The organism is Pseudomonas sp. GW822-FHT01E03 (genome assembly GCF_058802985.1).
In genome coordinates this window covers 292,633-468,414 of record NZ_JBXAOQ010000005.1, presented here as the reverse complement: position 1 = coordinate 468,414, position 175,782 = coordinate 292,633, and the positions used below count along the sequence as shown (strand labels likewise).

The following is a 175,782-nucleotide window of genomic DNA, read 5'->3' as shown; positions in this document are numbered from 1 at the left end:
AGCGGACCGTCAGTCACCCCTTGTGTGACTGTCCAACCGTCATCGCGAGCAAGCTCGCTCCCACAAGGTTTGCGGTGCTTAAACGCTTAACTGACTGGCATTCGCAAGGATCTGGACATCTGGTTGCCGAACGGTCGGCGCTTGCTCAATAGCTTCAACCTTTCACTTGAGCCCGGTGACAGCCTGCTGATCAGCGCACCGTCCGGCTACGGCAATGCAACACTTGAGCGAGCAACTGGATGACGAACTGGACTGGTCGCAAATCCTGAGCGTTGGCGAACAGCAACGCTGTGCCTTCGTCCGCGCCCTGTTGGCCCGCCCCGCGGTGCTGTTCCTCGATGAGAGCAGTTCGGCGCTGGATGCGGCGAACGAGGCGCGCTGCTATCAGTTACTCAAACAAACGCTGCCGGAGACGATCCTGATCAGCGTCGGCCACAATGCCTCGCTGGAACGCCTCCATTGGCAAGTTCTGGAACTGCAAAGCGAGGCTCAGTGGGTGCATCGAAAGGTGATGCAACCGGTATGACTTCGCAGGGCACACAGCTACGTCAAATCGAACGCGAGCAAGTAATCAGCCATCCATCACAGTATTTTCACATCCATTGGCATACGGTGGATCCAGCTCCTTTGTGATTTCCAGCCCGCTCTCCCCATCGCGGGCTTTTTTTCGTCTGCTCGATTCAATTCGCATGAATCAACAAGACGCCCCAGCCATCAGGGCTGAAGACAAGAGACTAGAGCAGTCAGACGACTATGGCGGCGGCGGCAAAGATTATCAGTGCCAGGGCGGCACCGATGCCGAACGGCAGCAGAGTAGCGCGGGTCGCGGTCGGGGGCGGGCTACGCATTTCTACGGCCATAAATATGCGGAAGTGCTAAACGAAGCGACCGACAGTCGATTAGCTAAACTTCATGAGTAAACCACTTCGCGAATCCCTGAAAAATCAGGAGGCGAACATGAGCAAACAACCTCAACCCCAAAGCCGCTCCAACCCCCAACCCAGATCCCGTCCGTTGGTGCCGAACCTGCCGGGCAAAACCGGCAACAAGTCTGGTGGCTTGCGCGGTAACTATCCGCCGAAGAAGTCGTAATTGCCTCGGGTGTACGACAGGCTTTGCAACGGAGTCTGTCGCACTCCCCCGTCACTTCGGCATTACTTGCCTCTATATCGGACATTGTTTTCCACGAGCGACGTCGTAGCTGCCCAGAATGATGGCCAAGGGCTACGCTCTCCACGGTTTCTCAAATACACCTCGACCATGCTGCCAACTGATTCGCATCCCTGACTCTGAAAACGTCTGCTTCCTTAACGCACCCAAGCTTTCGCGATGTCCCGTGTTGCCATAAACCCTGCTTTTTCTGGCTCATTTACATGGAGTAAGCGTACATGCCCTTCCCCCCTCGTTTCCTCGACCACTACCGCAAAGCCGACCGCATCATGCTGGGTCTGATCTGGCTGATGTTCGCGTTCGCTATCGGCCTGGCGTTCTGGCACGACACCTTCAAGCAGGCGCTGCTGGTGGGCGGCGGCACCAGTGTGTTGTTGACGTTGTTGTATCGAGCCATCGGCGGAACGCGGTTGATGCGTTGTCTGCTGGGCCTGGGTTTGATGGTGATGGCGGCGTTGCATATCAATCAGGCCGAGGGGGTCATTGAGTCGCACTTCGGGATTTTTGCGTTGTTGGCAGTGTTGACGTTTTATCGGGACTGGCTGCCGATTCTGGTGGCGGCGGTGACGATTGCGCTGCATCACGTGGTGTTTCATGCGCTGCAGCATCAGGGTTTTCCGGTGTTTGTGATGGCCCATCACGGTGGCTGGACAATGGTGTTCGTTCACGCTTTTTATGTGGTGATGGAAACGGTCGCGCTGCTCTATCTGGCGGTGCACAGCCAGGCCGATGCGGTGGAGAGCCAGGACATGCTGGACAAGATGCTGGCGACCACGTCCCAGTTCACTGTCGGTGCCGGCCAGGGTGACAAGGCTCGGGTGCATGTGTCGCTGGCCCAGCGCTTCGATCAGTTTTTGACGCAGATCACCGCCTTGGTGGACGGCGTGGTGCGTGACTCTCAGGGTTTGGGTCAGTTGGGCCAGGAGTTGGCCAAGGCCAGCAACACGCTGGAGAAAGGCGCCAAGCATCAGTTGACGGAAATCGCGCAGATGACCGGGTCGATGCAGCGCATGGGCGATGCGATGGAGCACATCGTGGTGCATGTCGAGCATGCCGTTGTCCATGCCGGCCAGGCCAGCGCGCAAGTCACTCGCGGCCAGGAAAGCGTGAACCGTGCGCGGCAGGAAATCACTCAACTGGCCTCACGCCTGGAAGGCACCAACCAGACCGTGCAGGTACTGGCCGGGCAGGCGCAGCAGATCGGTACGGTGCTGGAGGTGATCAGCAGCATTGCCGAGCAGACCAACTTGCTGGCGCTCAACGCCGCGATTGAAGCGGCGCGCGCCGGCGAGCAAGGCCGGGGCTTTGCGGTGGTGGCCGATGAGGTGCGCAGCCTGGCGCAACGCACGGCGGTGTCCACCAAGGAAATCCGCACCATCATCGAGGCCTTGCAGCAAGGCAGCCGCAAAGCCGTGGAGGCCATGCAGGACAGCCGCGAAGGTGTAGTGCGCTGCGTCGAGGACAGTCAAGTGGCGGCAGCGATGTTGCAGGCCGTCGGCAGCGACATCTCGCAGATCGATGAGCTCAATGGGCGGATCGTCACGACGACCCGCGAACAGTCCTCGGCAAGTTTCGAGATTGTCGGGCGCTTGCAGTCGGTGCAGAGCATTGCGCAAAACACGGCGGATGATGTGGAGACACTGGCGCTGAGCAGTCGGCGCTTGCCGCCCATTGCGACCCGGCTGGATGCGTTGGGGCGGACGTTTCATCAGTGATGCTCGACGGGAGAAGTTTTCCGTTGGTCGAACCGATTTGCTCTTCAGACTCAACAAACCTATCTTTGAATCTATGGACTCAAGATAGGTATTGATCATGGCCGTCCCCCTGCAACCCCAATCCTTCAGCAAAAACCAATGCGTCACCGGCCTGCGTGCCGCCGTGAGCATTCTGGAAAAGTGGAAGGCCAACAGCGATCAGGCCTGTCGCATCCTGCGTATTTCCCGCAGCACCTACACCCGCGCCCGGCAGCGAGACCCGGACTGGGCGGTGGCGCTGGATGCGGACCAGATGCAGCGCATCAGTTTTGTGTTGAACATTCACGCGACGTTGCGGCTGGTGTTCGACAACCCGGATAACGTGTACGGCTTTGCCTCGATGGCCAATGACAACGAGTTTTTCAACGGGCGTTCGCCGCTGGAGATCATGGCCCAGGGCGACATGATTTCGCTGTACGAAACCTTCCGCCGCATCGACATGCTGCGGGGTGCGCAATGGTGATGGCGAGTGAGCTGGCGGTGTTTGCCGGTCAGTCGTTGCAGGCTTATCGCCTGGTCAATTCGAAGTTTCCGCCCATTGCGTTGTTTGATGATGTGGCGGATGCGGCTGAGTTCGAGGTGTTGTTCGAGATTCAGGCTCTGACCAATCCGCGGTTGAAGAATGAGGTGGGTCAGCTGGAGTTGATTGCGCGCAGCGAGATCCCGTTCGGCATTCCGGGTTGCTCCTATGCCATTGCGCCGTTTACCCACGTCAACCCGGCGGGCTCGCGTTTCAGCGATGGCCGTTTTGGGGTGTTGTACTTGGCGGAGTCGATGGACGCGGCGCTGGCCGAGGTGCGACATCACCAGGCGCTGTATTGGTCGAGGGTTCCGAGCCTGAACTATGAGCGCTTTGTGTTTCGTGGATTGGCCTGTGCATTTGGCGATGGCGGGATGAAGGACGCCACGGCCCTGCCGATGAGCGATCCGGTGTATGCGCCGGACGACTACAGCCACTCCCGTGTGTTGGGGCAGGCGGTGCGCGATGCCGGTTGCCCCGGTTTGCGTTATCACTCGGTGCGGATGCCGGGCAGTCATTGCTGGGCGTTGATGACGCCGAGGCCGGTTTCGTCGATTGTGCAGACGGCGCATTACGAGATGGTCTGGAATGGGCAGATCACCAGTGTCAGTCAGATCAGTGAGGCTTGAGCCCCGTTGTCAGGCACATGAATACCTGTGGGAGCGAGCTTGCTCGCGATTGCTGTGTGTCAATCGACACATATGTTGAACGTGAAATTGCCATCGCGAGCAAGCTCGCTCCCACAGGGATCTGCGATCCATTGAGCGCATCGATAGTCACCATCATTTCAATGAAGTTCTCTTAAAAAATCCCCGGCGTAACATCTGCTCCATACCAACCCATAAGCACCTCCGGAGCACACCACCATGAAACGCCAAACCCTCCTCAGCATCGCTTTCTCGGTTTTCGCAGTTAACGCTTTCGCCGCAAACCCTGCTCATCCTGTGGTCGCTGAAGGCGGCTCGGATCGTCTGATTGAAAGCCGGGTGGCCGAGGGTGGCTCCGATCGCCTGATCGAAAACCGCGTGGCTGAAGGTGGTTCGGATCGCCTGCTGGAAAAACGTGTTGCCGAAGGCGGTTCCGACCGTCTGATCGAAAGCCGCGCTGTCTGAATGCAGTGCTTTACCGCAAGACTCAACGAAAAGCCCGGCCTCAACAGCCTGATGCTGCTCAATCAAGCGAGAATGATCCACTCACTGTAGGAGCGAGCTTGCTCGCGATGGAATCAAGAACGCCGCGTTTAGCCTGTAAACACGCGGCATCGTTAACGACCATCGCGAGCAAGCTCGCTCCTGCAGGGGATCGTTCTCATTTAACTGAACAGCATCAGGCTTCAACAGCCGGGCTTTTTCGTGCGGGTTATCAATTCGTTTGTAGGTCATGCACTTTCGCGGATCGCGAGAGGCCAATCTTGATGCCCACCAGTATGGGCGCAGCAAAGACGAACAGCAGGGCCACGGCGAAGAACGCCGTATCGAAAGCAATCACCGTGGCCTGACCTGATACCGCCTTGCCCAGCAAGCTCGTGGCTGCCCGGCCAGCGGCCACCTGATCCATGCCCTTCCCTGTCAGCATCGCGGTTGTGGTCATCAGCCGTTCGATGACCGCGTGTCCCCCTGGGGTGACGTTGGCGCCGAGGACCACGCCATTGCTGACAACCTGATGGTCGATCAAGGTCTGCAGCCCGGCGACGCCCATCAAGCCTCCCAACTGGCGCCCTGTGTTGAACAGGCCAATGCCGCTGGCCAGGTTGCGGCTGTTGAGGTGGCTGAAAGCGATCAGCGTGATCGACAGAAACAGGAAGCCAAGGCCCAGGCCGCGCAACAGGATGGCCGCCATCATGTCGTCGGTGCCGCTTTCGCTGTTGGAGCCGGACAGCATCCACATCGCCCCCATGATCAGCAGGATACCCAACGGCACGGTCGCCACCGGCGGCACGCGACGCACGCTGAACAGATAGGCGGCGATGAGCAGCGAACCGACAAAAAAACCGCCACTGGGCAACAGGAGCAGGCCGGCATCGGTCGGCGTGAACGCGAGTACCGACAGGGCGAACGCCGGGATCAGGTAGGCGCTGCCGAACAGGGCGGCACCGGCGACGAAACTGACGATAAAGGCAAAGGTGAAATCGCTTGTTTTGAACAGGCTGAAATCGAGCAGCCCCTGGCCGCTGGCCAACACCTGTTGACCGAGAAAGGCCAGCAGCGCGGCGGCACCGATCACCGTCAGCACCAGTATGCGCGGTTCCTCGAACCAGTCCCAGCGACTGCCCTGGCTGAGCACGTAGGTGAAACAGAACAGGGCCGCAGAGAGCAGCGAGAACCCGAGCCAGTCAAACGAAGGTTGCCGGCCCCTGGCGGGCATGGGGTGGTCGGCGATGAGCAAGAAGCCGATCGCCGCCAGGGCCAACGGCACTACGCTGAAGAAAATCCAGGTCCAGGACTGGCTGTCGATCAACCACCCTTGCAGGGCCGGCGCGAGGGTCGCCGACGCGACCACCGCCGCCATGGCGAACAGGGCTTGCAGGATCGGCTGAAGCGCGCGCCGATAGCCGCGAAAGATGATCGCCTGGCCCGCCACCAGCAAAGCACCTCCCGCGAAGCCTTGCAGGATGCGTAATGCGATCAGCAGTTCCAGCCAGGCGGTAACGGCAGCCACGCAGCACGCCAGGCCCATGACCAGGGTGGCGCCGATGATCACGTTGCGCGCAGAAAATCGCTGCATCAGCCAAGGGGCGATCATGAACCCGATCAGCTTGAGCGCGATGTAGCCGACATCCAGCCAGGCGAACTCGTCAGGCGTGGCATAGGTGTCGCCAATGATGTCGCCGCGGCCGAGGGCCAACACGGTGCTGGCGATCGCTTCCGTCAACGTCGCCAGCACGATGCCCACCATGAGCAGGACGCCGTTCATTGTCCTGGCGCTGCTCGGCGTGGCGCAGGCAACGCGGCTCATGAGCCGGCCCCTTGTGCAACTTCCACCCGCGCGGACAGGCCCGGCACGATGCGCCCCGGCAGGGGGTTTTCAGCCAGGCGGATCTTCACCGGAACGCGCTGCACGACACGCACAAAGTTCCCGGTGGCGTTGTCGGGCGGCAGCAGGCTGAACGCCGAGCCACTGCCTGGTGCAAAGCTGTCGACCACGCCATCGAGTGCCGCATCGGGGTAGCCATCGACCGTGACGCGCACCGGCTGACCGGGGCGAATATGTTCCAGTTGGGTTTCCTTGAAGTTCGCCACGACCCATACATCATTGACCGGCACGATATCGAGCAGGGAAACGCCCGGTGTGACGAAACGACCGAGGCGAACCTGACGGTTACCGACCACGCCATCCACAGGTGCGTGTACCACGGTGTGCTCGAGATCGATCCGGGCGAGATCACGTGCGGCCTCTGCCTGGCTCACAGCGGCCACGGCAGCCTCGCGCTCGGCTACAAACACCGTGATGCGCTGCTGTTGCGCCTCGACCGTTGCCGAAGCGGCCGAAACCGAGGCCGCGGCTCTGGATTGCGCGGTACCGGTTTCATCGACCAGGGCCTGGCTGACCGCATTGCTGACGATCAGTTTGCGGCTGCGGTCGTGGGTCTTGGCCGCCAGGCTCATGTCGGCGGAGGCTGAGCGCCTTTGCGCTTCGGCCTGCCTGATCAGCGCATGCTGGAGCTGGATCTGTGCGTCGACATGGGTCAGGCGCGCCTGGGCGGCGCTGACATTGGCCTCGGCTTGCGCAAGTTTGGCACGGTAGTCGCGGTCATCGATTCGAAACAGCACATCACCGGCACGCACGGCCTGGTTGTCCCGGACCTCGACCGCCGTGACATAGCCGGCGACCTTGGCGGCCAGTGAGGTGACGTCCCCGCGGACATACGCGTTGTCGGTCGAGGTCACGCCACTTGAAAACGCCATGGCTCCCCAAACCGCCACGACCATTACAGCCGCGACGCACAGCAACAGGCCGATGGTCTTGCGCTTGCTTCGCCGCACCACGACCACAGGCGTGCCGCTACTTGCGCTGGTGGCAATGGCGGCCTTGTCCAGGAGCGAGTTCATTTTTTCATTTCCTGTTCAGTGCCAAGAACTGACTCAGCCACTGGGCGACAGGGTCTGCCGCCCGGCGGTCGAGCCTTCATGAGCGCGTGATCGGCTCACTGTTTGATCGGTGTCACGAGTACCTTTTCCTCGGTGTCGAGGACGAACACCGCCAACAGGCGTGCAGGTTGGGTGTCACTGGCGTTGGCGCTGACCAGGTGCACGGAGCCCGGTTCCTCTACGAAGTTTTCGCCGACGTTGTAGATCTTTTCCGGCTCGCCTTTGACCTGGATGCGAAACGAACCTTCCAGCACCGTTGCATAGATGAAGGCCGTTTTCGGATGGGTGTGGGCCGGCGATGCGGCACCCGGCCCATACTCGACGACCACGCCCCTCATGCTCTTGCCAGGGATGTTGGGAATGGGACGGTCGAACACCACCGTCACCTTGCCGGGGGGCGGCTCGGCGGCTGATGCGGCGCTGATCGAGAGCGCCGCGAAGACAGCGGCCATTAGCAATCGGGTAACCATGGGATTTCTCCTGGATTCGTAGGGAAATGTGCGGGTGCGATCCGTTACTGCGCCATCGACCGGGCCAGCCAGTCGTCGAAGCGGATCGCCCCCAGGCGTGCGTTCTTGCCGGTGACCAGCGATTGATCGTCGAGCACGGCGCCGAAGTAACGGGCATGTACATCCGGCACGACCTTGCGGTTGTCCTGGGTCGCCCGCAGATAACGCCTGGCCAGTTCGTCGATCGGCATGGTTTCCGGGCCGCCGACTTCAACGGTGCCATTGACCGGTGCTGCCAGCACGACATCGGCCAGCGCCGCTACCACGTCGTCGGACGCTATCGGCTGGATCAGCGCCGGCGAAGCATGAATTTCCTCGCCAACGGCGAACGACTGGACAATGCCGCCGGCAAACTCGGAGAACTGCGTGGCACGTAGAATGGTGTAAGGAACGCCGGATGCCTTGATAAGGGCTTCCTGCGCGACCTTGGCCCGGAAATAGCCGGTATCGGGAAGCCGTTCGCTGCCGACAATCGACAGGGCTACGTGATGACGAACCCCGGCAGCGGCTTCGGCGGCCAGCAGGTTACGGCTCGACGTTTCAAAGAAATCGAGAACGGCCTGGTCTTCCCACGACGGCGCGTTCGCCACGTCGACCACCACATCAGCACCATCCATCGCTTCGGCCAGGCCTTCGCGGGTGATGCTGTTCACGCCCGTGCTGGGGCTGGCGGCGAGCGCATCATGGCCGCGCTCGCGCAGGGTGTTCACAAGTTTCGATCCGATGAGGCCGGAGCCTCCGATGACGACGATCTTCATGACTTTTCTCCACTTGTCGACTGCAACCATTGCGTCGGTGTAGAAAGAGTGCCTGCGCGCACCAGGCAAGTCCTTGCGCCGGGCTTGGGTTTGCCTTGGCGAGTGCTTGGATTTATGTCCAAAGCTATTGACGTTCGTCCAGCCGCCCTTGCCGCAGACGGTGCAGCGGGTGTCGAGCTGCCGTATCATCTGCCTCAGTTACCAACCGCCAGCCGCCTGGGACACGGAGTTGAGGGCGCTTCGCCAGGGGATGCTCAATTTGCCATTCACGTTTGAAGACTACGTACTCGATCAGGAGCGCCGGGAGCTGACCCTGCGCGGGCAAATCGTGGCCGTCGGACCGCAGGTTTTCGATCTGTTGCTGCTGTTCGTCAACAATCCCGACCGCGTCGTCAGCAAGGACGAGTTGCTCAAGGCGGTGTGGGGCGACCGGATCGTTTCGGAATCGACGATCACCAGCCACATCAATGCGGTGCGCAAGGCCGTTGGTGATACCGGTGAGGAGCAGCGCCTGGTGCGCACCGTCCCCCGCAAGGGCTACCGCTTCGTTGGTCGGATCAACGACGACTTGAGCGGGCAAACACCACAGTCTGACATCGACGAACGCGCAAGCGCTGCCCCGAAACAAATCCCCTCCCCTACGCTCGTCCTGCCGGACAAACCCTCGATTACCGTCCTGCCCTTCCAGAACCTGAGCGGCGATCCGGAGCAGGAGTATTTCGCCGATGGCGTCGTGGAGGACATCATCGCCGCCCTGTCGCGTATCCGCTGGCTGTTCGTCATTGCGCGCAATTCGAGCTTCACCTACAAGGGCCAGGTCGTGGACGCCCAGGGCGTCGGCCAGGAACTGGGCGTGCGCTATGTGCTCGAAGGCAGCGTGCGCAAGTGCGGGAACCGGCTGCGCATTACCGGGCAACTGATCGACGCGACAAGCGGGACGCATATCTGGGCGGAGCGCTTCGAAGGCCTGCTCGACGACCTCTTCGAGCTGCAGGACCAAATCACCGAAAGCGTCGTCGGTGCCATCGCGCCGCAACTGGAGCGGGCAGAAATCGAACGCGCCAAGCGCAAGCCGACGGAAAGCCTGGACGCCTACGACTATTACCTGCGGGCCATGGCAAAACTGCACAGCGGCAGCCGGGAAGCCATCGAGCAGGCGCTGCCGATGTTCTACCAGGCCATCGAACTCGATGCGGAATTCGCTTCGGCCTATGGCATGGCCGCCTGGTGCCACTTCTGGCGCAAGCTCAATGGCTGGATGAGCGATCGACCCGCAGAAATCGCCGAGGGCATACGCCTGGCGCGTCTGGCGGTGACCCTCGGCCGCGACGATGCCGTCGCGTTGACCCGGGGCGGACATGCGCTTGCTCATCTCGCCGGCGAAGTCGACGGCGGCATTGCGCTGCTCGACAGGGCGCGCCTGCTCAATCCCAACCTCGCCCCCGCCTGGTTTCTGGGCGGTATCCTGCGGGCACTGCACGGTGAAACAGACGCCGCCATCGAGCATTTGAACCATGCCGTTCGCTTGAGTCCGCTGGATCCGGAAATGTTCAGGATGCAGGTGGGGATGGCGCTCGCGCATTTCTTCGCCGGGCACTTCGATGCCGCTGCGCAGTGGGCGGAAAAGGCCCTGGGTAACCTGCCCAGTCTGCTGGTCGCGGCGGCGCTGGTGGCGGCCAGTGATGCGCTCGGCGGTCGAATGGAAAAAGCGAATCTGGCGATGCAGCGTCTGCAAAAGCTGGATCCCTCTTTGCGTCTGTGCACCCTCAAGGACTGGCTGCCCATTCAACGGCCTGAGGATTTCGCCCGTTTCGTCGATGGACTGCGGCTGGCCGGGCTACCGGAGTGAAGACGCCCACCCTGTAGGAGCGAGCTTGCTCGCGATGGTCGTCAACGATGACGCGGGTTTTCTGATTAAACGCGGTGTCTTCAAGTTCATCGCGAGCAAGCTCGCTCCTACAACGTAGGCTAAGCTTTGATCAACTCGTTGCTCATGATGCTCGGTTCTGCAGGTTTTGGGTTTTTCTGGAGAGCGTCTGCAACAGCTATTCCAGACTGGCCCAAACCTTTCACGCAGGATTGCCGTGATGACAGAGCCCCTCCTCAGCTTTGATGCACTCAAGCGCGCCGCGGCTGCCGGCGAAATCGATACCGTACTGGTCTGCATGGTCGACATGCAGGGACGCCTGGTCGGCAAGCGGTTCCAGGTCGAGTTTTTCATCGACAGCGGCCACGAAGAAACCCACTGCTGCAACTATCTGCTGGCCGATGACATCGACATGGAGCCGGTGCCGGGTTACGCCGCGGCCAGTTGGAGCAAGGGTTACGGCGATTTCGTGCTCAAGCCCGACATGTCCACCCTGCGGCGCGTGCCCTGGCTTGAGTGCACGGCGCTGGTGCTGTGCGACGTGCTCGATCATCACCATCGCCAGGACCTGCCCCACAGCCCAAGGGCCATTCTGAAAAAACAGGTCGAGCGCCTGCGCGAGCGTGGCTACACCGGCATGTTTGCCTCGGAGCTCGAGTTCTATCTGTTCGATGAGAGTTACGAGGCGATCCACAAGCGCAACTATCACAAACCGAAAACCGCCGGCCATTACATCGAGGACTACAACATCCTCCAGACCACCCGCGAAGAGCCGGTGCTGCGGGCGATTCGCAAGCACTTGCAGGCCTCGGGCATTCCCGTGGAAAACTCCAAGGGGGAATGGGGCCCGGGGCAGGAAGAGATCAACATTCGCTACGCCGATGCCCTGACCATGGCCGACCACCACGTCATCATCAAGCACGCCTGCAAAGAGATCGCGCAATTGCAGGGCAAGGCGATCACCTTCATGGCCAAGTGGCGCTACGACGCTGCCGGCTCCAGCAGTCACATCCATAATTCGTTGTGGGACAAGAACGCCAAGAAGTCGCTGTTCTTCGACGCGAAAGCCGAGTTCGGCATGTCGAAACTGATGCGCTCCTGGGTCGCCGGCCAGCTCAAGTATGCCAACGACATCACCTGTTTTCTCGCGCCCTACATCAACTCCTACAAGCGCTTCCAGGCTGGCACTTTTGCGCCGACGCGGGCGGTCTGGAGCCGCGACAATCGCACCGCCGGCTTTCGCCTGTGCGCCGAAGGCAGCAAGGCCATCCGCATCGAATGCCGCATCGGTGGCGCCGACCTCAACCCCTATCTGGCCTTCGCCGCATTGATCGCGGCGGGCCTGGCCGGTATCGACGAGAAGCTCGACCTCGCACCGCCGTTCGAAGGTGACGCCTACCTGGACGAGCATTTGCCGGAAGTGTCCAAGACCCTGCGCGAAGCGAGCGCCGCACTCAAGGCCTCCGGCATGTTGCGCAAGGCGTTCGGCGACGAGGTGGTCGACCATTACGTGCACACCGCCGAGTGGGAGCAGAAAGAGTACGACCGGCGAATCACCGACTGGGAATTGCAGCGCGGCTTCGAGCGCTATTGAGAACATCATGACTGCGAAGGTTCAATTGATCTCCCCGGTCGATGGCCGGGTGTACGCCGAACGCGCGGTGGCCGATGCGGCGCAGATCGAGCAGGCGCTGACGGCCGCTGCCAGCGCACAGGCGGCATGGCAACGCCGCTCACTGAGCGAACGCGCGGCGTTTTGCACTGCCGCGGTGGACGCAATGCTGTCGATGCAGGCCGACATCGTGCCGGAGCTGGCCTGGCAAATGGGCCGCCCGGTGCGTTATGGCGCCGGCGAACTGCGCGGTTTCGCCGAACGCGCCCGGCACATGATCGCTATCGCACCGCAAGTCCTTGACCGGGTAGAGCCCGAGCCTGTCGCGGGATTTCGCCGCTATATCAAACGCGAGCCGCTGGGCACGGTGCTGGTGGTCGCTCCGTGGAATTACCCCTATCTGACGGCGGTGAACACGATTATCCCGGCGCTGATGGCCGGCAACAGCGTGATCCTCAAGCATGCGTCGCAAACGCTGCTGGTGGGCGAGCGCTTCGCCGAGGCCATGCGTCGCGCAAAACTGCCCGAGGGGTTGTTCCAGAATCTGCTGCTCGACCATGTGTCGACCGGGGCGATCATTGCTTGCGGGCGCGTGCAGCAAGTGAACTTCACCGGTTCCGTGGAGGCTGGAAAAGTCATGGAAAGCGTCGCCAGCGGACAATTTCTCGGTATGGGCCTGGAGCTCGGCGGAAAAGACCCGGCCTATGTCCGGGCAGACGCGAACCTTGAACAGGCGGTGGAAAATCTGGTGGACGGCAGTTTCTTCAATTCCGGGCAGAGTTGCTGCGCCGTGGAACGCATCTACGTCGACCAGAAAATCTACCCGGTGTTTGTCGAGCGCTTCGCCGAACTGACCCGCCAGTACGTGCTGGGCAACCCACTGGATGAAGCCACCACCCTCGGTCCGCTGGTGACACCGGGCGCCGCATTCTTCGTTCGCGGCCAGATTGCCGATGCGCTGGCCCAGGGCGCCAAAGCGCTGATCGATCCGAAGTCCTTTCCCGCCGACGTGCCGGGCAGCGCCTACCTGGCACCGCAAGTGCTGGTGGACGTGAACCATCAAATGTCTGTCATGCGCGACGAAAGCTTTGGCCCGGTGGTCGGCATCATGCCGGTGGCCAGCGATGAAGAAGCCATCGCCTTGATGAATGACAGTGAGTTCGGGCTCAGCGCTTCCATCTGGACCCGGGACCTCGCAGCGGCCGAACGCCTGGGCAACGAGATCGCCACTGGCACGGTGTTCATGAACCGCTGCGACTACCTGGACCCGGCATTGGCCTGGACCGGCGTGAAGAACAGCGGTCGCGGCGTCACCCTGTCGCCACTGGGCTACGAGCACCTGACCCGGGCCAAATCCTTTCATCTGCGTCACGAGGTGTAGACCATGAACCTGACAGGAAACTGGAGCTACCCCACAAGCGTTCGTTTCGGTGTCGGGCGCATCGCCGAACTGGCCGAGGTCTGTCGCAGCCAGGGTATCCAGCGACCTTTGCTCGTGACCGACAGCGGCCTGGCGCGCGCACCGATCACTACGGCGGCACTGGACGCATTGCGCGCCGCCGGTCTTGGCGTGGCGCTGTTTTGTGACCTCAAGCCCAACCCGGTGGAAGCCAACCTGGCCGGCGGGCTCGATGCCTGGCGTGCCGGCCAGCACGATGGTGTGATCGCGTTCGGCGGCGGCAGTGGCCTGGACATGGGCAAGCTCATTGCCTTCATGAGCGGCCAGACCCGTCCGGTCTGGGACTTCGAAGACATCGGCGACTACTGGACCCGCGCCGACGACAGCCGCATCGCCCCGGTCATTGCCGTGCCGACCACGGCGGGAACCGGTTCCGAAGTCGGCCGTGCGGCGGTGATCATCGACGAGCGCACCCACACCAAACGCATCATCTTCCACCCGAAAATGATGCCCCGCGTGGTGATCAGCGATCCGGCCCTCACCGTCGGCATGCCCGCCAAAATCACCGCAGGCACCGGCATGGACGCGCTGTCCCATTGCCTGGAAGCGTACTGCGCCCCCGGCTTTCACCCCCTGGCCGATGGCATTGCCGTGGAGGGCATGCGCCTGGTGGCCAACTCACTGGTGAAGGCGGTACACACGCCGTCGGACCTTGAGGCCCGCGCACAAATGCTCGCGGCGGCGGCCATGGGCGCCACGGCATTCCAGAAAGGCCTGGGCGGGATGCATGCGCTCTCCCATCCGGTGGGTGCGCTGTACGACACCCATCACGGCATGACCAATGCCACCTTCATGCCCTATGTCCTGCACTTCAATCGCTCGGCCATCGAGGAGCGCATCACCCGCCTGGCGGCGTACCTGCGCCTGCCCTCCCCGGGGTTCGACAGTTTCCTGGCCTTCGTCCTCAAGCTGCGCAAGGACATCGGCGTGCCCCATACCCTGGTTGAACTGGGCGTGGATGACCGGCAGGCCGACCTGATCGCCGACATGGCGATTGTCGACCCTTCCGCTGGCGGCAACCCGCTGCCATTGACCCGGGACGGCGTGGCAAAGATTTTCGACGCGGCACTTCACGGCCGTCTGTAGGAGCGAGCCTGCTCGCGATGGACTTGAGGATGACGCGAGGGGTCAGGCTCCCCGCGTCATCGTTGACGTTCATCGCGAGCAAGCTCGCTCCTACAGAAAACCAAGGTCGAGCCTACGGCGGCTCAGTTCGGCCTGTCCAAAACCTGAAAAGGGGCACACATCATGAACCCAGCAAGCCAGCCGGGCACCGAAACGCACGACGATGACGTCAAGGTGCTGCACAGCATGGGCTATGCCCAGCAACTCTCACGACGAATGGGGGTTTTCTCCAACTTCGCCATTTCCTTTTCGATCATCTGCATCCTTTCCGGTGGCATCAACTCCCTGGCCCAGGGCACCTCGGGCGCGGGCGGGGCATCCATCGGGATCGGCTGGCCAATCGGTTGCCTGATCTCCGGGGTATTCGCCATGGCCATGGCGCAGATTTCTTCGGCCTACCCCACCGCTGGCGGCCTGTACCACTGGGGCTCGATCCTCGGTAACCGCTTCACCGGCTGGCTGACCGCGTGGTTCAACCTGCTGGGGCTGGTCACGGTGCTGGGCGCGATCAACGTCGGTACCTATTACTTCTTTTTCGGTGCCTTCGGGCCGGCACTGGGCATGGAAGACACGACCACGGTCAGGGTGATTTTCCTGGCGATCCTCACCGGCCTGCAGGCCTTGTGCAACCACTTGGGGATCGGCCTGACCGCCAAGCTCACTGACTTCTCAGGTTACCTGATCTTCGCCACGGCGCTGGCCCTGACCATCGTCTGCCTGATATCGGCACCCAGCTATGAATTCGCACGGCTGTGGACCTTCGGCAACTATTCCGGCGAAGCGGGTGGCAGCGTCTGGCCGCAGGTCACCAACGGCTGGGTGTTCATGCTCGGGCTGCTGTTGCCGATCTACACCATCACCGGCTATGACGCCTCTGCGCATACCTCCGAGGAAACCCGCAACGCGGCCATGTCGGTGCCGCGCGGCATGGTCATGTCGGTGGTCTGGTCGTTGCTGTTCGGCTGGCTGATGCTCAGCGCGTTCGTGCTGATGCTGCCGAACATGGACGAGGCGGCCAAGCAAGGCTGGAACGTGTTTTTCTGGGCCATGAACACCCAGGTCGACCCGACACTGAAACTGGTGCTTTTCGTGGCGATCTTCATTTCGCAGGTGCTCTGCGGGCTGGCCACCGTCACCTCGGTTTCACGGATGATCTTCGCGTTCTCCCGGGACGGTGGCCTGCCCTGCTCAAAAGCGCTGTCCTCGGTCTCATCGACCCATCGCAGCCCGGTAGCGGCCATCTGGACCGGCGCCACCCTAGCGGTGTTGTTCGTCTGGGGATCGTCGGTGATCTCGATCGGGACAACGCCGGTCTATACCATCGTGGTGTCCTGCACGGTGATCTTCCTGTTCTTCTCCTTCGCCATTCCCATCGCGCTCGGCCTGTTTACCTTTGGGACGTCGAAGTGGCCGACCATGGGGCCGTGGAACATGGGGCGTTTCTGGTACTCGGTGTTCGCCATCCTCTCGATCCTGGCGATGATCATCATTTTCGTCATCGGCATCCAGCCACCGAACGATTGGGCGCTGTACATCACCATCGGTTTCCTGATCCTGACGGCCATCGTCTGGTTCGGTTTTGAAGCCCGGCGCTTCCAGGGGCCACCGGTGGGCGACATGATCGTCAAGCGCCAGGCTGAAATTGCCGCGGCGGAGGCGGCGTTGGACAGGAAATAGGCGAGTGCTGATTAACCTGTGGGAGCGAGCTTGCTCGCGATGGCGGCGTGTCAGGCGCCATTGATGTTGGATGTGCCGGCCTAATCGCGAGCAAGCTCGCTCCCACAAGGTTGTTTGGCGTTTCCGGTTTTTTTGCAGGCTGATGATCTATCCTGTGCCTCCCCGATTCCGCCCCGGAGACACCTGTGCCCGCCCTCACCGCCCGCGAGGTTTACCAGCCGTTGCGCGATGCCGCTCAAGGCATTTGCACCTTCAAGCGAGTCGACGACGCCTGCGAGCCTGACCATGTACAGGTCGACATCGACGGCTGGCGCCTGACGCTCGACGTCGACGCCGGTCACCTGCGCCACTGCCTGCACGGCCAAAGCCCCGATGGCCGAGAATATGTGTTCGACAACGGGCAGCGCTTCGGCACCGACCCGGTGAGTTTGCTCAGCACCTGGGAGCTGGCGCAGATTGAACGGCTGCTGGCCTGAATCTTTCGCAACCTGTCGTTCCCTGGCCGCACTTGTGATACACAAGCCGGAGTGATTTTCGCGTCCAAGGAGGTTCTGCCCATGCCCCGTTCCCTGCGCCTGCCGCACTGGCTGGCCTGCGCCCTGCTCGGCTTGCTCGCTGGCAGCGCCCAAGCCGGCACGACACCCCCGGCGCCAGATGCCTTGCAGCCCTTGCTGGCGACGATGAATGAGCGGTTGAACATCAGCGAACTGGTGGCGCTGACCAAGTGGGACAGCGGCAAACCGGTCCAGGACAACACCCGGGAAGCGCAAGTCATCGCCAACGCCAGGAAGCAGGCGTCCGAGCGCCAGCTTGACCCCGACGATGTCGCCGACCTGATCGCCGCCCAGATTGAAGCCAGCAAACTGGTGCAATACGGCCGGCTCGCACAATGGCAAGCGGCGCACAAGGCACCGGACACGCCACGGCCAGACCTGGGCAACGACATCCGGCCCAAGCTCGACAACCTGCAAAACCTGCTGCTCACGCAGTACGCCGCGTTCCTGCCCTACCGCAACGACCCGAACTGCCCGCAATGGCTGGCTACCGAACGTTCCGCGCTGATCAAGGATTATTTGCATGGCCAGGCGATGATTCGTGCGACCGGGGAGCTGTGTATTGCAGGGCGATAACGTCAAATGAGCCACACTGAAACCCTCGCCAAAATCCTGCTCGGCCCGTTATTGCTGGTACAGGGCCTGTATACGCGGCGGGTGACGCCCAAGTTGCCGGAGGCCGAAGGTGACCGCCAGGGCCAGGCAGGCAGCGGTGCCGTGCTGCGCTTGTTGATTGTCGGCGACAGCGCCGCAGCGGGGGTGGGTGCGGCGACTCAAGGTGAAGCCCTCAGTGGTCGGCTGGTCGCGCGCCTGGCCGATGATTACCAGTTGTCGTGGAAACTCTGGGCGCACTCGGGCCTGGATTCACAAGGGTTGCTGGAGCTGCTCGAACAGCACGCCCCCGAGCCGTTCGATGTGGCGCTGTTGTCGATTGGCGTCAACGATGTCACCAGCTCTCTCACCCTGGACCAGTGGCTCGCTCGGCAACGGCGCTTGATGGCGCTGCTCTGCGATAAATACACGGTGAGGCAGATCGTGGTGTCGCCGCTTCCGCCGATGCATTTGTTCCCCGCGCTGCCCCAGCCGCTGCGCTGGTTTCTGGGTTTCAGGGCGCGCCGGTTCAATGCACATCTTGCGGATCTGGCCGCACGCCTGGATCAATGTACGATGCTGACCACCCCGCTGGCGCCCGAACCGGGCCTGATGGCCAGCGATGGTTTTCATCCGGGGCCGATGCTTTATCGGCAATGGGCCGACGATGCCGCCAGGGTGATCGACCAACGCTTTCGCACCACAACAATAAAAACAGGAGTTGAAGATGTCTGAGCTGAAACTGAACCCCAATGTCGCAGCGTCCCTGAAGCAGTGGCACGCGATGCTCGACAACCGCGACTTGAGCGGTTTGCCCGAAATGCTCGATCCGCAGGCGGTGTTCCGTTCGCCGATGGCGCACACGCCGTATCCGGGAGCGCCGGTGGTGTCGATGATCCTCAATACGGTCATGGACGTGTTCGAGGATTTTGCCTATCACCGTGAGCTGGCGACGGCGGATGGCTTGAACGTGATTCTCGAATTCAGCGCCAGGGTCGGCGAGAAAGAACTGAAGGGCATCGACATGATCCGCTTCAACGAACAGGGCAAGATTGTCGAATTTGAAGTGATGGTGCGGCCGCTCAGTGGCTTGCAGGCGCTGGGTGAGGAAATGGGGCGACGGTTGGGGGCTTACCTGAAGGCCAGCAAGGCCTGATGTCCTGATCCCGCCCCCCCTGTAGGAGCGAGCCTGCTCGCGATGGTCGTCAACGAAAACGCGTGCTTGCTGGCTAAACGCGGCGCTCTTGAGTCCATCGCGAGCAAGCTCGCTCCTACAGGTTTTGTGTAAAACCGGAAGTCATCACACCATCGGCTGGTGACTGGTCACGCAGTGAATGCCGCCACCGCCCGCGGAGATCGCGTCGATGTCGAGTTGCACCACCTTGCGCTGCGGGTAGAGTTCGGACAGCAGGTCGAAGGCGTTGGCATCGGCTTCCTCGTCGCCGAATTGCGGAGCGATGATCGCGCCATTGATCACGAAGTAGTTGATGTAGCCCGCGGCGAAGTCCGGGTTGTCCTTGCTGAACCGGCTGTTGCGCGGGTTGAGCGGCGGCGACACGGTATGCACCTGCAACTTGCGGCCATCGGCATCCGTGGCGTTTTCCAGGATCTGCAGATGGGCGCGAGTGACCTTGTAGTCGTAGGACTCGGGGTCGTTGTCGAGGTTGGCGATGACCACACCGGGCTTGACGAAGCGCGCATAGAAATCGACGTGGGCGTCGGTGATGTCCTTGCCCTTGATGCCCGGTAGCCAGATGATTTTTCGCAGGCCCAGCCGTTGTTTCAATTCCTCTTCGACCTCGGCCTTGCTCCAGTCGGGATTGCGGTTGCGGTTGATCCAGCTGCTTTCGGTCATGATCCCGGTGCCGTGGCCATCCACTTCTATGCCACCGCCCTCGCCCACCAGTTCGCTTTGTTGGTAATCCGCCTTGGCGTTTTCGGCGACCAGGGTAGCCAGTTGCGCATCGTCTGCGTGCTGCTGTTTGTTGCCCCAGCCGTTGAAGTTGAAGTCCACGGCGCCGAGGTCGCCGTTGCCATCGACGACAAAATTGGCGCCGATGTCGCGCATCCAGATGTCGTCCAGTTCGGTGATCACGAAGGTGGTGTTGTGGCTGCCGCATTTGGCTTCGGCCAGGCGCCGTTCGCTCTGGCGACAGAACACGGTGACCGGTTCGTATTGGGCAATGCTGCGGGCGATCCGGCCAAGGGCGTCTTGCACGTGGGGCGTGAAGTCCTCCCAGATCGCGGCCTGTGCCCCGAAGGCGATGAAGGCCCGCTGGTGTTTGTCCCCTTCATCGGGCATGTACCAATTGCCTTTGCCGGCCGCTCGCGCGGGCATGGACCCAAGGCCCAATCCCATGGACGCCACCGTGCCCATTGCGGCTGCGACCGATACCTGCTTGATGAATGTTCGACGTGTCGGCATGTGTTTTCCTGAAATCGAGGTTTGGCCGGCCCTCGGGCCGGCCGGTGATCATTTGACTGTAGCGGTCTTGAACTTGGTCCAGGTGCGCATGCGTGCCCGCATGTCGGCCTGGGGAATGTCCTTGCCGGGAATCAGCCGCGCGTAGGTGGCATCATCAAGGTAGATGTCCGGGTTGTTGCGCATCGCGGCATCGACATCCGGGCGTGCCTTGGCGTTGGAGGTCGGGTAGCCGGTGAAGTTGCTGATGGCTGCCATGTTCTGCGGGCGCATCACGAAGTTGATGAACGCGTAGGCGTACTCCGGATGCCGGGCGTCGACGGGAATGGCCATGGTGTCCATCCACACCGTGGTGCCTTCGCGGGGGATGCGGTAGTGGAAGGCGGTTTTCTTGCCGGCACTGTCAGACGTGCGTTGCGCCTGGGTCATGTCGCCGCTGTAGCCGAGGGATATGCACAGGTTGCCGTTGACCAGGTCGGTCACCGGTTGCGACTGGAATTTGCGAATGTACGGCCGCAGTTTCATCAGCAAGTCACTGGCCGCCGCCAGGTCCGCCGGTTTGGCGCTCCGCGGGTCGCGGCCCAGGTAATTGAGCACCACGGCCAGCACTTCGTCCGGCGAGTCGATCATCGAGATGCCGCAGTCGGCGAATTTCGCCGCCAGTTCCGGTTTGAACAGCATGTCCAGGCTGTCGACCGGCGCATCCGGCGCACGCTGGGCGATCTGCCCGGCGTTGTAGGTCAGGCCGATGGTGCCCCAGGTGTACGGGACCGTGGCCTGGCGCGACTGCTCATAGTGCGAGCGCAATTTCTGCAACCCCGGCTCGACGTCGTTCAGAGCAGTAAGTTTTGACTGATCCAAGGGCTGCAAACTGCCGGCGCGCATCAGGCGTTCGGCCACGGTGTCACCGGGGAAGATCAGGTCGTAGCCGCTGCCGCCAGCGAGCATTTTCGCTTCCAGGGTTTCACTGCCGTCCATCACGTCGTAGATCACTTTGATCCCGGTTTCGGCGGTGAACTTGCTCAAGGTGTTCTCGGCGAAATAGTCGGCCCAGTTGTACAGCCGCAGGGTTTTCTCCTCGGCGTGCAACGCAGGCACCGCACAGCTCAGCGTCAGCCCCATGGCCAGGCACAGCTTGTTGATCGTGTTCATGTCACACCCCTTGGGTTGCCCAGCGTGAGTGGATCTGACGACCGTCCTGGGTCAACAAGGCGCCGTACATTTCCGGACGGCGATCGCGGTAGATACCCCAGGTCAGGCGGTCCTCGCGCATGGCCGCCAGGTCCAGGCTGTGGACCAGCACGCCGGTGCTGTCACGGTCGGCTTCGGCGAGCAACTTGCCCTTGTGGTTGCAGATGAACGACGAGCCATAGAAGCTCATTTGCAGAGTCGGGTCGGTGGTCGCCGCTTCCCGGCCGACCCGGTTGGCCGCCACCACCGGCAACAGGTTGGCGGCGGCGTGGCCGCGCATGGTCATCTGCCAGTGATCCCGGGAATCGAGAGTGGCACAACCCGGTTCGGAGCCGATGGCCGTCGGGAACAGCAGCACTTCGGCCCCCATCAACGCCAGGCAGCGGGCGGTTTCGGGGAACCACTGATCCCAGCAGATGCCCAGGCCGATGCGCCCGAACGCGGTGTCCCAGACCCGGAAACCGCTGTCGCCGGGGCTGAAGTATTCTTTCTCCTGATAGCCGATGGCGTTGGGGATGTGGGTCTTGCGGTACACACCCAACAGGCGCCCGTCGGCGTCGGCCACGCTCAGTGAGTTGAAGTAGGCGTTGCCGGCCTTCTCATACCAGCTCAGCGGCAGCACCACGCCCAACTCTTTCGCCAATGCGGCGAAGCGCAGGAGCACGTGGCTTTCGCGATACTCCTCGGCCAGTGCCAGGTGTTTGTGGTGTTGCTCGATGCAGAAATACGGGGTGGCGAACAGCTCCTGCAACAGGATGACCTGCGCGCCCTTGGCCGCCGCTTCGCGGACCAGTTGCTCGGCCTGGTCGAGGTTGTGTTTCAGGTCCCAGGTGCAGGGCATCTGGGTGGTGGCGATGGCCAGCAGTGTCATGGCATCAACCCCGCACCGGCCAGGCCGGCTGTTGCTGGGTGATGCAATGCACACCGCCACCGCCATGGGCCAGATGGTTGATCCGCACCGGCACCACTTCACGACCGGGGAACGCCTGCGCCAGCACTTCGGCAGCGACCTTGTCGGCATCGATGCCGTAGGCCGGCATGATGATCGCGCCGTTGGCGATATAGAAATTGGTGTAGGAGGCGCAGAACACTTCGGCCTCGGTGTCCACCGCATCGGTGGCTTCGAACAGTTCGATCAGTTCGAACTGGCGGCCTTGGGCGTCGGTGGCCAGTTCAAGGGCGCGGCGGTTCTCCCGGGCCACTTCGGCGTACACCGATTGCTTGTCGTGGGTGGCGTCCACCAGCAACACGCCGGGACGGGCAAAGGCGCACACGCCATCGACGTGGCCGTCGGTCATGTCGCCGGTCACGTAGTCCGGATCGCCCGGCAACCAGATGGTTTTCTTCACGCCCAGCAGGCGGGTGAAGATCTCTTCGATCTCGGCCTTGCTCACGCCCGGGTTGCGATTGGGGTTGAGCAACACCGATTCGGTGGTGATCAGCGTGCCCTCGCCGTCCACATGAATCGCGCCACCCTCGTTGCTCAACGCCGTGCCGAAGCACTCCAGTCCCAAATGATTGAGCGCACGGCGGGCCAGGCTTTCGTCCAGATCGTGAGCCGACTTGCCGCCCCACGCATTGAAGCGCCAGCTCACACCGGCCAGGCCTTGCTGCGGGTGGCAGACGAAGCTCGGGCCGGAGTCGCGGCACCAGCTGTCGTTGACCGCCAGTTCGATCAACTCGATGTTCGGTCCGCACAAGGCTTTGGCACTGGCGATAGCTGAAGGATCGACCACCAGTTTCACCGGTTCGAAGCGGGCGATGGCGTTGGCCACCCGGGCGAAATCTTCTTGAACCTGTGGCAGTGTCACCCGCCAGCCTGACTCCCACAGGGTCTTGTTGTGCGGCCAGACCATCCAGGTGGCGGCGTGAGTGACCCACTCGGCCGGCATCGTCCAACCGCTGTTTTGAATTACGTTCTGCTGCATGACAAGCACCTCTGAGTTAAGTCATTGTGTTCAATGAAAACGGCCTTGGCGGTCTTGGCATGCATGCTACGGCTGGAAAAACGGGCAAACAAACGATGGATTTTGCAGACAACTGATTAGAGGAGCTTATCGATATGCTCAAACACTGGCCGCCCCTGAGCACCCTGCGCGGCTTCGAAGCCGCCGCCCGGCTGGGCAGTTTTCACAAGGCTGCCGACGAGTTGCACCTCACCCAATCGGCGATCAGCCAGCAGATCCGCAGCCTTGAGGCCTACCTGGAACAACCGTTGTTCCATCGCAGCGGGCGCAGCGTCAGCCTGACCGATGCCGGGCACGATCTGCTGAGCACCACCCAGGCGTTGTTGCAGCAACTGGCGGTGGGCATTCGCCGCTTGGGGCAATACCAGAAGCCCAATCAACTGGTACTCAACACCACCCCGGCGTTTGCCCGGCACTGGTTGTTGCCACGGTTGGGGGATTTCCGCCGACAGCATCCGCAGGTCGATCTGTGGATTTTCAGCACCGATGAAGTGCCGGACATGGCCAGCCAGACCATCGACCTAGCGGTGCGCGACGACATCAGTTCCCAGGCCGAATGCAGTTTCAAGGTGCTGCACGCCGACCGCCTCTACCCGGCGTGTCACCCGAGCCTGTTGGCCGTGCCCGTGGAACAGCGCACCACCTTGCATGGCGAGCGGGAAATGGACTGGAGCCACTGGGCGGTGGAATCGGGCATAGATGTGGGGCAGATGGATCAGGGGCTGAATTTTTCCGATCCGGGTTTGCTGCTGGACGCGGCCTGTACCGGCCTGGGCATTGCGCTGGTGAGCCAGTTGCTGAGTCGGCAGGCACGGGCCACCGGGCTGTTGCAACCGATGGTGGAGCAAACCATCCGCGGCCCGAACTGGGCGCTGCTGACCCACCGTGACAGCGAGAACATCCCGATGGCCCGGGCCTTCACCCAGTGGCTGGTCGACAACCTGGCGGCCGAGCAGCAGACCGCGGCGTGATCATTGCGCCGGGAAAGTTTGCAGGTAGGCCAACAGGTCTTCGATCTTTTCCGGATCGCTGAGCCCCCAGAAAATCATGCGGGTGCCGGGCACGACTTTCTTCGGCGCCTCAAGGTAGGCGATCAGGGTTTCGCGGTCCCAGACCAGGTTGGCGGATTTCATCGCGTCGGAATACACGTAGTCCGTGGTGACGGCGGAATGGCGACCGATCACGCCATTGAGTTGCGGGCCAAAGAAGGCGCGAGCCGATTCACCGATCTGATGGCAGCCGCTGCAGAGGCGCTTGTACACTTTCTCCCCGGCCTGGACATCGCCCGCAGCAAGGGTGGGTGTGCTGAACAGGCCCGCGGTGAGCGCCGAGGCGAGGGTCAGTGCTGCGAGTTTCTTCATGTTCCGTTTCCAGTCGGGTGTTGCCGGATGGCTATTGGAACATGCGGGCCGGGGATATCCCAAGTGGTCAAATGGACGCAATCCCTGTGGGAGCGGGCTTGCTCGCGAAAGCGGTAGTCCAGCCACCTACGATGTTGAATGTGAAGGCCTCTTCGCGAGCAAGCCCGCTCCCACAGGGGGCCTGTGCTCATCATGATGGTTGTGACCGATGAGGGTAGACGGTGTTCGAGGGTTTCAGGAATCGCTGCCTGACGGCGCCTGGGGCACGGGGCGGGTTTTCACGGTGACGAACATTTTGATGCGGTCGCCGATTTCCTGGAGGGTATGGCGGAACGGGTCGTGTCTTTCGCTGGTGGTCGGGTCTTCGAAGCTCCAGACCATCACTTCACCGGTAAACGGCATGCGTGAGGCCTCTTCGCAAGACTTGTCGCACAGGGTGATGACGTAGTCGAATTCCTGGCCTTCGAAATCTTCAAGGGACTTGCTGCGCAAGCCGCTGGCATCGACACCGATGTGATCGAGGGATTCGAATGTGCGCGGGTCGATCTCGCTGGCCTCAAGCCCGGCGCTGAAGGCCTGGAAATCGGCAGGATCGGTGTGGCGAAGCAGGGCTTCAGCCATGGGTGAGCGGACATCGTTTCGGGCGCAGACGAACAGCACGCGACGGGGGTCGGTCATGGGTTTACCTCGGCTGGCAGGTTTTTAGTGTTTGCTCATCAATCCATGCAGAACGCCGAACCGCAGACCCGGTTCCGACGCAATCATATGCGTGATCCCGAACACCTTGAACGCCGCCAGCATCACCACCAGACCACCGGGCAGAATGCTCAGGCGGTGGATGGGCAAACCGGCCAACTTGAGGTGTTTCACATGATTGACTTCCAGCAGGCGCAACGACAGGCGCAACAGGCCGCCGTAGGTGATGCCGCCTTGGCCATCATCATTCAAGCCATTGGCCTTGAGCACCTTGGCCAGCATCCGCGCCGTCCCTGAAGAACCGATCGTCTGCTGCCAACCCATGGCTCGATAGCGGCGGGCAATGCGTTCGAATTGCACGGTGGCTGCGCGTTCGGCCTCCAGCAGCGCTTCGGCCACGATCCGCCCGCCGTGGAAGTAATGCGCACCGAAGGTGCCGCTGCCGATGGCAATGCTCTCGGTGACCAGCAACCGGTCGCCACGGCCGATGATCATTTCCGTGGAGCCACCGCCGATATCCACCACCAGCCGCGTGGTTTGCGCCGGCAAGGTGTGGGCAACGCCGGCGTAGACCAGTTGCGCCTCTTCGTGACCGGAAATGACGTCGATGCGAAAGCCCAGGTGCCGCTCGGCGCTGGCCAGGAACAGCGACGCATTGTCCGCCTCGCGTACCGCGCTGGTGGCCACCGCCCGCACGCGCCCGGCCTCGAAGCCGCGCAGTTTCTTGCCGAATCGCGCCAGCGCCTGCCAGCCACGGTCCAGCGCCAATTCATCGAGCGCCCCGCCCTGCAGGCCCTCGGCCAGACGCACCGGTTCACGCAGGGTTTTCACTTCCTGGATGACCATCTGCTGGTTCCGTCTCACCGACTGGCCAATCATCAGGCGAAACGCATTGGAACCCAGGTCGATGGCGGCAAACAGCGGGGCGTCTTTCATATGGGGTTCCTTGCACATTCATCTGCCGGCGGACTGACGGCCGCCGGTCACTCAAGACGGATTGCGAGGATCTTGCCATTGCTTTGATGACACCCGGATGACAGGCCTGGAGTTCTGAGCCACACCACAACACTGGCAGGATTTTCGGCATCCTGATGGATGGCCATGAAGCTGTCATCGAATCGTCATGGACCGAGCGCCATACTCAGTCCATCCAATGCGTGCTTTAACTTTCCGCTGCCAGTCCCGGCAGCTTTTTTTTGCCTGAAATTGCCCTTACAAACACTCCTGCGCCGCACGCTCGAACGGCGACGGCACGAAGGTCGACGCCAGCAGCTTGCGCTCGTACAGGAACACCTTGCCGCCGTTCGAGGCTTTATAGGTTTCAAGCACGTTGTCCGCAGACACTTTGCTTGATACGACGATCCGGTAGCTACGCTGGGTCTGCGACACCGTTGGGTTGAGCGCATCGTGCTGCAACTTCGGCACCACGCAATGGGTGTACTCCTCCGGCGACTTGCTGGTCTGCAAGGTCATGGTCGGATCGTTCGGCGTGGCACAACCGGCCAGCAGCAGCGAAGCGAAGGCCAGGCTCGGGGCAAAAACAGTGCGCATGTATCAGGTCCTGAATAGAAATCCACGGTGGATCGGGTTGCCCGCCGCTCAATGGACGTCGGGCTTGTTAATTTGTTGTTGCGGTCAATCCGGCGGTTACCAGCGCCTTCAACGATGCATCGAACTGTTTCAGCGCGGTCAGTTGCAGGTCGCGTTGCTGTTCGATTTGCGCGGCGATCTCGGGCGCGGTCTTGTCATGCATCCATACCGACGGCAGTTGTTTTTCCACCGCGCCTTCGGCCTTGCCGATGTACTGCAGGTTGGCGTCGTAGAACCGCGCGGCGAAACGCGCCTCGACCCGGTCGTTACGCTGGGTCAGCAACTGGTTGTGGGTATCGAGCATCACCACCACATCGGGGTGGGCCTGCACCAGGGCATCGAGATTTTCGTAGACCGTCACCGACAGAAAAGTGTGGTGCAACGAACCCATCAGCCAGTCGATGGCCAGGTCCGGATCGGAACTGTTGACGAACGCCTGGCGAATCCGCGTATCCAGTGCGTTCTTCGCACCGTTGACGGCCACCGAGTGGTATTGCTCAAGGTATTGCAGGTCTTCCACAGTGTTGTCGCTGTAGAGCACCCCGACCGTCTGACCGTATTGCAGCCCGCTGTGACCGCCAGTGATCGGCGGCAGTTGGCAGGCGCGTACGTCCTCGGCAAAGGCCGATGCGGTGGACGCAACACTGCCCAGCAACAGGGCAATTACAGCCAGTCGGGTCAAGATTTTCATCGCGCAGGTTCCTTGAGCAGCGTGTTCAATGCAGGCAATTTTCCGCCTTTGCGCAAAAAACAGAACTTGCGATTCTTGATGGTGACTATTGACTGAACCAATAGTGCTGCGGCGCCAGCAGCTGCCTTTGGCGCAAAATTACCGGTCAATGTCGAACAAGCGGCTGTGCCGCACGCCCACTGTTCATTACAGTGGCGACTGCCCTAAAAACCTGATCAAGGAACGAAAAAATGGTCACTTGCTACCTGAAATACATGCTCGATCCCTACCAGCTCGAAGCGTTCGAGCACTACGGCAAGTTGTGGATTCCCCTGGTGGAAAAATTCGGCGGCCAGCACCACGGCTACTTTTTGCCATCGGAGGGCGCCAACAACATCGCCCTGGCGCTGTTCACCTTCCCCAGCCTGGCGGCGTACGAACATTACCGGCAGCAGTCGATGAACGATCCAGAGTGCATCGCAGCCTTCAAGTACGCCGAGGAGAAGAAATTCATCCTCAGCTACGAGCGTTCATTCATGCGGCCGGTGTTTGGCGAGCAGGCGCGCTGAGTCAGCCTTTTTGCAGATCCAGGCAATAGGTGTAATAACCGGGGTCGCGCACCCAGCCCAGGGATTCATACAGGCGCTGGGCGGTGAAGTTGTCGGTGGCGGTTTCCAGGGTCATGCCTTTGCCACCGGCCAGCTTCGCAAAATCCCGGGCTGTGTTCATCAGCACGGTGCCGACGCCTTTGCCCCGGGCGGCGGGCGTGGTGAACAGGTCACCGAGCAGCCAGGTGCGATGGGCGTCGATCGAGGAAAAGGTCGGGAACAGCTGGACGAAGCCGAGGTTTTCACCATCGCTGTCCCGGGCAAGAAAAATCACCGATTCATCCCGGGCGAGGCGCTCGGCGATGAAAGCGCGCGATTGCGAAAGGTTCGACGGCTGCTTGTAGAACATCCGGTAGGCGTCAAACAAAGGGGCGATCTGGTCGATGTGCGATGCGTCGGCGCGCAGGGCCTGAATAGCCATGAGGGTGCTCCATTGCGGTCTCAAGGAATTACAGACTAGCAATGACAACGGAACTGCGAGGTAAAACTTTCTGAAAGCTCCGCCGTCCACTGTGGGAGCGAGCTTGCTCGCGATGGCGGTGGATCAGTCGACATTGACGCTGCCTGACACTCCGCCATCGCGAGCAAGCTCGCTCCCACATTAGATTTCCACATTGGTTTGCAGGTTGCGGTCAGACCCGCACATTACGCCCCGGCAACGAAGTACGCTGGCTGCTTTCCCAGCCCTCGACCAGCCCCACCGGCACATCCGCCGACGGCAACATCTGCACGCCACGCACCAGGTCGGATGCCCGTTCGGCGAGCATGATGGTCGGCGCATTGAGGTTGCCGTTCGGCTCGGTCGGGAACACCGACGAGTCGATCACCCGCAGACCGGCGATGCCACGCACGCGCAATTCGGAATCGACCACCGCCATGTCGTCCTCGCCCATGCGGCACGAACCGCACGGATGGTAGGTGCTTTCCAGGTTGTCGCGCACGAAGGCGTCGAGGTCTTCATCGCTGGTCACTTGCGCCCCCGGGGCGATTTCGCCGTCGCGGAAGCGGTCCATGGCTTTCTGGCCGATGATCTCGCGGGTCAGGCGAATGCAGCGGCGGAAACCTTCACGGTCCTCTTCCCGCTCCAGATAGTTGAAGCGGATTTCCGGATGCTCGTACGGATCAGCCGAGCGCACGCGCACATAACCACGACTTTTCGGTTTGTTCGGCCCGGTCAGCACCATGAAGCCATGGCCCTTGATCGGCTTGTTGCCGTCGTAGCGCATCGCCGCCGGCAGGAAGTGGAACTGGATGTCCGGCCAGCGCAGGCCCTTCTCGGAGCGAATGAAACCACCGGCCTCGAAATGGTTGGTGGCGCCCAGGCCGTCCTTGAACAGCAGCCAGCGCAGACCGATCATCAGCTTGCTCAGCGGGTCCATCTTGCTGTTGAGGGTCACCGGCTCCTTGCAACCGAACTGGATGTACACCTCGGCGTGATCCTGCAGGTTCTCCCCTACCCCCGGCAGGTCATGGCGTACGCCGATCCCGGCCTTGCGCAGGACGTCCGCCGGGCCGATGCCCGAGCGTTGCAGCAGGTGCGGCGAACCGATCGGCCCGGACGAGATCAGCACTTCGCGGTTGCAATACACCTGGTGGGTCTGGCCGCCGTGGTCATACATGACCCCCACCGCACGCTTGCCTTCGAGGATGACCTGGCGCGTCATCGCATGGGTGATCACCGTCAGGTTCGGACGGCCCATGGCCGGGCGCAGATAGGCGTTGGCCGTGGAGCAGCGCACGCCATTCTTCACAGTCATGTGCATGGCGCCGAATCCTTCCTGCATGTAGCCGTTGCAGTCTTCGGTCTTGATGTAGCCAGCTTCCGCGCCGGCTTCGACCCAGGCACCGTACAGCGGGTTTTTCATATGGTTGCCGTTGGTGGTGTGCAGCGGCCCGGTTTGCCCGCGATAGCTATCACCGCCCGACTCGTAGCTCTCGGCGCGCTTGAAGTACGGCAGGCAGTTGCGATAGCCCCAGCCTTCGGCACCCAGGGATTCCCACTCGTCAAAGTCCAGTGCATGGCCACGGATGTACACAAGGCCATTGATCGACGAAGAGCCGCCCAGCACCTTGCCCCGCGGGCAGTGAATGCGTCGGCCGTTGAGGTGGGTCTCCGGCTCGGTTTCGTAGCGCCAGTTGTACTTCTTGGTGTTCATCGGGATCGAGAATGCGCTCGGCATCTGGATCACTACGCTCTTGTCACTGCCGCCGAACTCCAGGACCAGCACCGAGGTGGCCGGGTCTTCGCTCAGGCGGTTGGCCAACACACAACCTGCCGAGCCTGCGCCAATGATGATGTAGTCGTATTTTTGCGTAGCCATTTTTTGTGTGGTCATGACTATCTCCCGACCGTTGATTCAGTGAATACCGGCATAGGCTGCTGTTTGTGGGTCAGCGTGTCGCCGGTGGTGTATTGCGGGGAGTTTTTCTCAATCTGCTGGATCACCGCTTCTTCGCGCTTGAGGTCGATCGAGCGGCTCAGCCAGTAGTACGCCAGGCCCGATACGATCAGCCCGACCAGCCAGGCGATGTCGATGCTGCCCAGCGCCTTGGCGAGCGGACCGACATACACCTCGCGCTGTTCAACGCCGTCGAAGATGTAGAAGAACGGGATCATCGAGATAAAACCGATGGCATAGGCGGCGATACCGCGCAGCCCCCAGCTGCCGTAAATGTTGCCGTGGGGCATGAAGAAGTGCGGGATGGCGTAGCGGCCCTTGCGCACGAAGAAGTAGTCGGTGAGGTTGACCGAGGTCCAGGGCACCAGGAAGTACAGCATCACCACCAGGTAGATCCCCAGTACCGACAGGCCTTTGCCGGAACTCTGGATGCTCAGGGCCACGCCCAGTTGCAGCAGGATCACGAAGCCGATGGCCAGGATGCGCGCCTTGCGGGTTGGCTCGATGTGCTTGATCGAGTCGACGCAGGTCAGCGTAGTCAGCTTGGCGCTGTAGATGTTCATCGCGATCACCGGCAGGAACGCCAGGATGGTGACGACCACCACCGCCGTGCCCACCAGCGGCGACACGGTGTTGCCGACTTGCCCGAGGGCCACCAGCACGTCAGTGGAGTGCAGGTGATCGGCCAGCCAGCCACCCACGGAAATCATCCACGCACCGGACAGCGACGCCCCAAGGAACACCACGGCGATCAGCTTGCCGCTGGAAGTATTCTTCGGCAGGTAGCGCGAGTAGTCCGACACATAAGGCGCATAGGCGATGTTGTAGCTGGCGGCCGCCGCAAACTGCGCGATGAAACCGGTCCAGTTGAAACCCAGCGGCTCCCGGGCCACTTCGCCCGCCGCCAGCGCCGGCATTACCGCGTCCGGCACCCAACCCATCAACACCGCCACGGTGACAAGGCCATACAGCGGCAGCGACAGGAACAACGCCCATTTGAAGCTGCGGTGCATCCAGTCATGGCCGAGAATCGCCAGCACCGCCGCCGGTATGGTCACCGCCACCGCGATCACTGCGGGGTTGAAGCCGAACAGCGTGTGCAGCCCCTGCATCATCAGCACCAGGTTGACGATGTTGAAGCCGGCGAACACGAACAGCGTCGCCAGCAGCACCAGGATCACCCCGCGATAACCGAACTGCGCACGGGACTGGATCATCTGCGGCAGGCCAAGGTGCGGGCCTTGCGAGCCGTGGAACGCCATGAACAGCGTGCCGAACATGATGCCCAGCGTGCCGGCGAGCGTGGTCCAGAGCGCGGTCAGGCCGACGCTCGGGCCAACGAAGCCGATGGTCATGGTGAAGAAGGTGAAATTGCCGAGAAACCAGAACGGGCCCTGGCTCGACAGTTTGTCGGTGCGCTCGTTCTCGGGGATGAAGTCGATCGAATGCCCCTCGACGACGGATTTTTCGTCGAGGGCGGACACGCTCGTGGCGGACTTGGCGTTAGTGTTCATGACGGACTCTTATTGTTGGAAGATCATGACGAGATAACCGCGTTCTTTCGGGTGAACGACTCCCCTGTGGCCCTGAAAATGGGACTGCTGCGCAGTCCAGCGGGAGCAAGCTCCCTCGCCACAGGTTCAGTGTTGCCCGTGCCTACCTGGCGTTGTTGCTGGAACCGAAAACCTGTGGGAGCGAGCTTGCTCGCGATAGCGGAGGGTCAGGCAACACAGATGTCGAATGTGCAACCGTCATCGCGAGCAAGCTCGCTCCCACAGGAATTGAGTCAGCCCTGACTTAAGGCAGTGTGATCCACACCGCCTTGGTTTCGAGCAGGTAGTCGAGCTGCTCGGCGCCCAGGTCCTTGCCGAATCCGGACTGCTTGTAGCCACCGAACGGCATCGACGGATCGAGAGTGCCGTGGGCGTTGACGTAGACCGAACCGGCCTTGAGGCGCGGGATCAGGCTGTGCACTTTCCCGAGGTCGTTGGAATACAGTGCCGCCGCCAGGCCGTAAGGCGAGTCGTTGGCCAGGGCCAGCGCTTCTTCCTCGTCGTCGAACGGTGCGGTGACCAGCACCGGGCCGAAGATCTCTTCCTGGACAATGCGCATGTCGTTGCGGCAATTAGCGAAAATGGTCGGCTCGACGAAGAAGCCAGGGCCATCGACCGGTTGACCGCCGTAGACCAGTTCGGCGCCTTCGGCTTTGCCGGTTTCGATGTACTCGGTCACGCGCTGCTTTTGCAGCGCCGAGACCAGCGGGCCGATGAAGCAGTCCGGATCCAGGCCCGGGGCCATTTTCAGGGTGCGCGTGTAGGCGATCAGCTCACGCAGGAATTCGTCGTAGACACTGCTATGAATATAGGCCCGTGTACCGGCGTCGCATACCTGCCCGGAGTTGAAAAACACGCCGTTGGCGACCGCTTGGGCGGCGGCCGGGATGTCGGCGTCGGCACAGACGATGACCGGTGATTTACCACCGAGTTCGAGGGTCAGGCGCTTCATGTCATCCAGCGCTGCGCGGCCGACAGTCTGGCCGACCGGGGTCGATCCGGTGAAGGTCAGTTTGTCGATGCCGGGATGGGTGGCCATGGCCGCGCCGACCACGCTGCCGCGCCCGGTGACGATGTTGATCACGCCGTCAGGGATGCCCGCTTCCTGCACCAGTTCAGCGAAACGCAGGGCCGACAACGAAGTCAGTTCGGCGGGCTTGACCACCACGGTGCAACCGGTCGCCAGCGCCGCGCCGAGCTTCCAGGCCATGGTTTGCAGCGGGAAATTCCACGGTACGATGGCGCCGACCACACCTACCGCTTCCTTGCGGGTATAGGCCAGGTAGTTGCCCGGCAGCGAAGGTTCGACAGTACGGCCGTGCAGCTTGGTGGCCCAGCCGGCGAAGTAGCGCAGGGTATCCACGGTGCCCTGGATGTCCACGTCCTTGGCGAAGGCAACCGATTTGCCCATGTCGATGGATTCGATTTGCGCCAGTTCATCAGCGTTCTGCTCGATCAGGTCGGCCAGGCGCTGCATCATGCGCTCACGTTCCGCGGGCTTGGCCTGGCGCCAGGCGCCGCCGTCGAACTGGGCGCGGGCGGCTTGCACGGCGCGGTCCAGGTCATCGGTGGTGCCCATGGGAATGCGGGTGATCAGGCCTTCGGTCGAGGGTTCGATCACATCGGAAGTCTGGCCGTCGCTGGCCTCGACCCAGGCGCCGCCGATGAACATTTTCTGGACCTTGCAGAGGAAGGTCTGGGTGGCTTCGCTGACGCCGAATTTTTGCAGGTAACTTTTGACGATCGTGTCCATTTTTGTTCTCTCTGCCCGGCAGTCAGGGCCTGCCGGGTCACTGGTTTCGATGATCAGGCTGATGCGGTTTCGCTTTCGGCGGCGGCCCGCACCTTGCCTCGCTCGTGGAAGATGAAACCGATGCTGTTGAGCAGCAGTTGCGCGGCGAGGATCGAGGTCATGCCGGTCGGGTCGTACACCGGCGCCACTTCCACCAGGTCCATGCCGACGATGTTGCCCTTGCTGCGCTTGGCCAGGGCCTGGATGATTTCCAGCACTTCGTAGTAGAGAAAGCCGCCGTGGCTCGGGGTGCCGGTGCCGGGGGCGATGGACGGGTCGAAACCGTCAATGTCGATGGTGATGTAGTAGTTGATGTTCTGCGGGATCAGCGCCAGCACGCCTTCGACACCGAGACGACGCACATCGCGCACCGAGAGGATTTTCGAGCCGGCTTCGTGGGCCGCTTCGTAGTCATCACGGTTGGACGACGACACGTTGCGAATGCCCATCTGGGTCATGCCGACAATGTGGTTCATTTCCGAGGCGCGGCGCAGCGGGTTGCCGTGGCCATAGCGAACACCGTGGCGCTCGTCGACGAAATCCAGGTGCGCATCGAAGTGAATGATGTGGATCGGGCCGCGGCCTTCGAAGGCCTTGATCACTGGTGCGTGCACCGAATGGTCGCCGCCGAGAACAACCGGCATGACACCAGCGTCGAGGATCTTGCGCACGGCGTACTCGGTGTTCTTGTTGCTGGTAGCCATGTCGGTGTGGACGATGTCGGCATCACCGACGTCAACCATGCGCACGTCCGATGCGGTGAGGTACATCACGTCATCTTCATGATCGTAGGCGCCGGCGTGGCCGAAGGAAAACAGCGTCGATGCTTCACGAATCCCGCGTGGTCCGAAGCGTGCGCCGGAGCGCCACTGGGTGCCCATGTCGTTGGGCACGCCGAGCACCGCGACGTCGGCATCCAGTGCATCCCAATCGGTGCACACCGGGGATTTGCCAAAGGTGCAATGACCCACGAATGGCAGGTTCAGGCGACCGGATTCATAACCGTTGTTCGACATTTCTAGCCTCTCCACTTCTTGTTATCGGCTTGACGGACTGCAAGGCGACCGCCGTTGGAAAGACTATGGGCGCAGGTTTTCGTGGAAAAAATGCTAAACATCAGATACTCATATCGGCATTCCCGATGCATCCACATGCCGGAGGTCCAAGATGATCCAGCTGCACGACGTCGACCTGAAACTGCTCAGGGTGTTTGCCACGATTGTGCGCTGTGGCGGTTTCTCGGCCGCGCAGGCGGCGTTGAATGCCGGGCAGTCGACCATCAGCGAACAGATGACCCACCTGGAAACCCGTCTTGGGGTGAAACTCTGCCAGCGTGGGCGCAGCGGCTTTCGCCTGACCGAACAAGGGGTGGCGATTCATGAAGCCACCCAGCGCCTGCTGTCGGCGGTGGAAAACTTCTGCATGGACGCCGACGTGCTCAAGCAACACATCAGCGGCAAGCTCAACCTGGGGATCATCGACACCACGATTACCGACCCCGACTCGCCGATTCCGCGCACCACACAGCGCTTCGTCTCCCGCGGGCATGACGTGCACCTGAACGTGTACGTCGGCACCCCGGCGGAACTCGAAGAACGGGTGCTCGACGGTCGCCTGCACCTGGCCATCGGGCACTTCCCGATCCATGTGCCGGGCCTGCTGCAATCACCGCTGTACCAGGAAGCCCTGGGCTTGTATTGCGGGCGGCGTCACCCGTTGTACGGCAGCCTCGCCGAAGGTGAGGAGCTGCTCGAAGAAGTCGCTGCGGGGCGTATCGTCGTGCGCGGCTACATGCAGCAATACGACCTCGAACACCTGGGCGTCAGCAAGGCGGCCGCCACCGTGGACAACATCGAAGCCACGGCGATCCTGATCATTTCCGGCGCCTACCTGGGTTTTCTGCCTGAGCACTTCGCCGCCCAATGGGTCAAGAGCGGCGAGATGCACCAACTGGCACCCGCGAGCCTGCGCCTGAAATCACCGTTCGACGTGATCACCCGTCGCGGCACGGCACCGCCACCGATCCTCCAGGCATTCCTCGAGGACCTGGCCGCCAGCACCCGTAAAACCGGCAAGCCGTGAGGTGACACTCGCCAAATTCAAATTTTGCCGGGCATACTGATTCGGTTCGCCAACCTTGCAGGCCCGTCATGCGCATCCACGTCACCTTCATCGACCGCGTCGGAATCACCCAGGAAGTGCTGGCCCTGCTCGGTGGACGCAGTTTCAATCTGGACGCCGTGGAGATGGTGCCGCCGAACGTCTACATCGATGCGCCAACCCTCGGCGCCGAGGTGCTGGAGGAGTTGCGCGAGGCGCTTTTCTGTGTGCGCGGCGTGCAAGCGGTGACCATGGTCGACATCCTTCCGGGGCAACGCCGGCGTCTGCAACTGGACGCGTTGCTGGCAGCCAGTTCCGACCCGGTGCTGGCGGTGGATGACCGAGGTCATGTGCTGCTGGCCAACCCGGCGCTGATCGCCCTGTGCGGGCGCGAACCGGCCGGTGAATCGCTGACCGCGCTGTTCGATGATGCCGATTTGCAACGCACCTTGATCGCTCACCATTTCCGCCTGCCGATGCACGAGGTCAGCCTCGGTGGCCAGACCTTGCTCCTCGACGCGATGCCGATCACCGACGCTGGCGCCCTGCTCACCTTGTATCAACCCAATCGCATCGGCGAACGCCTGTCGGCGCTGCACCATGACCATGCCGAAGGCTTCGATGCACTGCTGGGCGAATCACCGCCGATTCGCGCACTCAAGGCTCGTGCCCAACGGGTGGCGGCCCTCGATGCGCCGCTGTTGATCCAGGGTGAAACCGGCACCGGCAAGGAGCTGGTGGCCCGCGCCTGCCACGCCATCAGCCCACGGCACGATGCGCCGTTTCTGGCCCTGAACTGCGCGGCACTGCCGGAGAGCCTGGCCGAGAGCGAGCTGTTCGGCTACGCCCCCGGCGCCTTCACCGGCGCGCAACGGGGTGGCAAGCTCGGCCTGCTGGAACTGGCCGACCAGGGCACGGTGTTCCTCGATGAAGTCGGGGAAATGTCGCCCTACCTGCAAGCCAAGTTGCTGCGTTTTTTGAGCGATGGCTGCTTCCGTCGGGTCGGTGGCGATAAAGAGGTCCGGGTCAATGTGCGGGTGCTCAGCGCGACCCACCGCGACCTGGAAAAAATGGTCGCCGAAGGGCGTTTTCGCGAAGACCTGTTCTACCGCCTCAACGTGCTTAACCTGCAAGTGCCACCACTGCGCGAGCGCGGTCACGACATCCTGCTGATGGCCAATCACTTCATGCAACAGGCCTGCGCGCAAATCCAGCGGCCGGCGTGTCGTTTGGCACCGAGCACCTTCAGCGCCCTGCTCGGAAACCGCTGGCCGGGCAATGTGCGGCAATTGCAGAACGTGATCTTCCGTGCAGCGGCGATTTGCGAAAATCCGCTGGTGGACATCGACGATCTGGACATCGCCCGCACCGCCGTTGAACGGCAAAATGACGGCGAAGTCGGCAGCCTGGAAGAGGCTGTGGGTGACTTTGAAAGGAATCTGCTGGAACAGCTTTATCGCAGCTACCCGTCCAGCCGGTTGCTCGCTGCACGACTGCAGACGTCCCATAGCGCCATTGCGATTCGCCTGCGCAAGTACGGCATTCCCGCCAAGCCCTGAGTGATCTGTCGGACACATTGTCACCGACAACACATTCCCCTGTGGGAGCGAGCTTGCTCGCGATGAGGCCGTGTCAGTCGATATCAATTTTGCCTGTCACACCGCAATCGCGAGCAAGCTCGCTCCCACAGGGGATCAGTGGTGTTGCTGAATTCTTCGTCTGTAAATCGATACAGCGTAGCGAAATCAAGACAATCCCTTCCACGCCAACAATCACGGCGCTTGCCCCCAAGGCCATACCTGCTTGTATTGAATTCAATACGAGCGAGATGTCACAAACTCCGCACAAACAACTCAACCTATTGATTTAAAACAAATAAAAAACATTGGCACCACCCTTGCTATCACTCCTCCAACCCCGCTCGTCGCCCCGCCACGAGCCTTAAAACAATAAGGAGTTGAGATGAGCGAATTGCGTTTTACCGTCGATCACGAATGGCTGCGCCTTGAGAGCAATGGCCTGGTCACCGTCGGCATCACGGCGTTTGCCCAGCAGGCGCTGGGGGATGTGGTGTTCGTTCAGGTGCCTGAGCTGGGCGCCTTCGATGCAGGCGCTGAAGTGTCGGTGCTGGAATCGGTGAAAGCCGCCAGCAGTATCGGCATGCCGCTGGACGGTGAAGTGGTCGAGATCAACGCGACACTGGAGAACACCCCGGAACTGGTCAACGAAGACCCATTGGGCGAAGGCTGGTTCTTTCGCTTCAAACCGGTCGATGTCCAGGCGTTGAGCGATCTACTGGATCAAGACGCCTATGAACGCCTGACCGCAGAACACGCCGACGCTTGAAGCCCCCTACGCATTTCCCGAATCCGAAAAAGGACCACACCATGTTCAGCAAGCACGACCAGATCAAAGGCTACGACGACGAACTGCTCGCGGCGATGAACGCCGAGGATGCACGGCAGGAACACCATATCGAACTGATCGCCTCGGAGAACTACACCAGCCAGCGGGTGATGCAAGCCCAGGGCAGCGGCCTGACCAACAAGTACGCCGAAGGCTATCCGGGCAAGCGCTATTACGGCGGTTGCGAGCACGCCGATGTGGTAGAGCAATTGGCCATCGACCGCGCCAGGCAGCTGTTCGGTGCCGATTATGCCAACGTCCAGCCGCACTCCGGCAGCCAGGCCAACGCGGCGGTTTATCTGGCCCTGCTGCAAGCCGGCGACACCGTGCTCGGCATGAGCCTGGCCCACGGCGGTCACCTGACCCACGGCGCCAAGGTGAGCTTTTCCGGCAAGCTGTACAACGCCGTGCAATACGGCATCGACACCACCACGGGCCTGATTGATTACGACGAAGTCGAGCGCCTGGCGGTCGAGCACAAGCCGAAGATGATCATCGCCGGGTTCTCGGCCTATTCGAAGACCCTGGACTTCCCGCGCTTCCGCCAGATTGCGGACAAGATCGGTGCGTACTTCTTCGTCGACATGGCCCACGTCGCCGGCCTGGTGGCGACCGGTCTGTACCCCAATCCCCTGCCCTACGCCGACGTAGTCACCACCACCACCCACAAGACCCTGCGCGGCCCCCGTGGTGGTCTGATTCTGGCCAAGGCCAATCCGGAACTGGAGAAGAAGCTCAACGCCGCGGTGTTCCCGGGTGGTCAGGGTGGCCCGCTGATGCACGTGATCGCCGCCAAGGCCGTGTGCTTCAAGGAAGCGCTGGAGCCGGCATTCAAGACCTATCAGTCGCAGGTGATCCGCAACGCCCAGGCCATGGCGCAGGTGTTTATCGCGCGTGGTTATGACGTGGTGTCCGGCGGCACCGACAACCATCTGTTCCTGGTCAGCCTGATCCGCCAGGGCCTGACCGGCAAGGACGCCGACGCCGCCCTCGGTCGCGCCGGCATCACCGTGAACAAGAACGCCGTGCCCAACGATCCGCAATCGCCGTTCGTGACCTCCGGCCTGCGTATCGGTACCCCGGCGATCACCAGCCGTGGCTTCAAGGAAGCGCAGAGCATTGCCCTGGCTGGCTGGATCTGCGACATCCTCGATCACCTCGGCGATGCCGATATCGAGGCCAATGTCGCACGGCAGGCTGCCGCCCTGTGCGCGGACTTCCCGGTCTACCGCGACTGATCACACCACACAAAAAACCTGTGGGAAAAACCCTGTGGGAGCGAGCTTGCTCGCGATGAGGCCAATGCATTCAGCATTGATGTTGAATGAAAGTCCGCCATCGCGAGCAAGCTCGCTCCCACAGGTTCCGTGCCCTGCCTGATTAGCTGTCTGCACAAGGAAAAACCATGACTGTCATTGCTGAAGCGGCGCAAAAAGGTCCAGCCAAAGTGGAGGTCGGCACCAAACTGCGCGGTGCGCAAAAGGTTGCGCGGATTCCGGTGAAGATCATTCCCACGGATGAATTCCCGCGCAAACCCGACTGGATTCGCGTGCGCATGCCGATCTCTCCCGAGGTCGACCGCATCAAGCAACTGTTGCGCAAACACAAGCTGCACAGCGTCTGCGAAGAGGCGTCCTGCCCGAACCTGGGCGAGTGCTTCTCCGGTGGCACGGCGACCTTCATGATCATGGGCGACATCTGCACCCGTCGCTGTCCGTTCTGCGATGTCGGCCATGGCCGGCCCAAGCCGCTGGACGCCAACGAGCCGATGAACCTGGCCGTGGCCATCGCCGAGCTGCGCCTGAAGTACGTGGTGATCACCTCGGTGGACCGTGACGATTTGCGCGACGGCGGCGCCCAACACTTTGTCGATTGCCTGCGCGAGATCCGCAAGCTGTCGCCCGGCATTCAACTGGAAACCCTGGTGCCGGATTATCGCGGACGCATGGACGTGGCCCTGGCGATCACCGCCCATGAGCCGCCGGATGTGTTCAACCACAACCTGGAAACGGTACCGCGCCTGTACAAGGCCGCGCGGCCGGGTTCGGACTTCGAGTGGTCGCTGGACCTGCTGCAGAAATTCAAGCAGATGATGCCGCACATTCCGACCAAGTCCGGCCTGATGCTGGGTCTGGGCGAGACCGACGAAGAAGTCATCGAAGTCATGCAGCGCATGCGCGAGCACGATATCGACATGCTGACCCTCGGCCAGTACCTGCAACCGTCCCGCAGTCACTTGCCGGTACAGCGCTTCGTGCACCCGGACACCTTTGCCTGGTTCGCCGAGGAAGGCACGCGCATGGGTTTCAAGAACGTGGCATCCGGGCCGCTGGTGCGTTCGTCCTATCACGCCGATCAACAACTTCATGGAGGTACGGACGGTTTCAAGCCATGATGGAATGACTGGTCATGCATGGAGCCGTTCCCGATGTCGCGTTCACCCTGTCTGATGTTGCTGTGCCTGAGCCTTGCCACGCCGTGCATGGCCGACGAGTCGAAACCCGGGCACATGGTGTATGTGCGCAGCGTCGACCCGGGCATCGCGCAAGACATCCGCTACGCCAGCGCGCACAACTTCACCGGGCACCCGCTCGACGGCTACCAGGCGGCGGAGTGCCTGCTGTCGGAGGATGCGGCGAAGGCGTTAGCCCGAGTGCAAAACTCACTGAAAGCCGAAGGCTACGGCTTGAAGGTATTCGACTGCTATCGCCCGACCCGCGCGGTGGCGGACATGGGACGCTTCGCCAGCGAACCCGGCGACCCGCTCAAGACCGAGTTCTATCCACGGGTCGACAAGCAGGACTTCTGGCGCCTGGGTTATGTCGCGCGGGTGTCCAATCACTCTCGAGGCAACACCGTCGACCTGACCCTGACCGGCCCCGACGCCCTGCCCGCCGACACCTGGACACCTTCGGCGATACCGGCGGATTGCACCGCCCCCTACGGCGAGCGCTGGCACGACGGCGCGCTCGACATGGGCACCGGTTTCGATTGCTTCGATGAGCGGGCGCACACCGACTCGGCACTGATCAACGCCACGGCCAAGGCCAATCGCCAGCGGCTGACCAGTGCCATGGCCAAGGAAGGCTTTGTGGGTTATTCGGCCGAGTGGTGGCACTTCACGTACAGCGGGAATCCGCCGAAGCCGGACGTCATGAACTTCCCCATCACGCCGCTCGCACCATGAACATTCTCTTCAAGACCCTGTTGGTGGCGTTTTTTCCGCTGGCCGCAATGGCCCAAGGGCTCGACGGCAGTGACCAACTGATCGTGGTCACCAGTAAAGACTGGGATGACATCCAGGGTACTGCCCAGCGCTATGAACGGCACGGGCAAACCTTGCAGAAATTCGAAGCGCCCTTTGCAGTGGTGCTCGGCAAGAATGGGATGGGCTGGGGCAAGGGCCAACTCAACCCCGGGCGACCTGAAGGGCCGATCAAAAAGGAAGGCGACGGCAAGGCGCCGGCCGGGATGTTCAGCCTGGGCACGGCGTTTGGCTACGAGCCTTCGGCCAATACCCGCCTGCCCTACCTGGCGCTGACAGCGACCATCGAATGCGTGGACGACAGCCAGTCGGCTCGCTACAACGAGCTGGTCGACAGCTCGGTCATTGCAAGAGACTGGAACAGTTCCGAACGCATGCGCCGCAGCGATGACTTGTATCGCCAGGGCATTTTCATCCGGCACAACACCCTGGCCACTCCCGCTGCCGGATCATGCATTTTCTTCCACATCTGGCGCGGACCCACCGCACCGACTCGCGGCTGCACCGCCATGGCCCCGGCGGATATCGCGCGGTTGCTCAACTGGCTGGACCCGGGAAAATTCCCGATGCTGGTGCAACTGCCCGAAGCGCAGTACGAACAGTTGCGCCTGCGCTGGGAACTTCCCGAACGCGAGTAAACGCTGAACCCTGTGGCGAGGGGGCTTGTCGGAACGCCGCATCGCCCCGTTGGGGCACGAAGTGCACCCAAAAAAGGGACTGCTACGCAGTCCAACGGGGGCAAGCCCCCTCGCCACAAAAGCCCTCTCGCCACAAATGCGGGAATTAACCCCGCTCAACCACCACGCCACTCATCGACGGCTTGGCCAGCGCGTAATAGATCACACCCGGCACCAGCAGCCCGACGATCCAGGAAATATCCACGCCGCCCAGCTGCGCAACCATCGGCCCGGAGTAGAAATGGGTGTCGACAAAGGGCAACTGGATCAATACGCCGATCACGTACACGCTGATCCCCAGCACGTTCCAGCGACCGTAGCGACCGTTCGGGTCGGACAACGCAGGAATGTCGTAACGTTCCTTGTTGATGAAGTAGTAATCCACCAGGTTGATCGCACTCCACGGGGTGAAGAACGTCAGCAAAAACAGGATGAAGTACTTGAACGAGTTGAGGAACGAGTACTGCCCCAGCAATGCCAGCGCGGTGGACGCCGCGACGATCAGCAGCACAAACAGCATGCGCTGGCGGGCGGTGATTTCCAGGCGACGACGAAAGCCGCTGATGATGGTGGCGATGCACATGAAACTGCCATAGGCGTTGAGGGTGGACACCGTGACCTTGCCGAACACAATGCTCAGGTACAGCAAGGACGCGATCACACCGCTACTGCCCAGGCCGACAATGGTCGCCACTTCGTGCCCACGGAAATTCGCCCCGGCCAGTGCGGCGGCGAACACCCCCAGCACCATCGAAGTCTGGGCCCCCAGCACGGTGCCAAGGCCCACGGCGGCGAAGGTTTTCCAGGACGAAGTCTTGCTCGGCAGGTAACGTGAGTAGTCCGCCACGTAGGGGCCGAAGGCGATCTGCCAGGATGCCGAGAGCGACACCGCCAGCAGGAAAGTGCTCCAGCCGAAATGACGGTTATCGAGCAGCAGGCCGATGTCGTTGAGGGTCATCAACCGGGTGAACAGGTAGGCGAACGCGATGATGCCCAGCACGCTGGCCACCCGCCCGACCAGGTGAATCACCCGATAACCGAAGATCGTCAGGAACGCGATGCAGGCCGCGAAAATCAGGATGCCGGTGCTGTCGCTGACACTGATCAACTGCGCGATCGCCTGCCCCGACAGCACCGCGCCGGTGGCGCTGAACCCCAGGTACATCAGGCACACCAGGACAATCGGGATCGCCGCGCCATACACCCCGAACTGCACTCGGCTGGAGATCATCTGCGGCAGCCCGAGCTTCGGCCCCTGCGCCGCGTGCAGCGCCACCACGGCACCGCCCAACACTTGCCCGATCAACAGGCCGATCAGCGACCAGAACACATCGCCGCCCAGCACCACGGCCAGGGCGCCAGTGACGATGGCGGTGATCTGCAGGTTGGCGCCGAGCCACAAGGTGAACTGGCTATAGAGGCTGCCGTGTCGCTCAGCCTCGGGAATGAAATCGATTGAGCGGGTCTCGATCAGGGGACTGCGTTGCGCACTCATGAGGGTGTTTCCTTTGAGGAACTGTTTTTGTTGTCGGGGCTGAACTTAGAAGGTCTTGGTGGCACTGGCAACGACCGTGGCCGAGCACAGGTCGTCATAGCCGTACCAACTGGCGCACTCGCTTTTCGACAAGTCCGTGTCGATATAGCTCAGGCCCCAGGTGACGCCGACGAAGTCGCGGGTCAGCTTGGCTTCCCACTCGTAGTAAGACTCACGGCTATCGCCATTGGCGGACCAGAACGCGGGGTCATTCACATCGTTGCGCCCAAAGCGCAGGTCCAGGCCGACTTCGGCCGGCAAATCGATTTTGTAGCCCAGGTAGGTGTAAAGGGTGTCCTGGTCCTCGCCGAAGAAGTTCGGCGTGTCCTTGGAGTAATAGGCACCCAGCTTCACGCCGTACAGGTCGAGGACGGCGTAGACCTCGCTGAGGTTGAAGTCGGAATTTTTCGGGTAGTCGTACTTGATGTAGCCCAGATCCAGGCTGATGGCATCCGTCGCCTGCCAGTAATAACCGGCGTAGTACTCAAGCTCCTGGCGGGTATCGAAGCCGCCGCCGAAATCGACGTTGGAGGTCCAGGCTCCGATGTACAGGCCGCTGCTGTGCAACAGCGTTGCGCCGCCCTGCACTGCCGGATCGCCCAAGGTTTGCGAGATGCCCCGGGTACGGTAGTCGCTGACGACGCCCAGGGTCATGTCCAGGCTGAAATCATCGTTGAGGGTCAGGGCCTGGCTGCTCAGGGGGATCAATGCCAGTGTCGCGAGGGTCAATGCTGAAAGTGCGTTCATACAGTTCTCTTGTTGTTATGGCGTACGGGAATTTCAGGCATGGCGATGCCAGGCCCCTCGCGCTACGAGGGGCTGGCGGTTTTTTGCGTGTGCTGGGTGTACGCAGGTCAGGACGCGGGGGCGTAGACCTGCTTGCCGGCGAAGAAGGTGTTCAGGACTTTGGTTTCGAACAGGTCGTCATCGCTGACTTTGAACACGTCGCGGTCGAGGATGATCAGGTCGGCCTGCTTGCCCGGAGCCAGCGAACCGATCTGCTGATCCAGGCGCAGGGTTTTCGCCGCGTTGATGGTGTAAGCGTAGAACATGGTCTGGCGGTCGATGCTTTCCTTGGCATTGAGTACACCCAACGGCCCCTTGCGCGTGCTGGCCTGGGCAATGGCGTTGAACGGATTGGCGCTCGACACCGGCCAGTCGCTGCCACCGGCAATCGTCGCGCCGGCGTTATGCAAGGACCGCGCGGGATACTGGTAACCGTAGGCAAAGGCGCTGATGTAAGGTTTGACCAGTTCGACGGTGTAGGACTCGCCGGTGGCCCACAGCAGTTGCATCGAGGCAATCACGCCCAGTTGCTTGAAGCGCGCAAACTCCTTGGGGTTGACCAGTTGCAGGTGCGCGATGCTGTGGGGCACGGGTGTCGGGCTGAGTTTGCGCGCATACGCCACGCCATTGAGCGCTTCACGCACCGCGCGGTCGCCGACGGCATGCATGTGCACGATCCAGCCGCGTTTTTCCGCTGCCACCACCAGTTCGCCAAAGTGCGCCGGGTCGGTCAGCAGCTGACCGTCCTTGTGGCTGTTCTTGTACGGCACGACGACCGCCGCTGTTTGCCCCGGGAATTCGAGAATGCCGTCGACAAACACCTTGACGCCGGGGAACGTCAGGTTAGGCACGCCCTCGAACTGTTTCATCACCGTGGCGATCACCTCCAGGTCGGCAGGTTTGCTCTTCGGATTGGTGACCATCAGCGCGGCGACGTGGGCACTGAGTTCGCCGTTCTGCGCCAGTTCCTTGTACAGCGGCAGCACGCCGACACTTTCGGCGGTGGCATGGAAATCGAACAGCGAATCTTCACTGCCGCCGTTCGCCGCCGCGTCCATCCAGGCGGTGACGCCGAATTGATTGTTGATCTTCACCGCCTCGCGAGCGGCCTTGAGCATGGCCTCCGGGGTGGGCGCCGGAATCCCGTTACGCACCACGTCCCAGCGGGATTCGGCAAAGTAGCCGTTAGGAGTGAAGTCCGCTTCATGGCCGATGTAACCGCGTTCCTTTTCCGGCAGGCTCTTGACCAGCGCCGCGTCGATGTCCAGGCGTTTGAGCATCGCGTTGTTGGCCCAACCGGTGTGCCCGTCGATGCCACTGAAGACAATCGGTTGATCCGCCCAGCGTCCCTGGTTGAACACCTTGCCCAGTTCACGGCTTTTCTCCCAGTAAGCCGAACTGACCCCGGCCACGCTGATCACATCACCGGCGCGTGCGCGTCCAGCCTTGTCTTCCTCGATCAACCATTGCTCCAGTTCCGGCAAGGGTTTGACCTCGTCCAGCAGGTTGGCTTTCATGCTGTCGAAAGCGCCCACCACCGGGTGGCTGTGGGTGTCGATCATGCCTGGCATCAGCACCTTGCCCGCCAGGTCGATGCGCTGGGTCTTGGCATCGGCCAGGGCATTGATTTCGGCATCGCTGCCCACTTTCAGAATCTTGCCGTCTTGCACCGCAACAGCCTGCACCAGCGCCTGGCCGGGTTCGGCAGTAAAGACCTTGCCGTTGAACAACACCAGGTCAGCGGCGGCCATCGCCTGCACCGACGACAAGGCCAGCGCGGCGGCCAACAGGTTTGGAATAAATCGCATCGGAACGCTCTCTAGTTTTTATTGGACGGATCGAGAAGTGACAACTTGGGAAACAACCTGTGGCGCCAGTCCCAGGAACGGCGCCTTGGCCCACACGACCTTGCCGCCGACCAGCGTCAGCAGCACGTCATTACGGCCCAGCTCCTCCTCGGGCACCTGCATGAAGTTCTTGTCGAGCACGATCAGGTCAGCGAACTTGCCGACTTCGACCGAGCCCAGCACCGCGTCCAGCTTCAGTTGTTCGGCGGAACTGAGGGTGATGCTGCGCAGCACCTCGGCTCGCGACAGCGCCGGATCGGCGTTGAGTCGCCCGGCATATTTGGGGCCATAGCTGTGCGGATTGCTCGGGTCGCCGGAACGGGTGACACCGACTTTCAGCGCCAGGAATTCATCCAGCGGATCGACCGGCCAATCGCTGCCAAAGGCCACGCGACCGCCGGCATGGGCGATGCTGCCCGAGGGTTCCATGCGCGCAAATCGCGCGGCACCGAGGTGATCGCTGGTACCGTCGACCGTGGACGGGGCCTGCTGCGCCCACTGGAACGACATGGTGGCCGTGACGTCCAGAGCCTTGAAACGTGCGTAATCGGCAGGGTCGACTGACTCGGCGTGAGCGATGGCCGGGCGGAAGTCTTGACCGGGCAGTTGCTGACGCACGTAGGCAACGCTGTCCAGAGCGTCGCGCACCGCACGCTCGCCGGTGGCGTGCAGGTGCGGATCGAGACCGGCCTTGACCGCTTGCAGCACCAGTGGATTGAGCACCTGCGGCGGGAAGTACAGCTCGCCCAGGTTCTTGCCCGGCGTCCACTGCGGCGCCTTGTCGGTGCCGCTGTTGTGCAGGTACGGGGTCAACATGGCGCCGGTGTCCGCCGGGGCATTGATGATGCCGTCCAAGAACAGTTTGACGTGGCGCATGCTCACGCCCGGCGCGACCTTCACGTCGCCCTGGTCGTAGGTGCTGGCCAGGGCCTTGGCCTCGGCGATGGTTTTCACCGGGTCGGCGGCCGCGGCGGCCGGGTCCAGCTTGATCGCCAGCAAGGCCCGGGCGGTCAGTTCGCCGGACTTTTGCAGACTGGTGAAGGCCTTGCCGTTTTCCGACCCCGCCAGCGCATCGAAGAAACTGGTGATGCCTTGCTGGCGCATGGCGTCGAGGGCCGCTCGCATCTGATTGAGTTTTTCCGCGTCGGTCGCCGGCGGCACCACGGCGGCCAACGATTCGGCGGCGCCGTCTTCACAAATACCGTTCGGGTTGCCGGCGCTGTCGCGTCGGTATTTGCCGTCCTCGGGGTCGGCGGTGTTCTTGTTGATCCCGGCCAGTTCCAGGCCGCGGGAGTTGGTCAGCACGGTGTGGAAATCGGTGGAGCGCACCTGGATCGGACGCTGGGTCTTGAGCGCGTCCAGGGTCGATTTGTCGGCATCGCCGTCGAGCCCGGTCATGCCCATGCGGTCCCAGCTGCCCACTTCGAGCCACACGTCCGGGCCCTTGTCCTTTTCGGCATCGAGGCAGGCCTGGATGCTTGCCTGAAACTGCGCGCGGGCCATGGTCTGGTATTTCAGGTCGCACAAGGTCATGGCTCGACCGCCATCCCCGGGGTGCATGTGTGCATCGACGAAGCCCGGCATCAGCATGCGTCCGGCCAGGTCGATCAGTTGTGTCTGCTTGCCGATGTAGCCGTCGACCCCGGCATCGCTGCCGACGTAGACGATCTTGCCACCTGAAATGGCAATGGCCTGCTGCACGGAATTCTGGCCATCGACGGTGTAGACGTAGCCATTGCGCATGACCGTGTCGGCGGGCGTCGCGCCCAACGCCACGCAGGAAAACGCCGTTGTCGATGCAACGGCGATGAACAACCTGGAAAGTCTCAAATGCCTCACCCCTGTTCTTATTGTTTTGAAGCGGCCCGAAGCGACTGCGCAAGCCCTTGTATAGACAAGGCCTACCCTATAGGGCGCAGCGCGCGAATGGACCTCTGCAAATGAGGAGGGGTCAGGCAAATAATTGAAACGGCGGGGATCAGTCCCGGCGCACGGACTCCGCCAGCGCGCCCGGCGAACGCAGGACCGAGCCCAGTTCCACCTTGCTTTTCACACCGAGTTGCAAGTAGCAATTGCGCAGGTAGGTGCGCACGGTCGACGGGCTCAAGGCGAGCATTCTGGCGATTTCCTTGTAGGAGTGGCCCGCGGCGAACAGCATCGCCGCCGTGCGCTCCCGAGGTGCCAGGCCGTCCCCGCCCGAGGGTGCTTCCAGGGACAGGATGACGTGTTCGGCGTTGGGGCTCAGGGTCAGGGCGCAGCGGCCCAGACGGATCACGCAGGGGGCTTTGGACAATTGCGCGATCACCTCCGGTGGCAGCGTGGAACCGCTCCAGCCGGGCAGTTCGCGCTGGATGGCGACGCACAACCTGGCCCCCACATAGAGCAGACTGCCGTCCATGCGCGCGACACCAAAATCACTCGCGCCGTTTTCGCTGTCGAAGCGAATCATGTCCTGCACCTGAAACCGCCACAGCTGGAACAGGTGATCGCAGAACGCCAAAAACAGCTCGGCTTCGTTCTCCTCGAACGCCTGTTCATCCTGCCCCCGGTAGAGACAGACGAAAAACATCAGGCCGCTTTCGGGCAATTCGTAGGTGATGCTCATCAAGTGATAGAGGTCGAAGCGCCGGGCGAAATCATTGACCGCCTCGCAAGGGTCGTTGAAACCCGTGTCGCATACCACCTCACCGGGACGATTGAGCGTGGCGTAGGAGAATTGATCGTTGGCCGCCACCGGATGCCATTCGGCGGCAAAGGATTCAGGAAGATTGATGCTGCCATGCATCCAGCTTTGCATGGGCACCTCAGGACCTGGTGCAGACATTTCGCCCCACCAGGCAGATGCGAAGGGCACCAGCTGACCGAATGCCTGCAGGCCATCGGCGATGAACCGCGACGCCCCGCTCTCCCGCGCCAGCCGCCCCAGGTGCAATACGCAATGATTGAACGCCTTCAGCGTGGCCAACGCCCCGTCGTCGCCGACCTTGTTCCCCTCCTCCATCATGGCGATCCCGTTCACTGCATGGTCTGTTGCCGGGACGATGCCATAGCGCCGGGAATGGCGTCCAGCTCGCCGTGACATCAGCAGTTACAACAACCGCTCAGCCGTACAACTGCGGCCGCCGGTCCCGATGCAGGTCATTGCGCGCACTGATGCGCTTGTTGCGCGCCTCGGCGAGGTTCAGGGTAGCCAGCAACAACTGCTCGCCGCCCTGCTCCGCCGGCCCCGCCAAGGGGTAACCGTCGGCATCGACGATCACCGATCCTTGCACCCAGCCAACCCCACGTTCATGGCCATAGCGATCGCATGCCGCAATGAACATGCGGTTCACCGAGGCATTGGCCTGCACCCGCAGCACTTCGGCCGGGCGCTCGGTCTGCGGCCGCGGACCGTCGGGCCAGTTGACCGGCGCGCACAACAGATCGGCCCCGGCCAACGCCGGAAGACGCACCCACTCGGGGAACTCCAGGTCGTAGCAAATCAGCATGCCGAGCCGTCCATGCACCGTTTCGACCACCGGCGGTGGCGCATCGCCGGCCGTGAAGATGTCCTTCTCGGCATCCCACAGATGCGCCTTGCGGTACACCGCGCGCAGGCCGTTGGCGTCGATCATCGCCGCGCTGTTGGCCAATTCATCAGCGGGCAGGCGCTCGCAGAAGCCGCCGACGATCACCAGGTTCAACTCACGGGCCAGGGCCTGCCACAGTTGCAAGGTCGGACCATCAACGGTTTCCGCCAGGCCCAGCGCCTCAAAGCGGTCGGCAAACAGATAGCCGCTCTGCACCAGTTCGGGCAGCACGACGACTTGCGCGCCCTGAAAGGCTGCCTGGCGAATCGCGCGTTCGGTGAGCGTGCGGTTGTAGGCCAGGTCGCCTATTTTCGGTGCCAGTTGGCAGCAGGCGACCACTGTGTTTTTAGCGTTGTTCAACGCACTGTCTCCGCAGATGAATGGGTCATGGCGACGATGTCGCTTTCGCTCAGCGCGTCGATCACCCGGCGTTCGGCGGCCAGATCAATCGAGCGACTGAGCAGGTAGTAGGTCAGCCCCGACACCACAAGCCCCACCAGCCAGGCGATGTCCACGCCTTCAAGCATCCGCGCCAGCGGACCAACGAACACTTCCTTGTTGGCCGCTGCGTTGAAGATGTAGAAGAACGGCACCATCGCGGCGAAGCCGATCAGGTACGAAACGATGCCGCGAAATTGCCAGGCGCCGTAGATGCCTTTTGGCGTGAAGAAATGCGGGATCGCATAACGGCCCTTGCGCACGAAGAAGTAGTCCACCAGGTTGACGGCGGTCCACGGCACGAGGAAGTACAGCAGCAACACCAGGAAGGTGTTCAGCAGAGCGATGCCGTCACCTTTGATCGACAGCACGCAGGTCAACAGGATGACGCTGATCACACTGATCGACAGCACACGGGCGCGGGGTGTCGGGGTGATTTTTTTGATCGAGTCGACGCCGGTCAGCAGCGTCAGCATGGCGCTGTAGGTGTTGAGCGCGATGATCGGCAGGAAGCCCGCCACCGAAACGATCACCAGCAGATTGCCCAGCCCTGGAATCATCGACGAGCCGACCTGATTCAACGCCACCAGCGCATCCGCCGCGTTCAATTGCTGCGCCAGCCAGGCACCGAGGCCGATCATCCAGCTGCCCGACAACGAGGCGCCGATGAACACCGCCGCAATCAGTTTCGTCCGGCTGGTATTTTTCGGCAGGTAACGGGAATAGTCGGACACGTAGGGTGCATAGGAAATGTTGTAGCTGGCACCGATGGCGAACAACGTGGCGAAGGCCACCCAGTTGAAGCCCAGGTCGGTTGTCGGGGTGACGCCTTCGGAACCTGCGCCGAACATCAGCGCGATGGTCACCAGTGCGTACAGCGGCAAGGTCGCCAGCAAGGCCCACTTGAAGGCCTTGTGCATCAGGTCGTGGCCGTAGATCGACAACAGTGCGCCGATCAGCACCACGGCCACGGCGACGATGGTCGGGTCGATGCCGAACACATGTTCAAGGCCGTTCATGATCAGCGAGATGTTCACCACGTTGAAACCCACGAACACAAACATCGTCGCCATCAACGCCAGGATCACCCCGCGATAACCGAACTGCGCACGGGACTGGATCATCTGCGGCAGGCCCATTTCCGGGCCCTGGGAGCCGTGGAACGCCATGAAAATGGTGCCGAACATGATGCCCAGGGCACCGGCGAGCATGGTCCACAGCGCCGACAAGCCGAGGCTCGGGCCGACAAAGCCGATGGAGATGGTGAAGAAGTGGAAATTGCCGAGGAACCAGAATGGGCCCTGGCTGCTGAGTTTGGCGTGACGTTCGTTTTCCGGAATGTAATCGATGGAGTGGCCTTCGATGGCCAACCCGCCGCTCGCCTCGGTGGCGTGCGCAGACACTGGGGAACCTGACATACGATTGTTCCTATGCTGTTGTTTGTTGTTTTTGTGGGTACAGCGCTCGCTACGACGTCCAGGTCAGGTGAAACTCCAGAAAAAGCTGACGATGACGCTGGTTTCACGGCAATGTAGGGCGTGAGTTCTGGCAGTAAAATATCGCAGGCACACTGTTCACATAGATCAGTATCTATGTAAGCGAGAATCGGGAGCCCCCATGCTGGGAACTGTAACGGAGCTGGATCTGCGTCTGATCCGGGTATTTCTGACCGTCGTCGAAGCGGGCGGCATCTCGGCGGCACAAACCGCTCTCAACACCACGCAACCCACGATCAGCGCGCAACTGGCAACGCTGGAAGCGCGGGTCGGTTTCCGCCTGTGCGAACGCGGACGTGGCGGGTTTTCGGTAACGCCCAAAGGTACTCAATTCATCGAGGCAGCCCGGCGCTTGCTGGCGGCGGCCGAGGGCTTCCGGGTGGAAGTGCAGCACATCAACCGCAAAGTCTCGGGCAGTATCAACATCGGTTTGCTAGGGCAAATCGACCCGGTGGCGAACAGGAAAATCGGCCAGGCCATTGCCCGTTTGCGGGCGCGGCACGAGGGGCTGTACTTCCACTTCACCGAGCTGTCGTCGTCGCTGCTGGAAGAAAAAATCATCAATGGCCATATCGACCTGGCCATCGGTTACTTCTGGCACCGCTTGCCCAGCATCGATTATTTCCCGCTGTTCCCGGAAACCCAGATTGCCTACTGCGCGCCCTCGCATCCACTGTTCGAGCAGGTTGGCGCGCTGACCCGGGAAGATGTCAGCGGGTTTGACTGGGTCTGGCCGAGCCATCCGTTGCCGGAAATGCCGGCCCCCACCTCCATCGAACGCCTGACCGTGCTCACCGACAGCATGGACGGCGCGGCCCTGCTGATTCTGTCTGGCCAGCACCTGGGGTTTCTGCCGCAGCACTACGCGACCCGGCATGAACAGCTGGGGCAGTTGCACCCGCTGAACCCGGATCTGCTGCGCTATGAGGTAAGTTTTCATGCGGCGGTGCGGCATTCGGCGCGGCAGCGGGACCTGGTGAGTGCGTTCCTGAACGAGCTGATCGAGATTTTCGGAGCGGTGTAGGTCCTGTGGGAGCGGTGGGTCAGTCAACCCGATGCTGGCTGTAATGACGCCATCGCGAGCAAGCTCGCTCCCACGGGGTTAGTGGGTGTACGCAACATCTTCCAGCAACCGAAATCACTGTGGGAGCGAGCTTGCTCGCGATAGCGGTGGTTCAGCCGACATCAATGCTGGCTGTAATGACGTCATCGCGAGCAAGCTCGCTCCCACAGGGGAAATGCGGTGGTTTCAGAAGTGGATATCCTTGGCCGGAACCACGTCGATCCGCGCCACGGAACCGGTCAGGTGCGCCAGGTCCTTGTTGTGCTCGGAAATGATGTCTTCGGCGGTCAGGTTGCCGTTGTCGACGGTGGAATGTGCGTCTGCCGCCAACACCACGTCGTAGCCCAGCTTCAGGGCCTGGCGCACGGTGGCGTTGACGCAATAGTCGGTCTGCAGGCCGCAGATGACCAGGCGTTCGAAGTCCTGTACCGGCACCAACTGTTGCAGGTTGGTCTGATAGAACGAATCCCCGGTGGTCTTGCGCACGCGGTGGTCCTTTGGCGAGGTTTGCAGCCCTTCCGCCACTTGCCAGCCGGCAGCGTCATGCGCCAGCGGACTGCCCGCTTCTTCATGCTGGATCAGCACCACCGGAACGCCGGCCTTGCGCGCCCGGGCAGACAGGTCATTGATGGTGTTGATGACCCGTCCAATCTCGAAGCACTCGTACTCCCCGGAACACAAAGCCTGTTGGACATCGATGATTAACAACGCAGTGGTCATGATTTCCTTCCTTGATATGTCGAGGGGTCAGGAGACGAACATAAGCCCGTCCCCCTCCAGACACAACCCTCAATAACCCAGAGACAACCCGGTGTTACGCCGTGGGTCGTTCGCCCCGTAGAAACGGTTATTGCCTACCGGTTTGCCACCCAGGGATGGCGCGCCGACAAGGATCGCCGCCAGGTGGTTGGCATCCTGGGGACCGGTGAACTTGTGGCCCCAGCTCTCGAGGATTTTCACCGTGTCCGGGCTGGTGGTGAAGGTTTCCAGGTTGGTCTCCTCCGGCAGCCACTGTTGGTGGAAACGCGGTGCATCCACCGCCTCCTGGATGTTCATGCCGTAGTCGATCACGTTGAGCATGGTCAGCAATGTCGCGGTGATGATGCGGCTGCCGCCCGGAGTGCCGACCACCATCACCACTTTGCCGTCCTTGGTGACGATGGTCGGGCTCATGGATGACAGCGGCGCTTTGCCGGGCGCGATGGCGTTGGCCTCGCCCTGCACCAGGCCGTACATGTTCGGTACGCCGATCTTCGAGGTGAAGTCGTCCATTTCATCGTTGAGGATGACCCCGGTCTTGCTCGCCATCACGCCGGCTCCGAACCAGTCGTTGAGTGTGTAGGTCACCGACACTGCGTTGCCCCACTTGTCGACGATGGAGTAATGGGTGGTGTTGCTGCCTTCATGGGGCGCTACGCCGGGCTTGAGTTCACTGGATACCGCGGCTTTTTGTGGTTTGATCGCCTCGCGCAGCTTGGTCGCGTAGTTTTTATCCAGCAGGTGGGCAATCGGGTTCTTCACGAAATCCGGGTCGCCCAGGTAACTGTTGCGGTCCACATAGGCGTGGCGCATCGCCTCGATCTGATAGTGCATGCCCTGGGCCGAGTGGTAGCCCAGTTCCTTCATCGGGTAGCCTTCGAGGATGTTCATGATCTCGCAGATCACCACGCCACCGGAGCTCGGTGGCGGTGCGGAAACCACGTGGTAGCCACGGTAGTCGCACTCGATGGGCGCCAGTTCACGGGTCTTGTATTTGTCGAGGTCGGCCTGGGTGATGATGCCCTTGTTGGCCTGACTGGAGGTGACGATGGCATCGGCCACCCAGCCTTTATAGAAACCGTCGGCGCCTTTGTCGGAGATCTCCCGCAAGGTCTTGCTCAGGTCCTTTTGCACCAGTTTCTGGCCGACCTGCATCGGCTCGCCGTTGCTCAAGAAGATCGAGCCGGAATCCTTGATGTCCTTCTTGAACATGTCGGTGGCGTAGTCCAGCAGATCGACATCCCCCTGCTCCAGCACGAAACCGTCTTCGGCCAGTTTGATGGCCGGGGCGATGATTTCCTTGCGCGGCTTGGTGCCGTACTTGGACAGCGCCAGTTCCATGCCCGAAACGGTGCCCGGCACGCCCACGGCCAGATGACCACGGGTACTCAGATCGGGGACGACGTTGCCCTCCTTGTCCAGGTACATGTTGGCGGTTGCGGCGAGAGGGGCTTTTTCACGGAAGTCGAGGAAGGTCTTGCGCCCGTCCGCCAGTTGAATGGTCATGAAACCACCGCCGCCAAGGTTGCCTGCCGCGGGGTACACCACTGCCAGCGCATAGCCGACCGCGACCGCCGCATCCACGGCATTGCCGCCGTTCTTGAGCACATCCACGCCCACATGGCTGGCCAGGTGCTGGGCCGTGACCACCATGCCATTTTCCCCGGTAGCCGGGGCCACGGAGGCGGCATGAGCAGTCAGGCAGCTGAGCGCCAAGGAGGTCGCAATCAGCGATTTGGCAAAAGGTTCGTACTTCATGAGTCGGTCTCTTCTTGTTATTAAACAGGGGAACGTTTCGAAAGCAGTAGGCAAGTATGGTCGGGATTACGTATTGCGCCTCCCCGCCGAGGCAGTATCCTTAACGCCTGTTCAGCAATTTTGCGCGAGCCCTGGCATGACCTATACCTGCACCACCGTGGCCTCCCCCGTGGGCCAGTTGAAGCTGGTCGCGAACGGCTCACGACTGGCGGCCATCCTCTGGGAAAACGACAAACCCGGGCGGGTGCGCCTGGGAGCGATGAGCGAAGCGCCGGACAATCCGATCCTGGTGCGCACGGCTGCGCAGCTACGCGAATATTTTTCCGGCACCCGCGATCGCTTCGAACTGGATCTGGATTTTGCCGGCACGGAATTTCAGAAGAAGGTCTGGGCGGCGCTGCTGACCATCCCGTTCGGCGAGACGCGCAGCTACAGCCAGATCGCCGAACAGATCGGTAACCCGGCAGCGGTCAGGGCGGTGGGTGCGGCGAATGGCAAGAACCCGATTTCGATCGTGGCGCCCTGTCATCGGGTGATTGGCGCGTCGGGCAAGCTCACCGGGTTTGCCGGTGGGCTTGAGGCGAAGGCGTTGTTGCTGACCCTGGAGGGCTGCGAGTGGTCAGGCGCCAGTCGCATGGATGATTTGTTTTAGGGACGCACTGCATCTTTGTGGCGAGGGGGCTTGCCCCCGTTGGACTGCGCAGCGGTCCCAAATCCATACACCCCTGAATTCCAGGAAGGTCGCGTTCTCCGTTTTTTTACGACTGCTTCGCAGCCGAACGGGGGCAAGCCCCCTCGCCACAAAAGCCCTTCCGCCACAGGGTCAGGTTGGGGCGAAAAGGTTTTTCATCGCCGCATACTGCAACAGCATGATGGTCTTGGCGTCGCAGATTTCGCCACGGTAAAATGCTTCGAGCGCGTCCTCGAACGTCCACTCCAGCACTTCCAGCTCTTCGGTTTCCGCCTCCAGCCCGCCACCGTCGCTGACTTTCGACTTCGCGTCGTATTCTGCAATGAAGAAGTGCAGTTTTTCCGTCACCGAACCGGGGCTCATGTACGCCTCGAACACCTTCTGCACATGGTGCACGCGGTAACCCGTCTCCTCCTCCGCTTCATCGCGGATGCGGTCTTCAGGTGCCGCGCCTTCCAGCAGCCCCGCCGCCACTTCGATCAACAGCCCATCGTGACCGTTGACGAACACCGGCAGGCGAAATTGCCGGGTCAGTACCACGCTTTTCTTTTCGCGGTTGTACAGGAGAATCGCCGCGCCATTGCCACGGTCGTAGACCTCCCGGACCTGGCGTTGCCACTCGCCGTTGTTGCGTTGGTAATCGAAGGTGATTTTCTTGAGCAGGTACCAGTCGTGGGACAATACCTGAGACTCAAGGATGTTGACCCGCTCGGCTGTGTTCGACATGACAACGCGTCCTGTGATTTGTCTGAGGGTCCACATGTTAAGTGAAAACGCACAGCCTTTGCCCCCTCAGGCAAACTGCGCCTTGTACTCCTTCTCGTATTGTCCGGCCAATGACTCTTTCTGTTTGTCGTTGAGCAGCTTGCCGGCCATCTGGAAGAACTTCTGCTCTTCTTCCTCGAGGTGATGATGCACTTTCTCCGAGAGTTTCTTCGCGGTCACCAGCCAGGCCGGGCTGGACATCTCGGTGTCGTCCAGTTCCTCCATCATTTCGTCCATTTCGTGATGTTCGGCGATGCCATGACGGCTGAGGTCGACACCGTTGTCGAGCTCCATCAACGGGATGTAGAAATGCCGCTCTTCGGCCGTGGCGTGAGCTTGCAGTTCTGACTTGAGTTGTTTGTAGGCCTCGACGCGTTCGGGGCTGTCGCCGCTGGTGTGGATCAGGGCTTTGGCGTAAGTACGTTGGCGTTCATGGCTTTCGCGCAGGGCTTCGAAAATATTCACGGCGTGTCCTCATCGGTCGCACTCTGGAATGACGCGTACTAATGAGTGACATCTGTGCGCAGGCGACGGTTCCACCTGCTTTGTCCTGATGGAACATTCGCGGCGACCACGCTAGGCTGCGGTTTCACTGCCATAAGGATATAGCCATGAACCTGCGTATCGAACTATCGCAAAACCCCACGGATGAACAACGCCAGGCCATTCTCAAACCATTGCGCGCGTACAACAGCTCGAAAGCCGAAGGCAACGTGCCCGAGCACATCGCCTTGCTGGTGCGCGACGACAACGACGAGATCCTCGGCGGCCTGCATGGCCGATTGTTTTACCAGTGGCTGTACATCGACTTGCTGGTGGTGCCGGAACAGGCCCGGGGACAGGGTCTGGGTTCGAAACTGATGCAGATGGCCGAAGACCTGGCGCGGGAACGGCGCTGCGTCGGGCTGTGGCTCGACACCTTCGAATTCCAGGCACCTGGGTTCTACAAGAAATGCGGCTACAGCGAGATCGGGCACATTGCCGATTACCCGCCGGGCCACAAGCACTTCTTCTTCCAGAAACGCTTGAGCTACTGATCCATACCGCCCCTGTAGGAGCGAGCTTGCTCGCGAAAAAAACCGGAATGCCGCAGGGTGTCAGGCATCCAGCGTTTTCGTTGACGACCATCGCGAGCAAGCTCACTCCTACAGGGGGTACAGCGTCAGATCACAGGCAAGTCGCCAACGCCGCCAAGCGGCGCTTGGCCACGAAATCGTCCTTCTGTGCGTAGTAGCTCAACACCGTGCCCGAGGCATCGGTGGTCACGTCGACGAAAGACTCCGCCGAACGGGTGTAAACCGTCGTGCCGCCCTTCTCCCCTGGTTGCAGATAGGCAGCGGCATCGACGCCGAACACGGCCTCGTCCTGCCAGGAAAACTGCACGCACTGGGCGACGTCTTTTCCCGGTTTTTCCGAGTTCAGGGTCTTGTACGGGGCCTTGGTGCGGGCGTCGTTCATCGCCGAGCCTGCGCATCCGGCCAGCAACGTCACGGCCAGCGCCACCATCAGAATTCGCATTGCATTCACTCATCAGGAAAAAGCGGACTTTATCACCCCGGCGCGCCGTACCGTTCTGCTTTACTGCATTTATACCGCGACAGCGCGCAACGATTCGCGCACCCTGTCGCGCCAATATCGTCGCATCGCACCCATGACTGGAAACCTGATGACACCTAATGCCGAGTTCTACAAACCGAGCACTGAATATGCCGACAAGCTGATCAGCCAGATCGGTCAGACGCCTTCCTGGATTGCCAAGCGAATCGGCGTCACCGACAAGCGGATTCGCTACATCCTCGACGGCGAAAGAACCGTCAAAGGCGAAACCACGCCGATCCAGATGACCTACACCGAACAGTTTGCCCTCGAATGCCTGGCGGCAGCGGCCAAGGCCAGTAAGAAGCAATCCTCGTAACCCGTTCACAAGGAGCGACCATGGCGGCAACCGAACTGCAGCATGAGCAAGCACTGAAGCGGTTTCTCGATGCGCGCCCCGAGTTGCGCGAAGAACTCGACCACCTCAACCCGCTGTTGGCCCAGGCCAAGGGTGAAACGGCGGCACAGTATCGCGAAGAACGGCTGCACGAAGCATTTGAAGCTGAAGCTGAACGCCAGCAGTTGTTCGCCTGGGAACTGACGTTGCAGTTAACTGCCGCCACGCCCCGGGACTACGAAGCGCAGCGCCTTGAAGTGCACCGGGAAGTGGCGGAAATGGCCGGCATGGACTGGCTGGAATATTGCGAGTTGAATGGGATAAAACCGTAAACACTGTTCATGGAGGCCATCGCCGATGCTGCCCAACACCGCCAGGACCCACGCCAGCCCAGGTCATTTGCACACACAGAAATGGCGCGGGCGCATAGGCTTGAGCCTGGTGGCCATGCTCTCGGTACTCGCCGGCATGACCGACGCCATCGGTTTCATGGCCAGCGGCGACTTCGTCTCGTTCATGAGCGGCAATACCACCCGGATGGCGGTCGCCATCAGTGCTGGCGACCTTGGGTTGACCCTGCGCCTGGTGATCCTCATCGCCACCTTCATCGTCGGTAACGCGCTGGGCATTATCGTCAGCCGCCTGGGCAGACGCCGGACCCTGCCCTTGTTACTGTGCATTGCCGCCCTGCTGTGCGCCGCCGCGGCCTGGTCGTATGACGAGCAACTGCCAGCCCTGCTGGCGGCGATCATCGCCATGGGCATGCTCAACGCCGCGGTGGAAGAAGTGAATGGCCTGCCGGTGGGCCTGACCTACGTTACCGGTGCCCTGTCGCGTTTCGGCCGCGGGCTGGGCCGCTGGATGCTCGGCGAGCGCCGTAGCGGCTGGCGGGTGCAGTTGATCCCATGGACAGGCATGTTCGCCGGCGCGGTACTCGGTGCCGTGCTGGAACATCACCTGGGGCTCAAGGCGTTGTTTGCCAGTGGCCTGCTGGCTGCCGGGCTCGGGGTGTTGTCGTTGAAGATCCCGCGGCGTTGGCAGTTGGGGTATATGCCGCGCTGAGTTTGGCGGCACCCATGCGGGCCTCATCGCGAGCAAGCTCGCTCCCACAAGGGATTTGCGTCGGACACAAAATCAGCAACCACCACACGTCCACTGTGGGAGCGAGCTTGCTCGCGATGGGGCCCGCCCAGACAACATCACTTTAGCCGCCCCGCCGATAAAGCATTATCATGGCGGCAGTTTCGCTGATCGAGTCCGTCATGAAGTTCGCCATCGCCGTATTTTCCGCCGCCCATGCGCCCTCCTCGCGCCGCGCCCTGCTGTTCGCCCAGGCCGCGCTGACAGGTGGGCACGAGATTGTCCGGCTGTTTTTCTATCAGGACGGCGTCTACAACGCGTCCGCCAGCGTGGTCACGCCCCAGGATGAACTGGACTTGCCCAAGCAATGGCACGCCTTTGTCAGCGACCATCAACTTGATGGCGTGGTGTGCATCGCCGCCGCGCTGCGTCGTGGCGTGTTGAACGAGGAAGAAGCCAGGCGCTATCAGCGTGAGGCTGTAGCCGTCGGCGCACCGTGGGAATTGTCCGGCCTCGGCCAATTGCATGACGCGGCGCAAGATGCCGACCGTCTGATCTGTTTCGGAGGCGCATGACATGGCCAAATCCATATTGATCATCAGCCGCCAGTCGCCATGGTCCGGCCCAGGCGCGCGGGAAGCGCTGGATATCGTGCTGGCCGGGGGCGCTTTCGATCTGCCGATCGGCCTGTTGTTTCTCGATGACGGCGTGTTCCAGCTGGCCGCCGGTCAGAACGCCAAGGCCCTGCAACAGAAAGACCTGAGCGCCAACCTGCAAGCCCTGCCGATGTTCGGTGTCGAGGAACTGTTCGCCTGCGGCGACAGCATCACCCGGCGTGGCCTGGACCCCAGCGGCCTGTCGCTGGAAGAAGCCCAGGTATTGGCCGCCCACGAAATCACCGCCCTCATTGACCGTTACGACCAGGTGATCACCCTCTGATGTCGACTTTGCATGTGTTGTCTCATTCCCCGTTCGGCGACGAACGCCTGACCAGTTGCCTGCGCGTGATCGGCGCCAACGACGGGTTGCTGTTGTCCGGTGATGCCACCTATGCGTTGCAACCAGGCACCGCGCCGTTCACTGCGCTCAGCGCACGTGGCCTGAAGCTGTTCGTGCTGGTCGAAGATGCCCAGGCCCGTGCGCTTGCGGTTCCAGACTGGGCCAGTGCCATCGATTACCCGGCCTTCGTCGAGCTGTCGATTCACTACGACAAGGTCAACAGTTGGCTATGAAGGCATTGACGGTCGGCCCCCGCGCCATCGAACTGGACAAGGACGGTTTCCTGGTCGAACTGAGTGACTGGTCCGCCGATGTGGCCAGTGCCCTGGCGGCTGCCGAAGACATCGAGTTGACGCCCGAACACTGGGAAGTCCTCGAACTGCTGCGCAGTTTCTACGCCGAATTCCAGCTGTCACCGGCCACCCGCCCGTTGATCAAGTACACCGCCCTGAAACTCGGCCCGGAAAAAGGCAACAGCCTGCACCTGAACCGACTGTTCAAAGGCACTCCCGCCAAACTCGCCGCGAAACTGGCGGGCCTGCCCAAACCGACGAATTGCTTATGACCGATTACCCAGCACTGACACTCGAAACGCCCGCCGAGCATCCGTTCGCCCAGTTCGTAAGGATCCTTGGCAAAGGCAAGCGCGGCGCCCGTGACCTGACCCGGGTCGAGGCCCGCGAAGCCATGGGCATGGTGCTCGATGAAAAGGTCGAGGAAACCCAGCTCGGCGCCTTCCTGATGCTGTTGCGGCACAAGGAAGAAAGTTTCGAGGAGATGGCGGGCTTCACCGAAGCCTTGCGCGAACGCCTGAATCCTCCGGCAATGGCAGTGGATCTGGATTGGCCGACCTATGCCGGCAAGAAGCGGCACTTGCCGTGGTATCTGCTGGCGGCCAAGTGCCTGGCGCAAAATGGCGTGCGGATTTTCATGCACGGCGGCGGCGCCCACACGGCCGGACGCTTGTACAGCGAGCAACTGCTGGGCGAATTGAACATCCCGTTGTGCCGTAACTGGCAACAGGTGGGTTCGGCGCTGGATAACGGCGGCCTGGCCTTCATGCCATTGATGGACTGGGCGCCACAGCTGCAACGCATGATCGATCTGCGCAACACCCTGGGCCTGCGCTCGCCGATCCACTCCCTGGCGCGGATCCTCAACCCACTGGGCGCCCGTTGTGGCCTGCAGAGCATTTTCCACCCGGGTTATCAGGCCGTGCATCGCGACGCCAGTGGATTGCTCGGTGATACCGCCATTGTGATCAAGGGCGATGGCGGCGAGATCGAGATCAACCCGGACGCCGACAGTCACCTGTACGGCACCACCGGGGGCGAGAGCTGGGACGAGGAATGGCCGCAGTTGTCGGCGCAGCGTCACGTCAAACCTGCCTCGCTTGATCCTGAGCATTTGAAAGCGGTCTGGCGTGGCGACGTGGTCGACAGCTACCCGCAAATGGCCCTGATCTCGACCATGGCCTTGGCCCTGCGTGGCCTTGGCCAGACCCGCGAACAGGCCTTCGAAACCGCTGAAAAATACTGGGCCGCGCGGGACAAATCGATTTAATCGATCATTCGCGCCCGATCTTTGCGCTTTTTGTTCGAACTCATCGGAATAGACTCGACTCCATCGATTATGGGTTTCGGGAGTCTTGAACATGGGTTTGTTAGTGGATGGCCGCTGGCAGGACAAGTGGTACGAAAGCAGCAAGGACGGTGCGTTCCAGCGCGAACAGGCGCAGCGTCGCAACTGGTTGACCGCTGACGGCAAGCCGGGGCCGACCGGCGTCGGCGGTTTCGCGGCTGAGCCCGGGCGCTATCACCTGTACGTTTCCCTGGCCTGTCCGTGGGCTCATCGCACACTGATCCTGCGCAAACTCAAAGGCCTCGAAAACCTGATCGACGTTTCGGTGGTCAGTTGGTTGATGCTGGAAAACGGCTGGACCTTCGACCAGCACCTGGGGTCGACCGGCGACAAGCTCGACCATTTCGAATTCATGCACCAGCGCTACACCGCCGACACCGCCGACTACACCGGTCGCGTCACCGTGCCGGTGCTGTGGGACAAACAGCAAAAGTGCATCGTCAACAATGAATCATCGGAAATCATCCGCATGTTCAATGGCGCCTTCGACGATCTGACCGGTAACGACCTGGACTTCTACCCGGCGCCGCTGCGGGGAGAAATCGATGCGTTGAACGAGCGGATTTACCCGGCGGTGAACAATGGCGTGTACCGCGCCGGGTTTGCTACCTCGCAACAGGCTTATGAACAAGCCTTCGATGAGGTGTTTGCCGAGCTGGACCGACTGGAGCTGCTGCTGGGCGCCAACCGCTATCTGGCGGGCGAGTACCTGACCGAAGCGGACATCCGCCTGTTCACCACGCTGATTCGCTTCGACGCGGTGTACTACGGTCACTTCAAGTGCAACCTGCGGCGGATTGCGGATTATCCGAACCTGTCGAACTGGCTGCGGGAGATTTACCAGTGGCCGGGGATCGCCGAGACGGTGGATTTTGAACACATCAAGAATCACTACTACGCCAGCCACCGCACCATCAACCCGACGGGTGTGGTGCCGAAAGGGCCGGCGCAGGATTTCACCGCGGCCCATGATCGGGAGCGGTTGAGTGGGAAAGGGGTTTGGCGCAAGGCCTGAGATTTTCGGAGGACTTGAAGGCCTCATCGCGAGCAAGCTCGCTCCCACAATTGATTTGTGTCGTTCACAAATCCCCTGTGGGAGCGAGCTTGCTCGCGATGGGGGCAACTCGGTCTCTAGACCTGCCCCTGAGCCCCTTCGAACCACGCCAGTTTCTCGCGCAGTTGCACCACTTCACCCACGATCACCAAGGTCGGCGCATGCACTTCATGCTCTGCCACCAGTCGTGGCAGGTCCGCCAGGGTACCGGTAAACACCCGCTGGTTGACCGTGGTGCCCTGCTGGATCAGTGCCGCCGGGGTATCGGCAGCGCGACCATGCTTGATCAACTGTTCGCAGATGATCGGCAAGCCCACCAGCCCCATGTAGAACACCAGGGTTTGCGCCGGGGCGACCAGATCGGCCCATGGCAAATCGCTGGAGCCGTCCTTGAGGTGGCCGGTGATGAAACGCACCGACTGCGCATAATCGCGGTGGGTCAGCGGAATCCCGGCATAGGCCGCGCAACCGCTGGCTGCCGTGATCCCCGGCACGACCTGGAACGGGATGCCATGGGCCGCCAGTTCTTCGATCTCCTCGCCACCACGACCGAAGATGAACGGATCGCCGCCCTTCAATCGCACCACACGCTTGCCTTGCTTGGCCAGATCCACCAATTGCTGGTTGATCTGATCCTGCGGCACCGCGTGATCGGATCGGCGCTTGCCGACGTAAACCCGCTCGGCGTCGCGACGGCACAGTTCGAGAATCGCCGGTGCCACCAAACGGTCGTACAGCACCACGTCGGCTTGCTGCATCAGACGCAATGCCTTGAACGTCAGCAGGTCGGGATCACCTGGCCCTGCGCCCACCAGATAGACCTCACCGGTCGCCACTGGCGCCTCACCATCGATTTTCGCCTGGAGCAACCGCTCGGCTTCACCGCCCTGCCCGGCCAGTTGCCGATCGGCAATCGGGCCCTGGAAAACATCTTCCCAGAACGCCCGACGCTGCTGCACATCCGGAAACAGGCCTTTTACCTGATGACGGAATCGCGCAGCCAGCCCGGCCAATTGACCGTAGGTGGAAGGAATCCAGGTTTCGATCTTGGCGCGAATCAAACGTGCCAGCACCGGCGCATCGCCGCCGCTGGACACAGCAATGATCAAGGGAGAACGGTCGACGATGGCCGGGAAGATCACGCTGCACAGGGCCGGCGCGTCCACCACGTTGACCGGCACGCAACGCCGATGGGCATCGGCGGAAACTTGTGCGTTCAGCGTTTCGTCGTCGGTGGCGGCAATGATCAGCCCGCAACCGTCCAGATCCGCCTCCGCGTAGCCACGCAACAGACACTCGCCACCGCTGCCGGCAACCAGCTCGCGCAATTGCGCTTCGATTTCAGGTGCAACCACCCGCAGCAGCGCACCGGCATCGGCAAGCAGGCGGGATTTGCGCAAGGCAATCTCCCCCCCGCCGACGACCAACACACGACTGCCGCGAAGGTTGTGAAACAGCGGCAGATAGTTCATTTAGCCGATGACCTCAAGGCCACCCATGTAGGGCTTGAGGACTTCAGGCACACGGATGGAACCGTCGGCCTGCTGATAGTTCTCGAGCACCGCGACCAGGGTACGGCCCACCGCCAGGCCGGAGCCGTTCAGGGTGTGTACCAGTTCCGGCTTGCCGGTTTCCGGGTTACGGAAACGCGCTTGCATGCGGCGGGCCTGGAAGTCGCCGCAGTTGGAGCACGACGAGATTTCGCGGTACTTGTCCTGGCTCGGGATCCACACTTCCAGGTCGTAGGTCTTGACCGCGCTGAAGCCCATGTCGCCGGTGCACAGCGCCAGGGTGCGGTAAGGCAGTTCCAGCAATTGCAGGACTTTCTCGGCGTTGGCGGTCAGGCCTTCCAGCGCTTCCATGGATTTCGATGGCTCGACGATCTGCACCATTTCAACTTTGTCGAACTGGTGCTGGCGGATCATGCCGCGAGTGTCGCGGCCCGATGCGCCGGCTTCACTGCGAAAGCACGGCGTGTGGGCGACGAACTTGATCGGCAGCAGTTTCGAATCGACGATTTCGCCGGCGACGATGTTGGTCAGCGACACTTCGGCGGTCGGGATCAGGTACAGGTCGGCTTCGCCTTCGCGCGCGATCTTGAACAGGTCTTCCTCGAACTTCGGCAGCTGGCCGGTGCCTTGCAGCGCCGGGGCCTGGACCAGATAAGGCGTGTAGGCCTCTTCGTAGCCGTGCTCGGTGACGTGCAGGTTGATCATGAACTGCGCCAGGGCGCGGTGCAGACGGGCAATCGGGCCACGCAGCAGGGCGAAACGGGCACCGGACAGCTTGGCGGCGGTTTCGAAGTCCAGCCAGCCGAACTTCTCGCCCAGGGCGACGTGGTCCTGAACCGGGAAATCGAAGGCAGTCGGGGTGCCCCAGCGGCGCACTTCGACGTTGCCGTCTTCGTCTTCGCCGACCGGTACCGATTCGTGCGGCAGGTTGGGGATACCCAGCAGGATCGAGTCCAGATCGGTCTGGATCGCGTCCAGTTCGACTTTACCCGCGCTCAATTCGCCCGCCATGCGCTCGACGTCCGCCATCAGCGGCGCGATGTCTTCGCCGCGCTGCTTGGCCTGACCGATGGATTTGGAGCGCGCATTACGTTCAGCCTGCAGTGCTTCGGTGCGGGTCTGGACGGTCTTGCGCTGTTCTTCCAGCGCTTCGATGCGCGCAACATCCAGGGTATAGCCACGGGATGCCAGGCGGTCCGCTACGTCCTGAAGGTTGCTACGTAACAGTTTGGAATCGAGCATGTCGGTTTCTCGTTTATCAAAGTTTGGTCAAGGACAGGCCGGCCCAGGTGGCAAGCAGCCCGCCGAATACGCTGAGCGCCGCATAGCCCAAGGCTAGCGGCACTTGCCCGCTTTCCAGCAGGCGCACCGTATCCAGTGAAAAGGATGAAAAAGTCGTCAGCCCCCCGAGGAAGCCAACGATCAACCCGGCACGCACCTCGATGGGCACCTCCGGGCGTATCAAAAACAGACCGTATAGAACGCCGATCAGCAAACAGCCCACGATATTAACGGCCAGCGTCGCGGTATAGAAGTGCCGAGGCCAATTCGCGTTGATCCAGTTGCCCGTGACGAAGCGCAACAACGTGCCGGCCATCCCGCCGACGGAAACCGCAACGATCAAGGGAAGCACTATTTTCTCCGCTGCCTTGGGCTTAAACGGTCGAGTTTCGCCAGGTGATTGAGTTTTTCGCCGATCTTCAACTCCAGGCCACGGGGCACGGGCTGATAGAACGGGATCGGGTCGAGTTCTTCCGGGAAATAGTCTTCGCCAGCGGCATAGGCGTCCGGCTCATCGTGGGCATAACGGTATTCATCGCCGTAGCCCAATTGTTTCATAAGCTTGGTCGGCGCGTTGCGCAGGTGCAGCGGTACCTCCAGCGAGCCGTGTTCGGCGGCGGCGCGCAATGCCGTCTTGAAGCCCATGTACACCGCGTTGCTCTTTGGCGCGCAGGCCAGATAGGTGATGGCCTGGGCCACCGCCAGCTCGCCTTCGGGGCTGCCGAGGCGCTCCTGCACCTCCCAGGCCGCCAGGCACAGGCTCAGGGCGCGGGGGTCGGCATTGCCGATGTCTTCGCTGGCCATGCGCACCACACGCCGGGCCAGGTACAAGGGGTCGCAACCGCCGTCGATCATCCGCGCGAACCAGTACAAGGCGCCGTCGGGGTTGGAGCCGCGCACCGATTTATGCAGCGCGGAAATTTGGTCGTAGAACGCTTCGCCGCCCTTGTCGAACCGCCGGCGGGTATCGCCGAGCAGGCTTTGCAGCAGGTCGGTGCCGATTTCGCTGTTGTCTTCCGCCAGGTCCGAGGCGTTTTCCAGCAGGTTGAGCAGGCGCCGACCATCGCCATCGGCGGCCGACAGCAGCATCTGGAAGCCTTCGTCGCTGAGGGTCAGGTTACGTTTACCCAGGCCACGCTCTTCGGTCAGCGCGCGGTGCACCAGTTTGCGCAGGGCCGCTTCGTCGAGGCTTTTCAGCACATAGACCCGCGCCCGCGACAGCAAGGCGTTGTTGAGTTCGAACGAGGGATTTTCCGTGGTTGCACCGATGAAAATCAGCGTACCGTCTTCGACATAGGGCAGGAACGCATCCTGCTGGGACTTGTTGAATCGATGCACTTCGTCGACGAACAGAATGGTGCGGCGGCCGTACTGCGCGGCCTGCTGCTTGGCGATTTCCACCGCCTGACGGATCTCCTTGACCCCGGCCAGCACTGCCGAGACCGTTTCGAAGTGCGCGTCCGAGACTTCCGCGAGCAATCGCGCCAGGGTGGTTTTACCCACGCCCGGCGGCCCCCAGAAAATCATCGAATGCAGGGCACCCTGCTCCAGCGCCTCGCGCAGGGGCTTGCCGCGAGCGAGCACGTGTTCCTGACCGACGTACTCGTCCAGATTGGCCGCACGCAGGCGGGCGGCCAATGGCTGGGCGATGGGGGTGCTGCGAAACAGATCCATGGCTTACGTTTAAAACCTCGGGTTACTTAATGCCTGCGGGCCAAAACGCTGACCCTGTGGGAGCGAGCTTGCTCGCGATTACGGCATCACATTCAACATTTATGTCGACTGACCCAACGCTATCGCGAGCAAGCTCGCTCCCACAGGTTTTGCATCAGCCGATTATTCCTGGATCACATCCGCACCCTTGGGGATGTCGAACTTGAACTTGGACGCAGGGATCGGCTCGTTCGCCTTCACCCCGGTGAACAGGATATTGGTGCGCTGGCCGACGCTGTCGATCAGTTGCATATCATTGACCAGGCCATTGCGGAACGACAGGCGCAGGCTGTCGAACAGGGTGTCCTTGGTTTTCGGCTTCAGGGTGAAGTCAATCACGCCGCCGGCTTCCTTGGCACTGATGTCGAAGCTCTGGCTGATCTTGGACACGTCACCGGACAACAGCAAGGCCGGGGTCTGGGTCAGGCGCTGGTCGAGGTTCTTGATGGTGGCCTGTTCCAGATCCGGGTCCCACAAGGTGACTTTCTTGCCATCGGAGATCATGGTCTGTTCGGCCGGCGCATCGGTGTGCCAGTAGAACAGGCCCGGACGCTGCAGGGACATCTCGCCGGCGGTTTCCTGCAATTGGGTGCCTGTGCCATCAAGGGTCAGTTGCGAGAAACGTGCGGTCAGGGTCTGGGATTTTTCCAGCAGTTGGGTCAGGCGCGCCACGTCCTTGTCATCGGCGTTAGCCTGGAGCGTGGTCAAGGCCAGTACCGGCAGCAACAGCATGCGGATCAGACGCATGGGAGTCCTCATAACATTCGTGGGAGTGCGGGCGGTGCCAAAGGCACCCCCCCTTTCATACTCGGGTCAGTCGCGCACCGGCCCCGGGGCCAGGACTTCACGCGAACCGTTGGTGTTCATGGACGTCACGACCCCGGCCATTTCCATGGCTTCGATCATGCGCGCAGCGCGGTTGTAGCCGATCTTCAGCTTACGCTGAACCGCAGAAATGGAGGCACGACGGCTTTCCAGCACGAACTGGACCGCTTCGTCGTACAGCGCGTCGGCCTCGGGATCGTCACCGTCGCCGCCACCGCTGCTGCCTTCAAAGCCGCTGCCCGCTTCTTCGACGCCATTGAGGATGTCGTCGTTGTATTCCGGCGCACCCCGCAGCTTCCAGGCTTCCACCACGCGGTGAACCTCATCGTCGGACACGAAAGCACCGTGAACACGAATCGGCAGGCTGGTACCCGGCGGCATGTAGAGCATGTCACCGTGGCCCAGCAGTTGTTCGGCGCCGCCCTGGTCGATGATGGTCCGCGAGTCGATCTTGCTCGATACCTGGAACGCCATGCGGGTCGGGATGTTGGCCTTGATCAGACCGGTGATCACATCCACCGACGGACGCTGGGTCGCAAGGATCAAGTGGATACCGGCCGCACGAGCCTTTTGCGCGATACGGGCGATCAGTTCTTCAACCTTCTTGCCGACGATCATCATCATGTCGGCGAATTCGTCGACTACGACCACGATGGTCGGCAGCTTCTGCAGCAGTGGCGCTTCGTCGTGGATGCTTTCACGCTTGTACAGCGGATCGCTCAACGGCTCGCCGGCGTCCTGGGCTTCCTTGACCTTGGCGTTGAAGCCCGACAGGTTTCGCACGCCCATCTTGGCCATCAACTTGTAGCGTCGCTCCATCTCGGCAACGCTCCAGCGCAGGGCGTTGGCGGCGTCTTTCATGTCGGTGACAACCGGGCACAGCAGGTGCGGAATGCCTTCGTAGATCGACAGTTCCAGCATTTTCGGGTCGATCATGATCAGCTTGGCGTCTTCCGGGCCAGACTTGAACAGGATCGACAGGATCATCGCGTTCACACCCACCGACTTACCGGAACCGGTGGTACCGGCCACCAGCAAGTGCGGCATTTTCGCAAGGTCGGTGATGACCGGCTTGCCGCCGATGTCATGGCCCAGGGCCAGGGTGACCGGGGATTTGAAGTTGTCGTATTCCGGAGTCGACAACACCTCGGAGAAACGCACGATCTGCCGATCTTCGTTGGGAATCTCGATACCGACCGTGGTCTTGCCCGGAATCACTTCCACCACGCGCACGCTGGTCACGGCCAGGGAACGGGCCAGGTCTTTGGCCAGGTTGGAGATTCGGCTGACTTTTACCCCGGCCGCCGGCTGGATTTCGTAACGGGTGATCACCGGGCCCGGGTGGATCGAATCCACTGCGACTTCAACGCCGAATTCCTTGAGCTTGATTTCCAGCAAGTGGCCGACCGCAGCCAGGGATTCAGGCGAGTAATTGAGCTGTTTCTTTTCCGCCGGATCGAGAATCGAAATCGGCGGCAAGGTGCCTTCCACGGCGCTGTCGACGAACAGCGGCGCCTGCTTTTCTTTCTCGACGCGTTTGCTCGGTGCGGCGGGCTTTGGCGGCGCGGGCGCAATCACCGGCGGCACCTGCTTCTCGCGCTCGGACATGTGCTTGCTCAGGGCTTGCTCACGTTCGATCAGGCGTTCCTTGACCTTGGCCTGCTCGCGTTTGTCGGTGACCGTCGGCGCAACCACTTCATCCATACGGTCGTCGACTTCACGCAACTGGGCAACCAGCTGTTTGCGCTCGGTACGGGCCGCCCACCAGCGATTGGCGGCGCCCTGGAACAGCTCGAACAGGTCGAGGGTGATCTTGCCGGTGATGTCCATCACCTTGAACCACGACAGGTCGGTAAACACAGTCAGGCCGAACAGGAACAACGCAATGAACAACAGCGTGCTGCCCTGGATATTCAGGGCGTTCCTGGCCAGTTCGCCGAGGCTTTCCCCCAGCGCACCGCCCGCACCGGCCGGCAGACCGGTCGCGGCATGGAAATGGATATGGGCCAGAGCGGCGCCCGACAGCACCAGGAACACCAGGCCGATCAGGCGCCAGGAGAACAGCCACCCGCTCCACTGCCACGGTTCGTGACGCTGGCGGAAGATCTGGTACGCCTTGATCGCCAGCAGCAACGGGAAGATGTAGGCGAAGTAACCCAGCACCATGAACAGGATATCGGCGCTGTAGGAGCCCGCTGGCCCGCCGAAGTTCTGCACGTCGTCGATCTTGCTGTTATGGCTCCAGCCCGGATCATCCTTGCCATAGGTCAACAAGGCCATCATCAGGAACAGGCACAAGGCACCGATGGCGATCAGCGCACCTTCCTTGAGTCGGTAGTGCAAGTGCTGGCGCCAGAGCGGCACGACGGCTGGTTTGGGTGCTGCGGTGGATTTCTTCAAAACGCTTCTTTTCCTGCGCCAATGGCGCGTCCATCTGGTGAATGTCTATAAAAACCGCGAAAAAACTGCCCAATCCAGGCAGGTAATAAAGTTAACACGTGTAACCGGGACTACTTTTAACACTGCACCCCTGTTTCTATAAACACGGCGCACACTGAATATATGTAACACGCAGGGCATTGTACGGGTTTGTACGCACGACGCCATGCTTGAGACCCTTGGATGCAGCATAGTCAACAGCACATGACATGCCATTCAATTTGAGCATGCATTCTCTTTGGTGACAAAGGCTTATGAGGTGTTTTTTATGAGCGAAGCGAAGCATTCCCGCCTGATTATCCTGGGCTCCGGCCCTGCCGGTTACAGCGCGGCAGTTTATGCCGCCCGCGCCAACCTCAAGCCGGTCGTCATTACCGGCATCCAGGCAGGTGGCCAGCTCACCACCACCGTCGAAGTGGATAACTGGCCAGGCGACGTTGAAGGCCTGACCGGACCGGTGCTGATGGATCGCATGCAAAAACACGCCGAACGCTTTGCCACCGAGATCGTTTACGACCACATCCATACCGCCAAGTTGCAACAACGACCGTTCGAGCTGATCGGCGATGGCGGCACCTACACCTGCGACGCCTTGATCATTGCCACCGGCGCCTCCGCGCAATACCTGGGCCTGCCGTCGGAAGAAGCGTTCGCCGGCAAAGGAGTTTCGGCGTGCGCGACCTGTGATGGATTTTTCTATCGCAATCAAGTGGTTGCTGTGGTCGGCGGCGGCAACACGGCGGTCGAGGAAGCCTTGTACCTGTCGAACATCGCCAAAGAAGTGCACCTGATCCATCGGCGCGACAAACTGCGCTCGGAAAAAATCCTCCAGGACAAACTCTTTGAAAAGGCCGCCAACGGCAATGTTCGCCTGCACTGGAACCAAAACCTGGACGAAGTGCTCGGCGATGCCAGCGGCGTGACCGGTGCCCGCCTGCGGGACAGTCACACGGGTGAAACCCGGGAGCTGTCGCTGGCCGGGGTGTTTATCGCCATCGGCCATAAACCCAACACCGACCTGTTCACAGGCCAGCTGGAAATGCGCGACGGGTATCTGCTGGTCAAGGGTGGCAGCGAAGGCGATGCCACCGCTACGGCGATTGCAGGTGTGTTTGCCGCCGGTGACGTGGCCGACCACGTTTATCGCCAGGCCGTTACATCTGCCGGTGCCGGTTGCATGGCGGCGCTGGACGCTGAAAAATACCTGGACGACATTCCAACCGTTTGAAGGCAAACTTTATGGCGGGCCAACACCCGCCACTGCCCTCCCCTTCTGCAAGCCCGGATGCCATGCTGACTTGGTTACAACGCAATACCTTGCATTTCCCTCCACTGGAAAAGGCCATGCGCGACCCCAACGGGCTGCTGGCTGCCGGTGGTGATCTGTCCGCCGACCGGCTGATCTCGGCTTATCGCCACGGCTGCTTCCCTTGGTTTTCCGAGGGCCAGCCAATCCTCTGGTGGTCTCCGGACCCGCGTACGGTGCTGTTTCCCGACGAATTGCACGTCTCGCGCAGCCTGAACAAACTGCTACGCCAACAACGCTATCAAGTGACCTTTGACCAGGACTTCGCCGCCGTCATCCGCGCCTGTGCCGCGCCCCGGGATTACGCCGACGGCACCTGGATCACCGAGGCCATGCAGGACGCCTACATCGAACTGCACAGGCGTGGCCACGCGCACTCGGTGGAAGTGTGGGACGGGGACGAACTGGTGGGCGGACTCTACGGCCTGGCAATGGGCCAGCTGTTTTTCGGTGAGTCCATGTTCAGCCTCGCTGACAACGCCTCGAAATTCGGCTTTGCCACACTGGTGCGGCATCTGAAAGACTCGGGTTTTGTACTGATCGATTGCCAGATGCCCACCGATCACCTGCACAGTCTCGGAGCCCGGGCGATACCCCGCCATGAATTTGCCAACTATCTGGCCAGGCATCTGGACCAGCCCAATCGCGCTAGCTGGGTTTGCTGAGCGACTTTTGCGCAGGTGGCTTACACTTATTCAAAAGCATTATCCCGAGGGTTGATCATGACCGAGTTGGCGCGATTGAAGTTCTATGCCACTCAGCCGCACTCTTGCAGTTATCTGCCGGAGGAGCAGGCCACAACCCTGTTCCTCGACCCTAGCCAGCCCATGGATGTGCATGTCTATGCAGACCTGTCGGAGATGGGGTTTCGTCGCAGTGGCGATCATCTCTATCGGCCGCATTGCCAGAATTGCAATGCCTGCGTTCCGGCGCGCATTCCCGTGGGACAGTTCACGCCCAACCGGCAACAGAAACGCATCTTCAAGCGCAACGTGGATTTGCAGGTACGTCCAGCCAAGCCCGGCTTCAACGAAGAATACTTCGACCTTTACCAGCGCTATATTGAACAGCGTCACGCCGATGGCGACATGTACCCGCCGAGTCGCGACCAGTTTTCGACATTCCTGGTGCGGGACCTGCCGTTTTCAAGATTTTATGAATTTCGCCTGAATGGCCGGCTGCTGGCCGTCGCCGTCACCGATTTACTGCCGAACGGTCTTTCGGCGGTCTACACCTTCTACGAACCGGCCGAAGAGCGCCGCAGCCTTGGGCGCTATGCGATCCTGTGGCAAATCGCCGAGGCCAGGCGGCTGGGGCTGGATGCGGTCTACCTCGGCTACTGGATCAAAAACTGCAAAAAAATGAACTACAAGACTCAATATCGCCCTATTGAGTTGCTGATTAATCAGCGCTGGGTGGTTCTAAACTAGAGCCGCCCCTAAACCCCTTGGCTTAAACCCCATTTTTCGGGCACAATGCACGCCGCTTTTGCCTGGCGCAGTTGCACCGGGCCATTCATTGGACACCGAGGGCTTTACTGCATGTCGAAAGAAGACAGCTTCGAAATGGAAGGCACTGTCGTCGACACCCTGCCCAACACCATGTTTCGTGTGGAGTTGGAAAATGGGCACGTCGTAACCGCGCACATCTCCGGCAAGATGCGCAAGAACTACATCCGTATTCTTACCGGCGACAAAGTGCGCGTAGAGCTGACTCCTTATGACTTGAGCAAAGGGCGCATCACTTACCGCGCTCGATAAGGTTGGAGCGAGCTTGCTCGCGATAAACCTGACGGTACCGCGTCAAGTCAGAGTCCCCGCATCATCATTGACGAACATCGCGAGCAAGCTCGCTCCTACAGAGATAGGGCTCACTCGCTAAGCAAGTCAATACAAAACGCCCGGCTTATGCCGGGCGTTTTTGTTTGCCTGTAATTTACTCCCCCACCTCCTGTAGGAGCGAGCTTGCTCGCGAAAAACCTGAGAGCACCACGTCAAGTCAGACTCCCCGCATCATCGTTGACGACCATCGCGAGCAAGCTCGCTCCCACAGACAGCAGACATGCCGATCAACAGACAGCAAAAAGGCGCCTTTCGGCGCCTTTTTGTTTTGCTTTTGAACGTCAGGCCATCTCGGCCGTGGTCTCGAACTCGAAGGTCAGCTCCCCGTCCTTGATGTCGATGTGTACCACACCGCCATGCTCGGCCAGTTCGCCAAAGAGAATCTCCTCCGCCAGCGGACGCTTGATCTTGTCCTGGATCAGGCGAGCCATTGGGCGAGCACCCATCGCCGCGTCGTAGCCACCTTCGGCCAGCCAGTTGCGGGCCGCATCGGTGACTTCCAGCAACACTCGCTTGTCTTCCAGTTGCGCCTGAAGCTCGGTAAGGAACTTGTCCACCACGCTCTTGATAACCTCATGACTGAGGCGACCAAACTGGATGATGGTGTCCAGACGGTTGCGGAATTCCGGCGTGAAGCTCTTCTTGATCACTTCCATCGCATCGGACGAGTGATCCTGATAGGTGAAACCGATCGAAGCGCGGGCTGCGGTCTCGGCACCGGCGTTGGTCGTCATGATGACGATCACGTTACGGAAATCCGCCTTGCGCCCGTTGTTATCGGTCAACGTACCGTGGTCCATGACCTGCAACAGCAGGTTGAAGACTTCCGGATGCGCCTTCTCGATTTCATCGAGCAACAACACGCAATGTGGCTGCTTGGTGATGGCTTCGGTGAGCAGACCGCCCTGATCGAACCCGACATAACCAGGAGGCGCACCGATCAGACGCGATACGGTGTGGCGCTCCATGTACTCGGACATGTCGAAACGAATCAGCTCGACACCCAAGGCCTTGGCCAACTGACGCGCCGCTTCGGTTTTACCGACACCGGTAGGCCCTGCGAACAGGAACGAACCGACAGGCTTGTCAGGGGATTTGAGGCCGGCACGGGACAGCTTGATCGCGGTTGCCAGCGAATCGATCGCGGCATCCTGACCGAACACGGTCAATTTCAGATCACGCTCCAGGTTACGCAGCAGCTCCTTGTCGGAACTGGTGACGTGTTTTGGCGGAATCCGCGCGATTTTCGCGACGATGTCCTCGACTTGCGGCACTTCGATGCGCTTCACACGCTTCTCGACCGGTTGCAGGCGCTGATAGGCACCCGCCTCGTCGATGACATCGATAGCCTTGTCCGGCATATGACGGTCGTTGATGTAACGCGAGGCCAGTTCGGCAGCCGCGCGCAGGGCCTCATCACTGTATTCGATATTGTGATGGCTTTCGAAACGCCCCTTCAGGCCGCGCAGAATGCCAATGGTGTCTTCCACCGAAGGCTCCGACACATCGACTTTCTGGAAGCGTCGGGCCAAGGCACGATCCTTCTCGAAGATGCCACGGAATTCCTGGAAGGTGGTTGAACCGATGCAGCGGATATCACCCGAGGACAGCAGCGGCTTGAGCAGGTTCGAGGCATCCATGACGCCACCGGACGCGGCACCCGCACCAATGATGGTGTGGATCTCGTCGATGAACAGGATCGCCTGCGGACGTTTTTTCAGTTCATTGAGCAACGCCTTGAAGCGCTTCTCGAAATCGCCACGATACTTGGTGCCCGCGAGCAGAGCGCCAAGATCGAGGGAATAAACAACACTGTTTGCCAGCAGATCCGGCACCTGGTCGTCGACAATGCGCTTGGCCAAGCCTTCGGCAATCGCGGTTTTACCCACGCCCGCCTCGCCCACCAGCAGCGGATTGTTTTTGCGCCGACGCGCCAGGATCTGCGCAACGCGCTCGACTTCCAGCTCACGCCCCACCAGCGGATCGATGCGACCCTGGCGCGCGAGTTCGTTGAGGTTGCTGGCATAAGCATCCAGGGGATTGCCTGAGGAAGAAGACTCACCGCCCTCGTCGTCCTGCATATCTTGCTCACCTTCAGAGTGATCGCCATGCCCCGGCACTTTGGAAATGCCATGGGCGATGTAGTTGACGACATCTATACGGGCAACGCTCTGCTGTTTCAGCAGGAACACCGCCTGACTCTCTTGCTCACTGAAGATCGCGACCAGCACGTTGGCGCCAGTCACTTCGCGTTTGCCCGAGCTCTGTACGTGAAACACAGCACGTTGCAGTACACGCTGGAAGCCCAGGGTTGGCTGGGTTTCGCGATCCTCGTCATGAACAGGGATCAATGGCGTGGTGGAGTCGATGAACTCCTGCAGGTCATGCTTGAGTTTGTCGAGGTTTGCGCCGCACGCACGCAGAACGGTGGCGGCAGCCTCATTGTCCAATAGGGCCAGCAAGAGGTGCTCGACGGTCATGAACTCATGACGCTTCGAACGAGCTTCCTTGAAGGCAAGATTGAGGGTGACTTCGAGCTCGCGGTTTAACATAGCTTCACCTCATACCCAAGTGTCCGGCGATTAACCGTCCTTCTCGATTTCACAGAGTAGCGGATGCTGGCTTTCCCTGGCGTACTGGTTGACCTGCATGGCCTTGGTCTCGGCGATGTCGCGGGTAAACACTCCACATACTGCCCGTCCTTCTGTGTGGACGGCCAGCATGACCTTGGTCGCCAGCTCGCGATTCAGGTTAAAAAACACCTCGAGTACTTCGACGACGAAATCCATCGGTGTGTAGTCATCATTGAACAAAACCACCTTGTACATCGGCGGCGCCTGTAAAGCAGGCTTGGCCTCCTGAACAGCAATGCCTGCGGAATCGTCGTCGTGTTCCTCCGGGCGATCCTTCTGGAGAGTCGGGCGATCCTGATTGAATGTTAGTCGAATCTGGCTGATTGCATGCATGGAAAGAAAGGTTCGTCAGTTGTTCAAATACAGTGGTGGGGGCGGCTATCAGCGATTTCAACTCCGACTGCCGGGTCAGCTTGACTATCGGCAAAACGGTGTTACAACCAATAGAGCCCACAGTGGGTAAAAAAGGTCCGCGGAGTCAATCTTATTTACAGATTCGACTGCGGATGTACTGGATGATACTCCAGTGATGGAGTGTGTTGCAGAGGGAGTTGGGTATGTCAGGCGGCAAGGTCAGCGGCAAGGTCAAATGGTTCAACAATGCCAAGGGTTACGGTTTCATCAATGAGGACGGCAAGACAGAAGACCTGTTTGCCCACTACTCCGCCATCCAGATGGAAGGTTATAAAACCCTGAAAGCCGGGCAAGCTGTCGTATTCGACATCATCCAGGGCCCCAAAGGCCTGCACGCGGTCAACATCGGCAGCCCGGTGGGCGCTTCGAAAGCGACGGCATCCGCCCCGCAACAGACCGTTACAGTGTAAGTCCACACCGTCATAGCGCCATAAAAAAACCGCCTGACTCATCTACTTGAATCAGGCGGTTTTTGTGTGCCTGCGTTTTCTTACATGTGCGAGATCAGCGCATCACCGAAGCCGGAAGACGACACCAGTTTGGCACCTTCCATCAGACGCTCGAAGTCATAGGTCACGGTCTTGGCGGAAATCGCGCCGTTGGTGCCCTTGATGATCAGGTCGGCCGCTTCGGTCCAGCCCATGTGGCGCAGCATCATTTCAGCCGACAGGATCAACGACCCCGGGTTGACCTGGTCCTTGCCGGCGTACTTCGGCGCCGTACCGTGCGTGGCTTCGAACATGGCGACGGTGTCGGACAGGTTGGCACCCGGCGCAATACCGATACCGCCCACTTCCGCCGCCAGGGCGTCGGAGAGGTAGTCGCCGTTCAGGTTCAGGGTCGCGATCACATCGTACTCGGCCGGGCGCAGCAGGATCTGCTGGAGCATGGCATCGGCGATGGCATCCTTGACGACGACGTTCTTGCCGGTTTTCGGGTTCTTGAACTGCATCCACGGACCGCCGTCGAGCAGGGTTGCGCCGAACTCTTCAGCCGCCACTTCGTAGGCCCATTCCTTGAAGGCACCCTCGGTGAACTTCATGATGTTGCCTTTGTGCACAATGGTCAGCGAATCGCGATCGTTGTCGACCACATATTGCAGGGCCTTGCGCGCCAGACGCTTGGTGCCCTGCAGGGACACCGGCTTGACGCCGATACCGCAGTTCTCGTCAAAACGGATCTTGGTAACGCCCATTTCTTCTTTCAGGAACTTGATGACCTTGGTGGCTTCCGGCGTACCGGCCTTCCACTCAATGCCCGCGTAGATGTCTTCGGAGTTCTCGCGGAAGATGGTCATGTCGACATCGCCTGGCTTCTTGACCGGGCTAGGCACGCCTTCGAACCAGCGCACCGGGCGCAGGCAGACGTACAGGTCGAGCTGCTGACGCAGGGCTACGTTCAGGGAACGGATGCCGCCACCGACCGGGGTGGTCAGCGGGCCCTTGATGGAAACCACGTAATCCTTGACCGCGTCCAGGGTTTCCTGAGGCAGCCAGGTGTCCTGATCGTAAACCTGAGTCGCTTTCTCCCCGGCGTACACCTCCATCCAGGAAATCTTGCGTTCGCCACCGTAGGCCTTCTTAACAGCAGCATCGACAACCTTGATCATGACCGGGCTGATGTCGACGCCAATGCCGTCACCTTCGATGAAGGGGATGATCGGGTTATTAGGAACATTGAGAGAATGGTCTGCATTGACGGTGATTTTGTCGCCGACGGCTGGAACCTGAATCTTCTTGTAACCCATGCTGAACTCCATTGATTGGATTGAACATCTGGCTTGGTTCGAGCGTAACCCAGTTGAATCGGCGCGCAAACCCTATGTTCCATCGATCTGGCGCAAAGCCTTGCAACTCGCGCGCTACAAGCCTGAAAGCAAAGGGAAAAGCGCCAAAAACAAGCACGACGAGTGACCTTACGCCCTGCTCGCCCCTGCGACCTTTAGACCAATGGACGACATTCGTTGCATATGAACCATCGGCAGATTGCCAGCTACCTATGTATAATGCCGCCCGCTGACCACAGGGTCACGACGGCTGAAGTGCTCTACGATGAGACTTTCCGCCCGGCAAGCCGGCCTGTTATCGCAGTCCGGCTACTTGACGCCCTACTGATGCACCCAACATCACAGCAACGAAACCTCGATATTCGGCTCATGGATGACTTTGAACGAACGCGCTTACCCGGCGCCCTCGAGTTTCTGCGCACGCTTTAGCAAAGAAGAGAGAGTTAATCCGAATATGCCCACCCGCTCGAAGATCATCTATACCTTCACCGACGAAGCTCCTGCCCTCGCCACCTATTCACTGTTGCCTATCGTAGAGGCGTTCACCGCCTCGGCTGATATCGCCGTTGAAACCCGCGATATCTCTCTTGCAGGGCGCATCCTGGCCAGCTTCCCCGAGCAACTGGGTGACAAAGCCGTAGCCGACCACCTCGCCGAACTGGGCGCCCTGGCCGTTACGCCTGAAGCCAACATCATCAAATTGCCGAACATCAGCGCCTCGGTTCCGCAACTGCAAGCCGCGATCAAAGAGCTGCAAGCCCAGGGCTACGCACTGCCGGACTACCCGGAAACCGTGACCTGCGACGCCGACAAAGAAGCCAAGGCGCGTTACGACAAGATCAAGGGCAGCGCCGTGAACCCGGTCCTGCGCGAAGGCAACTCCGACCGCCGCGCGCCGTTGTCGGTCAAGAACTACGCACGCAAGCACCCGCACAAAATGGGCGCGTGGGCCAAGGACTCCAAGTCCCACATCGCGCACATGAGCACCGGCGATTTCTACGGCAGCGAAAAAGCCGCCCTGATCGACGCCGCTGACGCCGTGAAAATCGAACTGATCGCCCAAGACGGCACCGCTACCGTCCTGAAAGAAAAGACCAGCGTACAAGCCGGTGAGATCCTCGATTGCGCGGTACTGAGCAAAAACGCCCTGCGCAGCTTCATCGCGGCTGAAATCGAAGACGCCAAGGCACAAGGCGTGCTGCTGTCGGTTCACTTGAAAGCCACCATGATGAAGGTCTCCGACCCGATCATGTTCGGCCAGATCGTTGCCGAGTTCTATAAAGACGCACTGGCCAAGCACGCTGACGTGCTGGCACAGATCGGCTTCAACCTGAACAACGGCATCGGCGACCTGTACGCTCGCATCAAGGCTTTGCCTGCCGAGCAGCAAGCGCAGATCGAAGCTGACATCCAGGCGGTCTACGCCGTTCGCCCTTCCCTGGCGATGGTCAACTCCGACAAAGGCATCACCAACCTGCACGTGCCGAGCGACGTGATCGTCGACGCCTCGATGCCGGCCATGATCCGTGACTCCGGCAAGATGTGGGGCACCGACGGCCAGTTGCACGACACCAAAGCCGTGATCCCGGACCGTTGCTACGCCACCATTTACCAGGCCGTGATCGAAGATTGCAAAGCCAACGGTGCGTTCGATCCGACCACCATGGGCAGCGTGCCGAACGTTGGCCTGATGGCGAAGAAAGCCGAAGAGTACGGCTCTCACGACAAGACTTTCCAGATCAAGGCTGACGGTGTTGTTCGCGTCACCGACAGCAAGGGCAACCTGCTGATGGAACAGGCTGTTGAAGCCGGCGACATCTTCCGCATGTGCCAGACCAAAGACGCGCCGATCCAGGACTGGGTCAAACTGGCCGTCAACCGTGCTCGCGCCAGCAGCACCCCGGCGATCTTCTGGCTGGACCCGATGCGCGCCCACGACGGCGTAGTGATCGAGAAAGTTCAGGCTTACCTGAAGGACCACGACACTGCCGGCCTGGACATCCAGATCATGGCCCCGGTCGACGCGATGAAGTCCACCCTGCAGCGCACCCGCGCCGGCAAGGACACCATCTCGGTAACCGGCAACGTACTGCGCGACTACCTGACCGACCTGTTCCCGATCATGGAACTGGGCACCAGCGCCAAGATGCTGTCGATCGTGCCGCTGATGAACGGCGGTGGCCTGTTCGAAACCGGCGCCGGCGGTTCGGCTCCGAAGCACGTTCAGCAACTGCTGGAAGAAAACTTCCTGCGCTGGGATTCGCTGGGTGAATTCCTGGCCCTGGCCGCGTCCCTGGAACACCTGGGCGTGACCTACAACAACCCCAAGGCGCTGGTTCTGGCCAAGACCCTGGACCAGGCCACCGGCCAGTTCCTGGACAACAACAAGTCGCCATCGCGCAAAGTCGGCAACATCGACAACCGCGGCAGCCACTTCTATCTGGCGCTGTACTGGGCTCAGGCCCTGGCTGCCCAGACCGAAGACGCTGCACTGCAAGCGCAGTTCGCGACCCTGGCCAAGACCCTGACCGAGAACGAGGCGACCATCGTTGCCGAACTCAACGCCGTTCAGGGCAAGCCAGTGGACATCGGCGGTTACTACCACGCCGACGCCGAGCTGATCAGCAAGGCCATGCGCCCAAGCGCAACCTTCAACGCGGCTGTTGCTGCGCTGGTTTAAGGTTGTAAGGGAACATCACAAACCCCGGCCCTGTGCCGGGGTTTGTGTTTTCCGGACCTCACACAATACCGAATAAACACACAACCCCTGTGGGAGCGAGCTTGCTCGCGATAGCGGTATATCATCCAACACCTCTGGTGACTGACTCGCCGCCATCGCGAGCAAGCTCGCTCCCACAGGGATAGTGTTTCAACATTCAAAACTGAGGAAGTTTTATGGACTGGAAACCCCACATCACCGTCGCCACCATCGTCGAAGACAACGGCCGCTTCCTGATGGTCGAGGAACTCAAGCACGGACGCGTGGTGCTCAATCAGCCCGCCGGCCATCTGGACCCGAACGAAACCCTGACCGAAGCCGCCGTGCGCGAAACCCTCGAGGAAACCGGTTGGGACGTCGAACCAACCGGCGTACTGGGCATTTACCTCTACACCGCCCCGAGCAATGGCGTGACCTACCAGCGGGTCTGCTTCATCGCCAAACCACTGAAACACCACGCGGATTATCAACTGGATGACGGCATCGTCGGCGCCAAGTGGTTGACCCGTGAGGAATTAATCGAGCAGCGCGACAACTGGCGCAGCGAGCTGATCATCCGCTGCATCGACGACTATCTGGCAGGCCAACACTTCGGCCTCGAATTGATCCGTCCTTCTCTTTAGCCTTGCGAGCCTGAGCCTGCTAGAATCGCGTCCTTTTTCAAGACACTCATTGAATCCCTATGCGTGATCCAGCCCCTTCTGACACACAAAAGAAGCGCGTCATTGTCGGCATGTCCGGCGGCGTGGACTCTTCCGTTTCCGCCCTCCTGCTGATCGAGCAGGGTTATGAGGTGGAAGGCCTGTTCATGAAGAACTGGGAAGAAGACGATGGAACGGAATACTGCACCGCCATGGATGACCTGGCGGACGCCCAGGCCGTGTGCGACAAGATTGGCATCAAGCTGCACACCGCCAACTTCGCCGCCGAGTACTGGGACAACGTGTTCGAGCATTTCCTGGCCGAATACAAGGCCGGACGCACGCCGAACCCGGACATCCTGTGCAACCGCGAAATCAAGTTCAAGGCGTTCCTCGACTACGCCATGATGCTTGGCGCCGACCTGATCGCCACCGGCCACTACGTGCGTCGCCGCGACATCGATGGTCGCACCGAACTGCTCAAGGGCCTGGACCCGAACAAGGACCAGAGCTACTTCCTGCACGCCGTCGGTGGCGAACAGATCGCCAAGACCCTGTTCCCGGTCGGCGAGCTGGAAAAACCGCAAGTGCGCGCCATTGCCGAGAAGTACGAGCTGGCGACCGCGAAGAAAAAGGATTCCACCGGGATCTGCTTTATCGGCGAACGCCGCTTCAGCGACTTCCTCAAGCAATACCTGCCGGCGCAACCGGGCGAGATCAAGACCACCGAGGGTGAAGTCATCGGCCGTCACCACGGCCTGATGTACCACACCATCGGCCAGCGTCAGGGTCTGGGCATCGGCGGCCTGAAAGACGCCGGTGACGAGCCGTGGTATGTGCTGATCAAAGACCTGGAACACAACGAACTGATCGTTGGCCAGGGCAATGATCACCCTTACTTGTTCTCCCGCGCCCTGCTCGCCTCGGACATCTATTGGGTCAACCCGATCGATTTGACCGAGCCGCGCAAACTGACCGCCAAGGTGCGTTATCGCCAGAGCGACCAGCCCTGCACCCTGGAAAAAACCGCCACCGGATATCGCGCGACCTTCGATGATCCGCAACGCGCGGTCACTCCGGGCCAGTCCGTGGTGTTCTATGACGGTGAAATCTGCCTCGGCGGCGGCGTGATTGAAGTAGCTGAGCCGTGGACGAGCAAGGGCCAGGCCCTATGAACCCGATTCAGGAGCAACTGACGGCACTGGGCGGGGTGTTTCTCGCCGCGGTGCTGGTGGACAGGATCGCCAAGACCGGCCAGACCAACGAAGCCGGCCTGAGCTGCATGCTCGGCAGCCTGCTGATCCGCGATCCCAAAGACACGCTGGAAGTCTATGGTGGCGACGACATCAACCTGCGCGAAGGCTACCGCGCGCTGATCGGCGCCCTCGAACGCGACCCAAGTGCCCTGCAGCGCGAGCCCCTGCGTTATGCCCTGGCCATGCTCGGCCTTGAGCGTCAGTTGGCCAAACGTGGGGACATGCTCGACGTGATCGGCAAACGCCTGCCGCAGATTCAGTCCCAGGTCGAACACTTCGGCCCGGCCCACGAAAACGTGATCGCCGCCTGCGGCGCGCTGTATCAGGACACCCTGAGCACACTGCGCCAGCGCATTCAGGTGCACGGCGACATGCGCAACCTGCAACAACCGAGCAACGCCTCGAAAATTCGCGCCCTGCTGCTGGCCGGCATTCGCTCGGCACGCCTGTGGCGGCAATTGGGCGGTCATCGCTGGCAACTGGTGATCAGCCGCCGCAAATTGCTCAAAGAGCTTTACCCCTTGATGCGTAACGAATAACCCGCATCGACAGAACCGAACTCAGCAATACGCGTAATACGCCGGTCAGTTGGCGACGGACCGGCGGATTTTTTCATGTATGATACGCGCCCCATTTCGTTGCCCGACTGTCCGAGAACACCCCATGCAGCTTTCTTCGCTCACTGCGGTTTCCCCTGTTGACGGCCGCTACGCCGGCAAAACCCAGGCCCTGCGCCCAATTTTCAGCGAGTACGGCCTGATCCGTGCCCGCGTTCTGGTTGAAGTGCGCTGGCTCCAGCGCCTGGCCGCTCACCCTGCCATCAGTGAAGTGCCGGCGTTCTCCGCCGAAGCCAACGCTGTGCTCAACACCCTGGCGGAAAACTTCTCTCTGGAGCACGCCGAGCGCGTCAAAGAGATCGAGCGCACCACCAACCACGACGTCAAGGCCATCGAGTACCTGCTCAAAGAGCAAGCGGCCAAGCTGCCGGAGCTGGCCAAGGTCAGTGAATTCATCCACTTTGCCTGCACCAGCGAGGACATCAACAACCTGTCCCACGCCCTGATGCTGCGCGAAGGCCGTGATGACGTGATGCTGCCGCTGATGCGCCAGACTGCCAACGCCATCCGCGAACTGGCCATCCGTTTCGCCGACGTGCCGATGCTGTCGCGCACCCACGGTCAGCCGGCCTCGCCGACCACCCTGGGCAAAGAGCTGGCGAACGTGGTTTACCGCCTGGAGCGCCAGATCGCTCAAGTCGCTGCCGTTCCGCTGCTGGGTAAGATCAACGGCGCTGTCGGCAACTACAACGCCCACCTGTCGGCCTACCCTGAGATCGACTGGGAAGCCAACGCCCGCGCCTTCATCGAAGACGAGCTGGGCCTGGGCTTCAACCCGTACACCACGCAGATCGAACCGCACGACTACATTGCCGAGCTGTTCGACGCGATTGCCCGCTTCAACACCATCCTGATCGACTTCGACCGCGACATCTGGGGCTACATCTCCCTGGGTTATTTCAAACAGCGCACCATCGCTGGCGAAATCGGTTCGTCGACCATGCCGCACAAGGTCAACCCGATCGACTTCGAAAACTCCGAAGGCAACCTGGGTATCGCCAACGCACTGTTCCAGCACCTGGCGAGCAAACTGCCGATCTCCCGCTGGCAGCGCGACCTGACCGACTCCACCGTACTGCGCAACCTCGGTGTCGGCTTCGCCCACAGCGTGATCGCGTACGAAGCCAGCCTCAAGGGCATCAGCAAGCTTGAGCTCAACGAGCAGAAGATTGCCGCTGACCTGGACGCCTGCTGGGAAGTATTGGCCGAGCCGATCCAGACCGTGATGCGTCGCTACAACATCGAAAACCCGTACGAAAAGCTGAAAGAACTGACCCGCGGCAAGGGCATCAGCCCGGAAGCGCTGCAGACTTTCATCGACGGCCTGGACATGCCAGCCGCCGCCAAGGCCGAGCTGAAATTGCTCACCCCGGCGAACTACATCGGCAACGCTGTAGAACAAGCCAAACGCATCTGATCGACCGCTAGACCCTTTATAAGACGCCCGGCCGCGCCGGGCGTTTTTATTCCCGTCTGAAAAGTGCATTTTTTCAATAGGTTACACATGAATCCTGATATTCCTCTTCAACTTCTGGGCGGCATCACGGCACGGGAATTCCTGCGCGACTACTGGCAGAAAAAGCCGCTGCTGATCCGTCAGGCCATTCCTGATTTCGAAAGCCCGATCGACGCCGACGAACTGGCCGGCCTGGCGCTGGAAGAAGAAGTCGAATCGCGACTGATCATCGAGAATGGCGAGCGCCCGTGGGAACTGCGTCGCGGCCCGTTCGCCGAAGATGAATTCAGCAAGCTGCCTGAAACTGACTGGACCCTGCTGGTTCAAGCCGTGGATCAGTTCGTCCCGGAAGTCAGCGAACTGCTGGAAAACTTCCGCTTTCTGCCGAGCTGGCGCATCGACGACGTGATGATCAGCTACGCCGCACCGGGTGGCAGCGTTGGTCCGCACTTCGACAACTACGACGTGTTCCTGCTGCAAGGCCACGGCAAGCGCAACTGGAAGATCGGCCAGATGTGCAACACCGAGAGCCCGATGCTGGCCCACGCCGACCTGCGCATCCTCTCCGAATTCGAAGCCACCGATGAATGGGTGCTGGAACCGGGCGACATGCTCTACCTGCCACCGCGCCTGGCCCATTGCGGCGTTGCCGTTGATGAATGCATGACCTACTCGGTCGGCTTCCGCGCACCGAGCGCCGCTGAAGTGCTGACCCACTTCACCGACTTCCTCAGCCAGTTCCTGTCGGACGAAGAACGCTACACCGACGCCGACGCCTTGCCGGCCGCCGACCCTCACCAGATCCAGCGCGACGCACTCGACCGCCTCAAAGGCCTGCTGGCCGAGCACATGAGCGACGAGCGCCTGCTGCTGACCTGGTTCGGCCAGTTCATGACCGAGCCACGCTACCCGGAACTGGTGGTGGGCCCGGAAGACGTCGAAGAAGAGGACTTCATGTCCGCCCTGGAACAAGGCGCGATCCTGATTCGCAACCCGAGCGCACGCCTGGCGTGGTCTGAAGTCGATGACGACCTGCTGCTGTTCGCCAGCGGCCAGAGCCGTTACCTGCCGGGCAAACTCCGCGAATTGTTGAAGATGATCTGCGCCGCCGACGCGCTGCACGCCGACAACCTTGGCGACTGGCTGAGCGACGAAGACGGTCGCGGGCTGCTGTGCGAACTGGTCAAGCAAGGAAGCCTGGGGTTTGCCGATGAATAAGATTCACGTACGTGTCGCAGACTGGCAGAAGGACAACGCCGAGATCCGGCGCATTCGTGAGACGGTGTTCGTCGCCGAGCAATCCGTTCCGCCCGAGCTGGAATGGGATGCCGACGATGTAACGGCCGTGCATTTCCTCGCCCTCGAAGGCGACTTTCCGATTGGCACCGCCCGCCTGCTGCCTGACGGTCACGTCGGCCGGGTATCGGTACTCAAGGACTGGCGCGGCCTGAAAGTCGGCGATGCGCTGATGCACGCAGTGATTGGTGAAGCCGAAGAACGCGGGCTGAAGCAGCAGATGCTCAGCGCCCAGGTACAAGCCACGGCGTTCTATGAGCGGCTGGGCTTTCACATGGTCAGTGAGGAGTTCCTGGAAGCCGGGATTCCGCACGTGGACATGGTTCGCCATTCGGCATAAGGCCCAGGTGCCGCCATCGCGAGCAAGCTCGCTCCCACATTGGATTTGTGAGTTGCTGAAGATTTCAGCAACACCATCGATCCCTGTGGGAGCGAGCTTGCTCGCGATGAGGCCCGACGAAACACCACAAAACGCCCCGCCATCTCCAGATACCGGGGCGTTTTGCTGTCTACGATTCAACTTACCCCACCCCGGGCCGACAAACTGTAGGAGCGAGCCTGCTCGCGATGGTCTTGAGAACGCCGCGGGGTGTCAGACCTCCAGCATTATCGTTCACGCCCATCGCGAGCAAGCTCGCTCCCACAAACCCCGGGCCGACAAAGTGGCAATATCAAGCCTTTAGAACGCGGAGATAACGGACATGTCCCTACGCACCCTGCTCACCACCCTACTGCTCGGCTGCAGTTTTTCGGTGCTGGCTGCCACAGAAATCATCCCCCTCAAATACCACACCAGTGCCGACCTGCTGCCGGTGGCGCAGGATTTCGTCGGCAAGGACGGACAGGTCAGCGCCTACGGTAATCAATTGATCGTCAACGCGGATCAACGCAAGATCGACGAACTTAAAGCCCTTCTCTCCCAACTCGACACCGCACCCAAGCGCCTGCTGATCACCGTCGATACCAGCGACAACAACTTCCAGGGTGACCAGGGTTATTCGGTGAACGGCGCCAAGCCAAGCCAGACCCGCATCATCAACTACACCACCGACAGTCGTGACGGCGGCATTCAGCAGGTGCAGGCCAGCGAAGGCACACCGGCGCTGATCCAGGTCGGCCAGAGCGTGCCGCTGACCAGTTCGCAGACCGATTCCTACGGCGACCTGCGCAGCCAGACCGAATACCGCAACGTCACTCAGGGCTTCTACGTCACCGCAAACGTCACCGGCGACATCGTTCATCTGTCGATCAGTACCAACCGTGACCGCATGAGCCAGGAACGTCCCGATGTAGTGAACGTACAAAGCACCGACACAACCGTCACCGGCCACCTCGGTGAGTGGATCCTGCTGGCCGGGGTCAACGGCCAGACCCAGGCCGACAAACAGGGCCTGACCCGCAGCTACTCGACCCAGAGCCGCAACGACATGACTTTGCGGGTGAAAGTCGACACCTTGGACTAAAGCACCAAAAACTGACTGACGAGTCGTATTAGACCAAAGATGTAGTGCCTAAAAAAAAGCACTACAAAACGTTTGACGAGCCAAAAAAGCGAAGGCATGATGGCCTCGCTCCCGCTAATCAGAGGCCCTGGCAAGGGCCTTCGAGGCGATGTTCGCACCTACCCCGCGAACCGCTTCGTGTCTGTACCGCCCACAAGGTGTGTTTGACGAGGTTGTCGACTGGAACGAAGTTGTCCCGAGGGACGGAAGCGTAATAGGTAACCCGGCACCACACTGATGTTCGCACCAAGGCCCACGACGCCCGAATGCGCCCGCAGTTCGCCTTTACCTGCTCACTTCCCCTCGAGCCGATCGTTCATCCCGTCGCCCTCCCCGCCGAATCCGACTTGACCGCTTAAGCTTCTGGTCAGCGAGCGCAGGAATTTTCCACCGCAGAACAACTTTTCATAAAGACGCGACGAGGTTTATCTCCCATGGCACTGACACGCGAACAGCAAATTGCAGCCCTCGAAAAAGACTGGGCTGAAAACCCGCGCTGGAAAGGCGTGACACGCACTTACTCCGCTGCTGACGTCGTCCGCCTGCGTGGCTCGGTTCAACCTGAGCACACCTTTGCAAAAATGGGCGCCGAGAAGCTGTGGAACCTGGTGACCCAGGGTGCCAAGCCAGCCTTCCGTCCTGAGAAAGATTTCGTCAACTGCATGGGCGCCCTGACCGGCGGCCAGGCTGTACAACAAGTCAAGGCCGGCATCCAGGCGATCTACCTGTCTGGCTGGCAAGTGGCTGCGGACAACAACTCCGCCGAATCGATGTACCCGGACCAGTCGCTGTACCCGGTGGACTCGGTTCCAACCGTGGTCAAGCGCATCAACAACTCGTTCCGTCGTGCCGACCAGATCCAGTGGAAAGCCGGCAAGAACCCGGGCGACGACGGCTACATCGACTACTTCGCGCCAATCGTGGCTGACGCCGAAGCCGGTTTCGGTGGCGTACTGAACGCTTACGAGCTGATGAAGAGCATGATCGAAGCAGGCGCCGCCGGCGTTCACTTCGAAGACCAGCTGGCTTCCGTGAAAAAATGCGGCCACATGGGCGGCAAGGTACTGGTTCCTACCCAGGAAGCCGTACAGAAGCTGACCGCTGCCCGCCTGGCTGCTGACGTTGCCGGTACTCCGACCATCATCCTGGCCCGTACCGACGCTAACGCCGCTGACCTGCTGACGTCCGACTGCGACCCGTACGACCAGCCATTCGTGACTGGCGAACGCACCCAGGAAGGTTTCTACAAAGTGCGCGCCGGCCTGGACCAAGCCATCGCCCGTGGCCTGGCCTACGCTCCGTACGCCGACCTGATCTGGTGCGAAACCGCCAAGCCGGATCTGGACGAGGCTCGTCGCTTCGCTGAAGCGATCAAGAAGGAATACCCGGACCAACTGCTGTCGTACAACTGCTCGCCTTCCTTCAACTGGAAGAAAAACCTGGACGACGCGACCATCGCCAAGTTCCAGCGCGAACTGTCCGCCATGGGTTACAAGCACCAGTTCATCACCCTGGCCGGCATTCACAACATGTGGCACAGCATGTTCAACCTGGCGCACGACTACGCCCGCAACGACATGACTGCCTACGTGAAGCTGCAAGAGCAGGAATTCGCTGACGCTTCCAAGGGTTACACCTTCGTGGCGCACCAGCAGGAAGTGGGCACCGGCTACTTCGACGACATGACCACCGTGATCCAGGGTGGCTCGTCCTCGGTAACCGCACTGACCGGTTCGACTGAAGAAGAACAGTTCCACTGATCTGCTTCGCCTGAGACATCAGCCGCTGCGGACCGAATAGAAAGCTAACCGCAGCGCTGCACCTCTGACGCCCCGACTGGTTCGGGGCGTTTTTTTGCCTGCGATTCAATGAGCGCCCCTCTGTAGGAGCGAGCCTGCTCGCGATGAACCTGAGGACGCCGCTGGGTTTCAGGCCCCCAGCGTCATCGTTGACCACCATCGCGAGCAGGCTCGCTCCTACAGGGGATGGTGGTGACCTGGAAAAACATTGATCCAGAGCGCTACGACCGTCAGAAAAATCCGCTAAAACGCTCTCCGCCGCTACTTGCTGTAACGCCCATATAAGACAACTTCCGGAGTATCCGAAGGATAAGCAGTTTAAAAACCAAGCCAAACAATATTGATTATCATTTAGCGCCAACTATGTTCGTTACATTCCCTACAAAACATAATTGACGAAATGCCGGCTAATGCCCAAGGCGCAAGGCCTGCGGGGCTTTTGAAGCGCGCTATGTCCTTATTCCTATAAATAATTTCGCTATAGGAATTTTACTTGCCGGGTGTTTAGCCATAAAATCAGCGGGATTGATTGCTGCGACATATCGTCACTGCTTTTGTTTCTTTTCAAGCTCAGAGACCTTTGCTCTCTGTTAAGGATTACCAGCATGCCCGAAGCGACAGGACTCATGGCCCACAACTGGGGCTTTGCCATTTTCCTTCTAGGCGTCGTCGGCCTCTGTGCCTTCATGCTGGGCGTCTCCAGCCTCCTTGGGTCAAAAGCCTGGGGCCGCAGCAAAAACGAACCGTTCGAGTCCGGCATGCTACCTACAGGTGGCGCCCGCTTGCGGCTCTCAGCCAAATTCTATCTGGTCGCGATGTTGTTCGTGATCTTCGATATCGAAGCCCTCTTTCTCTTTGCATGGTCTGTGTCCGTCCGCGAAAGCGGCTGGACCGGATTCGTCGAAGCTCTCGTTTTCATAGCAATTCTGTTGGCAGGCCTTGTCTACCTATTCCGAGTGGGCGCCCTTGACTGGGCTCCGGAAGCTCGGCGCAAGCGGCAAGCGAAGCTGAAACAATGAGGCTTTGGCAATGCAATACAATCTCACCAGGATCGACCCCGATGCTCCTAACGAGCAGTATCCGATTGGCCAGCGGGAAACCGTTTCCGATCCGTTAGAAGATCAAGTCCACAAAAACATTTTCATGGGCAAGCTCGAAGACGTGCTTAACGGCACGATCAACTGGGGGCGCAAGAACTCCCTGTGGCCGTATAACTTCGGTCTTTCGTGCTGCTACGTGGAAATGACCACCGCCTTCACGGCGCCCCACGACATCGCGCGCTTTGGCGCCGAGGTTATCCGGGCATCACCGCGTCAGGCGGATTTCATGGTTATCGCCGGTACCTGCTTCATCAAGATGGCGCCGATCATTCAGCGTCTCTACGAGCAAATGCTCGAGCCTAAATGGGTCATCTCCATGGGTTCGTGCGCCAACTCCGGTGGCATGTACGACATCTACTCCGTCGTTCAAGGGGTGGACAAGTTCCTGCCCGTGGACGTCTACGTGCCTGGCTGCCCGCCCCGCCCTGAGGCTTTCCTGCAAGGCTTGATGCTGTTGCAGGAGTCGATTGGACAGGAGCGTCGCCCGCTTTCCTGGGTCGTTGGTGATCAAGGCGTCTATCGCGCCGAGATGCCTTCCGAGAAGGAAAAGCGCCGCGAACAGCGAATCGCAGTCACCAACCTGCGCAGCCCCGACGAAGTCTGATCCAGATCTGCTTCTTAAATAGAACGAGAACCTGGCTTCATTCTTTACGTTGACCGAAAGCGATAAATAACCATGACTACAGGCAGTGCTCTGTACATCCCGCCTTACAAGGCAGACGACCAGGATGTGGTCGTCGAACTGAACAACCGTTTTGGCCCGGAGGCGTTCACCGCCCAGCCGACCCGCACCGGCATGCCGGTGCTTTGGGTTGCCCGCGCCAAACTCGTCGAAGTCCTGACCTTCCTGCGTAACCTGCCCAAGCCGTACGTCATGCTCTATGACCTGCACGGCGTGGACGAACGTCTGCGCACCAAGCGTCAAGGGCTGCCGAACGGCGTCGACTTCTCCGTGTTCTATCACTTGATGTCGATCGAACGTAATAGTGACGTAATGATCAAGGTTGCCTTGTCCGAGGGCGACCTCAGCTTGCCGACCGTCACCAGCATCTGGCCGAACGCCAACTGGTACGAGCGTGAAGTCTGGGACATGTTCGGCATCGACTTCAAAGGTCACCCTCACCTGTCGCGCATCATGATGCCGCCGACCTGGGAAGGTCACCCGCTGCGCAAGGACTTTCCGGCCCGTGCCACCGAGTTCGACCCGTTCACCCTGAACCTGGCCAAGCAACAGCTCGAGGAAGAGTCCGCGCGCTTCAAGCCGGAAGACTGGGGCATGAAGCGTTCCGGCCCGAACGAGGACTACATGTTCCTCAACCTCGGCCCGAACCACCCGTCCGCGCACGGTGCGTTCCGCATCATCCTGCAGCTGGACGGTGAAGAGATCGTAGACTGCGTACCGGACGTCGGTTACCACCACCGTGGTGCCGAGAAGATGGCCGAGCGTCAGTCCTGGCACAGCTTCATCCCGTACACCGACCGTATCGACTACCTCGGCGGCGTGATGAACAACCTGCCGTACGTGCTTTCGGTCGAGAAGCTGGCCGGCATCAAGGTGCCGGAGAAGGTCGACGTCATCCGCATCATGATGGCCGAGTTCTTCCGGATCACCAGCCACCTGCTGTTCCTGGGTACCTACATCCAGGACGTCGGCGCCATGACCCCGGTGTTCTTCACGTTCACCGACCGTCAGCGCGCCTACACCGTGATCGAAGCCATCACCGGTTTCCGCCTGCACCCGGCCTGGTACCGCATCGGTGGCGTCGCCCACGACCTGCCGCGTGGTTGGGAAAAACTGGTCAAGGATTTCGTCGAGTGGATGCCAAAGCGTCTGGACGAATACCAGAAAGCCGCATTGGACAACAGCATCCTGCGTGGCCGCACCATCGGTGTCGCCGACTACAACACCAAAGAGGCCCTGGAATGGGGCGTCACCGGTGCCGGCCTGCGTTCGACCGGTTGCGATTTCGACTTGCGTAAAGCACGCCCGTACTCGGGCTACGAGAACTTCGAATTCGAAGTGCCGCTGGCCGCCAATGGCGATGCCTACGACCGCTGCATCGTGCGTGTCGAGGAGATGCGCCAGAGCATCAGGATCATCGACCAGTGCCTGCGCAACATGCCGGAAGGCCCGTACAAGGCGGATCACCCGCTGACCACGCCGCCGCCGAAAGAGCGCACCCTGCAGCACATCGAAACCTTGATCACGCACTTCCTGCAGGTTTCGTGGGGTCCGGTCATGCCGGCCAACGAATCCTTCCAGATGATCGAAGCGACCAAGGGCATCAACAGTTATTACCTGACGAGCGATGGCGGCACCATGAGCTACCGCACCCGGATTCGTACCCCAAGCTTCCCGCACTTGCAGCAGATCCCTTCGGTGATCAAAGGCAGCATGGTCGCGGACTTGATTGCGTACCTGGGTAGTATCGATTTCGTTATGGCCGACGTGGACCGCTAAGCATGAACAGCACGCTTATCCAGACAGACCGTTTCACGTTGAGTGAAACCGAGCGCTCGGCCATCGAGCACGAGCTGCATCACTACGAAGACCCGCGCGCGGCGTCGATCGAAGCCCTGAAGATCGTCCAGAAGGAACGTGGCTGGGTGCCGGACGGCGCCCTGTACGCCATCGGCGAGATCCTCGGCATCCCGGCCAGCGACGTTGAAGGCGTGGCGACGTTCTATAGCCAGATCTTCCGTCAGCCAGTGGGCCGTCACATCATCCGCGTCTGCGACAGCATGGTCTGCTACATCGGCGGCCACGAGTCCGTGGTCAGCGAAATCCAGAGCAAGCTCGGCATCGGCCTGGGTCAGACCACCGCCGACGGTCGTTTCACCCTGCTGCCGGTCTGCTGCCTCGGCAACTGCGACAAGGCGCCGGCGTTGATGATCGACGACGACACGTTCGGTGATGTGCAGCCTGCAGGCGTTGCCAAATTGCTCGAGGGCTACGTATGACCCTGACTTCCTTCGGTCCGGCCAACCGCATCAAGCGTTCGGCCGAGACTCACCCGCTGACCTGGCGTCTGCGTGACGACGGCGAAGCCGTATGGCTCGACGAGTACCAGGCCAAGAACGGTTACGCCGCTGCGCGCAAGGCCTTCGCCGACATGGCCCAGGACGACATCGTCCAGACCGTGAAAGACTCCGGCCTCAAAGGCCGCGGCGGTGCAGGCTTCCCCACTGGCGTGAAGTGGGGCCTGATGCCAAAGGACGAATCCATCAACATCCGCTACCTGCTGTGCAACGCGGATGAAATGGAGCCCAACACCTGGAAAGACCGCATGCTGATGGAGCAACTGCCCCATCTGCTGATCGAAGGCATGCTGATCAGTGCCCGCGCACTGAAAACCTACCGTGGCTACATCTTCCTGCGTGGCGAATACACCACCGCCGCCAAGCACTTGAACCGTGCCGTGGAAGAAGCCAAGGCAGCCGGCCTGCTGGGCAAGAACATCCTGGGTTCGGGTTTTGATTTCGAGCTGTTCGTTCACACCGGCGCCGGGCGTTATATCTGCGGTGAAGAAACCGCACTGATCAACTCCCTCGAAGGCCGTCGCGCCAACCCGCGCTCCAAGCCGCCCTTCCCTGCCGCCGTTGGCGTGTGGGGCAAGCCGACTTGCGTGAATAACGTCGAAACCCTGTGCAACGTGCCGGCGATCATTGCCGACGGCGTGGACTGGTACAAATCGTTGGCTCGCGAAGGCAGCGAAGACATGGGCACCAAGCTCATGGGCTTCTCCGGCAAGGTCAAGAACCCGGGCCTGTGGGAACTGCCGTTCGGCGTCACCGGTCGCGAGCTGTTCGAAGACTACGCCGGCGGCATGCGCGACGGTTACAAGCTCAAGGCCTGGCAGCCTGGCGGCGCCGGTACCGGTTTCCTGTTGCCGGAACACCTGGACGCACAAATGTACGCCGGCGGCATCGCCAAAGTGGGCACCCGCATGGGTACCGGCCTGGCCATGGCGGTGGACGACAGCGTCAACATGGTGTCCCTGCTGCGCAACATGGAGCAGTTCTTCGCCCGCGAATCCTGCGGCTTCTGCACCCCTTGCCGCGATGGCTTGCCATGGAGCGTCAAGCTCCTGATGGCCATCGAGAACGGTGAAGGCCAGCCAGGCGACATCGAGACCCTGCTGGGTCTGGTCGGTTTCCTCGGCCCAGGCAAGACCTTCTGTGCTCACGCACCGGGCGCCGTGGAGCCGTTGGGCAGCGCAATCAAATACTTCCGCCATGAGTTCGAAGCCGGTATCGCGCCAGTCAGCGCCGCCGTCCCGCCTCTGGCAAGGCCGATCGTAGTCGGCGCGTAAACGCTTAAAAAAGCGAAGGGTCCGTGCCCTTCGCTTTTCGTGTGATGACGCCTTTAACGGCTGTGTTGATTCACGCGGATAACAAGATTCCATTAGCCACGCCCGCTGACACCGGGCCAACGAAGAACTTTGAACCATGGCCACTATCCACGTAGACGGCAAAGCGCTCGAAGTCGATGGGGCAGACAACCTGTTACAGGCATGTCTGTCTCTGGGCCTCGATATTCCGTATTTCTGCTGGCACCCTGCCCTCGGCAGCGTTGGCGCTTGCCGCCAGTGCGCGGTCAAGCAGTACACCGACGAGAACGACACCCGTGGTCGTATCGTGATGTCCTGCATGACCCCTGCCACCGACAACACCTGGATCTCCATCGAAGATGAAGAATCCAAGGCCTTCCGCGCCAGTGTTGTCGAATGGCTGATGACCAACCACCCTCACGACTGCCCGGTCTGTGAAGAAGGCGGTCACTGCCACCTGCAAGACATGACGGTAATGACCGGCCACAACGAGCGCCGTTACCGCTTCACCAAGCGTACCCACCAGAACCAGCAACTGGGCCCGTTCATTTCCCATGAAATGAACCGCTGCATCGCCTGCTACCGCTGCGTGCGCTTCTATAAGGACTACGCCGGCGGCACCGATCTCGGTGTGTTTGGCGCCCACGACAACGTGTACTTCGGTCGCGTTGAAGACGGCACCCTGGAAAGCGAGTTCTCCGGCAACCTCACCGAGGTCTGCCCGACCGGTGTGTTCACCGACAAGACTCACTCCGAGCGCTACAACCGCAAGTGGGACATGCAGTTCTCGCCGAGCATCTGCCATGGCTGCTCCAGCGGTTGCAACATCTCCCCGGGCGAGCGTTACGGCGAACTGCGTCGTATCGAAAACCGTTTCAACGGTTCGGTGAACCAGTACTTCCTGTGCGACCGTGGCCGTTTCGGCTATGGCTACGTCAACCGCGAAGACCGCCCACGCCAGCCGCAGTTGGCGGGCGGCACCAAGCTGAGCCTCGACGAAGCGCTGGATAAAGCCGCGGACCTGCTGCGCGGTCGCAACATCGTCGGTATCGGTTCGCCCCGCGCCAGCCTCGAAAGCAACTACGCGTTGCGCGAACTGGTCGGTGCCGAGCACTTCTACTCCGGTATCGAAGCTGCCGAGCTGGAGCGTATCCGCCTGGTCCTGCAAGTGCTCAAAGACAGCCCGCTGCCAGTACCGAACATGCGCGACATCGAAGACCACGACGCCGTGTTCGTCCTCGGTGAAGACCTGACCCAGACTGCTGCGCGCATGGCGCTGTCCCTGCGTCAATCGGTCAAGGGCAAGGCCGAAGACATGGCCGACGCCATGCGTGTCCAGCCTTGGCTCGACGCCGCGGTGAAAAACATCGGCCAGCACGCGCTGAACCCGCTGTTCATCGCCAGCCTGGCTGAAACCAAGCTCGACGACATCGCTGAAGAATGCGTTCACGCTGCTCCAGACGACCTGGCCCGCATCGGTTTCGCCGTGGCTCACGCCCTCGACGCCAGCGCTCCAGCCGTTGAAGGCCTGGATGCTGAAGCACTCGAACTGGCCAAGCGCATTGCCGACGCCCTGCTCGCTGCCAAGCGTCCATTGATCATTGCCGGTACCTCGTTGGGTTCCAAGGCGTTGATCGAAGCTGCTGCGAACATCGCCAAAGCGTTGAAGCTGCGCGAGAAGAACGGTTCCATCAGCCTGATCGTGCCAGAGGCCAACAGCCTCGGCCTGGCCATGCTCGGTGGCGAATCGGTCGACGCCGCGCTGCAAGCCGTGATCGATGGCCGTGCCGACGCCATCGTCGTGCTCGAAAACGATCTGTATACCCGTACCGACAAGGCCAAGGTCGATGCCGCCCTGACCGCCGCCAAAGTGCTGATCGTCGCCGACCATCAGAAGACTGCCACCAGCGATCGCGCGCACCTGGTTCTGCCAGCCGCCAGCTTCGCTGAAGGCGACGGCACCCTGGTCAGCCAGGAAGGCCGCGCCCAGCGCTTCTTCCAGGTCTTCGATCCGAAGTACATGGACGCGAGCATCCTGGTTCACGAAGGCTGGCGCTGGCTGCATGCCCTGCGCGCGACCCTGCTGAACCAGCCGATCGACTGGACCCAACTGGACCACGCCACCGCCGCCGTCGCTTCCAGCACTTCGATCCTGAATCGCATCGTCGATGCCGCACCGTCCGCCGCGTTCCGCATCAAGGGCATGAAACTGGCCCGCGAACCGCTGCGTTACTCCGGTCGTACCGCCATGCGCGCTGACATCAACGTGCACGAACCGCGTGCCCCGCAAGACAACGACACCGCGTTCAACTTCTCGATGGAAGGTTACTCGGGCTCGGTCGAACCGCGTCAGCAAGTGCCATTCGCCTGGTCTCCGGGTTGGAACTCGCCGCAGGCCTGGAACAAGTTCCAGGACGAAGTCGGTGGTCACATCCGCGCTGGCGACCCGGGCACCCGCCTGATCGAAAGCAGCGGTGACTCGCTGAACTGGTTCGCCAGTGTTCCGCGCGCGTTCAACCCGGCACAAGGCACCTGGCAAGTCGTGCCGTTCTTCCACCTGTTCGGCAGCGAAGAGAACTCTTCGAAAGCCGCTCCGGTTCAGGAACGCATCCCGGCCGCCTACGTGTCGCTGGCCAAGTCCGAAGCCGACCGCCTGGGTGTCAATGACGGCGCGATGCTGAGCTTGAATGTCGCTGGTCAGACCTTGCGTCTGCCGCTGCGCATCAACGAAGAGCTGGGCGCCGGTCTGGTGGCACTGCCTGCGGGCATCGCCGGCATTCCGCCAGCGATCTTTGGCAAATCCGTTGACGGTCTGCAGGAGGCAGCTCAATGACCTGGTTCACTCCTGAAGTGATCGACATCATCATCACGGTCCTCAAGGCCGTGGTGATTCTGCTCGCCGTGGTGGTTTGCGGTGCCCTGCTGAGTTGGGTCGAGCGTCGTCTGCTCGCCCTCTGGCAGGACCGTTACGGTCCGAACCGCGTCGGTCCGTTCGGCGCGTTCCAGATCGCCGCCGACATGATCAAGATGTTCTTCAAGGAAGACTGGACGCCTCCATTCGCCGACAAGATGATCTTCACCCTGGCACCGGTAGTCGCCATGAGCGCCCTGCTGATTGCCTTCGCGATCATCCCGATCACCCCGACCTGGGGCGTGGCGGACATCAACATCGGTATCCTGTTCTTCTTCGCCATGGCTGGCCTGTCGGTCTACGCGGTGCTGTTCGCCGGCTGGTCGAGCAACAACAAGTTCGCCCTGCTGGGCAGCTTGCGCGCCTCGGCGCAGACCGTGTCGTACGAAGTGTTCATGGGCCTGTCGCTGATGGGCATCGTGATCCAGGTCGGCTCGTTCAACATGCGCGACATCGTTGAATATCAAGCGCAGAACCTGTGGTTCATCATTCCGCAGATCTTCGGCTTCCTGACCTTCTTCATCGCTGGCGTGGCCGTGACTCACCGTCACCCGTTCGACCAGCCGGAAGCGGAACAGGAACTGGCAGACGGTTACCACATTGAATACGCCGGCATGAAATGGGGCATGTTCTTCGTCGGCGAGTACATCGGCATCGTGCTGATCTCGGCGCTGCTGGTGACCTTGTTCTTCGGTGGCTGGCACGGTCCGTTCGGCATCCTGCCGCAGATCCCGTTCATCTGGTTCGCACTGAAAACCGCGTTCTTCATCATGATGTTCATCCTGTTGCGCGCTTCGATTCCGCGCCCACGGTATGACCAGGTGATGGATTTCAGCTGGAAGTTCTGCCTGCCGCTGACCCTCGTCAACATGCTGGTGACCGCTGCGATCGTGTTGCTCAACACGCCCGCCGTCGCGGCTCAGTGAGGATAGAGAATCATGAAGTACATATTTGACATCGTGCATGGCTTCTTCACCCAGCTTCGCAGCCTGGTGATGATTTTCGGCCACGCCTTCCGCAAGCGCGACACGCTGCAGTACCCGGAAGAACCGGTCTACCTGCCGCCGCGCTACCGTGGTCGTATCGTCCTGACCCGCGACCCCGACGGCGAAGAGCGTTGTGTAGCCTGTAACCTGTGCGCCGTGGCGTGCCCGGTCGGTTGCATCTCGCTGCAGAAAGCTGAAACCGAAGACGGTCGCTGGTACCCGGACTTCTTCCGCATCAACTTCTCGCGCTGCATTTTTTGCGGCCTCTGCGAGGAAGCCTGCCCGACCACCGCGATCCAGCTGACACCGGATTTCGAAATGGCCGAGTTCAAACGTCAGGACCTGGTTTACGAGAAAGAAGATCTGCTGATCTCCGGCCCCGGCAAAAACCCTGATTACAACTTCTATCGTGTTGCAGGTATGGCGATTGCCGGGAAGCCGAAAGGCTCCGCGCAGAACGAAGCCCAGCCGATCAACGTGAAGAGCTTGCTGCCTTAAGGAAGAAAGATGGAATTCGCTTTCTATTTCGCATCGGGTATCGCTGTGGTGTCCACGCTTCGCGTGATCACCAACACCAACCCTGTGCACGCCCTGCTCTACCTGATCATTTCGCTGATTGCCGTGGCGATGACCTTCTTCGCCCTCGGCGCGCCGTTCGCCGGCGTCCTGGAAGTGATCGCCTACGCTGGCGCCATCATGGTGCTGTTCGTGTTCGTGGTGATGATGCTGAACCTTGGCCCGGCCTCGGTTCAGCAAGAGCGCGTCTGGCTCAAGCCCGGTATCTGGGGCGGCCCGGTCCTCCTCGCCGCGCTGCTGCTGGTGGAACTGCTGTACGTGCTGTTCTCCCACCAGACCGGTGAAGCCATCGGCCATACCACCGTAGACGCCAAGGCCGTGGGCATCAGCCTGTTCGGTCCGTACCTGCTGGTGGTCGAACTCGCCTCGATGCTGCTGCTCGCCGCAGCTGTCACGGCGTTCCACTTGGGCCGCAACGAAGCCAAGGAGCAATGACGATGCCTGCTATCCCCATGGAGCATGGTCTGGCGGTCGCCGGCATCCTGTTCTGCCTCGGTCTGGTCGGCCTGATGGTCCGCCGCAACATCCTTTTCGTGCTGATGAGCCTGGAGGTCATGATGAATGCCTCCGCGTTGGCGTTCATCGTTGCCGGTAGCCGCTGGGCGCAGCCGGATGGACAGATCATGTTCATCCTGGTGATCAGCCTGGCAGCCGCCGAGGCCAGTATCGGCCTGGCGATCCTGCTGCAACTGTATCGCCGCTTCCACACGCTCGATATCGACGCTGCCAGTGAGATGCGCGGATGAATCTTCTCTATCTGACTTTCCTGTTCCCTCTCATCGGTTTCCTGCTGCTGGCGTTTTCTCGCGGCCGTCTCTCGGAAAACCTTTCGGCGCTGATCGGCGTCGGTTCCGTCGGCTTGTCCGCCATCGTCGCGGCTTACGTGATCTGGCAATTCAATGTCGCACCACCTGAAGGCGGTCACTACACCCAGGTGTTGTGGCAGTGGATGGCGGTGGAAGGCTTCACGCCGAACTTCGCCCTGTACCTGGACGGCCTGTCGCTGACCATGCTCGGTGTGGTGGTTGGCGTCGGCTTCCTGATCCACCTGTTCGCGTCCTGGTACATGCGCGGTGAAGCCGGTTACTCGCGCTTCTTCGCCTACACCAACCTGTTTATCGCCAGCATGCTGTTCCTGGTGCTGGGCGATAACCTGTTGTTCCTGTACTTCGGCTGGGAAGGCGTGGGCCTGTGCTCCTACCTGTTGATCGGTTTCTACTACAGCAACCGCAACAACGGTAACGCGGCACTCAAGGCCTTTATCGTGACCCGTATCGGTGACGTGTTCATGGCCATCGGCCTGTTCATTCTGTTTGCCCAACTGGGCACGCTGAACGTTCAGGAACTGCTGGTGCTGGCTCCGCAGAAATTCCAGTCCGGCGACTTCTGGATGGTCATGGCCACCCTGATGCTGCTCGGTGGTGCTGTCGGTAAATCCGCGCAACTGCCGCTGCAAACCTGGCTGGCGGATGCGATGGCCGGTCCTACCCCGGTTTCGGCACTGATCCACGCCGCAACCATGGTGACCGCTGGTGTCTACCTGATCGCCCGTACCCACGGCCTGTTCACCCTGGCGCCGGAAATCCTGCACCTGGTCGGCATCGTCGGTGGCGTGACCCTGGTTCTGGCCGGCTTCGCAGCCCTGGTTCAGACCGATATCAAGCGTATCCTCGCCTACTCGACCATGAGCCAGATCGGCTACATGTTCCTGGCCCTGGGCGTCGGTGCCTGGGATGGCGCGATCTTCCACCTGATGACCCACGCCTTCTTCAAGGCCCTGTTGTTCCTTGCCTCCGGTGCGGTGATCGTTGCCTGCCACCACGAGCAGGACATCTTCAAGATGGGCGGTCTGTGGAAAAAGCTGCCACTGGCCTACGCCAGTTTCATCGTCGGCGGCGCGGCCCTGGCGGCCCTGCCACTGGTAACCGCAGGCTTCTACTCCAAGGACGAAATCCTCTGGGAAGCGTTTGCCAGCGGCAACAACGGTCTGCTCTACGCAGGTCTGGTCGGCGCATTCATGACTTCGTTGTACACCTTCCGCCTGATCTTCATCGCGTTCCACGGTGAAGCGAAGACCGAAGCCCACGCCGGTCACGGCATCGCTCACTGGTTGCCACTGTCGGTGCTGATCGTACTGTCGACCTTCGTCGGCGCGATGATCGTTCCACCGCTGCACGGCGTACTGCCGCAAAGCGTCGGCCATGCCGGCGGCGAAGCCAAGCACAGCCTGGAAATCGCCTCGGGCGCCATCGCCCTGGCCGGTATCCTGCTGGCCGCATTGCTGTTCCTCGGCAAGCGTCGCTTCGTCACCGCCATCGCCAACAGCGGCATCGGCCGTTTCCTCTCGGCCTGGTGGTTCGCTGCCTGGGGCTTCGACTGGATCTACGACAAACTGTTCGTCAAGCCGTACCTGGCGATCATCCACATCCTGCGCAAAGACCCGCTGGACCAGACCATCGGTCTGATCCCGCGCATGGCCAAAGGCGGTCACACCGCCCTGAGCCGTACCGAGACCGGTCAACTGCGTTGGTATGCCGCCTCGATGGCTGCTGGTGCCGTGCTGGTTATCGGCGCCGTCGTGCTGGTAGCGGTCTGATATGAACCTTGCGAACTTGCGAAAGGAATTGAGCCCGTCATGATTCTGCCTTGGCTAATCCTGATCCCCTTCATCGGCGGCCTGCTGTGCTGGATGGGTGAGCGCTTCGGCGCCACCCTCCCCCGCTGGATTGCGCTGATCACCATGTCCCTGTTGCTCTCCCTCGGCCTCTGGCTGTGGGCCAACGGTGATTATTCATTTGCCCCGGCGCCTGGCGCCGACCCGACCTGGGCGCTTGAGTTCAAGCACGTCTGGATCCAGCGCTTCGGCATCAACGTGCACCTGGCCCTCGACGGCCTGTCGCTGTTGATGATCATGCTGACCGGTCTGCTGGGTGTCCTCTCGGTACTCTGCTCGTGGAAAGAGATCCAGCGTCACGTGGGCTTCTTCCACCTGAACCTGATGTGGATCCTGGGCGGTGTCGTCGGTGTGTTCCTCGCCCTCGACCTGTTCATGTTCTTCTTCTTCTGGGAAATGATGCTGGTGCCGATGTACTTCCTCATCGCGCTCTGGGGTCACAGTTCTTCGGACGGCAAGAAAACCCGGATCTACGCGGCGACCAAGTTCTTCATCTTCACTCAGGCTTCCGGCCTGATCATGCTGGTGGCGATCCTGGGTCTGGTACTGGTCAACTTCAACGACACCGGCGTGATTACCTTCAACTACGCCGACCTGTTGAAAACCAAGATGTCGACGACCACCGAGTACATCCTGATGCTCGGCTTCTTCATCGCCTTCGCGGTGAAGCTGCCAGTCGTGCCGTTCCACTCCTGGTTGCCTGACGCTCACGCCCAGGCGCCGACTGCAGGTTCCGTCGACCTCGCCGGTATCTTGCTGAAAACCGCTGCCTACGGCCTGCTGCGTTTCGCCCTGCCGCTGTTCCCGAATGCGTCGGCCGAGTTCGCGCCGTTCGCCATGACCCTGGGTCTGATCGGGATTTTCTACGGTGCGTTCCTGGCGTTCGCGCAAACCGACATCAAGCGTCTGATTGCCTTCTCGTCCGTTTCCCACATGGGCTTCGTTCTGATCGGCATCTACTCCGGCAGCCAACTGGCGCTGCAGGGCGCGGTGATGCAGATGCTGGCGCACGGTCTGTCGGCAGCGGCACTCTTTATCCTGAGTGGCCAGCTGTACGAACGCACCCACACCCGCGACATGCGTGAAATGGGTGGCCTGTGGTCGAAGATTGCTTACCTGCCGGCCCTCAGCCTGTTCTTCGCCGCGGCGTCCCTGGGCTTGCCGGGTACCGGTAACTTCGTCGGTGAGTTCCTGATCCTGATCGGCACCTTCCCGATCGCTCCATGGGTCACCATCATCGCGACGTCCGGCCTGGTGTTCGGTTCGGTCTACTCGCTGATCATGATCCATCGTGCCTACTTCGGCCCGGCCAAATCGGACGCGGTACTGCATGGCATGGATGGTCGCGAACTGATCATGGTGGCCGGTCTGGCAGCGCTGCTGATTTACATCGGCGTCTATCCACAACCGTTCCTCGATACCTCTGCCGCTACGATGCATGGCGTGCAGCAATGGCTCGGCACCGCCTTCACTCAACTCGCTTCGGCCCGGTAAGAGCGCTATGGAATTCACGACTCAACACTTTATCGCGCTAGCGCCGCTGTTGATTACCAGCGCCACGATCATCGTGGTGATGCTGGCAATTGCCTGGCGCCGCAACCACTCCCAGACCTTCCTGCTGTCGGTGGCGGGTCTGAACCTGGCGTTGCTGTCGATCCTGCCAGCCTTGAAGGTCGCGCCACTGGCTGTGACCCCACTGCTGCAAATCGATAGCTTCGCTTGCTTGTACATGGCGCTGATCCTGGTCGCCACCCTCGCTTGTGTCACCCTCGCCCACGCCTACCTCGGCGATGGTGGCACGGGTTACCCGGGCAACCGTGAAGAACTGTACCTGCTGATCCTGATGTCCGCCGCCGGTGGCCTGGTGCTGGTCAGCGCACAGCACCTGGCCGGGTTGTTCGTCGGTCTGGAACTGCTGTCGGTGCCGGTTTATGGTCTGGTGGCCTATGCCTTCTTCAACAAGCGTTCGCTGGAAGCCGGTATCAAGTACATGGTGCTGTCGGCTGCCGGCTCCGCGTTCCTGTTGTTCGGCATGGCACTGCTGTACGCAGACTCGGGTTCCCTGAGCTTCGTCGGCATCGGTCAGGCGCTGGCGGCTACTGGTCTGCCAAGCTCGCTGGCGCAGCTGGGCCTGGGCATGATGTTGATCGGTCTGGCGTTCAAGCTGTCGCTGGTGCCCTTCCACCTCTGGACTCCAGACGTTTACGAAGGTGCTCCGGCACCGGTCGCAGCGTTCCTCGCTACCGCTTCGAAAGTGGCTGTGTTCGCGGTCATGGTGCGCCTGTTCCAGATCTCCCCTGCTGCAAGCAGCGGCGTCCTGAGCAACGTGCTGACCATCATCGCCATCGCGTCGATCCTGTTCGGTAACCTGCTGGCCCTGACCCAGAGCAACCTCAAGCGTCTGCTGGGTTACTCGTCCATCGCCCACTTCGGCTACCTGCTGATCGCCTTGGTGGCGAGCAAGGGCCTGGCCGTGGAAGCCATCGGCGTGTACCTGGTCACCTACGTGATCACCAGCCTCGGCGCTTTCGGTGTGATCACCCTGATGTCCTCGCCGTACAAAGGCCGTGACGCAGACGCCCTGTACGAATACCGCGGCCTGTTCTGGCGCCGTCCGTACCTGACCGCCGTGCTGACCGTGATGATGCTGTCCCTGGCCGGTATCCCGCTGACCGCAGGCTTCATCGGCAAGTTCTACATCATCGCCACCGGCGTCGAGTCCCATCAGTGGTGGCTGGTCGGCTCCCTGGTACTGGGCAGTGCCATCGGCGTGTTCTACTACCTGCGAGTGATGGTCACCCTGTACCTGATCGAGCCAAACCTGCGCCGCGTCGACGCTCAATTGCACTGGGAACAGAAGGCAGGCGGCGTGATGCTGCTGGCCATCGCGGTACTGGCTTTCTTCCTCGGCCTGTACCCACAACCGCTGCTGAACCTGGTTCAACAGTCGGGCCTGGCGGGTTGATCGCTTAGAGCCATTCAGTAGTAAACAGAAACGGCACCTTCGGGTGCCGTTTTTGCGTTTGTAGGATATGTTACCGGCGCGCTCCCCTCCTCCGACAATCCCCGAAAACTCATGCGGGATTACCCGCCTCGTCCTACATCCAGCATTGAGCACTTGGTTCTATCTTGAATGACTTCTAGATTGATAAACCAATGCGAGAACTAACAATAAAACGTGAGATTTTTTCCGAAATCGTAGAGGGTTTCGATGCCTTTGCTGCCGAACGCAAAGGTAATGTCGGGCAGCAAATCGGAACGATGAAAGGCAAATTGGTGCTTCCAGAAGATTTTGACGCGCCACTACCAGTTGAAATGCTTGATGTTTTTGAAGGCACTCACGAATGAGGCTTCTACTCGACACGCGTAATTTACTCTGGACACTCAGTGATGATCCGCAGCTTTCGGGTAAAGCCAGAAAGCTCATTGAGAACGCTGCCGACATTTATGTCAGCGCAGCGGATGGCCTGTTCGCGAACCTGCTCCGGGGGCGATCCGGGGGCACTGGCCAAACAAAACGGCACCTCCGAGTGGCGTTTTTGCGTTTGGTTTTTTTAAGATCGATGCCCACCCTATTGCCGGAGAATATCTGTATGTCCCATCAGAAATCGCCGACAGCAAGAACCAAGCATTGCAAGCAGCTATTGATTCAGGTTTCCGAAGGGATGCTTCCCATGTGAACGTCAGTTCTTGTCACATATATTCAATCTTTATTCGGCGCTTGCATCACGCCCCCCTAAAGACTGAGTCAGAAAGTCCTCGCATTCATAGTGAATTGAGGCCGGCGACGGATAAAAACCCAAACAAATAAAAATGTTATTGCATAATTCTTACATTTTGCCGTTCGACAACACCTGAGTACCGAGTTTAACTTATCGCCCAGATCAACTACAAGAAACGGGCCACAATGAAAAACGCACTCGTGATTCGACACTTAAACTTTGAAGATCTTGGCACACTTGAACAGCCGCTGATTCAACGCAATTATAATATTCATATTATTGATGCCACTTCGGAAGAGCTGCAGGCAGTTGATCCCATAACGCCTGATCTGATGGTGATATTGGGAGGGCCGATCGGTGCTTATGATGAAAAAAAATACCCATTCATAGAAAATGAAATTGCACTTATCAACGCACGTTTGCAAAGCAACAAGAAAACGTTGGGAATCTGTCTTGGTGCCCAGCTGATAGCGAGGGTGTTGGGAGCCTCCGTTTATCCAATGGGGCACTTGGAGATTGGCTTCAGCCCTTTACAGTTGAGTAATGACGCACCCCCTTCCTGCCTTGATCTTTTGAACGACGATGTCGCCGTATTGCATTGGCACGGAGATCAATTCGACATCCCCAAAGGGGCTCATCACTTGGCGAGCAGTAAACTCTGTGCCAATCAGGCGTTTAGTGTCGGCAAAAACATACTGGGTCTACAGTTCCACCTGGAAATTGATCCTGACCGCTTTGAACAATGGCTGATCGGTCACGCAGCCGAATTGAACATGGCCTCAATTGACCCTCGCGACTTGCGTCGACAGGTAGCTTTACACGGTAAGTCATTGAAAACCGTTGCCCCGAAAATCATTTCAAACTGGCTCGACCTGCCACTCTAACAAAGCTCATCGGGCCGACTATTTAGAACAAAAGGTAACTATCATGAACACTCACGACATTCAAACTTACTCGGTTGCACAGATGCTCGAAAAACTTTCGGTGCTTTGGAGCACCCGAGCCGCAGTCAATAACAAACAACCTACTTATTCCGAGCTAGCCTTCGATCCCGGCAAAAACGACTTTTGCGAGAGCTTGCTTCCCTTCAGAAATCACCCTGCCTGGATCGAAGCCTCTCCCGAAATGAAATCAACATGCCTTTCCTATGCATGGATCATCTATAACCTGAAAACCATTTACATCGAATGCGACATCGTCACGCCAGCTTGCGAGGACATCATCAAAACGCCACCCGGCGCCACCAGGAATCGAGCATTGCTTCAGGAGTCCATCTCCGAAGCACTGCTTGATGAGGCACTGCACACCAAGATGTCGGTCACTGCATGCAACTACATTTATCACCACCGAGATCTTGCACACCTGAATTTCACCGACTTCAACCTGATCAAATGGAAAAACTGGGTGCTATCGTCCTGTTCTGCCGAATGGGAGCGCAGGCTCACTCGCTTCGGTATCGCCTGTGCCAGTGAAACGCTGATTACGGACTATCTTAAAACGTTGGCCGAAGACAGTTCCGTTCAAAGTATTTGCCATCAAGTCACCAAGACCCATGCAATGGATGAATGGAGCCATTCCAGCGTATTCAGTTATGTAGCGGCAGATCTGATATCGACGCTGTCTCAACATGAAAAAAAGCACTTAAAGACCATTATCAAGAAAACTGTATCAATGTTTGCAAACAATGAAATGGGGGCGTGGGAAATGGCTTTTTCTCATGCTCGCCTGCCTCGCTATGCCGACATCATCCACGACACGGCGACACTCGGCGAAGTCAACGTTTACACCGAGTCGGTCGACAAATTGCTGAGCAGAATAGGTCTCGAAGAAACCCACTGATATCAGTTGGCACTTCTTGAACAACTCATTAAAAACGTACTTATCTCTTTACCATGAAGGGGACGACCATGGAGCGGCTTACGTTCTTGAGTTGCGAGAAAATCTCAGATGCAGCAACCAACACGAAGACTTACCTGCTGCGATTGCCCCAATGCATTGAACCCAATGAATTAAAGCCGGGACGATATATTGCGATCAATCATCCAGACCGCTCTGGCACGGCACAACAACGTAATTACTCGATCACGGCGGTGCGAGATATCAATCAAATTGAAATCACGGTCAAGCGCACCGGCAACAATGGAGTATCGGACACTTTGTATTCGAACGTCGGCTGCGGATCACTCCTTTGTTTTTCCAACGTTGGTGGCAACATCACTTCGGACAGCATTATCGCCTACCGGCATGTCTTGATGCTGTCAGGCGGTATCGGCATCACATTGCCGATCGCGCTGATCCGTAGCCTTGTCGAGCTTGAAAGCAAAGATAAACCCATTCCCAGAGTAACGCTGCTGGTTAGTTCACCTACGATTGCGAGCATACCTTTCCTCGCGGAACTCCTCGCCTTAGCGTTTCGATCGAACTGGTTCAACGTTCGTTTTTTTATTACTCGAGAATCAATCGACACACACTCTCACCACTTTACCGGAGGACGGCTGGTTAAACTTTCCTTACCGGATTCAGTTCCCGTCGACGCGGCAGTCATTTGCGGCAGCCATGGCTTTTCCGTCGCCCAGCAGGTATTGGTCAAGGAGCTGAACAACAACATCCCCTGTTACATCGAAGCGTTCAGCAGCATGGAACAATCAGGACCGGCAGCCGAACACAGCCCGCTGACCACTGTCTGTGCTCGATCAAATCAGCAGGACCACCATTTCCAGGTCAGTAGTGGACAAACGCTGCTTGATGCGTTGGAAGCCAACCAGGTACCCATCCGCAGTCAGTGTCGCTCAGGCATCTGTGGCAGTTGCAGGATCAAGGTTATTTCCGGGGCATGCAAAAGAGCGCCTGACTTCTCGCTCAGCACTACGGAACTGGAGGCGGGTTTCGCATTAGCTTGTTGCACATATGCCGAGGGTGGCGAGCTCTCAATTGAGATCTGACCGGCTTGCACGAACCGAGGGTGGCGCGGTGATCTGAACTATCGACATCGTTTCAACGACGTTTTCGCTGCGATGCGGCGACCCAACAAGCCAACTTGCCGGCGAATGCGGTGACACAAGCAACTATAAAAAACGGCACCTCCCGGTGCCGTTCGCCTTTCACAACTCCAGTGCTTTACTTGCGCGCCGCCTCCCACGATTTCAGCAGTTCGGCGTAGCTCACGGTTTCACCCTTAGGCTTTTCGTTCGCCAGTTTCGGCTTCGGTGCGCCCGGTTGGTCGAACCAGTATTGCGCATCGCGTTCGGGGTTCATTTTCGGGGCGCAGGTGGCTTGTGCCTTCGAGCGTTCCAGACGGGTCATGATTGCGTCCTGATCCTTGGCCAGGCCATCCAGCGCCTCTTGCGGGGTTTTCTCGCCGCTGGCGGCTTCGGCGATGTGGCTCCACCACAACTGCGCGAGGCGAGGATAATCAGGCACGTTGGTCCCGGTCGGGGTCCATTGCACGCGGGCCGGGCTGCGGTAGAACTCCACCAGGCCACCGAGTTTCGGCGCCAGGTCGGTCATGGCCTGGGAGTTGATGTCCGATTCGCGGATCGGGGTCAGGCCGACGATGGTTTTCTTCAGCGATACGGTTTTCGAGGTCACGAACTGCGCGTACAGCCAGGCCGCCAGTTTTTGTTTCTCAGGCGTGGACTTCATGAATGTCCAGGAACCGGCGTCCTGATAACCGAGCTTCATGCCCTCTTCCCAATACGGACCTTTCGGTGAAGGCGCCATGCGCCATTTCGGCGTGCCGTCGGCGTTCATCACCGGAAGGCCAGGCTTGGTCATGTCGGCGGTAAATGCGGTGTACCAGAAGATCTGCTGGGCAATGTTGCCCTGGGATGGCACGGGACCTGATTCGGAGAAAGTCATGCCCGCCGCTTCCGGTGGCGCGTACTTCTTCATCCAGTCAACGTACTTGGTGGTCGCATACACTGCTGCCGGGCCGTTGGTGTCGCCACCGCGGGTAACGCTGGAGCCGACCGGATGACAATCCTCGACGCGGATCCCCCACTCGTCCACCGGCAAGCCGTTAGGTATGCCTTTATCGCCAGCGCCTGCCATGGAGAACCAGGCATCGGTGAAACGCCAACCCAGCGACGGGTCTTTCTTGCCGTAATCCATGTGCCCGTAAACGCGCTTGCCGTCGATTTCCTTGACGTCTTCGCTGAAGAATTTGGCGATGTCTTCATAGGCCGACCAGTTCACCGGTACGCCCAACTCGTAGCCGTACTTTTCCTTGAACTTGGCCTTCAGGTCCGCACGCTCGAACCAGTCGGCGCGGAACCAGTACAGGTTGGCGAACTGCTGGTCGGGCAATTGATAGATCTTGCCGTCCGGCGCGGTGGTGAAGGAGATGCCGATGAAGTCCTTGATGTCCAGGGTCGGCGAGGTGAAGTTCTTGCCCTCGTTGGCCATCAGGTCGGTGATCGATTCGGTCTTGCCGTAACGGAAGTGCGTACCGATCAGGTCCGAGTCGTTGACCCAGCCGTCATAGATGTTCTTGTCCGACTGCATCTGGGTCTGCAGCTTTTCCACCACGTCGCCTTCCTGCAGCAGGTCGTGGGTCAGCTTGATCCCGGTGATCTCGGTGAAGGCCTTGGCCAGCACCTTGGACTCATACTCGTGGGTGGCGATGGTTTCCGACACCACTTTGATGCTCATCCCGCGAAACGGCTCAGCCGCCTTGATGAACCACTTCAGCTCTTCGAGTTGTTGATCGGCCGTCAGGGTGGACGGCTTGAATTCATTGCCGATCCATTTCTTCGCCGCGTCTTCATAGGCATCAGCCCAGGCAGATGCGCTCAAACCGCTGAGTGCCAGCATGGCTGCCAATGAAATGCTATGTCGCAGCTTATTGTTTTTGTCGAACATAGAGACCTCCTTATTGAGTTTCGGAGCAACATTGCCGAGCGATTCGACTAGCCCCAACGCATCACAGCCAACAGCCACACCAGGGACATCGCGAAGGCGACCCAGATGCTCCAGTCGGTGACGCCGATTACCAGCAGATGCAGGTAGGCGCTGCCGAGAAGACCGATGAACAACCGATCGCCACGGGTGGTGGCAATCGGTAGAAAACCTCGCCTGAGCACGCTCGGCGAACGCAATTCCCAGGTGGTCATGCCCACCAGGATCAAGGCAATGACGCCGAAGAACGCCGCCGTGGGGACGGTCCAACTCATCCATTCCATCATCAGTTCCTCATACCCGGCCCAGGGCAAAGCCCTTGGCCACGTGGTTGCGAACAAACCAGATCACCAACATGCCCGGCAGGATGGTCAACACCCCCGCCGCCGCCAGCACGCCCCAGTCGATACCGGATGCCGAGACCGTGCGGGTCATCACCGCTGCGATCGGTTTGGCGTTCACCGAAGTGAGGGTTCGCGCCAGCAGCAGTTCGACCCAGGAAAACATGAAGCAGAAGAACGCCGTGACGCCGATGCCGGAGCCGATCAGCGGGATGAAGATCTTCACGAAGAACTTGGGAAAGCTGTAGCCATCGATGTAGGCGGTTTCGTCGATCTCCTTGGGCACGCCGGACATGAAGCCTTCGAGAATCCACACCGCCAGCGGCACGTTGAACAGGCAATGGGCCAGGGCCACGGCGATGTGGGTATCGAACAGCCCGATCGAGGAATACAGCTGGAAGAACGGCAACAGGAACACCGCCGGTGGCGCCATGCGGTTGGTCAGCAGCCAGAAGAACAGGTGCTTGTCACCGAGGAAGCGGTAGCGCGAGAACGCATAGGCCGCCGGCAAGGCCACGGTCAGGGAAATGATCGTGTTCAGGCTCACGTAGTACGCCGAGTTGATGTAGCCGGTGTACCAGCTCGGATCGGTGAAGATCACCTTGTAGTTCGCCAGGGTGAAATCCTGCGGAAACAACGTCAGGCCACCGAGGATTTCGCTGTTGCTCTTGAAGGACATGTTCAGCAGCCAGTAGATCGGCACCAGCAGGAACAGGATGTAGATCAGCAGTGGAATCAGCTTTCTCTTGCTCATGATGGCCTCAGCGGTTGGCGTCGGAGTGAGTCATGGCGGTGTAGAACAGCCAGGACACCAACAGGATGATCAGGAAGTACACCAGCGAGAATGCGGCGGCCGGCCCCAGGTCGAACTGCCCGATCGCCATTTGCGTCAGGGTCTGGCTCAAGAAGGTCGTGGAATTGCCCGGACCGCCACCCGTAAGCACGAAGGGCTCGGTGTAGATCATGAAACTGTCCATGAAGCGCAGCATCACCGCGATCAGCAGCACACTCTTGAGCTTGGGCAACTGGATATGCCGGAACACCGCCCAGGCCGAGGCACGGTCGATCCGCGCCGCCTGGTAATACACATCCGGAATCGCCCGCAGGCCGGAGAAGCACAACAGCGCCACCAGCGAGGTCCAGTGCCAGACGTCCATCACCAGTACGGTGACCCAGGCGTCCATGGTGTTCGCCGCATAGTTGTAGCTGATGCCCATGGCCTTGAGGCTCGCCCCCAGCAGACCGATGTCGGCCCGGCCGAAGATCTGCCAGATGGTGCCGACCACGTTCCACGGGATCAGCAACGGAATCGCCAGGATGATCAGCACCACCGACGACCAGCGCCCTTTGGTCGGCATGGTCAGGGCAATCGCAATCCCCAGCGGGATCTCGATCAACAGCACGCAAGCCGAGTAGATGAACTGGCGCAGCAACGAGTCGTGCAGGCGCGGATCGAGCAGCACCTGCTTGTACCAATCGGCGCCGACAAAGTAGCGGCTGGACTGGTCGAAGATGTCCTGCACCGAATAGTTGACCACGGTCATCATCGGGATCACCGCACTGAACGCCACCAGCAGGAACACCGGCAGCACCAGCCACCAGGCCTTGTTGTTCTGCACCTTGTTCATGGCTGCGCCTCTTGGTTGGCATTGGCTTCGAGCAGGAACTCATCGGCGTAGACCATCAGCCACTGCGCCGGAAAACTGATGTAGGCCGTGCCTTGCGGCACCGGTTTGTCTTCGGCCAGGCGCACTTTCAGGGGGACGCCATCGAGGTTGAGGGTCATGATCTTGTAGGTGCCCAGGTCTTCGACGTGTACGACCTGTGCCCGCAGCGCGTCATCAAAGGCTTCGTCCCACACATGGACGAACTCCGGACGAATGCCGACCTTCAGGGTTTTCCACTCCGATTCAGCAATACGCTGCTGCATCGCCTCGGACAGCGGCAGGTGAGTCGAGGCGAAACCGACGCCACCCGGTTGCGGCTGCACCTCGATCAGGTTCATCCCGGGGCTGCCAATGAAGTAGCCGACAAAGGTGTGGCTCGGGCGCTCGAACAACTCCCTTGGCGTGCCGAATTGCACGATCTGCCCGCCGTACATCACCGCAATCTTGTCGGCGAAGGTCGAGGCCTCCAGCTGATCGTGGGTGACGTAGACCATGGTGATATTGAACTGTTCGTGGATCTGCTTGAGCTTGCGCCGCAGTTTCCACTTGAGGTGCGGGTCGATCACCGTCAGCGGTTCATCGAACAGGATCGCCGACACGTCGTCGCGCACCAGCCCACGCCCCATGGAGACTTTCTGTTTTTCGTCGGCGGTGAGGTTGCGGGCCTTTTTGCTCAACAGGTTCTGCAGGTCGAGAACTTCGGCGATTTCCTGCACCTTGCTATGCACCCGGGCCTCGGCCATGCCCTGATTGCGCAGCGGGAAGGCCAGGTTGTCGAACACCGTCATGGTGTCGTAGACCACCGGGAACTGGAAAACCTGGGCGATGTTGCGCTTCTCCGGGGTCAGGTTGTTGACCGCTTTGCCGTCGAACAGCACATGGCCCTGGGACGGGCTGAGCAGCCCGGAAATGATGTTGAGCAAGGTTGATTTACCGCAGCCCGACGGACCGAGCAAGGCGTAGGCGCCACCCTGCTCCCAGATGTGGTCCATCTCGCGGATCGCGTAGTCCTCCGGTCCCGCCGGAGTCTTGGTGTAGCTGTGGGCGAGGTTCTGCAAACGGATTTCGGCCATCAGGCAACCCTCGTGACACGCCGGCCCGGCGCCTGGACCAGCCGCCCCTGCGTATCGAACACAAACAGTTTATGGGTCGGGATGTAGATGCGGATCGGCGCATCGACGTCGTATTCGTGAACGCCGGGCAAGTGCAGCACCAGCAGGAAATGCTCGTTGCGCACGTGCAGAAAGGTTTCCGAGCCACTGATTTCCGCGACTTCGACAGTCACCGCCAATTCGAGGTCATCGTCGTTGCTCGGCACCAGCGAGATATGGCTGGGTCGCACGCCGAAACGGAACTCGCCCTCGCCCACCGGGCGCAGATCGACGTTCAGCGGGAAGTGCACGAAATTGGCGAAACTCACTTCGTTGCCGGCAATGCGCCCCGGCATCAGGTTGATCGGCGGCTCGGAGAACAGCTCCGCCGCCAGCACCGTTTGCGGCTGATGATAGACCGACGAAGACTGGCCGCTCTGGATCACCCGGCCTTCGTGAAGAATGGTGGTGGTGCCGCCCAGGGCCAGGGCCTCGTTGGGCTCGGTGGTGGCGTAGATCGCGATGGTGTGGCGCGCCTTGAACAGCTCGCGCATTTCCTGGCGCAGTTCTTCGCGCAACTTGTAGTCGAGGTTGACCAGCGGCTCGTCGAACAGGATCAGCTCGGCATCCTTGACCAGCGCCCGGGCCATGGCCGTGCGTTGTTGCTGGCCACCGGAAAGCTCCAGCGGATAGCGTTTGAGAAACTTCTCGATGCGCAGCATCTTCGCGGTTTCCAGCACCTTGATCTGAATTTGCTCGCTGGAAACACCAGCCTGACGCAGCGGCGAGGCGATGTTGTCGAACACCGTCATGGTCGGGTAGTTGATGAACTGCTGATAGACCATCGACACATTGCGCAAGCGCACGGGGCGCTGGGTGACATCGATGCCATTCATCAGGATGCGGCCGCTGTCGGGCTTGTCCAGACCGGCCATCAGGCGCATCAGGCTGGTCTTGCCGGACAAGGTGCGACCCAGCAAAACGTTGAAGGAACCGGGTTCAAAACTCAGGTTGGCATCGTCGATCCAGGTCTGGCCCTCGACGGTGCGGCTGACGTGTTCCAGGGTGAGTGACATGGCTCGGCCTTTTTCTTATTGGAGTCAAGCGACCGGAGCTGTATAGCGACATTTGTGCCAGAAATTGCAAACGATTGATTCAGTTTGAAATTCCTGAAAATGACTACAGAGTCACGTTCATTGCTGAACACAAATGAACAACCGCGACTGAACAACTGAACACTTCAACGGTTGACAATGAACATTAGTGAACAACACTCTACAGACCGTATTCCGGCCCTTGTAGGAGTGAGCTCGTTCGCGATGGAGGTCAACGTGACGAGGGCTGCCTGAAGGAACGAGGCGACCTCACGTCCATCGCGAGCAAGCTCGCTCCTACACAGGGCGCCATGTGTAATTGAATAACAACAATAAAAGCTTGCTCAGAGATCGACTGCCATGGCCGCACCCGCATCGCCGTTGTCCCACGACGCCATCATCCAGGACTCCTGGTCCCGTTGCCGCGCGTTCGGCCTCAGTCATCAGAGCACGCCGGCATTCGACCAATTGCCGGCCGCAGGCATCGCGCAATTGCTGGAGAGCCAGCATTCACTGGTGCAAACCACCCATCAGGAAGTGCTGCCCTACTACGAGAACATCCTGAGCAACTCCAATTGCCTGATCATGCTCGCCGACGATCAGGGCCAGGTGCTCACGTCGTGGGGCACCCAGCGCTTTATCGAACCGAAACTGGCCCGGGGTTTCAGCGCCGGCGCCAGCTGGATGGAACGCTGCACCGGCACCAACGCCATTGGCACCGCCCTGGCCTGCGAGCAAGCGGTGCACATCGAGCACGACGAACATTTCCTCAAGGCCAACCGCTTCATGACCGGTTCCGCCGCGCCGATATTCGATACCGAGCGCAAGGTGATCGCGGTGCTGGACGTGTCCAGCGACAGCTACCTGCCGCCGTCCCACACGCTGGGCATGGTCAAGATGATGAGCCAGACCGTGGAAAACCGGTTGATCCTCAACCTGTTCCATGGCCAGCATTTTCAGCTGACGTTCAACACCGGGCTGAACAACCTCGACAGTCAGTGGGCCGGATTGCTGATATTCGATGAAACCGGCCAGGTGCTGTCGGCCAACCGCCGGGCCGACAACCTGCTGGGCATCAGCCTGTCGCGGGTCAGTGTCGAAAGCCTGTTCAAGGTCTCGCTGCTGGAGTTGCTGAATCAACCCGAAGGCTTGCCCTTCTCGCTGCAGGCTTCCGGGCGCAACCGCTTCCAGTGTCTGCTGAAAAGACCCAAGCAGGTTCCGATTCAGCCGCGAGTGTTCGCCGAACCTGCCGTGACTGCGCCAACACCGGCCGCGATCAGCCTCAACACCCTGCACTTCGGCGACAGCCGCGTGGAAAAAGCTGTGCGCCAGGCCGAGCGGTTGCTGGAAAAAGACATTCCGCTGTTAATCCACGGCGAGACTGGCGTCGGTAAGGAAGTTTTCGTCAAAGCCCTGCATCAGGCCAGCTCTCGCAGCAAACAGGCGTTTATTGCGGTGAACTGTGCAGCGATCCCCGCCGAACTGGTCGAGTCAGAGCTGTTCGGCTACGAGAAAGGCGCGTTCACCGGCGCCAACCAGAAAGGCAGCATCGGCCTGATCCGCAAGGCTGACAAAGGCACGCTGTTCCTCGATGAAATCGGCGATATGCCACTGCCAACCCAGGCGCGACTGTTGCGGGTGTTGCAGGAGCGCTGCGTGCAGCCCGTGGGCAGCAGCGAGTTGTTTCCTGTGGACTTGCGCATCATTTCAGCGACCAATCGCTCGTTGCGCGAACAGGTACAACTGGGGCGGTTTCGTGAAGACCTGTATTACCGCATCGGCGGCCTGACCCTGGAACTGCCACCGTTAAGAGAGCGCAGCGATAAAGAGGCGTTGTTCAAACGCCTGTGGGAACAGCATCGCGAACCAAGCCAATGGGCCGGACTGAGCCGCGAGGTATTGGCGCTGTTCGAGCGCCATCCGTGGCCGGGAAACCTGCGTCAGGTCAGCAGCGTGATGCAGGTGGCGTTGGCCATGGCCGAGGAACAACCGATAAGGCCGGAGCATTTGCCGGATGATTTTTTTGTCGATCTGGAGATGGAGCCGGTGGAGACGCCGGGGCCTTTGACCGTGGATCTGAATGATGTCGAGGATTTGAATCGGCAGTTGCAGGCGGCGGGGGGGAATATTTCGTATCTGGCCCGGCGGTTGGGAGTTAGTCGCAATACCCTTTACAAGCGGTTGCGCCAGACTGAATGACGAGTGAATCGCAGCGGTAATATTCGGCTTGAGACCATCGCGAGCAAGCTCGCTCCCACAGTGTCCGTGTCGAACACAAAATCTGCGCATACCACAGAACCTGTGGGAGCGAGCTTGCTCGCGGTGGCGTCAGCCCTGTCAACACAAGCCTGGAGTCCAACCGCAAAAACAAAAACCCGCACAAGGCGGGTTTTGTTTTACAGCGGGATCAAGCAATCAGTCAGCCAGACGCCAGGTCGTGCCGCCCTTGCCGTCCTCCAGCACCACGCCCATGGCGGTGAGCTGGTCGCGGATGCGGTCGGATTCGGCCCAGTCCTTGCCGGCGCGTGCCGCCAGACGCGCGGCAATCAGCGCCTCGACTTCAGCGGCATCCACGCGCCCTTCGGCGCCGGCCTGCAGGAAGTCATCGGCTTCGAGTTGCAACACACCCAACACGCTGGCCAGTTCTTTCAAACGGGCGGCCAGACCTGCCGCAGCGTTCAGATCACTCTCACGCAGGCGGTTGATCTCGCGGACCATCTCGAACAGCACCGCGCAGGCTTCCGGTGTGCCGAAGTCGTCGTTCATCACCTGGGTGAAGCGCTCGACGAAGGCTTCGCCGCCCGCTGGCGCCACGTTCGGCAGGCCTTTCAACGCGTGGTAGAAACGCTCCAGGGCGCCTTTGGCGTCCTTGAGGTTGTCTTCCGAGTAGTTGATGGCGCTACGGTAGTGGCTCGACACCAGCAGGTAACGCACGACTTCCGGGTGGTACTTGTCGAGCACGTCGCGAATGGTGAAGAAGTTGTTCAAGGACTTGGACATCTTCTCGCCATTGATACGGATCATGCCGCAATGCATCCAGGCGTTGGCGTAGGTCTTGCCGGTGGCCGCTTCGCTTTGGGCAATTTCGTTTTCGTGGTGCGGGAACTCAAGGTCGCTGCCGCCGCCATGAATGTCGAAGGTCTCGCCCAGGCAGCAGGTGGACATCACCGAGCACTCGATGTGCCAGCCCGGACGCCCGGCGCCCCACGGCGATTCCCAGCTCGGTTCGCCCGGTTTGGCGGCTTTCCACAATACGAAGTCCAGCGGGTCCTGCTTGGATTCGTCGACTTCGATGCGTGCGCCGATGCGCAGGTCTTCGATCTTCTTGCGCGACAGCTTGCCGTAGCCCATGAACTTGCCGACGCGGTAGTACACGTCGCCATTGCCCGGGGCGTAGGCGTAGCCCTTGTCGATCAGGGTCTGGATCATCGCGTGCATGCCAGGGATGTGATCCGTGGCACGCGGCTCCATGTCCGGCTTCTTGATGTTCAGGCGCGCTTCATCTTCGTGCATCGCCGCGATCATGCGCTCGGTCAGCGCTTCGAACGACTCGCCGTTCTCGTTGGCCCGATTGATGATCTTGTCGTCGATGTCGGTGATGTTGCGCACGTAGGTCAGGTCATAGCCGCTGAAGCGCAACCAGCGCGTCACCAGGTCGAACGCGACCATGCTGCGGCCGTGGCCCAGGTGGCAATAGTCGTACACGGTCATGCCGCACACGTACATGCGCACCTTGTTGCCATCGAGCGGCTTGAAGACTTCTTTGCTCTTGGTGAGCGTGTTGTAGATCGTAAGCACGTTTATTCCTTGACGCTAAATCACTGGCCCCACGAATCACGCAGGGTCACGGTACGGTTGAATACCGGCTGACCTGGTTTCGAGTCCTTGAGATCGGCGACGAAGTAACCTTCGCGCTCGAACTGGAAACGGTCTTCCGGCTGTGCATTGCCCAGCGAAGGCTCGGCACGACAACCGGTGAGTACCTGCAGCGAATCAGGGTTGATGTTGTCCAGGAAACTGGCGCTGTCTTCGGCCTTCTCCGGGTTCGGAGAGCGGAACAGACGATCGTACAGACGCACTTCGCACTCGACGCTGGCAGCGGCCGGCACCCAGTGGATCACGCCTTTGACCTTGCGACCTTCCGGGTTCTTGCCCAGGGTGTCCGGATCGTAGGAGCAGCGCAGTTCGACGATGTTGCCATCGGCGTCCTTGATCGCTTCGTCGGCGCGGATCACGTAGCTGCCACGCAGACGCACTTCACCGGCCGGCTCCAGGCGCTTGTAGCCCTTGGGCGGCTCTTCCATGAAGTCGTCACGGTCGATGTAGATTTCACGGGCGAACGGCAACGCGCGCACGCCCATGTCTTCTTTCGGGTGGCACGGCAGTTCGAGGTTCTCGACCTGGCCTTCCGGGTAGTTGGTGATCACGACTTTCAGCGGACGCAACACGCACATGGCGCGCGGGGCGCTGTGGTCGAGGTCGTCGCGGATGCTGAATTCGAGCATGCCGAAGTCGACCACGCCGTCGGAACGGTTGGTGCCGATCATTTCGCAGAAGTTGCGGATCGATTTAGGCGTGTAGCCACGGCGGCGGAAGCCCGACAGCGTGGACATGCGCGGATCGTCCCAGCCGTTGACGTGCTTTTCATCGACCAGCTGCTTGAGCTTGCGCTTGCTGGTGATGGTGTAGTTCAGGTTCAGGCGGCTGAACTCGTACTGGCGCGGGTTGGCCGGTACCGGCAAGTGCTCGAGGAACCACTCGTACAGCGGACGGTGGCTTTCGAACTCCAGGGTGCAGATCGAATGGGTGATGCCTTCGATGGCGTCCGACTGACCGTGGGTGAAGTCGTAGTTGGGGTAGATGCACCACTTGTCACCGGTCTGGTGGTGATGCGCGTGACGGATGCGATACATGATCGGGTCACGCAGGTTCATGTTCGGCGAGGCCATGTCGATCTTGGCCCGCAGCACCCGTGCGCCGTCCTTGAACTCGCCGGCTTTCATGCGGGCGAACAGGTCCAGGTTCTCTTCGACGCTGCGGTCGCGGAACGGGCTGTTCTTGCCCGGCTCGGTCAGGCTGCCACGGTATTCCTTGGCTTGTTCCGGGGTCAGGTCGTCGACGTAGGCATTACCGGACTTGATCAACTCCACCGCCCAGTCATGCAACTGGTCGAAATACTGCGAGGCGTAGCGCACTTCACCGGACCATTCGAAGCCCAGCCATTTGACGTCGCTTTCGATCGCGTCGATGTATTCCTGGTCTTCCTTGGCCGGGTTGGTGTCGTCGAAACGCAGGTGCGTGACGCCGCCGAACTCCTGGGCCAGGCCGAAGTTCACACAGATCGACTTGGCGTGGCCGATGTGCAGGTAGCCGTTGGGTTCAGGCGGAAAACGGGTGACGATCTGCGTGTGCTTGCCCGAGTCCAGGTCTGCCTGGATGATCGGCCGCAGGAAGTTGACCGGCACGGCAGGGCCGGTCTTGGCATTCGAGGTAGGGTCGACAGTGGGCTTGCTCATAGGATCCTTGAACGTACAAGTGCGTGGCCGTAATGAAGGCCGGACAAAACAAAGCCGCTATCATAGCCGATGCCGTCAAGTACCTGACAGAGCGCACTCTGTAAACCGTCGCATTTAATAGGCCGTAAATGAAAAAACAGCCTCGAAATTCGCGTCTGGCACGCTAAACTGCGCACCTTGGCCAAAAAGGCTGAACCGGTGGCGGGACGAGATGTTCCAACACCACGAATTCCTCTAGTGAGTAACGATCATGACCCAAGTCAAACTGACTACCAACTTCGGTGACATCGTCCTCGAACTGAACGCCGACAAAGCCCCGATCACCGTGGCCAACTTCGTTGAGTACGTTAAAGCCGGTCACTACGAAAACACCGTTTTCCACCGTGTCATCGGTAACTTCATGATCCAGGGCGGCGGTTTCGAGCCAGGCATGAAAGAAAAGAAAGACAAGCGCCCAAGCATCCAGAACGAAGCCGACAACGGTCTTTCCAACGACAAATACACCGTCGCCATGGCCCGCACCATGGAGCCGCATTCGGCTTCCGCACAGTTCTTCATCAACGTGGCGGACAACAGCTTCCTGAACCACAGCGGCAAGAACGTTCAGGGCTGGGGCTACGCGGTATTCGGTAAAGTGACCGCCGGCACCGACGTTGTCGACAAGATCAAAGGCGTGGCCACCACTTCCAAGTCCGGCCACCAGGACGTACCGGCAGACGACGTGATCATCGAGAAAGCCGAGATCATTGAGTGATATTGCTGATTTCAGATTTACATCTGGAAGAGGAGCGCCCGGACATTACCCGGGCGTTTCTGGATTTGCTCGCCGGACGCGCCCGCTCGGCGAGTGCGTTGTACATTCTGGGCGACTTCTTCGAGGTGTGGATTGGCGACGACGCCATGACACCCTTCCAGCGTTCCATCTGCCAGGCCCTGCGCGAATTGAGCGACAGCGGCACGGCCATTTTCCTGATGCACGGCAATCGCGACTTCATGTTGGGCAAGGCCTTCTGCAAAGCAGCCGGCTGCACCTTGTTGAAGGATCCGAGTGTCGTGCAGTTCAACGGCGAGCCGGTGCTGCTGATGCACGGCGACAGCCTCTGTACCCGCGACGAAGCCTATATGAAGCTGCGTCGCTACCTGCGCAACCCGATCACCCTGTTCATCCTGCGGCATCTGCCGCTGCGCACCCGGCACAAGCTGGCGCGCAAACTGCGCAGTGAAAGCCGTGCGCAAACGCGGATGAAGGCCAATGACATCGTCGATGTCACGCCCGAAGAGATTCCGCGGATCATGCAGGAATTCGGCGTGAAGACCTTGATCCACGGGCACACCCACCGCCCCGCGATTCACAAGTTGCAGCTTGGCGAGCAAGCGGCCCGGCGCATTGTGCTGGGGGATTGGGATCGTCAAGGGTGGGCATTGCAGGTGGATGAGCAAGGGTTTGCGCTGGCGCCGTTTGATTTCACTCCGCCACCGCAACTGGCAGCACCCGCGAACTGAAGGCTGCAGGAGATCCCTGTGGGAGCGAGCTTGCTCGCGATAGCGGATTAACATCCAACATCTTTGTTGACTGATCCACCGCTATCGCGAGCAAGCTCGCTCCCACATGGGTTCCACTGCGTTTGTTAGTGCCCCGCGGAAGCCTCTGGCCCGGCCTTCGCCGTAAACGGCGGCTTCGCCAGCCAGACAATCAGTATCAACCCCACGAACATCCAGCCCAGCAAGGTGAAGTAGTCCACCGTGGACATGATGTACGCCTGGCTGATCACCATCTGGTCCAGCTGCGTATAGGCCTTGGCCCCTGCCCCGCCCAGGTGGGTCAGCGCTTCGCGGGTCGCCGGATCGAAGGGGGTGATGCTTTCGGTCAGGTAAGCGTGGTGCTGGTCCGCCCGACGAATCCAGATCCAGGTGGTCAACGACGCCGCGAAACTGCCGCCCAAGGTCCGCAAGAATGTCGCCAGCCCCGAACCGTCGGCAATCTGGTTCGGTGGCAGGTCCGAGAGCAGGATGGTCAGGGTCGGCATGAAGAACAGCGCTACGCCGATCCCCATGAACAACTGCACCATGGCGATGTGCTGGAAGTCCACTTCATTGGTGAAGCCTGCGCGCATGAAACAGCTCAGGCCGATGGCCAGGAACGCACCGCCCGCCAGCAGGCGCATGTCGAATTTCGGTGCGTACTTGCCGACAAACGGCGCCAGCAGCACCGGCAGGATCCCCAGCGGGGCCACGGCGAAACCGGCCCAGGTCGCGGTATAGCCCAGTCGCGTTTGCAGCCACTGCGGCAAAATCAGGTTGATCCCGAAGAACCCGGCATAGCCCAGGATCAGCACGATGGTGCCGTAGCGGAAGTTGCGATGGGCGAACAGGCGCAGGTTGACCACCGGGTGTTCGTCAGTCATTTCCCAGATCACGAAGAACGCCAAGGCCACCACCGAAATCACCGAGCCGATCACGATGAAGCTGGATTCGAACCAATCGGCATCATTGCCCTTGTCGAGCACGATCTGCAGAGCCCCGACGCCAATGATCAGCGCGATCAGACCGACGTAATCCATCGGTTGGCGGCTGGTGACCACCGGGCGCTTTTTCATCTGCTGGGTGACCACCCATGCCGCGAACAGGCCGATCGGCACGTTGATGAAGAAAATCCACGGCCAGCTGTAGCTGTCGGTGATCCAGCCGCCGAGGATCGGCCCGGCAATCGGCGCGACCACCGTGACCATCGCCAGCAGCGCTAGCGCCAGCCCCCGTTTCGCCGGGGGGTAAACCGCAATCAGCAGGGTCTGGGTCATCGGGTACAGTGGCCCGGCCACTACCCCTTGCAGTACCCTGAAGCCCACCAGCTCCGGCATCGAGGTGGAAATCCCGCACAGGAACGAAGCCAGCACGAACAGCAGCGTCGCCCAGACAAACAGCTTCACCTCACCGAAACGCCGACTGAGCCAACCGGTCAGCGGCAAGGCGATGGCGTTGCTCACGGCGAACGAGGTGATGACCCAGGTGCCCTGCTCCGAACTCACGCCCAGGTTGCCGGAGATCGTCGGCAGCGCCACGTTGGCGATGGTGGTGTCGAGCACTTGCATAAAGGTCGCCAGCGACAGGCCGATGGTGCTGAGCAACAGGCTGGGCGGTGTGAAAGACGCGTTATTGCTCATCGTAAATCCTTTGAAACTCGGCTAGCGCCGCTAACCCTGTGGGAGCGAGCTGTGGCGAGGGGGCTTGCCCCCGTTTGAGTGCGCAGCACTCACAAGATCTTCGATACATCGGAAATTTTGGGACTGCTTCGCAGCCCAACGGGGGCAAGCCCCCTCGCCACAGCTCGCTCCCACAATTTCCGGTTGATGACGGACTGGCGAATCAGCGTTGCGCGGTCTTGCTGACCGCGGCGCTGTTGTCGTGGATCAACTGGGTGATCATCGCGTCGGCCTCGGTCAGCTGACGGTCGTAGACGCTGGTGCTGAACGAAGCCTTCTGCGGCGGCTGTTGCGCCAGCACCGGCCCGCTCTGGTCGTGCAGGTCCACATCGACCATGGTCGACAGGCCGACCCGCAGCGGATGTTTGGTCAGCTCCTCGGCGTTGACGTGGACTCGCACCGGCACGCGCTGCACGATCTTGATCCAGTTGCCGGTGGCGTTTTGCGCTGGCAGCAAGGCAAACGCACTGCCGGTCCCGGCGCCGAGGCTGTCGATGGTGCCGCTGTATTTGACGCTGCTGCCATACAGGTCCGTCTCGATCTGCACCGGTTGGCCGATGCGCATGTCACGCAACTGGGTTTCCTTGAAGTTGGCGTCGATCCACAGCTGATCCAGGGGAATCACCGCCATCAGCGCGGTACCCGGTTGCACGCGCTGGCCAAGTTGTACAGAACGCTTGGCCACGTAACCGGTCACCGGCGCAATCAAGGTGCTGCGGGCGTTGTTCAGGTAGGCCTGGCGCAGTTGCGCGGCGGCGGCCATCACATCCGGGTGCGATGAAACCACGGTGTCATCGACCAGCGCGCTGGTGGTCTTGAGCTTTTGTTCGGCATTGGCCAGGGCGTTTTGCGCCGAGGTCAGGTCGTCACGGGCGTGGGACAGCTCTTCCTGGGAAATCGCCCCGCCGGCGGCGAGGTTCTTGCGGCGGCTGAAGTTGTCCTGGGCCTTTTGCACTTCGGCTTTCTGGGCGTTGACCTGGGCCTTCATGCCGTCCACATCGCTATACAAGCCACGCACCTGACGCACGGTACGCGCCAGATTGGCCTGGGCATTTTGCAGACCGATTTCGGCGTCGTTCGGGTCGAAGTTCACCAGCACCTGGCCTTCATGGACCAGATCGCCATCATCGGCGCCGATGCTGACCACGGTGCCGGTGACCAGCGGCGTGATTTCCACCACGTTGCCGTTCACATAGGCGTCGTCGGTGCTTTCGCTCCAGCGCCCGTAGAATTCGTGGTAGGCCCAGACACCCGCGCAACCAAGCACGACGACGGCAGCCAGGACCAGCAGCATGAACTTGCGCTTGCCCGAATTGGGGTTGCCCTGGGTGTTTTCAGGAGGTTGAGTTGTATCGGCAGTGGCCATGACAAGTACCTTGAATTAGTGGGTCAGCGTGGCTGGCGTGGCGTTGGCCGAGGCGATGGCCTCAGGCTGGAAACCGCCGCCCAGCGCCTGCATCAGTTGGATCGACAGGTCAATCTGCTCGGCATTCAGGTTGGCCAGCTGGCGCTGGGCCTGGAGCAATTGCTGCTCGATGCTGAGCACGTCCAGGTAGTTGCCGATGCCGGAACCGTAACGCTGGACCACGGTGTTGTAGGAATCCTGGGCGATGTCGGTGGCGTGCTGCTGGGCGGCGATCTGCCGGCCGATGTCACGCAGCTGGTTGACGCTGTCGCTGACATCCCCCAGCGCCTTGACCAGGCTTTTGTTGTACTGCGCCACGGCGAGGTCGTAATCGGCGTCGCGGGAATCGAGGTCGGCGCGCAAGCGGCCACCGTCGAAGATCGGCACAGAGATCGTCGGTGCAATGTTGAAGAAGCGGCTGGCCGAACCAAACATCGCATCGCCCAGCAAGGATTCGGCGCCGGCAGCGGCACTGAGGTTCAGGTTGGGATAGAACCGGGTCTTGCCGGCGTCGATGCTTTTGCTCGCCGCTTCGACCCGCCAGCGCGCGGCCACCAGGTCCGGGCGACGCCCCAGCAACTCGGCCGGCAGCACCGAAGGTAGCGCTACCGCACTCGGCTGAAGAATGTTGGGTCGGGCAATTTCATTGCCGCGGTCCGGGCCTTTGCCGAGCAGAACGGCCAGGGCAATTTTCGCGCTGTTCAAGCGTTTTTCGGCGTCGATCAGGTTGGCCTGGGAAGTGGCTTCCAGGCTTTCGGTCTGCTGGAACTGGTACTGGCTGTCGATCCCGGCAGTCAGGCGCCGCTGGCTGAGGTCGAGCATTTGCCGGGTGCGCTTGAGGTCTTCGTTGGACAGGTCGTAGACGATGTGCGCCTGACCGAGATCGCTATAGGCCCGGGCGACATCGGCGGCCAGCGTCAGTTGCGCAGCCTGCTGGTCGACTTCGGCGGCGCGAGCCTGGCCGAGGGCCGCTTCCCAGGCATCGCGTTGACCGCCCCACAGGTCGAAGTCGTAGTTGAAACCGGTGCTGATGTTGCGAACGGTGGCGTAAGCGTCACCCTGCCCGAGCGGGTCCTGGTCCCGGGCCAGGCGCGAGCGGCTGATACCAGCGCTGGCATCCAGGGTCGGCATCCGCGCAGCGTCGGCTGCGGAAGCGGCAGCGCTGGCCTGATGGGCACGGGCATCGGCGATCTGCATGTCCGGGCTGTCGCGCAGGGCCTCGCGGATCAGGCCATCGAGTTGTGGGTCGCCGAGGCTTTTCCACCAGTCGCTTTTTGGCCAGGCCGCGGGGGACAACGTCACACCGCTGAGGGATTGCCCGGCCTTGAGGGTCTTCGCGTCGAGGCTGACGCCTTCGGTTTTCAGGCCGCTGTAACTGGCGCAACCGGCGACGCTCATGGCCAACAGCACCAGGCTCAAGCCGGTACGCAAGGGGTTACTGCTCATTTGTCACCTACCCGCAGCAGCGTGATCGCGTCACCGGCTGCCACCAAAATTTTCTTCAGGATCAACTCCAGGGTTTTCAGTTCTTCCGGAGTGATGGCACCGGCCAGTTCATTCATGGCTTCGGCGCCGATGTGCGGCAACCGCCCGGCGAGCTTCTGCCCTTCTTCCGTGAGCACAAGCTGCACCTGGCGGCGATCTGCCTCGGAGCGTTGGCGGGCAAGGAAACCTTTCTGTTCCAGACGATCGAGCATGCGCGTCATCGAGCCGCTGTCCAGGGACAGGTGCCGGCACAACTCGCCCGGAGAATCGACGCCGTACTGGGCGATGATGATCAACACCTTGAACTGCGCGGCGGTGATGCCGTGGGGTTCCATGTGGGTGTCGATGATCCGGTCCTTGAGCAGCGCGGCACGCCCGAGCAACAGGCCGAGATGGCAATTCTGGAAATCTTCCGGGGAGAAATGTTTCATCTGACCACCAATTAGCTGCCTAGGCAGTGAATGTATGTCAGGATGTTACTGCCTAGGCAGCGAATGTCAACGCAATAGTTAGCATGCTTGGTAAATAGTTGATCAATGGCGTCGGAATTTGTTGCGGCCACACTGACGCCATCGCGAGCAAGCTCGCTCCCACAGGGATCGCACTGGACCTTGTGGGAGCGAGCTTGCTCGCGATGGGGGCAACTCGGTTTTAACGAAAACGCAGGCCTAGAAATCCCGCTTGTAGAAGATGTCCAGCGAACTGGCCACGCCGCCGGCGGCTTCGAGGTAGACCCTTTTGCTCAGCTTGTAGCGCAGGGCAATGGTGTTGGCCGGTTCGAACACGCCGACGCCATAGCGCAGGCTGAGCTTCTCGGAAATATTGCCGCTGGCTACCACACTGGTGGCATCGCCACTGCCCTGGGTGTCTAGCTGGAAGTCCTGGATGCCCAGGTTCTTGGCGATGCCGCTGGTCACCCCGGAGCTACCCATCAAGCCCAACCCGAGGGCCGCTTGGGCGAGCATGTTGTTGTCTTCGCCATTGCTGCTCAGCGGACGCCCGAGCACCAGATAGGACAGGGCCTGCTCCTGGCTCATGGCCGGTTCGGAGAAGATCTGCGTGGTCGGCTGCTCGGCGCTGCCACTCAAACGAATGCCGGCGATGATGTCGTCGATCTTGCGAATGGCCTCGATGTCCAGGTACGGCTGATCGATGGGACCTGCAAACAGCAAGCGTGCCCGGCGCACCGATAGCCGCTGGCCGTAGGCGCGATATCGTCCATCGTTGAGCCACAGCTCGCCACGGGTGTCCATGTTGTCGCCGATGTGCACATGCCCCTGCACATTCGCGGTCAGGCCAAATCCTGCAAAGCTCAGCTTGTCCTCACCGACCAGCACTTCGATGTCCATTTTCATTGCCAGCGGCGGCTTGCCCTCCTCGGTCTGCTGACCGACGATCACCGTGTCATCGGAGACCTTGACCGTCGATGGCGGCAACTCGCGAATGGTGATGTCGCCCCTGGGCACCAGCACTTTGCCGGCGATGGCCAACTCATCGCCCTTCATCGAGATTTTCAGGTCAGGCGCGACTTCCAGCTTGGCGTAAGGCTCGACGGTGACTGGCAACTGCGAACCCTTGAGCGTCAGATCCACCACCAGCGCCTGGCCCCACGCGACGTTGCCGTTCAGGCTGCCATGCCCGGCCTTGCCGCTGTCCCAGCCACCGTTCAGTTGCACGCTTTCACCGGCGATGAGCGCCTGGAGGTGCAGATTTTTCAGCTCCATCGGCAATTCAGGCCCGGAGATCTGACCGTCGCTGAGTTGCAGGCTGCCATTGACTTGCGGTGCCAGCAGCCCACCGGAAATCGTGCCGCTGCCATTCAAGCGCCCGGTCAGTTTTTCGACCATCGGCACGAACGGTCGCGCCACCGACAGGTCCAGCCCGCTCAAGCGGAACGAGCCGCTCAACGGTTTGTTCTTCGGCAACGGATTGAGCTGCGCCTGCACCATCAGCTCGCCGAGTTTGCCACCGACGAAGTTGAGCTCGGTGTCGATGCGCTTGGGCGTGAGTTTGCTGGTGAGTTTCAGGGTCTGGTACGGGAAGTCCAGCCACTGGTCCTTGTCCTTGATGCGCAACGTGCCGCCGCCGGCATCGACGCTGACCTGGCCGTTCGGGCCACTGGCCGGCAGGTCCAGTTGCAGCTCGGCGTTGAGCCGGCCCTGCCAGGCGAAATCCTTCGGCAACCACTGCGCGAGGCTGTCGATCGGGAATTGCTTGAGGTGATAACGCAGCTTCGGCTCGGGCATCAGGCGCGCGTCTTCACCGCACAGGCTGGCCTGACCGGAGGCCCAGCAATGGGCGCCAAAGGTGATTTTGCCGTCCGCCAGGCGTTCGAGTTTCGCCGGCCCTTGCAGCTTCCAGTCCTGGCCACCGGCCTGTATGTCACCGCTGGCCAGGCGTCCGCGCCAATTGCCTTTGTCCAGCGCACCGTCCAGCCCCAGCGCCAGTTTCAGCTTCGGCCCTTGCAGATCGAGGCTCAACTTCTGGTTCTTGATGTCGCCCTGGCCGCTGGCGGTCAGGGTTCCCAGTGAAGTGTCACCGGCCCGGATGCCGCTGCCCTTGAGGTCGACTTTCGCCCGTTGCGCACTGTCCAGCGTGGCGTCCAGGTTCAGGCTTTGCAGGCGATTGTCCTGGAAAGCCAGTTGCGAACCTTGCAGGTCAAGCTTGCCTTGGGGCGCCTTGAGTGTGCCGGCGACATCCACGCGGCCATTGAGCTGGCCCCGCAGTTGCGGCCAGAGCTGGGCCAGGCGCGGCAACTTGAGATCGATCTGGCCGGCGAGTTTCTGTTGCAGGCTGCCTTTGCCGCTGATGCTGTTGTCGCCGAGGCGAACTTGCAGGGTATTGAGGTTCCATTGCTCGCCACGGCCATCGGCCTTGGCCTGGATCACTGCTGGCTGACCGCGCAGTTTGCCCTTGAGGTCCAGGTCGGCATTGAGGCTGAGCACCTCGTTCTTCATCTCACCCGTGCTGCGCAACGGCCCGGCCAGTGTGCCCGGCAGCTCCGCGACCCAGTACGCTGGGTTGATCGCCGACAGGTCCAGCGCGGTGTCCCAGGCAATGCCGTCGGCAAATTGCAGGTTCAGGTGCCCTTCAGCCTTACCCTGCCCGGCCTGGAGTTGAATCTGTTGCAGATAGATTTTCGTCAGGTCGCCCGCGAAAGGGCTGGCCAGGGTGAAGGCGCCGGCCGGACCATCCGCCGCCGCGGCGAAATGCCCAAGGTACTTGCCGTCGGTGTAAGAGACTTCGCCGGTGAACGTGCGAAGCGCTACCTGCGGTTCGTCGAGGAGCGGATAGAGCCTGTGCCACGGAAAATCCAGCCAGTCGATCTTCGCCTCGGCGCTCAAGCCCTTGCTCCAATCCAGCTGTCCGGTGAGCTTGAGGCTTTGCTTGTCGCTGGCGGTCAGGTCCAGCGCGGCGATCTGCGCGCCCTTGGCGTCGACCTTGCCTTGCAGCGCCAGGGTGACGGGCCCTTGCTCGGCGGGCAGCGTGGCTTTGCCGAGCAGCGCGTAGCCGTTCTTCAAGTCGCCTGCCCCCGTGAGTTCAAGCTGATTGAGTTGCAGGGTGTCCGGCAGATCGGCACTGGGCTTGAAGCCATCGGCGGTGATCCGCACCTTGGCCGGCAGGTTTTCCACCAGCGGTTGCAGTTCGCCGGTCAGTTGCCCGTTGAGGTAACCGCTGCTGTCGGCGTTCAGGTTCAGGGTCTTGAGCAGGTCGCCGTCGACTTTCAGCGCCAGCGCCAGGGGGGCAGGCGTCGACAACAGGGTCAGCTTGCCGGAGGCGCTGAGGGGCCAGTTGCCGGAGGGCTGCAACAGGCCGGACAGGTTCAGGCTCAGGTCATCGCGCTGCAACGACACCGCGTCGATCTTCAAACCGGCCGTCGTCCAGTGCGCCGCCAGTTGCAAGCCCTTGAGCTCTTCGCTGCCGTTGAACAACAGGCTGCCGACCTTGATCTCTCCCAGTTCGAGGGCCAACGGTAACTTCAGCTCCGGGAGCGTGATCGGGCCGCTGTCTGGCTCTTCGGCACCCGGCGGGAACGTCAGGCTGACCTGATCGGCCTGCAATTGCTCGATGCACAGGGTCATGCGAGTCAGGCACAACGGCGACCAGGCGAAAATCACCTTGCTCAGTTCAACCCGGTTGCTGTCCTGCTGCCACAGCATCCGGTCGGCACTCCACTGCCCGCCCAGCCGGCCCTGGAAGTTTTCCAGGGTCAAGCCCGGCACGAAACCCAATGCCCAGCGGCTGCCCGTCGCCGTGCCCAGCACCGTGGCCAGCGTCAGGACAACCACTGCCACCAGCGCCACCATCGTCAGCAGTGTTGCTTTCAAACCACGCTTCACAGCTCAGGCCCCATGGAAAAGTGCAGTCGAATACCGCCATCGTCGTCCAGCGCATGGGCCAGATCGAGGCGGATCGGCCCCACCGGCGATACCCAGCGCACGCCGATACCGACCCCGGTCTTGAGGTTCGGCAGTTCGAGCGTGTTGAAGGAGTTGCCCTGATCGACAAAGGTCGCGATCCGCCATTTTTCGGCGATGGAATACTGATACTCCGCGCTGGCGGCGACCATGTAGCGACCACCGATGCGGTCGCCGTCGGAGTTTTCCGGGGACAGGCTCTGATAGTCGTAGCCACGCACGCTCTGGTCGCCACCGGCGAAGAAGCGCAGCGATGGCGGCACCGATTTGAAGCCGTTGGTGGCACTGCCGCCGACCTGCACCCGCCCGAGGAGGCGGTGTTTATCGAACACCGTGGTCAGGCCTTTGACCAATGCCGTGCCATAGAGCAGGTTGCTGTCGGAACCCAGACCTTCCTTGGCCACTTTGGATTCGAATTGCAGGCGATAGCCGTTGTGCGGGTCGATGCGGTTGTCGCTTTTGAGGTACGAATAGCTCACACCGGGCATCAGCAAGGTACTGAGTCCCGAGTCATCGCCCAGTTGGTAATCCTCGCGCTGCCACTTCAGCGATACCACCCGTTGCCAGCCGCTGGGCAGTTTGCTGTGCCACTCGGGGCCGAGGGTCAGCAGCTTGCTGTGGCTGTCCTTATCGGCGATTTCTTCATTCTGGTAGCCACCGGCAAAACGCAGTTTGTCGGTCAGTGGCGGGTCCAGCGGAATGTCGTAGAACAGCCCGACGTTTTGCCGAGGTGCCGAGACTTCGGTTTCCCAGCCATAACTGTGCCCTTGCGCGTTGACCCAGTGCCGGGTCCAGTTGGCCTTGGCCCGCGGGCCGACGTCGGTGGAGAAACCCAGGCCCAGGCCCATGGTCCGCGGCTTGCGGGTTTCGAGCTTGACGTCCACCGGGATCGCCTCGTCCCTGGACGCCGTGGGTGCCGCGTCCACGCGCACGCCTTCGAAGTAGCCGCTCGATTGCAGATTCTGGTTGAGCTCGGCGATCAGTTCCGAGTCATACGGCGTGCCGGTCTTGAACGGCACCATGCGTTGCAGCAACTCGTCATCGAACGGCGTATCGCCCTCGAAACTGACCTTGCCCAAGGTATAGCGCGGACCGCTTTCATAGATCAGTTCGATATCGGCAACGCCGGCCCGTGGATCGACCGACAATTTTGAACGGGTGAAACGGCCGCTGAAAAAGCCATAACGCGAAGCCTGATTCTGGATCAGGCGCTTGGCGTCCTCGTAATGCCCATGGTTGAGCACGGCGCCGGGCTTGAGCGCGTCGCTTTTGGGAATTCGAAAGGCCTTGAGGGAGGCTGCCGGACCGTCGACACGTACCGTGACGTTGCGCAAGTGCACCGGCTCGCCGGGGTCGACCGTCAACACCAGGCGCGGCTTTTCGCCGCCCTTCACTTCACTGTCGATGTGCGGCTGATAATAGCCCAAGGCCTGGGCGGCCTTGCGCGCCTGTTCTTCGGCGCCACGGCTGAAGCGCAGCAACGCTTCTTCATCGCGATCGCCGAGGCTGCCGATATAGCCTTCGATATTGGCTTTCAGCTCGTCATTGGACGGTTTGATCCGTACATCCAATTCGCTTTGTGCCAGCGCTGCGCAGCTGGTCATCAGCATCAGCACACCGCTGGTAATTCTTCCTGGAAACTTCATAGGCGCGGATGCTATCACGAGCATGGATCATGAACATGGAAGCGTGATAGAGCCTGGCATGCAAAGAAAGTTCGCCGTTCAAGCGGTTGCAGTATGTAACACCTGGGGATTGGGGTGAAAAAACACGTGCTCGCGAATCGGTCCTACGGCAACTTCACCGATTTCCTGATAGCCCTGGCGCTTATAGAACTCCAGGTAGCGAGGGTTCCCGGTATCGAGGATCACGCCCTGTGAGTTTTCATCCACGGCGCACCAGTTGTGCACGGCTTGCAACAGTTGTTCGCCGAAATGTTTGCCCTGGAACTGCGGATGAACCCCCAGCAACGGCAGGACGTGCACCGAGTCGTTTGGCACACAGGCTTCCACGGCAGCGTGATACTCGAGGTAGCGACGGGTGCAGCGAAATCCCGTACTGAGCACCATGCGCAGGCGCCAGGCCCAACTTTCGGTGACGCCGAGGCGACGTTGTGGCGGTGCGATCAGGGCGATGCCGATCAGGCGGTCGTTGACCAGCAGGCCGATGGCCGGCAGGTCCTGAAAAAAGTGCTGGGTTACCAACTCGCGCACTGTGGCGCGAACCCGCTGTTCGTAGCCGGGGCGCTCGGCTTCGAACAGATAGCCGAAGGTCGGCTCGTGTCGATAAGCCTGGTACAGCAACGAACGCGCTTCGCGGCCGTAGCCGCTGTCGAGCATGTGAATATCGGCGATGGCGGTCGAGGTTTCGGGCATGACGGTTGATCTCCCCGGCACAGCTCGGGTGGCTGCGCTCTTGTTGTTACGAGCCTGTTGGCGCTGACACAGTTCCGAAATGAGTGTAGGCAATGAAATCGCCTTCGCGAGCAAGCCCGCTCCCACAGGTGATGCGCCAGCCTTGCTTTTGTGGGAGCGGGCTTGCTCGCGAAAGGGCCATCACTGCCCATACACATCTGACAGGCACAGCCGAATCCCCTCACCCCACACTGGCCCGATTCCCACATGTCAGCTAGCATCGCCCTTTTGCCAGGACTGCCGACCATGAAGATCGTCTCCTTCAACATCAACGGGCTGCGCGCCCGCCCCCATCAGCTGGCGGCGCTGATCGAAAAGCACCAGCCCGATGTGATCGGCTTGCAGGAAACCAAGGTCCACGACGAACAGTTCCCGCTGGCCGAGGTGCAGGCCCTGGGTTATCACGTGTACTTCCACGGGCAAAAAGGCCATTACGGCGTCGCCCTGCTCTCGCGCCAGGAGCCGCTGGCCCTGCATAAAGGTTTCGCCACCGACGAAGAAGACGCCCAACGACGCTTCATCTGGGGCACCTTCGCCGACGCCAATGGCGTGCCGGTGACCATCATGAACGGTTATTTCCCACAGGGCGAAAGCCGCGACCACCCGACCAAGTTCCCGGCCAAGCAGCGTTTCTACGGCGATTTGCAGCAATTGCTGGAAAGCCAGTTCAAGAACGACCAGCCGCTGGTGGTGATGGGCGATGTGAACATTTCCCCGGAAGACTGCGACATCGGCATCGGCCCGGACAACATGAAGCGCTGGCTGAAAACCGGCAAGTGCAGCTTCCTGCCGGAAGAGCGCGAGTGGATGGCCCGTCTGAAGAACTGGGGCCTGGTCGACAGTTTCCGTCACTTGAACCCGGACGTGACCGACACCTTCAGCTGGTTCGACTATCGCAGCCGTGGCTTCGAAGACGAGCCCAAGCGTGGCCTGCGCATCGACCTGATCCTCGCCTCCCACGGCCTGTTGCCACGGGTGAAGGCCGCCGGTGTGGACTATGAACTGCGAGGCATGGAAAAACCTTCGGACCATGCGCCGATCTGGCTTGAGTTGAGCTGATTCAGGACCAACCACAATCCCCTGTGGGAGCGAGCTTGCTCGCGATAGCAGTCTTACATTCAACATCGATATTGAATGTAAAGTCCCCATCGCGAGCAAGCTCGCTCCCACAGGGGACCACCACTGCAATTTGTCATTTTTCGGAAACCTTACTGACTTAATCTCCCGACACCTCCTTTGGCTATATATGGTGCCGGCATGATGCTGCGCGTGTTGTTCCTGTTGATGCTGTGCACGGGCTTGCCGCAGGCGGCCTCGGCCGGCGACTTGCCGACACCCGAACACGGCCCGGCGCTGCGGATTCAGGGTTCCAACACCATCGGTGCGGCATTGGGGCCGGCGCTGGTCGAGGGTCTGTTGAGTGAACAGGGCCTGCGCAAGATCCGCCGTGAAACCCCGGACACCGCCAACGAACTGCGCATCGTCGGCGAAACCGTTCAGGGCCGTCGGGTCGTGGTGGAGGTAGCGGCCCATGGCTCCAGCACCGGTTTCACTGCACTCAAAGCAGCCAGCGCCGATCTGGCCGCCTCGTCGCGCCCAATCAAGGACAGCGAACTGGCCAGCCTGCAATCGCTCGGCGACCTGAAAAGCCCGAGCGCCGAACAGGTCATTGCCATCGATGGCCTGGCGATCATCCTTCATCCGGACAATCCGCTGAACCAACTCGACACCGTGCAACTGGCGCGCATTTTCAGTGGCGAGGTGAAGAGCTGGGAAGACATTGGCGGTCGCGGCGGGCCGATTCATCTGTATGCACGGGATAATCAGTCCGGGACCTACGACACCTTCAAGGAACTGGTCCTCAGCGGCCACGGGAAAACCCTCGGCAGTGCGGCGAAGCGCTTCGAGTCCAGCGAACAACTGTCCGATGCGGTCAGCGCTGACCCGCATGGCATCGGTTTCATCGGTTTGCCCTACGTGCGCCAGGCTAAAGCCGTGGCCATTGTCGACGGTCAATCGCAAGCCATGCCGCCGCTCAACAGCCTGATTGCCACGGAAGATTATCCGCTGTCCCGTCGGCTGTTCTTCTATCTGCCACCCAACGGGAAAAATCCCTGGGCCAATGCCCTGGTGGCGTTTGCCCAAAGCACTAAGGGTCAGGCCATTGTGGCCGCCAATGGCTTTATCGCCCAAACCGTCCAGGCCATGGCCGTTACCCCCAATGCGCTGATGCCAGAGGGTTATCAGGCGCTAAGCAGACATGCTCAGCGGTTGTCGGTGAACTTCCGTTTCGAGGAAGGCAGCGCCACCCTGGACAACAAGGCCCGACAAGACCTGTGGCGGGTGCTCGACTATATAAAGCAGCACGACAAAACGGCTGGGCAAGTGACGCTGGTGGGGTTTGGCGATGCCAAGAGCGACCCGGCGCGCGCCGATCTGTTGTCGAAGCTGCGGGCCATGGCGGTACGGCGGGAGTTGGTGAAGAGCGGCGTGGTGTTTCGCGAGATTCGCGGATTCGGTGCCGAAATGCCGGTGGCGGCCAATAGCGCCGATGAGGGAAGGATCAAGAATCGGCGGGTTGAGGTTTGGGTGTATTGAACTGAAATGCGAACAAATGTGGCGAGGGGGCTTGTCGGAACGCCGCACCGCCCCGTTCGGCTGCGAAGCAGTCGCGAATCATCCACCGCGTTGCATCAGAGCCAACACGGTGAATGGATTCAGGCCCGCTTCGCGGTCCAACGGGGGCAAGCCCCCTCGCCACAAATACTCACTGCCCACAAATTTTTTGCGGTCTTATTGCCCGCTACGCATCATCTCCTTCGGCACATATTTGCCGATTTCGAACTTGCCGATTGCCGCACGGTGCACTTCGTCCGGGCCGTCGGCCAGGCGCAGGGTGCGTTGCATTGCATACATGTAGGCCAGCGGGAAATCGTTGGAAACCCCTGCCCCGCCATGGATCTGGATCGCCCGGTCGATCACCCGCAATGCCACGTTTGGCGCGACGACCTTGATCTGCGCGATCTCGCTTTTCGCCACTTTGTTGCCGACGGTGTCCATCATGTACGCCGCTTTCAACGTCAGCAGGCGTGCCATGTCGATTTCCATCCGCGAGTCGGCGATCTTGTCGATGTTGCCGCCCAGGCGTGCCAGAGGCTTGCCGAACGCCGTGCGGTTCACCGAGCGCTTGCACATCAGTTCCAGGGCGCGCTCGGCCATGCCGATCGAACGCATGCAATGGTGAATCCGGCCAGGGCCAAGGCGACCTTGAGCAATTTCGAAGCCGCGTCCTTCGCCCAGCAGGACGTTTTCGTATGGCACCCGTACGTTTTCGAAATGCACTTCGGCGTGCCCATGAGGTGCATCGTCGTAACCGAACACCGGCAGTGGACGCACGATCTTCACACCGGGCGCATCCACCGGCACCAGAATCATCGAGTGCTGGGCGTGACGTGGCGCGTCCGGATTGCTCAGGCCCATGAAAATCAGGATTTTGCAGCGCGGGTCGCAAGCACCCGAGGTCCACCATTTCTTGCCGTTGATCACCCACTCGTCGCCATCGCGCACGGCACGGGCGGCCATGTTGGTGGCGTCGGAGGACGCGACATCCGGTTCGGTCATGGCGAACGCCGAGCGGATCTCGCCCCGCAGCAGCGGTTCGAGCCAACGTTGTTTCTGCTCTTCGTTGGCGTAGCGCACCAGCACTTCCATGTTGCCGGTGTCCGGTGCCGAGCAGTTGAACGGCTCTGGACCCAGCAGCGAGCGGCCCATGATTTCCGCCAGTGGCGCGTATTCGAGGTTGGTCAGGCCGGCACCCAGTTCGGACTCAGGCAGAAACAAATTCCACAGGCCTTCGGCCTTGGCCTTGAGTTTGAGTTCTTCCATGATCGCCGTCGGCTGCCAGCGATCGCCCTCGGCGACCTGGCGCTCGAACACGGCTTCGGCGGGATAGACGTAGGTGTCCATGAACGCTGTTACGCGCTCACGCAGTTCCTGAACCTTGGGCGAATAAGCGAAATCCATGAGCGAGATACCTTCTTGGGGGAGGTTGTTTTAGGTCATGTATCGATGCTAGAACAGCGTTGATAATTTACCTAGCCTATTCTCGGCGTGTATAAACATTCATCACCGATATATGATCGGCTGATCGTCACGGTCAGCCCGCCCACACAATAAGAGAGCCGCGTAATGAATCTGAGCAAGGTCGATCTCAACCTTTTCATCGTCTTCGACGCGATCTACACCGAAGCCAACCTGACCCGCGCCGGGCAGATTGTGGGCATTACCCAGCCAGCGGTGTCGAACGCTCTGGCCCGGTTGCGCGAGACCTTCAACGACCCGTTGTTCGTGCGCACAGCCCAGGGCATGGTGCCCACGCCCATGGCACAGAACATCATCGGCCCGGTGCGCAACGCGCTCTCGCTGCTGCGCGTGTCGGTGCAGGAAAGCCGCATTTTCAACCCGCAGCAAGCGGTCAAGACCTATCGCATCAGCATGACCGACCTGACCGAAGCGGTGATCCTGCCGCCGCTGTTCCAGCGCCTGCGCCGCCTGGCTCCGGCGGTGATCATCGAAAGCTTCCTGTCCAAACGTCGCGAAACCACCAAGGAACTGGCGGCCGGACGCCTCGACTTCGCGGTGGATGCGCCGCTCAACACCGACCCGCAGGTGCGTCACGTCAAGTTGATGGAGGACCGCTACGTGTGCGCCATGCGCAAGGGGCATCCGCTGGCGGGCAAGGAAAAACTCGCACTGGACGATTACCTGAGCCTGACCCACATCCATATTTCCAGTCGCCGCAGCGGCCTCGGCTATGTCGACCTGGCGCTGGGCAAGATGGGCATTCAGCGCAAGATCGCCCTACGCTCCCAGCATTACCTGATGGCCTCACAAGTGTTGCAGCAGACCGACATGGTCATGACCGTACCGGAACGCTTCGCCCGTCGTAACGATTTGCACGCCTTTTACCTGCCGGTCAATGATGTGCCGCCGGTGGAAACCCACCTCTACTGGCACGAAAGCACTGACCAGGACCCGGCGAACCGTTGGATGCGCGAGCAGATGATCGAGTTGTGCCAGCAGGTGACGGCGCAGGAGAAAAAGCTCGAGAAGGTGTAGGGGTTGATACCGAGGTGCCCCCATCGCGAGCAAGCTCGCTCCCACAGTAGGTATCCAGTGAACACAATACTTGTGTCCGACACAGATCCCTGTGGGAGCGAGCTTGCTCGCGATGAGGCCCTTCTCCACACCGCAAAGACCTGCCCCTTGACGTAAACGTCAACCTGCCATTAGCTTAGCGCCATGACCTTTTGCGAGCGCGTCCATGAGCAGCCAGACCTACAGCATTTCCGATCTCGCCCGCGAGCTCGACATCACCACCCGTGCCATTCGCTTTTATGAAGAGCAAGGCCTGCTCAGCCCCGAGCGCCGTGGCCAGGAACGCATTTACTCGCCCCGCGACAAGGTCAGCCTGAAGCTGATCCTGCGGGGCAAGCGCATCGGTTTCTCCCTGGCTGAATGCCGCGAGCTGATCGAGCTCTACGATCCGTCCAGCGGTAACACCAAACAGTTGCACAGCATGCTGGCGAAAATCAGTGAGCGCCGGGAGCAGCTTGAACAGCAAATGCTGGACATCGAACAGATGAAACTGGAACTCGATACCGCCGAAGAGCGCTGCGTGCAGGCGCTGGAGCAGACGCTCAAAAGCCAGGAAGTCATTCAGTAAAACCCGACCCCTTGTAGGAGCGAGCCTGCTCGCGATGGTCGTTAACGATAACGCGTGTTTGCTGGATAAACACGGTGCCTGGGAGCCCATCGCGAGCAGGCTCGCTCCTACAGGGTTCTCCGAACAATCAGCACAGGTCGAACCCCATGCCCCTCCCCACCCACGTACGCATTGTCGAAGTCGGCCCACGCGACGGCCTGCAAAATGAAGCCCAACCCATCAGTGTTACCGATAAGGTGCAACTGGTCGACGCACTGACCGCAGCCGGGCTCGGCTATATCGAAGTCGGCAGTTTCGTTTCGCCCAAGTGGGTGCCGCAGATGGCCGGCTCCGCCGAGGTCTTCGCGCAGATCCAGCGCAAACCGGGCGTGGTCTACGGCGCGCTCGCCCCCAACTTGCGCGGTTTCGAAGATGCCCTCGCTGCCGGGGTCAAGGAAGTGGCCGTGTTCGCGGCGGCGTCCGAAGCGTTTTCCCGGCGCAACATCAATTGCTCGATCAGCGAAAGCCTGGAGCGTTTCGGGCCGATCATGGACGCCGCCAGACAACATGGGGTGACCGTGCGCGGGTATGTGTCCTGCGTGCTGGGCTGTCCCTATGAAGGTCATGTCACCCCGGAGCAGGTCGCCATGGTCGCCCGCGAGCTGTATGCCATGGGCTGCTATGAGGTCTCGCTGGGGGACACCATCGGCACCGGCACCGCTGGCGCAACCCGCAAGATGTTTGAAGTGGTATCGAAGGAGGTGCCCCGGGAGAAACTCGCCGGGCACTTCCACGACACCTACGGTCAGGCTGTGGCCAACATCTACGCCAGCTTGCTGGAAGGCATCTCGGTGTTCGACAGCTCCATCGCAGGTCTCGGCGGCTGCCCCTACGCCAAGGGTGCCAGCGGTAACGTCGCCACCGAAGACGTGGTTTACCTGCTCAACGGCCTGGGCATCGACACCGGAATCGACCTCGACGCCTTGATGCTCGCCGGCCAGCAGATTTGCACGGTGTTGGGTCGCCCTACCGGCTCCCGCGTGGCCAAGGCCCGCAGCGCAAAGTGAGTGCGCTGAGTGTGTCCGGGTGTTACCGCACGGACTCAAACGTGGGCACAAGCGAGTAACACGGAAACAAAATGTAGGGTTTTGCCTGAGGCGCAAAACCCTACAAATTTTCAAACCATTGATTTTAAAGGCTTTTATAAAGTTGGCACGCCTCCTGCTACATCTATCGCATAACAAGAATAAAAAAATTGCGGCAAACCTAATAAAAACAAGACGTAACGACTCTGACATAACAAAAACAACACGGCAGAGACGCAGCTAACAGATTTTTTTGGAGAAGATGTGCTTTTCAGGGTGCTTTTCGGAGTTACCCGCAACCGGGCAGAGAATAATAAAACTACCTTCAGGTAGCTCCCGAACTGGTTGGATCGCTCAGCGAGAAAGTAGATCAGCGCTCAAAAAAATACGTTTGCTCTTGATCCCGAATGGGGATCGCCAAAAACAGCGGTAAAGGGCAACGGTTGCCAAAAACAAAAACAGACCGACCCTCAATAATAAAAAAAGAGCACGCGCAACGAAAATTAAAGGGGAGCTTCGGCTCCCCTTTGTGCTGTCTGCGATTCTGAAAACTCTTCAAGACACTGTGGGAGCGAGCTTGCTCGCGATGGCGGTGGATCAGTCAGCACAAATGTTGAATGTCACACCCTCATCGCGAGCAAGCTCGCTCCCACAGGTTTCCTCTTCATTCCTGCTTTTCGCGCAACTCCTCGATACTGATCTCGCGCATCCGGAATTTCTGGATCTTGCCAGTCACCGTCATCGGAAACTCCTCGACGAACTTGAAGTAGCGCGGCGTCTTGAAGTGCGCGATGCGCTCCTTGCACCAGGTTTGCAGCTCTTGCTCGGTGGCGCTGTGGCCGGGGTGGAACTTGATCCAGGCGACAATCTCTTCGCCGTAGCGCGAGCAAGGAATGCCGATCACCTGCACGTCCGCAACGGCCGGATGAGTGAAGAAAAATTCTTCCAGCTCCCGCGGGTAAATATTCTCACCACCACGGATGATCATGTCCTTGTTGCGCCCGGCAATGCACACGTAACCCTCGTCGTTCATGCTCGCCAGATCACCGGTATGCATCCACCCAGCCTGATCGATGGCGTCCGCCGTGCCTTCAGGGTTGTTCCAATAGCCGAGCATCACGCTGTAACCGCGGGTGCATAGCTCACCGATGGTGCCACGCGGCACCAGGTTGCCCGCTTCGTCGATGATCTTGCTTTCCAGTTGCGGCTGGGTGCGGCCGACGGTGGTCACGCGCAGTTCCAGGTCGTCTGAAGGACCGGTCTGCAACGACACCGGACTGGTTTCCGTCATGCCGTAGGCAATCTGCACTTCGCTCATGTGCATTTCGCTGATGACCCGGCGCATCACCTCGATAGGACAGGTTGCGCCCGCCATGATCCCGGTGCGCAGGCTCGACAGGTCGAACCCGGCACGCTGAGGTTGATCGAGCATGGCGATGAACATGGTCGGTACGCCGTACAGCGCGGTGGCCTTTTCTTCGGCCACAGTGCCCAGGGTCAGCAACGGATCGAACGCGTCGTTCGGGTAAATCATCGTACTGCCATGGGTGATGCAGCCAAGATTGCCCATGACCATGCCGAAGCAGTGATACAGCGGCACCGGGATCACCAGGCGATCGGCCACCGTCAAGCCCAGGCTTTCGCCAACCATGTAACCGTTGTTGAGAATGTTGTAGTGACTGAGGGTCGCGCCCTTGGGAAAACCGGTGGTGCCAGAGGTGTACTGGATGTTCACCGCCTGATCGAAATGCAGGCTTTCCTGACGCTCGCGCAATTGTTCAGGAGACACGCTGCCAGCCAGATCCGTCAGTTGCGACCAGGGCAGGAAACCGCTGGGCGGCTGCACATCCAGGCTGATCACGCCGCGCAACTCCGGCAACCGCTCGCTGAGCAATTTGCCGATGGACTGCTCTGCCAGTTCCGGCACCAGGCCCTGCACCATGGCGTGATAGTTCGAGGTCTTGAAGGCCCCGGCACACACCAGCCATTGGCAGCCGGATTGCTTCAACACGTATTCGAGTTCGGAACTGCGATACGCCGGATTGATGTTGACCAGGATCACGCCGATTTTCGCGGTGGCAATTTGGCTGATGCACCACTGCGCACAGTTCGGCGCCCAGATGCCGAGGCGGTCCCCGGCTTGCAGCCCCAGCGCCAGCAGTGCCCTGGCGTGCAGGTCCGCGGCCTCGGCCAATTGCCGCCAGGTGTAACGCAGCTGTTGATGGCGCACCACCAGCGCCTCCCCGTCCGGGTACTGCGCAACCGTGTTGTCGAACGCCTGGCCGATGGTCATCGCCAGCAAGGCTTTGTCCTGGGAACCACGGGTGTAACTGCGTTGCGGGCTTGCACTGGGTTGATCCATGACGACCCCTATTGTCTTTATTTTGTAGGAGCGAGCTCGCTCGCGAAGAACGTCAAGGCACCGCGTTTATCCAGACAACACGGGTTATCGTTGACGTCCTTCGCGAGCAAGCTCGCTCCTACAGAATCACCCAAGTTGACGTTTACGTAAAGGGTGATTGACAGCCATTCGTCACAGGCTTACGTTAACGTAAAGGTGAGAACCCATTGACAGTCTCACCAACCGACAAAAAAGCCAAAAGGTGACCCATGAACTATCCATCCCTGAACTTTGCCCTCGGTGAAACCATCGACATGCTGCGCGATCAGGTTCAGTCCTTCGTCGCCAAGGAGATCGCCCCGCGCGCCGCTCAGATCGACATCGACAACCTGTTCCCCGCCGACCTGTGGCGCAAATTCGGTGACATGGGCCTGCTGGGCATTACCGTGCCGGAAGAGTACGGCGGTGCCGGCCTGGGTTACCTGGCCCACGTGGTGGCCATGGAAGAAATCAGCCGTGGCTCGGCTTCGGTGGCGTTGTCCTACGGCGCGCACTCCAACCTGTGCGTCAACCAGATCAACCGTAACGGCAACCACGAGCAGAAATCCAAATACCTGCCGAAGCTGATCAGCGGCGAGCACATCGGCGCTTTGGCCATGAGCGAACCGAATGCCGGGTCCGACGTGGTGTCGATGAAACTGCGTGCCGATAAACGCGGCGACAAGTACGTGCTCAACGGCAGCAAGACCTGGATCACCAACGGTCCGGACGCCAACACCTACGTGATCTATGCCAAGACCGACCTGGAAAAAGGCCCTCACGGCATCACCGCCTTCATCGTTGAGCGCGACTGGAAAGGCTTCAGTCGCAGCAACAAGTTCGACAAGCTCGGCATGCGCGGTTCGAACACCTGCGAGCTGTTTTTCGATGACGTCGAGGTGCCGGAAGAAAATATCCTCGGCGTGCTCAATGGCGGCGTGAAAGTGCTGATGAGCGGCCTCGACTACGAGCGTGTCGTGCTCTCCGGCGGCCCAACCGGGATCATGCAGGCGTGCATGGACCTGATCGTGCCGTACATCCACGACCGCAAGCAGTTCGGCCAAAGCATCGGCGAATTCCAGCTGATCCAGGGCAAGGTCGCCGACATGTACACCCAACTCAACGCCAGCCGCGCCTATCTGTATGCCGTGGCCCAGGCTTGCGAACGCGGCGAGACCACGCGCAAGGACGCCGCCGGCGTGATCCTCTACAGCGCCGAACGCGCCACGCAAATGGCCCTCGACGCGATCCAGATTCTCGGTGGCAACGGCTACATCAATGAATTCCCGGCTGGCCGTCTGTTGCGTGACGCCAAGCTGTACGAAATCGGCGCGGGCACCAGTGAGATCCGTCGCATGCTGATCGGTCGCGAACTGTTCAACGAAACCCGCTAAACGGAGCTGCACATGGCTACCCTGCATACCCAGCTCAACCCCCGTTCAGCGGAGTTCGCCGCCAACAGCGCAGCGATGCTCAAGCAGGTCGACGCGTTGCACACCCTGCTCGCCCAAGTGGCGCAAGGTGGCGGCCCGAAGGCTCAGGAACGCCATACCTCGCGGGGCAAATTGCTGCCTCGCGAGCGCATCAACCGCTTGCTGGATCCGGGTTCGCCGTTTCTGGAAATCAGCCAACTGGCGGCGTACGAGGTGTATGGCGAAGACGTCCCCGCTGCTGGCGTAATTGCCGGGATCGGCCGTGTGGAAGGCGTCGAGTGCATGATCGTCGCCAACGACGCCACGGTCAAAGGTGGTTCGTATTACCCGCTGACGGTGAAAAAGCACCTGCGCGCCCAGACCATCGCCCAGCAGAACCGTCTGCCGTGCATCTATCTGGTGGACTCCGGCGGCGCCAACCTGCCGCGTCAGGATGAAGTGTTCCCGGACCGCGAGCACTTCGGACGAATTTTCTTCAACCAGGCCAACATGAGCGCCCTGGGCATCCCGCAGATTGCCGTGGTCATGGGCTCCTGCACCGCTGGCGGCGCCTATGTACCGGCGATGGCCGACGAAGCGATCATGGTCCGCGAACAAGCGACCATCTTCCTCGCCGGCCCGCCGCTGGTGAAAGCCGCGACGGGTGAAGTGGTCAGTGCCGAGGACCTCGGCGGGGCCGATGTGCACTGCAAGATTTCCGGTGTGGCCGACCATTATGCCGAGAGCGATGAACACGCCCTGGCACTGGCACGCCGCAGCATCGCCAACCTCAACTGGCGCAAGCAAGGCGAGGTTCAGCAACGCACGCCGATCGCCCCGCTCTACAGCAGTGACGAGTTGTACGGCGTGGTCCCGGCCGACGCCAAGCAACCGTTTGACGTGCGCGAAGTGATTGCGCGGCTGGTGGACGGATCGGTGTTCGACGAGTTCAAGGCGCTGTTCGGGACGACGCTGGTCTGCGGTTTTGCTTACCTGCACGGTTACCCGATCGCGATCCTCGCCAACAACGGCATCCTCTTCGCTGAAGCGGCGCAGAAAGGCGCGCACTTCATCGAACTGGCGTGCCAGCGCGGCATCCCGCTGCTGTTCCTGCAGAACATCACCGGTTTCATGGTCGGGCAGAAGTACGAAGCTGGCGGCATCGCCAAGCACGGCGCGAAACTGGTGACCGCCGTGGCCTGCGCCAAGGTGCCGAAGTTCACCGTGATCATCGGCGGCAGTTTCGGTGCTGGTAACTACGGCATGTGCGGTCGCGCCTACGATCCGCGCTTCTTGTGGATGTGGCCGAATGCGCGAATCGGCGTGATGGGCGCCGAACAGGCGGCCGGCGTGCTGGTGCAGGTCAAGCGCGAACAGGCCGAACGCAGCGGCCATGGTTTCAGCGCCGAACAGGAAGCCGAGATCAAGCAACCGATCCTCGACCAGTACGAAGAACAGGGTCACCCCTACTATTCCAGCGCGCGTCTGTGGGACGACGGTGTCATCGACCCGGCCCAGACCCGCGACGTACTGGCCCTGGCCTTGTCCGCGTCGTTGAACGCGCCAATCGAACCGAGCCGCTTCGGCGTGTTCCGGATGTGATTTTTTGTAGGAGCGAGCTTGCTCGCGATGATCGTCAACGATAACGCTGAAAGCCTGACACCCAGCGGCGTCCTCAAGACCATCGCGAGCATGCTCGCTCCTACAGAACAGAGTTGTGGAGACGGACAATATGAGCGACTTCAACACCCTCGAACTGCTGACCGACCCCCGTGGTTTTGCCACGCTGTGGCTCAGCCGTGAAGAAAAGAACAACGCCTTCAATGCCGAAATGATCCGCGAACTGATACTCGCCCTCGACAAAGTCGCCAGCGATGCCAGCCTGCGGTTTCTGATCGTGCGCGGTCGCGGCAAGCATTTCAGCGCCGGCGCCGACCTGGCCTGGATGCAGCAATCGGCCGAGCTCGATTACGCTACCAACCTCGATGACGCCCGGGAACTGGCGGAATTGATGTACAACCTGGCCAAACTGAAGATTCCGAGCCTGGCCGTCGTGCAAGGCGCAGCCTTTGGCGGCGCATTGGGCTTGATCAGTTGCTGCGACATGGCCATCGGTGCCGATGATGCGCAATTCTGCCTGTCGGAAGTGCGCATCGGCCTGGCACCCGCGGTAATCAGCCCGTTCGTGGTGCAAGCCATTGGCGAGCGCGCTACACGTCGCTACGCCTTGACCGCTGAGCGCTTCGGCGGGCAACGGGCACGGGAAATCGGATTGTTGTCGGAGAGCTATGCAAGTGCCGAGCTGGAACAGAAAGTCGAGCAATGGATCGACAATCTGCTGCTCAACAGTCCGGCCGCGATGCGCGCCAGCAAGGACCTGTTGCGCGAAGTCGGCGACGGCTCACTGACCCCGGCATTGCGCCGCTACACCGAAAACGCCATCGCCCGCATCCGCGTCAGCCCCGAAGGCCAGGAAGGCCTGCGCGCCTTCCTGCAAAAACGTCCGCCGAGCTGGCAAGCCGAAACCACCAAGGAGCCCCGTTGATGAGCGCACCTGTCCTCACCACCCTGCTGGTGGCCAACCGTGGCGAAATCGCTTGCCGGGTAATGCGTACCGCCAAGGCCCTGGGCCTGACCACCGTGGCCGTGCACAGCGCCACCGACCGTGACGCCCGGCACAGCCGCGAAGCTGACATTCGGGTTGACCTCGGCGGCAGCAAAGCCGTTGACAGCTATCTGCAGATCGACAAACTGATCGCTGCCGCCAAGGCCAGCGGCGCCCAGGCGATTCACCCCGGCTATGGCTTTCTGTCGGAGAACGCCGGGTTCGCCCGCGCCATCGAAGCGGCCGGCCTGATTTTCCTTGGCCCGCCCGCCTCGGCCATCGATGCCATGGGCAGCAAGTCCGCCGCCAAAGCCCTGATGGAAACCGCTGGCGTGCCACTGGTGCCCGGTTATCACGGCGAAGCCCAGGACCTGGAAACCTTCCGCGCCGCCTGCGAACGCATCGGCTATCCGGTGTTGCTCAAGGCCACGGCCGGGGGTGGCGGCAAAGGCATGAAAGTGGTCGAGGACGTCAGCCAATTGGCCGAAGCCCTGGCCTCGGCCCAGCGTGAGGCGCAATCGTCGTTCGGCGACTCGCGGATGCTGGTGGAGAAATACCTGCTCAAGCCACGTCACGTGGAAATCCAGGTGTTCGCCGACCAGCACGGCAACTGCCTGTACCTCAACGAACGCGACTGCTCGATCCAACGTCGTCATCAGAAAGTCGTCGAAGAAGCACCGGCACCGGGCCTGAGTCCGGAGCTGCGGCGCGCCATGGGTGAAGCCGCCGTACGCTCGGCGCAGGCCATCGGTTATGTCGGTGCCGGCACCGTGGAGTTTTTGCTGGATGCGCGCGGCGAGTTCTTCTTCATGGAAATGAACACCCGCCTGCAGGTCGAACACCCGGTCACCGAAGCCATCACGGGCCTCGACTTGGTGGCTTGGCAGATTCGCGTGGCACGCGGCGAAGCGTTGCCGATGACTCAGGACCAGGTGCCACTGGTGGGGCACGCGATCGAAGTGCGGCTGTATGCCGAAGACCCGGGCAATGATTTCCTGCCGGCGACCGGTCGCCTGGAGCTGTATCGCGAATCCGCCCAAGGGCCGGGGCGTCGAGTGGACAGCGGCGTTGAAGAAGGCGATGAAATATCGCCTTTCTACGACCCGATGCTCGGCAAGTTGATTGCCTGGGGTGAAGACCGTGAACAGGCGCGCTTGCGCCTGCTGAGCATGCTCGACGAATTCGCCATCGGCGGGCTGAAGACCAACATCAATTTCCTGCGGCGCATCATAGGCCACCCGGCATTTGCCGCTGCCGAACTGGATACCGGCTTCATTCCGCGTTATCAGGAACAGTTGCTGCCGACCCCAGCGGAACTCAGCGATGACTTCTGGCAAGCCGCCGCCCAGGCGTTCGCCCAGAGCCAGCCCCATGCAACCCGCGCCGATGACCCGAGTTCGCCGTGGGCTGCACCTAACGGGCTGCGTGCCGGCTTGCCGAGAGAAATCACCCTTCACTTGAGTTGTGAAGGTCAGGACCGTGCGCTGACGCTGGGCGACATCAATGCCCACAGCGCTCGGCTCAAGGGCGAGCAACTGCTGACCGAGCACGAAGGCGTGCGCCGTCAGCACCGCGCAATACGCCGTGGCGACTATGTGTATTTGCAGTGGGATGGCGAGTTGCGCCGCATCGAGTCTTACGACCCGATCAGCGCCGTCGAGGCCAGCCACAGCCATCAGGGCGGGCTGACCGCTCCCATGAACGGCAGCATCGTCCGGGTACTGGTAGAGGCCGGGCAATCGGTCGAGGCCGGGGCGCAATTGGTGGTACTGGAAGCGATGAAGATGGAGCACAGCATCCGCGCGCCCCACGCCGGGGTGATCAAGGCGCTGTATTGCCAGGAAGGCGAAATGGTCAGCGAAGGCAGTGCGCTGGTCGAACTGGAAGAAGCGTGAAATGAGATCGGTCCTACGCATCGCGAGGACCGATCTGATCAGAACCTGGCTGTTGCCTGAACCACTACACCGATGATTCGACACTCTTCGGTGTACAAGGCTTTCGGATACGTCGGATTGAGCGGGACCAGATAACGCTGCCCGCCCTCTTCGATGAGCTTGCGGAACGTGGCTTCGTTGCTGCCCGGCCACTGGGCAATGACCAGTTTGCCAGGTTCGACGTCCACCGCAGGGTCCACCAGGATCAGCATGCCTTCCGGGATACTGATGCCATTGGGTGCGGTCATCGCATCGCCTGCCACTCTCAACCAGAATGCCGGCCCCCGGGCGTGGTAATCGGACAGTTCAAAGTGTCCTTTTCCGTATACCGGAACCTCGCCGTCACGCACTACGGCAGGTTCGCGCCAGTCACTGACCGGGTAGCGAAAGTACGGGTTGTACTTCTGTGTCAGGGGGATTTCGTCGTCCGTTGACGCCTGCGGCTCCCGGATCACCAGCGCCACTTCGAGAAACTCAAGGCCCAGCGCCCGCAGCACACGGTTCATGTCTTCGATGCCGGGTTCACGACGTTTGTTGAGCCAGTGGCCAATGCCGCCCTGGGACATCCCGAGGCGCTCGGCGAGTATCTCTTGAGTGATTTTGAGTTCACTCATCTTGGCCTTGACCAATTCAATCCATTTATCCATGTGCGGCACGATACGTGGGCGACTCCAGCCATCAAAACACAAAATGTAGTATTTAAATTGTCGTCACAAATACAGTTCGTATTAGGATCGGTTCACGGATCTGAATCTAACACGGAGCTTGCCATCGCCATGAACCAACCCACCAATGACCTGCCGGACATGCACATCGACACCACCTTTACCTCGCCCCTGGACTCAGCGGCGGCACAACGCGCGCTGGACTATTACTTGAAACCAGCTGTTTCGGAGGGAGTGGCCGAGCCGCGTTTTTTTGATGTAAACCGCAATATCAGCGGCGAAGAGGCGCTGGTCCATGCCCTGGACCTGTTGCGCTGTGCTGCCGCCACCGCGTACGAGTCCGCCAATCATCTGCAAGGCGCAAGCCGCGACCTGGCATTTTCGACGGTGCACATGATCGACATGGCCAAGGCGATGGTCGATCGATCGCTGGAGAAGTATGAAAACGGTTGAGGTGAGAAGACAAATCGAGAGGGCAGGAAAGAATTTTCCTGTCGCGCAGGTAAAAACGTTTGACTTGCAAACGAGAATGATTATTATTGCATCAACTGATCGCGAGATCAGTCGATGGACCAGGTGACCTTAGGTCGGTCTCCTGGACTATCTCCTCATCAGGCTAATCACGGTTTTTGACCCGGCTTTTTGCCGGGTCTTTTTTTTGCCAGTTTTTCTGGCTTTGGCTTCAGGCTAATGAAGTCTTTGGGTGCCGCAAATTCGATGGCGCGGATGATATCAAAAGAATTCCAGTTGGCAAGAGAAGCCCGGCATCATTGGCTAAAACCAGCGACAGATAGCACTTGAGAATCAATCGCATAGTCTCTAAGCTGCGGCGGCGTCAAGGAGGACGCCCCCACCCTCGCACCCCGCAATTCCCCTCGGTTTCACCCCACTCTTGCGTGTAAAGTAGCCACCATAAAAATCATATTCAAGGACCCGATTATGGCCGTGGCTAAATCTTCTTTCGACATCAGTGCCAACTTCGACAGCGGCAATATCCAGGTAATCGATGTCAGCGACCCGCTCAAGCCCCTGCTGGCGATCCGCCCCGATACCAAAAGCAACCATTTCCAATGGTTCCACTTCAAGGCCAGCGGCCTGCATGTCGGCCAGGAGCACTGGTTTCGCCTGAACAATGCCAGCCAATCCTCCTACAACAAGGCCTGGGCCGGCTATCAGGCGGTGGCGTCCTACGACCACGTCAACTGGTTCCGCGTACCGACCATTTTCGAAGGCGACTGCCTGCGCTTCAGCCTCGAAGCCGAGCAGACCCATGCCTGGTTCGCCTACTTCGAACCCTACAGCCGAGGTCGCCACGACTGGCTGATCGAGCAGGCGCTGACCAAGGCCGGCACCGAACTGCTGGCCACCGGCAAGAGTGTCGAAGGTCGCGACATCCAGCTATTGCGCAAAGGCACCGGGGCTGAAGGCCGGCGCAAGGTGTGGATGATTGCCCAGCAACATCCGGGCGAGCACATGGCCGAGTGGTTCATGGAAGGCGTGATCGAGCGCCTGGAAAAGAACGACGACCCGGTGCTGAACAAACTGCTGGCCGGCGCCGACCTGTACCTGGTGCCGAACATGAACCCGGATGGCGCCTTCCACGGACACCTGCGCACCAACGCCATGGGCCAGGACCTGAACCGCGCCTGGCAGAACGCCAGCCAGGAAATCAGCCCGGAAGTCCTGTTCGTTCAGCAGCAGATGGAAAAATACGGCGTCGATATGTTCCTCGACGTCCATGGTGACGAGGAAATCCCTCATGTGTTCACCGCTGCTTGCGAAGGCAATCCGGGTTACACACCGCGGATCGAAAAACTCGAAGAACACTTCCGCAACCACCTGAAACACACCACAAAGGATTTCCAGACCAAACACGGCTACACCCGCGACGAGCCTGGTCAAGCCAACATGACGCTGGCCTGCAACAGCGTGGGGCAGAAGTACGACTGCCTGTCGCTGACCCTGGAAATGCCGTTCAAGGATCATGACGATCATCCGAACCCGTTGACGGGCTGGTCAGGCAAGCGGTCGAAGCAGTTGGGGAAGGATGTTTTGACGACGGTGGCGGAGATGGTCGATACGTTGCGCTGAACAAACGAACACTATGCCCTGTGAAAAGGGCATAGTGCTTGCGCTGACTCAACAATCCGAAAGTCTAAACCCTCAATCTCCACTGATTGAAACTGCAACTCTAATCGGCCTCGACCAAGACCCGCCTAAACTGACACCGTACAGTCTTATTTCCCCTGTATACTGCCCTCTAGGCAGATCAGGATTATCAGCCTTGGAATACTCAATCACGATGTGCATATCCGCACCATTGGAGCAATCCTGTGCAGTATTCAAAGCAACACTGACACATGTTCCTATTGATTTTTTGCCTTGCAGCTTGACTTTGTATGGTGTTCCTGAGCGATCCATAAGAGTCGCAGTCAAAGCCGTTGTAACGGGATGCCCTGCGCCTATTTGCAGTTGAACCGGACCTTCATCGGCATGATATGCAAGTACACCAACCATGCTGTCTCTCGGTGGTCGCTGCCTGGCAATAGTTAGTTTAGCTGCTGCGTAATTACCAATACCAGCCAATATCATCCGTTCGCCATCGAAAGGAGGACTGTAGATAGACATTCTTTCAGCGTTTTCACGCCATACACGGGCCATATCCGCTGTAGCGGCATTTCCTATAGGTAAACCATGAGCATCACGCACAGCGGGTGTTGAGTAATACGGGTTAGCATTCCCGCATTGAGCAGTGAAGGTTTTTCCGTTCGCAAAGCCATATCCATAGGGGATTATACCTCCGCCATCATGCTGGCAATGTATTCCGCCCGCGTTATGTCCTACTTCATGACGAAACGCCTCTCCATAAACATTGCCAATAGCAAACCTGCCTGGCGTATACGCCCAACCGCCTGCCGAGTCATCGGGATGACCTGAAAACACGCCATAGACCATATCCGGCTCGAATGTTTTCATACCCTCAGAAAAAATCTCGGGTAGCCGCCCTAAAGTCTGATTATTTCCCGGTGTGATCGAATAGTTATTTTCAACAACTTGCACCCCAACCAATTTCAGAGATACATTTGTTACAAGCGAATTACGCAAAGCCAAATTAACGCTTTCCACCTGCGCTAATGCATTGGCATGAGCATCTCCACCAGCGGCCTCAACCGCAGAACGTGAATACCCAATGAGCATGTCGATGACATAGGGTCCTGCCGAAGCTGGCGACTTCGGCACAACGGTATTTGCGTCTTCCACTACCATATCCGGAAGCGAATAATCTCGTTTTGGGAAAGGAGTAAAGCGACTTTCACCTTTACCCTTGACAACAAGCAAACCATTGTTTCCGGGTTGTTCAATTACAGCAGTCAACCCACCGTTACCAGACCTGACTGTCACCAATGAGCCGACAGACTTGTCCGGCATCAATAGATTCCCGCTCTCAACGGTATAACCATCAATCACATTAGAGCTCGACCGTTCAAACACCCCCGGTTTAATCAAATCCGCATACAGTTGCTCCGTCGATTTACTCGCAACATTCTCCACAACCCAGCTTTTCACCCCACCCGGATCAGGCGGCGATGTATGGGCACAGGCACCCAGCAACACAGCCAACGACACAATCAATAGCGCTGAAGAAACACGCCGTATACAACGCACACCTGCAGTCTTGAACATGGTTCGTCTCCCTGAATAACACGATCAGTGCTGTTCGACTGACCTCGTCCGGGGCCACTGCAGTCTTTGAGCATTGAACGTGCTTTTTCAGGGGAGCGAAACTGTCAAAGTTGACAGGTCAACGAGCCACCTTCAGCAACAACCGGCTCGCAGTCTTTGAAATCACCCGCGATCCTTGCCCCGCAACATGCTGTCCAGCACATCATCCCGCCGCACCCAGCCGTGAAACAACGCGGCCGCCAAATGCAGCAACACGGTCAGAAACAGCAGATACGCCAGATACCCATGGGCCTTGCGCAAAAACGCAAACAGCTGGGCGTTCGCCGGCACGATCGACGGCAACTGCAGCGAACTGCTGAGCATCACCGGTTCGCCCGACGCCGAAATCATCGTCCAGCCCAGCAGCGGCAAGACCAGCATCAAGGCATACAGCAATACATGCGAGGCCTTGGCCGCCATCGCTTGCCAACCCGGCAAATCCGCCGGCAGCGGTGGTTGCGTGGTGGAGAACCGCACCACCAGCCGCACGATCACCAGCAGCAAGATCGCGACACCCAAAGGTTTGTGCAGATTGATCAGCCATTCATGCCGTTCGGACACCGAGGCGACCATGCCGGCACCGATAAACAGCATGGCGATGATCATCAGTGCCATCAGCCAGTGCAGCAGTCGCGCCAATGGAGCGAAGTGGTTGGGTTGGGTGCTCATTGCTGGGCCTCCTGTTTGGCGGCGGGCAACTGGCTGACTTCGCTGGTGCGACGCAGGTAGGAATTGGCGTAACCGGCTGAACGAGCGGCGAGCAACGGGTCGTCGGATGCTTCGATACCGGCGGGTAAAACCAGCGGGTCGTAATTGATGTCACGGCATTCGCCATTGAGTTGCGGCTGGGTTTTTTCCAGCACCAGCGTGCCTGCGTTCAACACTTTGCGCCCTTCAGGCCAGGCTTTGCTGGCGTCGTTCACGGGATCGCCGGGATTGGCCAGGATGATATTCAACTGCCAACGCAACGGTCCTGCGGCTATACGCTGAACCAGGTCTTTCTCCAGAAAGTCGCTGCCCTCGGGCGCCATGGCACCCGACGCATCCTGCGCTACCGGCACCATGCTCCAGCGCACAGCCTGGCGTTGTCCGGCAGCGTTCACCAGATAAAACGCGTTGACGCTGTTATAGGTCTCGGTGACGTAACTGGCTGACGGTTTGGCGGTCTTGATCCAGGCCAGAAATGGCGCAGCTTCCGGATGCGCACCGAAAAACGCCGGAACCGCGGTCGGGTTCGGCTTGCCCGTAGCCGGGTCCGGTGACTGCGCCTGCTGCAATTGATAGAACGCCTCGGGCGTGCCCACCGGGAACACCGGCATGCTGTTCATCCCCGTGCGCCACTGTTGGCCGTTGGCCTGGGTGAAGCGCAAGGCCATGCTGCGGATCGGCACGGCACTGTCCGGAGCGTAAGGATTGCCGGCCGGCAAGGCGAAACGTCCGACCACCGGCGTCCGAGCTTCGTTGAACACCTGGGCGGTGGAATAGCTGCGCGCCTCACCGCTGCTCTCGAAATGCCCGATCACGCACACGCCTTTGGAATGGTTGCGACGGAAACCCGGATGCACGCCGTTGTTGGTTTCCAGCACGTTGATCAGTTTCTTCGGAGTCAGGCGCTGTGGGTCAAAGGTGCCGTTGACGTAGGCAAACGCCCCAGCCAAGGCGGCAACGACCACAGCAATGCCAGCCAGACGCAACGTCAGGCTTGCCGCACTCAAGGGTGGCCGGGTTGGCGGTGATGATCGATCTACCATGAAAGACTCCAGGGCCATCGGCCACAAGTGAGAAGAATCAAGCAGACGCACCGCATGCAGGTTTATTCCCACGCGCGGTGTTTATTTTTTCTGACGTGGAATAACCTCCGGTACCGGACGTCTTCCTAGTCCCAAGCGTAGTGACTAGTCAGAACTTCATGAACGATATCGACGAACAACTGAGGGAAATCATTCCAGGATTGCGACGGTTCGCCGTGTCGTTGACGCGCAACACCAGCAGCGCTGACGACCTGGTGCAGGCGAGCCTGGAGCGGGCACTCTCGAGTTGGGCTGGCAAACGCGCCGAGGGCGACTTGCGCGCCTGGCTGTTCTCGATTCTCTATCGGCAGTTTCTCGATGCCCACCGTCGCTCCCGGCGCTATGCGCGCATGCTCGAATTCTTCACCAGGCGTGACGATGCCCAGCCCTCGGTGGAGCGCACCGTGATTGCCCAATCGACCCTCAACGCCTTCGACCGGCTGCCCACCGAGCAGCGCGCGCTGCTGCTCTGGGTGTCGGTGGAAGGTTTGAGTTACAAAGAGGTCGCCGAGATTCTCGACATACCCACCGGCACCGTGATGTCCCGCCTGTCCCGAGCTCGCCAGGCCCTGCGCCAACTCAGCGATGGCGAAATCAACCGCCCTTCCCTGCGGAGACTCAAATGATCAGCATGCCCCCCAGCGAACGTGACCTGCATGCCTACGTCGACCACCAACTGAGCGACGCCGACCGACGCCAGGTGGAGACGTTTCTGGCCGGTAACCCGCAGATGGCCGCGCAAGTGCGCGCCTGGCAGCAGGATGCCCAGGCACTGCGCGCAGCGCTGAGTGGTGCCTTGCAACAACCGTCGAACCCGGACCTGGATCCGGCGGTTATACGCCAACGTCTTAAACGCCAATCCCGTAGACACCTGGCCAGTGCCGCGGTGCTGTTCATCGCCGTCAGCGTCGGCGGTTTCAGCGGCTGGCAAGCGCGGGAGATGACACTGGCGAGCCCCCAGCTTCCAATGACCGATGCGCTGCAGGCGTATCGCCTGATTGCCCAGCAAGGCCTCCTGCCGGCGGATTTCAAAGTCGGCGACGACGGTGACATGCAAGGCTGGCTCGACCGCTACTTCACACAGGCCAACCGCCTGCCCGACCTTTCGGATGCCGGTTTCAAACCGGTCAGCGGGCGCCTGCTGAGCACCGAGCAAGGCCCGGCGGCGATGGTGGTCTACGAGAACCAGAGCGGGCAGAAAATCAGTTTCTACGTGCGCCCGCCAGGGCCGAAAAACTTCCTGCTGCCCAGGGGCAGTCGCAGTGATGGCGAGTTGCAGGCCGAGTACTGGTCGGGAAGTGGCTACAACTATGCGATGGTCAGCCCGGCGGATACACCAGCGGCACGGATGCTCAAACAGACCACTCAATTCTGATCGCCATCCAGCTGCTTTTTTTGTGGGAGTTTGCGGTGTTCCTTCAGAGCCCAGTGACGGTGGCCCGGAATATGCCGACACTGCTGGAAGCAGATTCCCTGCTCTGGTTACACTATGGCGCCGCAGCACAAAGAGCCTGCCCGTACACCAGAGGTGATATCCCAGTGGCCGTTCGACCGCCCAGCCGTTCGCGAATCAAATCGCGCTGGCAAACGTTGCGTCGCCTTCTCGGCAAGGCACCGGCGCCCGGTAGCGCCGCGACAGGCCAAGTCATCCACGACTACTTTCGCCATCAGGCCCATGCCCAGGGTTACACCCTCAGTCACAGCCAACAGCGGGTGATCGACTGCATGGCCCGGCATGCCTGCATGCTGATGGGCACTGCGGCGAAACCCCTTCCCGGCCTTTACCTGCATGGTGCCGTGGGGCGCGGCAAAAGCTGGCTGCTCGACGGGTTTTTCCGGGCCATTCCCCTCGCGCAAAAACAACGTCTGCACTTCCATCATTTTTTCGCCCAACTGCACCAGGGCATGTTCGAGCACCGCGATCAGGCCGACGCCCTGGCGATCACCCTCGATGAACTGCTCAGCGATTGCCGGGTGCTGTGTTTCGATGAGTTCCATGTGCACGACATCGGCGATGCGATGCTCATCACCCGGTTGTTCAAGGCACTGTTCCAGCGCGGCATCCTGTTGCTGGTCACCTCCAATTATCCGCCCGAAGGCCTGTTGCCCAATCCGCTGTACCACGCCCGCTTCAAACCGGTGATCGACTTGATCAATACGCGCATGCAGGTGATGGAGGTCGGCGGGCCCCACGACTACCGCAGCCAGGCCCGAACCCATGCGCATCAGTTGTTCACTCAAGGTCACTACGTCTGGCCGGCGAGCGTGGCGCAACGACAATCGCTGAACCTGCCCAGGCACAATGCCCCGCCTGTTTCGTTGCCGGTAGGTACCCGGCATTTGCGAGCACGTTTCTGCGAAGGGCGCGGCGTCGGTTTTACCTTCACCGATTTGTGCGATCAGCCCACGGCGGTGATGGATTATCTGGAGCTGTGCCGCCAGTTCGACCGCTGGATCATCGATGAACTGCCACTGCTGGGCGATTGCACGATTGCCGCCCAGCAGCGTTTTATCAATCTCATCGACGTGCTGTACGACCAGGACAAGCAGTTGACGTTGCTCGGGCAGCACTCATTGCGCGAAAGCCTGGGTGGCGATGCCATTGATCTGGCGCGCACGCGCAGCCGATTGGGACAACTGGTCGAAGTCAGCGAACCGGTCTGATCGATAGCTTTTTGTTGTATTGAGGGGCCTCTTCGCGAGCAAGCCCGGCCCCACATCTTTCCCGCTATCATGTCGCCCATTTCCAGGGCCCCGCGCCCTCCTCTAGGTTAATGGCGAATCTGTTCATGCATACCCTTGCTCAATTGCGCGCCGGCGAGTTGTCGGGCATCACGCGGCTGGATCTGGCCGAGGGCCTGACCGAGTTTCCCCGGGAGATCTTCGATCTGGCGGATTCGCTGGAAGTGCTCAACCTCAGCGGCAATGCTCTGAGCGCGTTGCCAGAGGACTTGCATCGCCTGTCCCGTTTGCGCGTACTGTTCTGCTCCGATAACCGTTTCACCGAGTTGCCGGCCTGTGTTGGCCAATGCGCTGCACTGACGATGATCGGCTTCAAGGCCAACCGTATAGCCCACGTGCCCGCAGCGGCACTGCCACCACTGCTGCGCTGGCTGATCCTGACCGACAATTGCATCGAGACGCTGCCGAGCGCGTTGGGAGAGCGGCCATACCTGCAAAAGCTGATGCTTGCCGGTAACCGCCTGCAGGCGTTGCCGGAGTCGATGCACAATTGTCATCGGCTGGAGCTGATCCGCATCGCCGCCAACCAGTTCACCGACTTGCCGCAATGGCTGCTGACGCTGCCAAGCCTGACCTGGCTGGCCTACGCCGGTAATCCGCTGGAAACCGAAGCCGATGCCGCCGCCCTCGATGCCACACCGCGCATTGACTGGTCGGCATTGCACCTGGAGAAAAAACTCGGCGAAGGGGCGTCCGGAGTGATTCATCAAGCTGTCTGGCAACCGACCGACCAACCGGCCATGCCAGTTGCGGTGAAGCTCTACAAGGGCGAAATGACCAGCGATGGCTCGCCGCTGCACGAGATGAACGCCTGCATCACCGCGGGCCTGCACCCGAATCTGATTCGCGTCGAAGGGCGGATTGTCGATCACCCGCAACAAACCGCCGGGCTGGTCATGCAGTTGGTTCCGCCGAGTTTTCGCAACCTCGCCAGCCTGCCGAGCCTGGCGTCGTGCAGCCGCGACATTTATGCCGAAGGCTTGCGTTTCAGTGCGGCGGTGGCGCTGCGCATTGCCTCGGGCATTGCCTCGGTGGCCGAACACTTGCACAACCACGGCATCACCCATGGCGATCTCTACGGGCACAATATTCTGTGGAATGAACAGGGCGATTGCTTGCTGGGGGATTTTGGCGCGGCGTCGTTCCACAGGATTTCCGACAGCCTGGAAAGCCGCGCCTTGCAGCGGATCGAGGTGCGGGCGTTCGGGGTGTTGCTGGGCGAACTGCTGGAGCGGGTCAATTCGGGGTTGAGCGACGAACAGCGTGGGGTACTGGAAGATCTGCAACAGCGTTGCTGCCAGCCGCAAGTGCTGCTACGGCCGGGGTTCAGCGAAATCGTGCGGCAATTGGAAAGTCTGTGACCGCTGCGCGGTCAATCGCGAGCAAGCTCGCTCCCACAGGGTAGCGCTAAACCTGTGGGGGCGAGCTTGCTCCGGGCGGCGATCCGACGATGACGGTCTGTCAAACAACATGACCGTCATTGACACAAAGACTTAACCCGCCAACCCGACAAACATGTCCTGCACGTCGTCGTGGTTATCGAGGCCTTCGAGGAACGCTTCGACTTCCGCCATCTGCTCATCGCTCAGGCCGCTGACCGGGTTTTTCGGCTGGTAGCCCAGTTTGGCCGACAGCACGGTGAAGCCTTGTTCCGGCAGGGCTTTCTGCACCGCGTCGAGGTCGGTCGGTTCGGTCAGGAACAGGGTTGCACCCTCTTCACCCGGCTCGAAATCCTGTGCACCGGCTTCGATGGCGGCCATTTCCGGATCGGCATCCGGGGTGTCCGGCGACGCTTCGATCATGCCGACGTGGTTGAAGTCCCAGGCCACCGAACCGGAAGCCCCCAGCTGCCCCTTGCGGAACGCCACGCGGATCTCGGCGACGGTGCGATTGATGTTGTCGGTCACGCACTCAACGATCAACGGCACCTGATGCGGGGCGAACCCTTCATAGGTCACGCGATGGTATTGCACGGTTTCGCCCAGCAGGCCCGCGCCCTTCTTGATGGCACGATCCAGTGTTTCCTTGGGCATCGAAGCTTTCTTGGCCTGTTCAACCACCAGGCGCAAGTGCGCGTTGGTAGCAGTATCAGCGCCGTTGCGCGCAGCAATGGTGATTTCTTTCACCAGTTTGCCGAAGATCTTGCCCTTGGCATTGGCTGCCGCTTCTTTGTGTTTAACCTTCCACTGTGCGCCCATTTCTCACTCTCTTATCTGTGGCATCTGTGGCGCCGAGACATCTATTGGCCGACGCTTTGCACAAGTTTATACGGCCTAAAGTTGGCAATCGACCAAAAAATCCCGACTTGCATCGACATCTTCACCAGCGGTTGTAGGGCAATTCGGAAATGTCGCTTTACCGTACCCGCAATGCGCCGGGGTTTCGTACGCTTTGCACCCTACTCCACAGCGGTAGCGCGTTCGATGCACAACGACAAGGATAGTCCCACCACCCTGACGCTTCTCGAAGACGACCTGAGCTTCCAGGTGGTCCGGTTCAGTGGTCATGAAGCTCTCAACCAGCCCTATCGATTCGACATCGAGGTGATCGGGCTGGCACCAGCCCTGAACCTTGAGCGATTGCTGCACCAACCGGCGTTCCTCGAATTCGGCCACGATCAAGGCATTCATGGCGTGCTGGACAGCGCCAGTTGTGAACATCGAAGCGGGCACCGGGTCGCTTACAAGCTGGTGCTGGTGCCTCGTGTCCAGGTGCTGGAACAGCAACGATGCCGACGTATTTTCCAGCACGCCAGCGTGCCCATGATCCTGCGCCAATTGCTGGAGGAACATGGGTTGCCCGCCAGCAGTTATCGCTTTGAACTGGCAACCAGGCACTATCCCCTGCGACCTTTTTGCATTCAGTACGAAGAATCCGACCTGGCGTTGCTGCAACGGCTGTGCGAGGAAGAAGGCATTCACTATCACTTCGAGCATCAACGCGACGGCCATGTGCTGGTGCTGGCCGACGACAGCTTGAGCTTTCCCCAAGAGCCACTGCTCATGTCGATGAGCGGCGGCGCCCCCGGCGAACACCAGGAAACGGTGATCAGCGAACTGTTCCAGCGCCATGACGCCACGCTCTCCCCTGTGCGTCCAGGCGCCAGGAATCCGGGTGCAGCGGACATCAGCGAAGGCGCAGCCAATCACTCGTTCGCCACGGCGAGGCACTGTCCCGCTGGCGAGCAACAACATCGCGACCAGCTCAGCCGTCGACAACTGGAACGCCTGCGCTGCCGTCACCAGCAGATCCACGGTCAAAGTAGCCAGGGGGCATTACGCAGTGGCCGGATCCTGCAAGTGGCCGAGCACCCGCTGGCGAATTTCAATGATCAGTGGCTGGTTACCGAAATCCGCCATCAGGGGTGTCAATCATCCATTCTGCTCGACGACACACCGGGCATGGCCTCGGGTTACCGCAATCAATTCAGCGCCATCCCCTGGTCGACGGAGTTCAGGCCAGCGCTCAAACAACCCAGGCCGAGTATCCCCGGGTATCAGCCCGGTCGCGTGTGCGGCCCGGTCGGGCAACCGGCGGCAGTGGACGAGGATGGCCGGGTTCAGGTGAACCTCTGGCCCGCCACCCAACCAGCCGCAGAAGAGTCCAACGGCCTGTGGCTACCGCTGGCACTGACCACCGCCGAGGACTGGATCGATCCGGCCCGCTTGCCCGTGGCTGGCAGCGAGGTACTGGTGATTTTCCTCGACAGTGACCCGGATCGCCCGGTGCTTTGTACGGCCATGGGCCCTCGGCCACAACCTCACCGCCCTCACCCGCATGAGCCCCGTGGCGATACCCGCCTGCTGTTCGACTGGCTGCTCACCCGCTCGGACCCTGCACCCTGACGCTCAACCCTTGTCAGCCTTGCCGGCTGCAGCAGCGAACTTCGCCAGACGCACGTCCAGATGCCGTGGCCGATGCCCGTGATCTTCCGCGCGCTCCTTGCGGCGGATGGCGTTGCGCACCATCAGCGAGCCGATATAGCGAATCGGCTCCGGCGGGAAAAAACCCAGAGGGCCATTGACCAGCGGCGAACGGGTCCAGGGGTTGTCCAGGCCTTGAACCATCGACGCCAGAATCTGCCCGCCCATGTGGCAGGGGCCGACGCCGCTGCCGGAATAGCCGAAACCGTAAAACACATTGCCACTGGCGCTCATCTGCCCGAAGAACGGCAGCCCGGTCACCGATCGATCCGATGGACCGTTCCAGGTCGCCTCGACCTTGACGCCGGCAAACGCCGGGAAGAAATCCGCGAGACTGCTCTGCAACAGGCCGGCATAAGGCGATGGCTGATCGAACACCGGCAGCATGCGCCCGCCATAGGCAAAGGTGTTGCCGCCCTTGCCGAGCATGATCCGGCCGTCAGGCGTGTTGTGGTAGTAGTGCACGAAAATCCGCGAATCGAGCACCGTGACGCCGCTGGTCAGGCCGATTTCGTCGAGTAAATCCGGCCGAGGTTCGGTGATCAGCATGTCGCTGGAAACGATCGCCACGCTGCGTTCGAACTGCGGGAACGCCCGGGCCATCCAGGCGTTCATCGCCAGCACCACGCGGTCGGCGCGAATGCTGCCCTTGGGGGTTTGAATGCCCGCCGGCCGGCCCTCCTCCAGCCCGGTCATCGCGGTGTTTTCATGAATCCTCACCCCCAGCTGCAGGGCTACCCGGCGCAAGCCACGCACCAGTTTGCCTGGCTGCACACTGGCCGCGGCCGGGGAAAACCAGCCTTCCAGGTGTTTGCTGGAACCGGCCATGCGCTGCACATCGGCCACTGGCCGCTGGGTGAACGAGTTGATGCCATTGCGCTCCAGCGCCGCGATCACAGCGTCGGTCGAGCCGACCTGAGCGCGATTGGTCGCGGTGTAGAGGGTGCCATCGAGGCGGTAATCGGCGTCCACCCCATACTGTTCGCAGAAGGCGCCGATGGCATGGATGCTGCGCTCCGACTCCTTGACCAGACGCACGGCTTCTTCGACACCGAACAAACGTTCGAGGGTGAAATACTTGGCCGACCACGACAACGCACAACCGCCATTGCGTCCACTGGCCCCGGCACCGCAGATGTCCGCTTCGATCAGCAACACATCCAGTTCGGGGTTCTGCTCCTTGAGCATGATCGCGGTCCACAACCCGGTGTAACCACCGCCGACGATACAGACATCGGCGCGGGCGTCGCCTTCCAGTGGCGGACAGGTTTCGGATGCATCAGCCTTCAAGGCCTGGTCCAGCCAAAAGGGTCTCATGGGGTCAATCTCCGGTCAGTGGCCCACACGCCGGCCTGCCGCAGGTGCAGCAGGCGACGAGGGACAGGATTCAGGTACGCAGGGGTTTGATGGTCATCGCTTGATTGGGCACGTAGGCGAAGTGAGTGCCCAGGCCACCGGGGCGGCTGTTCCAGTGCGGGATCAATACCAGCGCCGAGAACATGGCGCAGCCGGCGAAGACGATGAACACGGTAACGGTGTCGAAGTAGCCCGGCAGCAGCCCGCCGAGAATCGCCCCGACCGAACCGCAGCCGTTGACGAAACCGGCTGCCGTGGCGCCGGCCTTGGCGGTGCCGAAGTCGATGGCGGCCGCGCCGCTGATCATCGAGTCCGGTCCGTAGAGAGTCAGGCCCATGACGAACAGCAGCGCCACCACCAGCAGCACGCTGCCGGTATGCAGGGCGCCCATGAAAAACGCCAGGGACACCGTCAGCGCCAACAGGCTGATCACGCAGGCCGGCATACGCCGGGCGCCGAACAGTTTGTCCGAGGCCAGGCCAATCAGGATCGGCCCGAGCAACCCGGCCAGCTCAAACGCAGTCGGAATGATCGCCGCACCGACCTTGCCCACCGAAGGCATCTGTTCGAAGACGATCACCGGCCCCCATAGCAGAATCGCGTAGCGCGCCGGCTTGAGCATGAAGTACGCCAATCCCAATACCAGCACCGTGCGGTTGCGCAGGATTTCCTTCAAAGGCTCCCACATGCTGATTTTGCTTTGCGCCTCGGCTTGTTCGGCGGTCAGCTCAGGCTCCGGCTCCACCGCCGGCAAGCCGACGTCCTCCGGTTTGTTGCGTTGGAAAATAAAAAACAGCACGGCGACCAGCCCAACCACCGCCGCACTGGAAATGAACGCCGCATGCCAGCTGCCGATGAGCGTGTACGCCCACCAACCGGCAAACGGCGAGGCTACCAGACCGCCAAAGGCGTAGCAGGAACTCCACAGGCCCAATACCCGTCCGCGTTGCTCGGAGGGAAAGAAGCTGCCGAGGTTCTTGCACAGCCCCGACCAACCGGTGGACTGCGCCAGGCCTTGTATCAGCATGCAGGTAGCGAAAATCGGTAACGTTGCGAAGTTGCCCATCACCAGCGCCGCGGCGGCGGAAATCAGCAACCCGCCGAGCACCACAACTCGCGGGCCAAAACGGTCTGCGAGGATGCCCCAGGTGAACTGACCGACGGCGTAAGCCGTCAGGTAGATGGCGTCGAGGTTGGCCATGGCCATTTTGTCGAGCATGAAGGTCGGGTCTTCGCCAATACCGAGCTTGGCGACCGAGAATGCTTTGCGGGTGAAATAGAACGCGGCGTAGGCGAGCCAGGTGATCGCGAAGATCTGCACGCGCCAACGCTTGATGGTGCCGATGTGCTTGTTCATTGTGGTTCTGACCTCAGGGTGTGAGTGTGCCGGCAGAATTGGAAGAAAACGCCTGTGTTTTTATTGTTGAGCACTGCGATATCGCCCTGTCCCTACGGCGGATACCGGTCAGATGAGTCCTGTAGTTGCACGCACAGGCTCATGGCACCCGCTGCTGTTCGACTGACCAGTCAGCGGGGCTGAGGTGGATAAAAACAATTACTGATTAATAAGTGAAATCGATTTATCGTATTTCAAATATAAGTTCAGCTTGTTACTGGAGATTCCCATGTCGGTGTCCCACGCCCAGCTCAAAGCTTTCCACGCCGTGGCGGTCCATGGAAGCTTTACCAAGGCCGCCGAACGCCTGTTTCTGACGCAACCGGCGATTTCCGACCAGGTGCGCAAGCTCGAAGAGCGCTACGGTGTTTTGCTGTTTCACCGCAACAAACGCTCGGTGCGCCTGACCGATCTGGGCGAGCGTCTGTTGAGCGTTACCCAGCGGCTTTTTGTGATCGAGGCGGAAGCCCAGGAACTGCTTCAGGAATCCCAGGCCCTGCAGACCGGCAGCCTGATTCTGGCAGTGGATGCACCGGTGCACGTGCTGCCGCAGATTGCCCGGTTCTGCGAACGCTACCCCGGGATCAGCGTGAAGATCGAAACCGGCAACACCGACGAGTCGCTTTTTCGACTGTTCAACTACCAGGCCGACCTTGCATTGCTGGGCCGTGATGTCAGCGATGAACGCCTGATTTCACTGCCCCTGCGCAACGACCCGATGGTGGCGTTCGTGTCGCGCAATCATCCGTGGGCCGACCGCGAATCCATCACCCTCGCCGACCTCGACGACACGCCACTGGTGTTGCGGGAAATCGGTTCGGTGACCCGGCAGACGCTGGAGGAGGAAATGGCGGGGGCCGGGTTTCGCATTCGGCCGGCGATTCAGGTTGAAGGTCGCGAGGCAGCTCGGGAGGCAGTGGTGGTGGGGATTGGGGTGGGCGTGGTGTCGGCTGCCGAGTTTGGCGCGGATTCGCGTGTGTGTGCGCTGCCGATTATCGATTGCAAACGCAGGCTGACGGAAACCCTGGTGTGCTTGCGCGAGCAGAGTTCGCGGCGGGTGGTGGCGACGTTTCTTGAGATGGTGCGCGAGAGTCTTGTGTAGGCAGGTCCGGCCCCATCGCGAGCAAGCTCGCTCCCACAGTGGTGGTGTATCGTCTGAATAATCTGTGGTCGACGCAAATCCCTTGTGGGAGCGAGCTTGCTCGCGATGCAGGCAACTCGGTCTACCTGACTGGCGCCAACCCGAAAAACGCCTGAATCAAGCGCAAGTCCCGCCGCCGCTCCATACAACCAATCATGTGCCGGTTTACCAACCCCTCGCCAATGATCGGTACCGCCGCCACCCGTGGATCGTGGCTGACCTCCACCGACGACACCACCCCCACCCCCAGTTCGGCGGCCACCGCCTCGGTCACCGCTTCGCGGCTGTCCAGTTCCAGCAACACCCGTGGATTGACCCTGGCCTGGGCGCAAGCCTCATCGAAGGTGCGCCGGGTAATCGAACTCGGTTCGCGCAGCACCATGATCACCTGATCCAGTTCCTTGAGCTGCACGCCTTTAGTCTTCTGCGCCCAAGGATGCCCGTCGGGCACCAGTGCGCAAATCCGCGATTCGTTCAGCGCCTGAAGATGCAGGCCCTTGCGCGGCTCGACCTCGGTCAGCACCGCCACGTCGGCATGTTCGGACAGTAGCGCCGCCAGGGTTTCCTGGGCGTTGCCCAGGCGCAGGTTCACCGTGATCCCCGGATAACGCGCCCGCAGGCTGGCGAGCATCGGCATGACCATGTGCGGGCCGTCCGCCGCCACCTCCAGACGCCCGGTCAGCAATTGCCGGTTGGCTTCGAGCATCACCTGCGCCTCTTCGGCCAGGCCGAACATCGCCCGGGTGATTGCCGCCAGTTTGGTGCCCTCCTCCGTCAGCTCCACCCGTCGGGCGGTGCGGCGCAGCAGGGTGATCTGGTAGTGCTCCTCCAGGGCCTTGATGTGCCCGGTGACCGCCGGCTGGCTGATGAACAGCCGCGCCGCCGCCCGGGTAAAACTGCCTTCCCGGGCCACGGCATCGAAGGCGCGGAGCTGAAACAGGTTCATGAATAACCCTCACTGATGGCTGGCATAACAATAAACAATTTGATTGATAACACGGCAAATTGCAATTTAAGCCCCGTAGCTTCATCCCATCGATTGCGAGGACACGAGAATGAGTACTGCCGAACCCATCCTGCTCACCCCCGGCCCGTTGACCACGTCGCCCCGCACCCGTCAGGCGATGATGATCGACTGGGGTTCATGGGATGACCGCTTCAATCAACTGACCGCCAGCCTCTGCGAGCAACTGCTGGCCATCATCAACGGCACTGCCACCCACCACTGCGTGCCTTTGCAAGGCAGCGGCACCTTCGCGGTCGAGGCAGCGATCGGCACGCTGGTGCCTCGGGACGGCAAGATTCTGGTCCTGATCAACGGCGCCTACGGCAAACGCCTGGCGAAAATCTGCGAAGTACTGGGCCGCTCCTTCAGTACCTTCGAAACCGCAGAAGATGAGCCGACCACCGCCGCCGACGTCGACCGCCTGCTACGTGCCGATCAAGACATTACCCATGTCGCCCTGATTCACTGCGAAACCAGTACCGGCATCCTCAATCCGCTGCCAGAGATCGCCCAAGTAGTGGCGCAACACGGCAAGCGCCTGATCATCGACGCCATGAGCTCCTTCGGCGCCCTGCCCGTGGATGCGCAGCAAGTGCCGTTCGACGCACTGATCGCCGCCTCGGGCAAATGCCTGGAGGGCGTGCCGGGCATGGGTTTTGTCTTCGCTCGCAAAGAATCCCTGGCCAGCGCCGCCGGCAACTCGCATTCGCTGGCGATGGACTTGCAGGACCAGCACGCCTACATGGCCAAGACCGGCCAGTGGCGCTTCACCCCGCCGACCCATGTGGTCGCGGCGCTGCACGAAGCCCTGCTGCAATACAACGAAGAAGGCGGCTTGCCGGCGCGGCACGAACGCTACGCCGCCAACTGCCAGGCATTGATGGAAGAGATGGGCAAACTGGGGCTGCGCAGCTTCCTGCCGGCGGCTATCCAGGCGCCGATCATCGCCACCTTCCACGCCCCGAAAGATCCGCGCTACGCGTTCAAAGAATTCTACGAGCGGGTCAAGGCCAAGGGCTACATCCTCTACCCCGGCAAACTGACCCAGGTCGAAACCTTCCGCGTCGGCTGCATCGGCCATGTCAACCCGGCGCAAATGCGCGAAGCGGTGGCGGCGATTGCCAAAGTGTTGCGCGAGATGGAAGTGCTCGACATCTAAACCACACCACATTCCCTGTGGGAGCGAGCTTGCTCGCGATGAGGCCCGATCAGTCGACACACATGTTGAATGTAAGACCGCTATCGCGAGCAAGCTCGCTCCCACAGAAAAGCTGAATGTCCGAATAGATCGATATCACAGGAATCCAAACGCCATGAACTACGCCAACCCAACCAAGCTGCAAGCCGCCATCCTCGACTGGGCCGGCACCGTGGTCGACTTCGGCTCCTTCGCCCCGACGCAGATTTTCGTCGAGGCTTTCGCCGAGTTCGACGTCCAGGTGTCCATCGAAGAGGCCCGTGGCCCGATGGGCATGGGCAAGTGGGACCACATCCGCACCCTGTGCGATCTGCCGGAAGTTGCCGAGCGTTATCGCAAAGTGTTCGGCCGCACGCCGACCGACGATGACGTCACTGCGATCTACCAGCGTTTCATGCCGCTGCAGATCGAAAAAATCGCCGAGCACTCGGCGCTGATTCCCGGGGCACTGGAGACCATCGCCAACCTGCGCCAGCAAGGGATCAAGATCGGTTCCTGCTCCGGTTACCCGAAACAGGTCATGGACAAGGTGGTCGAACTGGCTGCCACCAACGGTTACGTGGCCGACCACGTGGTCGCCACCGACGAAGTCCCAAATGGTCGCCCATGGCCCGCCCAGGCGCTGGCCAACGTCATCGCCCTGGGCATCGACGATGTCGCCGCGTGCGTGAAGATCGATGACACCGTGCCGGGCATTCTCGAAGGCCGCCGCGCCGGCATGTGGACCGTTGCGCTGATCTGCTCGGGCAACGCCCTGGGCCTGGACTACGAAGGCTATCGCGCCTTGGGCTGCGACCAACTGGACAGCGAGCGCAAGCGCATCCACGGGATGTTCGAAGGTTCACGCCCGCATTACATGATCGACACCATCACCGATCTGCCGGAAGTGATCGCCGACATCAACAAGCGCCTGGCCAACGGCGAAATGCCACAGTCGAGCTAAAAAACGCAACGCCCCCTCCTGTAGGAGCGAGCTTGCTCGCGATGGTCTCAAGAATGCCGCGGTTACCCAGTGGGTATGCGTCATCGTTGGCGACCATCGCGAGCAAGCTCGCTCCTACAAGGTTTTTCTCTGCCTTTACCCGAACCAGAACACCCAGCGACCAATCGCCTCAGGCAAATCCGGTGAAACAGGATTACAGTTAACGCACACCGTCGGACAAGAACGGTGGCTTTAAACCGGACCTCTGAGGAACACCCCATGCCGTGGAAAAACTCTGAGTCGCGCTACAGCACCGTATCGATCGCGCTGCATTGGCTGATGCTGGTCCTGCTGGTCCTGGTTTACGCCTGTATCGAGTTTCGCGGATTCTTTCCCAAGGGCAGTGGCGCGCGCACGCTGATCGTCGAATCACACTTCATGCTCGGCCTGACCGTATTCGTTCTGGTCTGGCTGCGATTGTTCGCACGCAGCCTCGGCCCGGCGCCGCAGATCTTCCCGGCCTCGCCGCACTGGCAAACGACACTGGCCAGGCTGATGCACTGGGCGCTGTACATTTTCATGATCGTCACGCCGATTCTCGGGTGGCTGGTCACCAGCGCCAAAGGCAATCAGGTGATGTTCTACGGTGTCGACCTGCCGATGCTGGTAGCGGAAAACAAGGACCTGGCCAAACAGCTCCAGGGCTGGCATGAGCTCGGCGGCACTATCGGCTATTGGCTGATCGGCCTGCATGCCGTGGCCGGGCTGTATCACCATTATGTGGTGGGCGATAACACATTGCTGCGGATGATGCCCAAGCGGGTAAACCGCGACGCCTGAACTTGACCGCTCCCACATTGGTTTTCGGTGACTTTCAGGTTTGTGAATTGAATCCCCGCCACCCCTGCAAGCCGCCAGTGTGGACGAAGATCAGCCGCGTGCCCCGGGCGAACTTGCCCGCTTCCACTTGGTGCTTGAGTGCCAGCAGTGCCTTGCCGGTATACAGCGGCTCCAGTGGAATATTTCCCGCCTGCTCCGTCTTTTCAATAAAGTCGAGCAGCAACGGATCAACCTTGGCAAACCCGCCGCGACTGGCCTCGAACAGCTCATACACTGCATCGACCACCCCCGCTTCCTGCACGATCCGCTCGACCTGCTGCGCCACCCCGTGGTCATCCGGCACCGCCAGGGCACCATATACCGGATGATCCCCCGCTTCGGCCAGCACCAGGCCGGCCAGGGTCGTGCCGGTTCCGCAGGCCAGCCACCAGCCGTCATAGTCACTCCAGCCCAAGCCCGCCAATTGGGTACAAACCCTGGCCCGCAATTGCATGCAACCTTCAGCACCGGGTAATCCACCTCCCCCTTCAGGCACCGGATGCAATGTCGGGTAGCGGGTTTGCCAGGGTTGCCAGAAACCCGCTTCATGCCTCGCTCGATAGCCTGCGTAGCCCAGCCAGTGCAACTCCATGCCGAACGCCTGCAAGTCCTTGACCGTCGGGGTTTGCTGAGGATGCCCGCGCAACAGGCCGACGGTGGAAAAGCCCAATCGCTTGCCCGCCGCCGCCAACGCATGAAGATGATTGGAGTGCGCGCCACCGAGACTGATGATGCCTTCGGCACCCAGACGGTCGGCGGTCTTCAGGTGTTCGATGAGCTTGAACCATTTGTTGCCGCTGATCAGCGGATCGATCCGGTCCAGCCGCAGGACTGCCACTTCGATGCCGGCTTGAGTGAGCCAGTCGAGGTGAAGGGGGTCGAGGGGGGCCTGGGGTAACCAGGTGGAGGGAGGGAGAAGCATTGGCGCCTGATTGAGCTAAAAAAGAAAGTACATTCTAGTCGCTCAAAGGCAGCCATCGCGAGCAAGCTCGCTCCCACCTTCGATCTGCTGAACGACACAGATTCAGTGTGGGAGCGAGCTTGCTCGCGATGGCCGTTGGCACGCTTGACCGGTCTGTTACAACTGCGCCGCCAACCGCGACCCCTGATTGATCGCCCGCTTGGCATCCAGCTCTGCCGCGACATCCGCGCCGCCGATCAGGTGCACGCTCTGCCCCGCCGCCGCCAGGCCGTCATGCAACTCGCGCAGCGGATCCTGCCCGGCGCAAATCACGATGTTGTCCACTGGCAGCACCTGGGCTTCGCCGGTTTCGCCGATGCGGATGTGCAGGCCTTCGTCGTCGATCTTCAGGTATTCAACGCTGTTGAGCATCTGCACCTGTTTGTTCTTAAGGCCCGTGCGATGAATCCAGCCGGTGGTCTTGCCCAGGCCGTCGCCGACCTTGGACGTCTTGCGTTGCAGCAGGAACACCTCGCGGGCCGGCGCATGGGGCGCGGCCTTGATACCGGCGACGCCGCCGCGCGCTTCAAGGTGTGTATCGATGCCCCATTCCTTCCAGAACGCGGCGCGATCCTGACTGGTGGCGACGCCTTCATGCACAAGGAACTCGGAAACGTCGAAACCGATACCACCGGCACCAATCACCGCGACGCGCTTGCCGACCGGCTTGCGCTCCAGGATCACGTCCAGGTAGCTCAGCACCTTGGCGTTTTCCACCCCTGGAATGGCCGGCACACGCGGCGCAATGCCGGTGGCCAGAATGATTTCGTCGTAGCCGCCCTCGACCAGCCCGGCCACGTCGACGCGGGTGTTCAGGCACACCTCGACGTTGGTGGTCTGCAACTTGCGGTTGAAGTAGCGAATCGTTTCGTAGAACTCTTCCTTGCCTGGAACGCGCTTGGCAATGTTGAACTGACCGCCGATTTCGCTGGCCGAATCGAACAGCGTCACCTGATGGCCACGCTCGGCGGCCACGGTCGCGGCGGACAGACCGGCAGGGCCGGCACCGACCACGGCGATTTTCTTCAGTTGCTGCACGGGCAGATAGTTGAGCTCGGTTTCGTGGCAGGCACGCGGGTTCACCAGGCAACTGGTCAGCTTGCCGCCGAACGTGTGGTCGAGGCAGGCCTGGTTGCAACCGATGCAGGTGTTGATTTCATCGGCACGACCTTCAGCGGCTTTGTTGACGAAATCCGGGTCGGCGAGGAACGGCCGTGCCATGGACACCATGTCGGCATCGCCCTCGGCCAGGATCTGCTCGGCGACTTCCGGGGTGTTGATACGGTTGGTGGTGATCAGCGGAATATTGACCGAACCCCGCAACTTGGCCGTAACCTTGCTGAACGCCGCGCGCGGCACTTTGGTGGCGATGGTCGGAATCCGCGCTTCGTGCCAGCCGATACCGGTGTTGATGATGGTCGCGCCGGCCTGCTCGATGGCCTTGGCCAGTTGAACGATCTCTTCCCAGGTGCTGCCGCCTTCAACCAGGTCGAGCATCGACAGACGGAAAATGATGATGAAGTTCGGGCCTACCGCTTCACGCACGCGACGAACGATCTCCACCGGCAGGCGCATGCGGTTTTCATAGCTGCCACCCCAGCGGTCGGTACGGTGGTTGGTATGGGCGGCGAGGAACTGGTTAATGAAATAACCTTCGGAACCCATGATTTCCACACCGTCGTACTCGGCGGTTTGCGCCAGTACCGAGCAGGTGACGAAATCGCTGATCTGTTTCTCGATGCCTTCCTCGTCCAGCTCCCTGGGCTTGAACGGGTTGATCGGTGCCTGGATCGCACTTGGCGCAACCTGTTTCGGGCTGTAGGCATAACGACCGGCATGGAGGATCTGCATGCAGATCTTGCCGCCCGCGTCATGCACGGCACGGGTGACGATACGGTGCTTGAGCGCCTCTTCTTCGGTCGTCAGCTTGGCTGCGCCGGAATACACGCCACCCTCGTCATTCGGGCCGATACCGCCGGTGACCATCAGGCCGACACCGCCACGGGCACGCTCGGCAAAGTACGCCGCCATGCGCTCGAAGCCACCCGGTTTCTCTTCAAGGCCAGTGTGCATCGACCCCATCAGGGTGCGATTGCGCAGCGTGGTGAACCCCAGGTCCAGCGGAGCCAACAGGTGCGGGTATTGAGCGGCGGTCATCGGTAACTCCACATCGAGCGATCACGGAAAGTGCGGGAGCTCTGCGGCCCCCATCAGTCATGTTCGACAGACTAAGAGTCGTGCCGTCATCCCTCAATGACCGTAAATGACAACTTATTGATCGAAATGAGCAGCAACATTGGGCTATCAGTGATCATGCCCAAAACCCGAAGTAAACAAATGCCATGGCCGCGGCTACACCCCACGCGGTCAACGCCATTACCGTTGAATGATGCGGTAACCGGGATTCGCTCAACCGCTGCAATCCGGATTTCGAAAACCCGGACTGGTCATAACGGCAATACTGGATTGCCCGGTAGGTGTGTCGGATGCCTAGCAACAGAAACAGGGTGATCAGGCCAAGGACCAGTCCACGCGTAATAGCCGGTTTGACCAATAGCGCAAGGTGATCCTGCTCGCAGGCGGCGCTGTCGATTTCCTCAACGGTAATACGCTGATCATCCGTCGAAGTGCGCTTTTGGCCAGTCTGGTTCGCCGCCAGTTGCTCCAGATCCAACACCTGATACTTCCATAGCGTTGGCGATCCTTTTCGGCAGAAGGTAAACGCGGCAGGACTTGAGACGGCGATAATACCAGCGTCGTCGATATTCAGTTTTTTCAGCGTTTCCGTGGCGGACCTGGTGAAGTCCAGGTCGAAGAGTGGAGTCACCCCAGTAGCAAAAGCCGCGATCGAAACCAATAGGCTGCTCAAGACGCAGATGGCTGAAATGTTCAAGGCAGGGTTTCCTTTTTTCCATTGTTTTTTGATTTCGCCGCTCGGTTCCAACCTGTTTGATGAGTTCCAGTACGCTGCTGGCCCCCCCGATAACGGATGGTATTGCGGACAAAACCCCGGAGAGTGAAAAGAGAAAGGGAGGGCATCCATTGCCCTCCCCTCCGTGGTTCACGCTCCCTGCGACAGTCCTTATCAGGACCTCAAGAGGCCAGAATGAAGTCTGTGGCCGAGAGGGTGTTTGGATCTCCCACACCTACCAGGGTGATGTTGCCAGCTCCGAAGCTGAGCATCGTATCCGCACCGAGATCGACGACGTTGAAACTGCTGCCAAAGGTCGCCGCCGTGATGTTGAGCGCGGCGATATTGAGCAGATCCTGCCCTCCCGCAGCGTCGGTATCGAAGCCGAGGATCCGGTCATTGCCGAAGCCCGCGCCGAACACGAAGATATCGTTGCCACTGGCGGCATTCATCGTGTCGTTGCCGGCACCGCCCGCAACACTATCGTTGCCCGCACCACCATCAAGGTTGTCGTCGCCCAGGCCGCCCAACAATGTGTCGTTGCCGCCAGCACCGTTGAGGGTGTCATTACCCACCCCAGCGGTCATGACGTTGTTCGACGCGTTGCCGGTGCCGACGAAGTTGCCGACTCCGGTGAAGAGCAGATGCTCGGCATCGGCGCCCAGTGTGTAACTGTTCAGCGACGTCTGTACGGAGTCCTCACCGCTACCCGCCACCTCGACCACCGCGTCCGCGGCGGAATCGACGCGGAAGGTATCGTTGCCGACTCCACCTTCCATCCGGTCAGCCCCTACAGCGCCATCAATGACGTCGTTGCCGCTGCCACCCAACAGCGTGTCGTTGCCAGCACCACCGTTGAGGCTGTCATTACCGGCCCCGGCGGTGATGATGTTGTTCAACGCGTTGCCGTTGCCGACGAAGTTGCCGGCTCCGGTGAAGAGCATATGCTCGACATTGGCACCCAGTGTGTAGCTGTTCAGCGTCGTTTGTACCGAATCGGCACCCTCACCCGTCACCTCGACCACCAGGTCCCCGGCGGAATCGACGCGGAAGGTATCGTTGCCGACTCCGCCGACCATTGCGTCATTACCCGCACCACCCGTGAGGACGTCGTTACCGGCTCCACCCATCAATGTGTCGTTGCCGCCAGCGCCGTCGAGGCTGTCATTACCCGTCCCACCGGTCATGACGTTGTTCAACGCGTTGCCGTTACCGGTGAAGTTGCCGGTTCCGGTGAAGAGCAGATGCTCGACATTGGCACCCAGTGTGTAGCTGTTCAGCGTCGTTTGTACCGAATCGGCACCTTCACCCGCTGCCTCGACCACCAGGTCCCCGGCGGAATCGACGCGGAAGGTATCGTTGCCGACTCCGCCGACCATTGCGTCATTACCCT

At 60.5% G+C, this 175,782-nt stretch carries 157 protein-coding genes and 3 pseudogenes; 92 read left to right on the top strand and 68 right to left on the bottom strand.

What is annotated here, in order from left to right; genetic code table 11:
• Positions 1–105 precede the first annotated feature (105 nt).
• The 6 genes and pseudogenes from AC1RP7_RS13390 to AC1RP7_RS13365 all read left to right on the top strand — a co-directional run.
• Positions 106–526 (top strand): annotated as a pseudogene (locus AC1RP7_RS13390) (ABC transporter ATP-binding protein/permease); the annotation flags it as partial.
• Positions 527–957: 431 nt separating this feature from the next.
• Positions 958–1,092, top strand: coding sequence for a hypothetical protein (locus AC1RP7_RS13385; RefSeq protein ID WP_349735644.1), 135 nt, complete (start codon positions 958–960; stop codon positions 1,090–1,092).
• Positions 1,093–1,388: 296 nt separating this feature from the next.
• Positions 1,389–2,885 (top strand): methyl-accepting chemotaxis protein, encoded by a 1,497-nt coding sequence (locus AC1RP7_RS13380; protein WP_218496296.1) that lies wholly within the window; start codon positions 1,389–1,391, stop codon positions 2,883–2,885.
• 97 nt (positions 2,886–2,982) lie between these two features.
• Positions 2,983–3,387, top strand: a complete 405-nt coding sequence (locus tag AC1RP7_RS13375) for an antitoxin Xre-like helix-turn-helix domain-containing protein (protein ID WP_090456513.1) — start codon at positions 2,983–2,985, stop codon at positions 3,385–3,387.
• Positions 3,381–4,073 (top strand): RES family NAD+ phosphorylase, encoded by a 693-nt coding sequence (locus AC1RP7_RS13370; protein ID WP_340313933.1) that lies wholly within the window; start codon positions 3,381–3,383, stop codon positions 4,071–4,073. The genes AC1RP7_RS13375 and AC1RP7_RS13370 overlap by 7 nt, the downstream gene beginning before the upstream one ends.
• Positions 4,074–4,310: 237 nt before the next feature.
• Positions 4,311–4,547 (top strand): annotated as a pseudogene (locus AC1RP7_RS13365) (hypothetical protein); the annotation flags it as partial.
• A gap of 259 nt (positions 4,548–4,806) precedes the next feature.
• Here the strand turns inward: AC1RP7_RS13365 and AC1RP7_RS13360 are convergent.
• From AC1RP7_RS13360 to AC1RP7_RS13345, 4 genes are all read right to left on the bottom strand, one after another.
• A complete protein-coding gene (locus AC1RP7_RS13360; protein WP_493180790.1) occupies positions 4,807–6,399 on the bottom strand; it encodes a DHA2 family efflux MFS transporter permease subunit in 1,593 nt (530 codons plus the stop codon).
• Positions 6,396–7,493: an HlyD family secretion protein gene (locus AC1RP7_RS13355; RefSeq protein WP_493180789.1), complete on the bottom strand. Its 1,098-nt coding sequence runs from the start codon at positions 7,491–7,493 to the stop codon at positions 6,396–6,398. The genes AC1RP7_RS13360 and AC1RP7_RS13355 overlap by 4 nt, the downstream gene beginning before the upstream one ends.
• A gap of 95 nt (positions 7,494–7,588) precedes the next feature.
• Positions 7,589–8,002, bottom strand: coding sequence for a cupin domain-containing protein (locus AC1RP7_RS13350; protein ID WP_150814785.1), 414 nt, complete (start codon positions 8,000–8,002; stop codon positions 7,589–7,591).
• A 44-nt stretch (positions 8,003–8,046) separates the two neighbouring features.
• On the bottom strand, positions 8,047–8,799 hold the full coding sequence (locus tag AC1RP7_RS13345) for an SDR family oxidoreductase (protein ID WP_057714229.1): 753 nt from the start codon (positions 8,797–8,799) through the stop codon (positions 8,047–8,049).
• Between the two features lie 259 nt (positions 8,800–9,058).
• Between AC1RP7_RS13345 and AC1RP7_RS13340 the strand changes: the two genes are divergently transcribed.
• The 9 genes from AC1RP7_RS13340 (at position 9,059) to AC1RP7_RS13300 (ending at position 18,840) form a co-directional block, all read left to right on the top strand.
• Positions 9,059–10,648, top strand: coding sequence for a winged helix-turn-helix domain-containing tetratricopeptide repeat protein (locus tag AC1RP7_RS13340; RefSeq protein WP_493180788.1), 1,590 nt, complete (start codon positions 9,059–9,061; stop codon positions 10,646–10,648).
• A 238-nt stretch (positions 10,649–10,886) separates the two neighbouring features.
• Positions 10,887–12,260 (top strand): glutamine synthetase family protein, encoded by a 1,374-nt coding sequence (locus AC1RP7_RS13335; RefSeq protein WP_429521585.1) that lies wholly within the window; start codon positions 10,887–10,889, stop codon positions 12,258–12,260.
• A gap of 7 nt (positions 12,261–12,267) precedes the next feature.
• On the top strand, positions 12,268–13,659 hold the full coding sequence (locus AC1RP7_RS13330; protein ID WP_218496282.1) for an aldehyde dehydrogenase family protein: 1,392 nt from the start codon (positions 12,268–12,270) through the stop codon (positions 13,657–13,659).
• Positions 13,660–13,662: 3 nt separating this feature from the next.
• On the top strand, positions 13,663–14,823 hold the full coding sequence (locus AC1RP7_RS13325) for an iron-containing alcohol dehydrogenase (protein ID WP_057714226.1): 1,161 nt from the start codon (positions 13,663–13,665) through the stop codon (positions 14,821–14,823).
• 162 nt (positions 14,824–14,985) lie between these two features.
• A complete protein-coding gene (locus tag AC1RP7_RS13320; protein WP_493180787.1) occupies positions 14,986–16,539 on the top strand; it encodes an amino acid permease in 1,554 nt (517 codons plus the stop codon).
• 185 nt (positions 16,540–16,724) lie between these two features.
• Positions 16,725–17,015, top strand: coding sequence for a DUF7693 family protein (locus tag AC1RP7_RS13315; protein WP_057714224.1), 291 nt, complete (start codon positions 16,725–16,727; stop codon positions 17,013–17,015).
• 81 nt (positions 17,016–17,096) lie between these two features.
• Positions 17,097–17,669, top strand: coding sequence for a chorismate mutase (locus AC1RP7_RS13310; RefSeq protein WP_493180786.1), 573 nt, complete (start codon positions 17,097–17,099; stop codon positions 17,667–17,669).
• Positions 17,670–17,675: 6 nt separating this feature from the next.
• Positions 17,676–18,419, top strand: coding sequence for an SGNH/GDSL hydrolase family protein (locus AC1RP7_RS13305; protein ID WP_493180785.1), 744 nt, complete (start codon positions 17,676–17,678; stop codon positions 18,417–18,419).
• The gene (locus AC1RP7_RS13300) at positions 18,412–18,840 is read left to right on the top strand and encodes a nuclear transport factor 2 family protein (RefSeq protein WP_154947871.1); all 429 of its coding nucleotides are present in this window, start codon (positions 18,412–18,414) and stop codon (positions 18,838–18,840) included. Before AC1RP7_RS13305 ends, AC1RP7_RS13300 begins: the two co-directional genes overlap by 8 nt.
• Before the next feature lie 144 nt (positions 18,841–18,984).
• Here the strand turns inward: AC1RP7_RS13300 and AC1RP7_RS13295 are convergent, their stop codons facing one another.
• Genes AC1RP7_RS13295 through AC1RP7_RS13280 form a run of 4 tightly spaced genes read right to left on the bottom strand, consistent with a single transcriptional unit; the run spans position 18,985 to position 23,225 of the window.
• Positions 18,985–20,109 carry an agmatine deiminase family protein gene (locus AC1RP7_RS13295; RefSeq protein WP_493180784.1) on the bottom strand — a complete coding sequence of 375 codons (1,125 nt, stop codon included), beginning with the start codon at positions 20,107–20,109 and terminating at the stop codon, positions 18,985–18,987.
• A gap of 48 nt (positions 20,110–20,157) precedes the next feature.
• The gene (locus AC1RP7_RS13290; RefSeq protein WP_493180783.1) at positions 20,158–21,258 is read right to left on the bottom strand and encodes an extracellular solute-binding protein; all 1,101 of its coding nucleotides are present in this window, start codon (positions 21,256–21,258) and stop codon (positions 20,158–20,160) included.
• A 1-nt stretch (position 21,259) separates the two neighbouring features.
• The gene (gene aguB / locus AC1RP7_RS13285) at positions 21,260–22,168 is read right to left on the bottom strand and encodes an N-carbamoylputrescine amidase (protein ID WP_493180782.1); all 909 of its coding nucleotides are present in this window, start codon (positions 22,166–22,168) and stop codon (positions 21,260–21,262) included.
• A 4-nt stretch (positions 22,169–22,172) separates the two neighbouring features.
• Positions 22,173–23,225, bottom strand: a complete 1,053-nt coding sequence (locus tag AC1RP7_RS13280) for an agmatine deiminase family protein (protein WP_057714217.1) — start codon at positions 23,223–23,225, stop codon at positions 22,173–22,175.
• Positions 23,226–23,359: 134 nt separating this feature from the next.
• On the opposite strand from AC1RP7_RS13280, the gene AC1RP7_RS13275 reads away from it, so the two are divergent.
• Positions 23,360–24,235: a LysR substrate-binding domain-containing protein gene (locus tag AC1RP7_RS13275; RefSeq protein ID WP_223503333.1), complete on the top strand. Its 876-nt coding sequence runs from the start codon at positions 23,360–23,362 to the stop codon at positions 24,233–24,235.
• Here the strand turns inward: AC1RP7_RS13275 and AC1RP7_RS13270 are convergent, their stop codons facing one another.
• The 5 genes from AC1RP7_RS13270 to AC1RP7_RS13250 all read right to left on the bottom strand — a co-directional run bounded on the left by AC1RP7_RS13270 (position 24,236) and on the right by AC1RP7_RS13250 (position 27,602).
• Positions 24,236–24,625, bottom strand: coding sequence for a c-type cytochrome (locus tag AC1RP7_RS13270; protein ID WP_057714215.1), 390 nt, complete (start codon positions 24,623–24,625; stop codon positions 24,236–24,238).
• A 234-nt stretch (positions 24,626–24,859) separates the two neighbouring features.
• A complete protein-coding gene (locus AC1RP7_RS13265; protein WP_057714214.1) occupies positions 24,860–25,303 on the bottom strand; it encodes an arsenate reductase ArsC in 444 nt (147 codons plus the stop codon).
• 24 nt (positions 25,304–25,327) lie between these two features.
• Positions 25,328–26,257: a Ppx/GppA phosphatase family protein gene (locus AC1RP7_RS13260; RefSeq protein ID WP_493180781.1), complete on the bottom strand. Its 930-nt coding sequence runs from the start codon at positions 26,255–26,257 to the stop codon at positions 25,328–25,330.
• Positions 26,258–26,533: 276 nt separating this feature from the next.
• Complete coding sequence (locus AC1RP7_RS13255; RefSeq protein WP_493180780.1) at positions 26,534–26,872, bottom strand: YgdI/YgdR family lipoprotein; 339 nt, start codon at positions 26,870–26,872, stop codon at positions 26,534–26,536.
• A 67-nt stretch (positions 26,873–26,939) separates the two neighbouring features.
• A complete protein-coding gene (locus tag AC1RP7_RS13250; RefSeq protein WP_493180779.1) occupies positions 26,940–27,602 on the bottom strand; it encodes an ATPase in 663 nt (220 codons plus the stop codon).
• 230 nt (positions 27,603–27,832) lie between these two features.
• On the opposite strand from AC1RP7_RS13250, the gene AC1RP7_RS13245 reads away from it, so the two are divergent.
• Positions 27,833–28,150, top strand: coding sequence for an NIPSNAP family protein (locus tag AC1RP7_RS13245; protein WP_493180778.1), 318 nt, complete (start codon positions 27,833–27,835; stop codon positions 28,148–28,150).
• A 1-nt stretch (position 28,151) separates the two neighbouring features.
• Here the strand turns inward: AC1RP7_RS13245 and AC1RP7_RS13240 are convergent, their stop codons facing one another.
• The 5 genes from AC1RP7_RS13240 to speB all read right to left on the bottom strand — a co-directional run bounded on the left by AC1RP7_RS13240 (position 28,152) and on the right by speB (position 34,949).
• Positions 28,152–28,610, bottom strand: coding sequence for a GNAT family N-acetyltransferase (locus AC1RP7_RS13240; protein WP_493180777.1), 459 nt, complete (start codon positions 28,608–28,610; stop codon positions 28,152–28,154).
• Between the two features lie 211 nt (positions 28,611–28,821).
• Entirely contained in the window at positions 28,822–30,510 is a 1,689-nt protein-coding gene (gene betA, locus AC1RP7_RS13235) for a choline dehydrogenase (protein ID WP_090457955.1), read from the bottom strand.
• A gap of 17 nt (positions 30,511–30,527) precedes the next feature.
• Positions 30,528–32,102, bottom strand: coding sequence for a purine-cytosine permease family protein (locus AC1RP7_RS13230; RefSeq protein WP_057714208.1), 1,575 nt, complete (start codon positions 32,100–32,102; stop codon positions 30,528–30,530).
• 283 nt (positions 32,103–32,385) lie between these two features.
• Positions 32,386–33,894, bottom strand: coding sequence for an aldehyde dehydrogenase family protein (locus tag AC1RP7_RS13225; RefSeq protein ID WP_340313976.1), 1,509 nt, complete (start codon positions 33,892–33,894; stop codon positions 32,386–32,388).
• Positions 33,895–33,947: 53 nt separating this feature from the next.
• On the bottom strand, positions 33,948–34,949 hold the full coding sequence (gene speB / locus AC1RP7_RS13220) for an agmatinase (protein WP_057714206.1): 1,002 nt from the start codon (positions 34,947–34,949) through the stop codon (positions 33,948–33,950).
• Between the two features lie 151 nt (positions 34,950–35,100).
• Here speB and AC1RP7_RS13215 point away from each other — a divergent pair, with 151 nt between their 5' ends.
• The 7 genes from AC1RP7_RS13215 (at position 35,101) to AC1RP7_RS13185 (ending at position 42,342) form a co-directional block, all read left to right on the top strand.
• On the top strand, positions 35,101–36,015 hold the full coding sequence (locus AC1RP7_RS13215; protein ID WP_090456558.1) for a LysR family transcriptional regulator: 915 nt from the start codon (positions 35,101–35,103) through the stop codon (positions 36,013–36,015).
• Between the two features lie 68 nt (positions 36,016–36,083).
• Positions 36,084–37,592 carry a transcriptional regulator GcsR gene (gene gcsR / locus AC1RP7_RS13210; protein ID WP_493180776.1) on the top strand — a complete coding sequence of 503 codons (1,509 nt, stop codon included), beginning with the start codon at positions 36,084–36,086 and terminating at the stop codon, positions 37,590–37,592.
• 403 nt (positions 37,593–37,995) lie between these two features.
• The gene (gcvH, locus tag AC1RP7_RS13205) at positions 37,996–38,379 is read left to right on the top strand and encodes a glycine cleavage system protein GcvH (protein ID WP_057714203.1); all 384 of its coding nucleotides are present in this window, start codon (positions 37,996–37,998) and stop codon (positions 38,377–38,379) included.
• 41 nt (positions 38,380–38,420) lie between these two features.
• Positions 38,421–39,677: a serine hydroxymethyltransferase gene (glyA, locus tag AC1RP7_RS13200; RefSeq protein WP_493180775.1), complete on the top strand. Its 1,257-nt coding sequence runs from the start codon at positions 38,421–38,423 to the stop codon at positions 39,675–39,677.
• A gap of 167 nt (positions 39,678–39,844) precedes the next feature.
• Complete coding sequence (lipA, locus tag AC1RP7_RS13195) at positions 39,845–40,834, top strand: lipoyl synthase (RefSeq protein ID WP_057714201.1); 990 nt, start codon at positions 39,845–39,847, stop codon at positions 40,832–40,834.
• A 33-nt stretch (positions 40,835–40,867) separates the two neighbouring features.
• Positions 40,868–41,626 carry a M15 family metallopeptidase gene (locus AC1RP7_RS13190; RefSeq protein ID WP_154861329.1) on the top strand — a complete coding sequence of 253 codons (759 nt, stop codon included), beginning with the start codon at positions 40,868–40,870 and terminating at the stop codon, positions 41,624–41,626.
• Positions 41,623–42,342 carry a L,D-transpeptidase family protein gene (locus AC1RP7_RS13185; protein WP_493180774.1) on the top strand — a complete coding sequence of 240 codons (720 nt, stop codon included), beginning with the start codon at positions 41,623–41,625 and terminating at the stop codon, positions 42,340–42,342. The genes AC1RP7_RS13190 and AC1RP7_RS13185 overlap by 4 nt, the downstream gene beginning before the upstream one ends.
• A 145-nt stretch (positions 42,343–42,487) precedes the next feature.
• On the opposite strand, the gene AC1RP7_RS13180 is transcribed toward AC1RP7_RS13185, so the two are convergent.
• The 7 genes from AC1RP7_RS13180 to AC1RP7_RS13150 all read right to left on the bottom strand — a co-directional run bounded on the left by AC1RP7_RS13180 (position 42,488) and on the right by AC1RP7_RS13150 (position 51,973).
• The gene (locus AC1RP7_RS13180; protein ID WP_493180773.1) at positions 42,488–43,876 is read right to left on the bottom strand and encodes a purine-cytosine permease family protein; all 1,389 of its coding nucleotides are present in this window, start codon (positions 43,874–43,876) and stop codon (positions 42,488–42,490) included.
• A 45-nt stretch (positions 43,877–43,921) separates the two neighbouring features.
• Positions 43,922–44,662: a TorF family putative porin gene (locus AC1RP7_RS13175; RefSeq protein WP_150814730.1), complete on the bottom strand. Its 741-nt coding sequence runs from the start codon at positions 44,660–44,662 to the stop codon at positions 43,922–43,924.
• A gap of 107 nt (positions 44,663–44,769) precedes the next feature.
• Positions 44,770–46,509 (bottom strand): amidohydrolase, encoded by a 1,740-nt coding sequence (locus AC1RP7_RS13170; protein WP_492624302.1) that lies wholly within the window; start codon positions 46,507–46,509, stop codon positions 44,770–44,772.
• Between the two features lie 18 nt (positions 46,510–46,527).
• Positions 46,528–48,378, bottom strand: a complete 1,851-nt coding sequence (locus AC1RP7_RS13165) for an amidohydrolase (RefSeq protein ID WP_493180772.1) — start codon at positions 48,376–48,378, stop codon at positions 46,528–46,530.
• A gap of 148 nt (positions 48,379–48,526) precedes the next feature.
• Positions 48,527–49,549 carry a helix-turn-helix transcriptional regulator gene (locus tag AC1RP7_RS13160; RefSeq protein WP_493181010.1) on the bottom strand — a complete coding sequence of 341 codons (1,023 nt, stop codon included), beginning with the start codon at positions 49,547–49,549 and terminating at the stop codon, positions 48,527–48,529.
• Between the two features lie 100 nt (positions 49,550–49,649).
• Entirely contained in the window at positions 49,650–50,477 is an 828-nt protein-coding gene (locus AC1RP7_RS13155; protein ID WP_493180771.1) for a nitrilase family protein, read from the bottom strand.
• Entirely contained in the window at positions 50,474–51,973 is a 1,500-nt protein-coding gene (locus AC1RP7_RS13150; RefSeq protein ID WP_493180770.1) for a purine-cytosine permease family protein, read from the bottom strand. Before AC1RP7_RS13150 ends, AC1RP7_RS13155 begins: the two co-directional genes overlap by 4 nt.
• Before the next feature lie 199 nt (positions 51,974–52,172).
• Between AC1RP7_RS13150 and AC1RP7_RS13145 the strand changes: the two genes are divergently transcribed.
• Positions 52,173–53,075 carry a LysR family transcriptional regulator gene (locus tag AC1RP7_RS13145; RefSeq protein ID WP_218496235.1) on the top strand — a complete coding sequence of 301 codons (903 nt, stop codon included), beginning with the start codon at positions 52,173–52,175 and terminating at the stop codon, positions 53,073–53,075.
• Between the two features lie 225 nt (positions 53,076–53,300).
• Here the strand turns inward: AC1RP7_RS13145 and AC1RP7_RS13140 are convergent, their stop codons facing one another.
• Positions 53,301–53,834, bottom strand: a complete 534-nt coding sequence (locus AC1RP7_RS13140; RefSeq protein ID WP_493180769.1) for a cysteine hydrolase family protein — start codon at positions 53,832–53,834, stop codon at positions 53,301–53,303.
• Between the two features lie 69 nt (positions 53,835–53,903).
• Positions 53,904–55,631, bottom strand: a complete 1,728-nt coding sequence (ggt, locus tag AC1RP7_RS13135) for a gamma-glutamyltransferase (RefSeq protein ID WP_349735593.1) — start codon at positions 55,629–55,631, stop codon at positions 53,904–53,906.
• Positions 55,632–55,767: 136 nt separating this feature from the next.
• On the opposite strand from ggt, the gene AC1RP7_RS13130 reads away from it, so the two are divergent.
• On the top strand, positions 55,768–56,283 hold the full coding sequence (locus AC1RP7_RS13130) for a methylated-DNA--[protein]-cysteine S-methyltransferase (RefSeq protein ID WP_349735591.1): 516 nt from the start codon (positions 55,768–55,770) through the stop codon (positions 56,281–56,283).
• Positions 56,284–56,454: 171 nt separating this feature from the next.
• On the opposite strand, the gene AC1RP7_RS13125 is transcribed toward AC1RP7_RS13130, so the two are convergent.
• Positions 56,455–57,048 carry an NUDIX domain-containing protein gene (locus tag AC1RP7_RS13125; RefSeq protein WP_493180768.1) on the bottom strand — a complete coding sequence of 198 codons (594 nt, stop codon included), beginning with the start codon at positions 57,046–57,048 and terminating at the stop codon, positions 56,455–56,457.
• Positions 57,049–57,114: 66 nt separating this feature from the next.
• Complete coding sequence (locus AC1RP7_RS13120; protein ID WP_349735589.1) at positions 57,115–57,552, bottom strand: hemerythrin domain-containing protein; 438 nt, start codon at positions 57,550–57,552, stop codon at positions 57,115–57,117.
• 146 nt (positions 57,553–57,698) lie between these two features.
• Between AC1RP7_RS13120 and AC1RP7_RS13115 the strand changes: the two genes are divergently transcribed.
• Positions 57,699–58,124: a GNAT family N-acetyltransferase gene (locus AC1RP7_RS13115; protein WP_090456591.1), complete on the top strand. Its 426-nt coding sequence runs from the start codon at positions 57,699–57,701 to the stop codon at positions 58,122–58,124.
• A gap of 130 nt (positions 58,125–58,254) precedes the next feature.
• On the opposite strand, the gene AC1RP7_RS13110 is transcribed toward AC1RP7_RS13115, so the two are convergent.
• Positions 58,255–58,605: a hypothetical protein gene (locus tag AC1RP7_RS13110; RefSeq protein WP_090456593.1), complete on the bottom strand. Its 351-nt coding sequence runs from the start codon at positions 58,603–58,605 to the stop codon at positions 58,255–58,257.
• Positions 58,606–58,753: 148 nt separating this feature from the next.
• Between AC1RP7_RS13110 and AC1RP7_RS13105 the strand changes: the two genes are divergently transcribed.
• The 9 genes from AC1RP7_RS13105 to AC1RP7_RS13065 all read left to right on the top strand — a co-directional run bounded on the left by AC1RP7_RS13105 (position 58,754) and on the right by AC1RP7_RS13065 (position 63,755).
• Positions 58,754–59,002, top strand: coding sequence for a hypothetical protein (locus AC1RP7_RS13105; RefSeq protein ID WP_008015571.1), 249 nt, complete (start codon positions 58,754–58,756; stop codon positions 59,000–59,002).
• Positions 59,003–59,022: 20 nt separating this feature from the next.
• Positions 59,023–59,352, top strand: coding sequence for a DUF6388 family protein (locus AC1RP7_RS13100; RefSeq protein ID WP_057714183.1), 330 nt, complete (start codon positions 59,023–59,025; stop codon positions 59,350–59,352).
• A 25-nt stretch (positions 59,353–59,377) separates the two neighbouring features.
• Positions 59,378–60,082: a YoaK family protein gene (locus AC1RP7_RS13095; protein ID WP_154908735.1), complete on the top strand. Its 705-nt coding sequence runs from the start codon at positions 59,378–59,380 to the stop codon at positions 60,080–60,082.
• Positions 60,083–60,282: 200 nt separating this feature from the next.
• Positions 60,283–60,675 carry a sulfurtransferase complex subunit TusD gene (gene tusD / locus AC1RP7_RS13090; RefSeq protein ID WP_493180767.1) on the top strand — a complete coding sequence of 131 codons (393 nt, stop codon included), beginning with the start codon at positions 60,283–60,285 and terminating at the stop codon, positions 60,673–60,675.
• Position 60,676: 1 nt separating this feature from the next.
• Positions 60,677–61,039 (top strand): sulfurtransferase complex subunit TusC, encoded by a 363-nt coding sequence (gene tusC / locus AC1RP7_RS13085; RefSeq protein ID WP_218496218.1) that lies wholly within the window; start codon positions 60,677–60,679, stop codon positions 61,037–61,039.
• Positions 61,039–61,332, top strand: coding sequence for a sulfurtransferase complex subunit TusB (tusB, locus tag AC1RP7_RS13080; RefSeq protein WP_218496216.1), 294 nt, complete (start codon positions 61,039–61,041; stop codon positions 61,330–61,332). The genes tusC and tusB overlap by 1 nt, the downstream gene beginning before the upstream one ends.
• Positions 61,329–61,664 carry a TusE/DsrC/DsvC family sulfur relay protein gene (locus tag AC1RP7_RS13075; RefSeq protein ID WP_057714179.1) on the top strand — a complete coding sequence of 112 codons (336 nt, stop codon included), beginning with the start codon at positions 61,329–61,331 and terminating at the stop codon, positions 61,662–61,664. Before tusB ends, AC1RP7_RS13075 begins: the two co-directional genes overlap by 4 nt.
• The gene (locus AC1RP7_RS13070; RefSeq protein WP_057714178.1) at positions 61,661–62,662 is read left to right on the top strand and encodes a glycosyl transferase family protein; all 1,002 of its coding nucleotides are present in this window, start codon (positions 61,661–61,663) and stop codon (positions 62,660–62,662) included. The genes AC1RP7_RS13075 and AC1RP7_RS13070 overlap by 4 nt, the downstream gene beginning before the upstream one ends.
• A gap of 91 nt (positions 62,663–62,753) precedes the next feature.
• Positions 62,754–63,755: a glutathione S-transferase family protein gene (locus AC1RP7_RS13065; protein WP_493180766.1), complete on the top strand. Its 1,002-nt coding sequence runs from the start codon at positions 62,754–62,756 to the stop codon at positions 63,753–63,755.
• 116 nt (positions 63,756–63,871) lie between these two features.
• On the opposite strand, the gene cysG is transcribed toward AC1RP7_RS13065, so the two are convergent.
• The 6 genes from cysG to AC1RP7_RS13035 form a co-directional block, all read right to left on the bottom strand.
• Positions 63,872–65,266, bottom strand: a complete 1,395-nt coding sequence (cysG, locus tag AC1RP7_RS13060) for a siroheme synthase CysG (RefSeq protein WP_493180765.1) — start codon at positions 65,264–65,266, stop codon at positions 63,872–63,874.
• Positions 65,267–66,547, bottom strand: a complete 1,281-nt coding sequence (serS, locus tag AC1RP7_RS13055) for a serine--tRNA ligase (RefSeq protein WP_057714175.1) — start codon at positions 66,545–66,547, stop codon at positions 65,267–65,269.
• Between the two features lie 16 nt (positions 66,548–66,563).
• Positions 66,564–66,938, bottom strand: a complete 375-nt coding sequence (crcB, locus tag AC1RP7_RS13050) for a fluoride efflux transporter CrcB (RefSeq protein ID WP_057714174.1) — start codon at positions 66,936–66,938, stop codon at positions 66,564–66,566.
• A complete protein-coding gene (locus AC1RP7_RS13045) occupies positions 66,938–68,260 on the bottom strand; it encodes a replication-associated recombination protein A (protein ID WP_489847085.1) in 1,323 nt (440 codons plus the stop codon). The genes crcB and AC1RP7_RS13045 overlap by 1 nt, the downstream gene beginning before the upstream one ends.
• A gap of 162 nt (positions 68,261–68,422) precedes the next feature.
• The gene (gene lolA, locus AC1RP7_RS13040) at positions 68,423–69,046 is read right to left on the bottom strand and encodes an outer membrane lipoprotein periplasmic chaperone LolA (RefSeq protein ID WP_008049385.1); all 624 of its coding nucleotides are present in this window, start codon (positions 69,044–69,046) and stop codon (positions 68,423–68,425) included.
• A 66-nt stretch (positions 69,047–69,112) separates the two neighbouring features.
• The gene (locus tag AC1RP7_RS13035) at positions 69,113–71,524 is read right to left on the bottom strand and encodes a DNA translocase FtsK (RefSeq protein WP_057714172.1); all 2,412 of its coding nucleotides are present in this window, start codon (positions 71,522–71,524) and stop codon (positions 69,113–69,115) included.
• Positions 71,525–71,831: 307 nt separating this feature from the next.
• Here AC1RP7_RS13035 and trxB point away from each other — a divergent pair, with 307 nt between their 5' ends.
• The 4 genes from trxB to infA all read left to right on the top strand — a co-directional run bounded on the left by trxB (position 71,832) and on the right by infA (position 74,629).
• Positions 71,832–72,791 (top strand): thioredoxin-disulfide reductase, encoded by a 960-nt coding sequence (trxB, locus tag AC1RP7_RS13030; RefSeq protein ID WP_493180764.1) that lies wholly within the window; start codon positions 71,832–71,834, stop codon positions 72,789–72,791.
• Between the two features lie 62 nt (positions 72,792–72,853).
• Positions 72,854–73,534: a leucyl/phenylalanyl-tRNA--protein transferase gene (gene aat / locus AC1RP7_RS13025; protein WP_057714170.1), complete on the top strand. Its 681-nt coding sequence runs from the start codon at positions 72,854–72,856 to the stop codon at positions 73,532–73,534.
• 57 nt (positions 73,535–73,591) lie between these two features.
• Positions 73,592–74,299 (top strand): arginyltransferase, encoded by a 708-nt coding sequence (locus AC1RP7_RS13020; RefSeq protein WP_102670534.1) that lies wholly within the window; start codon positions 73,592–73,594, stop codon positions 74,297–74,299.
• 111 nt (positions 74,300–74,410) lie between these two features.
• Positions 74,411–74,629 (top strand): translation initiation factor IF-1, encoded by a 219-nt coding sequence (gene infA / locus AC1RP7_RS13015; RefSeq protein ID WP_002553999.1) that lies wholly within the window; start codon positions 74,411–74,413, stop codon positions 74,627–74,629.
• A gap of 362 nt (positions 74,630–74,991) precedes the next feature.
• Here infA and clpA read toward each other — a convergent pair whose 3' ends face one another.
• Positions 74,992–77,262 (bottom strand): ATP-dependent Clp protease ATP-binding subunit ClpA, encoded by a 2,271-nt coding sequence (gene clpA, locus AC1RP7_RS13010; RefSeq protein ID WP_057714168.1) that lies wholly within the window; start codon positions 77,260–77,262, stop codon positions 74,992–74,994.
• Between the two features lie 30 nt (positions 77,263–77,292).
• Positions 77,293–77,676 (bottom strand): ATP-dependent Clp protease adapter ClpS, encoded by a 384-nt coding sequence (gene clpS, locus AC1RP7_RS13005; protein WP_020799529.1) that lies wholly within the window; start codon positions 77,674–77,676, stop codon positions 77,293–77,295.
• A gap of 224 nt (positions 77,677–77,900) precedes the next feature.
• Here clpS and cspD point away from each other — a divergent pair, with 224 nt between their 5' ends.
• The gene (gene cspD / locus AC1RP7_RS13000) at positions 77,901–78,167 is read left to right on the top strand and encodes a cold shock domain-containing protein CspD (RefSeq protein ID WP_057714167.1); all 267 of its coding nucleotides are present in this window, start codon (positions 77,901–77,903) and stop codon (positions 78,165–78,167) included.
• 80 nt (positions 78,168–78,247) lie between these two features.
• On the opposite strand, the gene icd is transcribed toward cspD, so the two are convergent.
• A complete protein-coding gene (icd, locus tag AC1RP7_RS12995; RefSeq protein ID WP_057399856.1) occupies positions 78,248–79,504 on the bottom strand; it encodes an NADP-dependent isocitrate dehydrogenase in 1,257 nt (418 codons plus the stop codon).
• Between icd and AC1RP7_RS12990 the strand changes: the two genes are divergently transcribed.
• The 28 genes and pseudogenes from AC1RP7_RS12990 to AC1RP7_RS12855 all read left to right on the top strand — a co-directional run bounded on the left by AC1RP7_RS12990 (position 79,503) and on the right by AC1RP7_RS12855 (position 110,071).
• On the top strand, positions 79,503–79,670 hold the full coding sequence (locus AC1RP7_RS12990; RefSeq protein ID WP_218496212.1) for a hypothetical protein: 168 nt from the start codon (positions 79,503–79,505) through the stop codon (positions 79,668–79,670). The genes icd and AC1RP7_RS12990 overlap by 2 nt on opposite strands.
• Positions 79,671–79,997: 327 nt before the next feature.
• Positions 79,998–82,223, top strand: coding sequence for an NADP-dependent isocitrate dehydrogenase (locus AC1RP7_RS12985; protein WP_090456611.1), 2,226 nt, complete (start codon positions 79,998–80,000; stop codon positions 82,221–82,223).
• A 215-nt stretch (positions 82,224–82,438) separates the two neighbouring features.
• Positions 82,439–82,885 carry an NUDIX hydrolase gene (locus tag AC1RP7_RS12980; RefSeq protein ID WP_057714165.1) on the top strand — a complete coding sequence of 149 codons (447 nt, stop codon included), beginning with the start codon at positions 82,439–82,441 and terminating at the stop codon, positions 82,883–82,885.
• Between the two features lie 59 nt (positions 82,886–82,944).
• Positions 82,945–84,078, top strand: coding sequence for a tRNA 2-thiouridine(34) synthase MnmA (gene mnmA / locus AC1RP7_RS12975; RefSeq protein ID WP_150812620.1), 1,134 nt, complete (start codon positions 82,945–82,947; stop codon positions 84,076–84,078).
• Positions 84,075–84,698, top strand: coding sequence for a high frequency lysogenization protein HflD (gene hflD, locus AC1RP7_RS12970; protein WP_057714163.1), 624 nt, complete (start codon positions 84,075–84,077; stop codon positions 84,696–84,698). Before mnmA ends, hflD begins: the two co-directional genes overlap by 4 nt.
• Positions 84,699–84,822: 124 nt before the next feature.
• Positions 84,823–86,193 (top strand): adenylosuccinate lyase, encoded by a 1,371-nt coding sequence (gene purB / locus AC1RP7_RS12965; protein WP_007972090.1) that lies wholly within the window; start codon positions 84,823–84,825, stop codon positions 86,191–86,193.
• Between the two features lie 87 nt (positions 86,194–86,280).
• Positions 86,281–87,450 carry a ribosomal protein uL16 3-hydroxylase gene (locus AC1RP7_RS12960; protein WP_057714162.1) on the top strand — a complete coding sequence of 390 codons (1,170 nt, stop codon included), beginning with the start codon at positions 86,281–86,283 and terminating at the stop codon, positions 87,448–87,450.
• Positions 87,443–87,868 (top strand): GNAT family N-acetyltransferase, encoded by a 426-nt coding sequence (locus AC1RP7_RS12955; protein ID WP_057714161.1) that lies wholly within the window; start codon positions 87,443–87,445, stop codon positions 87,866–87,868. Before AC1RP7_RS12960 ends, AC1RP7_RS12955 begins: the two co-directional genes overlap by 8 nt.
• 361 nt (positions 87,869–88,229) lie before the next feature.
• Positions 88,230–88,991 (top strand): secretin N-terminal domain-containing protein, encoded by a 762-nt coding sequence (locus AC1RP7_RS12950; protein ID WP_150812618.1) that lies wholly within the window; start codon positions 88,230–88,232, stop codon positions 88,989–88,991.
• A 473-nt stretch (positions 88,992–89,464) separates the two neighbouring features.
• On the top strand, positions 89,465–90,790 hold the full coding sequence (gene aceA / locus AC1RP7_RS12945) for an isocitrate lyase (RefSeq protein ID WP_034146910.1): 1,326 nt from the start codon (positions 89,465–89,467) through the stop codon (positions 90,788–90,790).
• Between the two features lie 644 nt (positions 90,791–91,434).
• A complete protein-coding gene (locus tag AC1RP7_RS12940; protein ID WP_003223812.1) occupies positions 91,435–91,848 on the top strand; it encodes an NADH-quinone oxidoreductase subunit A in 414 nt (137 codons plus the stop codon).
• A 10-nt stretch (positions 91,849–91,858) separates the two neighbouring features.
• Entirely contained in the window at positions 91,859–92,533 is a 675-nt protein-coding gene (locus tag AC1RP7_RS12935) for a NuoB/complex I 20 kDa subunit family protein (protein WP_046037844.1), read from the top strand.
• Between the two features lie 72 nt (positions 92,534–92,605).
• On the top strand, positions 92,606–94,390 hold the full coding sequence (gene nuoC / locus AC1RP7_RS12930; RefSeq protein ID WP_057714159.1) for an NADH-quinone oxidoreductase subunit C/D: 1,785 nt from the start codon (positions 92,606–92,608) through the stop codon (positions 94,388–94,390).
• Between the two features lie 2 nt (positions 94,391–94,392).
• The gene (nuoE, locus tag AC1RP7_RS12925; RefSeq protein ID WP_008020715.1) at positions 94,393–94,890 is read left to right on the top strand and encodes an NADH-quinone oxidoreductase subunit NuoE; all 498 of its coding nucleotides are present in this window, start codon (positions 94,393–94,395) and stop codon (positions 94,888–94,890) included.
• Positions 94,887–96,242: an NADH-quinone oxidoreductase subunit NuoF gene (gene nuoF / locus AC1RP7_RS12920; protein ID WP_057714158.1), complete on the top strand. Its 1,356-nt coding sequence runs from the start codon at positions 94,887–94,889 to the stop codon at positions 96,240–96,242. Before nuoE ends, nuoF begins: the two co-directional genes overlap by 4 nt.
• Positions 96,243–96,378: 136 nt before the next feature.
• The gene (nuoG, locus tag AC1RP7_RS12915) at positions 96,379–99,093 is read left to right on the top strand and encodes an NADH-quinone oxidoreductase subunit NuoG (RefSeq protein WP_218496202.1); all 2,715 of its coding nucleotides are present in this window, start codon (positions 96,379–96,381) and stop codon (positions 99,091–99,093) included.
• The gene (gene nuoH, locus AC1RP7_RS12910) at positions 99,090–100,097 is read left to right on the top strand and encodes an NADH-quinone oxidoreductase subunit NuoH (RefSeq protein ID WP_090456620.1); all 1,008 of its coding nucleotides are present in this window, start codon (positions 99,090–99,092) and stop codon (positions 100,095–100,097) included. Before nuoG ends, nuoH begins: the two co-directional genes overlap by 4 nt.
• 12 nt (positions 100,098–100,109) lie before the next feature.
• Positions 100,110–100,655 carry an NADH-quinone oxidoreductase subunit NuoI gene (gene nuoI, locus AC1RP7_RS12905; protein WP_191622226.1) on the top strand — a complete coding sequence of 182 codons (546 nt, stop codon included), beginning with the start codon at positions 100,110–100,112 and terminating at the stop codon, positions 100,653–100,655.
• 9 nt (positions 100,656–100,664) lie between these two features.
• Positions 100,665–101,168, top strand: a complete 504-nt coding sequence (gene nuoJ, locus AC1RP7_RS12900) for an NADH-quinone oxidoreductase subunit J (RefSeq protein ID WP_053161453.1) — start codon at positions 100,665–100,667, stop codon at positions 101,166–101,168.
• A gap of 2 nt (positions 101,169–101,170) precedes the next feature.
• Positions 101,171–101,479: an NADH-quinone oxidoreductase subunit NuoK gene (gene nuoK / locus AC1RP7_RS12895; RefSeq protein ID WP_007946416.1), complete on the top strand. Its 309-nt coding sequence runs from the start codon at positions 101,171–101,173 to the stop codon at positions 101,477–101,479.
• Positions 101,476–103,329, top strand: coding sequence for an NADH-quinone oxidoreductase subunit L (gene nuoL / locus AC1RP7_RS12890; RefSeq protein WP_090456622.1), 1,854 nt, complete (start codon positions 101,476–101,478; stop codon positions 103,327–103,329). Before nuoK ends, nuoL begins: the two co-directional genes overlap by 4 nt.
• Positions 103,330–103,368: 39 nt before the next feature.
• Positions 103,369–104,901, top strand: coding sequence for an NADH-quinone oxidoreductase subunit M (gene nuoM, locus AC1RP7_RS12885; RefSeq protein WP_057714153.1), 1,533 nt, complete (start codon positions 103,369–103,371; stop codon positions 104,899–104,901).
• 7 nt (positions 104,902–104,908) lie between these two features.
• Complete coding sequence (gene nuoN / locus AC1RP7_RS12880; protein ID WP_340314064.1) at positions 104,909–106,372, top strand: NADH-quinone oxidoreductase subunit NuoN; 1,464 nt, start codon at positions 104,909–104,911, stop codon at positions 106,370–106,372.
• Between the two features lie 191 nt (positions 106,373–106,563).
• A complete protein-coding gene (locus AC1RP7_RS12875) occupies positions 106,564–106,755 on the top strand; it encodes a hypothetical protein (RefSeq protein WP_493180763.1) in 192 nt (63 codons plus the stop codon).
• A pseudogene (locus AC1RP7_RS12870) lies at positions 106,752–106,868 on the top strand (PIN domain nuclease); the annotation flags it as partial. The gene AC1RP7_RS12875 and the pseudogene AC1RP7_RS12870, both read left to right, overlap by 4 nt.
• Before the next feature lie 446 nt (positions 106,869–107,314).
• A complete protein-coding gene (locus AC1RP7_RS12865; protein ID WP_407515625.1) occupies positions 107,315–108,013 on the top strand; it encodes a glutamine amidotransferase in 699 nt (232 codons plus the stop codon).
• 43 nt (positions 108,014–108,056) lie between these two features.
• Positions 108,057–108,968: a diiron oxygenase gene (locus AC1RP7_RS12860; RefSeq protein ID WP_493180762.1), complete on the top strand. Its 912-nt coding sequence runs from the start codon at positions 108,057–108,059 to the stop codon at positions 108,966–108,968.
• Positions 108,969–109,036: 68 nt separating this feature from the next.
• Positions 109,037–110,071, top strand: coding sequence for a 2Fe-2S iron-sulfur cluster-binding protein (locus tag AC1RP7_RS12855; RefSeq protein ID WP_493180761.1), 1,035 nt, complete (start codon positions 109,037–109,039; stop codon positions 110,069–110,071).
• Between the two features lie 175 nt (positions 110,072–110,246).
• On the opposite strand, the gene AC1RP7_RS12850 is transcribed toward AC1RP7_RS12855, so the two are convergent.
• The 6 genes from AC1RP7_RS12850 to AC1RP7_RS12825 are packed head-to-tail and all read right to left on the bottom strand — an operon-like array spanning position 110,247 to position 116,200.
• Positions 110,247–111,989 (bottom strand): ABC transporter substrate-binding protein, encoded by a 1,743-nt coding sequence (locus AC1RP7_RS12850; protein WP_493180760.1) that lies wholly within the window; start codon positions 111,987–111,989, stop codon positions 110,247–110,249.
• 47 nt (positions 111,990–112,036) lie between these two features.
• Positions 112,037–112,309, bottom strand: a complete 273-nt coding sequence (locus AC1RP7_RS12845; RefSeq protein WP_057716585.1) for a DUF2160 domain-containing protein — start codon at positions 112,307–112,309, stop codon at positions 112,037–112,039.
• 10 nt (positions 112,310–112,319) lie between these two features.
• On the bottom strand, positions 112,320–113,120 hold the full coding sequence (locus AC1RP7_RS12840; RefSeq protein ID WP_008046506.1) for a carbohydrate ABC transporter permease: 801 nt from the start codon (positions 113,118–113,120) through the stop codon (positions 112,320–112,322).
• A gap of 7 nt (positions 113,121–113,127) precedes the next feature.
• Positions 113,128–113,994 (bottom strand): carbohydrate ABC transporter permease, encoded by an 867-nt coding sequence (locus AC1RP7_RS12835; RefSeq protein ID WP_008046507.1) that lies wholly within the window; start codon positions 113,992–113,994, stop codon positions 113,128–113,130.
• Entirely contained in the window at positions 113,991–115,106 is a 1,116-nt protein-coding gene (locus AC1RP7_RS12830; protein WP_057714146.1) for an ABC transporter ATP-binding protein, read from the bottom strand. The genes AC1RP7_RS12835 and AC1RP7_RS12830 overlap by 4 nt, the downstream gene beginning before the upstream one ends.
• A complete protein-coding gene (locus AC1RP7_RS12825; RefSeq protein WP_493180759.1) occupies positions 115,106–116,200 on the bottom strand; it encodes an ABC transporter ATP-binding protein in 1,095 nt (364 codons plus the stop codon). Before AC1RP7_RS12825 ends, AC1RP7_RS12830 begins: the two co-directional genes overlap by 1 nt.
• A gap of 378 nt (positions 116,201–116,578) precedes the next feature.
• Between AC1RP7_RS12825 and AC1RP7_RS12820 the strand changes: the two genes are divergently transcribed.
• Positions 116,579–118,417, top strand: a complete 1,839-nt coding sequence (locus tag AC1RP7_RS12820) for a sigma-54-dependent Fis family transcriptional regulator (protein ID WP_493180758.1) — start codon at positions 116,579–116,581, stop codon at positions 118,415–118,417.
• 216 nt (positions 118,418–118,633) lie between these two features.
• Here AC1RP7_RS12820 and cysS read toward each other — a convergent pair whose 3' ends face one another.
• Together cysS and AC1RP7_RS12810 are read right to left on the bottom strand one after the other, a co-directional pair.
• Complete coding sequence (cysS, locus tag AC1RP7_RS12815; protein ID WP_007970481.1) at positions 118,634–120,016, bottom strand: cysteine--tRNA ligase; 1,383 nt, start codon at positions 120,014–120,016, stop codon at positions 118,634–118,636.
• Between the two features lie 20 nt (positions 120,017–120,036).
• Positions 120,037–121,734 (bottom strand): glutamine--tRNA ligase/YqeY domain fusion protein, encoded by a 1,698-nt coding sequence (locus AC1RP7_RS12810; RefSeq protein ID WP_150812606.1) that lies wholly within the window; start codon positions 121,732–121,734, stop codon positions 120,037–120,039.
• Between the two features lie 250 nt (positions 121,735–121,984).
• On the opposite strand from AC1RP7_RS12810, the gene AC1RP7_RS12805 reads away from it, so the two are divergent.
• On the top strand, positions 121,985–122,488 hold the full coding sequence (locus AC1RP7_RS12805) for a peptidylprolyl isomerase (protein ID WP_008053603.1): 504 nt from the start codon (positions 121,985–121,987) through the stop codon (positions 122,486–122,488).
• Complete coding sequence (gene lpxH / locus AC1RP7_RS12800) at positions 122,485–123,237, top strand: UDP-2,3-diacylglucosamine diphosphatase (protein WP_090456633.1); 753 nt, start codon at positions 122,485–122,487, stop codon at positions 123,235–123,237. Before AC1RP7_RS12805 ends, lpxH begins: the two co-directional genes overlap by 4 nt.
• 125 nt (positions 123,238–123,362) lie before the next feature.
• On the opposite strand, the gene AC1RP7_RS12795 is transcribed toward lpxH, so the two are convergent.
• From AC1RP7_RS12795 to AC1RP7_RS12765, 7 genes are all read right to left on the bottom strand, one after another.
• Positions 123,363–124,895 carry a DHA2 family efflux MFS transporter permease subunit gene (locus tag AC1RP7_RS12795; protein WP_090456635.1) on the bottom strand — a complete coding sequence of 511 codons (1,533 nt, stop codon included), beginning with the start codon at positions 124,893–124,895 and terminating at the stop codon, positions 123,363–123,365.
• A 202-nt stretch (positions 124,896–125,097) separates the two neighbouring features.
• Positions 125,098–126,300 (bottom strand): HlyD family secretion protein, encoded by a 1,203-nt coding sequence (locus AC1RP7_RS12790; RefSeq protein ID WP_493180757.1) that lies wholly within the window; start codon positions 126,298–126,300, stop codon positions 125,098–125,100.
• Positions 126,301–126,315: 15 nt separating this feature from the next.
• The gene (locus AC1RP7_RS12785) at positions 126,316–127,785 is read right to left on the bottom strand and encodes an efflux transporter outer membrane subunit (protein WP_493180756.1); all 1,470 of its coding nucleotides are present in this window, start codon (positions 127,783–127,785) and stop codon (positions 126,316–126,318) included.
• Positions 127,782–128,255, bottom strand: a complete 474-nt coding sequence (locus tag AC1RP7_RS12780; RefSeq protein WP_090456640.1) for a MarR family winged helix-turn-helix transcriptional regulator — start codon at positions 128,253–128,255, stop codon at positions 127,782–127,784. The genes AC1RP7_RS12785 and AC1RP7_RS12780 overlap by 4 nt, the downstream gene beginning before the upstream one ends.
• A 237-nt stretch (positions 128,256–128,492) precedes the next feature.
• Positions 128,493–132,164: a translocation/assembly module TamB domain-containing protein gene (locus AC1RP7_RS12775; RefSeq protein WP_493180755.1), complete on the bottom strand. Its 3,672-nt coding sequence runs from the start codon at positions 132,162–132,164 to the stop codon at positions 128,493–128,495.
• A complete protein-coding gene (locus AC1RP7_RS12770; protein WP_102671588.1) occupies positions 132,161–133,888 on the bottom strand; it encodes an autotransporter assembly complex protein TamA in 1,728 nt (575 codons plus the stop codon). Before AC1RP7_RS12770 ends, AC1RP7_RS12775 begins: the two co-directional genes overlap by 4 nt.
• A 78-nt stretch (positions 133,889–133,966) precedes the next feature.
• Positions 133,967–134,617, bottom strand: coding sequence for a GNAT family N-acetyltransferase (locus tag AC1RP7_RS12765; protein ID WP_090456646.1), 651 nt, complete (start codon positions 134,615–134,617; stop codon positions 133,967–133,969).
• Between the two features lie 285 nt (positions 134,618–134,902).
• Between AC1RP7_RS12765 and xthA the strand changes: the two genes are divergently transcribed.
• Entirely contained in the window at positions 134,903–135,715 is an 813-nt protein-coding gene (xthA, locus tag AC1RP7_RS12760) for an exodeoxyribonuclease III (RefSeq protein ID WP_057714133.1), read from the top strand.
• Between the two features lie 198 nt (positions 135,716–135,913).
• Positions 135,914–137,254, top strand: coding sequence for a phosphate ABC transporter substrate-binding/OmpA family protein (locus tag AC1RP7_RS12755; RefSeq protein ID WP_493180754.1), 1,341 nt, complete (start codon positions 135,914–135,916; stop codon positions 137,252–137,254).
• 195 nt (positions 137,255–137,449) lie between these two features.
• Here AC1RP7_RS12755 and AC1RP7_RS12750 read toward each other — a convergent pair whose 3' ends face one another.
• Complete coding sequence (locus tag AC1RP7_RS12750) at positions 137,450–138,679, bottom strand: acyl-CoA dehydrogenase (protein ID WP_057714131.1); 1,230 nt, start codon at positions 138,677–138,679, stop codon at positions 137,450–137,452.
• 165 nt (positions 138,680–138,844) lie between these two features.
• Here AC1RP7_RS12750 and AC1RP7_RS12745 point away from each other — a divergent pair, with 165 nt between their 5' ends.
• The 3 genes from AC1RP7_RS12745 to AC1RP7_RS12735 all read left to right on the top strand — a co-directional run bounded on the left by AC1RP7_RS12745 (position 138,845) and on the right by AC1RP7_RS12735 (position 141,427).
• A complete protein-coding gene (locus AC1RP7_RS12745) occupies positions 138,845–139,774 on the top strand; it encodes a LysR family transcriptional regulator (protein ID WP_057714130.1) in 930 nt (309 codons plus the stop codon).
• A 205-nt stretch (positions 139,775–139,979) separates the two neighbouring features.
• Positions 139,980–140,381, top strand: coding sequence for a MerR family transcriptional regulator (locus tag AC1RP7_RS12740; RefSeq protein ID WP_057714129.1), 402 nt, complete (start codon positions 139,980–139,982; stop codon positions 140,379–140,381).
• A 146-nt stretch (positions 140,382–140,527) separates the two neighbouring features.
• A complete protein-coding gene (locus tag AC1RP7_RS12735; protein WP_493180753.1) occupies positions 140,528–141,427 on the top strand; it encodes a hydroxymethylglutaryl-CoA lyase in 900 nt (299 codons plus the stop codon).
• A gap of 682 nt (positions 141,428–142,109) precedes the next feature.
• Here the strand turns inward: AC1RP7_RS12735 and AC1RP7_RS12730 are convergent.
• On the bottom strand, positions 142,110–143,807 hold the full coding sequence (locus tag AC1RP7_RS12730; RefSeq protein WP_218496180.1) for an AMP-binding protein: 1,698 nt from the start codon (positions 143,805–143,807) through the stop codon (positions 142,110–142,112).
• Between the two features lie 248 nt (positions 143,808–144,055).
• On the opposite strand from AC1RP7_RS12730, the gene AC1RP7_RS12725 reads away from it, so the two are divergent.
• From AC1RP7_RS12725 to AC1RP7_RS12710, 4 genes are all read left to right on the top strand, one after another.
• A complete protein-coding gene (locus tag AC1RP7_RS12725; protein ID WP_340314095.1) occupies positions 144,056–145,219 on the top strand; it encodes an isovaleryl-CoA dehydrogenase in 1,164 nt (387 codons plus the stop codon).
• Positions 145,220–145,231: 12 nt separating this feature from the next.
• On the top strand, positions 145,232–146,839 hold the full coding sequence (locus AC1RP7_RS12720) for a carboxyl transferase domain-containing protein (RefSeq protein ID WP_150812594.1): 1,608 nt from the start codon (positions 145,232–145,234) through the stop codon (positions 146,837–146,839).
• Between the two features lie 130 nt (positions 146,840–146,969).
• Positions 146,970–147,782 (top strand): gamma-carboxygeranoyl-CoA hydratase, encoded by an 813-nt coding sequence (locus AC1RP7_RS12715; RefSeq protein ID WP_489338882.1) that lies wholly within the window; start codon positions 146,970–146,972, stop codon positions 147,780–147,782.
• The gene (locus tag AC1RP7_RS12710; RefSeq protein WP_493180752.1) at positions 147,782–149,737 is read left to right on the top strand and encodes an acetyl/propionyl/methylcrotonyl-CoA carboxylase subunit alpha; all 1,956 of its coding nucleotides are present in this window, start codon (positions 147,782–147,784) and stop codon (positions 149,735–149,737) included. The genes AC1RP7_RS12715 and AC1RP7_RS12710 overlap by 1 nt, the downstream gene beginning before the upstream one ends.
• A gap of 38 nt (positions 149,738–149,775) precedes the next feature.
• Here the strand turns inward: AC1RP7_RS12710 and AC1RP7_RS12705 are convergent, their stop codons facing one another.
• The gene (locus AC1RP7_RS12705; protein WP_340314102.1) at positions 149,776–150,423 is read right to left on the bottom strand and encodes a LexA family protein; all 648 of its coding nucleotides are present in this window, start codon (positions 150,421–150,423) and stop codon (positions 149,776–149,778) included.
• A 129-nt stretch (positions 150,424–150,552) separates the two neighbouring features.
• Between AC1RP7_RS12705 and AC1RP7_RS12700 the strand changes: the two genes are divergently transcribed.
• Positions 150,553–150,894 carry a DUF6124 family protein gene (locus AC1RP7_RS12700; protein WP_223504161.1) on the top strand — a complete coding sequence of 114 codons (342 nt, stop codon included), beginning with the start codon at positions 150,553–150,555 and terminating at the stop codon, positions 150,892–150,894.
• A gap of 486 nt (positions 150,895–151,380) precedes the next feature.
• On the top strand, positions 151,381–152,532 hold the full coding sequence (locus tag AC1RP7_RS12695; protein ID WP_493180751.1) for a M14 family metallopeptidase: 1,152 nt from the start codon (positions 151,381–151,383) through the stop codon (positions 152,530–152,532).
• Between the two features lie 72 nt (positions 152,533–152,604).
• Here the strand turns inward: AC1RP7_RS12695 and AC1RP7_RS12690 are convergent, their stop codons facing one another.
• From AC1RP7_RS12690 to AC1RP7_RS12680, 3 genes are all read right to left on the bottom strand, one after another.
• Positions 152,605–154,125, bottom strand: coding sequence for a hypothetical protein (locus AC1RP7_RS12690; protein ID WP_493180750.1), 1,521 nt, complete (start codon positions 154,123–154,125; stop codon positions 152,605–152,607).
• Positions 154,126–154,287: 162 nt separating this feature from the next.
• Complete coding sequence (locus tag AC1RP7_RS12685) at positions 154,288–154,833, bottom strand: cytochrome b (protein WP_057714120.1); 546 nt, start codon at positions 154,831–154,833, stop codon at positions 154,288–154,290.
• Positions 154,830–155,915, bottom strand: coding sequence for a catalase family peroxidase (locus AC1RP7_RS12680; protein ID WP_493180749.1), 1,086 nt, complete (start codon positions 155,913–155,915; stop codon positions 154,830–154,832). Before AC1RP7_RS12680 ends, AC1RP7_RS12685 begins: the two co-directional genes overlap by 4 nt.
• Positions 155,916–156,073: 158 nt before the next feature.
• Between AC1RP7_RS12680 and AC1RP7_RS12675 the strand changes: the two genes are divergently transcribed.
• The 4 genes from AC1RP7_RS12675 to AC1RP7_RS12660 all read left to right on the top strand — a co-directional run bounded on the left by AC1RP7_RS12675 (position 156,074) and on the right by AC1RP7_RS12660 (position 160,057).
• Positions 156,074–156,580 (top strand): sigma-70 family RNA polymerase sigma factor, encoded by a 507-nt coding sequence (locus AC1RP7_RS12675; RefSeq protein ID WP_493180748.1) that lies wholly within the window; start codon positions 156,074–156,076, stop codon positions 156,578–156,580.
• Positions 156,577–157,329, top strand: a complete 753-nt coding sequence (locus AC1RP7_RS12670; RefSeq protein ID WP_407515654.1) for an anti-sigma factor family protein — start codon at positions 156,577–156,579, stop codon at positions 157,327–157,329. The genes AC1RP7_RS12675 and AC1RP7_RS12670 overlap by 4 nt, the downstream gene beginning before the upstream one ends.
• Positions 157,330–157,493: 164 nt before the next feature.
• On the top strand, positions 157,494–158,618 hold the full coding sequence (zapE, locus tag AC1RP7_RS12665; protein WP_489338886.1) for a cell division protein ZapE: 1,125 nt from the start codon (positions 157,494–157,496) through the stop codon (positions 158,616–158,618).
• Positions 158,619–158,743: 125 nt separating this feature from the next.
• Positions 158,744–160,057 carry a leucine-rich repeat-containing protein kinase family protein gene (locus AC1RP7_RS12660; RefSeq protein WP_493180747.1) on the top strand — a complete coding sequence of 438 codons (1,314 nt, stop codon included), beginning with the start codon at positions 158,744–158,746 and terminating at the stop codon, positions 160,055–160,057.
• A 132-nt stretch (positions 160,058–160,189) separates the two neighbouring features.
• Here the strand turns inward: AC1RP7_RS12660 and AC1RP7_RS12655 are convergent, their stop codons facing one another.
• Positions 160,190–160,894 carry a YebC/PmpR family DNA-binding transcriptional regulator gene (locus tag AC1RP7_RS12655; protein ID WP_056854673.1) on the bottom strand — a complete coding sequence of 235 codons (705 nt, stop codon included), beginning with the start codon at positions 160,892–160,894 and terminating at the stop codon, positions 160,190–160,192.
• 225 nt (positions 160,895–161,119) lie between these two features.
• Here AC1RP7_RS12655 and AC1RP7_RS12650 point away from each other — a divergent pair, with 225 nt between their 5' ends.
• Positions 161,120–162,541: a type VI secretion system Vgr family protein gene (locus AC1RP7_RS12650; protein WP_493180746.1), complete on the top strand. Its 1,422-nt coding sequence runs from the start codon at positions 161,120–161,122 to the stop codon at positions 162,539–162,541.
• Between the two features lie 3 nt (positions 162,542–162,544).
• Here the strand turns inward: AC1RP7_RS12650 and AC1RP7_RS12645 are convergent, their stop codons facing one another.
• Together AC1RP7_RS12645 and AC1RP7_RS12640 are read right to left on the bottom strand one after the other, a co-directional pair.
• Positions 162,545–163,936 carry an FAD-dependent oxidoreductase gene (locus AC1RP7_RS12645; protein WP_493180745.1) on the bottom strand — a complete coding sequence of 464 codons (1,392 nt, stop codon included), beginning with the start codon at positions 163,934–163,936 and terminating at the stop codon, positions 162,545–162,547.
• A 70-nt stretch (positions 163,937–164,006) separates the two neighbouring features.
• Entirely contained in the window at positions 164,007–165,332 is a 1,326-nt protein-coding gene (locus tag AC1RP7_RS12640; RefSeq protein ID WP_057714112.1) for an MFS transporter, read from the bottom strand.
• 268 nt (positions 165,333–165,600) lie between these two features.
• Here AC1RP7_RS12640 and AC1RP7_RS12635 point away from each other — a divergent pair, with 268 nt between their 5' ends.
• Complete coding sequence (locus tag AC1RP7_RS12635) at positions 165,601–166,473, top strand: LysR family transcriptional regulator (RefSeq protein WP_057714111.1); 873 nt, start codon at positions 165,601–165,603, stop codon at positions 166,471–166,473.
• A gap of 121 nt (positions 166,474–166,594) precedes the next feature.
• Here the strand turns inward: AC1RP7_RS12635 and AC1RP7_RS12630 are convergent, their stop codons facing one another.
• Complete coding sequence (locus AC1RP7_RS12630; RefSeq protein ID WP_154861372.1) at positions 166,595–167,458, bottom strand: LysR substrate-binding domain-containing protein; 864 nt, start codon at positions 167,456–167,458, stop codon at positions 166,595–166,597.
• A 109-nt stretch (positions 167,459–167,567) separates the two neighbouring features.
• Here AC1RP7_RS12630 and AC1RP7_RS12625 point away from each other — a divergent pair, with 109 nt between their 5' ends.
• The 3 genes from AC1RP7_RS12625 to AC1RP7_RS12615 all read left to right on the top strand — a co-directional run bounded on the left by AC1RP7_RS12625 (position 167,568) and on the right by AC1RP7_RS12615 (position 170,478).
• Positions 167,568–168,677 (top strand): 2-aminoethylphosphonate--pyruvate transaminase, encoded by a 1,110-nt coding sequence (locus tag AC1RP7_RS12625; RefSeq protein ID WP_493180744.1) that lies wholly within the window; start codon positions 167,568–167,570, stop codon positions 168,675–168,677.
• 154 nt (positions 168,678–168,831) lie between these two features.
• Positions 168,832–169,659: a phosphonoacetaldehyde hydrolase gene (gene phnX, locus AC1RP7_RS12620; RefSeq protein WP_102671614.1), complete on the top strand. Its 828-nt coding sequence runs from the start codon at positions 168,832–168,834 to the stop codon at positions 169,657–169,659.
• Positions 169,660–169,917: 258 nt separating this feature from the next.
• The gene (locus AC1RP7_RS12615) at positions 169,918–170,478 is read left to right on the top strand and encodes a cytochrome b (RefSeq protein ID WP_218496167.1); all 561 of its coding nucleotides are present in this window, start codon (positions 169,918–169,920) and stop codon (positions 170,476–170,478) included.
• A gap of 34 nt (positions 170,479–170,512) precedes the next feature.
• Here AC1RP7_RS12615 and AC1RP7_RS12610 read toward each other — a convergent pair whose 3' ends face one another.
• The 4 genes from AC1RP7_RS12610 to AC1RP7_RS12595 form a co-directional block, all read right to left on the bottom strand.
• Positions 170,513–171,439, bottom strand: coding sequence for a 1-aminocyclopropane-1-carboxylate deaminase/D-cysteine desulfhydrase (locus AC1RP7_RS12610; RefSeq protein ID WP_493180743.1), 927 nt, complete (start codon positions 171,437–171,439; stop codon positions 170,513–170,515).
• A 156-nt stretch (positions 171,440–171,595) separates the two neighbouring features.
• Entirely contained in the window at positions 171,596–173,635 is a 2,040-nt protein-coding gene (locus tag AC1RP7_RS12605) for an oxidoreductase (protein ID WP_489338892.1), read from the bottom strand.
• A 154-nt stretch (positions 173,636–173,789) separates the two neighbouring features.
• Positions 173,790–174,521, bottom strand: coding sequence for a hypothetical protein (locus tag AC1RP7_RS12600; protein WP_349735504.1), 732 nt, complete (start codon positions 174,519–174,521; stop codon positions 173,790–173,792).
• 50 nt (positions 174,522–174,571) lie between these two features.
• On the bottom strand, positions 174,572–175,782 hold a 1,211-nt coding region (locus tag AC1RP7_RS12595; protein WP_493183988.1), incomplete at its 5' end, for a calcium-binding protein.

Excerpts from the sequence above, each read along its gene's own strand:
- AC1RP7_RS13385 (WP_349735644.1), top strand. The coding sequence starts at position 958 with ATGAGCAAACAACCTCAACCCCAAAGCCGCTCCAACCCCCAACCCAGA.
- AC1RP7_RS13380 (WP_218496296.1), top strand. The coding sequence starts at position 1,389 with ATGCCCTTCCCCCCTCGTTTCCTCGACCACTACCGCAAAGCCGACCGC.
- AC1RP7_RS13375 (WP_090456513.1), top strand. The coding sequence starts at position 2,983 with ATGGCCGTCCCCCTGCAACCCCAATCCTTCAGCAAAAACCAATGCGTC.
- AC1RP7_RS13370 (WP_340313933.1), top strand. The coding sequence starts at position 3,381 with ATGGTGATGGCGAGTGAGCTGGCGGTGTTTGCCGGTCAGTCGTTGCAG.
- AC1RP7_RS13360 (WP_493180790.1), bottom strand. The coding sequence starts at position 6,399 with ATGAGCCGCGTTGCCTGCGCCACGCCGAGCAGCGCCAGGACAATGAAC.
- AC1RP7_RS13355 (WP_493180789.1), bottom strand. The coding sequence starts at position 7,493 with ATGAACTCGCTCCTGGACAAGGCCGCCATTGCCACCAGCGCAAGTAGC.
- AC1RP7_RS13350 (WP_150814785.1), bottom strand. The coding sequence starts at position 8,002 with ATGGTTACCCGATTGCTAATGGCCGCTGTCTTCGCGGCGCTCTCGATC.
- AC1RP7_RS13345 (WP_057714229.1), bottom strand. The coding sequence starts at position 8,799 with ATGAAGATCGTCGTCATCGGAGGCTCCGGCCTCATCGGATCGAAACTT.
- AC1RP7_RS13335 (WP_429521585.1), top strand. The coding sequence starts at position 10,887 with ATGACAGAGCCCCTCCTCAGCTTTGATGCACTCAAGCGCGCCGCGGCT.
- AC1RP7_RS13330 (WP_218496282.1), top strand. The coding sequence starts at position 12,268 with ATGACTGCGAAGGTTCAATTGATCTCCCCGGTCGATGGCCGGGTGTAC.
- AC1RP7_RS13325 (WP_057714226.1), top strand. The coding sequence starts at position 13,663 with ATGAACCTGACAGGAAACTGGAGCTACCCCACAAGCGTTCGTTTCGGT.
- AC1RP7_RS13320 (WP_493180787.1), top strand. The coding sequence starts at position 14,986 with ATGAACCCAGCAAGCCAGCCGGGCACCGAAACGCACGACGATGACGTC.
- AC1RP7_RS13310 (WP_493180786.1), top strand. The coding sequence starts at position 17,097 with ATGCCCCGTTCCCTGCGCCTGCCGCACTGGCTGGCCTGCGCCCTGCTC.
- AC1RP7_RS13305 (WP_493180785.1), top strand. The coding sequence starts at position 17,676 with ATGAGCCACACTGAAACCCTCGCCAAAATCCTGCTCGGCCCGTTATTG.
- AC1RP7_RS13300 (WP_154947871.1), top strand. The coding sequence starts at position 18,412 with ATGTCTGAGCTGAAACTGAACCCCAATGTCGCAGCGTCCCTGAAGCAG.
- AC1RP7_RS13295 (WP_493180784.1), bottom strand. The coding sequence starts at position 20,109 with ATGCCGACACGTCGAACATTCATCAAGCAGGTATCGGTCGCAGCCGCA.
- AC1RP7_RS13290 (WP_493180783.1), bottom strand. The coding sequence starts at position 21,258 with ATGAACACGATCAACAAGCTGTGCCTGGCCATGGGGCTGACGCTGAGC.
- aguB (WP_493180782.1), bottom strand. The coding sequence starts at position 22,168 with ATGACACTGCTGGCCATCGCCACCACCCAGATGCCCTGCACCTGGGAC.
- AC1RP7_RS13280 (WP_057714217.1), bottom strand. The coding sequence starts at position 23,225 with ATGCAGCAGAACGTAATTCAAAACAGCGGTTGGACGATGCCGGCCGAG.
- AC1RP7_RS13275 (WP_223503333.1), top strand. The coding sequence starts at position 23,360 with ATGCTCAAACACTGGCCGCCCCTGAGCACCCTGCGCGGCTTCGAAGCC.
- AC1RP7_RS13270 (WP_057714215.1), bottom strand. The coding sequence starts at position 24,625 with ATGAAGAAACTCGCAGCACTGACCCTCGCCTCGGCGCTCACCGCGGGC.
- AC1RP7_RS13265 (WP_057714214.1), bottom strand. The coding sequence starts at position 25,303 with ATGACCGACCCCCGTCGCGTGCTGTTCGTCTGCGCCCGAAACGATGTC.
- AC1RP7_RS13260 (WP_493180781.1), bottom strand. The coding sequence starts at position 26,257 with ATGAAAGACGCCCCGCTGTTTGCCGCCATCGACCTGGGTTCCAATGCG.
- AC1RP7_RS13255 (WP_493180780.1), bottom strand. The coding sequence starts at position 26,872 with ATGCGCACTGTTTTTGCCCCGAGCCTGGCCTTCGCTTCGCTGCTGCTG.
- AC1RP7_RS13250 (WP_493180779.1), bottom strand. The coding sequence starts at position 27,602 with ATGAAAATCTTGACCCGACTGGCTGTAATTGCCCTGTTGCTGGGCAGT.
- AC1RP7_RS13245 (WP_493180778.1), top strand. The coding sequence starts at position 27,833 with ATGGTCACTTGCTACCTGAAATACATGCTCGATCCCTACCAGCTCGAA.
- AC1RP7_RS13240 (WP_493180777.1), bottom strand. The coding sequence starts at position 28,610 with ATGGCTATTCAGGCCCTGCGCGCCGACGCATCGCACATCGACCAGATC.
- betA (WP_090457955.1), bottom strand. The coding sequence starts at position 30,510 with ATGGCTACGCAAAAATACGACTACATCATCATTGGCGCAGGCTCGGCA.
- AC1RP7_RS13230 (WP_057714208.1), bottom strand. The coding sequence starts at position 32,102 with ATGAACACTAACGCCAAGTCCGCCACGAGCGTGTCCGCCCTCGACGAA.
- AC1RP7_RS13225 (WP_340313976.1), bottom strand. The coding sequence starts at position 33,894 with ATGGACACGATCGTCAAAAGTTACCTGCAAAAATTCGGCGTCAGCGAA.
- speB (WP_057714206.1), bottom strand. The coding sequence starts at position 34,949 with ATGTCGAACAACGGTTATGAATCCGGTCGCCTGAACCTGCCATTCGTG.
- AC1RP7_RS13215 (WP_090456558.1), top strand. The coding sequence starts at position 35,101 with ATGATCCAGCTGCACGACGTCGACCTGAAACTGCTCAGGGTGTTTGCC.
- gcsR (WP_493180776.1), top strand. The coding sequence starts at position 36,084 with ATGCGCATCCACGTCACCTTCATCGACCGCGTCGGAATCACCCAGGAA.
- gcvH (WP_057714203.1), top strand. The coding sequence starts at position 37,996 with ATGAGCGAATTGCGTTTTACCGTCGATCACGAATGGCTGCGCCTTGAG.
- glyA (WP_493180775.1), top strand. The coding sequence starts at position 38,421 with ATGTTCAGCAAGCACGACCAGATCAAAGGCTACGACGACGAACTGCTC.
- lipA (WP_057714201.1), top strand. The coding sequence starts at position 39,845 with ATGACTGTCATTGCTGAAGCGGCGCAAAAAGGTCCAGCCAAAGTGGAG.
- AC1RP7_RS13190 (WP_154861329.1), top strand. The coding sequence starts at position 40,868 with ATGTCGCGTTCACCCTGTCTGATGTTGCTGTGCCTGAGCCTTGCCACG.
- AC1RP7_RS13185 (WP_493180774.1), top strand. The coding sequence starts at position 41,623 with ATGAACATTCTCTTCAAGACCCTGTTGGTGGCGTTTTTTCCGCTGGCC.
- AC1RP7_RS13180 (WP_493180773.1), bottom strand. The coding sequence starts at position 43,876 with ATGAGTGCGCAACGCAGTCCCCTGATCGAGACCCGCTCAATCGATTTC.
- AC1RP7_RS13175 (WP_150814730.1), bottom strand. The coding sequence starts at position 44,662 with ATGAACGCACTTTCAGCATTGACCCTCGCGACACTGGCATTGATCCCC.
- AC1RP7_RS13170 (WP_492624302.1), bottom strand. The coding sequence starts at position 46,509 with ATGCGATTTATTCCAAACCTGTTGGCCGCCGCGCTGGCCTTGTCGTCG.
- AC1RP7_RS13160 (WP_493181010.1), bottom strand. The coding sequence starts at position 49,549 with ATGGAGGAGGGGAACAAGGTCGGCGACGACGGGGCGTTGGCCACGCTG.
- AC1RP7_RS13150 (WP_493180770.1), bottom strand. The coding sequence starts at position 51,973 with ATGTCAGGTTCCCCAGTGTCTGCGCACGCCACCGAGGCGAGCGGCGGG.
- AC1RP7_RS13145 (WP_218496235.1), top strand. The coding sequence starts at position 52,173 with ATGCTGGGAACTGTAACGGAGCTGGATCTGCGTCTGATCCGGGTATTT.
- AC1RP7_RS13140 (WP_493180769.1), bottom strand. The coding sequence starts at position 53,834 with ATGACCACTGCGTTGTTAATCATCGATGTCCAACAGGCTTTGTGTTCC.
- ggt (WP_349735593.1), bottom strand. The coding sequence starts at position 55,631 with ATGAAGTACGAACCTTTTGCCAAATCGCTGATTGCGACCTCCTTGGCG.
- AC1RP7_RS13130 (WP_349735591.1), top strand. The coding sequence starts at position 55,768 with ATGACCTATACCTGCACCACCGTGGCCTCCCCCGTGGGCCAGTTGAAG.
- AC1RP7_RS13125 (WP_493180768.1), bottom strand. The coding sequence starts at position 57,048 with ATGTCGAACACAGCCGAGCGGGTCAACATCCTTGAGTCTCAGGTATTG.
- AC1RP7_RS13115 (WP_090456591.1), top strand. The coding sequence starts at position 57,699 with ATGAACCTGCGTATCGAACTATCGCAAAACCCCACGGATGAACAACGC.
- AC1RP7_RS13110 (WP_090456593.1), bottom strand. The coding sequence starts at position 58,605 with ATGCGAATTCTGATGGTGGCGCTGGCCGTGACGTTGCTGGCCGGATGC.
- AC1RP7_RS13105 (WP_008015571.1), top strand. The coding sequence starts at position 58,754 with ATGACACCTAATGCCGAGTTCTACAAACCGAGCACTGAATATGCCGAC.
- AC1RP7_RS13100 (WP_057714183.1), top strand. The coding sequence starts at position 59,023 with ATGGCGGCAACCGAACTGCAGCATGAGCAAGCACTGAAGCGGTTTCTC.
- AC1RP7_RS13095 (WP_154908735.1), top strand. The coding sequence starts at position 59,378 with ATGCTGCCCAACACCGCCAGGACCCACGCCAGCCCAGGTCATTTGCAC.
- tusD (WP_493180767.1), top strand. The coding sequence starts at position 60,283 with ATGAAGTTCGCCATCGCCGTATTTTCCGCCGCCCATGCGCCCTCCTCG.
- tusC (WP_218496218.1), top strand. The coding sequence starts at position 60,677 with ATGGCCAAATCCATATTGATCATCAGCCGCCAGTCGCCATGGTCCGGC.
- tusB (WP_218496216.1), top strand. The coding sequence starts at position 61,039 with ATGTCGACTTTGCATGTGTTGTCTCATTCCCCGTTCGGCGACGAACGC.
- AC1RP7_RS13075 (WP_057714179.1), top strand. The coding sequence starts at position 61,329 with ATGAAGGCATTGACGGTCGGCCCCCGCGCCATCGAACTGGACAAGGAC.
- AC1RP7_RS13070 (WP_057714178.1), top strand. The coding sequence starts at position 61,661 with ATGACCGATTACCCAGCACTGACACTCGAAACGCCCGCCGAGCATCCG.
- AC1RP7_RS13065 (WP_493180766.1), top strand. The coding sequence starts at position 62,754 with ATGGGTTTGTTAGTGGATGGCCGCTGGCAGGACAAGTGGTACGAAAGC.
- cysG (WP_493180765.1), bottom strand. The coding sequence starts at position 65,266 with ATGAACTATCTGCCGCTGTTTCACAACCTTCGCGGCAGTCGTGTGTTG.
- serS (WP_057714175.1), bottom strand. The coding sequence starts at position 66,547 with ATGCTCGATTCCAAACTGTTACGTAGCAACCTTCAGGACGTAGCGGAC.
- AC1RP7_RS13045 (WP_489847085.1), bottom strand. The coding sequence starts at position 68,260 with ATGGATCTGTTTCGCAGCACCCCCATCGCCCAGCCATTGGCCGCCCGC.
- lolA (WP_008049385.1), bottom strand. The coding sequence starts at position 69,046 with ATGCGTCTGATCCGCATGCTGTTGCTGCCGGTACTGGCCTTGACCACG.
- trxB (WP_493180764.1), top strand. The coding sequence starts at position 71,832 with ATGAGCGAAGCGAAGCATTCCCGCCTGATTATCCTGGGCTCCGGCCCT.
- aat (WP_057714170.1), top strand. The coding sequence starts at position 72,854 with ATGCTGACTTGGTTACAACGCAATACCTTGCATTTCCCTCCACTGGAA.
- AC1RP7_RS13020 (WP_102670534.1), top strand. The coding sequence starts at position 73,592 with ATGACCGAGTTGGCGCGATTGAAGTTCTATGCCACTCAGCCGCACTCT.
- infA (WP_002553999.1), top strand. The coding sequence starts at position 74,411 with ATGTCGAAAGAAGACAGCTTCGAAATGGAAGGCACTGTCGTCGACACC.
- clpA (WP_057714168.1), bottom strand. The coding sequence starts at position 77,262 with ATGTTAAACCGCGAGCTCGAAGTCACCCTCAATCTTGCCTTCAAGGAA.
- clpS (WP_020799529.1), bottom strand. The coding sequence starts at position 77,676 with ATGCATGCAATCAGCCAGATTCGACTAACATTCAATCAGGATCGCCCG.
- cspD (WP_057714167.1), top strand. The coding sequence starts at position 77,901 with ATGTCAGGCGGCAAGGTCAGCGGCAAGGTCAAATGGTTCAACAATGCC.
- AC1RP7_RS12990 (WP_218496212.1), top strand. The coding sequence starts at position 79,503 with ATGCTGAACTCCATTGATTGGATTGAACATCTGGCTTGGTTCGAGCGT.
- icd (WP_057399856.1), bottom strand. The coding sequence starts at position 79,504 with ATGGGTTACAAGAAGATTCAGGTTCCAGCCGTCGGCGACAAAATCACC.
- AC1RP7_RS12985 (WP_090456611.1), top strand. The coding sequence starts at position 79,998 with ATGCCCACCCGCTCGAAGATCATCTATACCTTCACCGACGAAGCTCCT.
- AC1RP7_RS12980 (WP_057714165.1), top strand. The coding sequence starts at position 82,439 with ATGGACTGGAAACCCCACATCACCGTCGCCACCATCGTCGAAGACAAC.
- mnmA (WP_150812620.1), top strand. The coding sequence starts at position 82,945 with ATGCGTGATCCAGCCCCTTCTGACACACAAAAGAAGCGCGTCATTGTC.
- hflD (WP_057714163.1), top strand. The coding sequence starts at position 84,075 with ATGAACCCGATTCAGGAGCAACTGACGGCACTGGGCGGGGTGTTTCTC.
- purB (WP_007972090.1), top strand. The coding sequence starts at position 84,823 with ATGCAGCTTTCTTCGCTCACTGCGGTTTCCCCTGTTGACGGCCGCTAC.
- AC1RP7_RS12960 (WP_057714162.1), top strand. The coding sequence starts at position 86,281 with ATGAATCCTGATATTCCTCTTCAACTTCTGGGCGGCATCACGGCACGG.
- AC1RP7_RS12955 (WP_057714161.1), top strand. The coding sequence starts at position 87,443 with ATGAATAAGATTCACGTACGTGTCGCAGACTGGCAGAAGGACAACGCC.
- AC1RP7_RS12950 (WP_150812618.1), top strand. The coding sequence starts at position 88,230 with ATGTCCCTACGCACCCTGCTCACCACCCTACTGCTCGGCTGCAGTTTT.
- aceA (WP_034146910.1), top strand. The coding sequence starts at position 89,465 with ATGGCACTGACACGCGAACAGCAAATTGCAGCCCTCGAAAAAGACTGG.
- AC1RP7_RS12940 (WP_003223812.1), top strand. The coding sequence starts at position 91,435 with ATGCCCGAAGCGACAGGACTCATGGCCCACAACTGGGGCTTTGCCATT.
- AC1RP7_RS12935 (WP_046037844.1), top strand. The coding sequence starts at position 91,859 with ATGCAATACAATCTCACCAGGATCGACCCCGATGCTCCTAACGAGCAG.
- nuoC (WP_057714159.1), top strand. The coding sequence starts at position 92,606 with ATGACTACAGGCAGTGCTCTGTACATCCCGCCTTACAAGGCAGACGAC.
- nuoE (WP_008020715.1), top strand. The coding sequence starts at position 94,393 with ATGAACAGCACGCTTATCCAGACAGACCGTTTCACGTTGAGTGAAACC.
- nuoF (WP_057714158.1), top strand. The coding sequence starts at position 94,887 with ATGACCCTGACTTCCTTCGGTCCGGCCAACCGCATCAAGCGTTCGGCC.
- nuoG (WP_218496202.1), top strand. The coding sequence starts at position 96,379 with ATGGCCACTATCCACGTAGACGGCAAAGCGCTCGAAGTCGATGGGGCA.
- nuoH (WP_090456620.1), top strand. The coding sequence starts at position 99,090 with ATGACCTGGTTCACTCCTGAAGTGATCGACATCATCATCACGGTCCTC.
- nuoI (WP_191622226.1), top strand. The coding sequence starts at position 100,110 with ATGAAGTACATATTTGACATCGTGCATGGCTTCTTCACCCAGCTTCGC.
- nuoJ (WP_053161453.1), top strand. The coding sequence starts at position 100,665 with ATGGAATTCGCTTTCTATTTCGCATCGGGTATCGCTGTGGTGTCCACG.
- nuoK (WP_007946416.1), top strand. The coding sequence starts at position 101,171 with ATGCCTGCTATCCCCATGGAGCATGGTCTGGCGGTCGCCGGCATCCTG.
- nuoL (WP_090456622.1), top strand. The coding sequence starts at position 101,476 with ATGAATCTTCTCTATCTGACTTTCCTGTTCCCTCTCATCGGTTTCCTG.
- nuoM (WP_057714153.1), top strand. The coding sequence starts at position 103,369 with ATGATTCTGCCTTGGCTAATCCTGATCCCCTTCATCGGCGGCCTGCTG.
- nuoN (WP_340314064.1), top strand. The coding sequence starts at position 104,909 with ATGGAATTCACGACTCAACACTTTATCGCGCTAGCGCCGCTGTTGATT.
- AC1RP7_RS12875 (WP_493180763.1), top strand. The coding sequence starts at position 106,564 with ATGCGAGAACTAACAATAAAACGTGAGATTTTTTCCGAAATCGTAGAG.
- AC1RP7_RS12865 (WP_407515625.1), top strand. The coding sequence starts at position 107,315 with ATGAAAAACGCACTCGTGATTCGACACTTAAACTTTGAAGATCTTGGC.
- AC1RP7_RS12860 (WP_493180762.1), top strand. The coding sequence starts at position 108,057 with ATGAACACTCACGACATTCAAACTTACTCGGTTGCACAGATGCTCGAA.
- AC1RP7_RS12855 (WP_493180761.1), top strand. The coding sequence starts at position 109,037 with ATGGAGCGGCTTACGTTCTTGAGTTGCGAGAAAATCTCAGATGCAGCA.
- AC1RP7_RS12850 (WP_493180760.1), bottom strand. The coding sequence starts at position 111,989 with ATGTTCGACAAAAACAATAAGCTGCGACATAGCATTTCATTGGCAGCC.
- AC1RP7_RS12845 (WP_057716585.1), bottom strand. The coding sequence starts at position 112,309 with ATGGAATGGATGAGTTGGACCGTCCCCACGGCGGCGTTCTTCGGCGTC.
- AC1RP7_RS12840 (WP_008046506.1), bottom strand. The coding sequence starts at position 113,120 with ATGAGCAAGAGAAAGCTGATTCCACTGCTGATCTACATCCTGTTCCTG.
- AC1RP7_RS12835 (WP_008046507.1), bottom strand. The coding sequence starts at position 113,994 with ATGAACAAGGTGCAGAACAACAAGGCCTGGTGGCTGGTGCTGCCGGTG.
- AC1RP7_RS12830 (WP_057714146.1), bottom strand. The coding sequence starts at position 115,106 with ATGGCCGAAATCCGTTTGCAGAACCTCGCCCACAGCTACACCAAGACT.
- AC1RP7_RS12825 (WP_493180759.1), bottom strand. The coding sequence starts at position 116,200 with ATGTCACTCACCCTGGAACACGTCAGCCGCACCGTCGAGGGCCAGACC.
- AC1RP7_RS12820 (WP_493180758.1), top strand. The coding sequence starts at position 116,579 with ATGGCCGCACCCGCATCGCCGTTGTCCCACGACGCCATCATCCAGGAC.
- AC1RP7_RS12810 (WP_150812606.1), bottom strand. The coding sequence starts at position 121,734 with ATGAGCAAGCCCACTGTCGACCCTACCTCGAATGCCAAGACCGGCCCT.
- AC1RP7_RS12805 (WP_008053603.1), top strand. The coding sequence starts at position 121,985 with ATGACCCAAGTCAAACTGACTACCAACTTCGGTGACATCGTCCTCGAA.
- AC1RP7_RS12795 (WP_090456635.1), bottom strand. The coding sequence starts at position 124,895 with ATGAGCAATAACGCGTCTTTCACACCGCCCAGCCTGTTGCTCAGCACC.
- AC1RP7_RS12790 (WP_493180757.1), bottom strand. The coding sequence starts at position 126,300 with ATGGCCACTGCCGATACAACTCAACCTCCTGAAAACACCCAGGGCAAC.
- AC1RP7_RS12785 (WP_493180756.1), bottom strand. The coding sequence starts at position 127,785 with ATGAGCAGTAACCCCTTGCGTACCGGCTTGAGCCTGGTGCTGTTGGCC.
- AC1RP7_RS12780 (WP_090456640.1), bottom strand. The coding sequence starts at position 128,255 with ATGAAACATTTCTCCCCGGAAGATTTCCAGAATTGCCATCTCGGCCTG.
- AC1RP7_RS12770 (WP_102671588.1), bottom strand. The coding sequence starts at position 133,888 with ATGAAGTTTCCAGGAAGAATTACCAGCGGTGTGCTGATGCTGATGACC.
- AC1RP7_RS12765 (WP_090456646.1), bottom strand. The coding sequence starts at position 134,617 with ATGCCCGAAACCTCGACCGCCATCGCCGATATTCACATGCTCGACAGC.
- xthA (WP_057714133.1), top strand. The coding sequence starts at position 134,903 with ATGAAGATCGTCTCCTTCAACATCAACGGGCTGCGCGCCCGCCCCCAT.
- AC1RP7_RS12755 (WP_493180754.1), top strand. The coding sequence starts at position 135,914 with ATGATGCTGCGCGTGTTGTTCCTGTTGATGCTGTGCACGGGCTTGCCG.
- AC1RP7_RS12750 (WP_057714131.1), bottom strand. The coding sequence starts at position 138,679 with ATGGATTTCGCTTATTCGCCCAAGGTTCAGGAACTGCGTGAGCGCGTA.
- AC1RP7_RS12745 (WP_057714130.1), top strand. The coding sequence starts at position 138,845 with ATGAATCTGAGCAAGGTCGATCTCAACCTTTTCATCGTCTTCGACGCG.
- AC1RP7_RS12740 (WP_057714129.1), top strand. The coding sequence starts at position 139,980 with ATGAGCAGCCAGACCTACAGCATTTCCGATCTCGCCCGCGAGCTCGAC.
- AC1RP7_RS12735 (WP_493180753.1), top strand. The coding sequence starts at position 140,528 with ATGCCCCTCCCCACCCACGTACGCATTGTCGAAGTCGGCCCACGCGAC.
- AC1RP7_RS12730 (WP_218496180.1), bottom strand. The coding sequence starts at position 143,807 with ATGGATCAACCCAGTGCAAGCCCGCAACGCAGTTACACCCGTGGTTCC.
- AC1RP7_RS12725 (WP_340314095.1), top strand. The coding sequence starts at position 144,056 with ATGAACTATCCATCCCTGAACTTTGCCCTCGGTGAAACCATCGACATG.
- AC1RP7_RS12720 (WP_150812594.1), top strand. The coding sequence starts at position 145,232 with ATGGCTACCCTGCATACCCAGCTCAACCCCCGTTCAGCGGAGTTCGCC.
- AC1RP7_RS12715 (WP_489338882.1), top strand. The coding sequence starts at position 146,970 with ATGAGCGACTTCAACACCCTCGAACTGCTGACCGACCCCCGTGGTTTT.
- AC1RP7_RS12710 (WP_493180752.1), top strand. The coding sequence starts at position 147,782 with ATGAGCGCACCTGTCCTCACCACCCTGCTGGTGGCCAACCGTGGCGAA.
- AC1RP7_RS12705 (WP_340314102.1), bottom strand. The coding sequence starts at position 150,423 with ATGGATAAATGGATTGAATTGGTCAAGGCCAAGATGAGTGAACTCAAA.
- AC1RP7_RS12700 (WP_223504161.1), top strand. The coding sequence starts at position 150,553 with ATGAACCAACCCACCAATGACCTGCCGGACATGCACATCGACACCACC.
- AC1RP7_RS12695 (WP_493180751.1), top strand. The coding sequence starts at position 151,381 with ATGGCCGTGGCTAAATCTTCTTTCGACATCAGTGCCAACTTCGACAGC.
- AC1RP7_RS12690 (WP_493180750.1), bottom strand. The coding sequence starts at position 154,125 with ATGTTCAAGACTGCAGGTGTGCGTTGTATACGGCGTGTTTCTTCAGCG.
- AC1RP7_RS12685 (WP_057714120.1), bottom strand. The coding sequence starts at position 154,833 with ATGAGCACCCAACCCAACCACTTCGCTCCATTGGCGCGACTGCTGCAC.
- AC1RP7_RS12680 (WP_493180749.1), bottom strand. The coding sequence starts at position 155,915 with ATGGTAGATCGATCATCACCGCCAACCCGGCCACCCTTGAGTGCGGCA.
- AC1RP7_RS12675 (WP_493180748.1), top strand. The coding sequence starts at position 156,074 with ATGAACGATATCGACGAACAACTGAGGGAAATCATTCCAGGATTGCGA.
- AC1RP7_RS12670 (WP_407515654.1), top strand. The coding sequence starts at position 156,577 with ATGATCAGCATGCCCCCCAGCGAACGTGACCTGCATGCCTACGTCGAC.
- AC1RP7_RS12660 (WP_493180747.1), top strand. The coding sequence starts at position 158,744 with ATGCATACCCTTGCTCAATTGCGCGCCGGCGAGTTGTCGGGCATCACG.
- AC1RP7_RS12655 (WP_056854673.1), bottom strand. The coding sequence starts at position 160,894 with ATGGGCGCACAGTGGAAGGTTAAACACAAAGAAGCGGCAGCCAATGCC.
- AC1RP7_RS12650 (WP_493180746.1), top strand. The coding sequence starts at position 161,120 with ATGCACAACGACAAGGATAGTCCCACCACCCTGACGCTTCTCGAAGAC.
- AC1RP7_RS12645 (WP_493180745.1), bottom strand. The coding sequence starts at position 163,936 with ATGAGACCCTTTTGGCTGGACCAGGCCTTGAAGGCTGATGCATCCGAA.
- AC1RP7_RS12640 (WP_057714112.1), bottom strand. The coding sequence starts at position 165,332 with ATGAACAAGCACATCGGCACCATCAAGCGTTGGCGCGTGCAGATCTTC.
- AC1RP7_RS12635 (WP_057714111.1), top strand. The coding sequence starts at position 165,601 with ATGTCGGTGTCCCACGCCCAGCTCAAAGCTTTCCACGCCGTGGCGGTC.
- AC1RP7_RS12630 (WP_154861372.1), bottom strand. The coding sequence starts at position 167,458 with ATGAACCTGTTTCAGCTCCGCGCCTTCGATGCCGTGGCCCGGGAAGGC.
- AC1RP7_RS12625 (WP_493180744.1), top strand. The coding sequence starts at position 167,568 with ATGAGTACTGCCGAACCCATCCTGCTCACCCCCGGCCCGTTGACCACG.
- phnX (WP_102671614.1), top strand. The coding sequence starts at position 168,832 with ATGAACTACGCCAACCCAACCAAGCTGCAAGCCGCCATCCTCGACTGG.
- AC1RP7_RS12615 (WP_218496167.1), top strand. The coding sequence starts at position 169,918 with ATGCCGTGGAAAAACTCTGAGTCGCGCTACAGCACCGTATCGATCGCG.
- AC1RP7_RS12610 (WP_493180743.1), bottom strand. The coding sequence starts at position 171,439 with ATGCTTCTCCCTCCCTCCACCTGGTTACCCCAGGCCCCCCTCGACCCC.
- AC1RP7_RS12605 (WP_489338892.1), bottom strand. The coding sequence starts at position 173,635 with ATGACCGCCGCTCAATACCCGCACCTGTTGGCTCCGCTGGACCTGGGG.
- AC1RP7_RS12600 (WP_349735504.1), bottom strand. The coding sequence starts at position 174,521 with ATGGATGCCCTCCCTTTCTCTTTTCACTCTCCGGGGTTTTGTCCGCAA.